At 65.6% G+C, this 230,686-nt stretch carries 188 protein-coding genes, 12 tRNA genes, 1 other RNA gene, 3 pseudogenes and 1 riboswitch (1 of these 205 cut by a window edge); of the genes and pseudogenes, 68 read left to right on the plus strand and 136 right to left on the minus strand.

What is annotated here, in order from left to right:
* Positions 1 to 326: 326 nt before the first annotated feature.
* From FHT08_RS07805 to FHT08_RS07815, 3 genes are all read right to left on the minus strand, one after another.
* Entirely contained in the window at positions 327 to 2,651 is a 2,325-nt protein-coding gene (locus FHT08_RS07805) for a hypothetical protein (RefSeq protein ID WP_166774795.1), read from the minus strand.
* A 24-nt stretch (positions 2,652 to 2,675) separates the two neighbouring features.
* Entirely contained in the window at positions 2,676 to 4,544 is a 1,869-nt protein-coding gene (locus FHT08_RS07810; protein WP_166774796.1) for an ATP-binding protein, read from the minus strand.
* 219 nt (positions 4,545 to 4,763) lie between these two features.
* On the minus strand, positions 4,764 to 6,119 hold the full coding sequence (locus tag FHT08_RS07815) for a helix-turn-helix transcriptional regulator (RefSeq protein ID WP_208408992.1): 1,356 nt from the start codon (positions 6,117 to 6,119) through the stop codon (positions 4,764 to 4,766).
* Positions 6,120 to 7,023: 904 nt separating this feature from the next.
* On the opposite strand from FHT08_RS07815, the gene FHT08_RS07820 reads away from it, so the two are divergent.
* Entirely contained in the window at positions 7,024 to 7,809 is a 786-nt protein-coding gene (locus FHT08_RS07820; protein WP_166774798.1) for a response regulator transcription factor, read from the plus strand.
* A 409-nt stretch (positions 7,810 to 8,218) separates the two neighbouring features.
* Here FHT08_RS07820 and FHT08_RS07825 read toward each other — a convergent pair whose 3' ends face one another.
* The 13 genes from FHT08_RS07825 to murJ all read right to left on the minus strand — a co-directional run bounded on the left by FHT08_RS07825 (position 8,219) and on the right by murJ (position 24,799).
* Positions 8,219 to 8,605: a DUF805 domain-containing protein gene (locus FHT08_RS07825; protein ID WP_166774799.1), complete on the minus strand. Its 387-nt coding sequence runs from the start codon at positions 8,603 to 8,605 to the stop codon at positions 8,219 to 8,221.
* A 288-nt stretch (positions 8,606 to 8,893) separates the two neighbouring features.
* Complete coding sequence (gene radA / locus FHT08_RS07830; protein ID WP_016901522.1) at positions 8,894 to 10,285, minus strand: DNA repair protein RadA; 1,392 nt, start codon at positions 10,283 to 10,285, stop codon at positions 8,894 to 8,896.
* A gap of 397 nt (positions 10,286 to 10,682) precedes the next feature.
* Entirely contained in the window at positions 10,683 to 12,563 is a 1,881-nt protein-coding gene (locus FHT08_RS07835; protein ID WP_166774800.1) for a tetratricopeptide repeat protein, read from the minus strand.
* A gap of 181 nt (positions 12,564 to 12,744) precedes the next feature.
* The gene (gene cyoD, locus FHT08_RS07840; protein WP_006450195.1) at positions 12,745 to 13,080 is read right to left on the minus strand and encodes a cytochrome o ubiquinol oxidase subunit IV; all 336 of its coding nucleotides are present in this window, start codon (positions 13,078 to 13,080) and stop codon (positions 12,745 to 12,747) included.
* Complete coding sequence (gene cyoC, locus FHT08_RS07845) at positions 13,080 to 13,709, minus strand: cytochrome o ubiquinol oxidase subunit III (RefSeq protein WP_181126357.1); 630 nt, start codon at positions 13,707 to 13,709, stop codon at positions 13,080 to 13,082. The genes cyoD and cyoC overlap by 1 nt, the downstream gene beginning before the upstream one ends.
* Positions 13,706 to 15,706, minus strand: a complete 2,001-nt coding sequence (gene cyoB / locus FHT08_RS07850) for a cytochrome o ubiquinol oxidase subunit I (RefSeq protein ID WP_104606825.1) — start codon at positions 15,704 to 15,706, stop codon at positions 13,706 to 13,708. The genes cyoC and cyoB overlap by 4 nt, the downstream gene beginning before the upstream one ends.
* Positions 15,706 to 16,641 (minus strand): ubiquinol oxidase subunit II, encoded by a 936-nt coding sequence (gene cyoA, locus FHT08_RS07855; RefSeq protein WP_104538244.1) that lies wholly within the window; start codon positions 16,639 to 16,641, stop codon positions 15,706 to 15,708. The genes cyoB and cyoA overlap by 1 nt, the downstream gene beginning before the upstream one ends.
* Before the next feature lie 358 nt (positions 16,642 to 16,999).
* Positions 17,000 to 17,075, minus strand: a tRNA-Thr gene (locus tag FHT08_RS07860).
* Positions 17,076 to 17,253: 178 nt separating this feature from the next.
* Positions 17,254 to 18,204 carry a 4-hydroxy-3-methylbut-2-enyl diphosphate reductase gene (gene ispH / locus FHT08_RS07865; protein ID WP_104538245.1) on the minus strand — a complete coding sequence of 317 codons (951 nt, stop codon included), beginning with the start codon at positions 18,202 to 18,204 and terminating at the stop codon, positions 17,254 to 17,256.
* 77 nt (positions 18,205 to 18,281) lie between these two features.
* Entirely contained in the window at positions 18,282 to 18,794 is a 513-nt protein-coding gene (gene lspA / locus FHT08_RS07870; RefSeq protein WP_104606824.1) for a signal peptidase II, read from the minus strand.
* 313 nt (positions 18,795 to 19,107) lie between these two features.
* The gene (gene ileS, locus FHT08_RS07875; RefSeq protein WP_166774801.1) at positions 19,108 to 21,939 is read right to left on the minus strand and encodes an isoleucine--tRNA ligase; all 2,832 of its coding nucleotides are present in this window, start codon (positions 21,937 to 21,939) and stop codon (positions 19,108 to 19,110) included.
* A 6-nt stretch (positions 21,940 to 21,945) separates the two neighbouring features.
* Complete coding sequence (locus FHT08_RS07880; protein ID WP_104606822.1) at positions 21,946 to 22,986, minus strand: bifunctional riboflavin kinase/FAD synthetase; 1,041 nt, start codon at positions 22,984 to 22,986, stop codon at positions 21,946 to 21,948.
* 220 nt (positions 22,987 to 23,206) lie between these two features.
* Positions 23,207 to 24,799, minus strand: a complete 1,593-nt coding sequence (murJ, locus tag FHT08_RS07885; protein ID WP_104606821.1) for a murein biosynthesis integral membrane protein MurJ — start codon at positions 24,797 to 24,799, stop codon at positions 23,207 to 23,209.
* A 116-nt stretch (positions 24,800 to 24,915) separates the two neighbouring features.
* Here murJ and rpsT point away from each other — a divergent pair, with 116 nt between their 5' ends.
* Positions 24,916 to 25,185 carry a 30S ribosomal protein S20 gene (gene rpsT, locus FHT08_RS07890; RefSeq protein WP_166774802.1) on the plus strand — a complete coding sequence of 90 codons (270 nt, stop codon included), beginning with the start codon at positions 24,916 to 24,918 and terminating at the stop codon, positions 25,183 to 25,185.
* Positions 25,186 to 25,279: 94 nt separating this feature from the next.
* Here rpsT and obgE read toward each other — a convergent pair whose 3' ends face one another.
* From obgE to rplU, 3 genes are all read right to left on the minus strand, one after another.
* Entirely contained in the window at positions 25,280 to 26,329 is a 1,050-nt protein-coding gene (gene obgE / locus FHT08_RS07895) for a GTPase ObgE (RefSeq protein ID WP_104606820.1), read from the minus strand.
* Between the two features lie 249 nt (positions 26,330 to 26,578).
* Complete coding sequence (gene rpmA / locus FHT08_RS07900) at positions 26,579 to 26,839, minus strand: 50S ribosomal protein L27 (protein WP_003484326.1); 261 nt, start codon at positions 26,837 to 26,839, stop codon at positions 26,579 to 26,581.
* Between the two features lie 12 nt (positions 26,840 to 26,851).
* Complete coding sequence (gene rplU, locus FHT08_RS07905) at positions 26,852 to 27,172, minus strand: 50S ribosomal protein L21 (protein WP_166774803.1); 321 nt, start codon at positions 27,170 to 27,172, stop codon at positions 26,852 to 26,854.
* 291 nt (positions 27,173 to 27,463) lie between these two features.
* On the opposite strand from rplU, the gene uvrA reads away from it, so the two are divergent.
* Both uvrA and FHT08_RS07915 read left to right on the plus strand, forming a co-directional pair.
* On the plus strand, positions 27,464 to 30,430 hold the full coding sequence (gene uvrA, locus FHT08_RS07910) for an excinuclease ABC subunit UvrA (protein WP_166774804.1): 2,967 nt from the start codon (positions 27,464 to 27,466) through the stop codon (positions 30,428 to 30,430).
* Entirely contained in the window at positions 30,430 to 30,837 is a 408-nt protein-coding gene (locus FHT08_RS07915; RefSeq protein WP_104606817.1) for a thioesterase family protein, read from the plus strand. The genes uvrA and FHT08_RS07915 overlap by 1 nt, the downstream gene beginning before the upstream one ends.
* Before the next feature lie 255 nt (positions 30,838 to 31,092).
* Here FHT08_RS07915 and FHT08_RS07920 read toward each other — a convergent pair whose 3' ends face one another.
* A complete protein-coding gene (locus FHT08_RS07920; RefSeq protein ID WP_343204150.1) occupies positions 31,093 to 31,521 on the minus strand; it encodes a copper chaperone PCu(A)C in 429 nt (142 codons plus the stop codon).
* A 65-nt stretch (positions 31,522 to 31,586) separates the two neighbouring features.
* Here FHT08_RS07920 and FHT08_RS07925 point away from each other — a divergent pair, with 65 nt between their 5' ends.
* The 4 genes from FHT08_RS07925 (at position 31,587) to FHT08_RS07940 (ending at position 35,296) form a co-directional block, all read left to right on the plus strand.
* The gene (locus tag FHT08_RS07925; RefSeq protein ID WP_166774806.1) at positions 31,587 to 32,357 is read left to right on the plus strand and encodes an enoyl-CoA hydratase/isomerase family protein; all 771 of its coding nucleotides are present in this window, start codon (positions 31,587 to 31,589) and stop codon (positions 32,355 to 32,357) included.
* A 73-nt stretch (positions 32,358 to 32,430) separates the two neighbouring features.
* Complete coding sequence (gene tesB / locus FHT08_RS07930; RefSeq protein WP_166774807.1) at positions 32,431 to 33,345, plus strand: acyl-CoA thioesterase II; 915 nt, start codon at positions 32,431 to 32,433, stop codon at positions 33,343 to 33,345.
* A gap of 148 nt (positions 33,346 to 33,493) precedes the next feature.
* On the plus strand, positions 33,494 to 34,003 hold the full coding sequence (locus FHT08_RS07935; protein ID WP_104606814.1) for a pathogenicity-like protein: 510 nt from the start codon (positions 33,494 to 33,496) through the stop codon (positions 34,001 to 34,003).
* Positions 34,004 to 34,102: 99 nt separating this feature from the next.
* Positions 34,103 to 35,296 (plus strand): sigma-70 family RNA polymerase sigma factor, encoded by a 1,194-nt coding sequence (locus FHT08_RS07940; protein WP_166774808.1) that lies wholly within the window; start codon positions 34,103 to 34,105, stop codon positions 35,294 to 35,296.
* Between the two features lie 195 nt (positions 35,297 to 35,491).
* Here the strand turns inward: FHT08_RS07940 and FHT08_RS07945 are convergent, their stop codons facing one another.
* Positions 35,492 to 36,088: an EF-hand domain-containing protein gene (locus tag FHT08_RS07945; protein WP_166774809.1), complete on the minus strand. Its 597-nt coding sequence runs from the start codon at positions 36,086 to 36,088 to the stop codon at positions 35,492 to 35,494.
* 40 nt (positions 36,089 to 36,128) lie between these two features.
* Here FHT08_RS07945 and FHT08_RS07950 point away from each other — a divergent pair, with 40 nt between their 5' ends.
* Together FHT08_RS07950 and FHT08_RS07955 are read left to right on the plus strand one after the other, a co-directional pair.
* Positions 36,129 to 37,043: an arginyltransferase gene (locus tag FHT08_RS07950; RefSeq protein ID WP_166775427.1), complete on the plus strand. Its 915-nt coding sequence runs from the start codon at positions 36,129 to 36,131 to the stop codon at positions 37,041 to 37,043.
* A gap of 52 nt (positions 37,044 to 37,095) precedes the next feature.
* Positions 37,096 to 38,325, plus strand: a complete 1,230-nt coding sequence (locus tag FHT08_RS07955) for an endonuclease/exonuclease/phosphatase family protein (protein ID WP_243848990.1) — start codon at positions 37,096 to 37,098, stop codon at positions 38,323 to 38,325.
* A 93-nt stretch (positions 38,326 to 38,418) separates the two neighbouring features.
* On the opposite strand, the gene purT is transcribed toward FHT08_RS07955, so the two are convergent.
* On the minus strand, positions 38,419 to 39,618 hold the full coding sequence (purT, locus tag FHT08_RS07960; protein ID WP_166774811.1) for a formate-dependent phosphoribosylglycinamide formyltransferase: 1,200 nt from the start codon (positions 39,616 to 39,618) through the stop codon (positions 38,419 to 38,421).
* A gap of 127 nt (positions 39,619 to 39,745) precedes the next feature.
* Between purT and FHT08_RS07965 the strand changes: the two genes are divergently transcribed.
* From FHT08_RS07965 to FHT08_RS07980, 4 genes are all read left to right on the plus strand, one after another.
* Positions 39,746 to 40,615: an SPFH domain-containing protein gene (locus FHT08_RS07965; protein WP_104538259.1), complete on the plus strand. Its 870-nt coding sequence runs from the start codon at positions 39,746 to 39,748 to the stop codon at positions 40,613 to 40,615.
* Between the two features lie 9 nt (positions 40,616 to 40,624).
* Positions 40,625 to 40,909 carry a hypothetical protein gene (locus tag FHT08_RS07970; protein ID WP_104538260.1) on the plus strand — a complete coding sequence of 95 codons (285 nt, stop codon included), beginning with the start codon at positions 40,625 to 40,627 and terminating at the stop codon, positions 40,907 to 40,909.
* On the plus strand, positions 40,906 to 41,085 hold the full coding sequence (locus FHT08_RS07975; protein ID WP_104538261.1) for an Arc family DNA binding domain-containing protein: 180 nt from the start codon (positions 40,906 to 40,908) through the stop codon (positions 41,083 to 41,085). Before FHT08_RS07970 ends, FHT08_RS07975 begins: the two co-directional genes overlap by 4 nt.
* A 156-nt stretch (positions 41,086 to 41,241) precedes the next feature.
* Complete coding sequence (locus tag FHT08_RS07980; RefSeq protein ID WP_166774812.1) at positions 41,242 to 42,039, plus strand: M15 family metallopeptidase; 798 nt, start codon at positions 41,242 to 41,244, stop codon at positions 42,037 to 42,039.
* 37 nt (positions 42,040 to 42,076) lie between these two features.
* Here FHT08_RS07980 and FHT08_RS07985 read toward each other — a convergent pair whose 3' ends face one another.
* From FHT08_RS07985 to FHT08_RS08005, 5 genes are all read right to left on the minus strand, one after another.
* The gene (locus FHT08_RS07985) at positions 42,077 to 42,751 is read right to left on the minus strand and encodes a DNA-3-methyladenine glycosylase (protein ID WP_166774813.1); all 675 of its coding nucleotides are present in this window, start codon (positions 42,749 to 42,751) and stop codon (positions 42,077 to 42,079) included.
* A gap of 2 nt (positions 42,752 to 42,753) precedes the next feature.
* Positions 42,754 to 43,125, minus strand: coding sequence for a DUF423 domain-containing protein (locus tag FHT08_RS07990; protein WP_104538264.1), 372 nt, complete (start codon positions 43,123 to 43,125; stop codon positions 42,754 to 42,756).
* Positions 43,126 to 43,221: 96 nt separating this feature from the next.
* Positions 43,222 to 44,403, minus strand: coding sequence for an SRPBCC family protein (locus FHT08_RS07995; protein ID WP_166774814.1), 1,182 nt, complete (start codon positions 44,401 to 44,403; stop codon positions 43,222 to 43,224).
* A gap of 372 nt (positions 44,404 to 44,775) precedes the next feature.
* Complete coding sequence (locus tag FHT08_RS08000; RefSeq protein WP_005990002.1) at positions 44,776 to 45,417, minus strand: response regulator transcription factor; 642 nt, start codon at positions 45,415 to 45,417, stop codon at positions 44,776 to 44,778.
* A complete protein-coding gene (locus tag FHT08_RS08005) occupies positions 45,417 to 46,613 on the minus strand; it encodes a sensor histidine kinase (protein WP_016901692.1) in 1,197 nt (398 codons plus the stop codon). The genes FHT08_RS08000 and FHT08_RS08005 overlap by 1 nt, the downstream gene beginning before the upstream one ends.
* 232 nt (positions 46,614 to 46,845) lie before the next feature.
* Here FHT08_RS08005 and FHT08_RS08010 point away from each other — a divergent pair, with 232 nt between their 5' ends.
* The 6 genes from FHT08_RS08010 to FHT08_RS08035 all read left to right on the plus strand — a co-directional run bounded on the left by FHT08_RS08010 (position 46,846) and on the right by FHT08_RS08035 (position 50,973).
* Positions 46,846 to 47,442 (plus strand): GNAT family N-acetyltransferase, encoded by a 597-nt coding sequence (locus FHT08_RS08010; RefSeq protein WP_047125782.1) that lies wholly within the window; start codon positions 46,846 to 46,848, stop codon positions 47,440 to 47,442.
* Positions 47,443 to 47,445: 3 nt separating this feature from the next.
* On the plus strand, positions 47,446 to 48,192 hold the full coding sequence (gene minC, locus FHT08_RS08015) for a septum site-determining protein MinC (RefSeq protein ID WP_104538266.1): 747 nt from the start codon (positions 47,446 to 47,448) through the stop codon (positions 48,190 to 48,192).
* Between the two features lie 35 nt (positions 48,193 to 48,227).
* Entirely contained in the window at positions 48,228 to 49,037 is an 810-nt protein-coding gene (gene minD, locus FHT08_RS08020) for a septum site-determining protein MinD (RefSeq protein ID WP_104538267.1), read from the plus strand.
* 2 nt (positions 49,038 to 49,039) lie between these two features.
* Complete coding sequence (gene minE / locus FHT08_RS08025) at positions 49,040 to 49,297, plus strand: cell division topological specificity factor MinE (protein WP_005994583.1); 258 nt, start codon at positions 49,040 to 49,042, stop codon at positions 49,295 to 49,297.
* 59 nt (positions 49,298 to 49,356) lie between these two features.
* Entirely contained in the window at positions 49,357 to 49,854 is a 498-nt protein-coding gene (locus FHT08_RS08030; RefSeq protein WP_166774815.1) for a hypothetical protein, read from the plus strand.
* 303 nt (positions 49,855 to 50,157) lie between these two features.
* On the plus strand, positions 50,158 to 50,973 hold the full coding sequence (locus tag FHT08_RS08035) for a sugar phosphate isomerase/epimerase family protein (RefSeq protein WP_104538269.1): 816 nt from the start codon (positions 50,158 to 50,160) through the stop codon (positions 50,971 to 50,973).
* On the opposite strand, the gene FHT08_RS08040 is transcribed toward FHT08_RS08035, so the two are convergent.
* Positions 50,970 to 52,253, minus strand: a complete 1,284-nt coding sequence (locus FHT08_RS08040; protein ID WP_104538270.1) for a HAMP domain-containing sensor histidine kinase — start codon at positions 52,251 to 52,253, stop codon at positions 50,970 to 50,972. The genes FHT08_RS08035 and FHT08_RS08040 overlap by 4 nt on opposite strands.
* Positions 52,246 to 52,962, minus strand: coding sequence for a response regulator transcription factor (locus tag FHT08_RS08045; protein WP_104538271.1), 717 nt, complete (start codon positions 52,960 to 52,962; stop codon positions 52,246 to 52,248). Before FHT08_RS08045 ends, FHT08_RS08040 begins: the two co-directional genes overlap by 8 nt.
* 134 nt (positions 52,963 to 53,096) lie before the next feature.
* Between FHT08_RS08045 and FHT08_RS08050 the strand changes: the two genes are divergently transcribed.
* From FHT08_RS08050 to FHT08_RS08070, 5 genes are all read left to right on the plus strand, one after another.
* Positions 53,097 to 54,842, plus strand: a complete 1,746-nt coding sequence (locus FHT08_RS08050) for a glycosyltransferase family 39 protein (RefSeq protein WP_166774816.1) — start codon at positions 53,097 to 53,099, stop codon at positions 54,840 to 54,842.
* Positions 54,843 to 54,942: 100 nt separating this feature from the next.
* Entirely contained in the window at positions 54,943 to 55,707 is a 765-nt protein-coding gene (locus FHT08_RS08055) for a phosphatase PAP2 family protein (RefSeq protein WP_166774817.1), read from the plus strand.
* Positions 55,704 to 57,359: a phosphoethanolamine--lipid A transferase gene (locus FHT08_RS08060; protein ID WP_166774818.1), complete on the plus strand. Its 1,656-nt coding sequence runs from the start codon at positions 55,704 to 55,706 to the stop codon at positions 57,357 to 57,359. The genes FHT08_RS08055 and FHT08_RS08060 overlap by 4 nt, the downstream gene beginning before the upstream one ends.
* 1,165 nt (positions 57,360 to 58,524) lie before the next feature.
* The gene (locus FHT08_RS08065; protein WP_166774819.1) at positions 58,525 to 60,543 is read left to right on the plus strand and encodes a M2 family metallopeptidase; all 2,019 of its coding nucleotides are present in this window, start codon (positions 58,525 to 58,527) and stop codon (positions 60,541 to 60,543) included.
* 130 nt (positions 60,544 to 60,673) lie between these two features.
* A complete protein-coding gene (locus FHT08_RS08070) occupies positions 60,674 to 62,092 on the plus strand; it encodes a hypothetical protein (protein ID WP_243848991.1) in 1,419 nt (472 codons plus the stop codon).
* A gap of 119 nt (positions 62,093 to 62,211) precedes the next feature.
* Here FHT08_RS08070 and FHT08_RS08075 read toward each other — a convergent pair whose 3' ends face one another.
* Both FHT08_RS08075 and FHT08_RS08080 read right to left on the minus strand, forming a co-directional pair.
* Positions 62,212 to 62,613 (minus strand): hypothetical protein, encoded by a 402-nt coding sequence (locus FHT08_RS08075; protein ID WP_016901679.1) that lies wholly within the window; start codon positions 62,611 to 62,613, stop codon positions 62,212 to 62,214.
* A gap of 16 nt (positions 62,614 to 62,629) precedes the next feature.
* Positions 62,630 to 63,883 carry a multidrug effflux MFS transporter gene (locus FHT08_RS08080; RefSeq protein WP_104538278.1) on the minus strand — a complete coding sequence of 418 codons (1,254 nt, stop codon included), beginning with the start codon at positions 63,881 to 63,883 and terminating at the stop codon, positions 62,630 to 62,632.
* Positions 63,884 to 64,138: 255 nt separating this feature from the next.
* Positions 64,139 to 64,254: riboswitch (glycine riboswitch) on the plus strand.
* Between the two features lie 98 nt (positions 64,255 to 64,352).
* Between FHT08_RS08080 and gcvP the strand changes: the two genes are divergently transcribed.
* From gcvP to FHT08_RS08100, 4 genes are all read left to right on the plus strand, one after another.
* Complete coding sequence (gene gcvP, locus FHT08_RS08085; RefSeq protein ID WP_104604612.1) at positions 64,353 to 67,286, plus strand: aminomethyl-transferring glycine dehydrogenase; 2,934 nt, start codon at positions 64,353 to 64,355, stop codon at positions 67,284 to 67,286.
* 508 nt (positions 67,287 to 67,794) lie between these two features.
* A complete protein-coding gene (locus tag FHT08_RS08090; RefSeq protein WP_343204138.1) occupies positions 67,795 to 69,363 on the plus strand; it encodes a carboxylesterase family protein in 1,569 nt (522 codons plus the stop codon).
* A 22-nt stretch (positions 69,364 to 69,385) separates the two neighbouring features.
* Positions 69,386 to 70,240, plus strand: a complete 855-nt coding sequence (locus FHT08_RS08095) for an aldo/keto reductase (RefSeq protein ID WP_166774820.1) — start codon at positions 69,386 to 69,388, stop codon at positions 70,238 to 70,240.
* 205 nt (positions 70,241 to 70,445) lie between these two features.
* Positions 70,446 to 72,554, plus strand: coding sequence for a catalase (locus FHT08_RS08100; protein WP_166774821.1), 2,109 nt, complete (start codon positions 70,446 to 70,448; stop codon positions 72,552 to 72,554).
* A 763-nt stretch (positions 72,555 to 73,317) separates the two neighbouring features.
* Here FHT08_RS08100 and FHT08_RS08105 read toward each other — a convergent pair.
* Together FHT08_RS08105 and FHT08_RS08110 are read right to left on the minus strand one after the other, a co-directional pair.
* Positions 73,318 to 74,043, minus strand: a complete 726-nt coding sequence (locus tag FHT08_RS08105; protein WP_166774822.1) for an AraC family transcriptional regulator — start codon at positions 74,041 to 74,043, stop codon at positions 73,318 to 73,320.
* Between the two features lie 128 nt (positions 74,044 to 74,171).
* Positions 74,172 to 74,642 carry a hypothetical protein gene (locus FHT08_RS08110; RefSeq protein WP_166774823.1) on the minus strand — a complete coding sequence of 157 codons (471 nt, stop codon included), beginning with the start codon at positions 74,640 to 74,642 and terminating at the stop codon, positions 74,172 to 74,174.
* Between the two features lie 330 nt (positions 74,643 to 74,972).
* Between FHT08_RS08110 and FHT08_RS08115 the strand changes: the two genes are divergently transcribed.
* Positions 74,973 to 75,377, plus strand: a complete 405-nt coding sequence (locus FHT08_RS08115; RefSeq protein ID WP_243848992.1) for a hypothetical protein — start codon at positions 74,973 to 74,975, stop codon at positions 75,375 to 75,377.
* Positions 75,378 to 75,481: 104 nt separating this feature from the next.
* On the opposite strand, the gene FHT08_RS08120 is transcribed toward FHT08_RS08115, so the two are convergent.
* The 9 genes and pseudogenes from FHT08_RS08120 to lexA all read right to left on the minus strand — a co-directional run bounded on the left by FHT08_RS08120 (position 75,482) and on the right by lexA (position 89,687).
* A complete protein-coding gene (locus tag FHT08_RS08120; RefSeq protein ID WP_166774824.1) occupies positions 75,482 to 77,602 on the minus strand; it encodes a S9 family peptidase in 2,121 nt (706 codons plus the stop codon).
* 360 nt (positions 77,603 to 77,962) lie between these two features.
* On the minus strand, positions 77,963 to 78,808 hold the full coding sequence (locus FHT08_RS08125; RefSeq protein ID WP_166774825.1) for a transporter: 846 nt from the start codon (positions 78,806 to 78,808) through the stop codon (positions 77,963 to 77,965).
* A gap of 657 nt (positions 78,809 to 79,465) precedes the next feature.
* On the minus strand, positions 79,466 to 81,418 hold the full coding sequence (locus FHT08_RS08130) for an oligopeptide transporter, OPT family (protein ID WP_166774826.1): 1,953 nt from the start codon (positions 81,416 to 81,418) through the stop codon (positions 79,466 to 79,468).
* Positions 81,419 to 81,990: 572 nt separating this feature from the next.
* On the minus strand, positions 81,991 to 82,809 hold the full coding sequence (locus FHT08_RS08135; protein WP_104538287.1) for an HDOD domain-containing protein: 819 nt from the start codon (positions 82,807 to 82,809) through the stop codon (positions 81,991 to 81,993).
* 220 nt (positions 82,810 to 83,029) lie between these two features.
* Positions 83,030 to 83,377 (minus strand): annotated as a pseudogene (locus FHT08_RS08140) (hypothetical protein); the annotation flags it as partial.
* A 220-nt stretch (positions 83,378 to 83,597) separates the two neighbouring features.
* A complete protein-coding gene (locus tag FHT08_RS08145) occupies positions 83,598 to 86,846 on the minus strand; it encodes an error-prone DNA polymerase (RefSeq protein WP_166774827.1) in 3,249 nt (1,082 codons plus the stop codon).
* Between the two features lie 154 nt (positions 86,847 to 87,000).
* Positions 87,001 to 88,419 (minus strand): DNA polymerase Y family protein, encoded by a 1,419-nt coding sequence (locus FHT08_RS08150; protein ID WP_166775430.1) that lies wholly within the window; start codon positions 88,417 to 88,419, stop codon positions 87,001 to 87,003.
* 7 nt (positions 88,420 to 88,426) lie between these two features.
* Positions 88,427 to 89,080, minus strand: coding sequence for a translesion DNA synthesis-associated protein ImuA (gene imuA / locus FHT08_RS08155; RefSeq protein ID WP_166774828.1), 654 nt, complete (start codon positions 89,078 to 89,080; stop codon positions 88,427 to 88,429).
* A 1-nt stretch (position 89,081) separates the two neighbouring features.
* Positions 89,082 to 89,687, minus strand: coding sequence for a transcriptional repressor LexA (gene lexA, locus FHT08_RS08160; protein ID WP_166774829.1), 606 nt, complete (start codon positions 89,685 to 89,687; stop codon positions 89,082 to 89,084).
* Between the two features lie 154 nt (positions 89,688 to 89,841).
* Between lexA and FHT08_RS08165 the strand changes: the two genes are divergently transcribed.
* Complete coding sequence (locus FHT08_RS08165; protein ID WP_166774830.1) at positions 89,842 to 90,069, plus strand: AbrB/MazE/SpoVT family DNA-binding domain-containing protein; 228 nt, start codon at positions 89,842 to 89,844, stop codon at positions 90,067 to 90,069.
* Positions 90,070 to 90,077: 8 nt separating this feature from the next.
* Positions 90,078 to 90,461 (plus strand): annotated as a pseudogene (locus FHT08_RS08170) (type II toxin-antitoxin system death-on-curing family toxin); the annotation flags it as partial.
* Positions 90,462 to 90,581: 120 nt separating this feature from the next.
* On the opposite strand, the gene FHT08_RS08175 reads toward FHT08_RS08170, so the two are convergent.
* The 3 genes from FHT08_RS08175 to FHT08_RS08185 form a co-directional block, all read right to left on the minus strand.
* Positions 90,582 to 90,923, minus strand: coding sequence for a cupin domain-containing protein (locus tag FHT08_RS08175; RefSeq protein WP_166774832.1), 342 nt, complete (start codon positions 90,921 to 90,923; stop codon positions 90,582 to 90,584).
* Positions 90,924 to 90,987: 64 nt separating this feature from the next.
* Positions 90,988 to 91,578 carry a GIY-YIG nuclease family protein gene (locus tag FHT08_RS08180; protein ID WP_104538292.1) on the minus strand — a complete coding sequence of 197 codons (591 nt, stop codon included), beginning with the start codon at positions 91,576 to 91,578 and terminating at the stop codon, positions 90,988 to 90,990.
* On the minus strand, positions 91,575 to 92,903 hold the full coding sequence (locus FHT08_RS08185; RefSeq protein WP_166774833.1) for a DUF763 domain-containing protein: 1,329 nt from the start codon (positions 92,901 to 92,903) through the stop codon (positions 91,575 to 91,577). Before FHT08_RS08185 ends, FHT08_RS08180 begins: the two co-directional genes overlap by 4 nt.
* A gap of 287 nt (positions 92,904 to 93,190) precedes the next feature.
* On the opposite strand from FHT08_RS08185, the gene FHT08_RS08190 reads away from it, so the two are divergent.
* From FHT08_RS08190 to FHT08_RS08200, 3 genes are read left to right on the plus strand one after another with little or no spacing between them, the layout of a single operon-like run.
* On the plus strand, positions 93,191 to 93,766 hold the full coding sequence (locus FHT08_RS08190; RefSeq protein ID WP_104538294.1) for a (2Fe-2S)-binding protein: 576 nt from the start codon (positions 93,191 to 93,193) through the stop codon (positions 93,764 to 93,766).
* The gene (locus tag FHT08_RS08195) at positions 93,739 to 94,827 is read left to right on the plus strand and encodes a xanthine dehydrogenase family protein subunit M (protein ID WP_166774834.1); all 1,089 of its coding nucleotides are present in this window, start codon (positions 93,739 to 93,741) and stop codon (positions 94,825 to 94,827) included. Before FHT08_RS08190 ends, FHT08_RS08195 begins: the two co-directional genes overlap by 28 nt.
* A complete protein-coding gene (locus tag FHT08_RS08200) occupies positions 94,824 to 97,121 on the plus strand; it encodes a xanthine dehydrogenase family protein molybdopterin-binding subunit (RefSeq protein WP_166774835.1) in 2,298 nt (765 codons plus the stop codon). The genes FHT08_RS08195 and FHT08_RS08200 overlap by 4 nt, the downstream gene beginning before the upstream one ends.
* 261 nt (positions 97,122 to 97,382) lie before the next feature.
* Here the strand turns inward: FHT08_RS08200 and FHT08_RS08205 are convergent, their stop codons facing one another.
* Complete coding sequence (locus FHT08_RS08205; RefSeq protein ID WP_047124158.1) at positions 97,383 to 98,126, minus strand: FCD domain-containing protein; 744 nt, start codon at positions 98,124 to 98,126, stop codon at positions 97,383 to 97,385.
* Positions 98,127 to 98,210: 84 nt separating this feature from the next.
* Positions 98,211 to 100,994 (minus strand): TonB-dependent receptor, encoded by a 2,784-nt coding sequence (locus FHT08_RS08210; protein WP_343204139.1) that lies wholly within the window; start codon positions 100,992 to 100,994, stop codon positions 98,211 to 98,213.
* Positions 100,995 to 101,358: 364 nt separating this feature from the next.
* On the opposite strand from FHT08_RS08210, the gene FHT08_RS08215 reads away from it, so the two are divergent.
* The 5 genes from FHT08_RS08215 to FHT08_RS08235 are packed head-to-tail and all read left to right on the plus strand — an operon-like array spanning position 101,359 to position 109,098.
* Complete coding sequence (locus tag FHT08_RS08215; RefSeq protein ID WP_243848993.1) at positions 101,359 to 103,551, plus strand: polysaccharide lyase 6 family protein; 2,193 nt, start codon at positions 101,359 to 101,361, stop codon at positions 103,549 to 103,551.
* The gene (locus FHT08_RS08220) at positions 103,548 to 105,791 is read left to right on the plus strand and encodes an oligoalginate lyase (protein WP_166774837.1); all 2,244 of its coding nucleotides are present in this window, start codon (positions 103,548 to 103,550) and stop codon (positions 105,789 to 105,791) included. Before FHT08_RS08215 ends, FHT08_RS08220 begins: the two co-directional genes overlap by 4 nt.
* Positions 105,788 to 107,098, plus strand: coding sequence for an MFS transporter (locus FHT08_RS08225; RefSeq protein WP_166774838.1), 1,311 nt, complete (start codon positions 105,788 to 105,790; stop codon positions 107,096 to 107,098). Before FHT08_RS08220 ends, FHT08_RS08225 begins: the two co-directional genes overlap by 4 nt.
* A 50-nt stretch (positions 107,099 to 107,148) precedes the next feature.
* Positions 107,149 to 107,901: a glucose 1-dehydrogenase gene (locus tag FHT08_RS08230; RefSeq protein ID WP_166774839.1), complete on the plus strand. Its 753-nt coding sequence runs from the start codon at positions 107,149 to 107,151 to the stop codon at positions 107,899 to 107,901.
* Between the two features lie 18 nt (positions 107,902 to 107,919).
* Positions 107,920 to 109,098 carry an SGNH/GDSL hydrolase family protein gene (locus FHT08_RS08235; protein ID WP_243848994.1) on the plus strand — a complete coding sequence of 393 codons (1,179 nt, stop codon included), beginning with the start codon at positions 107,920 to 107,922 and terminating at the stop codon, positions 109,096 to 109,098.
* A gap of 80 nt (positions 109,099 to 109,178) precedes the next feature.
* On the opposite strand, the gene FHT08_RS08240 is transcribed toward FHT08_RS08235, so the two are convergent.
* Positions 109,179 to 109,679 (minus strand): YetF domain-containing protein, encoded by a 501-nt coding sequence (locus FHT08_RS08240; RefSeq protein ID WP_166774840.1) that lies wholly within the window; start codon positions 109,677 to 109,679, stop codon positions 109,179 to 109,181.
* A 173-nt stretch (positions 109,680 to 109,852) separates the two neighbouring features.
* On the opposite strand from FHT08_RS08240, the gene FHT08_RS08245 reads away from it, so the two are divergent.
* Entirely contained in the window at positions 109,853 to 112,135 is a 2,283-nt protein-coding gene (locus FHT08_RS08245) for a glycoside hydrolase family 3 N-terminal domain-containing protein (protein ID WP_166774841.1), read from the plus strand.
* Positions 112,136 to 112,624: 489 nt separating this feature from the next.
* On the opposite strand, the gene FHT08_RS08250 is transcribed toward FHT08_RS08245, so the two are convergent.
* Positions 112,625 to 115,162 carry an excinuclease ABC subunit UvrA gene (locus FHT08_RS08250; RefSeq protein ID WP_166774842.1) on the minus strand — a complete coding sequence of 846 codons (2,538 nt, stop codon included), beginning with the start codon at positions 115,160 to 115,162 and terminating at the stop codon, positions 112,625 to 112,627.
* Between the two features lie 535 nt (positions 115,163 to 115,697).
* The gene (locus FHT08_RS08255) at positions 115,698 to 116,336 is read right to left on the minus strand and encodes an HD domain-containing protein (RefSeq protein ID WP_166774843.1); all 639 of its coding nucleotides are present in this window, start codon (positions 116,334 to 116,336) and stop codon (positions 115,698 to 115,700) included.
* A 148-nt stretch (positions 116,337 to 116,484) separates the two neighbouring features.
* Between FHT08_RS08255 and FHT08_RS08260 the strand changes: the two genes are divergently transcribed.
* Positions 116,485 to 117,231, plus strand: a complete 747-nt coding sequence (locus FHT08_RS08260; RefSeq protein ID WP_047124152.1) for an EAL domain-containing protein — start codon at positions 116,485 to 116,487, stop codon at positions 117,229 to 117,231.
* 133 nt (positions 117,232 to 117,364) lie between these two features.
* Here the strand turns inward: FHT08_RS08260 and FHT08_RS08265 are convergent, their stop codons facing one another.
* Positions 117,365 to 119,059: an FAD-dependent oxidoreductase gene (locus FHT08_RS08265; RefSeq protein ID WP_166774844.1), complete on the minus strand. Its 1,695-nt coding sequence runs from the start codon at positions 119,057 to 119,059 to the stop codon at positions 117,365 to 117,367.
* A 375-nt stretch (positions 119,060 to 119,434) separates the two neighbouring features.
* Positions 119,435 to 120,073 (minus strand): alpha-ketoglutarate-dependent dioxygenase AlkB, encoded by a 639-nt coding sequence (locus FHT08_RS08270; protein ID WP_166774845.1) that lies wholly within the window; start codon positions 120,071 to 120,073, stop codon positions 119,435 to 119,437.
* Between the two features lie 310 nt (positions 120,074 to 120,383).
* Between FHT08_RS08270 and FHT08_RS08275 the strand changes: the two genes are divergently transcribed.
* Positions 120,384 to 122,744, plus strand: a complete 2,361-nt coding sequence (locus FHT08_RS08275) for a GH92 family glycosyl hydrolase (RefSeq protein WP_166774846.1) — start codon at positions 120,384 to 120,386, stop codon at positions 122,742 to 122,744.
* Here the strand turns inward: FHT08_RS08275 and FHT08_RS08280 are convergent.
* Positions 122,738 to 123,445 (minus strand): DUF429 domain-containing protein, encoded by a 708-nt coding sequence (locus tag FHT08_RS08280; RefSeq protein WP_166774847.1) that lies wholly within the window; start codon positions 123,443 to 123,445, stop codon positions 122,738 to 122,740. The two genes, FHT08_RS08275 and FHT08_RS08280, sit on opposite strands and share 7 nt — an antisense overlap.
* A 186-nt stretch (positions 123,446 to 123,631) precedes the next feature.
* On the opposite strand from FHT08_RS08280, the gene FHT08_RS08285 reads away from it, so the two are divergent.
* Both FHT08_RS08285 and FHT08_RS08290 read left to right on the plus strand, forming a co-directional pair.
* Positions 123,632 to 124,534: an SDR family oxidoreductase gene (locus FHT08_RS08285; RefSeq protein ID WP_166774848.1), complete on the plus strand. Its 903-nt coding sequence runs from the start codon at positions 123,632 to 123,634 to the stop codon at positions 124,532 to 124,534.
* Positions 124,531 to 126,336: a glycoside hydrolase family 15 protein gene (locus FHT08_RS08290; protein ID WP_166774849.1), complete on the plus strand. Its 1,806-nt coding sequence runs from the start codon at positions 124,531 to 124,533 to the stop codon at positions 126,334 to 126,336. The genes FHT08_RS08285 and FHT08_RS08290 overlap by 4 nt, the downstream gene beginning before the upstream one ends.
* 136 nt (positions 126,337 to 126,472) lie before the next feature.
* On the opposite strand, the gene FHT08_RS08295 is transcribed toward FHT08_RS08290, so the two are convergent.
* Positions 126,473 to 127,792, minus strand: a complete 1,320-nt coding sequence (locus FHT08_RS08295) for a glycoside hydrolase family 30 protein (RefSeq protein WP_208408943.1) — start codon at positions 127,790 to 127,792, stop codon at positions 126,473 to 126,475.
* Positions 127,793 to 127,901: 109 nt separating this feature from the next.
* Here FHT08_RS08295 and FHT08_RS19840 point away from each other — a divergent pair, with 109 nt between their 5' ends.
* Positions 127,902 to 128,270 carry a hypothetical protein gene (locus FHT08_RS19840; RefSeq protein WP_208408944.1) on the plus strand — a complete coding sequence of 123 codons (369 nt, stop codon included), beginning with the start codon at positions 127,902 to 127,904 and terminating at the stop codon, positions 128,268 to 128,270.
* Positions 128,271 to 128,384: 114 nt separating this feature from the next.
* Here the strand turns inward: FHT08_RS19840 and FHT08_RS08300 are convergent, their stop codons facing one another.
* On the minus strand, positions 128,385 to 129,254 hold the full coding sequence (locus tag FHT08_RS08300) for an NAD(P)H-hydrate dehydratase (RefSeq protein WP_166774850.1): 870 nt from the start codon (positions 129,252 to 129,254) through the stop codon (positions 128,385 to 128,387).
* Entirely contained in the window at positions 129,254 to 130,042 is a 789-nt protein-coding gene (locus FHT08_RS08305) for a histidine phosphatase family protein (RefSeq protein WP_166774851.1), read from the minus strand. Before FHT08_RS08305 ends, FHT08_RS08300 begins: the two co-directional genes overlap by 1 nt.
* Positions 130,043 to 130,215: 173 nt before the next feature.
* On the opposite strand from FHT08_RS08305, the gene FHT08_RS08310 reads away from it, so the two are divergent.
* Together FHT08_RS08310 and FHT08_RS08315 are read left to right on the plus strand one after the other, a co-directional pair.
* Positions 130,216 to 130,845, plus strand: coding sequence for a TetR/AcrR family transcriptional regulator (locus FHT08_RS08310; RefSeq protein WP_005920554.1), 630 nt, complete (start codon positions 130,216 to 130,218; stop codon positions 130,843 to 130,845).
* Positions 130,846 to 130,944: 99 nt separating this feature from the next.
* The gene (locus tag FHT08_RS08315) at positions 130,945 to 131,397 is read left to right on the plus strand and encodes a hypothetical protein (RefSeq protein ID WP_166774852.1); all 453 of its coding nucleotides are present in this window, start codon (positions 130,945 to 130,947) and stop codon (positions 131,395 to 131,397) included.
* A gap of 285 nt (positions 131,398 to 131,682) precedes the next feature.
* Here FHT08_RS08315 and FHT08_RS08320 read toward each other — a convergent pair whose 3' ends face one another.
* From FHT08_RS08320 to FHT08_RS08375, 12 genes are all read right to left on the minus strand, one after another.
* Positions 131,683 to 131,943, minus strand: a complete 261-nt coding sequence (locus FHT08_RS08320; protein WP_166774853.1) for a hypothetical protein — start codon at positions 131,941 to 131,943, stop codon at positions 131,683 to 131,685.
* Positions 131,944 to 132,244: 301 nt separating this feature from the next.
* A complete protein-coding gene (locus FHT08_RS08325) occupies positions 132,245 to 135,328 on the minus strand; it encodes a type I restriction endonuclease (protein WP_166774854.1) in 3,084 nt (1,027 codons plus the stop codon).
* Entirely contained in the window at positions 135,329 to 135,940 is a 612-nt protein-coding gene (locus FHT08_RS08330; RefSeq protein ID WP_166774855.1) for a hypothetical protein, read from the minus strand.
* Complete coding sequence (locus FHT08_RS08335; protein WP_243848995.1) at positions 135,937 to 137,250, minus strand: restriction endonuclease subunit S; 1,314 nt, start codon at positions 137,248 to 137,250, stop codon at positions 135,937 to 135,939. The genes FHT08_RS08330 and FHT08_RS08335 overlap by 4 nt, the downstream gene beginning before the upstream one ends.
* Entirely contained in the window at positions 137,247 to 138,323 is a 1,077-nt protein-coding gene (locus FHT08_RS08340) for a virulence RhuM family protein (protein ID WP_166774856.1), read from the minus strand. The genes FHT08_RS08335 and FHT08_RS08340 overlap by 4 nt, the downstream gene beginning before the upstream one ends.
* Complete coding sequence (locus FHT08_RS08345) at positions 138,320 to 140,506, minus strand: class I SAM-dependent DNA methyltransferase (RefSeq protein WP_166774857.1); 2,187 nt, start codon at positions 140,504 to 140,506, stop codon at positions 138,320 to 138,322. Before FHT08_RS08345 ends, FHT08_RS08340 begins: the two co-directional genes overlap by 4 nt.
* A 74-nt stretch (positions 140,507 to 140,580) precedes the next feature.
* Positions 140,581 to 141,471: a restriction endonuclease gene (locus tag FHT08_RS08350; protein WP_166774858.1), complete on the minus strand. Its 891-nt coding sequence runs from the start codon at positions 141,469 to 141,471 to the stop codon at positions 140,581 to 140,583.
* Positions 141,472 to 141,511: 40 nt separating this feature from the next.
* A complete protein-coding gene (locus tag FHT08_RS08355) occupies positions 141,512 to 141,820 on the minus strand; it encodes a type II toxin-antitoxin system RelE/ParE family toxin (RefSeq protein ID WP_166774859.1) in 309 nt (102 codons plus the stop codon).
* Positions 141,821 to 141,826: 6 nt separating this feature from the next.
* The gene (locus FHT08_RS08360; protein WP_166774860.1) at positions 141,827 to 142,090 is read right to left on the minus strand and encodes a YlcI/YnfO family protein; all 264 of its coding nucleotides are present in this window, start codon (positions 142,088 to 142,090) and stop codon (positions 141,827 to 141,829) included.
* 95 nt (positions 142,091 to 142,185) lie between these two features.
* The gene (locus tag FHT08_RS08365) at positions 142,186 to 142,872 is read right to left on the minus strand and encodes a hypothetical protein (RefSeq protein ID WP_166774861.1); all 687 of its coding nucleotides are present in this window, start codon (positions 142,870 to 142,872) and stop codon (positions 142,186 to 142,188) included.
* Positions 142,862 to 143,392 (minus strand): MarR family transcriptional regulator, encoded by a 531-nt coding sequence (locus FHT08_RS08370; RefSeq protein WP_166774862.1) that lies wholly within the window; start codon positions 143,390 to 143,392, stop codon positions 142,862 to 142,864. Before FHT08_RS08370 ends, FHT08_RS08365 begins: the two co-directional genes overlap by 11 nt.
* Positions 143,393 to 143,521: 129 nt before the next feature.
* Entirely contained in the window at positions 143,522 to 145,099 is a 1,578-nt protein-coding gene (locus tag FHT08_RS08375; protein WP_343204140.1) for an XVIPCD domain-containing protein, read from the minus strand.
* Here FHT08_RS08375 and FHT08_RS08380 point away from each other — a divergent pair.
* Complete coding sequence (locus FHT08_RS08380) at positions 144,998 to 145,216, plus strand: hypothetical protein (protein ID WP_343204141.1); 219 nt, start codon at positions 144,998 to 145,000, stop codon at positions 145,214 to 145,216. The two genes, FHT08_RS08375 and FHT08_RS08380, sit on opposite strands and share 102 nt — an antisense overlap.
* Here FHT08_RS08380 and FHT08_RS08385 read toward each other — a convergent pair.
* Together FHT08_RS08385 and FHT08_RS08390 are read right to left on the minus strand one after the other, a co-directional pair.
* Entirely contained in the window at positions 145,180 to 145,815 is a 636-nt protein-coding gene (locus FHT08_RS08385; RefSeq protein ID WP_166775434.1) for a hypothetical protein, read from the minus strand. The two genes, FHT08_RS08380 and FHT08_RS08385, sit on opposite strands and share 37 nt — an antisense overlap.
* 774 nt (positions 145,816 to 146,589) lie before the next feature.
* On the minus strand, positions 146,590 to 147,180 hold the full coding sequence (locus tag FHT08_RS08390) for a TetR/AcrR family transcriptional regulator (protein ID WP_166774864.1): 591 nt from the start codon (positions 147,178 to 147,180) through the stop codon (positions 146,590 to 146,592).
* A 70-nt stretch (positions 147,181 to 147,250) separates the two neighbouring features.
* On the opposite strand from FHT08_RS08390, the gene bdcA reads away from it, so the two are divergent.
* From bdcA to FHT08_RS08405, 3 genes are all read left to right on the plus strand, one after another.
* On the plus strand, positions 147,251 to 147,964 hold the full coding sequence (bdcA, locus tag FHT08_RS08395) for an SDR family oxidoreductase (protein ID WP_166774865.1): 714 nt from the start codon (positions 147,251 to 147,253) through the stop codon (positions 147,962 to 147,964).
* A gap of 257 nt (positions 147,965 to 148,221) precedes the next feature.
* Entirely contained in the window at positions 148,222 to 149,085 is an 864-nt protein-coding gene (locus FHT08_RS08400; RefSeq protein WP_166774866.1) for a hypothetical protein, read from the plus strand.
* A 25-nt stretch (positions 149,086 to 149,110) separates the two neighbouring features.
* On the plus strand, positions 149,111 to 150,436 hold the full coding sequence (locus FHT08_RS08405; protein ID WP_166774867.1) for an XVIPCD domain-containing protein: 1,326 nt from the start codon (positions 149,111 to 149,113) through the stop codon (positions 150,434 to 150,436).
* A 179-nt stretch (positions 150,437 to 150,615) separates the two neighbouring features.
* On the opposite strand, the gene FHT08_RS08410 is transcribed toward FHT08_RS08405, so the two are convergent.
* The 10 genes from FHT08_RS08410 to FHT08_RS08455 form a co-directional block, all read right to left on the minus strand.
* A complete protein-coding gene (locus tag FHT08_RS08410; protein WP_166774868.1) occupies positions 150,616 to 150,912 on the minus strand; it encodes a type II toxin-antitoxin system RelE/ParE family toxin in 297 nt (98 codons plus the stop codon).
* Between the two features lies 1 nt (position 150,913).
* Positions 150,914 to 151,198: a CopG family transcriptional regulator gene (locus tag FHT08_RS08415; protein WP_166774869.1), complete on the minus strand. Its 285-nt coding sequence runs from the start codon at positions 151,196 to 151,198 to the stop codon at positions 150,914 to 150,916.
* A gap of 576 nt (positions 151,199 to 151,774) precedes the next feature.
* The gene (locus tag FHT08_RS08420) at positions 151,775 to 153,067 is read right to left on the minus strand and encodes an adenylosuccinate synthase (protein ID WP_016903917.1); all 1,293 of its coding nucleotides are present in this window, start codon (positions 153,065 to 153,067) and stop codon (positions 151,775 to 151,777) included.
* Positions 153,068 to 153,494: 427 nt separating this feature from the next.
* The gene (locus tag FHT08_RS08425; protein WP_104538830.1) at positions 153,495 to 153,680 is read right to left on the minus strand and encodes a DUF2065 family protein; all 186 of its coding nucleotides are present in this window, start codon (positions 153,678 to 153,680) and stop codon (positions 153,495 to 153,497) included.
* Between the two features lie 181 nt (positions 153,681 to 153,861).
* Positions 153,862 to 154,326 (minus strand): transposase, encoded by a 465-nt coding sequence (locus FHT08_RS08430; RefSeq protein WP_166774870.1) that lies wholly within the window; start codon positions 154,324 to 154,326, stop codon positions 153,862 to 153,864.
* 417 nt (positions 154,327 to 154,743) lie between these two features.
* A complete protein-coding gene (locus FHT08_RS08435) occupies positions 154,744 to 155,607 on the minus strand; it encodes a protease modulator HflC (protein ID WP_166774871.1) in 864 nt (287 codons plus the stop codon).
* Positions 155,607 to 156,746, minus strand: coding sequence for an FtsH protease activity modulator HflK (gene hflK / locus FHT08_RS08440; protein ID WP_046341957.1), 1,140 nt, complete (start codon positions 156,744 to 156,746; stop codon positions 155,607 to 155,609). The genes FHT08_RS08435 and hflK overlap by 1 nt, the downstream gene beginning before the upstream one ends.
* Before the next feature lie 508 nt (positions 156,747 to 157,254).
* Positions 157,255 to 157,641, minus strand: a complete 387-nt coding sequence (gene pilH, locus FHT08_RS08445; RefSeq protein ID WP_166774872.1) for a twitching motility response regulator PilH — start codon at positions 157,639 to 157,641, stop codon at positions 157,255 to 157,257.
* 384 nt (positions 157,642 to 158,025) lie between these two features.
* Positions 158,026 to 158,922, minus strand: a complete 897-nt coding sequence (locus tag FHT08_RS08450; RefSeq protein ID WP_166774873.1) for a DnaJ C-terminal domain-containing protein — start codon at positions 158,920 to 158,922, stop codon at positions 158,026 to 158,028.
* Between the two features lie 140 nt (positions 158,923 to 159,062).
* Positions 159,063 to 159,539: an Hsp20/alpha crystallin family protein gene (locus FHT08_RS08455; protein ID WP_039510602.1), complete on the minus strand. Its 477-nt coding sequence runs from the start codon at positions 159,537 to 159,539 to the stop codon at positions 159,063 to 159,065.
* 162 nt (positions 159,540 to 159,701) lie between these two features.
* Between FHT08_RS08455 and FHT08_RS08460 the strand changes: the two genes are divergently transcribed.
* Together FHT08_RS08460 and FHT08_RS08465 are read left to right on the plus strand one after the other, a co-directional pair.
* The gene (locus tag FHT08_RS08460; RefSeq protein WP_016903926.1) at positions 159,702 to 160,184 is read left to right on the plus strand and encodes a peroxiredoxin; all 483 of its coding nucleotides are present in this window, start codon (positions 159,702 to 159,704) and stop codon (positions 160,182 to 160,184) included.
* A gap of 43 nt (positions 160,185 to 160,227) precedes the next feature.
* The gene (locus FHT08_RS08465) at positions 160,228 to 160,788 is read left to right on the plus strand and encodes a ferritin-like domain-containing protein (RefSeq protein WP_024938597.1); all 561 of its coding nucleotides are present in this window, start codon (positions 160,228 to 160,230) and stop codon (positions 160,786 to 160,788) included.
* 277 nt (positions 160,789 to 161,065) lie between these two features.
* Here FHT08_RS08465 and pbpC read toward each other — a convergent pair whose 3' ends face one another.
* The 10 genes and pseudogenes from pbpC to prpB form a co-directional block, all read right to left on the minus strand.
* Positions 161,066 to 163,486 carry a penicillin-binding protein 1C gene (gene pbpC / locus FHT08_RS08470; RefSeq protein ID WP_166774874.1) on the minus strand — a complete coding sequence of 807 codons (2,421 nt, stop codon included), beginning with the start codon at positions 163,484 to 163,486 and terminating at the stop codon, positions 161,066 to 161,068.
* A gap of 111 nt (positions 163,487 to 163,597) precedes the next feature.
* Positions 163,598 to 164,374, minus strand: a complete 777-nt coding sequence (locus tag FHT08_RS08475; protein WP_243848997.1) for a CPBP family glutamic-type intramembrane protease — start codon at positions 164,372 to 164,374, stop codon at positions 163,598 to 163,600.
* A 135-nt stretch (positions 164,375 to 164,509) separates the two neighbouring features.
* Positions 164,510 to 164,750 (minus strand): annotated as a pseudogene (locus FHT08_RS08480) (glycerophosphodiester phosphodiesterase); the annotation flags it as partial.
* A 168-nt stretch (positions 164,751 to 164,918) separates the two neighbouring features.
* Positions 164,919 to 169,835, minus strand: coding sequence for an alpha-2-macroglobulin (locus FHT08_RS08485; protein ID WP_208408945.1), 4,917 nt, complete (start codon positions 169,833 to 169,835; stop codon positions 164,919 to 164,921).
* Positions 169,836 to 170,511: 676 nt separating this feature from the next.
* A complete protein-coding gene (locus FHT08_RS08490) occupies positions 170,512 to 171,483 on the minus strand; it encodes a nucleoside hydrolase (RefSeq protein WP_166775436.1) in 972 nt (323 codons plus the stop codon).
* 108 nt (positions 171,484 to 171,591) lie between these two features.
* Complete coding sequence (locus FHT08_RS08495) at positions 171,592 to 173,808, minus strand: TonB-dependent receptor (protein ID WP_166774876.1); 2,217 nt, start codon at positions 173,806 to 173,808, stop codon at positions 171,592 to 171,594.
* 188 nt (positions 173,809 to 173,996) lie between these two features.
* Positions 173,997 to 175,196, minus strand: coding sequence for a 2-methylaconitate cis-trans isomerase PrpF (gene prpF / locus FHT08_RS08500; RefSeq protein ID WP_166774877.1), 1,200 nt, complete (start codon positions 175,194 to 175,196; stop codon positions 173,997 to 173,999).
* A 67-nt stretch (positions 175,197 to 175,263) separates the two neighbouring features.
* Positions 175,264 to 177,906: a Fe/S-dependent 2-methylisocitrate dehydratase AcnD gene (gene acnD / locus FHT08_RS08505; protein WP_104604464.1), complete on the minus strand. Its 2,643-nt coding sequence runs from the start codon at positions 177,904 to 177,906 to the stop codon at positions 175,264 to 175,266.
* A 179-nt stretch (positions 177,907 to 178,085) separates the two neighbouring features.
* Complete coding sequence (gene prpC, locus FHT08_RS08510; protein ID WP_166774878.1) at positions 178,086 to 179,240, minus strand: 2-methylcitrate synthase; 1,155 nt, start codon at positions 179,238 to 179,240, stop codon at positions 178,086 to 178,088.
* Between the two features lie 75 nt (positions 179,241 to 179,315).
* On the minus strand, positions 179,316 to 180,212 hold the full coding sequence (prpB, locus tag FHT08_RS08515; protein WP_166774879.1) for a methylisocitrate lyase: 897 nt from the start codon (positions 180,210 to 180,212) through the stop codon (positions 179,316 to 179,318).
* Between the two features lie 146 nt (positions 180,213 to 180,358).
* Between prpB and prpR the strand changes: the two genes are divergently transcribed.
* A complete protein-coding gene (gene prpR / locus FHT08_RS08520; protein ID WP_166774880.1) occupies positions 180,359 to 181,960 on the plus strand; it encodes a propionate catabolism operon regulatory protein PrpR in 1,602 nt (533 codons plus the stop codon).
* A gap of 19 nt (positions 181,961 to 181,979) precedes the next feature.
* On the opposite strand, the gene FHT08_RS08525 is transcribed toward prpR, so the two are convergent.
* From FHT08_RS08525 to FHT08_RS08585, 13 genes are all read right to left on the minus strand, one after another.
* Positions 181,980 to 182,306: a hypothetical protein gene (locus tag FHT08_RS08525; protein WP_166774881.1), complete on the minus strand. Its 327-nt coding sequence runs from the start codon at positions 182,304 to 182,306 to the stop codon at positions 181,980 to 181,982.
* 264 nt (positions 182,307 to 182,570) lie between these two features.
* Positions 182,571 to 182,645: transfer RNA gene (locus FHT08_RS08530), tRNA-Val, on the minus strand.
* Between the two features lie 226 nt (positions 182,646 to 182,871).
* Positions 182,872 to 183,225: a PilZ domain-containing protein gene (locus tag FHT08_RS08535; protein ID WP_024938459.1), complete on the minus strand. Its 354-nt coding sequence runs from the start codon at positions 183,223 to 183,225 to the stop codon at positions 182,872 to 182,874.
* Entirely contained in the window at positions 183,222 to 184,181 is a 960-nt protein-coding gene (locus FHT08_RS08540; RefSeq protein WP_166774882.1) for a DNA polymerase III subunit delta', read from the minus strand. The genes FHT08_RS08535 and FHT08_RS08540 overlap by 4 nt, the downstream gene beginning before the upstream one ends.
* A complete protein-coding gene (mltG, locus tag FHT08_RS08545) occupies positions 184,178 to 185,242 on the minus strand; it encodes an endolytic transglycosylase MltG (protein ID WP_166774883.1) in 1,065 nt (354 codons plus the stop codon). Before mltG ends, FHT08_RS08540 begins: the two co-directional genes overlap by 4 nt.
* 60 nt (positions 185,243 to 185,302) lie before the next feature.
* Positions 185,303 to 186,658 (minus strand): aminodeoxychorismate synthase component I, encoded by a 1,356-nt coding sequence (locus FHT08_RS08550; RefSeq protein ID WP_166774884.1) that lies wholly within the window; start codon positions 186,656 to 186,658, stop codon positions 185,303 to 185,305.
* A 182-nt stretch (positions 186,659 to 186,840) separates the two neighbouring features.
* Positions 186,841 to 188,076, minus strand: coding sequence for a beta-ketoacyl-ACP synthase II (gene fabF / locus FHT08_RS08555; RefSeq protein ID WP_104538345.1), 1,236 nt, complete (start codon positions 188,074 to 188,076; stop codon positions 186,841 to 186,843).
* 140 nt (positions 188,077 to 188,216) lie between these two features.
* Entirely contained in the window at positions 188,217 to 188,456 is a 240-nt protein-coding gene (acpP, locus tag FHT08_RS08560; RefSeq protein ID WP_002814322.1) for an acyl carrier protein, read from the minus strand.
* A 156-nt stretch (positions 188,457 to 188,612) separates the two neighbouring features.
* Complete coding sequence (gene fabG, locus FHT08_RS08565) at positions 188,613 to 189,356, minus strand: 3-oxoacyl-ACP reductase FabG (protein ID WP_104538346.1); 744 nt, start codon at positions 189,354 to 189,356, stop codon at positions 188,613 to 188,615.
* Between the two features lie 82 nt (positions 189,357 to 189,438).
* Positions 189,439 to 190,383 carry an ACP S-malonyltransferase gene (fabD, locus tag FHT08_RS08570; protein ID WP_104538347.1) on the minus strand — a complete coding sequence of 315 codons (945 nt, stop codon included), beginning with the start codon at positions 190,381 to 190,383 and terminating at the stop codon, positions 189,439 to 189,441.
* Positions 190,384 to 191,042: 659 nt separating this feature from the next.
* Positions 191,043 to 192,020 (minus strand): beta-ketoacyl-ACP synthase III, encoded by a 978-nt coding sequence (locus tag FHT08_RS08575; protein ID WP_166774885.1) that lies wholly within the window; start codon positions 192,018 to 192,020, stop codon positions 191,043 to 191,045.
* 90 nt (positions 192,021 to 192,110) lie between these two features.
* A complete protein-coding gene (gene rpmF, locus FHT08_RS08580; RefSeq protein ID WP_003483870.1) occupies positions 192,111 to 192,305 on the minus strand; it encodes a 50S ribosomal protein L32 in 195 nt (64 codons plus the stop codon).
* Positions 192,306 to 192,402: 97 nt separating this feature from the next.
* Positions 192,403 to 192,912: a YceD family protein gene (locus FHT08_RS08585; RefSeq protein WP_104538349.1), complete on the minus strand. Its 510-nt coding sequence runs from the start codon at positions 192,910 to 192,912 to the stop codon at positions 192,403 to 192,405.
* Between the two features lie 114 nt (positions 192,913 to 193,026).
* Between FHT08_RS08585 and FHT08_RS08590 the strand changes: the two genes are divergently transcribed.
* A complete protein-coding gene (locus tag FHT08_RS08590) occupies positions 193,027 to 193,602 on the plus strand; it encodes a Maf family nucleotide pyrophosphatase (protein WP_166774886.1) in 576 nt (191 codons plus the stop codon).
* 101 nt (positions 193,603 to 193,703) lie between these two features.
* Here FHT08_RS08590 and FHT08_RS08595 read toward each other — a convergent pair whose 3' ends face one another.
* The 3 genes from FHT08_RS08595 to FHT08_RS08605 are packed head-to-tail and all read right to left on the minus strand — an operon-like array spanning position 193,704 to position 198,390.
* The gene (locus FHT08_RS08595) at positions 193,704 to 195,533 is read right to left on the minus strand and encodes a hypothetical protein (RefSeq protein WP_208408946.1); all 1,830 of its coding nucleotides are present in this window, start codon (positions 195,531 to 195,533) and stop codon (positions 193,704 to 193,706) included.
* Positions 195,533 to 196,540, minus strand: a complete 1,008-nt coding sequence (locus FHT08_RS08600) for a glycosyltransferase (RefSeq protein WP_208408947.1) — start codon at positions 196,538 to 196,540, stop codon at positions 195,533 to 195,535. Before FHT08_RS08600 ends, FHT08_RS08595 begins: the two co-directional genes overlap by 1 nt.
* A gap of 8 nt (positions 196,541 to 196,548) precedes the next feature.
* Positions 196,549 to 198,390, minus strand: a complete 1,842-nt coding sequence (locus FHT08_RS08605; protein ID WP_166774888.1) for a glycosyltransferase family 39 protein — start codon at positions 198,388 to 198,390, stop codon at positions 196,549 to 196,551.
* 36 nt (positions 198,391 to 198,426) lie between these two features.
* Here FHT08_RS08605 and FHT08_RS08610 point away from each other — a divergent pair, with 36 nt between their 5' ends.
* From FHT08_RS08610 to FHT08_RS08625, 4 genes are read left to right on the plus strand one after another with little or no spacing between them, the layout of a single operon-like run.
* The gene (locus FHT08_RS08610) at positions 198,427 to 199,380 is read left to right on the plus strand and encodes a MoxR family ATPase (protein WP_016902524.1); all 954 of its coding nucleotides are present in this window, start codon (positions 198,427 to 198,429) and stop codon (positions 199,378 to 199,380) included.
* Positions 199,381 to 199,385: 5 nt separating this feature from the next.
* A complete protein-coding gene (locus FHT08_RS08615) occupies positions 199,386 to 200,342 on the plus strand; it encodes a DUF58 domain-containing protein (RefSeq protein ID WP_166774889.1) in 957 nt (318 codons plus the stop codon).
* A complete protein-coding gene (locus tag FHT08_RS08620; protein ID WP_166774890.1) occupies positions 200,335 to 202,287 on the plus strand; it encodes a DUF3488 and transglutaminase-like domain-containing protein in 1,953 nt (650 codons plus the stop codon). Before FHT08_RS08615 ends, FHT08_RS08620 begins: the two co-directional genes overlap by 8 nt.
* Positions 202,284 to 202,817, plus strand: a complete 534-nt coding sequence (locus FHT08_RS08625) for a Slp family lipoprotein (RefSeq protein WP_024938444.1) — start codon at positions 202,284 to 202,286, stop codon at positions 202,815 to 202,817. Before FHT08_RS08620 ends, FHT08_RS08625 begins: the two co-directional genes overlap by 4 nt.
* Positions 202,818 to 202,928: 111 nt before the next feature.
* On the opposite strand, the gene FHT08_RS08630 is transcribed toward FHT08_RS08625, so the two are convergent.
* The 4 genes from FHT08_RS08630 to dnaX all read right to left on the minus strand — a co-directional run bounded on the left by FHT08_RS08630 (position 202,929) and on the right by dnaX (position 206,425).
* Positions 202,929 to 203,279 (minus strand): histidine triad nucleotide-binding protein, encoded by a 351-nt coding sequence (locus FHT08_RS08630; RefSeq protein ID WP_104604390.1) that lies wholly within the window; start codon positions 203,277 to 203,279, stop codon positions 202,929 to 202,931.
* 106 nt (positions 203,280 to 203,385) lie between these two features.
* Positions 203,386 to 203,979 (minus strand): recombination mediator RecR, encoded by a 594-nt coding sequence (gene recR, locus FHT08_RS08635; RefSeq protein ID WP_166774891.1) that lies wholly within the window; start codon positions 203,977 to 203,979, stop codon positions 203,386 to 203,388.
* 97 nt (positions 203,980 to 204,076) lie between these two features.
* Positions 204,077 to 204,397 (minus strand): YbaB/EbfC family nucleoid-associated protein, encoded by a 321-nt coding sequence (locus FHT08_RS08640; protein ID WP_005913896.1) that lies wholly within the window; start codon positions 204,395 to 204,397, stop codon positions 204,077 to 204,079.
* Positions 204,398 to 204,403: 6 nt separating this feature from the next.
* Positions 204,404 to 206,425, minus strand: a complete 2,022-nt coding sequence (dnaX, locus tag FHT08_RS08645) for a DNA polymerase III subunit gamma/tau (RefSeq protein WP_166774892.1) — start codon at positions 206,423 to 206,425, stop codon at positions 204,404 to 204,406.
* A 235-nt stretch (positions 206,426 to 206,660) separates the two neighbouring features.
* Here dnaX and FHT08_RS08650 point away from each other — a divergent pair.
* Positions 206,661 to 206,753: transfer RNA gene (locus tag FHT08_RS08650), tRNA-Ser, on the plus strand.
* A 69-nt stretch (positions 206,754 to 206,822) separates the two neighbouring features.
* Positions 206,823 to 206,919, plus strand: an RNA gene (ffs, locus tag FHT08_RS08655) — signal recognition particle sRNA small type.
* A 247-nt stretch (positions 206,920 to 207,166) separates the two neighbouring features.
* Here the strand turns inward: ffs and FHT08_RS08660 are convergent.
* The 6 genes from FHT08_RS08660 to FHT08_RS08685 all read right to left on the minus strand — a co-directional run bounded on the left by FHT08_RS08660 (position 207,167) and on the right by FHT08_RS08685 (position 210,958).
* On the minus strand, positions 207,167 to 207,616 hold the full coding sequence (locus FHT08_RS08660) for a molybdenum cofactor biosynthesis protein MoaE (RefSeq protein ID WP_166774893.1): 450 nt from the start codon (positions 207,614 to 207,616) through the stop codon (positions 207,167 to 207,169).
* Positions 207,613 to 207,858 (minus strand): MoaD/ThiS family protein, encoded by a 246-nt coding sequence (locus FHT08_RS08665; protein ID WP_166774894.1) that lies wholly within the window; start codon positions 207,856 to 207,858, stop codon positions 207,613 to 207,615. Before FHT08_RS08665 ends, FHT08_RS08660 begins: the two co-directional genes overlap by 4 nt.
* Positions 207,855 to 208,352: a cyclic pyranopterin monophosphate synthase MoaC gene (moaC, locus tag FHT08_RS08670; RefSeq protein WP_166774895.1), complete on the minus strand. Its 498-nt coding sequence runs from the start codon at positions 208,350 to 208,352 to the stop codon at positions 207,855 to 207,857. Before moaC ends, FHT08_RS08665 begins: the two co-directional genes overlap by 4 nt.
* 76 nt (positions 208,353 to 208,428) lie before the next feature.
* The gene (gene moaA / locus FHT08_RS08675) at positions 208,429 to 209,460 is read right to left on the minus strand and encodes a GTP 3',8-cyclase MoaA (protein ID WP_166774896.1); all 1,032 of its coding nucleotides are present in this window, start codon (positions 209,458 to 209,460) and stop codon (positions 208,429 to 208,431) included.
* Positions 209,460 to 210,209, minus strand: a complete 750-nt coding sequence (locus FHT08_RS08680; protein WP_104604380.1) for an MBL fold metallo-hydrolase — start codon at positions 210,207 to 210,209, stop codon at positions 209,460 to 209,462. Before FHT08_RS08680 ends, moaA begins: the two co-directional genes overlap by 1 nt.
* A complete protein-coding gene (locus tag FHT08_RS08685) occupies positions 210,209 to 210,958 on the minus strand; it encodes a 3-deoxy-D-manno-octulosonic acid kinase (protein WP_104604378.1) in 750 nt (249 codons plus the stop codon). Before FHT08_RS08685 ends, FHT08_RS08680 begins: the two co-directional genes overlap by 1 nt.
* Before the next feature lie 20 nt (positions 210,959 to 210,978).
* On the opposite strand from FHT08_RS08685, the gene FHT08_RS08690 reads away from it, so the two are divergent.
* The gene (locus FHT08_RS08690; protein ID WP_166774897.1) at positions 210,979 to 212,028 is read left to right on the plus strand and encodes a glycosyltransferase family 9 protein; all 1,050 of its coding nucleotides are present in this window, start codon (positions 210,979 to 210,981) and stop codon (positions 212,026 to 212,028) included.
* A gap of 232 nt (positions 212,029 to 212,260) precedes the next feature.
* Here FHT08_RS08690 and FHT08_RS08695 read toward each other — a convergent pair whose 3' ends face one another.
* Together FHT08_RS08695 and FHT08_RS08700 are read right to left on the minus strand one after the other, a co-directional pair.
* Positions 212,261 to 212,665, minus strand: coding sequence for a DUF6165 family protein (locus FHT08_RS08695; RefSeq protein WP_104538369.1), 405 nt, complete (start codon positions 212,663 to 212,665; stop codon positions 212,261 to 212,263).
* A gap of 99 nt (positions 212,666 to 212,764) precedes the next feature.
* A tRNA-Ser gene (locus tag FHT08_RS08700) sits at positions 212,765 to 212,855 on the minus strand.
* Between the two features lie 197 nt (positions 212,856 to 213,052).
* On the opposite strand from FHT08_RS08700, the gene FHT08_RS08705 reads away from it, so the two are divergent.
* Entirely contained in the window at positions 213,053 to 213,757 is a 705-nt protein-coding gene (locus tag FHT08_RS08705; protein ID WP_039810440.1) for a PP2C family serine/threonine-protein phosphatase, read from the plus strand.
* 397 nt (positions 213,758 to 214,154) lie between these two features.
* Here the strand turns inward: FHT08_RS08705 and dnaQ are convergent, their stop codons facing one another.
* From dnaQ to FHT08_RS08720, 3 genes are read right to left on the minus strand one after another with little or no spacing between them, the layout of a single operon-like run.
* Positions 214,155 to 214,889 (minus strand): DNA polymerase III subunit epsilon, encoded by a 735-nt coding sequence (gene dnaQ, locus FHT08_RS08710; RefSeq protein WP_024938429.1) that lies wholly within the window; start codon positions 214,887 to 214,889, stop codon positions 214,155 to 214,157.
* 19 nt (positions 214,890 to 214,908) lie between these two features.
* Positions 214,909 to 215,361 carry a ribonuclease HI gene (gene rnhA / locus FHT08_RS08715; RefSeq protein WP_104538831.1) on the minus strand — a complete coding sequence of 151 codons (453 nt, stop codon included), beginning with the start codon at positions 215,359 to 215,361 and terminating at the stop codon, positions 214,909 to 214,911.
* 32 nt (positions 215,362 to 215,393) lie between these two features.
* Positions 215,394 to 216,050 (minus strand): hypothetical protein, encoded by a 657-nt coding sequence (locus FHT08_RS08720; RefSeq protein ID WP_104538370.1) that lies wholly within the window; start codon positions 216,048 to 216,050, stop codon positions 215,394 to 215,396.
* Between the two features lie 12 nt (positions 216,051 to 216,062).
* Here FHT08_RS08720 and gloB point away from each other — a divergent pair, with 12 nt between their 5' ends.
* The gene (gene gloB, locus FHT08_RS08725; RefSeq protein ID WP_166774898.1) at positions 216,063 to 216,830 is read left to right on the plus strand and encodes a hydroxyacylglutathione hydrolase; all 768 of its coding nucleotides are present in this window, start codon (positions 216,063 to 216,065) and stop codon (positions 216,828 to 216,830) included.
* Complete coding sequence (locus tag FHT08_RS08730) at positions 216,827 to 218,011, plus strand: lytic transglycosylase domain-containing protein (RefSeq protein WP_166774899.1); 1,185 nt, start codon at positions 216,827 to 216,829, stop codon at positions 218,009 to 218,011. Before gloB ends, FHT08_RS08730 begins: the two co-directional genes overlap by 4 nt.
* Before the next feature lie 301 nt (positions 218,012 to 218,312).
* Here FHT08_RS08730 and FHT08_RS08735 read toward each other — a convergent pair whose 3' ends face one another.
* The 10 genes from FHT08_RS08735 to FHT08_RS08780 form a co-directional block, all read right to left on the minus strand.
* Positions 218,313 to 220,283 carry a peptidyl-prolyl cis-trans isomerase gene (locus FHT08_RS08735; RefSeq protein ID WP_166774900.1) on the minus strand — a complete coding sequence of 657 codons (1,971 nt, stop codon included), beginning with the start codon at positions 220,281 to 220,283 and terminating at the stop codon, positions 218,313 to 218,315.
* Positions 220,284 to 220,448: 165 nt separating this feature from the next.
* Positions 220,449 to 220,525: transfer RNA gene (locus tag FHT08_RS08740), tRNA-Asp, on the minus strand.
* 95 nt (positions 220,526 to 220,620) lie between these two features.
* Positions 220,621 to 220,697, minus strand: a tRNA-Asp gene (locus FHT08_RS08745).
* A 28-nt stretch (positions 220,698 to 220,725) separates the two neighbouring features.
* Positions 220,726 to 220,800 (minus strand) — tRNA-Val (locus tag FHT08_RS08750).
* An 11-nt stretch (positions 220,801 to 220,811) separates the two neighbouring features.
* A complete protein-coding gene (locus FHT08_RS08755) occupies positions 220,812 to 221,084 on the minus strand; it encodes an HU family DNA-binding protein (RefSeq protein ID WP_024938423.1) in 273 nt (90 codons plus the stop codon).
* Positions 221,085 to 221,298: 214 nt separating this feature from the next.
* Entirely contained in the window at positions 221,299 to 223,770 is a 2,472-nt protein-coding gene (lon, locus tag FHT08_RS08760) for an endopeptidase La (RefSeq protein WP_166774901.1), read from the minus strand.
* A 144-nt stretch (positions 223,771 to 223,914) separates the two neighbouring features.
* Positions 223,915 to 225,201, minus strand: coding sequence for an ATP-dependent Clp protease ATP-binding subunit ClpX (gene clpX, locus FHT08_RS08765; RefSeq protein WP_003483788.1), 1,287 nt, complete (start codon positions 225,199 to 225,201; stop codon positions 223,915 to 223,917).
* Between the two features lie 125 nt (positions 225,202 to 225,326).
* Positions 225,327 to 225,953 carry an ATP-dependent Clp endopeptidase proteolytic subunit ClpP gene (clpP, locus tag FHT08_RS08770; protein ID WP_002806026.1) on the minus strand — a complete coding sequence of 209 codons (627 nt, stop codon included), beginning with the start codon at positions 225,951 to 225,953 and terminating at the stop codon, positions 225,327 to 225,329.
* A gap of 98 nt (positions 225,954 to 226,051) precedes the next feature.
* On the minus strand, positions 226,052 to 227,344 hold the full coding sequence (gene tig, locus FHT08_RS08775) for a trigger factor (RefSeq protein ID WP_166774902.1): 1,293 nt from the start codon (positions 227,342 to 227,344) through the stop codon (positions 226,052 to 226,054).
* A 198-nt stretch (positions 227,345 to 227,542) separates the two neighbouring features.
* Positions 227,543 to 227,627: transfer RNA gene (locus FHT08_RS08780), tRNA-Leu, on the minus strand.
* 272 nt (positions 227,628 to 227,899) lie between these two features.
* Between FHT08_RS08780 and FHT08_RS08785 the strand changes: the two genes are divergently transcribed.
* Positions 227,900 to 229,195: a PAS domain-containing sensor histidine kinase gene (locus FHT08_RS08785; RefSeq protein WP_166774903.1), complete on the plus strand. Its 1,296-nt coding sequence runs from the start codon at positions 227,900 to 227,902 to the stop codon at positions 229,193 to 229,195.
* A gap of 129 nt (positions 229,196 to 229,324) precedes the next feature.
* Here the strand turns inward: FHT08_RS08785 and FHT08_RS08790 are convergent, their stop codons facing one another.
* From FHT08_RS08790 to FHT08_RS08810, 5 genes are all read right to left on the minus strand, one after another.
* The gene (locus FHT08_RS08790; RefSeq protein WP_243848998.1) at positions 229,325 to 229,828 is read right to left on the minus strand and encodes a hypothetical protein; all 504 of its coding nucleotides are present in this window, start codon (positions 229,826 to 229,828) and stop codon (positions 229,325 to 229,327) included.
* Between the two features lie 156 nt (positions 229,829 to 229,984).
* A tRNA-Lys gene (locus tag FHT08_RS08795) sits at positions 229,985 to 230,060 on the minus strand.
* Between the two features lie 84 nt (positions 230,061 to 230,144).
* Positions 230,145 to 230,221: transfer RNA gene (locus FHT08_RS08800), tRNA-His, on the minus strand.
* A 31-nt stretch (positions 230,222 to 230,252) separates the two neighbouring features.
* Positions 230,253 to 230,329 (minus strand) — tRNA-Arg (locus FHT08_RS08805).
* Between the two features lie 43 nt (positions 230,330 to 230,372).
* Positions 230,373 to 230,449, minus strand: a tRNA-Pro gene (locus tag FHT08_RS08810).
* Positions 230,450 to 230,601: 152 nt separating this feature from the next.
* Between FHT08_RS08810 and FHT08_RS08815 the strand changes: the two genes are divergently transcribed.
* On the plus strand, positions 230,602 to 230,686 hold the start of the coding sequence (locus tag FHT08_RS08815) for a Bax inhibitor-1/YccA family protein (protein ID WP_104604358.1). Its footprint extends 677 nt past the window's final position; only the first 85 of its 762 coding nucleotides appear in the window; it begins with the start codon at positions 230,602 to 230,604; its stop codon lies beyond the right edge, outside the window.

Raw genomic sequence — 230,686 nt, forward strand, 5'->3', positions numbered from 1 at the left:
TGCGAACAGCGAGATGAGCTGCACGTTCTTCCGGGCATCCATTCCTGGCGGCGTGACAGCAGATGGATGACTTACCGATTACATCGGCCACGAAGCATGCCGCTCAAGGTCCTACGCCGGTACGCGCGCAAGCACCATCAGTCGCTGCCGGTGGCTGAAAGAAATGCCGATGGGCAATTGGGGGGCCCATCCTTCGGAACGTCACCATTCCTGACGACATGCCAGCAATTGGCACGCAAATTACGCATGCCAATCCCGAATGCCCAATCCCCAATCCCGGCGGCGGCGGCATCAGCAGCGGCTACGCGACGAGCTTGATCGCAGCCCTACAGCCCGTAACGCTCCACTGCATCCAGATGCGGGCGCGGGTCCTGATCGCAGGCCTCGGCCAGGCGCAGCCAGCACATCGGGTGCGCCCAGTGCGCGGTTGTGGCCAGCAGGACGCGATGCAGTTCCAGCGGCAGCACCGCTTCCGGCAGCGCCACGGTGAACAGCACGCCCTGCAGACCCGTGCTCGCATCTTCCGGGTCGAACGCCTCCGCGTGTTCCGGATCGACCACGCGATACTCGTCGCGGCTGTGCAGCCACAGTTTCCAGCCACGCGCCTCGATGTCCTGGCGCAGGGCCTCGATCGCCTGCTCGCCAGGATGCACGCCATCCACCAGCCAGCTGCTGCCGTACCCGCCCGCCTGCAGCACATGCACCTGCGCATAGGTCGGCACGAAGCGCTCGCGTTCGGCCTCGTCCTCCGGCGGCGGATACAGCAGCTCCGCATCGAACACCACCCAGTCGCCGACGTGCTGGCGCCGATGCGCCGGTGCATTTTCGACGATACGCGCGGTGACCGGGCCGGTGCGCCGGGCGTAGTACTCGGCTACCTCGCCGTCATCCACGCAACGCACGATCACCCAACCCCAGGTCTCTTCGACCACGCCACTGGTGCTGCTCAGCTCCATGCCGAGCGCGAGCGCCGAGGCGCGCACCGCGTCCCACTGCTGCGCCGCGCTGGCCGCCGTCATGTGATCCCAATGCGCGGAGCGCGGTTCTTCCATCAACTCGGTCAGCTGTCGATACACCTCGGTCGCTTCGGCGAAGCGGCCGGTGTTGAGATACATGCGCCCCAGCAACCCGCGCGCACCGTGCGAGCCGGGCGACAGTGCTAGCAACGCGGTGCAGGCCTGCTCCAGCGCCGGCCAATCGGCCAGTCGCTGGGCCAGCTGCGCCTCGCACCACAGCGCCGCCACCGGCACCAGCGGGCGGTACAGCTGCGCCAGCCGGCGCAGGCCGGCCTCGTCGCCACGGCCCAGCAGCAGATTCATCAGCCGGAAGGTCGGGCTGGTTTCGCGATCGGCATGCCGCTGCACGAATGCCCACAGCAGCGCGATCGCCTCATCGTCGGCCGCACACGCGCTCAATGCCGACGCCGTGGTGTCCACCAACTCGGCATCGTCGGGTCGCTCGGCCACCGCCTGCAGCAACCACTGCGCCTCGCGCTCGGGGTTACGCGCCACGTCTTCGGCCTGCGCATCCAGCCATGCCAGCAACTGTTCGGCGGGCACCGGCGCCGGCTCGCCGGCCGGTGCGGTTTCGATGTGCACGGCCAGACCGTCCAGCAGCTGCGTGGCGCCACGGTCCTGGCGCAACTTGGGCACGTGCGCACGCGCAAGCGCCAGATGCCGGCGCGCAGTCCACACCGCGCCACGCTGCAAGGCCAGCCCGATCGCCATCTCGGCCGCATCGATCAGCATGCGATGCGCACCGACCTGCGCGTAATGGTCGAGCATCACCTGCAGGCGGCTGCCCAGATCCCAGGTATTGCGCTCGGGCTGGCGCGACACCAGCACCACCGCCGCACGCAACCAGTGCAGGCGGTAGCGCGGCGCGACCTCGCGCCACGGCAGAAACGCCTCCAGTGCTTCGTCATCGCGATGCAACAGTGCCAGGGCACGGGCTTTCTGCAAACGCCGCGGCTGACTGCAGTTGGCCCACTCCGCCCCTTCGCGCGCGGCCTCGCGCTCGCGCTGCTCGATCAGTGCCAGCGCGTCTTCCGCGCGGCCCAGCGAGAGCAGGATCGAGATGCGCATGTCCGGCACGCCGTCGTAGATCTGCCCGCCATGCGCAAGAATGGTCTGCGACTGCCCTTCCAGATAACTCAGCGCCGCCTCGCCGCGTCCGTCGTCGAGCAAGGCGTCGGCTTTTTCGCAGCTCAGGCACTGGTAGCACGACCAGCTCGGATCGATGCGGCCCAGCGTTTCCTCGCACACCTCGATGCGCTCTTGCACCCAGCCCGGGCCATCGATATTGGCGTAGCACGCGGCCAGATCCTGGGTCACGCACACCGACTGCGGGCACTCCACCGCGTCGGCGCGGTGTGCGCGTTCGAACAACGTCACCGCATCGCTCAACGCACGTTCGCCTTCGCACAGATTGCCGACCCGGTTGCGCATTTCCCAATGCCCGACGAACACCTCCAGCCACGGATTGGCCAGCGTCTTGCCCAGCGCACGCGCCTCGGGCAACAGCGCTTCTGCGCGTTCGATCTGCAGATCACAGACATGGTCGGTCAGGCGCGTCAGCAGCTGCGCATTCTGCGGCTGCCCGGCTTCGCCCAGATCGTCCTGCAGCTTTTCTACCCAGTTCCAGATTTCCATCGTGGTGCTCCTTCGATGCGGCGCTCAGCGTGCCAGCAATTGGGTCACGGCCTCGGCAAGATCACCGAAGGCCCGGTTCAAGTCCGATCCGCCAGATGCGTTGGCACCGGACTGCGGTTGGCTGCGCCCTTGCGCCGACACGATCACCTTCAGCGAGCGCAGCAGCCGCGCGGCCACCGCCGCCTGCGGATTGCCGGCGCGCTGCGCCGCCAGCAGCGCCTGCAACGCCGGATTGTCGAGATTCAGATACAGCCGCTGGGTCTGCCGCGCCTGGATCCCCGCAGTAAATTGCCGGGCCAGCCGCAACGCAGCGGTGGACACGCGCTTGTCGTTCTCGTCCTGCTCCAGGCGGCGTTTCAGTTCGGCCTCGCGGTCGGGCACCACCACCAACGGCAATGCCTCGGGGCTGAAGCGTGCGGGCACCAGCGCTTCGCCATCGCCCAGATGCTGTTCCAGCCAGGCCAGTTCGTCGGCCGGCAGCGTGTCCAGCTGGAACAACTGCCGGTTGCCCTGCTCGGTACCCAGCTCGACCAGGCGCACGCCCTTGGCCTGCGCCCAGCGCCGCAGGAACGGCACCACCGCATAGCGGTTTCCGTAGGCCACCGGCACGCCCATCGCGCGGAACAGCATTTCTTCGAAGCCACTGTCGCTGTCCAGGATCACGTGCACCGCGCCACGCGCCGGCAACTGCTGCGCCGCCAGGTCGCCCTGCGAGGTCGGCACCCGCACGTGTTCCATCAGCAACTCGAACAAACGCTCGTCGCATAGCGCCGCGCCCAGCAATGCCTCGTTGTGCCGCAGCAGGACGCGCCGCCAGGCTTCCGGCTGCTGACGCGCCACATCGGCCAGGCCCTGCACCAGCGCCTCGGACAGCGCGTGCTGTACGGCCGCGTAGGTGGCATCGCGCTGCAGATCCTCGCGGCTGGCGGTGGGCGTCAAACGGTTGGATTCGATCACACCCCCGATAAAGCCCGCCCAGGGCGGCAGCAGTTCGCGCGCGTTGTCGTCCAGCAGCATGCCGCGCAGGAAGGCCGACAGATTGCGGTTGTCGCTGGTGCCATACGTGGCTCCGTCCTGCACCCACAGCAGACCGACCGCATCGCTGCCCTCCTCCGCGCGCACCGGCATGCAGCACAAGGGTTCGAAGTTGCGCTCGAAACGCGCGGCAAACTCGCGTTGACGCCGCCAGGCCTGCACCGGATGCAACGGCACCGCATCGTGCATGCGCCATGGCGGCGGCTCCGGGTTGATCGCCTGGGTATCGCCACCGATCCAGATCGGCTCGCGCAACAGCGCGCAGTAGCGCGACAGGATCTCGCGCAGCCGTGCCTCCTGGGCCAACGGCAGATAGTCTTGGTGCAGTTCCAGCACCACTTCGGTTCCGACCTGCGCACGCGCCGGGATCGGACTCACCGTGTATTGCTCGGCATTGCTGGAGATGTAGCAATGCCCCAGCGCCGGGCTCTGGTAGGAGGTGGTGCGCACGGTGACGCGGCGCGCCAGCACGAAGGCCGACAGAAAGCCCAGCCCGAACATGCCGATCAGGCCGCTGTCCTCATGCCCGCCCTGACGCAGGCCGCGCGTATACCCCACGCCGACCGTGGCCAGATAATCATGGATTTCCTGCTGGGTCAGCCCGGCGCCGGTGTCGATGATGCGCACGATGCCCTGGGCAGCGTCGGCATGCACTTCGATGCGCGATTGGCCTTGCCAGTCGGGTTGCTCCAGCCGGCGACGCAGGATCGAGTCGTGCGCGTTCTGCACCAGTTCGCGCAGCGCGACCACCGGCGTGGAATACAGATGCTTGCTGAGGACGGACATCAGCCCGTTGAGATCGACGCCTGCGCGGCGGATCTGGGAGGCGTCCGTCGCCTCGGAGATGTGATCTTGCATGATCGTTCGTCGTTTCCTTGGCGGCCACGCCCATCCTCGGACGCGCCTTCCTGGGTGGCAGTGCGAGCCGGACAGGATAGCCGCAAGCCACGCCGTACGCACGCGCGCCACACGCTGACTGCTTCCAGCGCCTGGCTAGCGTTCGGTCGTCACTGCAGCACACCCTTCGGAAGCGACCCGCCACGGCCGCGTCGACGCACGGCCGTGGCGCGCAGCGGCTTACCGCTGCAGGGTTTCCATCGGTGCCTCGTTGAAATGCTGACGATAGCCCTTGGCCAAGGCCGAGCGGCTGCCCACGCCCCAGCGGCTCGCCGCCTGCAGCACGCTGCCGCAGCCGCCTTCGGCCAGCAGTTCGTCGCGAATGCTCTGCATCCGGTAGCGACGCAGCACCTGGGTCGGCGACAGCCCGGTGGCAGACTTGAACGCCTGCTGCAAGGCGCGCCCGGTGACACCGATTTGCGCGGCCACCTCGTTGATCGACAGATCCGAGCGATGCGCATTGGTGATCATGTAGGCGTAGGCGCGCCGATACTTGGCCGGCAGCCGCGCCGAGATGTCGTCGCTGACATGTGCCGGCGTGCCGCTTTCCAGCAGCCGCGGCGCCTGCACCTCGCTGCGCAGGCACTGCACCGCGCCCAGCGCATAGCGGTTGTACAGCAACAGCGCCTGCTCGGTCTTGCCCAGCGCCTGGCTGATCTTGGCCTGGCAATACTCGAACTCCAGATTCCAGCGCGGCGCATGGTGCCTGCCGGCACCGGCCAGGGCACGCTCCGCCAGATCGGCACGCCCCACCGCCAATGCGGCAAGCGCCAGTTCCACCTGCGCATCCTGCCGGGCGCCGGGCGGGCAGCCGGTGGCGGCGGCCGGCAGCGCATCGATCTGCGCATCGAAACCGAAGGTGTCGCCACCGGCGATGCGCAGCAGATTGCGCACGTGGCGCATGCGCTGTGCGAGCATCGGCATGCTTTCGGCCAGCTCGGCGATGCAGGCGCGCAGCTCATTGGGTTCGATCGCGTGCGCCGCATCCTCCTGGCGCAGCGTGGCTTGCCAGAACACGTGGTCGCTCATCCGGTCCGCGCGACGGATGCGCAACTGCGCAACCATATCCAGGCGCAGCGCGTTGGCGATGCGCAACCATTCGGCTGCACCGCTGTCCAGTTCTGCCAGCACATCGTTGGCACGCTCCAGCGTCTGCAGCGCCAGCGTGCTCTGGCCCAGATGGAAGTGGATCAGCGCCTTGCCCAGCAGACTCTCCCCATACAGGCAGGCCGGTGTCTGGCGGTCCATCGCCAGCTGCGCGAAGCAGTTCAATGCAGCGCTCAGGCGGCGCTGGCTCAGCATCAACCAGGCGGTATTGCGGCAGGACAGCAGCCGCAGTTGGCGCTGATGCCCGCGCATCGCCTTCAAGGCGTGGCGGTAGGCATCTTCGGCTTCCTCCCGGTATTCGAGGATCAACAAGGCATCGCCGCTGGCGCCGAGCAGGCTGACTTCATCGTCGGCACCATCCGCGGTGGCCTGGCCGTCGCGGCGTTGTTGAAGATGTTGCAGACCTTGCGGCCAGGCACCCACCAGCATCCTGCTTGTATAGGTAGGAAAACGGTCTGCGTACGACAACGCAGAGATCGCCGCGAAGTAGGTTGAAAGGATCATGCCGGGCTCTCTCATAGGGGGATGAGCAAAAACAACAATGCGCCAGTCTGGCTGGCGCAACCGATTGTATGCAGCGGATCCAATGGAATCTCTCACTCGAAGACACGAAGAAAATCAAAAAACCTCACTCTGTCTCCTGGCAACCCAGTTATGCGGCATGCAGATGAAGGGCACTTTTTGCATACCGCCAACGCTGTCGTGCATAAGACATTGCACGCCATGCGAAGCCGTGTTGAAGACAGGGCGGTAGCCAGAGAGCATTGCAGGACCACTCAGACACCCGCCTCTGCCCGGCTTGAACGTTGTCCTGGTATGACGTGGCAATGACTACGTGCGCGGCGTTTTCAGCAAATGAAAGCCGTGATTCAAATTACTGCCGCCGTGTTCCACTGCATCGACGGATGGCCACATAGTCCCCATGGACTTCGAGCGCATGCAGATCGCAATGCTGTGGTATAGACCTGGACGCGCGTTTGAATGGCTCGGCGATTCCGCCTGTTGCCTCGCCGCATCGACCGGCCTGCGCATTGCTCGACGTCGGAATTTTGTTAGTTACCGACCACCCATGCCCTGAATGTAAGAGCGACGTTACGCTTAGATGAGCGTACGTTAAAGCCGGCCTGCTCAAAGCCGAAGGAAAGTCTGCAGCAGTGAAATTTTCTGCCTCGGCAATGGTACATACCATTGGTCCGACCCCAGATCGGGCCCCCTCGCAGAAGGCGATGACAATGCACTTATCTCTACACGTGGGTTTCGTATTGGCGCCTGCTCTCCGCAACAGGCGTCGAAGACACGACGGGCACGGATGCAGACGTGGGAAGGCCGGCTGATGCACGGCAACCCTTCCTGCCAGCGAGGACCGGCGTTCCTGTTGACGCAGGACGCGCGTCTGGCATCGCAGGTCAATGCGAGCCTCGCACCGCTCGCCCCGAGTTTTGCGGTGTTTTCCGACGAACTCGAACTTCTGCGCTCGCTGCGGCATTCCCCTTGCGAGCTGCTGGTCTTCGACGCGACTTGCGTCGCGTCGGACGACAGCTCGCTGCTGGCCTGGCAACGCTGCCACAGCAGTCATCCCACGCCGCTGATCGTGCTGGGGCGGTTCGACTGTACCCACGACATTCTGGCCTGGTACCGCGCCGGCGCACACGATGTGCTCGCCCTGCCGTTCAATGCTCACGAACTGCATGTGCGCGCAGCATTGGCGCTTTCGCCGGTGGCCGAGGCGTGCTCCGAAAGCCAGCAGCTCAGTGTTGGTCCCTATCACCTGATCCGCGACGAAAATACCGTGTATCTGCACGGCAAGCCGATCGTGTTGACCGCACGCGAGTTCTCGATCGCCTGGCTGTTGTTTTCCAGCCCAGGCGTGTGTTTCCGCCGCTGCCAGTTGGCCAAGGCGGTGTGGGGCAGCCACACCGAGTTCACCGATCGCACGATGGAGCAGCACATCTACAAGCTGCGCAAGAAGCTGCAGCTATGCAATCACAGCGGCGCGGTGCGCATCAGAACCGTGTATTCGCACGGCTACAAGCTGGAACTCGCCCTGCAGGACAGCAACGCGCCGACGCCCGGCAAGGCGGTCAGCCCCGGCACCGCCCATCGTGCTGCGGCCTGTTGACCGATGCAGCCCTGCAAGGGCGGCAGCGCGGCTATCTGACCCGCGCTTGCTGCCTGCTGCCGGCGCCCGCGTTGCAGTACGTCAGCCGCTGCCACGCGTTGATCTGGTCAGGCAGTGACTGGCAGAGCTTTTCGCCAGCGCCAGTCGGATGGAAACATACCCACTCAAGAGTTCAATGATGTCGTGACCACACAACCAGGCCATTGGCGCATTGCCGGCCGACTGCTTCCTACGCCGTGGCAGGACGTCTAAGGTTTTTGGCGGCAATTAAAGAACGCACCAATCAAGCCCGATTCGGCACTCGAACGCACGCATGTCGTTGGCCAGCCTCCGCCGGAAGGCGATCTCCACAAACGACAATGGCGCGGAGGAGTCTCCGCGCCATTGTTCGATCAGGCGTTGCACGCAGTTACTGCTTGGGATTTTCGCCGTACTCGTTCGCACCGGGCGTGCCTTCCAGGCACATGAAGACCAGCACGATGAACCCGCCGACATAAGGCACAAGGCTGATCAGATAGAACCAGCCAGACTTGCCCTGGTCATGCAAGCGACGCACGGTCACCGCAATGCTGGGCACAATGAATGCCAGCACGACGATCACCAAGATGGCAGCGATCAGCCACGCCAATGCACCTGGACCGTTCTCGCCACCCATCAGTGCAGCGGAGACGCCGAACAGGCCGCCCAGTACCAGCAGGACGATCGCCTGTAACAGCATGAACATCCAGTATTCCTTGCGGCGCGAACGGCCGTTGAAGTCGGCATAGCGCTTGAGTGGCAGCAACATCCATTCCATCGTGTTTCTCCTGGTGACGCGCAGTGAGCGGAGTCTGTGAGCCGCTGCACAGTGCAACGGGCCGCGCATGGTGCCATAGCCGCCTCGTGCTGAAAACGGTTTCTTACCGGCTCGCGGCATATCGCGACTCGCTGGCCGACGGACGGTCGCCGGAACCGGCGGCGGGCCAGCCCAAGAAATTCCGGCAGGGTGCAACGCGCTGGATGCCGCCCTGCGCAGGTGCGCGCGATTGGCTCATCGCGTACAGGGCGCTGCCCGTGCAGGCAGTCGCGCGCTACCCCGCCGGCATCACTCGGCCGCCGCTTCCAGTGCCTGGCTCAGCCGCTCCACCGCAACGATCTCCATGCCCTTGATGCTGGTGGTCTTGGGCGCGTTGGCCTTGGGCACGATCGCGCGTTTGAAGCCGTGGGTGGCGGCCTCCTTCAGACGGTCCTCGCCATTCGGCACCGGCCGGATCTCGCCGGACAGGCCCACTTCGCCAAAGGCGATGGTCTTCTCGGACAGCGGCCGGTCACGCAGCGAGGACAGCACTGCCAGCAGCACCGGCAGGTCGGCGGCGGTTTCCTGCACACGGATGCCGCCGACCACGTTGACGAACACGTCCTGGTCGCCCACCACGATGCCGCCGTGGCGGTGCAGCACCGCCAGCAGCATCGCCAGCCGGTTCTGCTCCAGACCCACCGCCACGCGCCGCGGATTTGACAGCGGCGAGGCGTCCACCAGCGCCTGCACCTCCACCATCAGCGGACGGGTGCCTTCGCGGGTGACCATCACGCAGCTGCCCGGCTGCTGGGTGCTGCCGCCAGACAGGAAGATCGCCGACGGGTTGGAGACCTCCTTGAGGCCCTTCTCGCCCATCGCGAACACGCCCAGCTCGTTGACCGCACCGAAGCGGTTCTTGAACGCGCGCAACAGCCGGAACCGGCTGCCGCTCTCACCTTCGAAGTACAGCACCGCATCGACCATATGCTCCAGCACGCGCGGGCCGGCGATACCGCCTTCCTTGGTCACATGGCCGACCAGGAACACCGCAGTGCCGGTCTCCTTGGCATAGCGCACCAGCCGCGCCGCACTCTCGCGTACCTGGCTGACCGAGCCCGGCGCCGCGGTCAGCGACTCGGTCCACAGCGTCTGTACCGAATCGGCCACGATCAGCTTCGGGCGTGCCACGCTGGCATGCTGCAAAATGTTTTCGATGCCGGTTTCGGCCAGCGCGTTCAGGCCCTCCAACGGCAGATCCAGCCGCACCGCGCGCCCGGCCACCTGCGCCAGCGATTCCTCGCCGGTGACGTACAGCACCGGCAGCGTGCTGGCCATGCTCGCCAGCGCCTGCAGCAACAGCGTCGACTTGCCGATGCCGGGGTCGCCACCGATCAACACCACCGCGCCTTCGACCAGGCCGCCGCCCAGCACCCGATCGAACTCGCCAATGCCGGTGGACACGCGCGCCTGCTCGGACTGCTGCACGTCCTTGAGCGCGGTGATCTTGGGCGCCTCGGCCTTGCCGGCCCAGCCGCTACGTCGCGATGCCGCAGGCGAGGCCTTGCCACCGGGCGTGGCGCTTTCGAGCACGATCTCGCTGAGCGTGTTCCACACCCCGCACTCGGTGCATTGCCCCTGCCACTTGTTGTATTCGGCGCCGCACTCGCCGCAGACATAGGCCGTCTTCGCCTTCGCCATCGTCAGTTAACCAATCGCTTCTGGAGCGACAGGATAGTCGGCGTTGGTCTCAGGATGCGCGACGCTGGCTGGGGATTCGGGATTCGGGATTCGGGATTCGGGATTCGGGATTCGGGATTCGGGATTCGGGATTCGGGATTCGGGAATCGGGAATCGGGAATCGGCCAGGCTGCGGCGTCGCAGGAATGGATGCAACCGCGCATTCCTGCTGCTGCGTTTTCACTGGGATATCGATGGCGCCGAGCGTTTGGCCGGCGCGATGTCCTTTGGTCGGTCGGCACCGACATCGGTACCGACAAAAATCAGCGTCTGGAGCGGCGTGATCGATCGCCGCCGGTCATGCAGCTCCAGGTCTTTCCATTGCCCGCTCCAACAGCTGCGAGCGGGCGGCCGCCACTCAGCGCGGCTTGTACAACTCGCTCAGGCGATCCGGCTTGCCGGCGATGCGTTCCAGATGCGGATACAGCAAGCCGCCGTGATAGTCGATGCGCACGGTGTCGTAGCGGTCCAGGCGCTTGACCAGCAGTTCGATCGGCGCAGTGGTGCCCTTGGCCGCCTTGATCGCGTCCTTGATCACCTCACTGCTGAAGGCGCGGCCGTTGACCGCCACGATGGTGTTGCCGGCGATCAGGCCGGCATTGAAGGCCGGGCCGTCCCACAGCACATCGCTGACCTCGCCAGAGGCCTTCAGGGACACGCCAAGCGAATAGGTCAGGCTGGCGTCCTTGTCGTCGCTCTCGTCGGCCTTGGTAGCCAGATTCGGCTCCTCGTTGTATACCAGCTTCCAGCCGTTGGCCTCGATACCGCCGTTCAAGGAACCATGCCCGTCCATGCGGCTGCGCAACAGGCTCGCCCAATCGTGGGGGGCCACGCCATTGAGCGTGGCGACGATGTCGTCGAAGGTGTACGGGTTGACGTCCCAATCGCCGTTCTTCATGCCGAAGAAGGCCTTGCCGAAATCGTCGATGGAACGCTTGTTGTTGGTCAGCTCGCGCAGCTTGCTGTCCACTTCCAGCCACATCATCTGGCCGCCGGAGTAATAGTCTTCGGCCATCTGATAGCTACGGTAGGCCTTGGGCCGGCGCATCGACATGGTCGGGTCGTTGGTGGTGTCCTGCACGGTGCGCCAGGCCATGCCGGGGCGACCGCGCTCGTAGTTCGCCGCCACGCCGGCCAGCATCTCGCGTGCCTGATCCTGCGTCCACAGGCCCGAACGCGCAGCCATCACTTCGCCCCAGAACTGGGTCTGGCCCTCGTACAGCCACAGCAGGCTGTCGCCCATCGGCACGTTGAAATTAGGCGTGGCCAGGTCGGCGCCACGGCGGTACTTGCCGTTCCAGGAATGGTTGAACTCGTGCGCAAGCAGATCGCGCCCGGTCCAGCTCTTGTCCCACTCGGTGAAGTAGGTCGGCACGCCGCTGTTTTCGCTGGAGCGATGGTGCTCCAGCCCGATGCCGCCCAGCTTCTTGGTCAGCGCCAGCAGGAATTCATAGTGATCGAAGTGCCGCGCGCCGTAGAGCTTGTCCATCTGCTGCACCAGCGACGCATGCGCCTTGATCTGCTCGGGCTTGGCCTCCAGCGACGTGGCCTCGTCGGCAAACACGTTGAGGTAGACCGGCTGCTTGCCGCCGCTCAGCTCCACGCGCTTGTAGTACTTGCCGGCAAACATCGGCGAGTCGACCAGGTCGTCGAAATCGATCGGCTTGAAGGTCACCGTGTCGCCAACCCGGCGGTCGGTCTCCAGCGCCGTGGCATAGCTCCAGCCGGCCGGCAACGTGACGCTGGCCTGGGCCTTGATGTTGCGCGCGAACACGCCGGCCGGATACAGCGCCGTGGTGTTCCACTGCAGGTTGAGCATCTCCGGGGTCATCATCACCCGGCCCTGGTTGGGGGCCTGCGGCGAGAGGAACTTGAACTCGGCCACCAGCTCGGTGGCGCCTTGCGGCACGTCCACGGTGAAGGCGTAAACGTCGAACTGGTCGCGCTTCCACGGCACCACCTTGCCGTCGACCTTGATCACCAGACCGGCGAGCTTGTCGATCGGCCCGGTCGGCGAGTGATTGCCGGGAATCCACTGCGGATACAGCAGCGTCATCGGGCCCGGCCGGGCCGGCATGGTGGTTTTGACCTTGAAGATGCGATGGGCCAGATCGGTGGCATCGACGTCGATCTTCAAGGTGCCGTCGAACGGCACGTCCTGCGGCGCGGCGGTTTGTGCGGCCGCAGGCAACGACAGTGCCGCCAGCAACGACACGGACAACAAGGTGGGGATCTTCATCGCAACTCCGCAGGGACCTGGAACAGGCAAGCCCACGATGCTAAGCGCCTGCCCGCGCTTCCCCGTATGCCATAGGTCATGCTGCGCACCGATTCACACACAAAAAAACCGCCGGTGACCCGGCGGCTTTTTTGTCCAGCATGCGTCGATCCGGCGTGCCGCGATCCAGCACTGCGCCGTCTCAATGCATCATATTGACGTTCATGTTGTGCAGCACCCACAGCGAACCGACGATCACGATGCCGATGATCAATAGCGAGAACAGGCCCACCTGCACGTTGGAGCGCTGCTCGGGCGAGCGATCCATGTGCAGGAAGTACACCATGTGCACCAACATCTGCACCGCGGCCATCAGCGAGATCACGATGACGGTGACGCCCTTGGAGAACGCACCGCTCATCACCATCGCAAACGGGATGACGGTGAGGATCACGGCCATCACAAAGCCGATCAGGTAGGACTTCAAGCCGCCGGCATGCGCATCGGCGGCGGTTTCATGCGCGTGGTGATTGGCCATTACAGCGCTCCCAACAGGTAGACGACGGTGAACACACCGATCCAGATGATGTCCAGGAAATGCCAGAACAGGCTCAGGCAGGCCAGACGCGTGCTGTTACGCGGGGTCAGGCCGTTCTTGGAGATCTGGATCACCAGCACAGCCATCCACAACAGGCCGGAGGCCACGTGCAGACCGTGCGTGCCCACCAGGGTGAAGAAGGCCGACAGGAACGCGCTGCGCCCCGGACCCGCCCCTTCGTGGATCAGGTGGTTGAACTCCCACACTTCCATGCACAGAAAGCCGATACCCAGCAGTGCGGTGACGCCCAGCCAGGCATACAGCCCGGTCATGCTGCGCTTGTGCGCGGAGATCATCGCAACGCCGAAGCTCAGGCTGCTGAACAACAGCAGGAAGGTTTCCACCAGCACGAACTTCAGGTCGAACAGCTCCTTGGCGGTCGGTCCGTCCACCGTGGCGCCCGAGAGCACCGCATAGGTGGCGAACAGGCCAGCGAACAGCAGGCAGTCGCTCATCAGGTAGACCCAGAACCCGAAGACGGTGTTGCCACCGGCGTCGTGATGTTCGTGGTCGTGGTGGCCGCCCGCGTGGGCGGCGTGGTCAAGCGTGGTCGAGGAAGACATGGTCATACCACCTTCGCGGCCTGCGCCGCATGTTGCTGTTCGAGCAGGGCGAAGCGCGCGTTTTCGATGCGCTCCACTTCGTCGGCCGGCACCCAGTAATCGATGTCGTCATCGAAGGTGCGCGCAATGAAGCTGCCGATCATGCCGACCAGGCCGATGATGGCCAGCCACCAGATGTGCCAGATCAAACCGAAGCCCATCAGCACGCTGAAGGCACCGATGTACACGCCCGCACCGGTGTTGCGCGGCATGTGGATCGCCTCGTACTTGGACGGACGCACCCAGCCCTTGCCGTTCTGCTTGTCGGCCCAGAACTGATCGCGGTCGTCGATGTGCGGCAGCACGGCGAAGTTGTAGAACGGCGGCGGCGAGGAGGTGGCCCATTCCAGCGTACGGCCATCCCACGGATCGCCCGTGTAGTCCATGTGCTCCTTGCGCTTCCACACGCTGTAACCGATCTGCACCAGGTTCAGGAAGATACCCAGCCCGATGATCGCAGCACCCGCCGCAGCGACATACAGCCACGGCGCCCACTCGGGGTGGTTGTAGGTGTTCATGCGACGGGTCATGCCCATGAAGCCGAGCACGTACAGCGGCATGAAGGCCACGAAGAAGCCGATGATCCAGCACCAGAACGAGGCCTTGCCGATCTTTTCGTTGAGCTTGAAGCCGAACGCCTTCGGGAACCAGTAGGTCAGGCCGGCCAGGTAACCGAACACCACGCCGCCGATGATCACGTTATGGAAGTGCGCGATCAGGAACAGGCTGTTGTGCAGCACGAAGTCCACGGCCGGAATCGCCAGCATCACGCCGGTCATGCCGCCGATGGTGAAGGTGATGATGAAACCGATCGTCCACAGCACCGGCGAGGTCATGTGCACACGCCCGCGGAACATGGTGAACAGCCAGTTGAAGATCTTCACGCCAGTCGGGATCGAGATGATCATCGTCGTGATGCCGAAGAAGGCATTGACGTTGGCACCCGACCCCATGGTGAAGAAGTGGTGCAACCACACCACGAACGACAGCACGCCGATGCACGAGGTGGCGTAGACCATCGAGGTGTAGCCGAACAGGCGCTTGCGGCTGTAGGTCGCGATCAACTCGGAGAAGATGCCGAACGCCGGCAGGATCAGGATATAGACTTCCGGGTGACCCCAGATCCAGATCAGGTTGACGTACATCATGGCGTTGCCGCCACCGTCATTGGTGAAGAAGTGCGTGCCCAGGTAGCGGTCGGCACCCAGCAGCGCCAGCGCCACGGTCAGGACCGGGAACGCAGCGATGATCAGGATGTTGGTGATCAGCGCGGTCCAGGTGAAGATCGGCATGCGCATCAGGGTCATGCCTGGCGCGCGCATCCGCATGATCGTCACGAAGAAGTTGATGCCGGTCAGCAACGTGCCCAGGCCCGAGACCTGCAACGCCCAGATGTAGTAGTCGACACCCACCCCTGGGCTGTATTCCAGCCCCGACAACGGCGGATAGGCCAGCCAGCCGGTCTGCGCGAATTCGCCGACCCCCAGCGAAATGTTGATCAGCGCCGCACCGGCCACGAACAGCCAGAAGCTCAGCGAGTTCAGGAACGGGAACGCCACGTCGCGTGCGCCGATCTGCAGCGGCACGATCAGATTCAACAGGCCGGTCATGAACGGCATGGCCATGAAGAAGATCATGATCACGCCGTGCGCGGTGAAGATCTGGTCGTAGTGATGCGGCGGAAACACACCTTCGCCGCCATTGCCCACCATTGCCTGCTGGGTGCGCATCATCGCCGCATCGGCGAAGCCGCGCAGCAGCATGACCAGCGCCACGATGATGTACATCACACCGATGCGCTTGTGATCCACCGAGGTGAACCACTCGTTCCACAGGTAGCCCCACAGCTTGTACTTGGTGATGGCGCCCGCGATGAGCAGGCCGAGCAGGCCGGCGCCACCGAGTGCGACCATGATGATCGGCTCGTGGTACGGAACCGCCTCGATCGTAAGTTTGCCTAGCATCACTTGTCTCCAGAAGTGCACATGGCAACCGGCTCTGCCGCCGCTGCCTGATGGTCGCCATGGCCTTTGTTATGGCCCGGACCATTCATGTATTTGTCGACGAGCGAGCGGAACATGCCGTCCTGCACCGACGAGTAGTAGGTGACCGGATACTGTTCCTTGTCGTTGCGGTTGGCGGCCAGCACCTGGTACTCGGCGGCATTCAACGCGGTCGGCGATGCCTTGACCTTGGCCACCCACGCATCGAAGCCGGCCTGATCGACGGCATGCGCCTTGAAGCTCATCTTCGAGAAGCCGTGACCGCTGTAGTTGGTCGACAGGCCGAAGTATTCGCCCGGCTCGTCAGCCACCAGGTGCAGCTTGGTTTCCATGCCGGCCATCGCGTAGATCATCGTGCCCAGGTGCGGGATGAAGAACGAGTTCATCACCGTATCGGAGGTGATCTTGAAGTTCAGCGGCGTATGCACCGGGAACGCGATCTCGTTGACCGTGGCGATGTTCTGGTCCGGGTAGATGAACATCCACTTCCAGTCCAGCGACACCGCTTCGATGGTGATCGGCTTGACGTCCGAATCCAGCGGCCGGTACGGGTCCAGCGCGTGCGAGGAGCGCCAGGTCAGCACCGCCAGCACCAGGATGATCACGCACGGGATCGACCACACCACCACTTCAATGGCGGTGGAGTGCGACCAGTCCGGCTCGTAGCGCGCCTTCGTATTGGACGCGCGGTATTTCCACGCGAACGCAATCGTCATCACGATCACCGGGATGACCACGATCAGCATCAGCACCACCGAGGTGATCAGCAGCTGCTTCTCGTCGTGGCCGATCTGGCCTTTCGGATTGAGAATGGCCGAGTTGCAGCCTGCCAACAGCAGGAACGGCAGCATCAGGCCTGGACGAAGTACACGCCCGAGATGTTTCAACGGAATCATCGGTCGATCCAAGTGCGAAGGAACGCCAGCCTCGTTCGTCGTATCCATGTGGACTCGTCCTGACCGCGCTTCCTGAAGGAAGGCGACCACGCAGACCGAAGACACGAGTTAGCTCCCTGATTTTAGACTTTGCTGCACCTGCACGTAACCCATCGGCAATGATCTGTCGCAATTAATGCGCGCAAAACTGTGCGACATGTTGTCGCAGCGCTGCGCGGGGCGGGACAGATGCAGTTGCGGCCATCGATTGCGGCCTGCGTGATGTGCGGCGTATATGGGTGGGCCAGCGCCGGGGACGTGCGTGCACCGGCCCAAAACGCAACTGGGCCGACCAATGGTCGACCCAGTGTGGAAGCAATGGTGCCGGAAATAGGAATCGAACCTACGACCTACGCATTACGAATGCGCCGCTCTACCAACTGAGCTATTCCGGCGAGCCGTGAATTGTAGGAGCGGAGCCGGTGCCCGGTCAATCGCCAGCGGGCGGCGCATGGCGCGTTCCTGGCATCGGGCCCGGGGGCTGCAGGCGGGCGATGACCACCTGCGGCCGCCAGACGCCCGGACGGGCCGCATGCACTCGCCGCTGGCTCAGCCAGCCCGGAGTGCCCGCTTTCAGCTGACCAGACGCAACCGCAGCTCCTTGGGCAGCGCGAACACCATCGATTCCGGCTCGCCTTCCAGCTCGGACACACTCTTGGCGCCCAGTTCGCGCAGGCGCGCCAGCACGCCATCGACCAGCACCTGCGGTGCGGAGGCGCCGGCTGTCAGACCGATATGCTGCTTGCCGACGATCCAGGCCGGGTCGATCTCGCCGGCGTTGTCGATCAGATAGGACTCGACCCCGTCGCGCCGGGCCAGCTCGCTGAGGCGATTGGAATTGGAGCTGTTGGGCGAACCGACCACCAGCACCAGATCGCATTGCCGCGCCAGATCGCGCACCGCGTCCTGGCGGTTCTGGGTGGCATAGCAGATATCGTCGTGGCGCGGCCCCTGCATCGCCGGATAGCGCGCACGCAAGGCCTCGATGATGCCCATGGTGTCGTCCACCGACAGCGTGGTCTGGGTGGTGTAGGCAAGGTTTTCCGGCTGGCGGATCTGCAGCGTGGCGACCTGCTCGATGTCTTCGACCAGATAGATCGTGCCCGGGCCGCGCTCGCGGCTCCACTGCCCCATCGTACCTTCCACTTCCGGATGCCCCGCGTGACCAATCAACACCACGTCGCGACCGGCCCGGCAGTGCCGCGCCACCTCGAAATGCACCTTGGTCACCAGTGGACAGGTCGCGTCGAACACCTTGAGTCCGCGGCGCTCGGCCTCCTGACGCACCGCCTGTGAGACACCGTGCGCGCTGAAGATCACTGTGGCGTTGTCGGGCACCTCGTCCAGTTCCTCGACGAAGACCGCGCCGCGCTGCTTGAGGTCATCGACCACGAAGCGGTTGTGCACCACTTCATGGCGCACGTAGATCGGCGCGCCCAGCGTCTCGATCGCACGCTTGACGATCTCGATCGCACGGTCGACACCGGCACAGAAACCACGGGGATTGGCGAGCAGGACGTCCATGGCGGGCATTCTACGGGAATGGGGAATGGAGGATGGCACCGGGCGGCGCCGGTGCATCGCGACTTCAGCGTCGATTCCTACTTCCCAATCCCCGACTCGCGCTTGCCGGACTTGTCGAACAGACCGAATACCGCGATCCCGATGGCGCCGCCTACGATCGCCGAGTCGGCGATGTTGAACGCGGGCCAGGTATGGCTGCCGATGTACCACTGGATGAAATCGACCACGTGGCCATGCATCAGGCGGTCGATCACGTTGCCGATCGCCCCGCCGATCACCAGCGCATACGGCAGCGCGCTGCGCCACTGCCCGCGCGCGGTGCGCGACAGCCAGAACGCCAGCAGGCCGCTGATGCCCACCGCCAGCGCAGTGAAGAACCACAGCTGCCAGCCGCCGGCATCGCTCAGGAAGCTGAAAGCCGCGCCGGTGTTGTAGGTGCGGTACCAATTCCAGAAACCGTCGATCACCGGCACCGGGGTGTACTCGGGCAGGCTGGACAGCACCCAGGCCTTGCTCCACTGGTCCAGCCCGACCACGAGTGCCGACAGCAGCAACCAGATCAGGGCGGAGGGTTTGGGACGTTGACTCATGTCGGAAGGTCGCAGTTGGTGGTGATTTCTCCGACGCCGGAGAAGATGCCTGGATGGCGATACGTAATGGCGGTGGCAGATGACGCACGCTGGATGACAGGCCGGCAAGGATGGCATGGCCGCCAAAGCTGGCCACCCTGCCCGCCATGCCGCATGCGCCATGCTTCAGCAAGGGCGTGCGTGCGGCGCCGGCGCAATCGCCGTCGGGCACCAGCGCCTGCGAAGGATGTCGCGGCGCAGACGCGCGCCAGCCCGTGCGGGGTTTCGATAACGCGCGGCAGGACGACCCACCACGCGCCATCACGCACCCCCGTCAGAACCAGCGGCGCTGCTCGCCGGGACCTTCGATATTGCTGACGCAACGGCTGCACAGTTCCGGGTGACGCGGATCGCTGCCCACGCTGGCCTGGTGGTGCCAGCAACGCACGCACTTGGCCTTGCTGGTCGGTTGCGCGCTGACGAAGATGTCGTCGGTGCTGGCCGCGGTCACGGTCACATCGCCACTGATGAACAGGAAGCGCAGCTCCTCGGCCAGCGGCTGCCAGCGCGCGGCGGTCTGCGCGTCGGCGGCCACGGTGATCTCCGCTTCCAGCGCCGCGCCGATCGCCCCGTTGGAGCGCATCGGCTCCAGCACCTTGGCCACCTGCTCGCGCAAGGCCAGCAGCTTGTCGACATCGGCACTGCTCAGTGCGGCATCGGCCGGCAACGGCGCCAGGCCGTCGTACCAGGTGGCGAACAGCACGTTCTCGACCCGCTTGCCCGGCAGATAGCCCCACAGTTCCTCGGCGGTGAAACTCAGCACCGGTGCGATCCAGCGCACGAACGCCTCGGCCACGTGGTACATCGCGCTCTGCGCCGAACGGCGGCCGCGTGCATCCTCGGCCATCGTGTACAGGCGGTCCTTGGTCACGTCCAGATACAGCGACCCCAGATCCACACTGCAGAAATTCAGCAACGCCTGGACGATTTCGGAGAAGTCGTAGCGCGCATACGCGGCAACGATCTTTTCCTGCAGCTCGTGCGCGCGGTGCACGATCCAGCGGTCCAGCAGCACCATCTCGTCCAGCGCCACCAGATGCTGCAGCGGATCGAAGCCATGCAGGTTGCCGAGCAGGAAGCGCGCGGTATTGCGCAGGCGGCGATACGCATCGGCGTTGCGCTTGAGGATCTCCTGCGACAGCGACATCTCGTTGCTGTAATCGGCCGAGGCGATCCACAGGCGCAGGATGTCCGCGCCCAGGGTTTTCATGATGTCCTGCGGCTCGATGCCGTTGCCCAGCGACTTGGACATCTTGCGGCCGTGCTCGTCCACGGTGAAGCCGTGGGTCAGGCACTGCTTGTACGGCGCCGCCTTGTCCATCGCCACGCCGGTCAGCAGCGAGGACTGGAACCAGCCGCGGTGCTGATCGGAGCCTTCCAGGTAGAGGTCGGCCGGCTTGGGCAGGCCACGGTCCACCAGCACTGCTTCATGGGTCACGCCGGAGTCGAACCACACATCCAGGATGTCGGTGATCTTGTCGTAATCGGCGGCCTCATCGCCCAGCAGTTCGGCCGCGTCCAGCGTGTACCACACGTCCACGCCGCCCCGTTCCACCCGGTCGGCGACCTGGCGCAGCAATTCGGTGCTGCGCGGATGCGGCTCGCCGGTTTCGCGATGCACGAACAGGGCGATCGGCACGCCCCAGGTGCGCTGACGCGAGATGGTCCAGTCCGGACGCCCGTCGACCATACCGGCAATACGCGCCTGGCCCCAGGACGGATACCAGTGCACGTTGTCGATGGCCTTGAGTGCATCGGCGCGCAGGTTGGCCTGCTCCATCGAAATGAACCACTGCGGCGTGGCGCGGAACGCGATCGGCGTCTTGTGGCGCCAGCAGTGCGGATAGCTGTGCTCCATCTTGCTGGCCGCCAGCAACACACCGGTATCGCGCAGCGCCTCGATGATGATGTCGTTGGCCTTCCAGATATGCAGCCCGGCCAGCACGGTGTCGCCCAGCGGCGGCGTCGACGGCAGGTACACGCCACGTCCGTCCACCGGGTTGATCTGCGCAGCGCCGTAACGCTCGAGCAGGCCGTACTGCCTGGAGACCTGGTAGTCCTCCTGGCCGTGGCCCGGTGCGGTGTGTACCGCGCCGGTACCGTCCTCGGCCGACACGTGGTCGCCCAGCAGCAACGGGATCTCGCGCTCGGCATAGAACGGGTGGTTCAGCAGCATCTGCTCCAGCGCCGCACCCTTGGCATGGCCGTGCACCACCACCGTCTCAACGCCGTAGCGCGCCAGCGCCTTGCCGGCCAGGGCCTCGGCCACCACCAGCCAGCGCGGCTGGCCGCGATCGGCCGGGCCTTCGACCAGCACGTAGTCCAGCTCCGCGCCCAGGCTCACCGCCAGCGACGCCGGCAGCGTCCACGGGGTGGTGGTCCAGATCGGCACCGCCACGCCCACGCCCGCCGGCAGGCTCGCGCCGAATGCGGCAGCGACGGCGGCCGGATCACGCGCTGGATAGGCGATATCCACCGTCGGCGACACCTTGTCGGCGTATTCGATCTCGGCCTCGGCCAGCGCCGAGCCGCAATCGAAGCACCAGTGCACCGGCTTCACGCCACGGGTCAGGTGGCCATTGTCGACCACCTTGGCCAGCGCGCGGATCTCGTTGGCTTCGAAGCGGAAATCCAGCGTCTTGTACGGGTTGTCCCAGTCGCCGATCACGCCCAGACGCTTGAAATCGCGCCGCTGCAGGTCGATCTGCTCGGTGGCGTACTCGCGGCACTTCTGGCGGAATTGCGCCGCATCCAGCTTCACGCCGACCTTGCCGTACTTCTTCTCGATCGCGATCTCGATCGGCAGGCCGTGGCAATCCCAGCCCGGGATATAGGGCGCATCGAAGCCAGCCAGGTACTTCGACTTGACGATGATGTCCTTGAGGATCTTGTTGACCGCATGGCCCAGATGGATCTGGCCATTGGCATACGGCGGGCCGTCGTGCAGCACGAACAGCGGGCGCCCTGCCGCATTGGCGCGCAGTTGCGCGTACAGCCCCTCGCGCTCCCAGCGGTCCAGCATCGCCGGCTCGCGCTTGGGCAGGTCGCCACGCATCGGGAATTCCGTCGCGGGCAGATGGAGAGTGGCTTTGTAGTCTTGGGTCACAGGTCTCTACCGTTGCGCTGGATTTTTTAATAAGTCCGCACATGGATGTGCGGGCTCTTGCGAGGGACTCGCATCATAAGTTGGCTGTTGCGAGGAGCTCGCATGTGTTGCAGAAACCACCTGCCTGTCCAGCACCGCACGCGCCTGCTCGGCATCACGATGCATCTGCACCGTCAGCGCGTCCAGACCATCGAACTTCTCTTCGTCGCGCAGCTTGGCGACGAATTCGACTGCAATGTGCCGGCCATACAGATCGCCCTGGAAATCGAACAAATGCGCTTCCAGCAGCGGCTCCACACCGGCCACGGTCGGGCGCGTGCCAAAGCTCGAGACCGATGGCCACGGCCGCTCGGCCACACCATGCACCCAGGTCGCGTAAATGCCCGACAGCGCCGGCGTGCGCGGAAACCGCAGATTGGCGGTGGGGTAACCCAGTGTGCGCCCAAGCTGCTTGCCGCGCACCACCCGCCCGCCGATGGCATACGGACGGCCAAGCAACTGCCCGGCGTGCGCGAACTCGCCCGCGCCCAGCAGCTCGCGGATGCGCGTGGCAGAAATCCGCTCGCCGTGCAGGTGCACCGGCGCGATTTCGCCCGCCGCAAAGCCGTACTGCGCACCAAGCGAGCGCAGCAGGCCGATATCGCCGCCACGCCGATGGCCGAAACGGAACTCCGGGCCGATCCACACCTCCTTGGCGCACAGCCGGCCGACCAGGGCCAGGCGTACGAAGTCTTCGGCACTCATCGCCGACAGGCGACCGTCGAAACGGATCATGCCCACGCTGTCGGCACCGAAGCCGTGCAGCCCTTCGATCTTGGCGCGGACCAGGGTCAGCCGCGGCGGCGGCACGGCCGTGGCGAAAAACTCGCGCGGCAGCGGCTCGAAGCTCACCGCCACCGCCGGCACCCCCAGCACGCGCGCACGCGCGACCGCGTGCTGCACCAATGCCCGATGCCCCAGGTGCAGGCCATCGAAGGCGCCGATACAGACCACGCTTCCGTGCGGGAACAGCGTCCCGCCCTCGACGTCTCTAAACAGCCTGCTCATTCCTCGATCCAAACAGATGCCGGCCTGCCGACCGGCCCTCGTTGATGCATAACCCGCAAGTATAGCCATGCCTGTCAATAAGCATGGGCGCGCCCCAGGCCTGTGCCGTGCCGCTGCGTCCCGGAGGCAGGCAGGCGATGGCTCGCCCACCCGGCCCGGCATCGGCCCTACCGTGGGTGACCGATGGCTTTGCGCCCGCTCGACCAGCTCCGGCGAGCCACTAACCCTCGCGCAGATGCCGCGGCCGCAAGCCCAGCGCCACTTGCGCCACCAGATAGGTCGCCCCGCCGCTGCCGACCAGCACTGCCAGCCAGCCGATGCGATCCCACTTGTCCATCACGGTGAACGATGGCAGCCACCACAGCAGGGCCAACAGCACTGCCGCCATCGCCACGCACGCCAGCAGCAGGCGCAGCGCATAGCCAGCCCAACCCGGCCGGCGCTGGTACACGCCGGACTTGCCCAGCCAGTACCACAGCAAGCCCAGGTTGAGATAACTCGACAGCGCGCTGGCAATGCCCAGCGCCAGATGCAGGCCCGGCTGCTTGCCCAGTGCCTGCATCACGCCCTGCGCCTTGAGCTCGGGCGGCACCATGATCTGGTAGACCACCGCCAGCAACGCGAAGTTGAACACCATGTTGGCGATCAACGCCGCCACGCCGGCACGTACCGGGGTACGGGTGTCCTGGCGGGCGTAGAAAGCCGGCAGCAGCACCTTGAGCATGGCGTATGCGGGCAGGCCGAAGCTCAGGCCATAGACCGACATCGCGGTCATCCGCGTATCGAAGGCGGTGAACTGGCGATACTGGAACAAAGTCGCCACCAGCGGCTCGGCCAGCAGCAGCAAGCCGAGCATCGCCGGCATCGCGATCAGCAGCGTGGTACGGAACCCCCAGTCCAGCGCGCCGGAAAACGCGCTGCGGTCGGTCTTGACGTGATGGCGCGCCAGCGCCGGCAGGATCACCGTGCCCAGCGCCACCCCGAACACGCCCAGCGGCAATTCCAGAAACCGGTCGGCCAGTGACAGCCACGACTGCGAGCCATCGGCCAGACGCGCGGCGATCACCGTGTCCAGCATCAGGTTGATCTGTGCGATCGACGAACCGAACAGGGTCGGAATCATCAGGGTCAGCACCTTGCGCACATCCGGATGCGTCCAGCCCCAGCGCGGCAGCGTCAGCAGGTCGATGCCCTTCAATGCCGGCAGCTGGAACAGCAATTGCAGCGCCCCGGCCACCAGCACCGCCCAGCCCAGCGCCAGAATCGGCACCTCCAGCCGCGGCGCCAGCCACAGCGCGCCGGCGATCATGCACAGGTTGAGGATCACCGGCGTCAGCGCCGGAATCGCAAACCGCTGGAAGCTGTTGAGCGCCCCACCCGCCAATGCGGTCAACGACACGAACAACAGAAACGGAAACGTCAGCCGCAACAGATCCACCAGCAGGCCGTATTTATCCGGATCGGTGGCCGCGCCATCGGAAAACACCGACGCCAGCTGCGGGGTGAAGATCAGCCCCAGCGCGGTGATCAGCAGCAACATGCCACCGAGCGTGCCGGACACCCGCGACATCAGTTCGCGCAGGTCCGTATGCGGGCGAGTCTCCTTGACCTCGGTGAACACCGGCACGAAGGCGGTGGCGAACGAGCCCTCGGCGAACAGCCGACGCAGGAAATTGGGGATCCGGAACGCCACCCAGAACGCGTCGGTCACTGCATTGGCGCCGAAGGTGGTGGAGATCGCCTGGTCCCGAATCAGGCCCAACACCCGCGACACCATGGTCATACTGCTGAATGAGAGCAGGCCTCTCAACATGCCGGGCTTGCTCACGCTGCATCCCTCTTGACAACTGACTTGACGTACATAACTAAGCCCATCATACTTTCCCGCTTGCTTTTTCCACTACACCGATTTTTCAGGAACCCACCACCGTGGCCAATATCAAGTCCGCCAAGAAGCGCGCCAAGCAGACCGTCGTGCGCAATGAGCGCAACACGGGCCAGCGTTCGATGCTGCGCACCGCCGTCAAGAAGGTGATCAAGGCCCTTGACGCCAACGATGTTGCAGGCGCCGAAGCTGCTTTCGCCGTTGCCCAGCCCATCCTCGACCGTTTCAGCGCCCGTGGCCTGATTCACAAGAACAAGGCTGCGCGTCACAAGAGCCGCCTGACCGCTCGCATCAAGGCCATCAAGGCCGCGTAAGCGGGCCGTGTCGGCATCACCGCAGGCCTGGCTTGCGGTGGCATAGAAAAAAAACCCGGCCTTGGCCGGGTTTTTTGTGTGCCTGCGCATGCGCTCAGCCGGCATTGCGCGCCTCGAGCTCGTCCTCGCGCTGACGATCAAAGAACGCCATGACGTCCTTCATGATCGGGAAGGTGCCATCGCGGCCCAGCGCCGAGACCAGATACCACGGCGCGGCCCAGCCAAGTTCGGCCACGATCGTCTCGGCCGCTGCGCGCGCCTCGTCCTCGAACATCAGATCGGCCTTGTTGAGCACCAGCCAGCGCGGCTTCTTCAGCAACTCGGGATCGTGGCGCTCCAGTTCGCGCTCGATGGTGCGCACCTGATCCACCGGCGAGGCCTCCACGCCACCATCCATTGGCGAGATGTCCACCAGATGCAGCAGCAGACGGGTGCGCTGCAGATGGCGCAGGAACTGCGTACCCAGCCCGGCACCGTCGGCCGCGCCTTCGATCAGGCCCGGCACGTCGGCGATGACGAAGCTGCGATACGCCTCGACACTGACCACGCCCAGATTCGGGTACAGGGTAGTGAACGGGTAATCGGCCACCTTCGGGGTTGCCGAGGACACCGCGCGGATCAGGGTGCTCTTGCCCGCATTGGGAAAGCCCAGCAGGCCGACATCGGCCAGCAGCTTCAGCTCCAGCTTGAGCAACCGCTCCTCGCCCTCTTCACCGGTGGTGGACTGGCGCGGCGCACGGTTGACCGAGCTCTTGAAATGCATGTTGCCCAGGCCGCCCTTGCCGCCCTTGGCCACCAGCAGGCGATCGCCATGCTGAGTCAGGTCGCCGATGATTTCGTCGGTCTGCACGTTCATCACCACGGTGCCGACCGGCACCACGATGATGCGGTCTTCGCCGCCCTTGCCGTAGGCCTGGCGACCCATGCCGTTTTCGCCGCGCTGCGCCTTGAAGGTGCGCTCATGCCGGAAGTCGACCAGCGTATTGACGTTCTCGTCGGCCACGATCCACACGCTGCCGCCGTTACCGCCGTCGCCACCATCGGGCCCGCCGAGCGGGATGAACTTCTCGCGGCGAAAGCCGACACAGCCATTGCCGCCATTGCCGGCACTGACCAGGATTTCTGCTTCGTCGACTAACTTCATGAGCTTGCAACCGGGAATTGGGAATGGGGAATAGGGAATCGGCCAAAGAAAGCAGCCTGCCCCTGCCGGCGAGCGCACTCACCAGCAAGACGGCAAAGAGCGAGAAGAAACCAGGAGCCGGCTTTTCCGATTCCCGATTCCCGAATCCCCACTCCCGGCCGTCAAACGAAAAACCCCGCAAAAGCGGGGCTTTCCGTCTCGCCCGCCGGGCAGCGATGCCCGACGGACTGGCCTGCATGGAGCGGGCGATTACGCCTCGGCAACCACGCTGACGGTGCGACGCTTCTTCGGGCCCTTGGTGGAGAACTCCACCTTGCCGTCGACCAGCGCGAACAGGGTGTGGTCACGACCGAGGCCGACACCAGCGCCCGGATGGAACTGGGTGCCGCGCTGACGCACGATGATGTTGCCGGCATCGATGGCCTGGCCACCGAAGATCTTCACACCCAGGTACTTCGGGTTGGAATCGCGACCGTTGCGCGAGGAACCTACGCCTTTTTTATGTGCCATGACTGGTTCTCCTTACTTCTTATCGCCACCGGCGATGCCGGTGATCTCGATTTCGGTGTAGTGCTGACGATGTCCCTGACGCTTCATGTGGTGCTTGCGGCGACGGAACTTGATGATGCGCACCTTGTCGGCGCGGCCATGGGCCACGACCTTGGCGGTGACCGAGGCGCCCTTCAGCGCATCGCCCAGCTTGATGCCATCGCTATCGCCCAGCATCAGGACGGTGTCGAAGGTGATCTCGTTGCCAGCTTCGACGTCGAGCTTTTCCACGCGGAGCGTTTCGCCCTGCGCGACGCGGTATTGCTTACCGCCGGTTACCAGAACTGCGTACATGACCAGGTTTTCCTCTGTAGTTATTATGGTCGCACTGACGTGCCATAGGGCAGACAGGAGCGGGATTGTACGGGCTGGCGGGGTTTGGGGTCAACCTGCCGGTCACCCGGGCCCGGCCATGCCCGATCTACCCGTGCAACGCATCATCCGGCCGCCACAAGCGCCCGGTCAGACTGGCATTTGGGGCAATTGCCCTCACCTAGGTCGGCGGGTAGGCTGATCGACTGCCACTCATTCCTGCTGAGCACGCTCGCACCACTGCCGGTTCGCCGGCCCGACATCGGATCCCCCATGGCGATGGATTTCATCCGCATCCGCGGCGCGCGGACGCACAACCTCAAGAACATCGACCTCGACCTGCCTCGCGACAAACTGATCGTGATCACCGGCCTGTCCGGCTCGGGCAAGTCGTCGTTGGCGTTCGACACCATCTATGCAGAAGGCCAGCGCCGCTACGTCGAGTCGCTGTCGGCGTATGCGCGCCAGTTCCTCAGCGTGATGGAAAAGCCGGACCTGGACCACATCGAGGGCCTGTCCCCGGCGATTTCGATCGAACAGAAATCGACTTCGCACAACCCGCGCTCCACGGTCGGCACGATCACCGAGATCTACGACTACCTGCGCCTGCTGTACGCGCGCGTCGGCCAGCCGCGCTGCCCGGACCACGGCTTTCCGCTGGAAGCGCAGACCGTCAGCCAGATGGTCGACCACATGCTCACGCAGGATCAGGAGCAGCGTTACATGCTGCTGGCGCCGGTGATCCGCGAGCGCAAGGGCGAACATGCGCAGGTGTTCGAGCAACTGCGCGCGCAGGGCTTCGTGCGCGTGCGCGTGGATGGCGAGTTGTACGAGATCGACGCGGTGCCGCCGCTGGCGCTGCGCCAGAAGCACACCATCGAGGCGGTGATCGACCGCTTCCGTCCGCGCGAAGACATCAAGCAGCGGCTGGCGGAAAGTTTCGAGACGGCGCTCAAGCTCGGCGAAGGCATGGTCGCGGTGCAGTCGCTGGACGACCCGGCGGCAGCGCCGCACCTGTTCTCGTCCAAGTACAGCTGCCCGGTCTGCGATTACTCGCTGCCGGAGCTGGAACCGCGGCTGTTTTCCTTCAACGCACCGGTGGGCGCCTGCCCCAGCTGCGATGGCCTGGGCGTGGCCGAGTTCTTCGACCCGGATCGCGTCGTGGTGCATCCGGAGCTGTCGCTGTCGGCCGGCGCGGTGCGCGGCTGGGATCGGCGCAATGCCTATTACTTCCAGCTGATTGCCTCGCTGGCCAAGCACTACAAGTTCGATGTGGATGCGGTGTGGAATTCGTTGCCGGCCAAGGTGCGCCAGGCAGTGCTGTTCGGCAGCGGCGAGGAGGTGATCAGCTTTACCTACTTCACCGATGCGGGCGGGCGCACCACGCGCAAGCACCGCTTCGAGGGCATCCTGCCGAACCTGGAACGCCGTTACCGCGAAACCGAATCACCGGCCGTGCGCGAGGAGCTGACCAAGTACGTCAGCCAGCAGCCCTGCCCGGCCTGCAGCGGCACGCGCCTGAATCGCGCCGCGCGCAATGTGTTCGTCGCCGACCGCCCGCTGCCCGAACTGGTGGTGCTGCCGGTCAACGAGGCGCTGAGCTTTTTCCGCGGCCTGTCGCTGCCGGGTTGGCGTGGCGAGATCGCCAGCAAGATCGTCAAGGAGATCGGTGAGCGGCTGGGCTTCCTGGTCGACGTGGGCCTGGATTACCTGACCCTGGAACGCAAGGCCGACACCTTGTCCGGTGGCGAGGCGCAGCGCATTCGCCTGGCAAGCCAGATCGGCGCCGGCCTGGTCGGGGTGATGTATGTGCTGGACGAGCCATCGATCGGCCTGCATCAGCGCGACAACGAACGCCTGCTCGGCACGCTGACGCGGCTGCGCGATCTGGGCAACACCGTCATCGTCGTCGAGCATGACGAAGACGCGATCCGCCTGGCCGATTACGTGCTGGATATCGGTCCCGGCGCCGGTGTGCACGGTGGCGAAATCTGTGCGCAAGGCTCGTTGCAGGACATCCTGGATGCACCCGGCTCGCTGACCGGCCAATACCTGTCGGGCAAGCGCCGCATCGAGATTCCCAAGCAGCGCCACAAGCCCAATCCGAAGATGATGCTGCATCTGCGCGGGGCGACCGGCAACAACCTGAAGAATGTCGACCTGGATATTCCGGCCGGCCTGTTGACCTGCATCACCGGCGTGTCCGGCTCGGGCAAGTCCACGCTGATCAACGACACCCTGTTCTCGCTGGCCGCCAACGAGATCAACGGCGCCTCGCACCCGGTGGCCGCGCATCGCGAGGTCGAGAACCTCGACCTGTTCGACAAGGTCGTGGATATCGACCAGTCGCCGATCGGGCGCACCCCGCGCTCCAATCCGGCCACCTACACCGGCATGTTCACGCCGTTGCGCGAGTTGTTCGCGCAGGTGCCGGAAGCGCGCGCGCGCGGTTACTCGCCGGGCCGTTTCAGCTTCAACGTGCGCGGCGGGCGCTGCGAAGCCTGCCAGGGCGATGGCCTGATCAAGGTGGAGATGCACTTCCTGCCCGACGTCTATGTGCCCTGCGATGTCTGCCACGGCAAGCGCTACAACCGCGAGACGCTGGAGATCCGCTACAAGGGCTTCAACATCAGCGACGTGCTGCAGATGACGGTCGAGGATGCGCTGCGGCTGTTCGAGCCGGTGCCGTCGATCGCACGCAAGCTGGAAACGCTGGTGGATGTCGGCCTGAGTTACATCAAGCTGGGCCAGAGCGCGACCACGCTGTCCGGCGGTGAGGCGCAGCGCGTCAAATTGTCCAAGGAGCTGTCGCGTCGCGATACCGGACGCACCCTGTACATCCTCGACGAGCCGACCACCGGCCTGCACTTCCACGACATCGAAGCGCTGCTCGGCGTGCTGCACAAGCTGCGCGACGAGGGCAACACGGTGGTGGTGATCGAACACAATCTGGACGTGATCAAGACCGCCGACTGGATCGTGGATCTGGGCCCGGAAGGTGGCCATCGCGGCGGCAGCATCCTGGTCTCCGGCACGCCGGAAGATGTGGCCGCGCACGAGGCGTCCTACACAGGGCAGTTCCTGGCCAAGATGCTGCCGTCGGTGAAGGCGCGCGAGACCCGGCCGGCAGCGATGGCCAACAAGCCCGATGCGCGCCCGCCACGCAAGGTCAAACCGGAGAAGGTGGCGAAAGTCGCCAAGTCCGCCGCCAAGAAAACCGCAAAGAAGAAGGCAAGCTGATGAGCGAAGAGCACAAGGTGTTGGCACGCATCCCGATCAGCGTGCGCTGGCGCGATATGGACAGCATGGGCCATGTCAACAACGCCAAATACATTTCGTATCTGGAAGAAGCGCGCGTGCGCTGGATGCTGGGCGTTGAAGGCGTGGCGATGACCGACCGCATCGCGCCGGTGGTCGCGGCCACCAACGTCAACTACAAGCGTCCGCTGGTATGGCCGAACGACATCCTGGTGGAACTGTTCGTCGAACGCCTGGGCAGCAGCAGCATCACCATCGGCCATCGCATCGTCGACCAGAAGGACGAGGGCGTGCTGTATTCGGATGGCAACGTGGTGGTGGTGTGGATCGATACGCAGACCGGCAAGAGCGCGTCGCTGCCGGAGACGGTACGCGCTGCCAGCAGCTGAGGATTGCCAGTTGCGCGCTGGATCTTCAGCGCCATACGACGACGGCGGCTCTTCCGGGAGCCGCCGTTTCTGTTTGCAGCGCTCCTGTGTGCCGCTGCGCGATACCACCGGCAGCCCGCGTGATCGGGACCAGACCGACACAATGAAGTGGAAGCCTGCTCGCCACCACGCATCACGTTTGATCGGCAACATCGCACAGTGGGCTCGGCAAACACTGCAGGACGCAGCCTCCGCTTGGCCACGCACTACGCGCGTTTACGAACCCGGCGCGCGCTTGTGCGCCTGCAGCGTGGCCTTGATCTCGCGACCATCCTGCAAGACAAAGGTCACCGGCACCTGCGCGCCTTCCTGCAACGGCGCACGCGCTTCCATCAGCATCAGATGCAGGCCGCCCGGCGCAAGCGGCACCGACCTGCCGGCCGGCAACGCCAGCTCCGGCACCGCGCGCATGCGGCTGACGCCGTTGTTCTGCGTGGTCTCGTGGATGGACACATCGGCAAACGCACTGCTCTTGGCCGCAGTGACCGTCAGAGGCTGCGCACAGCCGTTGTGGAACTGCCCGAATCCCGCCGCCATGCCCATGCCACCGGGTGGCGGAATGCGGATCCAGCCGTCCTTGAACTCGGCCAGGCACTGCGCGCCAGCGCCTGCACTTGCCAGCATCACCCATGCACCGAGCAGCACGCGTCCGCACATGCGCTGCCTGCTTCGACTGCCGTCTATCATGACCCGACCTCCAGGAGCCCCGAATGAGCATCCAGATCTTAGACCATGGCCGTCTTCGCGAAATCCGTCTGGCACGCCCGCCGGTCAATGCCCTGGACAGCGCGCTGTGCCAGGCCTTGAGCGTTGCGGTGCAGCAGGCCGGCGAGGAGACTGATGGCATCGTGCTGTCGGGCAGCGAGCGGATCTTTTCCGGTGGCATGGACGTGCCGCAGCTGCTCTCGCACGGCACCGACCGCGCCGCGTTGCTGGCCAGCTGGACAGCCTTCTTCGAGGCCGCGCAGGCGCTGGCCAACAGCCGCGTGCCGGTGGTCGCGGCCATCGGCGGGCATGCGCCGGCCGGTGGCTGCGTGCTGGCACTGTGCTGCGACTACCGGGTGATGGCGCGCAGCGCAGATACCGCAAAACCCTATGCGATCGGCTTGAACGAGGTGCAGGTGGGCCTGGCCGCGCCCGAAGGCATCCAGCGCCTGTTGCGCCGCGTGGTCGGGACGCACCGCGCCGAACGCCTGCTGATCTCCGGGCAGCTGCTGCCGGCCGAGCAGGCGGTCACGATCGGCCTGGTCGACGAGCTGGTCGATGGCGATCTGGTCACCGCGCGCGCGGTAGCCTGGCTACAGGACCTGCAGCAGGTGCCGCGCCAGCCGATGCTGGCCACGCGTGCGATTGCGCGCGCCGATCTGCGCGCGGCGCTGGCGCCCGAACTGATCCAGCTGGAACGCTTCATCGATGGCTGGTACGCGCCGGATGCGCAGGCCGCCCTGCATGGCCTGGTCGCGCGGCTGCAGAAGGCCTGACGCCGGCTCCCGGCACGGTGCACACGAGACGGCCCGCTATAATCGCGGTCCATCGCACGCCCAGGTCCGCCCCTTGTCCACCACTGCCGAACCCGTCGTCTCCGAACTGATCAGCCTGCTGTCGCTGGAGCGCCTGGAGGACAACCTGTTTCGCGGCCAGAGCCGCGATATCGGCACCAAGTACGTATTCGGCGGACAGGTGCTGGGCCAGGCGCTGGCCGCAGCGCAAGCCACCGTGGACAATGGCCGCCAGGCGCATTCCCTGCATGCCTACTTCCTGCGCGCCGGCAATATCGACCACCCGATCGTCTACGACGTCGACCGCACCCGCGATGGCGGCAGTTTTTCGGTGCGCCGGGTCACCGCAATCCAGCACGGCAAGGTGATCTTTTTCTGCGCGGCCTCGTTTCAGCAGCGCGAGGACGGCGCCGAACATCAGTCGGTGATGCCGGTGGTGCCGCCGCCCGAAGACATCGAACCCACCCCGCCGCTGGCAGCGGAGGTGCTGGAGACCCTGCCTGCCAAGGTGCAGCGCTGGCTGTCGCGTGGCGGTCCGTTCGAGTTTCGCCATGTACTCCCGCGCGACGAACTCAGGCCGCCCAAGCGCCCGCCGTTTCAGCAGATGTGGCTGCGCCTGAGCGACCCGGTTGGCGACGACGTCGGCCTGCACCAGGCCTTGCTGGCGTATGCCTCGGATTTTCAGCTGCTCGGCACCTCCACGTTTCCGCACGGGATCAGCTACTACACGCCAAACGTGCAGATGGCCTCGCTCGATCATGCGCTGTGGTTCCATCGCCCGTTCCGCACCGACGACTGGCTGCTGTACTCGCTCGACAGCCCCACCGCACAGGGTTCGCGCGGCCTGGCGCGCGGGCAGTTCTTCACCCGCGATGGCGTGCTGGTCGCCAGCACCACGCAGGAAGGCCTGATCCGCGTGGTGCCCGACGGCAGCGCGATCGCCGTGCCGGCAAACGACTCGCCATGTTGATTGCTGCACCGCATTCGCCGTGCGCAGGCATGCTGATTGCCGCCTGCACTTTCCGGCCTGGATCGACATCCTTGCCGCTCTTTTTTTTCAGCTCGAGCAAGCGCACTCACAGCGCGCCCTGCTCGGCAATCGCTGGCACCCCTTAAGCATGCGCAAGATCTTCAGCAGCCAACGTATCGAAACCGCAGAAGGCGTGGCCGATCTGCTGCGCAACGCCGGCATCGACGTGCGCATGAGCAACGGCCGCTCCTACGAGAGCAAGCGCAGCGGTCAGTTCAGCTATCTCGAACAGGGCAACGCCCAGGCCTACCCCACGGTGTGGATCGTGCATGCCGACGACCAGCCGCGCGCCCGCGACCTGCTGCGCGACGCACGCCTGCTCGACACCACCCGCCGCGACCTGCCGAATGTGGAGTACACCTTCCGCGACGGCGAAAACGGCTCGAGCACCAATGCGCGCAGCTGGGCCTGGCGCATCCGGCTGGTGCTGCTGCTGGTGATCGGCGCGGTCGCCATGTTCGTGGTGCTGCGCCATCGCAACGCCCCTGACCCGGCCACGCCAGTGGCACCGCCGACAGCGCAGCCAGCGCCCGCCACCACGGCACCGCCAGCCGCAGGGGACGAAGAAGTGCGTGTACGGATCCAGCCGGCGCGCTGAGCGCGGTCACCGCGCGGTGCGCCAGGCGCCATCGCCATCACGTCGGTCACATCCGGTGCTCGCCTGCGTCATGCTGGTACCAGGACATGGATTGCGCCGATGCACACCGACACGCTGGACCTGATGTTGCAACGCGAACTGCCGGTCGCCGCCGCCGGCTGCCAGCAGGCCTACGGCCGCATCGTGCGTGCGTGCCAGAACACGGTGACCGCCATCGCACTGGCGATCACGCGTGATATCGCTGCCAGCGAAGACATCGCCCAGGAAGCCTTCCTGCGCGCCTGGCAGCGGCTGGCACAGTTGCATCAGCCGGCCAGCTTCCTGCCGTGGTTGCGGCAGATCACCCGCAACCTGGCGCGTGATTGGCTGCGCGCCAACCGGCGTCGCGCCCTCAGCGGCGAAGCGGCGGACCTGGCGATCGCGATGGCCGCCGACCCGGCCCCCTCGCCCGCCGACCAGTTGCTGCAGGTGGAAGAAGAGATCGCCGCGCTCGACATCATTTCTGCACTGCCCGAGGAAAGCCGCGAGACGCTGCTGCTGTTTTATCGCGAAGGCCAGAGTTCGCAACAGGTCGCCTCGCTGCTCGGACTGAGCGATGCGGCCGTGCGCAAACGCCTGTCGCGGGCACGTGCCAGCGTGCGCGGCGAGCTGCTGCGCCGGTTCGGCGAGTTCGCCCGTGGCAGTGCGCCCAGCGTGGCCTTTGCCACTGCGGTGACCTCGGCAACCCTGCTGGCCGCGCCGGGGACGGCAAGCGCGGCCATCGTGCTGACGGGCATGGGGGGCGCAGGCAAATTAGGCGTGAGCGGACTGACAGGCTCGGCATTGAGCGGAGGTGGCGCCGCCGGTGCGCTAAGCCTCTGGCTCGGCATGCCGTCGCTGTTCGCCGCTGGCGCCGTGCTGGTTGCCGGAGTCGGCACGTACTGGTCGTGCTGGTATCTGCTGCGCTTTGCGCAGACCGCCGCCGAAGCAGCGGCGATTCGTCGTTTCCTGCACATCACCACGCTGATGTCGGTGCTGGTGGTGGGCAGCACGCTGCTGCTCAAACGCCTGGATGCGGGCGCATGGGCGTCGCTGCTACTGCTGTGCGCAGGCATGGCGGTGCTCAACTATCAAACCATCCGGGTGCTGCCACGGGTCATGCGCCCGATGCTGGAACGCGATGCGCAACGACGCGGCACCACGCGGGCACCGCTACTGTATCGCTGCATGTTCAGCCCGGGCGCGATGCTGGTGAGCACGGCGGCGGTCATGCTGCCCATCGTGCGGCACTACATGAAGCTGGGGATGCTCTGATCCCGGCGTGGCGCCATCGCCGCACGCACCAGGTGCGACCATTCCGGTCAATAAAAAACGGCCTCCTGCTTGCGCGGGAGGCCGCTGGTCGAATCGGCGCCTTGTTGCGTGCTGCTGATTACATGCTGCAGATGCCGCAGGTGCTGCCCCGGTCGCAGCATTGCGACCGGGTAACGCTGTAGCGACTGGACGAACTCAGTTGCCCGCGGCCGGCTTGGCCGGCATCGGACGCTTGCCGTGATCGCCACGCTCGCCACGTTCATCAGGACCACGCGGGCCATGCTCGCCACGCTGCTTGGATGCGGCATCGAACTCGGCCTTGCTCAGTTTGCCGTCCTTGTCGGTATCGGCCTTGGCAAACCACGCGTCGCGATGCTGCTGCATGCGCAACTCACGGTCGGCGCGATCGACAACGCCGTCCTTGTTGATGTCCATCTCATCGAAGCGCGCGGCAAACTTGGGGTCGGCCTTGGCTTCTTCGCGGCTGATGCGGCCGTCCTTGTTGGTGTCGAGCTTGCTCAGCCAGTCGCCGCGTTCACCGCGACCCGGGCCGCGATGATGCGGGCGCTCATCGCGCGAGAGCTTGCCGTCCTTGTTGGTGTCCAGCGTGTCGAACTGTGCGGCCAGCTCGGGGTCGGCAGCGGCCTCGCTGCGATCGATCACGCCATCGCCGTTCTTGTCTAGCTTGGCAGGACGCGGCGCATCGCCGGCGGCAGGCGGAGCGGCGAACACCGCGCCGGTGGACAGGGCAGCCAGCACGGCCAGTGCGAGAAACGGTTTGCGAAACGTCATGAGAAACTCCTGGGATGTGGGAACCACACGCGGCACCTGCATGGGCCGCATCGCGTGGGTGGCGCATCCGGATCCACCGTGCGCTGCCACCAACACCCACATCAACGAGCCAGCGGCACGCGCGTTGACGTGCCAACCGGGCGTATTCATCCGGCGGACAGTCGCCGCTGTTGCGACGCGCAGGCGCTATCCTGACGCCATGGCCATCCACGCCGACACCCATGACGACCTGCGCCTGTTCCAGACCGGCGAGCATGCCTGTGGCTACTGGTCCGACCGCCGCGCGCGCGACCTGGTGCTGGATCCACACGATCCGCGTCTGGGCGCGATCTATCCGCAGGCATTGGCATGGGGATTCCGTCGCTCCGGCGATCTGGTCTACCGGCCGCATTGCGAACGTTGCCGCGCCTGCGTGCCAGTGCGCATTGCGGTGGATGCGTTCCGGCCCGATCGCAGCCAGCGGCGTTGCCTGGCGCGCAACCAGGACCTGGTGGTACGCGTGGTCGCCGCCGAACGCACCGACGAACAACTCGCGTTGTACCGGCAGTACCTCAAGCGCCGCCATCCCGGCGGCGGCATGGACGAACATGGCGCTACCGAATTCGACCAGTTCCTGATCGGTGGCTGGTCACATGGACGCTTTCTGGAAATCCGCGAACCCGCAGTGGCCCACGCGCCGGGGCGACTGCTCGCCGTTGCGGTCACCGATGTCACCGAGCATGCATTGTCGGCGGTCTATACGTTCTACGCAGCGGATGCCACTGCGCGCAGCCTGGGCACGTTTGCGATCCTGCAGCAGATCCAGTGGGCGCAACGCGAGCGCCGCGCGCATGTATATCTGGGCTACTGGATCGACGGCCATGCCAAGATGAATTACAAGCGCCGCTTCAGCGCGCTGGAGGCTTACGACGGCCGCCAATGGCGTGCGCTCCCCGCCCCCGCACCGGAAGGTTGAACCCCGCCGGGACGACATCGGCCTGTCGTCTTGCACATGCGAGAATGTCGCGATGATCAGACCTCTTTTACTGCTTGCGCTGACCGCGCTCTGCGCCGCCTGCGCACATCACGCGACCTCCCCGGAGACGAGCTCAAAGGCGACTGCCACGTCCGCGCCAACCCAGCTACGCATCGCGACCTACAACACCTCCCTGTATTCCGACCAGGCCGGCGGCCTGGTGCGCGAACTGCAGGGCGACAGCGCGCATGCGCGCAAGATCGCCGCGGTGCTGCAGCGGGTGCGTCCGGATCTGGTGCTGCTCAACGAGTTCGACTTCGACCCCGAGCACCGCGCCGCCGATCTGTTCCAGCAGCGCTATCTGCAGGTCGCCCAGCCGGGCGGCGGCGAAGCGTTGCGCTATCCGTATCGCTATCTGGCCCCGGTCAATACCGGCGTGCCCAGCGGCCTGGATCTGGACAACAACGGCAGCATCGGTGGCGATGGCCGCACCCGCGGCAACGATGCCTGGGGCTACGGATTGCATCCCGGCCAGTACGGCATGCTGGTGCTGTCGCGCTACCCGATCGACGCACAGGCGGTGCGCAGTTTCCAGTTGCTGAAATGGAGCGCGCTGCCGGGCGCGCTGCGCCCGACCGACCCGTCCAGCACACAATCGTTCTATAGCGACGCGATTTGGGCGCAGCTGCGGCTGTCGTCCAAATCGCACTGGGACGTGCCGGTGCGCACGCCGCTGGGCGTGGTGCACGCGCTGGTGTCGCACCCCACCCCGCCGGTGTTCGATGGCGCCGAGAAGCGCAACGTCGCCCGCAACCACGACGAGCTGCGGCTATGGCGCGAGTATCTGGACAACCCCACAGATGCCAGCTGGCTGTGCGACGACCAGGGCCGCTGCGGCGGGCTGCCCGCCGATGCGCGCTTCGTCATTCTCGGCGACCTCAATAACGACCCGGTCGACGGCGCCGGCCGGCACGATGCGATCCGCGCCTTGATCACGCACCCGCGGGTGCTGCAGTACCCCACACCGCACAGCGCAGGCGGCCCGGAAAAAACCGCCGAGTACGCCGCGCAAGGCATTGCCCATACGGGCGACCCGCACCAGGTCACCGGCGATTTCGGGCCGCAGGCAGGCACGATGCGGCTGGACTACGTGCTGCCCTCGCGCCAGTTCACCTTGATCGGCAGCGGCATTTTCTGGCCCGCCAGCACCGCGCCGGAAGCGGCGATCGCCGACGGCAGCGACCATCATGCGGTCTGGGTGGATGTGGCTGGGGAGCGGTGATTCGGGATTGGGGATTTGAAGCGTCGGGTGGTTGCTTGTGTCATGGCGCGATTGCGGCTGGTCGCCGCAACCGCGCCACGACGAGCGCAGCGCTCAGTCCAGCTGGATCTGCAATGCTTGAGCGGCTACACGCGCCTTCGCGCGCGCGGCGTCGATGCTGTACGCGCGCGCCAGCGTGACGCCGACGCGGCGGTGACCGTCCACGCGCGGCTTGCCGAACAGACGCAATGCGGTGTCCGAGTCGCGCAGGGCCTGCGCGACATTGTCGAAGACCGGCACGCCATGGCCGTGCGCGAGCAACGCGCACGACGCCGACGGGCCGCTCTGACGGATCACGCCGCCGTTTTCCGCACCGACCGGCAGGCCGAGAATCGCGCGCGCGTGCAGGGCGAATTCGCTCAGGTCCTGCGACACCAGCGTGACCAGGCCGGTGTCGTGCGGGCGCGGCGAGACCTCGCTGAACCACACCTCGTCGCCCTTGACGAACAACTCCACCCCGAACAGGCCCAGACCGCCCAGGTCGTCGGTGATGGCCTGCGCAATCTGCTGCGAGCGCTGCAAGGCCGCCGCTGACATCGGCTGCGGCTGCCAGCTCTCGCGGTAGTCGCCGTCTTTCTGCCAATGCCCGATCGGGTCGCAGAACGACGTGCCACCGGCATGCCGCACGGTCAACAAGGTGATCTCGTAATCGAAGTCGATGAAGCCCTCGACGATGCAGCGGCCGGCACCGGCACGTCCGCCGGTCTGCGCGTACTCCCAGGCCGCATCGATGTCCGCTTCGCTGCGCAAGGTGCTCTGGCCTTTGCCCGAGGACGACATCACCGGCTTGACCACGCACGGCAGGCCGACCGCGGCGATCGCCTCGCGATAGTCGGCAGCCGTGTCGACGAAGCGGTACGGCGAGGTCGGCAAGCCAAGCGTTTCGGCAGCCAGGCGACGGATGCCTTCGCGGTCCATGGTCAGCCGTGCGGCGCGCGCGGTCGGGATGACCCGCTGGCCCTGCTCGCGCTCCAGCGCGACCAACGTTTCGGTATGGATCGCCTCGATCTCCGGCACGATCAGATGCGGCTGCTCCCGGGCGATCAGCGCGCGCAGCGCCTGGGGATCAAGCATGTCCAGCACGTGCGAACGGTGCGCGACCTGCATCGCCGGCGCGTTGGCGTAGCGATCGGCGGCGATCACTTCCACCCCGAAGCGCTGCAATTCGATCGCCACTTCCTTGCCCAGCTCGCCCGAGCCCAGCAACAACACGCGGGTGGCGGAAGGCGACAACGGCGTGCCGAGAGTAGTCATGAGCGCGGTCCAGATCGGGAGGGGGCCGCCATTCTAACGGGCCGTCACCATGGCCGCCGGCTGCACGACTTGCATTAACTGATATCACTTTGATATCTTTTTTCCACTCCCCAAGGACACCCACCTCATGAAAGAGAAGCCGATCAGCTCACTGCCGGGCATCCCGGTCATCCTCGCCACCGGCGCGGCGTTCGCGGGCGCTGCCTTGTTCGTTCTCACGACCATGGCGGCCAGCAGCCCGACTGCAGCCGGGTTCCTGATTGCGCTGTTGGTGGTGGCGGCGGGCATCTTCATGCTGGCCGGCCTGTACACGCTGGAGCCGAACCAGGCGGCGGTGCTGAGCCTGTTCGGCAAGTACGTCGGCACGGTCAAGGACCCGGGCCTGCGCTGGAACAGCCCCTTCTATGCCAAGCGCCGGGTCAGCCAGCGCGTGCGCAACTTCGAAAGCGGCCGGCTCAAGGTCAACGAACTGGACGGCAGCCCGATCGAGATCGCCGCGGTCATCGTGTGGCAGGTGCTCGACGCCTCCGAGGCGGTCTACAACGTCGACGATTACGAAAGCTTCGTGCATATCCAGTCCGAAGCGGCGCTGCGCGCGATGGCCACCAGCTACCCGTACGACCAGCACGAAGACGATCAGATCTCGCTGCGCAGCCATCCGGCCGAAATCAGCGAACAACTCAAGCGCCATCTGGACGAGCGCCTGACCCAGGCCGGCGTGGACGTGATCGAAGCGCGCATCAGCCACCTCGCCTACGCACCGGAAATCGCCCAGGCCATGCTGCAGCGTCAGCAGGCCAATGCGGTGATCGCCGCACGCACGCGCATCGTCGCCGGCGCGGTGGGCATGGTCGAAATGGCGCTGGCCGAACTGCAGAAAAACGGCGTCGTGCAGCTGGACGAAGAGCGCAAGGCGCACATGGTCAGCAACCTGCTCACCGTATTGTGTTCTGACCGCGGTACCCAACCGGTGGTCAACGCCGGCTCGCTGTATTGAGGTGATGCAATGAATGTCATGGTGCCGTTGGTCGTCGCGCTTTCCGGCTTGCCTGCATTGGCAATCGCCGCCTCCATCGGTGCGGACGACGACGACCGCGCGCGCGGCCTGGGGCTGCGCTGGGCCTTGATCAGCCTGGTCATCCTGATCGGTGCCGCCTGCCTGTACTGGGCCGGCGACAACCGCGCCGGCATCTACGCGGTGGTGATCGGCATGCTCGTCGGCGTGAATGTCTTGATCGTCTCGATGGTGATGCACCTGCGCCGCCACAGCGGCCGCCGGGAGCGCGAGTGAGCGAGAAGAAGGCCTATCCGCTGCGCATCAACGCCGACGTGCTGGCCGCCGCGCAGCGCTGGGCCGACGACGACCTGCGCAGCCTCAACGCGCAGATCGAATACGTGCTGCGCGATGCGCTACGCAAGGCCGGGCGCCTGCCGAAGCCGCAGGGCGACAAGGACGCCGGTGCTTGAACAAAGCACAGGCGTGATTGGTTGAGAGGAAAGCGACTGTGCCCGTTCGTATGCATCCGCCCACCGCTGCTCAACGGAGCATCTCTATCGGCGCACGCCAGCATTCGCGCCGCTCCGGACTGGCAGCCCTCACGTAGCACCCGCTAAGCTGCGGCGATGCGCAACTCCCCACGCTTTCTGCTCAACACCTCCGACATCGAACTGTGGCCGGCAGGCATGCTGCGTGCGCGCGGCAATGCGGATGCACGCGTGCTGGCGCAGGCCGACTGGGTGCTACGGCGCAAGCGCGACGGGCGCTATTTGGCCGCGCATCTGCCGCAGGGCGTGATGCCGTTGATCCCGCGACTGGCACCCGAGCCGGGGCTGGACGAGGCACTGGCGCTGCTGGAGCTGCCTGGCGGGCGTGCATCGGCCCGTGCGAACACGCTGCTGCCGGTCAGCGGCGTGCGCCAGCGGCTGGCGCAGCTGGAAATCGACGTGGAGGCGTATCCACTGCAGACCGGGCTGAGCCTGGTAGCCGAACCTGCAGCCCTGCACTTTGCCGGACGCGATCGCTTCGCACGGCCGCTGTGGCTCAGCGCCGGCGCAAGCCGTGCATGGCGACAGATGCAGGCCGACGCTGCAGGCGCTGGCGTACTGCTGGATGCGCTGTCCGGGTATCGCAGCCACGATTACCAACTGGCGATCTTCGAACGCAAGCTGGCGCGCGGCCTGACGGTGCCGCAGATCCTGGCAGTCAACACCGCACCCGGCTTCAGCGAGCACCACAGCGGCGATGCGTTGGATATCGGCATGCCCGGCGAGCCGCCGGTGGAAGAATCCTTCGAAACCACGCCCGCCTTCGCGTGGCTGCGCGACAACGCGGATCGGTTTGGCTACCGGCTGAGTTATCCGCGCGACAATCCCTACGGCATCATCTACGAGCCCTGGCACTGGCGGTGGTCGGCGGCGTAATGCGCGCGACAAGCCGCGCGCGCCGCAATGCAAAGACCTACTCCTGCGAGCGCGGTGTCGGCACCTTGGTTGCCACGCTGAAGTCGGCGATCTTCCACAGATAGAACGCGGCGTAGCTGCGGTACGGGCCCCAGCGTTCGCCACGGATGGCCAGCTCCTTCGGCATGGGCATTTGCTCCTGCCTGTCCACGCGCTGGGCGCCCTTGCGCACGCCCAGGTCATCGATAGGCAGCAGATCCGGGCGACCCAGGCGAAACATCAGCATCATCTCCACCGTCCAACGGCCGATGCCGCGCACCGGGATCAGTGCCTGCACAATCGCTTCTTCGTCCATGAAGGCGAGCTTGCGCAGGGAGGGAATCTCGCCTTCCAGTTCGCGCCGCGCCAGATCACGCAATGCCAGCGCCTTGTTGCCGGACACGCCACAGGCACGCAGTGCTGCGTCATCGATGCGACCGAGCGTGTCTGCATGCAGACGCGACGCACCGATGGCCACTTCCACTCGCGCCACGATCGTCGATGCGGCCTTGCCGCTGAGTTGCTGAAACAGGATCGCGCGCGCCAACGCATCCACCGGATCGAACGGCTTGCGCCAACCCGGCTGCGCGGCGATCGGGCCGATGCGCTTCATCCACGCACCCAGCGCGCGATCGCGCCGGGTCAGGTGCGCAAAGGCGGCCTCCACATCGAATCCACGAACATGGCGCGGCATGCTCAGCGCCTCAACGCGCCGATCGCCAGCACCACCCAGCCCAGCATCAGGCTGACGCCGCCGATCGGTGCCAGACTGGTGGGCCAGTGCAGCAGCGCGCCGCCGACCAGGCTGCCGGCAAACAGCAGCGTGCCGAGCAACAGCAGATACAGGCCGACCCGGCCGAGCGCGCGCGTTTCGGTAGCACCTAGCGCCGTCAGCACAGCGCCATGGCCGAAGGCATACAGCGCTGCCAGTTGCAGCCGCGATTGCACCAGCGCATCGGCCACCCCGTGTGAGGCATAGGCCGACAGGCCCACCGCGATGGCGGCCAGCAAGGCGCCGCAAAACGCCAGCAGCGAGGGATGTTTCTTGCGACGTTCGAGCACAGACATGAGGGGCGGCTCCGTTGCAGCGCCGTGGCGCAAAAAAAAACGCGCCGCAGGGCTGCGGCGCGTTTTCGTCTGGATCAGATCATCGTGGTACGACGATTACTTGATGGCCCAGTAGACGTCGTAGGTACCGTCCTGCGTAAACGACTTGTCCACGCCGCCTTTCCACGACTCGTACGGACGCTCGGTCACGTCGCTGCCATTGGTGGCAGCCCAGGCACGCAGGGAGCTACGCACTGCGTCCAGGCCGGCCATGTGGCCTGCATAGGTCGCAAACGCGGAACGGTGGGCCTTGGTGCGCTCGTACTTGACCGGTGCTTCCGACGGGATGTTGACCTTCAACTCCTCGCCCACCGCAGCAACCGGGGTTGCATCCACAGGTGCGGCAGCCGCGGCGTCATCCTTCTTGGCATTCGCCTTGGCGGTGTCGGCCTTCGGGTCGGTCTTCGGCGCGCCACCAGCACGCTTGCGGACCGGCTGCACCACGTCGAACGCGTACTTGTCGGTGGCAAAGTCGGTGGTCACGATGCGGACCGGACCAGCAGCCTCCAGGCCGTTGGCGTCCATCACGCGCTTGATCCACTCCTGGTTGTCCTTGATCGACTTCTTGATCGTCTCGTTGTCACGATCGATGTTGCCCGCGGTGACGACCAGCAGGTCCTCGGCCGGCACATCGACGAGCTTGAGGTCGCTCAACACCGGCTTGCCGTCGAGCTGGGCGCGGTAGTCGAAATTCGGCACGGTGGCCAGTGCGGTCGCCAGACGCGACAGACCCAGCTTCAAATCGTCGCCCACGTGGCGGCTGACATACAGACCGGCATAACGACCGAACAGGTTCCAGCCGTACTTGACGCTGTAGTCCTGGGTGATCTTGACGTTCTTGTTGTTCTTGCCAGTCGGCGCAAGGGTGAAGTTGGTGACTTTGTCGTAGCCCTTGGTGGGATCGTCGACCGAAATCTCAACACGCTCGTTCTTGACGCTGTTGGTGATCTCCCAGCTGCCGTCGCCGATGTAGCCTTCGGTGGAGCTGTATTCGACGCGTGCACCCTTGCCCTCATCGGGGCTGACCAGCTTCAGCTGGATCTTCGGGTCACGCAGCACAAGCGGGTTCCAATCCTTGAAACGACGGAAGCTGTTCACGGTGTCGTAAACAATCGTCATCCTGCGGTTGGTCTCAACACTCTCGGACATCTGCCGCTCCGAGGGCAACACCAAGCCCACCACGACAAACAAGCCAGCCACGATCCCCAAGGCGATCAGGAACTCGATAATACGGGTCATTCAGGAGGTCTCCGGGGCCGATCCCACGGCCGGGTTGGGTGAAGCGAAGCCGCCATCCTAGCAGGCTTCGAGAAAGATGTTCAGTTGTGCGACGGGTAGCGCGGTCTTGCGGTGTCATCCACCGCGCAACCGCGCAGTCCATGACTGCGCGATCCCAACCTGCACAAGGGTTTGGGTAGATTGCGCGCAGCTATCATGCACATCGCGCGATGCCTGTGTGTGATGCGATTGCTGCCGGCACCATTTTCGGCCCCGGGCCGCGCGCCTGATCAGGTCGGAACCGACCAGACCACCCCGCCGCGCGCTTTGGCACACGCGCGGCGTAGCGGACGCAGCGCCGCGCGCCGGACGCTGCGCCACCTGCGCGGCCGATCAGACCAATTGCAGCTCGAAGGCCTTCAGCACTGCACGGGTACGGTCGCGCACGCCGAGCTTGGACAGGATGTTGGAGACGTGATTCTTGATGGTGCCCTCGGCCACGCCCAGCGAGTTGGCGATCTCCTTGTTGGAGAAGCCGCTGGCCATCAGCCGCAGGATCTCGGTCTCGCGGTCGGTCAGCGGATCGGGCCGGTCCAGGCTGACGAACTCGTTGCGCATGTGCTCCAGGCCCGACAGCAGGCGCTGGGTCACCGCCGGCTGCACCAGCGAGCCGCCGTCGGCCACGGTGCGGATCGCGCCGACCAGTTGTTCCAGCGAGACATCCTTGAGCAGGTAGCCCTTGGCGCCGGCCTTCAGCCCGGCCAGCACCAGCTGGTCGTCGTCGAAGGTGGTCAGGATGATGGTCGGCGGCAGCGTGCCGTTGCGCGAGAGCATCTGCAGCGCCTCCAGGCCGGACATCACCGGCATGCGCATGTCCATCAGCACCACGTCGGGCTGGATCTGCGGGATCTGCTCGACCGCCTGCTTGCCGTCCGAGGCCTCGGCCACCACCTCGATGCCGTTGTCGAGCGCCAGCAGCGAGCGGATGCCCTGGCGTACCAGGGTTTGGTCGTCGACCAGGCACACACGGATCATCAGAACACTCCTTGGGTCACGGCCGCAGGCATCAGTGCCGGCGCGCCTGGAACGGAGATGCGCAGGCCGAAGCCGTCACCCCGCCGGGTTTGAATCTCGAGCTGGCCACCATACTGGTTCAGCCGCTCGCGCATGCCGCGCAGCCCGTTGCCGGGCGCCACCGTGTCGGCGCCATGGCCATCGTCGCGCGCGTCGATCAACACGGTATCGGCATCGCGCCGCACCTGGATCCACAGGTTGCGCGCACCGGCATGGCGCACCGCATTGGTGATGATTTCCTGGGTACAGCGCAGCAGCACATGGGCGCGCTCGGGGTCGTCCAGGGTCAGCGGCTGGGCAATGTCCAGATGGATGTCCAGCGATGGCACCTGGGTCACCAGCGGGCGCAGGGCCGCTTCCAGGTCGATCGCGCCGCTGTCGCGCAGGTGGCTGACCGCTTCGCGCACGTCGGTGAGCAGCAGCTTGGCCAGGGTGTGCGCCTGGCGTACGTGTTCCTGGGCCTGGCCGTCGGTGATGTGGCCGGCCACTTCCAGGTTCAGGCTCAGCGCGGTGAGGTGGTGGCCGAGCAGGTCGTGCAACTCGCGCGAGATGCGGGTGCGCTCGTTGACGCGGGCACTTTCAGCCAGCAGCGCGCGGGTGGCGCGCAACTCGGCATTGAGCCGGCGCTGTTCTTCGCGGGCATCGGTCTGCTGGCGCGCGACCAGGCTGGTCACGAAGATGAACATCGAGAAGCCGCCATACAATAACGACTGCATCAGCGCGGCGAACAGGGTGAAGTCCGGGCGCAGGTAATAGAACACCGGCAGCACCGCCAGCTGGCTGAGCACCAGCCAGGCCACGCCGATCCGTAGCGGCAGCAGCCAGGGAATCACCCCGGCCGCCACCATCATCAGGATGCTGCCCAGCCCGGTCCCGCTCAGATAGCTGACCGCCAGCGCGAAGATGGTCAGCAGCAGCAGGATCAGCCGGTCGTACCAATGCGCATGGCCGCCGCTGCTCAGGCCGCGGGTCAGCCAGAAGTAGCTGGCGCCGAAGCCGACGAAGAACGCCGACATCAGCAGGCCTTCGGCCACGCTGCGGTGGTCGCCCTCCTCGGCTGCCGGCCAGTAGGTGTACACCAACGGCATGGCGATCATCGCCCAGGTGAACAGGCCGGCGAAGCGCAGGACGCGCGTATGACTGAGGTATCCCAACATGCAGGCATCTTAGGCGTTACCCGGGCGGCTGCCCTCTTGCCGGAAGTCATGCATGTCCCTGCACGGACCGGCCGCCTTGGCAGCGACACCTTGCAGCCTGGGCGTGGCGCGGCCGGCCCTTCAGTGCACACGTATTGGCGGGCAGCACATGGCGGGTCGCCGCGTCGGGCCACGCATGCAATAATCCGACGCAGATCCGATTTCGGGTCGAGAGCGTTACCACGGAGTCCTAATGTCGATCGTTATCCGCGACGTGCGCGAGCACGAGCTCGATTCCGTCCTGGCCCTGAACAACAATGCCGGACTGGCAATCCTGCCGCTGGATTCAACCAAGCTGCAACGTTTCTACGAGCAGGCCGAATATTTCCGCGTCGCCGAGCGCGACGGCAACCTGGCCGGGTTTCTGGTCGGGTTCGGCAGCGGCAATGCGCATGACAGCAGCAATTTCGCCTGGTTCCGGGACCGTCACCCGGAATTCTTCTACATCGACCGCATCGTGGTCGCCAGCCGACGTCGCGGCGGCGGCGTCGGGCGTGCGTTCTATGCCGATGTGCAGAGCTACACCGAGTTGCGCTACCCGCAACTGGCCTGCGAAGTGTTCCTGGACCATGGCGCCGATGCGGCGTTGCTGTTCCATGGCAGCTTCGGCTTCCGCGAGGTCGGCCAGAACACCATGGCCGACGTCGAGGTGCGCGCCAGCATGCTGATGAAAGACATGTGCAGCTATCCGTGGGTCCAGGAGACCTATGGCGGTAAGTTGCCCGAGCAGTTGCCGTGGGTCGGCCGGCCACGTCATGCCGCCGCCGACAACCCGTCGACGGGGAGTTGAGGCGTGGCGAGCGTGAATGTGGATTTTGAACAGGCCGGCGAACTGAAGATCGGCCAGGTGGGCATTGCCAATCTGCGCGTGCGCACGCTGGACGTGCCGCGCCTTGTGCGGGAGATGCGCGAACGCGTGACCCGCGCGCCGAAGTTGTTCGGACGCGCGGCGGTGATCCTGGATTTCGGCGGGCTGTCGCAGTTGCCGGACCTGGTCACGGCCAAGGCGCTGCTGGACGGTCTGCGCGATGCCGGCGTGTTGCCGGTGGCGCTGGCCTACGGCACCAGCGAGATCGACCTGCTCTCGCAGCAGCTCGGGGTGCCGCTGCTGGCCAAGTTCCGTGCGCAATACGAGCCGACCGCGGTGAGCCCGCCGCCGCCCCCGCCGCCGCCGGCGCGTGCCGAACCCGCAGCGCCGGCCGCGCGGCCGGCTCCTGGGCGCATGCAACGCAACGCGGTGCGCTCGGGCCAGCAGCTGTATGCGGAGAACTGCGACCTGACCGTACTCAGTACGGTGGGTGCCGGGGCAGAGGTCATCGCCGACGGCAGCATCCATATCTACGGTACCCTGCGTGGCCGCGCGTTGGCCGGCGCCCAGGGCAACCCTGACGCGCGCATCTTCTGCCGCGACTTCCACGCCGAACTGGTTGCCATTGCTGGCCACTACAAGGTGCTGGACGATGTTCCCATGGACCTGCGTGGCAAGGCCGTCCAGGTCTGGCTGGAGCAGGATCAGATCAAGATCGCTGCGCTGGACTGACGCAGCCCAACCACAGAAATATTCGGAGAAATCCTTTGGCTGAAATCATCGTAGTCACCTCCGGCAAGGGCGGCGTTGGCAAGACCACCACCAGCGCGAGCCTGGCCTGCGGGCTGGCACGGCGCGGCAAGAAGGTCGCCGTCATCGACTTCGACGTCGGTCTGCGCAACCTGGATCTGATCATGGGGTGCGAGCGGCGCGTGGTGTACGACTTCGTCAACGTCGTGCATGGCGAGGCCACGCTCAAGCAGTCGCTGATCAAGGACAAGCGCTTCGACAACCTGTACGTGCTGGCTGCCTCGCAGACCCGCGACAAGGACGCGCTGACCCAGGAAGGCGTGGAGAAGGTGCTCAAGGATCTGGCCGCCGACGGTTTTGAATACATCGTCTGCGACTCGCCCGCCGGCATCGAAAAAGGCGCATTCCTGGCGATGTATTTCGCCGACCGCGCGGTGGTGGTGGTCAATCCGGAAGTCTCGTCGGTCCGCGACTCGGACCGCATCATCGGCCTGCTCGATTCCAAGACCCGCAAGGCCGAGCAAGGCCAGACCGTGCCGGCCTTCCTGCTGCTGACCCGCTACAGCCCGGGCCGCGTGGAAGGCGGCGAGATGCTCAGCATCACCGACGTGGAAGAAGTGCTGGGGCTGAAGGCCATCGGCGTGATTCCCGAATCCGGCGATGTGCTCAACGCCTCCAACAAGGGCGAGCCGGTGATCCTGGATGTCGAGTCCCCGGCCGGACAGGCCTACGACGACGCGGTCGCCCGCATCATGGGCGAAGAGCGCCCGATGCGATTCATATCCGTGGAGAAGAAAGGCTTCTTCAGCAAGCTGTTCGGAGGGTAAGCATGGGCCTGCTCGATTTTCTCAAGAGCAAGAAGAACACCGCCGAGACGGCCAAGAACCGCCTGCAGATCATCATTGCGCAGGAGCGCAACCACCGCGGCGGGCCGGATTACCTGCCGCTGCTGCAGCGCGAATTGCTGGAAGTGATCAAGAAGTACGTCAACATCGACGCCGATGCGGTGCGGGTTGATCTGGTCAAGGATGGCGAGCATGACGTGCTCGATATCTCGGTCGCCTTGCCCGAAGACGGCGACAAGTAGGCATCCCCTGCGGCACCGTGTCTGCACGGTGCCGCCTTGACCGAACCGACCGCGAGCCCTTGCGTGTGACCATCGATTCTTGCCCCAGCGCCGAGCCAGCCAGCGTGTTGTGCGTGGGCGATATCGGCCTGGATGCCCCCACCGCCCTGCTCGCACGTTATGGGCTGCGCCTGCATCGGGTGGCGGCCGGGGCGCCGATCCCCGGCAGTTTCTGGGGCGAACCGGAAGCCGGCATCATCGGCTGCGATGTCTATGTGCGTGACGACACGCCGGTGCATTCGCTGCTGCACGAGGCCGGGCACCTGATCGTCCTGCCGGCCGACAAACGCGCAGCCGTGCATACCGACGCCACCGACTCGGCGGATGAGGAAGACGCCACCTGTTACCTGCAGATCCTGCTGGCCGAGCAGTTGCCGGGCGTGGGCAGCGCGCGCCTGATGACCGACATGGACACCTGGGGCTACACCTACCGGCTGGGATCCACGCGCGCCTGGTTCGAGCAGGACGCGGAAAACGCCCGTAGCTGGCTGCTGGCGCGCAACCTGTTGCCGCAGTGACGCCGGACCGCCTGGCCGTGGCGTGCCTGCGGGCCAGCTGCCAGCATGCAGCCCCGGGATCGCGCCCGTGGCCAGTGCACCGCAGTGGCACTGCATTGCGTGGCACAAGCAGGGCGCAGACGACGGGGTCGTCAGCGTCCGCACGGACCATGCCGAGTGCTCGCGCGCGAAACATGCCGGCTGCCGTCTCCGTGCAGGTCGCCCATCGCCAGACGCGGCGTTTCGTCGCACTGCAGGTCACGCCGCGCGGCATCACTGCGACGCAGACATCTCCTCAACGCCACGCCGCGTAGGCTGCAGCGCATGCACAGCCTGTTTCTCAACACGGTGCTGCTGGGCGGCACCGCAGCCGATAAGTTGTCGGCCGCGCAGGCGGCCGGCTTCGATGCGGTCGAATTGTGGGAACAGGACCTGCAGCAGTTGGCGCGATCGCCCGCGCAGGTGCGCGGCACCCTGCGCGAGCTCGGGCTGGGACTGACCGACTACCAGGTGCTGCGCGATGTGGACGGTGCCGCTGACGCGCAACGCGACCGTTGCCGCGCGCACGCGCTGCAGATGCTGGAAACCGCCGCCGCACTGGGTGCGGGCGTGGTGCAGGCACCGGCCAACACGCGTGCCGACGTCGTGCCCGCACGGATCGTCGAGGATCTGCGCTGGCTGGGCCGTGCCGCGGCCGAGCACGGCCTGCGCATCGCCTACGAACCGATGGCGTGGAGCACGGTCAATCACACCCTGCCTGCCGCGTGGGCAAGCGTGCGTGCCAGCGGCGCGGACAACATCGATCTGGTGGTGGATGCCTACCACCTGTTCGCGCCAGGCCGTGGGCTGGACGACCTGGACGCCATCCCGGCCACGCGCATCGCCAATGTGCAGTTATGCGATGTGGCGCAGCCGGTGGCGCCAGGTGCGCTGGCCGCGGTGGCGCGGCATGCGCGCCTGCTGCCGGGCGAAGGCTGCTTTCCGCTGTCGGCCCTGTTGCGGCGCCTGGCCGGCATGGACTACACAGGGCCGATCGGCATCGAGGTCTTCAACGATGCCCGCAAGGCGGCCGCTGCTCCGGCTACCGCGGCGGCGGCGATGGCCGCACTGCGCAGCTGCCTTGAGCGTGCCGGCGATTAGCTGCACTGCGCGCCGCTGAGATCCAGCGTCACCACCGTGCCCTGCCCCGCGCTGGAATCCAGGTGCAGATACCAGCCCAGGTGCTCGCAGAGCCGTCCGATCAGCTCCAACCCGATGCCGTTGCCCTGGCGTGCGTTGTCACGCGCCAGGCGCGCGTAAATCGCGCTGATTTCCTCCGGCGTCATGCCGTGACCCGGGTCGGCGATGCGCACCACGCCGGGGGCGCTGAGCGAGACGCGGATGATGCCGCGATCGCTGTTCTCGATCGCGTTGCGCAGCAGATTGCCGATGGCGGTCTGCACGATCGCCACCGGCGCGGTGAGGCTGCATGGCGGGAGCGGATCGGTGAACACCTGCAGATCCTTGTCGGCGAGCAGATGCGCGTGATCGGCGACGATCTCCGGCAGCAACTGATCCAGGCGCAGCGTATCGCTGCTGCGCGTCAGCCGGCCCGGGTCCTTGGCCAGCACCAGCAACAAGGTGATCAACTGCTCCACCGCGGCGCTGGTCTGCGCGATGCGCTGCAGCTGGTGGCGCACGGCCGGCGCTGTGCCGGGTTGTTCCAGCGCCAGTTCGGCGGCGTTGCCGATCACCGCCAGCGGGGTACGCAACTCGTGGCTGGCACTGTCGATGAAGGCGCGTTCGCGTTCGACGAACTGGCCGTTGCGATCGAGATAGTCGTTCAGCGCGTCGGCAATCACGTACAGCTCGGCGCTGCCCTGCGGGCCCACGGCAATGCGTTGTGCACGCCGCTCGGGACGCAACGCGCCGATATCGCGTGCCAGCTCCACCAACGGGCGCACCAGCCGCGCCATCGCATAGGTTCCCATCAACAGGGTGATGCCGATCAGCGCGACACCTGCGGCCAGCATCCAGCGGGTAATGAACTGCTCCAGCGCTTCGAAGTCGGTGATATCCAGCACCAGCGCCAGGCGCCCGGCATGCGGCGTGTCACGCACCATCACCGCACTCTGGCGGCCGCCGATTTCCAGCTCGTCGTGCAGGCCGGGATGCAGGGTGCGCAAGACCGGCGGCACTGCCGCACTGCCGTCGAGGCGATACAGCCGCAAGGTGTCCGAGTCCTGCCAGCGGTAATCCGGATTCTGCGCACTGCGATCCAGGATGCTGTCCAGTTCCGAATTCAACAACGAGCGCCATACGCCGTGTTCTGCGCGCTCGTGCAGATACTGCGCGGTGCCGAACACTGCCAGCACCATCAGCAGCGTGTAACCGAACAGCCATACGAGCACGCGGCGGCCCAACGAGCGCTGCCTAACCATCGCTGCACTCGCCGGCGGCCGGATCGCCGGCGCCTTCCAGCGGCGCCAGGCGATAGCCCAGCCGCGGCAGGGTGTGGATCAGTTTGTGCACGAAGGGACCATCCACGCTGCGACGCAACTCGTAGATATGCGAGCGCAGCATGTCGCCGTCGGGCGGATCGTCGCCCCACAGCGATTGCTCCAGCCGCTGTCGGGTGACGGCCGCGGGGCTGGCCTGCATCAGCACTTCCAGCAACTTGCGGCAGGCCGGATACAGGTGCAGCACCTGGCCGGCGCGGGTGGCTTCCAGCGTGGACAGGTCCAGACGTAGATCGGCCACCTGTAGCAACTTGCCGCGTCGACGCCCATGCGCACGCGCCAGCAGGGCCTCGATGCGGACTTCCAGTTCCGGGAGTGCGAACGGCTTGGTCAGATAGTCGTCGGCGCCGGCACGAAAACCGGCGATCTTGTCGGGCAATTCGTCGCGGGCGGTGAGCATGATCACCGGCAGCTCGGACTGGTGCTGCTCGCGCAGGCGGCGCAGTACTTCCGGGCCGTCCATGCGCGGCATCATCCAGTCCAGCACCAGCACGTCGTACTGCTGGGTGGTGGCCAGATGCAGGCCGGTGATGCCATCGGGCGCTGCGTCCAGGGTGTGTCCGCGCGCCTCGAAATAGTCGAACAGGTTGGCAACCATATTGCGGTTGTCTTCGATGACCAGCAGCCGCATGAGCGCGTTTCCAGGGCGGCCCGGCAGGGACGATGTGCGCATCCTAACCGAGCCTGGCCGAACACAGCCGCTCTCGGTGGTTCCGACAAAATTCCGACCTGCGTGCCGGATAGTGTGCCGCCACCGATCCGGGCGTGCGCATGTCGCCTTCCATCTCCGCCGCTACTTCCCGCCAGCGTGCGCTGCTTGTTGCCGTGCTGCTGATCGTCGTCAGCCTGCTGGCCGGCATCGGCCTGCGTCAGCCCAACCCGCCGGACGAGCCGCGCTTTGTGCTGGCCGCACGCGCCATGATCGGGACCGGTCAGTGGCTATTGCCGCACCGGGGTAGCGAGCTGTACGCCGAAAAGCCGCCGGTGTTCATGTGGTTGCAGGCCGCCAGCTACGAGCTGGTGCCGCACTGGCCGGTCGCGTTCCTGCTGCCTTCGCTGCTGGCTGCGCTGGCCACGTTGTGGCTGACCTGGGACATCGCGCGGCGGTTATGGAACCGACGCGTGGCGCGTTATGCGTTACTGGCGTTGTTTGCGGTGCTGCAGTTCGGCCTGATGGCCAAGCGTGCGCAGATCGACATGGTGCTGGTGGCGCTGACCACGCTGTCGTTGTGGGGGATGCTGCGGCATCTGCTGCGCGGGCCGGACTGGCGCGCATGGACGCTGGGATTGTTCGCAGCCGGCGTCGGCACGGTGACCAAGGGCGTGGGCTTCTTGCCATTGCTGCTGTTGCTGCCGTGGATGGCGCTGCCGCGCAGGCACCGGAGTGTGCTGCCGGCGCGCGCCCAGGCCGGGCGCAGCTGGTTGCTGGTGCTGCCGGCATTTCTGGCCGGGACTGCAGTGTGGCTTGGTCCGCTCGGCATCGCGTTATGGCAGGGCAACGACCCGACGCTGCATGCCTACGCGCACGAATTGTTGTTCAAGCAGACCGGCACCCGCTACGCGCACGCCTGGCATCACCTCAAGCCGGCCTGGTACTACCTGCAGGTGATCGCCACGCTGTGGTTGCCCGGCTGCCTGGTGTTGCCCGGCTGCCTGGTGTTGCCCTGGTTGCTGCCGGCCTGGTGGCGGCGGCTGCGACGTGGCGATCCGCGCTATCTGTTGCTGCTTGCCTGGAGCATGCTGGTGCTGGTGTTCTTCAGCGCCAGCCCGGGCAAGCGCGAGGTCTACATCTTTCCGATGCTGCCGGCCCTGTGCGTGGCCGCCGCACCGCTTCTGGCCGGACTGCTGCGCAAGCGTGGTGTCCGCGTATTGCTGACCGGCTACCTGCTGCTGCTTGCGCTGGCCGCTCTTGCGTTGGGCAGCGGTATCGCACTGCATCTGCATTGGGCGCAAAACACCGCTTTGAAGCGCGGAATGGAGCTGGCCTCGCTGCAGTCGGTGGGTATCTGGTTGATCGGCCTGGGCGTGGCCGGCCTGGCGGCAGCTGCATGGTCGCGTGGCAAGCGCACCGGCACCGCGGTGGTGGTGGTGACCGCCGCACTATGGAGCGTGTACGGCCTGGGCTTGATGCCGGCATTGGACCCTTACAGTTCTGCCGCTCGCCTGATGCAGCGCGTGGGACAGCGTATCGGCCCGGAGGCCGAGCTCGGCATGCTGGCCTGGCGCGAGCAGAACATGCTGCAGGCGGACAGGGCGGTGACCGACTTCGGTTTCAAGGCGAGTTGGCAGCAGCAATGGACCAAGGCAGGTCCATGGCTTGCGCACGCACCCGAGCGCCGTTGGCTGTTCGTGCTCAAGCAGGCGGTACCGGCGTGCATCGATCCGGCGCAACGGATCGATATCGGCGAGTCCAACCGCAATCAATGGCAGTTGCTGCCGGGCACGGCATGGCATGCCGGCTGCGTCGCCACCGCGTCCGACGCCGACACAGGCGTTGACGAGACAGACTGAACGCCGGATAGCGCGTTAACGGACGAGCAACTCCGGTCCGACCGCTTTCCGACATGCCACTTTCGAAGATGCCGGGCATAGACCACCGGCCGATGCTTCGATGACCACACTTCCCGTATACGCACCTGCCCTGGCGCGCACAGGTACCATTGCGCAAACCCGCTTTCTGGTTCGGCATCTTTGGCTGCCGCTGGCCGGTGTGATGGTGCTCAGCGCGCTGTTGATGGGCGCCGGCGGCGACCAGTGGGTTGCCGATGCGTTGTATCGGCTGGAAGGTGGACACTGGCAGCTCAAGGACCAATGGTTCACCAGCGACGTGGTTCACCGCGTCGGCAAATGGTTGAGTACCGCTGCTGCTGTCAGCGTGCTGACGCTGGCGCTTGTGACCTGGTGCCGGCCGCGCTTGCGTGTGCTGCGCTGGCCTTTGACGTATCTGGTTGCATCGGTCGCGCTGTCGACCTCGCTGGTGTCCTTGCTCAAGTCCTGGACGGCGATGGATTGCCCGTGGGATCTGAGTCGTTACGGCGGCAGCCGGCCGATGATCGGGCTCTTCGAATCGTGCCATGGCATTGCCGCGTCCGGTTGTTTTCCTGCAGGCCACGCCAGCGCCGGTTATGCGTGGGTGGCACTGTATTTCTGTGCGTTGGCACTGCGTCCTGCGTGGCGTGGCCCGGCTTTGTGGGTGGGCATCGCGGCAGGGCTGTTATTCGGCATCGCGCAGCAACTACGCGGCGCGCATTTTCTGTCGCACGACCTGTGGTCGCTGGCGGTGTGTTGGGGAACCGCACTTGCGCTGTACTGCGTAATGCTGGCTCGACCGCATCGCGCCAATGATGTGGTGTTGCGATCGGGGGATGCAGCATGAGCACCTATCTACCGCAATCGCGTGGGCTCAAGCGCCTGCGCGCACTGAGCTGGACAGCGCGACCGACAGTCTCGACCGAGACCTTGGTGCTGTTGGCGAGTCTGTTCTTCGCACTGGTCTGCAATCAGCTGTTCTGGCACACGGCCATGGCCACGCACCCGGGCAGTCTCGGGTTTGCCATCTCATTGATGGCGTTGCTGGTAGCCGTGCATGCCTTGCTGCTGGGCCTGCTGGTATGGCGCTGGAACGCCAAGCCGCTGCTGACGCTGCTGCTGTTCACCACAGCGCTGGCTGCGCACTACATGGACAGCTACAACGTCTATCTGGACGCAGACATGCTGCGCAACGTGCTGCATACCGACCACAAGGAATCGCGCGAACTGCTCACACCCGGCTTGATCCTGCCGCTGCTGTGCTACTTCCTGATTCCGGCCGCCTTGTTGTGGCGCACGCACCTGCACGCACGCAGCATCGGCAGATCACTGGCAATCCGCTCAGGCTTTCTGCTGATGGTGTCAGTGGCCGGCGCGGCCGGCGCGATGCTGTCCTCGCAGGACGTCTCCGCGCTGATGCGCAATCACCGCGAAGTGCGTTACCTGGCCACGCCGATCAACTACATCGTGGCGCTGCGGCAGAACCTCAAATCCGATTCGCCGATCAAGCATGCGCCCAAACAACCGGTTGAACACGACGCCATGGCCACGCCACGTGCACCGGGAAGCCGCCCGCGCCTGCTGCTGGTGGTGCTGGGCGAAACCGCACGTGCGCAGAACTGGGGCCTCAACGGCTATGCGCGCCAGACCACGCCCGAGCTGGCGCAGGCCGGGGTGATCAATTTTCCCGACATGCATTCGTGCGGCACCAGCACCGAGGTCTCGGTACCGTGCATGTTCTCGCCGTTCGGCCGTCGCGATTACAACGAAGACATGATCCGCGGCCACCAGTCGCTGCTGCATGTGCTCGAACACGCCGGCATTTCCACGCTGTGGCGCGACAACCAATCCGGCTGCAAGGGCGTCTGCGATGGATTGGAAATCGATAAGCTGGACGATGCGACCACGCCAGGGCTGTGCGCCGATGGCCGTTGCATGGACGAGATCCTGCTCAGCGACCTGGCTGCGCAAGTGCGCGCAAAGCCCGGCGACCGCGTGGTGGTGCTGCATCAACTTGGCAGCCACGGGCCGAGTTACTTTGAGCGCTACCCGGCACAATTCGAACGTTTCAAGCCCGTGTGCAAGACCGCCGATCTGGGCAGTTGCAGCCGCCAGAGCATCGTCAACGCCTACGACAATTCCATCACCTATACCGATCACTTCCTCAACCAGGCGATCCACACACTGCGCGGGCTGCAGGACTACGACACCGCGATGATCTACCTCTCCGATCACGGCGAATCGCTCGGCGAAAAAGGGCTCTACCTGCATGGCGTACCGTATGCGATCGCGCCCAAGGAGCAGACCCACGTACCGATGGTGATGTGGTTCTCGCCGGAATTCGCCCGCGACCGCGGCCTGGACGAAACCTGCCTGCGCCACCGTGCCGGCCAGTACACCGATCAGGACGCGCTGTTTCCGTCGGTGCTCGGGCTGATGCAGGTCAAGACCAGCGCCTATGCACGCGAGCGCGATCTGTTTGCGCAATGCACGGGATAAATGCGGCTGAATTTTCAAGCATGGCTTATCAGAGGCGCGTGCCCTAGCCGCTCGCGCCACACGCCGTGAATCCGTCCGTGGAGGCTCCTTGGCGGCATCCATGCCGCCAAGAGTCCCGCAATCGGCAAGGGCACCGCACTGGCAAGTTGGTCGGTGGCCACGTGAAAAGCTACTTGTCGCTCGCCATGCATCGGAAGTCTGGCCTGTGCATCAGCATCCAGCAACGCGCATCAAACACTGCGCTTAGATGTGTACACCAACCATCCCGACTGGTCCTTGCCCGCCCACCGTCGCGGGACCTTACGCGGCATGGATGCCGCGTAAGAGCCTACAAGGATGTACTTGCGGCGTGTCCTGCGATGGTGGGCGGACAAGGACCCCGCAGCCAAGCGGCAGATCAGCCGCTCTGTAGCCGATCTATCCGCGCTGTCCAGACCTTTGGAGCACGACGCCCAAAGCAATCGGGACTTCAAACCGTGGCCGCCTTTAATCGCAATCAGATGCTTAAATCAAAAGCTCGGCTCGTCGAGTGCGCGGTGCCCTCACCGCTTGCGGGACACGCCGTGAATCCGTCCATGGAGGCTCCTTGGCGGCATCCATGCCGCCAAGGGTCCCGCAACCGGCAAGGACACCGCACCAGGAAGTTGGTCGGCTGCTTTCTTGAAGACTTGCTGTGCGGCTTGCGATGGACAGATTTTCGGACGCACGACGCTCCGAACAACGCGCATCAGGCACTGCTCTTACCGTGCACACCGACTATCTCGACGGGTCCTTGCCTGCCCACCGTCGCGGGACCTTACGCGGCATGGATGCCGCGTAAGAGCCTACAGGGACGTACTTGCGGCGTGTCCTGCGATGGTGGGCGGGCAAGGGCCCTGCAACCAAGCGGCAGATCATCCGCTCTGCAACTGATCCGCCTGCACCGTTCCATCAACCCAATGCAACCGGTCCCCCAGTCTTGAAGCAGCTGGCAGTACATCGCGAGCAAACAGGTAACGGCCGTGCCCGCCCGCGGTGGGCATGCAATGTGGCGCTTGCTCTGACGAGCACACATGGCGAGCACAGATGGATTTGCAGCCCACCCAAGTCGCGTGCACCGTGACAGCGCTTGCGGTGGAACCCGACGCGCTCTAGCCTGCGTCGGACTTCACCGCAAGGACCATCTGTGAATCCTCGTTTGTTGTGGCTGGCACTGGCCGTGGCCACCGGCACCCTGTCACTGTCGGCCTGCCGTCAGGACGCGGCAGCACCCGCCAAGCCTACTGCCACCAAAACTGCGCCGGAGGAAAGCGCCGACCAATTCGTCGCACGCATCAGCGCCGAGTACAAGGCCGCGTATCCGGAACTCACCGCCGCGCAGTGGTTGTCTTCGACCTATATCAACGGCGATTCGCAGCTGCTGGCCGCCAAAGCCAACGAGCGCTCGCTGACACAACTGGACCGCTGGATCGCACAATCCAAGCAGTATGCAGGCACCCCGATGTCGGCCGACAGCGCGCGTGCATTGCAACTGCTGAAATTGATGAGCGCCCTGCCCGCCCCACGCGACCCGGCCAAGCTGGCAGAGCTCACCCGGATCGCCGCCAAGATGGAAGGCGATTATGGTGCGGCCAGTTATTGCGTGGGCGATGGCGAACAACGCCGCTGCCGCCAGCTTGGCGAGCTGGAACACGTGCTGGCCAGTAGCCGTGATTACGCCGAACAATTCGATGCCTGGCAGGGCTGGCATGGCACCGCAATCCCGATGCGCAAGGACTACCAGCGGTTTGTCGAGCTCGCCAACGAGGGCGCGCGCGGGTTGGGCTTTGCCGATGTCGGCGTGCTGTGGCGCAGTGGTTACGACATGCCGCCAGCGCAACTGGCCAGCGAAACCGACCGTCTCTGGGAGCAGGTCAAGCCGCTGTACGCACAACTGCAGTGCTATGCGCGCGGCAAGCTCGATACGCAATACGGCAAGGACAGGGGCGAGCTCGCCGGCGGCATGTTGCCCGCGCATCTGATGGGCAATATGTGGCAGCAGGACTGGAGCAATCTGTGGGACCTGCTGCAGCCCTACCCGGGTGCGGGCGATCTGGACATCACCGCGGCGCTGGAAAAACAATACCAGGGCAACCTGAGTGCGGTGCTGGCACGCAACACCGGCACAGACGGCGGCAGCGGCACACGCTTCCAGGCCGAGCGCGAAGCGCAGCTGCGTACCGCAAAACAGATGACCGAGCGTGCGCAGGATTTCTACACCTCGCTCGGCATGCCCAAGCTTCCCGACACCTATTGGCAGCGTTCGCAGTTCATCAAACCGCTGGACCGCGACGTGGTCTGCCACGCCAGCGCGTGGGACATGAACATGGGCGGCGAAGCGACGCAGAACATCGGTGCGGACGTGCGCACCAAGATGTGCATCAAGCCGACCGAAGAGGATTTCACCACCATCTATCACGAGCTTGGGCACATCTATTACGACCTGGCCTACAACCCGCTGCCGCCCCTGTTTCAGAACGGTGCCAACGATGGCTTCCACGAAGCGATCGGCGACACCATCGTGCTGGCGATGACGCCCAAGTATCTGCAGTCGATCGGCATGGTGGGCGAACGACAAACCAGCCGCGAGGCGCTGATCAATTCGCAGATGCGCATGGCGCTGAGCAAGGTCGCCTTCCTTCCGTTCGGCCTGATGATCGACCGCTGGCGCTGGGGCGTGTTCGACGGGTCGATCCCCCCCGAGCATTACAACCAGGCCTGGTGGGAACTGAAGGCCAGGTACCAGGGCGTGGCACCGGCGAGCCCACGTGGCGAAGAGTTCTTCGATGCCGGCGCCAAGTACCATGTGCCCGGCAATACACCGTACACCCGGTATTTTCTTGCGCACATCCTGCAGTTCCAGTTCTACAAGGGCCTGTGCGAAGCCGCCGGCCATCAGGGCCCCTTGTACGAGTGCAGTTTCTACGGCAACAAGGACGCCGGGCAGAAGTTCTGGTCGATGCTGCAACGTGGTTCCAGCCAACCCTGGCAGACCACGCTGAAGGAACTCACCGGCAACGACCGCCTGGATGCCGGCCCGATGCTGGACTACTTCGCACCGATGAGCGAGTGGCTGAAGCAACAGAACCAGGGGAAATTGTGCGGCTGGCAGGCAAGCGCACCCGCGGCCACCAGCACTACGCCTGTGCCTGCCGCAACGCACTGACGCACGCGCTTCTCGCGGCATGCGGCGGCCGTCACCCTGGCCGCCGCATAACGTTGATTTGATAAACGCATAAAACGCCGGCGATATACTGCGCGCCCGCTGCACCGGCGCAGCATGCAGGACGCATCCAATGAACAACGCCTCCACCGGCCCGGACCCGCGCGACGTAGACCGCGACAAGCAGTTCATCGACGACGCAAACGACCGCGCATTCGACCCGATCTACAGCAGCAAGCGCAGCGACTACGCGCTGGAAGTGGGTGGCAGCAACATCGAGCTCAGCCCCGAAGATCAGACGGTCAAGTATTCCCATACCAGCCAGCACAGCAGCGGCAGTCCGACGCAGCCGCTGGGCGAGAACAGCCTGCGCAGCAGCCGCTCGCTCGGCCTGGGCAAGCTCAGCGACGCCGAGGCGAAGACCACCACCTTCAACCTCGAGGCCGATGCCAACACCGGCCAGCAGCAACGCCTGCAGACCAGGCTCGGCGACAGCAAGCTGAGCATCGAGGCCAGCACCAGTGCCGGGCAGCGCATGCGGTACGCACTGACGCTGCCCGGTGCCGACCAGCCTGCAGAGGCAGCCACCCGCGTCAATCCGCTGCAGCCGGAAAGCCTGCCGATCGGCGCGCGCGCAGTGATGGACGCCCAGACCTACACCCAGCGCGACGCCTCGGCGAGTCTGCAACACCTCACCATGCAAAGCGAAATTACCGAAGCGAGCGGCCGCAGCTACCTGATCGAGCGGGTGGACGAGCGCCACGTGCGTGTGGTGACCGGGCCCAACGCAGCCATCGAGGCGGTGAACGCCGTTGGCCTGAAGGCGGGACCGGCGCAGGCCCTGCTCGGGCGCGCCGACGCCCTGGGCCAGTCGCGTGTGGAGAGCGCGCAGTTCGACCTGGCCGATCCGCGTGCGCGCGCAGCCATGGGCGCGTTCATGCGCGAGGGCAAGATGGCACCGGGCGTGCCCGGCGTCGATGAACTGCAGACGCTGGAGCGGGTCGACTTCAGCTCGCAGCAGCGTCTGCAGCTGGAATTGGGCCCGCTCAGCGCCGATGTGGCCGGCAACCGCAACCAGGGCAGCCAGGTGCGCATCAGCACACCGGGCCAGGACGGCTACACCTTGGTGCAGCAGCTGCAATACGGCGGCAACGTGCCGCTGACGATCGTGCGCCAGTACGACGGCAACGACACCGAGCGCGTGCAGGAACGCAGCTACCGCTTCGAGATCGATGGCGATGTCGCCGCGCCGGGGCTGCTGCAACGCCTGGGCGGGCGCAACGAGGCCAGCGAGGAAAAGGCGATTGCACAGAATCTCAACAGCGCACTGAGCGGCGACATGGCGGGCACCGGTGCGATTGCGCCAGGGCAGAAGACCACGCTGGCCTTCAGCGAGGCGCAGATGCGGGCGCTGCAGCAGCAGACCCAGGCCGGGGTGGAAGCCGGCAGGATCGGCGGCAGCGCGCTGACGGCGCTGGTCGGCGACCGCAACGCCGCCGCGCAGGAACAGGCGCAGCAGCAGGACGTCCAGCGACAGGCGCCGGCACGCTGATTCAGCGCGCCGGCTGATCCGCAGCCAAGCGCTGGCGCAGGTCGGCACCGAACACTGCCCGCCGATGCGGAATGGGCCGTGTTCGGAGCCGGCCTCGCCGACACCGCTGCGTTATGACCTCAGTTGGTGCGCGCGGGCACCAGCTTCTGCGCGAACTCGATCCGGAACGCCTCGAAATCCCTGCCGTCGGCGGCCGCCTCGGCATGCGCCGCGTCCTTGAGTGCGTCCGAATAGGTCAGCCGTACCGGCGTGCCCTGGCGTTCGTGCAGCTCGGCCGCGCGCATGATCAGGGCCAGCACCTGGGCGGCACTGGTGCTCTCGCCGGCGATGCGGCCGTCCATGCCCAGCACCCATTCGCCGTCGCGGCGGACGATGCCGGCCAGCAGCGTGCGCTGCTGGTCGCGCAGTTCGGCATGCGGCTCGATCGGCGAGACCGGCGCGGGATTGGCGGCGGCCTGGTTGCGCTGGCGCTCGGCGGCGCGCTTGCGGGCATCGCGGCGCAGCTTGGAATCGGTGGACATGCAGGCTCCTGTGAGGTCAGAGATGGTCGGCCGGCTCCAGAGGCACTGCCTCTTCGGCCTGGCGGCGGCGCAGACGGCGGCCGCTGCGGCGTTCCCAACGCCAGAATAGCCAGCCCAGCAGGAAAAAACCGGTCATGCCGATCGCCAGATGGCGCGGGTGTTCACTCAGCAGCGGCGACAGCACCCCGGCCACCAGCGTATTGGTCATCAGCTGAGTGAAGGCCTGCAGCGAGGAGGCCAGGCCGCGCTGATGCGGATACATGTCCAGTACGGCCAGCGCCAGGATCGGGAAGATCAGCGCCATGCCCACGCCGGCCAGGAAGATCGGCAGCACCGCCCAGGGCAGGGCGATCTGCGCCGCCGTCATGGTGTAGCCCAGGTTCGCCAGCGCCGCCACGCCGCAGCAGATGAAGCCGATGCGGATCTGCCGCACCGGCTCCATGCTGCCGGCCATGCGCCCGGACAGGAACGAGCCCAGCGTCATGCCGCCGATGGTGGGAATGAACAGCCAGGCGAAGTCGCCCTCGCCCAGGTGCAGGTGGCGCATGATCAGCACCGGCGCCGAGGCGATGTACAGGAAGATGCCGGCGAAGTTGAACGCACCGGCCGCGGCCAGCCGCTGGAAACGCGGGTTGAAGCCGATCCGCACGTAGTCGTGCATCAGGCGGCGCAGCTGCAGCGGCGTGCGCGCCTCCGGCGGATGGGTCTCCGGCAGCCAGGTCAGCGTAGCGATCAGCAACACCAGCCCGAATGCCACCAGAAACCAGAAGATCAGCGGCCAGCCGGCACCGCTGAGCAGGATCCAGCCGCCGATGATCGGCGCGATCGCCGGGGCGATGCCGAAGATCATCGACACCTGGCTCATCAGCCGTTGCGCGTCCGCGCCGTGGAACAGGTCGCGGATCACCGCCCGCCCGACGATCATGCCCACCCCGGCCGACAGGCCCTGCAATGCGCGGAACGCCAGCAGGGTGGACAGATCCTGCGACAGCGCGCAGCCCACCGAGCCGACGATGAACAGCACCAGCCCGCCCAGGATCACCCGCTTGCGGCCCCAGGCATCGGACAACGGACCGTGCGCGATGCTCATCAGCCCGTAGGCGAGCAGATAGACGCTGATGGTCTGCTGGATCGCCACCTCGTCCACCGCCAGGCTGCGGCTGAGCCGCGAGAACGCCGGGAAGATGGTGTCGATGGAAAACGGGCCGAACATCGCCAACCCGGCGAGCAGCAGCGCCATGCGACGGGTGGAAGGCGTGGTGGGGGGCATGCAGGGTTCCGAAACGTGGTGCATCGGGGTGACGCACGCCGACGCTGGCCTGAGGGCAGCGTCGGGATGAGCACAAGGGCGTCGATGATAGGCGCTCGCCGTTGCAAGGTTAAGCAACCCCGGTGACTGCGCCCGCCTGCCACCGCTCCTGGGGCCCCCCGCAGGCTATAATCGGCCGGCAACATGGTGGGAGAAGCGGCACTGCCGCTGCCGAAGGCGCAACAGCCCGTAATCGCTCAGGCCCGATACCATCCGCAGTACAACTCTGGAGAGACCGGCCGATGCCGGCGCCGAAGGGGCACGGAACGCAGGCAGGCCCCAGCGCCATGCCGCGTTCTTAAACTCTCAGGCAAAAGGACAGAGGGGCGCGAGGAAGACTGTCGCTGCGACAGGAGGTGATGCGCTGCGCGCGTCACGCCGGTCCGGTGGCGGTCGACCATTCGTCTGCCCTCTGCCCCGGATGCCCGCCATGTCCCAGACCACGTCCTGCTTGCGCGACCTTGAACATCACAGCGCGTTCGTCGAACGCCATATCGGCCCCAATGACGCAGAAATCGCACAGATGCTGGAGGTGGTCGGCCACGCCTCGCTGGATGCGATGACCGATGCGATCGTGCCCGGCAACATCAAGTCGCCAGCGGCGCTGGCGCTGCCGGAGGCGATCACCGAAGAAGAGGCGCTGGCCAAGATCCGCGCCATCGCCAGCAGGAACCAGGTGCAGCGCAGCTTTATCGGCCAGGGCTATTACGGGACCCATACGCCGAAGGTGATCCTGCGCAATATCCTGGAAAACCCGGCCTGGTACACCGCCTACACCCCCTACCAGGCGGAAATTTCGCAGGGCCGGATGGAAGCGCTGATCAACTTCCAGACCCTGTGCGCCGACCTCACCGGCATGCAGATCGCCAATGCCTCGCTGCTGGATGAGGCCACTGCCGCGGCCGAAGCGATGACGCTGGCCAAGCGCTCGGCCAAGTCGAAGTCGGACACCTTCTTCGTGCACGACGCGGTGCACCCGCAGACGCTGGAACTGCTGCGCACCCGCGCCGAGCCGCTGGGCATCGTGCTGCGCGTCGGCACGCCGGAAGAAGCCTTGCAGGCCGAGTGCTTCGGCGTGCTGCTGCAGTATCCGGACAGCTTCGGGCACATCGGCGATCACGCCGCGCTGGCCGATGCCGTGCACGCGCGCGGCGGCCTGGTCGCGGTGGCCACCGACCTGCTGGCACTGACCCTGATCGCCGCGCCCGGCGAATGGGGCGCCGATATCGTGGTCGGCAACTCGCAGCGCTTTGGCGTGCCGTTCGGCTTCGGTGGCCCGCATGCGGCCTTCATGGCCTGCCGCGATGCCTACAAGCGCTCGATGCCGGGCCGGTTGATCGGCGTGTCGATCGATGCCGCCGGCAACCCGGCGTACCGCCTCACCTTGCAGACGCGCGAACAACACATCCGCCGCGAGAAGGCCACCTCCAACATCTGCACCGCGCAGGTGCTACTGGCGGTGATGGCCTCGATGTACGCGGTCTACCACGGCCCCGAGGGCCTGACCCGCATCGCACGCCGCACGCATCGCCTTGCTGCGATCCTGGCCGCCGCCCTGCGCGGTGCCGGCGTCACTGTGGGGGAGCATTTCTTCGACACCCTGCATGTCAAGGCGATCGATGCCGACGCCATCCACGCCAAGGCCCGCGCGGCCGGCATCAACCTGCGCGCGATCGACAGCGAAGCGGTCGGCATCAGCCTGGATGAAACCAGCACGCGTGCCGATGTGGTCGCACTGGCCGCGCTGTTCGGTGCGCAGGCAGACGTGGACGCGCTCGATGCGGCCACTGCCGACGCGTTGCCGCACGGCCTGCTGCGCAGCAGCGCGTTCCTGACCCACCCGGTATTCAACACCCACCACAGCGAGCACGAACTGCTGCGCTACATGCGCTCGCTGGCCGACAAGGACCTGGCGATGGATCGCACCATGATCCCGCTGGGCAGCTGCACGATGAAGCTCAACGCCACCGCCGAAATGATCCCGGTGACCTGGCCCGAGTTCGGCGCGATCCACCCGCTGGCCCCGGCCGAGCAGTCGGCCGGTTACGCGCAGCTGATCGAGGAACTGGAAGCGATGCTGGTCGAATGCACCGGCTACGATGCGGTGAGCCTGCAGCCCAACTCCGGCGCGCAGGGCGAGTACGCCGGCCTGCTGGCGATCCGCGCCTATCACCGCGCGCGTGGTGAAGCGCATCGCGACATCTGCCTGATTCCCGAATCCGCCCACGGCACCAACCCGGCCTCGGCGCAGATGTGCGGCATGACCGTGGTCGTGACCAAATGCGATGCCAACGGCAATGTCGATGTCGACGACATCCGCGCCAAGGCGGAAAAGTACTCCGAGCGTCTGGCCGCGTTGATGATCACCTACCCGTCCACCCACGGCGTGTTCGAAGAGGATGTGGTGGCGATCTGCGAAGCCGTGCACGCGCATGGCGGCCAGGTCTACACCGACGGCGCCAACATGAATGCCCTGGTCGGCGTGGCCAAGCCCGGCAAGTGGGGCTCGGACGTGTCGCACTTGAACCTGCACAAGACCTTCTGCATTCCGCATGGCGGCGGCGGCCCGGGTGTGGGCCCGTGTGCGGTGAAGTCGCATCTGGCGCCATACCTGCCTCGTGCCGGCATCCATGCCGGCGAAGGTCAAACTGCCACCATCCATGACGGCGGACTCAACTCCGAAAGCGGGAGTGGACACTCCTCGCGCATCGGCGGCATGGTCAGCGCGGCGGCCTACGGCTCGGCCTCGATCCTGCCGATCAGCTGGATGTACGTGACCATGATGGGCAGTGGCGGTCTGCGCAAGGCGACCCAGGTGGCGTTGCTCAATGCCAACTACATCGCCAAGCGCCTCAGCTCTCATTACAAGACGCTGTACACCGGCCGTAACGGCTTGGTGGCGCACGAGTGCATCCTCGACGTCCGTCCGCTGGAAAAGGCCAGCGGCATCGGCGCCGAAGACATCGCCAAGCGCCTGATCGACTTCGGCTTCCACGCGCCGACGCTGAGCTTCCCGGTCGCCGGCACCTTGATGGTGGAGCCGACCGAAAGCGAATCGCAGCACGAACTGGACCGCTTCATCGACGCGATGATCCAGATCCGCGAAGAAATCCGCGCCATCGAAGACGGCCGCCTGGACCGCGACGACAACCCGCTCAAGCACGCCCCGCATACCGCCACCCAGGTGTCGGCCAGCGAGTGGACCCATGCCTACCCGCGCGAACTGGCCGCCTTCCCGCTGCCGGGCCTCAAGCAGCAGAAGTACTGGCCGCCGGTGGCGCGCGTGGACAACGTCTACGGCGACAAGAACGTGATGTGCGCCTGCATCCCGGTAGACGCGTACAAGGACGACGTGGAGGCGTAAGCGCCACCACCAGGTAAAAAAGCGAAACCCAGCCGGTCACACGGCTGGGTTTTTTGTTGCCGTGCCGGGAGGGGCCGGCGCTTCTGCCAACATAGGTTTTGCGTTTGTCACAGCCGGGGCGATGGGCGGCGCTTCATGGGCAGCGGTGAAAAATTGCCCTCCGGCGCGTGCTGCGCTCATCGCAGCATCGCACTCGACCAGGCGATAGCGATGCCATCTGCGCCTCGCCGGTGGATGCATCGACAGTTCCGGCAGGACAACTGCGCCGGAAGCTGCACATGCGCCGCAGGCAGCGATACCCGCTCACTCCCCAGCGATGCGTGTACCCGGCCATCGCATGCGGGTGCCTGCCAACCACACGTTTTCCTGCCCTACACGTGCGAAAGAGATGATGACCGACGTCCTCACGCACATGGCAGACCTGCGCATGCTTCAACTGAAACACATCGGCATCCTCCTGCTGGCGGCTTGCACGCTGACCGCCTGCGCGCCACGCCGCCCTGGCTAGGTGCCGGCACTGGTGCATGCGGCCGATGCGCAGGCCGAGGTGGTGCAGACCGATGCCGGTGCAATCCGCGGTGTTGCCGGCGCGCAGGGGCGGGTGTTTTTGGGCGTGCCGTTCGCCGCGCCGCCGGTGGGCGCTTTGCGCTTTCGCGCGCCGCAGGCGGCGCCAGCCTGGACGGGAGTCCGCGCTGCCACCCAGGCCGGGCCGGCGTGCCTGCCGCGTTATCGCTTCGGGCAGAAGCAGGTCTCCGAGGATTGCCTCACCCTCAACGTCTATGCGCCGCCCGGCCCCGCGCCGGCGCATCCGCGCGCAGTGATGGTGTGGATTTACGGTGGCGCGCTGGAGCTGGGCAGCAATGTCGACTACGACCTGAGTGCGTTGGCGGCGCGGCAGAACGTCATCGTGGTGGCGCCCAATTATCGGCTGGGGGTGTTCGGTTTCTTTGCGCATCCGGCGCTGCGCGGCGAAGGCGAAGGCGCGTATGCCTTGCAGGATCAGCAGGCTGCGTTGCCTTGGGTCGGGCGCAATATCGCCGCCTTCGGTGGCGATGCGCACAACGTCACCGTGTTCGGCGAATCGGCCGGTGCCTGGAGCATCTGCTATCAACTCGCCTCCCCGGGCGCGGCCGGTCTGTTCCAACGCGCAATCCTGCAAAGCGGCAGTTGCCTGGCCAGCGATTCCAGCCTGCCGCGCGCCGAGGCCGAGCGCGGCGGTGCGCGCATGGCGCAGACGCTTGGCTGCGAGCGCGCAAGCGATGTTGCCGCATGCCTGCGCGCACTGCCTGCCGAAACCGTGGCCGATGCCAAACCGCAGCGACGTGGTTTGACCGGCAGCGACGCGTGGGCGCCGATGTCCGGCGGCGAGGTCTTGCCGTTGCCGCCCGCCGAGGCGATTGGCAACCTGCAACATACGCAGGTACCGGTGCTGATCGGCACCAACCGCAACGAAGGGCGGCTGTTTGCGCAGTTGCTGTCCTACATCGGCAAGCTCAACCTGCGCAGCGGCTATGAGGCGCGCCTCAAGCGCATGCATGCCGACCCCGCAGCGATCCTGGCGCGCTACGCGGACGTTGCCGCGCAATCGCGCTGGGATGCATTCGCCGACATCGTCACCGATGGCGGATTCGCCTGCCCGACACGTCGGCTGGGCCAGGCCTTGCGCACCCACGCGCCGGTGTATGCGTACGAATTCGACGACCCGCAGGCGCCATACGGCCTGTTGCGCCTGCCGCTCTCGCATCCGTTGGGCGCGTATCACGCATCCGAGCTGGTGTATCTGTTTCAGCGCCCGTGGGTGCTCAGTGGCAAGCCGACGTTCACTCCGGCGCAGCAGGCCTTCGCCGACACGCTGCAGGATTACTGGGGCGCATTTGCGCGCACCGGCGACCCCAATGGGGCTGGCCGTCCGCAATGGCCGCGCTTCGATGGCGACGCTCCGTTGACGCTGTCGCCCGGCAGGATCGGCGCAACGCCCGACTTCGCGCAGCGGCATCGCTGCGCGTTCTGGGATGCACAGGCAACGCTAACGCTGCCGCACGCGGCAGCAACGCCGGCACAGTCACCCTCGCATTGATCGCATCGTCCAGGAGTCACCCATGTCCGTCCCCATCTCATCCCCCTGCCCCACGGTGCGCCTGCGCAACGGGCGCAGTGTGCCGGCACTCGGGCTCGGCTCGTGGAATCTGGGCCAGGGGCGACACGCGCCGCAGCAGGAGATCGAGGCGCTGCAGACAGGCCAGCAATTGGGCATGCGCTTGATCGACACTGCCGAGATGTATGGCAATGGCCGGTCGGAGCAACTGATCGGCCAGGCCATGGATGACGTGCAGCGCCCTTATCTGGTATCGAAGGTCCTGCCGAGCAATGCCAGCGCGCGCGGCATCGCGCGTGCCTGCGAGGCCAGCCTGCAGCGGCTTGGCGTGCGCACACTGGATCTGTATCTGTTGCACTGGCGCGGCGGCAGCGATCTGCGCGAAGTGGTCGATGCCTTCGAGGCCCTGCGCGATGCCGGCAAGATCCGCGACTGGGGCGTGTCGAACTTCGATGTGGACGATCTGCAGGACCTGTGGCGCATCGATGGCGGGCAACACTGCCTGGTCAATCAGGTGCTGTATCACGCCGGTAGCCGTGGCATCGAGTTCGACCTGCTGCCGTGGTGCGCGCAGCATCAGGTGACGGTGATGGCGTACTCGCCGCTGGGCAGCCGCGCATTGCTGGATCATCCGGTGCTGCACGCGATCGGCGAGCGACGCGGCGTGGCCGCCACTGCCGTGGCACTGGCGTGGGCGATCCGCAGCGGCCAGGTCATTGCCATTCCCGAATCGGGAACGCCTGCGCACGTGCGCGCAAATGCAGCGGCGTGCACGCTGCAACTGGAGGCGCAGGACCTTGCCGAACTGGACCGTGCGTTTCCGCCCCCGACCCGCAAGCAGCCGCTGGATCTTCTGTAGTCGCGTGCAACGGTCGCGTTCGCTGCACGCGCTTGCAAACGTGCGTCGGTACATTGCGTGACAGACGCATCAGGCAGCCGCGACCCAGCGCAAGTTTCTGGCGGTATGTGAGTATTCGTTCGCATGCAGACACGCGTACTTAACAGCGCCACTCCCAGGCTCGGCGGACCAGCCCGCATTTTCAAGCCCGCCAGAGTGGAGTCCCATGCCCAAGTCCCCCAGCAAGTCCGCGCAACTTCCGTCCACCGCTGCTGCCAGCGCAACTCCCGACACGTTGCGCGGTGCGGGCGATGAACTGCATCAGAAGGCCGGCGGCACGCATCCGCAGCTGACCACCAACCAGGGCATTCCGGTTGGCGACAACCAGAATTCGCTGCGCGCCACGCCGCGCGGGCCGACGCTGCTGGAAGACTTCATCCTGCGCGAGAAGATCACCCACTTCGATCACGAGCGCATCCCCGAGCGCATCGTGCATGCGCGCGGAAGCGCGGCGCATGGCTATTTCGAGCTGACCAAGTCCTTGAGCCAGTACACCACCGCCAAGATCTTCACCGAAGTCGGCGAAAAGACCCCGCTGTTCACGCGCTTTTCCACCGTCGCCGGTGGCGCCGGCTCGGTGGACACGCCGCGCGACGTGCGCGGGTTTGCGGTGAAGTTCTACACCAAGGAAGGCAACTGGGATCTGGTGGGCAACAACATCCCGGTGTTCTTCATCCAGGACGCGATGAAGTTCCCCGACCTGATCCACGCGGTGAAGATGGAACCGGACCGCGGTTTCCCGCAGGCCGCCAGTGCGCACGACACCTTCTGGGATTTCATCTCGCTGAGCCCCGAATCGATGCACATGATCATGTGGGCGATGAGCGACCGCACCATTCCGCGCTCGCTGCGCATGATCGAAGGCTTCGGCATTCACAGCTTCCGTTTCCTCAATGGAAATGGCGACAGCACCTTCGTTAAGTTCCATTGGCGCCCCAAGCTCGGCCTGCAGTCCACGATCTGGGACGAGGCAGTGAAGATCGCCGGCGCCGATCAGGACTTCCATCGCCGCGATCTGTTCGAATCGATCCAAAGCGGCGACTTCCCCGAGTGGGAACTGGGCGTGCAGCTGTTCACCGAAGCGCAAGCCGATGCATTCCCGTTCGACCACCTGGATTCGACCAAGGTCATTCCCGAAGAACTGGTGCCGTTGCAGATCGTCGGCCGCATGGTGCTGGACCGCTGGCCGGACAACTTCTTTGCAGAGACCGAACAGGTGGCGTATTGCCCCGCCAACATCGTGCCGGGTATCGACTTCAGCAACGATCCGCTGCTGCAGGGCCGCCTGTTCTCGTATCTGGATACGCAGCTGAGCCGCCTGGGTGGACCGAACTTCCACCAGATCCCGGTCAATGCGCCCAAGTGCCCGTTCGCCAACAATCAGCGCGACGGCCATATGCAGATGGGCGTGCCCAAGGGCCGTGTCGCGTACGAGCCCAGCTCGCTGCAGGCCGATGCACCGCGTGAGGCGCTGCGTGGATTCCCCAGCCACGCAACACCGGCCGAAGATGGTGCCAAGGGCCGCGTGCGCGCAGAAAGCTTTGCCGATCACTATAGCCAGGCACGCATGTTCTTCCGCAGCCAGACTGCACCGGAACAGGCGCATATGGCATCGGCGCTGGTGTTCGAGTTGTCCAAGGTGGAAACCGCGCACGTGCGCGAAGCCATCGTCGGTCACCTGCGTCACATCGACCCGACGCTGGCGCAGCGCGTGGCCGATGGCATGGGCATGACCACGTTGCCGCCTGCACCGCCGGCTGCGGTCGCGCCGACCGATATGCCGCTGTCGCCAGCCTTGCAGCTGATCGGCAAGATGAAGGACACCTTGCAGGGCCGCACGGTCGGCATCCTGATTCACGATGGCTCCGATGCAGCGACGATCAAGGCCGTGCGCAAGGCCGCCGAAGCTGCCGGTGCCACGGTCAAGATCGTGGCGCCGAAGCTGGGCGGCGCCAAGCTCAGCGACGGCAAGCAACTGGCCGCCGATGGTCAGTTGGCCGGCACACCGTCGGTGGTGTTCGATGCGGTGGCGGTGGTGTTGTCTTCCGAGGCAGCCAAGGCGCTGACACGCGAATCGGCAGCGCTGGACTTCGTCAGCAATGCGTGGGCGCATCTGAAGGCGATCGCCTACGACGACGGCGCACAGCTGCTGCTCAAGGCAGGGAATGTCGGCAAGGACGCAGGCGTGATCGCGGCGGCAGATACTAACGCATTCATCACTGCCGCCAAGACCCGCCAGTGGGCACGCGAACCGAAGGTGCGCATGCTGGCGTAATCGCATCCGCATGGATTGCACAGGCCTGGGCGCGAACGACTTTTATGTCGTTCGCGCCCAAGTCGTTTATGCAGGCAGCACTTCATCGTCGATAGTGCAGCCAACGCATCCTCTGCGATGGCCAGCTTTCAACCCTTCTTTTAGCCGCACCTGATAAACGACGCCGCGATTTGGAATCCCGGCTGTCTTTACGTGGTTGCGCGGTCATGTCTTTGGGGTGTCGGTGCGCGCGGCTGGGTCGGTAGTAGAGCAGTGGGCTGCGACTCGGCTGGGAAGGCCCTTGCCCGCCGACCATCGCGGGACACGCCGCAAGTACGTCCGTGTAGGCTCTGGCGCGGCATCCATGCCGCTCAAGGTCCCGCGACGGTGAGCAGGCAAGGACCCGTCGAGAGGGTCGGTGCGCAAAATTAAGAGCAGTGCACGCTGCGACTTGTTCGCTACATGCGCCGGCGCAAGGTCGGACGCACGTCGAGCGATAGGCAGCTTTTCACCCGGCCACCGACCAACTGTCTGGTGCGGTGCCCTCGCCGCTTGCGGGACCGTGTGGCGGCATGGATGCCGCCACCGAGCCTCCACGGACGGATTCACGGCGTGTCCCGCAAGCGGTGAGGGCGCCGCACACTCGACGACTAGACTTTTGACTGCATCTATCAGACGGGGATGCAACCCGGAATCCCGATGGATTCACGCAGTTCCCCGCAAGCATTACAGAGGAGCCGTGCTCGGCTAACTCAGCAGCTGAGCAGCCGTCTTGTGGGATGCGCTAAGCCGGTTCGGCAGGAAACTGTGCCGCGTTCGCCAGCGCGCGGTACTCGCGTGGCGTCATGCCGGCCGCCAGCTTGAATTGCCGCGCAAAGGCGCTTTGATCGCTGAAACCGCAGGCATGCCCGATTTCGGTGAGGCTCTTGTTTCCGTGCAGCAGATGCATCGCCATCTGCAAACGCAGCTTGGCCAGCACCTGCTGCGGGGTCAGTTGGAATACCTTGCGGAACGAGCGTTGCAGCTTGGACATCGAAAAACCGGTGATCTCCACCAACGCCTGCATGCGCACGTTCTGCGCGTAGTTGGCGTTGAGGTACGCCAGCGCAAGCCGCAATTTTTCGTACTGCGATTCGTGCCCGTCCTGCGGGCCCAGGTCGCGCGAGATGCCGATGATGCCCTGCACCTTGCCGTCGACCAGCAGCGGACGTTTGCAGGTCAGACACCAGCCCGGTTCGCGGTTGGCGAACAGGTGCAGTTCCAGCAGGTTGTCGATCACTTCCCCAGCCAGCACCTGCTCGTCCTGATTGGCGTAGTTTGCGCCCAGTCCGCTGGGATAGACCTCGGCAACGCGCTTGCCGATCAGTTCCTTGCGCGATTTCAGGCCCAGGCGCCGCAGCATGGTCTGGTTGACATGGGTATAGCGGCCCTCGCGATCCTTGACGAAGAACAGCACGTCCGGCACCGCATCGAACAACGCTTCCAGATCGGCAGGATCGATGCTCTTCATGGAGGTCATGCAGGACTGGACTCGGGATCAGGAAAGACGCAGCTGGCGATGACACGCGCCACCGAGGCAGGCCGCAGCGCATGCAGCGCCATGATACGCCGCGCGTACCAGACGCCGGCGCACCGCGCTCAGCGCGGGGTGTCGGCCGCGTTGGACGCGGCCGGCGCAACCTTGCTGTCCACCGCCGCTGCGGTGGGATTGCCGATGCGATCCAACGGCACCTGTTGCGCGCGCCACCCACTGACCACCGCCGCACCGGACTGCGAGCCGACCTGCACCTGCAGGCGCGCACTACCGCCGGGGGCGATGAACTCGATGGCGCAATCGCCGGCGGCCATGCAGCTGTCGGCGGCGAGCGGATCCACCAACTGCCAACCCTGCTCCATCACCGCATGCGCAAACGCGCGGTAGCCCATGCCGGCCTTCAGCGCTGCCGGCAGCGGCACATCCGGATCGCTGGTCACCGCATCGGTGCCGACGGCGGCAGGCGCAGACACGGGCGCACGTGCAGGCACGACCGTGGGCCGCGATGCGGCATTCAGGGCAGGACTACAGACTAGGGCGAGCGCCCACAGTGAAGGGCGGAACAACGTGCGCATGCGGACGGCCTTGCGATCCCGGCAGGAGACTGGTGATGTTAAAGAATCGCTATTTTGACATGGCTTGGGTGCGCTGCGGCACTGCTGGCTCATGCTGGCATTCAGCCAGATGCGGTGCTCCAAACCATCTCGGTCTGCTGCAAGCGGGCTCATCCATACACGACCCTATCAGGCTCGACGTGGCACCTGCGGACATCGCCTGACGGGCGAGGCGCGGCTGCGCATGCGTCGGGTCGTGCACCTGACTAACCCCCTTGATGGCTGGCACGGCGCGGAGTCGCCATCTCCGCAAGCACGTTGCATCATTGCGGTTTGCTCGTGGAGTACCCGATGCTCGACACCACCTCTCCGGCCCATGCGGTCGGCCAGCTCTGGCGCTGCCATGGGCGTACCGCGTCGGAGACGCCGTTGCTGCTGATCAACCAGATCGATGTGCATCCCCACGGCGGCCAGATCCTGCACGTGCGTATCAGCGACATCCAGGTACGTCACGCAGGATTGCCCGATGGGATTGTGGATGCGCTGCCGCACATCCCGGTGATCGCGCAGACCCTGGAGCGCAGCGCTGCCGAACACGTCGGCACTGCCGCGCCCAATCAGGATTACCTGCCGGGCTACGCGGAATGGAAGGCCGCGTTCGACGCCGGCAATGCCGGCGCGTTCGGCATCGCGGTGGCGGAGATCCTGCAGATCGTCGAAGGCCAGTTGGCCAAACGCGATCAGTTGCCGAACTGAGCAAACCGAACGAACGCCTTACAACCCGCATTGAAGGCTGAGTCCTAACGCGTCATCGCCGCACCAACCGGCACGCCGCTCCGGGCGGCGTGCCGGTCGCGACCTCACTGGCCGATATGCTGCTTCAGCCAGCTGTTGACGGTGTCGTGCCACAGCACGCTGTTGTCCGGCTTGAGCACCCAGTGGTTCTCGTCCGGGAAGTACAGGAACTTGGAGTCGATGCCCTTGCGCTGCAGTGCGGTGAACGCGGCCAGGCCCTGTTCGACCGGGATGCGGAAATCCTGCTGGCCGTGGATGACCAGCATCGGCACCTTCCACTTGTCAACGTGCAGCACCGGGTTGAACTTCTCGTAGCCGGCCGGGTTCTGCCAGGGCGTGCCGCCGTTTTCCCATTCGCTGAACCACAGTTCCTCGGTGGCGTAGCCCATGGTGCGGTTGTCGAACACGCCGTCGTGGTCGACCAGGCACTTCCATGGCTGATTCCAGTTGCCCGCCATCCAATAGACCATGTAGCCGCCATAGCTGGCGCCCAGCGCGCAAGCCTTGTCGCCGTTGAGGAAGCCGTACTGCTTCTGCGCGGCGGTCCAGCCCTTCTGCAGATCTTCCAGCGGGCGGTCGCCCCAATGCTGGCTGATCGCGTCGGTGAATTCCTGGCCGTAGCCGGTGGAGCCATGGAAGTCGATCATCACCACCGCGTAGCCCTGGCCGGCATAGGTCTGCGGATTCCAGCGGTTGCTCCAGCCGTTGCCGAAGCTGCCCTGCGGCCCGCCGTGGATCAGGAATGCCACCGGGTAGGTCTTGCCTTGCTGGTAGTTGTACGGCTTGACCACATAGCCGTGCACGGTGTCGTTGTTCCAGCCCTTGAACTGGAACTGCTCGTAGTCGCCGAACTGCACCTCCCGCAGCAACTCGCCGGCGCTCTGGGTGATCGCACGCAGGCCCTGGCCCTGCACATCGCTGACGAAGACCTGGTCGCCGCTCTTGAGCGAGTTGCGGGTGAACGCCAGCGTGTTGCCGGCCAGGGCCGGCGCATGCACGCTGCCCTCGCCCACCAGCTTGGTCGCCTGGCCGCTGGCGATGTCGATCTTGAACAACGGATGCTCGCCGAGGTCGTCGGCGCTGGTGTAGAGGCTGGCGCCATCGGCGCTCAAGACGATCTCACCGGCCGAGCGGTCCCACTTGGGGGCGATCTCGCGGCTCTTGCCGCTGGCCACGTCCATCGCCATCAGGCCGAAGCGGTCGGCTTCGAAACCGGGGCGCTTCATCGCGCGGTAGTACAACGTCTTGCCGTCGCTGCTGAACACCGGGCCGGCATCCCAGGCCGGGTTGGCCGCAGTCAGATTGACTGGCGCGGCCTTGCCGGCCGCATTCAGGCGGTACAGGTCGAAGTTGGTCTGCCACGGCTCGTCGTTGCCGGTGGATTTGGCGCCGGCGGTTGCCTGCTTGCCGGCCTCGGGTCCGTGCGGCTGCGGCACGCGCACGCTGGCGACCACACTGCCGCCGTCGGGCGACCAGGCGTAATCGTCGTTGCCGCCGAACGGCTTGGAGGGCGCATCGCCGGCCAGCGTGGCGCTGATCGCCGAAGCACCGATCACGGCCTTGCCGCCGCCAGCCGGCAGGTCGGCGACGAACAAGGTATTGCGGCGGCCATCGTTCCAGGCATCCCAATGCCGCACGAACAACTGGTCGTAGACCACGCCGCTGGCCTTGGCGTCCTTGACGCTGGCAAGTTTCGTTTTGGTGCAACCCAGGTCCGAACCGCAGTCCTGGAACACGCCGGCACTGAAGGCGATGCGCTTGCCGTCGGGCGAGAGCTTGTAGCTGTCCACATCCACCGCAAACGCGGTCAATTGCTGCGGCGTGCCGCTGGCCAGCGATTGCGCGTACAGCTGCTGGGTGCCGGATTTACTGCTGAGGAAGTACACCGTCTTGCCGTCCGGCGACAGCGCCGGGCTGTTGACGTTCCAGCCTTCGGGAGTGAGCCGCCTGGGCGGCGCCGCATCGCGGGTACGCAGATTGCGCATCCACAGGCCGGTGGCCGGCTTGCCGTTGCTGCTCTTGGCCTGGCGCTTGGCGAACACCAGCACGCTGCCGTCGGGGCTGAGCGTGGGCGAAGACACCCGGTCCAGCGCAACCATGTCGCGCACATCGAATCCGCGCGCGGCGGCGAGACTTGGCAAGGCGGTCAACAGACACAGGGGCAGCACGGCGTAACGAAGCTTCATCGAGAGTTCCCGCAACGGCAAAACGTCGATGGTAGGCGTTGCTGTGGCGAGCGTGCAAAGGCTTGCGGTTGGGTCTGCCTGTATGGCTGCGTGTGGATGCCGGGCAGCTGGCAAAAGCGCGCCTCGCCACGGCGTGGGATGTCGGCTGTGCTGCATCGAGGCAACTCTTGCGGCCGCAGCGGCGTGCCATCTGCCACAGCGCTTGGTGCAACTGCGCCGCAGATGCACGCGTGTAGTCGTCAAGCGCAGCGCGTGCGGCGCGGCGTGCAGGCTGAGCGGTGCCGGTCACCTGGCACCGCTCAGCCTGCAGCATCGCTGCCACACCGCAATGCATGTCGCAGTGCCAACCCGATTAACGCGTCAGAAGCGGTGCGACATCCCCACATACACCTGCGCGTCCGGGGTGCGGTCGTTGAGGCCGAAGTTGGCGCCCACGTCCAGCTGCAGCAGCGGATTGAGCAGATACGCAGCGGCGATGTCGGCCGAGTACTGTTCGAGGGTCTGCGCCGGGTCGCGGTTGATCGAGGACCACACCTCCACCGCCATCGACAGCTTGGCGGTGAGCGGATGCCCCAGGTTGATCGCGTTGATCAGCGCGACATGCTTGCCGCTGCCATCGCTGTCGGCCAACCAATCCACCTCGGGCCCGAAGGTCAGCGAGAAACTATTGGGCAGCGCGAAGTTGATCGGCAATGCGACACCGCCTTCCCACTCGTCGTTGCCCAGGCCGGTGCGCGCGGTCGGCGCCTTGACGAACGGCAGCAACGCCACGCTGGCGGTATCGCTTTCGTAGAAACGCGCCTTCATGCGCAGAAAGATGTCGCCGCCGCCGCTCAGGCTGCTGCGTGCGCCGGTGGCGCGGTCGGTGGTCTTGACCTGCAGCTGCGGGGCCCAGTTGAGCTGCAGATCGATGCGGTCGCTGACGCCGTATTTGAGCGTGGGGTTGGTGAAGTACGAGGTTTCGACGCGGGTGGCGGGCTGGCTGTCGCGGGTGTAGCTGCCGATGTCGGTTTCCAGCTGCCAGGCGCCAGCAGGCACGGTACAGGTTGAATTGGCCTTGGTCGGGCGATCGGTACACAGCGCCGCGTCGGTGGCCTCTTGTGCCTGCGCCTGCAGCGCAAGGCTGCACAGCACCCCGGCCAGGGCGATGTTCAACAAGGGGGCACGTTGAGTGCGGGTGGGGCGGTGGGAAATAGCGGTCGGCATTGCAGTGGTTTCCATGGCAAGACGCTGGACAGGTCGCGTGGACGCTCAGCGTTGGGGAGGGGGAATGCGCGTGGATGTCGAACGACTGCATGGCAGCCTGAGGGGCGGCGTGTTGCCTGTCGATCTTATAGGCGTCGGCAGGTCCGAAGATGCCGCAGATGACAAAAGCGACCTCAACAGCGCACCAATGTCGCATAACGTGATGTGGGTCGCTTTTCCACACCCATCGTTTCGTGGGGGGTTTACGCGCCGCAAAGACGTGCGTCGTGGCGCGTCATCGGGATCGATCAAGGCATGTGGGTAGCCGTCGTGCACCATCGTTGCGGGAGACGGCACGATACGGAGCAGCGACATAAAGTCGCTATGCACGAGGCCTGTATGGGGCGTAAAGCCTGCGCAAAGGCACTGCGATGGCGCAGACGCGATGGCCTGCGTGTCGCCCGTTGCCCGCGCGAGCAGCATACGCTTGATGCGTCGGCGACTTGCAGCTGTGCTCGCCGCGTTCGACATCAGGGCCGTACTCGCATGGCGCCTGCTGCGATTCACTCAGAACAACGGCAATCCGGTCGTACACACCCACAAAAAACGGACACGCATCCAGTGATGCGTGTCCGTCCAGATCCGGCATGCAGGGCATGCCTTATTGAAGCGTTGCCCTCAAGCGGTCTGTTCGCCGCGCTTGCCGACGCGGTACAGCAGCCAGCCCACCAGGACGAGGATCGCCAGGCCGAACCATTGATTGAGCTGAAAACCTCCAGGCAATGCCAGCACATCCTTGTTATTAGTGATCACGATCGGCAGCGCAATGCCAATACCCATCAATGCCTCGCCGGTGATCAGGCCGGCGGCGAACAGCACGCCCGGGCGGTGCACGCGGTCACGGCCATCTTCGTCGTCGGCGCGGATCTTGTGGAAGCGCTCCACCAGATGCGCGATCAGGCCGCCGATGAAGATCGGCACCATCAGCTCCAGCGGCAGATAGATACCGATCGCTGCCGCCAGCACCGGCACGCGGAAGCGCTTGCCGGTTATCTTCAGCCACTCATCCACAGCGATGATCACCGCACCCACACCTGCACCGATAGCGATGATGGCCCATGGCAACTGCCCCCCAAACAATCCTTTTGCCACCGACGCCATCAGCATCGCCTGCGGCGCCGGCAGTGTCTTGGAGCCAATACCGTAAGCCTCAGCAAGTAAATTGAGCACGGGCGCCATGATCAGCGCGCACGAGAAAGCGCCAATAGCCAGCATCAATTGCTGCTTCCAGGGTGTCGCCCCAACCAGATAACCGGTCTTGAGATCCTGCAGATTGTCGCCGCCCACCGCCGCCGCGCAGCACACCACCGCGCCGATCATGATCGCCGCCACCGCGCCCAACGGCGCCGCGCCGATGCCCACCGGCACCAGACCGTCCTTGCCGAGCAGCAGCACCAGCACCGCCGAGGCGAACAGGATGGTGGAAATGGTGATACCGGACACCGGGTTGTTGGACGAACCGATCAAGCCGGCCAGATAGCCGGACACCGACACGAACAGAAAGCCGGCCAGAATCATGATGATGGTCATCGGGATCGATACGTGCCATTGCTGCACGATTGCCTGATACAGGCCCAGCAGCGGCAAGGTGCACAGCACCAGCGCCACCAGCATCCACTTCATCGGCAGGTCGCGTTCGGTCTCGGCAATCACGCCGCCACCGCTCTTGCGCGCGGCGGCAAAGCCGCTCTTGACGCCGGACAACAGCGACTTGCGCAGCGAGAACAGCGTCCACACGCCGCCGATCAGCATCGCGCCAACACCCAGGTAACGGATCTTCTCGCCCCAGATCCCGAACGCCGCATCGGCCGCCGGCGCACCGACCAGGCTCTGCGCCAATGCCGGGTCGCTACCCATGAAGAACTGCTGGTAGAGCGGAATGGCGACATGCCAGGACAGGATCGACCCGGACAGCACCACGATGCCGACATTCAGGCCGACGATGTAGCCCACGCCCAGCAGCGCCGGCGACAGGTTGGTGCCCAGATAGCCGACCAGGCGGCTGCTGCCCAGATACGTGGCCTGCGCCCAGGTGTCCGGGATCACCCGCAGGCCGCTGGCCGCACCCAGCTTGACCAGCGCGCCGATCGCAGCGGACATCGCCAGGATCTTCAGGCCCGGGCCGGGGTTTTCGCCGGCCTTGAGCACCTCGGCCGCCGCCTTGCCTTCGGGAAAGGGCAGCGGATCTTCGACGATCATCGAACGCCGCAACGGCACCGAGAACAGCACCCCGAGCAACCCGCCCATGCCGGCGATACCGAGCACCCACCAGTACTTGAAGTCCGGCCAATAGCCCATGATCACCAACGCGGGGATGGTGAAGATGACCCCGGCTGCGATCGACGAACCGGCAGAGGCACCGGTCTGGACGATGTTGTTTTCCAGAATGGTGCCGCCGCCGAGCAGGCGCAGCACGCCCATCGAGACGACCGCGGCAGGAATGGCGGTGGCGATGGTCAGACCGGCGAACAGGCCCAGATAGGCGTTGGCGGCCGAAAGTACCACCGCCAGCACGATGGCCAGCACGACGGCGCGGAAGGTGAGCTGGCGCGGCTGCGCGTCATGGCTCATGGGCAGTTCCCCTGTGGCAAAAAATCCGGACCACGCTAGCGCCTATGCGGGTTTCCGTCCAGCTGCGCCGCGGCGTGACAGTGTGCCTGCTGTGGCGGCCGGCAGTGCATTGCGCTGTGCCAACCGGGGTTACAAGCGCGCGCCAGCGGCGGCTTCGCGCATGCGGTCGCACAGCGTGGAGCTGGCCGACACTACTGCGTGGCATGCACACCAGCGGCACATGGCGTCAGGGCGTGGCCATGCGGTTTCCGGCTCGTCGACCGACGGAGCGGCCATGAGCGAGGCGCGACGTGGCCGCTAGGTAACGACGAGCGAGCGGCTCGTCGTCACGTGCCGCCCGCTCGCACCGGTGTGGCCGCCGGCTGCCCGTGCTGGCTCGGCCAGCGCTGGCGAAGGGCCGCGCCCGTGATGGCCGACCAGTCTGCAGCGGCAGCGGCGGACACGCATCGCCGCACATCGCGGCGGCCATGATCGCCGGACGTTGCCGTCTTTGCTGCACGCCAGGGATCTGCTGCCGGCGACGGTGCGTCAGCGGCTGCGCAGACGCTGGCGGCAGCGTCGCAGCTGTTGGATCAATGCAGCAGTTCGGCAAATGCGCGGTCGGCCTCGATCACGTCCGGCAATGCGGCGAACAAGGCCTCCAGATCCACCGTGTCCATCAACGGACCGCGCACCGCGTCCAAGGCCGCAGGCGTGGCACCGCCATGCGCGTGCAGCGCATCGGAGACCTGCACCGCCTGCGCAACCACCAGCGGCATACGCGCACCGTCCGGCGCGGCGGCCGGGCGGACCTGATAGGCGATCGCTTCCTGGATGACGACAGGCAGCTGCCAGCGACGCACCAGCTCGGCGCCGACTTCCGGGTAACCGAACCCCAACTGCAGGGTTTCTTCGGCGGCATGGCCGGCCGACGAGGCGTCGTGATTGAGGCGGCTGGCGTAATCCGGCGCGCCGGACTGGATCAGCAGCTCGCCGATGTTGTGCATCATGCCGCAAGTGAATGCGGTTTCCGGATCCAGGCCGTGCTGGCGCGCCAGCAGGCGGCAGATGCCGGCCACCTCGAAACTGTGCCGCCAGAACGCCTTCAGATCGAACCCCGGCACGGCACGGAACACCCCGGTCATCGCCGAGGCCAGCACCAGGGTGCGCAGCGTGTTGAAGCCCAGCCGCATGGCCGCGTCTTCCACGCTGGTGGAATCGCGCAGGCCGCGGAAGCGCGCCGAGTTGGCCAACCGCAGCACCTTGGCCGCGATCACCGGATCGCGCTCGATCGTGTGCGCCAACGCATCGATATTGGTCTCCGGATCGTCGAACCGGGCAATCAGGTCCTGCGCCACTTCGGGCACGGTGGGCAAGGTGTGCAACTGGTCGAACAATGCCTCCAACTTCATGATCGCCTCGCGGGTGAAAGGTAGCCGGCGCGGCCGCGCCGGCCTGCATGGTGTAGCACAGACCGGCCGAATGACGATAACCCGTCACGGCCGCTCTTCACCCGGGCTTTGCGTCATCGCCTTGCGGCAGGCTGCTCCGTCGGGCGCGTAGCGACGGTCATCATGGACAGCGCGGTCGACAAGATCCCGATATGCGTACGCCGACGCCACTCGTTGGCCTTTAGTTGGCCTTGGCACCACCCAGGAACCTGGCCAGAAACGCCAGCACCTGCGTATAGAACGCGCGCCGATGCGGCTCGGTATAGAAACCGTGGCCTTCGGTGCCGTAGTGCCAACTGTCGAAGATCTCGAACGGGCCGCCATGCGGCATCACCGCCATCGGCAGGTTCTTTCCCGTGCCGGTGCGCGGCAGCGAGAGGTCGCCATGCAACGGCACACCATCGCGCGCCTGCAGCGCGATGGGCTGTACGGTCGCGGTGCGCTCGGGCTCGAACCAGTCGCGCCGGCTGATCACATGCTGGGCTTTTTTCTCCTGCATATCGAACACATATGCCAAGCCCGGTGCCCCGGGCACCATATCGACACCGGTGCCATCGGCATTGATGGCGTACGGCTCGCCGCTCGGCAACGGTTTGTCGAGCAAACCGTCCTTCTGTGCAATGGAGATCAATACACGCGCATCGCTGACCCAGGCAAAGTCGCTCGCATCCGTGTTCGTATCCAGCACGAAGATCGCGCCCCTGCTACTGAGCACGCAATTCAACGGCAATCGCAGGCCAGACAACGTTTCAATGAAAATCCCGCGAGGGCAGCTGCATGTCGCCGAGCAGGTCGCTGAGGTCGTGCAGATCGCCGGCGATCAAATGCTCCACCCCGTCCACGCGCTCCCAGCGGCCGCGTACGGCCAGCAGGCGCGATTCCAGCAGTGCGCGGCGGCGGCGCAGCGCCAGGTGCGACCAGACGATGACGTTGATCATGCCGTGTTCGTCTTCCAGGGTGACGAAGATGGTGCCCTTGGCCGTGGCCGGGCGCTGGCGCTGGGTGACCAGGCCGGCGACATGCACGCCGTTGCCGTGACTGCGGCCTTGCAGCTCACGCAGGCCGAGGATGCGCCGCTGCCGCATCTGCGGGCGCAGCAGCGCCATCGGATGCTGGCGCAGACTCAGACCGACCGAGCGATAGTCGGCCAGGATTTCTTCGCCCGCGCGCGGCGCTTCAAATTCCACCGGGCGCTCCTGCGGACTACCCGGCAGCAGCGGCCGACGCGCTTCCACGCCGGCCATCGCCCAGCGCGCGGCGTTGCGGTTGCCCACCATGCCCTGCAAGGCGCCGGCTTCGGCCAGTGCCAGGCGCGCCTTTTCGTCGAGTGCAGCGCGCAGGCACAGATCGCCGATATCGGCGAAGGCCCGCTGCGCGCATGCGGCCACAATGCGATTGGCCACCACTTCCGATAAGCCAGCGACCTGCCGCATGCCCAGACGGATCGCCGGTTGTTCGCCAGGGTCTTCGTCGCTGCGCCAGGGCCGGCCACCGACCAGCGTGTTGTCCCAGACGCTGTGCAACACATCCACCGGCAGCACCTCCACGCGCGCGCGCTCGGAACTGCCGCGGCGTGCGTCCTGCACGATCTGGCTGGCCGAGTAGAAGCCCATCGGTTGCGCATTGAGCAGCCCGCAGGCGAAGGCCGCCGGCTCGTGCCGTTTGAGCCAGCAGCTGGCGTAGACAAGCTTGGCGAACGAGGCGGCATGGCTTTGCGGGAAGCCGTAGGAGCCGAAGCCCTTGATCTGCTCGAAGATCTGGTCGATGAATTCCGGCGAGTAGTCGCGGGCGGCCATGAGCTGGCGAATCCGCACACGGTGCGGCTCCATATCGCCGCCGCGTCGCCAGGCCGCCATCGAGCGACGCAGCTGATCAGCCTCGCTATCGGTATAGCCGGCATGGATCACCAGTTCCATCACCTGCTCCTGAAACAGCGGAATGCCCAGCGTGCGACCGAGAATGGCTTCCACGCCGGACGAGGGGAAACTGACCGGCTCGTAGCCCTGCCGCCGCCGCAGATACGGGTGCACCATGTCGCCCTGGATCGGCCCCGGGCGCACGATCGCCACTTCGATCACAAGATCGTAGAACTCCCGGGGCTTGAGCCGCGGCAACATCGCCATCTGCGCGCGCGATTCGATCTGGAATACGCCCACGGTATCGGCGCGCTGGATCATCTTGTAGGTGGGCGCATCCTCGCCCGGCAGCGTGGCGATGCTGTAGTCGCGCCCACGATGCCCGCGCACCAGGTCCAGGGTCTTGCGGATGCAGGTCAACATGCCCAGTGCCAGGCAATCGACCTTGAGCAGCTTCATGGTTTCCAGATCGTCCTTGTCCCACTGGATGATGGTGCGGTCGGCCATCGCCGCGTTTTCCACCGGCACCAGCATCGACAGCGGTTCATCCGAAATCACGAAGCCGCCGACATGCTGCGACAGATGACGCGGGTGATCGCGCAGGTGCTCGGTGACTGCCAGAATCTTGTTGATCAGCGGATTGGCCAGATCGAACCCGGCCTCTTCGATGCGCTGTTCCATCGGCGTTTCGCCATTGCCCCAGCCGTAGCAATTGGCCAGCAACGCGATCTGGTCCGGCGGCAGGCCGAACGCCTTGGCCACATCGCGCACGGCGCTCTTGCCGCGATAGCAGATCACCGTCGCCGCCAGTGCCGCGCGTTCGCGGCCGTATTTGCTGTAGACGTATTGCAGCACTTCCTCACGGCGCTCGTGCTCGAAGTCCACATCGATATCCGGCGGCTCGTCGCGTTCCCTGGATAAGAATCGCGCCATCAACAGACGGGTTTCGCCGGGATTGACCGCAGTGATGCCCAGTGCATAACACACCGCCGAATTGGCCGATGAGCCACGGCCCTGGCACAGGATGTGCTTCGAGCGCGCAAAGCGCACCACATCCTGCACGGTGAGGAAAAACGCCTCGTATCCCTTGTAGGCGATCAACTCCAGCTCGCTGTCGATCTGCGCCACTACCTGGGCCGGCACCCCGTTGGACCAACGCTCACGCATCCCCTCTTCAGTGAGCTGTCGCAGATAACTCGCCGGCGTATGCCCTTCCGGCACCAGTTCGCGCGGGTAGGTGTATTCAAGCCTGGAGATATCGAAGCTGCAGCGCTGCGCCAGGTCCACCGTGGCCTGCAACAGCGCGTCCGGGTAGATGTTGCCCAAGGCACGCCGTGTGCGCAGATGGCGCTCGCCGTTGCGGAACAGGTGCGCGCCGCACTCGGCCAACGGCAAGCCGTGGCGGATGGCGGTCAGGGTGTCCTGCACGATGCGCTCGCGCCGCTGCGCCATATGCACATCGCCGCTGGCCAGTGCGCTCATGCCCAGTTGCTGCGCCAGCAGCTGCAGGGCAAGCAACCGCGCCGCATCGTCCTGCTCGCGATGCAGTTCCACCGCCAGGAATGCACGCTCGCCGAAGACCTGCTGCAACCAGGCGCCCTGCTCGGCCTGCGGCTGCGCACCGGGCAACCACACCGCGAACACGCCGGGTTCCACAGCGCCAAACTGCGCCTCCAGCTCGGCACGCCCGAGCCGATACGCACCCTTGCTTGCCGCACGCCGCGCAGTGGTGATCAGTGCGCACAACTGCGGATAGCCGTGCGCGCTTTCCACCAGCAGGACGAAGCGGGTGCCATCGACCAGGGCGAATTCGCTGCCGACGATCAGGCGCACACCGGTGGCGCGCGAGGCTTCCAGGCCACGCACGATGCCGGCCAGCGAGCATTCGTCGGTGATCGCCAGGGCGCTGTAGCCGCAGTGTTGCGCGCGCATGAACAATTGTTCGGCACTGGAGGCGCCACGCAGGAACGAGAAGTCCGACAGGCAGTGCAGCTCGGCATAGGCGGGCAGCCCATCGGCAACCATGGCATGGGCGATGTCGTCGTTTGCCGCGCGCAACCGCGCGGCGACCGTCCAGGCGCGCGGCATGCGTCCACCGGGCGTATCGCGGTCCACACCATCGACCGCGTCATCCCAGCTCATGCGCGCACCCTTTCAACATTGCGCTGCCACCACACATGCTGCAGATCGACGCGTTGCGGTTGCTTCTTCGCTGCGTGGCATCGCACGCGTGCGGCACCGCTGCGACGATCGGCCCGGCAGGCAACGCTGCGATGCTGCAACGGAGTGCGCCGGATCATGCGAACCACCCGTGCAGCATCCAGCCATCGACACGGCCTGGCGCGGCAAACACCCAGGCCTGGCGTCCGCGTGCGGTTTCCACCACGTAGTAATCGCGGCGTGCCTCGTCGTCGTCCCACCAGCCGCTTTCCAGCCGCTCCGGGCCGGAGATGATGCGCAGCTGCGTCTCGTGCAGGGGCACCGGCTGCGGCAACAGCCAGGTGGGGCGCGGCGGACGCTGCGGCGCATGGGTTTCGCGCACCGCGTCGCCGATGGCGCGCCGCCAGGCACGTTCCGGGCGCGGGTCGTCGGCCGGCAGCACGCGATACACCGCCTCATCGCCCAGCCGCGCACGCAGGCGCTCGCGCAATTGCGGCCACTCCACCGATTGCTGCGCACGTTGATCGAACAGATCGCGCATGGCCGGCACGAACGGCGGCAGCTGCCGCGCCAGCAGCCGCATCGCCACCACCGGGCGCGGGATCTCCACCCGCTCCAGCCGGTTGCGCGCTAGCTCGAACAACAACGTCGGCGCGCGCTCCGGCGTCAGCAGGCCGATCTCGACATCGGTGGCGCCTTGTTCGTGTTCCAGCCGCAGCAGGAACCGTTGCACGCCGCCGTCGCGGATGGACAGGTAGGTGCACAGGTCGCCGATCAGGCGCCGCAGCGGGAACAGCAGCGCCGGATGCATTTCCACCTCGTAGCCGAGTTCCACGCGCTGGTCGAAGTGGTCCGGTGGCGCGTAGCACTCCAGGGGATCGTCGACCTGGCCGTAGAGGCGGTCCAGATGCTCGAGCAGGCCCGCACCGAACCGCCGGCGCAGCCCATCGCGCGGCAACGCGCGCACCGCCGCCAGCGTGCGCACGCCCATGTGTTGCAGGCGCTCGCCGGCATCGCCCGGCAACGCGGCGCGGCGCACCGGCACCTTGTCCAGCGTGCTGTGCAAGGCCGGCAACTGCGTCACCACCATGCCATCGCGCAAACCGGCCAGCACGCGCGCGGCGCGCGGCGTAGGTGCCAGTGCGAGCCGGTGCCGGAAGCCCAAGGCCTGCAGTTCATCGCGCAGGCGGCGCTCGAAACGCGGCCACGGGCCGAACAATCGAAAACTGGCACCGGCCTCCAGCACGATGGCGCGCGACCATTGCTGGCTCACCAGCGAACTGTGCCGGTACGCCCACGCCGCAAGAAACCGCTGCGTGCGCGCCTCAGCCTGCGCCTCGTAATCGACGGTGCGTACATGGGACATCAGCGCATGCGCCGCCGACAGCCGCATGCCGGCTTTCAGACCGGCAGCGGCGGCCGCTGCATTGACCGAATGCAGGCTGCGCAACTGCGCCGGCCCTTCCACCAACACCAGCGGTGCCAGCGGTTCTTCCAGACGCCGAAGGACGGCGTCCAGCGCCAGCTGCGGCAGCAAGATGCAGGCCCACAACATGCGCGCCTCAATGCGCCAGCCGCAACGGCTGCGACGGAACTTGCCCGCCGCGGCACTTGCGTACTTGCCAGGCATCGCGCTCCGGCAGGAATTCCAGCCGCAGCGCGGCCGGCGATGCGTTGACCGCATGCTTGCGATCGCGCAACGCGAACGCGCAGCAGTTGCCGCTGTCGGCGGCGACCTGCAGCCGCCGCAATGCGCGCGCATCGCCGGTCTGCGGCCAGCCCAGCACCGCCGCGCATGCGCCACTGCGCAGGCATTGTTCGAACGCCCACAAGGCATCGCGCGGCTCGGCCTGCACCACTTCCAGATGTTCCAGCACCACCCCGCCCGCCTGCCAGGCCGGCGCGTAGGGAATGAACGGCGGCGCCACCAGCACCACCCGGTTGCTGGCGCCGGTCATGCGCGCCAGTGTGGGCAACAGCAAGGCGATCTCGCCCACGCCGTGCGCGGGCAGCAGCAACTCGGTCAGTGCCCGCCGCGGCCAGCCGCCATCGGGCAGCAGCGCATCCAGTGCCGCATGCCCGGTGGATTCGCCGCCATGGGCAATGGCGGTGCCATGTCCCGCGCGCCATACCGTGCGCGCGGCCAGCAGGGCGTCCAGCGGCAGGGCGACTGCCGCGTTGCCGTCCTGCCTGATGCGCGCGGGCTCCTGGCTCATTTCAACCCTGCCGGATCAGACCGCAGTACAGTCCTTCGATCGCGAAGTCGGCATCGGCCGCCACCACGATCGGCGCATGCGCGCGGTTGCGCGGCAACAGGCGGATGCGTTCGGCACCGCGCTCCAGCCGCTTGATGGTGATTTCGCCATCCACCCGCGCCACCACGATCTGCCCATCGCGCGCCTCGCTGCTGCGATGCACGCCGACCAGATCGCCGTCCAGGATGCCGTCGTCGATCATCGAGTCGCCTTGCACCTGCAGCAGATAGTCCGGGCGCAACGCGAACAGCGCGCGGTCCAGCCACAGCTGCCGGTCCAGGCCGATATCCGCCCCGATCGGCACACCGGCCGCCACCCGCCCCAGCACCGGCAAGGCCAGCAACGCATCGCGCGCGGCGCCGCCCGGCATGCGGATGCCCCGCTTCTGATTAGGCAGCAGCTCGATCAACCCGGCCTCGGCCAGCGCCTGCACATGCTTCTGTGCGGCATTGCGCGAGGCGAACCCGAACGCCTGCGCAATCTCGGCCAGGCTGGGCGACACCCCCGCGCGGGCTTGCTCCTGCAGGAAAGCCAGCACGGCCTGACGCTTGGGGGAGAGAGATTCCATGGAAGTGCAACGGCCGGCCGGGACAAGGTGTACATTTGTACACCTCTCGGTCGCAGCAGGCGAGATCGGCGCATGCAGGTTGCTGAGCCGCTTCAGCCAGGACGGGCTTGCGCTCTGCCGGATACCAAGTTGTTACCTGACAAAGGGGTCGGCCATGAAGCTCAAGATCGCCTCCATCGGCATTTCCGCTGGCGTCATCCTGCCAAAGGAACTGCTTGCCCGCCTGCGCCTGCCCCTGGGCAAGGGCGACGAACTGTATGCGCTTGAGACGCCCGACGGCATCAAGCTGACCGCGTTCGACCCGACCCTGGCAGCGCAGATGGCTGTGGCCGAGCAGGTGATGCGCAAGGACCGTCAGGTGCTGAACAAGCTGGCCAGATGAACACCCGCATGGTCGTGTGGATCACGCATGGACTTGCCTTGGCCATCCTTGAGCGTCAATTGAGCGAACACGGCGGTGTTGCCGGCGTGCGCGACGAGGCATTGCTGGACTCGACACTGGCACGTCCGCAACAGCTGTTCTCCTATGGCGATCCCCTGCCGGACCTGGTGGAGTTGACCGCAAGCCTTGCCTATGGGCTGGCACACCATCGCTCGTTCGTGGATGGCAACAAGCACACTGCCCATATGTGCTATCGCGTATTTCTGATGCTCAACGATGCCAAGCTCATGGCGCCGCAGGAAGAGAAATACGTCGCCCTGATGGGATTGGCCGGTGGCGTGTGGGGCAAGGCCGACTTTTCCTCATGGCTGCGCCCACGTGTGCGCTTGCAGGGGCAGGGCCATCTGGTGGTTGTGGTGCTCACAAAACGTTGGAGCGCCAGCGATGCCCGCCGATGCGGCCGGCACTGCGTCGGCGCCTGCACACGCAGCGATGCACACGACAACGCCGGCTTATGACGCACCGGCCGGCAAGGGTTCTGCTTGCGCATCGTATGCAGGGGGATGATAGAAGTTCACCGTCTTCAACGGGGTGATACCGGTGTTGCGGATCTCGTGCGCTTGACCACACTCGATCACAATCAAGCTGCCGGCCTGCAACGGATGCGTGCGTCCATCCACCACGGCAGTGCCGCTGCCGTCGACCACATACACCCATTGATCAGAACCGCGGTGACGGTTGTCCGGCCCACCTTCGCCATCGCCAGGAGCAATCACCATTTCGGCGGCCTGCACCTGGCGCACCGAAAACAGCACCTTGAACGCGTCAGTCAACGTCAGCTGTGCGCTTTGCATGCGGCATCTCCTGATGAACTGCGGCGATGCTGACCGCGCATGCGTCAACGCGTTGGCAACATGCCTACCGGCTGCGGCAATACCAGGTCCAGACCTGCCCGGGCAGGTGCGCCTGCAGCGGCAGATCCAGTGCAAGGTAGCCATCGAGGACATCGCGCAGCGCGCGTTGCGCTGCTGTCGTTGCCACCAGACCATCCAGTTCGTCCTGGCTCAACTGCACCGCCGACCAGTCGTAGAGCCGATCGATCCGCTGCGCCATCGCCGCCTGCAGCCAATCGCGCAGCACGAACACGCGATACCCGCGCGCCTGCAAGTCCTCCACCGCCAGCTGCAGTGCACCGCTCGCCCCACGGAACCACTCGGTATGTCCACCGGCTATCGCCCGGATCGCCATAGGCGCCGGTGCGTTGTGCGCAAGCAGCGGGCGACGTAGTTGCAGCTCCAGATCGCGCGCATCGCGCTCGCGTTCGGTTTCCACCAGCAGCCCACGCTCCAGATCGAAAAAATCGAACCAGCGCGGATGCAGGCTGCCGATGCGTCCCAACGGATCGCGCGAAAAACCGATCTTGCAATGGTCTTCCCACTGGCACGGAAACACATAGGTAAAACAGCGGCCATCGGTCGCCACGGGTGTGGTGCTGCGCCGCGCACTCATCGCCGGCCTGCACGTGCACGCGTCGGCACCGCGGCTTGCCCCGTCTCCGGCGCCTGCTCCCAACCGAACACACTGCGCCCGCCGTAACGGTGCGACCCAGCGCGCTCCTGCGCGATGTAGTCCTCAACCGTTGGGCCCTGCGCGGTGGCCTCGAGCCGGCGTGCCTGCGCATCCAGCCGCGCAATCGCCTGTAGCCGTTCCTCGTTGCCCAACCTGGCCTGCTGCATCGCATGTTTGAGCACCCCGATGGTGTGGTCGAGCACACGGGTCGGCACCGGAAACGGATGCCGGTCCTTGCCGCCATGGGCTAGCGAAAAGCGCGCCGGGTCGCTGAAACGGCAGGGCGTGCCATGCACCACTTCGGCCACCATCGCCAGCGAGCGCAACGTGCGTGCGCCGACGCCTGGCACCTGCAGCAACGCGGTGAAATCCGTCGGGCCTGCCTCTGCTGCCGCAGCCAGACTCGCGTGCAATCGCCGTGCAATCACGTTCTCGCTGCGCACCTCATGGTGATCGGGCATGGACAGATGCGGCTGCTGCGCCGGGTCCCAGGCATGGCCGGCAAACAGATCGCCGGTCACCGGCACTTGCACCGCAAGCGGCGCAGGTGCTGCCGCATCGGCGATGCGCTGCCATTGCCGGGCCAGTTGATCCGGCGCGGTGGTGCGCAACAACGCCACCTGCGCCTCACGCGAGGCCGCGGCGCGATGGTCGGCAAGATTGACGATATTGCCTTGGTGCCGGCCGTCGATTGCCGCATGCGGCGCATCGACAAAACTGCTCAACCCTTCGGAAAGCCAATGATAACGGCGCGCCTGCTTGCGCTCACCATGCATGCCCTGCTGCACCACCACCCAGCGCCCGTCATCGCTGACGATGAAGCCATGCAGATACAGGTCAAAGCCATCCTGCACCGCAGCGCTATCCACCTTGGCCACCAGGCGGCTGGCCTGCGCCAAGGCGGCGCCATCCAGCCCGACCGCATCGCCCACTGCCAACAACTCGGCAGGCGTGGCGCGCGAGTGCCGGCCGCGCCCGCCACACACATGGATGCCAAGCTCGCCCGCCAATGGCGTCAATCCGCGCTTGAGCGCGCCGATCACACTGGTGGTGATGCCGGACGAATGCCAGTCCATCCCCATCACCGCACCAAACGATTGAAACCAGAACGGGTGTGCAAGGCGCCGCAACAATTCGTCGCGCCCGTAGCTGTGCACGATCGCCTCGCACATCACCGTGCCCAAGCGTGTCATCCGCTCGCCCAGCCACTGCGGCACGCGCCCGCCGTGCAGCGGAAGATCTGCACTGCCGCCGCGCTGGCTCATTGCTGCCACTGCTTGTTCATACGGTAAGGATAGCGGCGCGGTGTCGCAGCAGCTGGGACGCATGCGCAGCAGCATGCAGGGGTATCTGAGGAGTTCAGCTCGCGCGGTCAGGGTGTACTGCGCGTGACGCCTGCCCGTACGTGCAGGCGTGCAACCATCACAGTGCCGCAGCTGGACTGCGATCAGGCTGCCATCTAGGCACATGCATCACCCATGCGGTCACTCCGCGTTGACCACATCGCCGTCAAGGTGGTGGCCCTCCTCCCAGCCATCGCCACGGGGTTCGCATGAATGCCACGCCCGCCACTGCCACTCATCTGGCGCCGGCCACCGCCACTGCTGCGCCGACCTACCCGGTCAACCTGCGCATTAATGGTCAGCCTTACCAATTGCAGCTCGAAGCCTGGGTCAGCCTGCTCGATCTATTGCGCGACCGGCTCGACCTCACCGGCACCAAGAAAGGCTGCGACCACGGCCAATGCGGCGCCTGCACGGTGCTGGTCGATGGACGCCGCATCAACAGCTGCCTGACGCTTGCCGTCATGCAGGACGGCGCCGAGATCACCACCGTCGAAGGCCTGGCCGAGGGCGAACAGCTGCATCTGCTGCAGCGTGCCTTCATCGAGAACGATGCCTTCCAGTGCGGCTATTGCACTCCCGGGCAGTTGTGCTCGGCAGTGGGCCTGATCACTGAAGGCAAGGCGCACGACCGCGACCAGGTGCGCGAATTGATGAGCGGCAATCTGTGCCGCTGCGGTGCCTACCCGCAGATCACCGATGCGGTGATGCAGGTCATGGGCAAGCCCGCCGACAGCAGACAGAGCGCCGCCACGCCGTGGACGCCAGGGACGGTGCCGGCATGATCCCGCTCACCTATACGCGCGCGGACAGCGTCGATGCGGCGTTGACTGCCCTGTCGGTGCGCGGCAGCGACCCGCACCCGGTGCCCGCCGAAGCGCCGGTGCGCCTGATCGCCGGCGGCACCAATCTCACCGACCTGATGAAATTGCAGTTGATGCGGCCGGGCAGCCTGGTCGATATCAATCGCCTGCCGCTGGACGGCATCAGCGCGCTTGCCGAAGGTGGCCTGCGCCTGGGCGCGCTCGCACGCAATGCCGACACCGCCTACCACCCGGATGTGGAGACGCGGTACCCCTTGCTGAGTGCGGCGATCCTGGCCGGCGCCTCGCCGCAGATCCGCAACATGGCCAGCAATGGCGGCAACCTGCTGCAGCGCACGCGCTGCCTGTATTTCTACGACCACGCCACCCCGTGCAACAAGCGTGCGCCTGGAACCGGCTGCTCGGCGATCGGCGGGCTCACCACCTACAACGCCATCCTCGGCACCAGCGCGCAGTGCATTGCCACGCACCCGTCGGACATGTGCGTCGCACTGGCTGCGTTGGACGCGGTGGTGCACGTGCAAGGCCCCAACGGCGAGCGCGACATCCCGTTCGCGCAGTTCCACCGCCTGCCCGGCGAGCACCCGGAGCTGGACAGCACCCTGGCCCCGGACGAATTGATCGTGCATATCGATCTGCCCGATGCGCAGCGCTTCGTCGCGCACAGCGCCTACCTGAAAATCCGCGAGCGCCTGTCGTATGCCTTCGCGCTGGTGTCGGTGGCGGCGGCGCTGGACCTGGCCGAGGACGGCAACATCCGCGAGGTGCGCGTGGCCCTGGGCGGCGTGGCGCACAAGCCCTGGCGCAACCCCGACGCCGAAGCGCAGCTGGTGGGCAAACCTGCCACGACCGAGAGCTTCGGCAACCTGGCTGACGCCTTGCTGCAGGGTGCGCAACCGCAAGGCAACAACGCCTTCAAGCTGCCGCTGGCACGCCGCGCAATCGTGCGTGCCCTGGACGTTGCCCGCGCGGGCACTATCGACAACCGCGGGCGAACCAGCGCGCTGGAGGAAGCGCTATGAACGCACGCAGCACCGATGTATCCAACAACGACCTGAGCCCGCCGGTTGCCGACAGCGGCACCGGCTATCGCCCCACCGGCACCGGCGTCACCCGCATCGACGGGCGCGCCAAGGTCACCGGCCAGGCGCGTTATGCCGCCGAATGGCCGGTCGCGGATCTGGCCTACGGCGTGGTGGTCAACAGCAGCATCGCCAAGGGCGAGATCGTCGCCTTCCATCTCGCTGCCGCGCGTGCGGTGCCCGGCGTGCTGGAGATCGTCACCCATGAAAACCGCCCGCATATGCGCGGCATGGACGTGTTCTACAAGGACATGACCGCACCGGCCGGCTCGCCGTTCCGGCCCCTGTACGACAACAAGATCCTGTACAGCGGCCAGCCGATCGCCCTGGTGGTGGCCGACACCTTCGAAGCGGCGCGCCATGCGGCGCACCTGGTAGAGGTGGAACTGCTGCAGGACCCGCACGACACCAACCTGATGACCAACCTGGACCGTGCGCACAAACCCAAGGCCATGAAGGCCGGTTTCTCGCCGCCGCCCAAGGACAAGGGCGAGCCGGACACCGCCTTTGCCAATGCCGCTGTCCAGGTGCAGGCCGACTACTACAGCGGGGTGGAGCACCACAATCCGATGGAGTTGTTCGCCTCCACGGTGATCCGCGACGCCGATGGTCACTTCACCATCTACGACAAGACCCAGGGCTCGCAGAACAGCCGTTGGTACGTCTCGCATGTGTTCGGCCTGAGCAAGCGCAAGGTCACCGTGCGCAATCCGTACGTGGGTGGCGCCTTCGGCTCCGGGCTGCGCCCGCAGTATCAGTTGCCGCTGGCGGTGATGGCCTCGATCCTGCTGGACCGCTCGGTGCGCGTGGTGCTGACGCGGCAACAGATGTTCACCTTCGGCCATCGCCCGGAAACATTGCAACGGCTCAAGCTCGGCGCCGACCGCGACGGCAGCTTGCGCGCGATCTGGCACGAGGCCATCGCCGAAACCTCGCGCATCGAGGATTACGTCGAAGTGGTGGTCAACTGGAGCGGGCAGCTGTATGCCTGCGACAACGTGCATCTGGGCTACAACCTGGTGAGCCTGGACCAGTTCAGCCCGATGGACATGCGCGCACCCGGTGCCGCACATGGCGTGCATGCGCTGGAAGTGGCGATGGACGAGCTGTCCTATGAGCTGGGCATGGATCCGCTGGCGCTGCGCCTGAAGAACTATGCCGAGGTCAACCCGGCCGACGACAAGCCCTACTCCACCAAGGCGCTGCGCGCGTGCTACCAGCAAGGTGCCGAACGCTTCGGCTGGGCGCAGCGTCCGCTGCAGCCGCGCGCGCGCAAGGAAGGCAACGAATGGGTCGGCTGGGGCATGGCCACCGGGCAATGGGATGCGATGCAGATGTTTGCACGCGCGCATGCCGTGCTGCACGCCGACGGCCGGCTGGTGGTGAGCAGCGCAGCCAGCGATATCGGCACCGGCACCTATACGGTGATGGCGATGATCGCGGCCGAAGCACTGGGCCTGCCACTGGAACAGGTCACCTTCCAGCTCGGCGATTCGTCCCTGCCGGTCGCGCCGATCGAAGGCGGTTCGTCGCATGTGACCACGGTGGGCTCGGCGGTGGATGGCGCGTGCGCGAAGCTGCGCGCGCGGCTGCTGCGCCTGGCGCAGGCATTGCCGAATTCGCGCTTTACCAAGGCCAAGCTGGACGAGGTGGTGTTTGCCGATGGCACGCTGGCCTTACGCGCCGATGCCGGTACCACCATTGCCCTGACCGAACTGTTGCGCGCCGCTCAGCTGGAACAGATCGAGGACAAGTTCCTGCTGCTGCCCAATGTACTCAAGCAACGCAAGTACACCCGCGCCACCCATGGCGCGGTGTTCGTGGAAGTGCGGGTTGACGACGAGCTGGGCACGGTGCGGGTCACCCGCGTGGTCAGCGCGGTTGCAGCCGGGCGCATCCTCAACCCGATCACCGCGCGCAGCCAGATCGTCGGCGGCGTGGTCTGGGGCATCGGCCAGGCGCTGCACGAACACACCCAGTCCGATCACCGCTTCGGCCGTTTCATGAATCACGATTTTGCGATGTATCACGTCTCGGCCAATGCCGACATCCACGACATCGATGTGATCTTCGCCGACGAGGACGACCGCATCGTCAGCAGCCTGGGCGCAAAAGGCGTGGGCGAAATCGGCCTGGTCGGTGTTTCGGCGGCGATCTGCAATGCGATCTTCCATGCCACCGGCAAGCGCATCCGCAGCACCCCGATGACGCCGGACAAGGTGATGGCGGACTGAGGCCTGCACTGCAGGTGCCCACGCCCCCTCAGGTAGAGCCATCTGCCTGAGGGCGGACGCGCCTGCAGTGTCTTGTCCTGCAGCGTCCGCGGTGACCGCTGGCGCAACAACCGGATCAGCCGCGTGTCGGTGGTGCCGAACCAGGGCAGACGCCACATCTGGCTGACTGGAGTATGGGTCTTTCGCAGGATCGAGCGGCAGCGGCACGCAAGCGGTGCCGCTGGCGTTGGACGCAGCGCGTCAACACACCATCACATGCGGTCAGGTGCGCGTGGCCGCCAGGAAATGCGCGCGGTCCTGCTGGGTGCGGCGGCGGATCTCCGCCAGTGCGTCGTTCTCGGTCGCTTCCAGCATGGATTCGAACAGGCGCTGGAAATGGTTGCGCATGGCCGTGCGTGCCGCCACCGGGTCGCGTTGCTGCAGGGCCTGCAGGATGGCGGTGTGTTCGTCCACGCGGGTGGCGCCGTCGTCGTGGCAGACCCGCGCGTATACCTCGCGCACGCGCGGCAATTCGTTGCGCATGCGCCAGATCAACTGCACGCAGTACGCCACTACCGGGTTGCCGCTGATACGCGCGATCGCCAGGTGGAAGGCGCGGTCGTACTCGGCAGCGGCCGCATCGCTGAGCCCTGGTGCGGACAGCGCCTGGATCATGCCGCCCAGTTCGTCCAGTTCCGCATCGGTGATGTGGCTGGCCGCCAATGCGGCCGCCTCCGCCTCGATCACCGCGCGCGCGGATGTCAGCTCGAACGCGCTGACATCCGGCAATGCGCCCTCGTCCGAGGCCAGGCGAGGCTTGACGTACACGCCCGAGCCGATCTTGATCACGATGCGGCCCTGCGCCTCAAGCGCGATCTCGGCCTCGCGCACGGTCACGCGGCTGACGCCGAAGCGCTCGGCCAACTCGCGCTCGCCCGGCAGGCGCGAGCCGACCGGGAATTCGCCCGTGTCGATCAGCGCGCGGATCTTGGCGGCAACGGAGTGGTACAGGCGGTTTTCGGACATCGGCGACTCAAACCCTCAGGGTGATCGGCCCGGCACGCGGGTGCCGGACAGGTGGCGCAGCGGAAGCGGCGCCGGTGGGCGACGCTAGAAGCGGTAGCGCACCCCCAAATAATAGCGTCGCCCGTAAGTGTTGTACTCACGGAAGCTGCCGGGCACCGGCATGTCGGAGATCCGCGGCTCGTTGGTCAGGTTGGAAGCCTCCAGCGACACCGACAGCTGCGCATTGACGCGGTAACTGGCGCGCAGGTCCAGGGTGCCGCTGTCGCGCACGTAGCGGTTCTGCGCCGGGGCGCCGACGAACTTCTGGAAATACTCGGAGCGGTACTTGTAGATGGCCTGCAGGTCGACCGCGCCGATGGCGTAATACAGCTGGCCGGAGAACACGTGCCGCGACAGGCCGAAGATATTGGCCGGCGCGACGATGCCGCCGCTCACCAGGCCGGTGGCCGGGTCGACCTGGTCGCCCAGGCGCAGATCCTGGGTCTTGTAGTTGGAATCGGCGTAGTTGTAGCTCAGCTTGACGCCCAGGCCGTCGAACGGCGCAGGCAGGTAGGAGAAGCGGTGGGTGCCGGTCAGCTCCAGCCCGGTGAGGTCGCTCTTTTGCCGGGTGGTGACGTCCTGCACCACCGGCACCACCACCGCCGTGCCGTCGATGACGAAGCGCTCGTCCACCACCGTGGGCACCGCGCCACCGGTGAACTGCTTGTAATACACCGCGGCGCTGAGCAGGGAGTCGGCATTGGGATACCACTCCAGCGACACGTCCGCATTGGACGACAGCAGCGGCTGCGTGCGCGGGTTGCCGGTGGCGGTGATGCTGCCGATTGCCTCGCCGACACTATTGAATTCGGTCCCCGGTTCCAGGATGAAGGTGCGTCCGGCAGACAGCGCCACCAGATCCGGGCGCGCCATGGCCCGGTACAGCCCGACGCGCAGCTGGGTCTGCTCGGTGAGGCCGATGTTGGCGTTGAAGCTGGGCAGGAACACGCGGTTGGACGCGCGCACCGTCTGCGCGGCGAAGCGTCCGGTTTCTACCAGCTGGATGGTGCCGTCGGGGTTGTCGATCACGTCCAGCTCGCCGCGCAATCCCACCGAGCTGACGTCGGTGCGCACCCAGCGCACGCCCAGGTTGCCATCCAACGGCAGCCCGAACAGCGTGCTGGCGAACTCGCCCATCACATACAGCGCGCGGGTCTTCTCCTCCACGTCGGAGTCGGCGGTGCCGCGCGGGTCGGCATTGCGGCCGGTGTCGTCCACGCCGGTGATGGCGGCAAACAGACAGCGGCTGTCGAAGGTGGCCCACTGCCGGATGGTGTTGCCGCTGGCGCTGGAGAGGAAATCCTCCTGCGGAAACGGTTGCCGGCAGGCCAGGTTGGCGGCGCGGATCGTGGCCGGATCGGTGACATTGCGCTCGACGCGGTCGTCCAGGTCGCGGTAGGTCGCCTCGGACAGGCGCACGCCGCCCTTGATGGAGGTGAGCAGCCCGCTTTCCGGGGTGAAGCCGCCATCGAAACGCCAGGCCCGGATGGTGTGCTCGCGGCGCAACTCGTCGCGGCGCGCACGCGCGGCGGCGCTGAAGTTGTCCGGGTTGTTCAGGTCGAACGCGGGATCGACTACGATCCCCGGCACATCGCCGGCATAGGTATAGGTGTAGTCCACGCGTTGCCCGTTGATTCCGGGTACGCGGTTGCCGTTGATATCGGTGGCATTGGAGCGCAGCCGCATCAGGCGGTCGATCTCGCTGCGCTCGGTGCGCGAATACGACAGGTCGGTGGACAGCATCCAGGCCGCGTTCGGGCGCCATTCCACGCGTAGCCCGCCACCGCGGTACTGCTCGTCGCGCACCTTGTAGTCGGTGGAGGATTCCACCGTGCTGCTGCCGGTGTGGCCGAGCAAGGCGCCGTTGTCGCCCACCTGGCGGTTGTTGAGGTTGCGCAGGGTCTCGGAGAAGTTCAGCTCGGCGCGGTCTTCGGTCACGGTGCGCTGCGAGTCCTGGTAATCCAGGGCCACATCCAGGCCGTCGAAAGGCCGCCATTGCAGCGCGGCGAAGGCCGCGTCGCGTTGATCGTGCTCGCTGATCTGGCGGTACACGCGGCTGCCGGGCGCCAGGTAATACGGCGTCCCCGCCTGCACCTGCGCCGGGGTCACGGCGGTGCAGTTGCGGCTGGCGCCCACCACCTCGTTGGCGTTGCAGGCCGTCCAGGTGGAGCTGCTGCTCATCACCTCTTCCGGGTTGGTGCCTTCCAGCCGCTGCAGGCCGAGCGAGACCCCCAGCTTGCCGGCCCCGCGCAGATCGAACTGGTCCAGGTAGCTGACGGTGCCGCGCCAACCCACCCCATCGGCGTCGCGCATCTTGCTGTCGCCATCGGCATAGGTCGCCCGCCCGTCCAGTTGTACGCGGCGCTTGCCGAATTCCAGCGGCCGCACGGTCTGCATGTTGACCGTGCCGGCGATGCCGCCTTCGACGAAGTCGGCGCGCTGGGTCTTGTAGATCGCCACGGTGTTGATGAGTTCGGAGGGGAACTGGTTGAAGTTCACCGAGCGGTCGCCGCTGCCGTTGCTGGCCTCGCGCCCGTTGAAGGTGGCCGAGCCCAGGAACGGCCCCAGGCCACGGATGGAAATCTCCGACGCGCCGCCCTTTTCGCGGTGCGTGGCCGCACCGGTGATGGTCTCGATCGCTTCGCCGATCGACAGCGCCGGCAGGTCACCGATGTCTTCTGCCGACAGCACGTCGGCCACCACCGTCTGCTCGCGCTTGCTGTCGATGGACGACTGGATCGAGCTGCGGATGCCGGTGACCTTGACCTGGTCCAGCGTGGTGGGCGCTTGCTCCGGTGCCTGCTGGCCAGCATCGTTTTGCTGGGCCACGGCTGCCTGTGCGCTTGCCAGCGCAAGCGCGCTCAGCAGCGCCTGGGCCAACGCGTTACGGTTAATTGGTCTACGTGATTGGTTTAGTTCTAAACACCGCACAATTCCTCCTCCCAAAGGACGCTCGAGACCGAGCGTGGTGGAGACTCCACGCGGACTAACGCCAAGTCAATCATTTCTTCGATTTACCCGACCAACCGCATCACTAGGCCAGTTTTCGTAATTTTTTTGTGCATTCGCAGCATGACATAGAGCGATTCACAGGCTTCAATACAGACCAACTGGACTACTATTTTGGTTGACGATCCAGTCTGCACTGTTACCCTCGTCCATCACCGACGCGCCAGCGTCCAGGAGCATCCCGATGCGATCCCCCGTCTCCCTTGCCTACCTGTTGCTGCTGTGCGCGCCCGCCTGGATCGGCTCGGCCCAGGCCACCTCGTACCTGGTGCACGACCAGAGCGAGTACGCCGTGGCGGCGGCGGCGCTGCGTGCCGGCGATCGCATCGTGCTGGCCGATGGGCAGTGGCGGGATTTCGCCATCGTGCTACGCGGGCAAGGCACCGCCGAGCAGCCGATCACCCTCACCGCACAAACGCCCGGCAAGGTGATCATCAGCGGCACCTCCGACCTGCAGATGGCCGGCACCTACCTGGTGGTATCGGACCTGGTGTTCCGCGACGGCCATAGCCCGGGCGATGCGGTGCTGTCGTACCGCATCTCCAGCAAGGAACGCGCGCGCCACAGCCGCATCACCGGGGTGGTGGTGGACGGCTTCAGCAAGCCCACCCGCAGCGATTCGGACAACTGGGTGGCGCTGTACGACAGCGACAACCGCTTCGACCACAACCAGCTGGTCGGCAAGACCAATGCCGGCCCCACCCTGGTGGTGGTGCGCGACGCCACCCAGGGCCTGGACAATCGCCATCGCATCGACCACAACTGGTTCGGGCCACGTCCCAACCTGGGCGCCAATGGCGGCGAGACGCTACGCATTGGCACCAGCAGCGATGCCGACAGCGCCTCCAACTCGGTGGTGGACAACAACTGGTTCGAGGGCTGCGACGGCGAGGTGGAGGTGGTCTCCAACAAGTCCGGCGGCAACACCTACCGTGGCAATGTGTTCAAGCAGTCGCGCGGCGCGCTGGTGCTGCGGCATGGCGATGGCAACCTGGTCGAGCGCAACGTGTTCTTCGGCGACGGCAAGGCCGACACCGGCGGCATCCGCGTGATCAACCGCAAGCAGACCGTGCGCCACAACTACCTGGAAAACCTGGCCGGCGATGGCTATTCGTCGGCGCTGAGCATCATGTACGGGGTGCCCAACTCGCCCGCCAACCGCTACGTGCAGGTGGACCAGGCGCGCATCGAGCGCAACACCTTCGTGACCGTCAACCAGCTGTTCTTCGGCGCCGGCATGGATGCCGAGCGCACCGCCGCGCCGATCAACAGCCGCTTTGCCGGCAACCTCATCGTGGCCGCGTCCGACCCGGTGCGCGTGCTGGGCGATCTGTCCGGCATTGCCTTCACCAGCAACCTGCAAAGCCCGCTGGCCTCCACCCGCCTGCCCGGCGGCGTCAACAGCCGCCAGGTGACGATGACCCGCGCCAGCACCGGCCTGCTGGTCGCCGACAACGCCACGGGCGTCGGCGCCGACCCGGCGCTGAGCTACATCGCGCGCACGCAGGTGGGCGTGAGCTGGTACCCCAAGCAGGCAGCGCCGGCAGTCACCGACAGCGGCCGCCGCACCCGCGTGCGGGCAGGTCAGGGCAGCCTGTCCGATGCCGTGGCGAACGCCGGCCCCGGCGATCGCCTGCAACTGGACGCAGGGCGCTACCAGGTCGATGACATCCTCGACGTGGACCGGCCGCTGACGCTGGAAGGCCCGCAACGCGGCCGCGCGCGCATCCGCTTTTCGCAGCCGGCGCTGTTCCAGATCGCACCCGGCGGCTCGCTCAACCTGGCCCGGCTCGAGATCGATGGCCGCGCCGCACCCGCGCAGCCGGGCAATGCGGTGATCCGCACCGCACCCGGCAGCGCGGTGGCGCAGTACCAGCTCACGTTGCGCGACATGCACCTGCATCATCTGCACGCGCAACCCGGCTTCGATGTGATCGCACTCGGCAAGGGCAGCCTGGCCGACCATATCCTGCTGGACAGGTTGCTGGTCGAGGACGTCTCCGGCCGGGTGCTGTCCGCGCACGCCGAGACCGACGATCGCGGCACCTACAACGTCGAACGGGTGACGGTGCGGCAGTCGCAGTTCCACCGCGTCGCCGGGCCGGTGCTGGACCTGTATCGCGGTGGCCGCGACGAAAGCACCTTCGGCCCGGTGCTGCAGGTGAGCGACTCGCACTTCGCGCAGGTCGGCCGCGCTGCGGATGCGTCGTTGCGCCTGCACGGCGTGCAGCGCATCGCGCTGCGCAATAACCGCTTCGTCGACAGCGCCGCGATCCTGGCGCAGCGCACCACCGGTACGCCCCACCTCATCGCCAGCGGCAACCAGTTCGTCGGCACCCCGGCGCTGCACCCCGACGCAGCGGAGCCCCTGCTATGACCCGTTCCACCCGCCTGTTGCTGCTGGTCCTGGTCAGCGCCGGCAGCGCCCTGCCCTGCAGCGCCGCCCCGTCACCCGCAGCCGAACAAGCGGCGCAGCCGCAACCGCACGCCACCGACGCCGCGCCGGTGCTGGTCACCGCCCGGCAATGGCGCGAGATGGCCAGCGCTGGCGCCAGGCTGCCGGTGTTCGACCGCGAGCAGGCACGCGCAGAAGCCAGCGTGCGCGCGGCGATGCGGGCCGGGGTGGACGTGCCGGTGCCCAGCGATCCCGGCGGCGGCGCCAGCCACGAGCAGCACAAACGCAACTACCAGGCCATCCAGGCGGCCGGCGCGCTGTACCGGCTCACCGGCGATCGCGCCTATGCCGACTATGCGCGCGACGTGCTGCTGGCCTACGCACGCCTGTATCCCACGTTGGGCGCACACCCGGCCGGGCGCGGCCAGGTTCCGGGGCGGCTGTTCTGGCAGTCCTTGAACGACTCGGTGTGGCTGGTCTACGCAAGCCAGGGCTACGACGCCATCCGCGACACGCTCAGCGCGCAGGACCGCGCCACCATCGACCGCGAGGTGTTCGCGCGCATGGCGCAGTTCCTGTGCGACGAAAGCGCCGACAACTTCGACAAGGTCCACAACCACGCCACCTGGGCGGTGGCCGCGGTCGGCATGACCGGCTACGTGCTGCGCGATCAGGCGCTGGTGGACAAGGCGCTGCGCGGCAGCAGGCGCGATGGCAAGGCCGGCTTCCTGGCGCAGGTGGACCAGCTGTTCTCGCCGGACGGCTACTACGCCGAAGGCCCGTACTACCAACGCTATGCCCTGGCGCCGTTCGTGCTGTTCGCCAATGCGATCGAGCGCAACCAGCCGCAGCAGCGCATCTTCCAGCGTCGCGACGGCGTGCTGCTCAAGGCCGTAAACAGCCTGGTGCAGAGCAGCTACGGCGGCTATTTCTTCCCGATCAACGACGCCATCCTCGACAAGGGCCTGGACACCGAAGAACTGGTGGCCGGCATCGGCATCGCCTACGCGCAGACCCACGATGCGCAGCTGCTGTCCGTCGCACAACGCCAGCGCCGCGTGCTGCTCACGCCCGAAGGCCTGGCCGTGGCCAGCGCGCTCGCGCAGGACCGCGCCCAACCGTTCGCCTTCGGCAGCGTGTTGCTGCGCGATGGCGCACAGGGCGACCAGGGCGCGCTGGCGATCCTGCGCAGCGGCGGCGAAGACGGCCAGACGCTGGTGATGAAGAACACCTCGCAAGGCATGGGCCACGGCCACTTCGACAAGTTGAACTGGCTGTTCTACGACAACGGCCAGCGCGTGGTCACCGACTACGGCGCGGCGCGTTTCCTGAATGTGGAAGCCAAGGCCGGCGGCATCTATCTGCCGGAAAACACCAGCTGGGCCAAGCAGACCGTTGCGCACAACACGCTGGTGGTGAACGAGACCAGCCACTTCAACGGCGACTGGAAAGTGGGCGAGCAACACGCGCCGACGCAGCTGCTGTTCGCCAGCACTGCCGACACCCAGATCGTGTCGGCGCGCATGCAGCAGGCCTACGACGGAGTCACCTTCACCCGCACCCAGGCGCTGCTGTCGCACCCGGAGCTGCGCCTGCCGGTGGTGGTCGACCTGCTGCGCGTCAACGCCAGCGCTCCGGCACGTTACGACCTGCCGCTGCATTTCAACGGGCAGATCATGCAAGTCGGCTTCAAGGCAGAGCGCGCACTGACGCAACGCCCGGTACTGGGCAAGGCCAACGGCTATCAGCACCTGTGGGTGGACGCCTCCAGCGACGCCAGCACCGACACGCGCAGCCTGAGCTGGCTGCTCGCCGGCCGCTTCTACAGCTACCGCTTCGGCAGCAGCGCGCCTGCGCGTGCCTTGCTGGTGGAAAGCGGAGCCAACGACCCGAACTTCAACCTGCGCCGCGAACCGGCGCTGATCCAGCGTGTCGATGGGCAGGCCAATGTCAGCTTCTTCGGCGTGCTCGAACCGCATGGCGAATACAACGGCACCGCCGAGTACGTACGCGGTGCCAACAGCCGCATCCGCGCCATCGAGCGCGTGCGCGGCGACGATGCCGAGGTGATCGTGCTCACCCTGGTCGGCGGCCAGCGCATCGCGCTGGCGGTGGCCGACGACGCCGATGCACAACGCAGCCACCAGGTGCAGGCCGCCGGTCAGCACTACAGCTGGCGCGGCGGCTATGCGCGCTTCGATCGCACCGCAGGTGCGCAATGAGCAGCGTCTCCACCGGCGCCACCGGCACGCGGCCCGCGGGCAAGCGCTCGGCGGTGCGCTGGCTGATCGTGGCGCTGATCGCGGTGGCCACGGTGATCAACTACATTGACCGCAACGCGTTGGCGGTGATGTGGCCGGCAATCTCGCGCGACATCGGTGCCACCAAGGAAGACTACGCGCTGCTGGTCACCATCTTCATGCTGTTCTATGCCGCCGGGCAGTTCGTGTTCGGGCGGCTGTTCGACATCATCGGGACCCGGCTCGGCTTTGCCTTGTCCATCGCGGTGTGGTCGCTCTCCATCGCGCTGCATGCCCTCACCCATTCCATCATGGCGTTCTCGGTGGTGCGCGCACTGCTGGGCATCAGCGAAGCCGGCGCCTGGCCAGGCGCGGTCAAGGCCAATGCGGAATGGTTTCCCGCCCGAGAGCGTGCGTTGGCGCAGGGCATCTTCAATGCCGGCGCCTCCATCGGCGCGATCGTCTCGGCGCCGCTGATCGCGCTGCTGTTCCTGTCGTTCGGCTGGAAAGGCACGTTCGTGCTGATCGGCGTGCTGGGCATGCTCTGGTTGCTGCCGTGGCTGGTGATTTACCGCGCCGGGCCGGACCGGCATCCCTGGGTCGACGCGGCCGAGCGTGCGTTGATCCTGGATGTACCCGACGCCGGCAGCGCGCCGCCGCCGGCCTACCTGCCCACGCTGCGTCAGCTGATGTCGCACCGGCAAAGCTGGGGGATCGTGCTGGCGCGGTTCTTCCTGGACCCGATCTGGTGGCTGTTCGTGTCGTGGTTGCCGATCTACCTGGCCGAGACCTTCCACTTCGACATCAAGCAGATCGGCGCATTCGCCTGGGTGCCGTTCGTCGGCGCGATGCTGGGCAGCCTGTGCGGCGGCTGGCTGTCCGGGCGGCTGATCGCGGCCGGCTGGAGCGTGGACCGCGCGCGCAAATGGACCATCACCCTGGGCGGGGCCATCATGGCGCCGGCGCTGCTCGGCGCCGTGCAGGCAGCCGACCCGCGCATGGCGGTGCTGACGATTGCCGCCGTGCTGTTCGGCTTCCAGATCGCCATCGGCAATATCCAGACCCTGCCCGGCGACCTGTTCGCCGGTAAATCGGTCGGCTCGCTGGCCGGCATCGGCGGCATGGCCGCGGTGGCCGGCACCTTGATCACCACCTGGCTGGTCCCGGTGATGACCGCAACCTCGTACGCACCGATGTTCATTCTGGTCGCCGCGCTGGTGCCGGCCTCGCTGGCCGCGCTGTGGCTGGTCACTGGCCGTATCCACCGACTCGACGCGGCGGGCACCTGAGCGTGCCCGCTGCCTACTCCGCTTTCCCCACACCAACAGGACACACCCGCATGCATTTCCACGACAAGGTCGCCATCGTCACCGGCGGTGGCCGCGATATCGGCCGCGCCATCTCGCTCAAGCTGGCTGCGGCCGGCGCCAAGGTCTGCATCAACTACGCCAACGACGACGCCAGCGCGCGCGATACGCTGGCGCAGCTGCAGGCCGCCGGCGGCCAGGGCATCCTGCACCGCGCCGACGTCACCGATGCCACCGCCGTGGCCGGCCTGCTGACCGCCACGCGCACCGCCTTCGGCCAGCACATCGATGTGCTGATCAACGTGGCCGGCGGCATGCTGGCGCGCAAGCCGCTGGCCGACATCGACGAGACCTTCTTCCATCAGGTGATGGACCTCAACCTCAAATCGGTCTACCTGACCACCCAGGCGGTGGCGCCGCATATGCGCGAAGGCGGCGCGATCGTCAATTTCGCCTCGCTTGCCGGGCGCGATGGCGGTGGACCGGGTGCGGCCATCTACGCCACCGCCAAGGCGGCGGTAATGACCTTCTCGCGCGCGATGGCCAAGGAACTGGGCCCGCGCGGCATCCGCGTCAACGCCCTGTGCTGCGGCATGATCTCCACCCGCTTCCACGACGACTTCACCAAGCCGGAAGTGCGCGCCTTCGTCGCCAATGCCACCCCGCTACGACGCGAAGGCCGCCCCGACGAAGCCGCCGATGCGGCGTTGTACCTGGCATCGGATGCGGCCAGCTTCATCAATGGTGCCAACCTGGACGTCAACGGCGGCGTGTTCTTTTCCTGATCGACAAAGGAGTGCTGCATGCGCTGGCGATGGATGATGACTGCGACGCTGAGTGTGGTGCTGGCAGGCCCGGCCATGGCACACCCCGCGCCACGCTGGGTGCCGGCCTGGATCGCCTCGGCAACGCCGGACCGGCTCGACGGCGGCGCCGACACGCCGCTGCAGTTTGCCGATGAAACGGTGCGCCAGGACATGCGCCTGGGCAGTGCGGCAGTGGCCCTGCGCGTGCGCATCAGCAACGAGCTGGGCACCGCACCGCTGACGGTCGCTGCGGGCACGGCGCGTCTGCTCGGCGGCGCCGGGGACGCGCAACCGCTGCGCTTCGAAGGGCGCGCCAGCGTGACCGTGCCGCCCGGCGGCGTGCTGCTCAGCGACCCGGTGCCGCTGCGTGCACCGGCATTGGGCGATGTGGCGGTCAGCCTGTATTTCCCCACACCGGCGCGCCCGGCGGTACGCCGCACGGCGGTGCGGGTTGTCAAGGGCCAGGGAGAGGTACCGGACAGCAACGCGTTGGCGTATCGCCAGAACGTCATCTCGGCCCTTTACGTCCAACCGCCGCATCCACGCCAGACGGTGGTGGTGGCGCTGGGCGATTCGATCACCGAAGGCGCCACCGCCACACGCGGCGCCAATGGCGATTGGCCGGCCCTGCTGGCCAGGCGGCTGGAGCAGCGCTGCCCCGGCAGCGTGGTGGTGCTCAACGCCGGCATCAGCGGCAACAAGCTGCTCGACGTCGGCCGCAGCCCCAGCGCGCTGGCGCGGCTGGATCGCGACGTGCTGGCGCTGCCCGGGGTGGACCGGGTGATCCTGTTCGAAGGCATCAACGACATCCGCCACAGCGGTCCGCCGGATGCAATTGCCGGCCGCAATGCCGCCGACATGGTGCTGGGATATCGCCAGATCGTGGCCCGGCTGCAGCAACACGGCATCGCAGTGATCGGCGCCACGCTGACCCCGTTCGGCAACTCCGACCGCTACGAACCGGTGGCGGCGGCCACACGCCAGACGCTCAACGGGTTCATCCGCGAGGGGCAGGCATTCGATGCGGTGATCGACTTCGACGCCGCGTTGCGCGACCCCGCCAGGCCGGAGTGGTTGCCCGCCGCCCTGACCCGCGACTTCCTGCATCCCAACGATGCCGGTTACCAGCGCATGGCCGAGTCGGTGGACCTGGCGTTGTTCTGCAAGGCCCGCTGAGCCGCCAGTCGGCGCGCATGCGCCAGGCTGGCCGCCACGACGACGCGGCGGCACGTCCCGCGTGCACGCCGGCCTGCGCGCTAGCGTTTTTTCAGGATACTGATCTCCCCGGAGGTTTCCAGGATCGCCATGTCGATATCGGCATCGCCGCGGCAATCGGCCTTGCGTTTTGCCACCTCGAAATCGGCATAGCTGACGTTGTGGCGAACCAGCTCCTTCCAGTAGATCTCGCCACCGCGCGCCAGCAGCGCGGGGGTGCCCTGCACCCAGGTATCGAGCCGCCGGCTGCGCGCAGTCGCCATGCCCACCAACCAGTTCAACGCCAGCAGGGTGACGGCCAGGATCATGCCGCCCAGCAACGAAACGTCCTTGCCGATCAACGAGTTCTGCACCGCGGTTCCCAGCAGCACGATGAGCAGGACGTCGAACGGCGTGGACTGGCCCAGCGCGCGTTTGCCGGTCATGCGCGTCAGCAGCAGGACCACGGTATAGACCGCTACCGCACGCAGCACGAACTCCCACCATGGCATGCCAAGGTGCATCATTTCGTAGAAGCGCACGCGTGTTTGCACGTCCAGCATCGTGTGTCCTGACCGCCGTTGATTGATGGCGCACGCTAGTGCGGCAACGGTGAAGGCGTTGTGCTGTTGCCATCGTTGCCGAGACGGCCTGCTCGGCATCCATCGTGCACCGCATCACGGCTTTTGCCTGGCAATCCGTTAGCGTCTGGCCTGGACAGACGGGGATGGCGGGCATGGGGACAGGAATCACGCGTCGCGGGTTGCTGCTGGGCACCGCGTCGGCAGCCGTGTTGGCACAGGTGCCGGTGGGGGTTGCGCTGCCGCGCCGTGCGGCCGCGGCGCCCGCCTTCATCGATGCGTTGATCGCACGCATGAGCACGGAGGAAAAAGCCGGGCAGCTGACGCTGTCCGGTTCGGCGCAGCAGACCGATGCGGCGGCGGCGGCCAACCCGATCAATACCGTGCCCACGGCCGAGGGCCAGCTTGCCGCCGCGCGTGCCGGGCGGGTGGGCGGCATTTTCAATGGCTCCAATGTGCTGTGGCATCAGCAACTGCAGCAGGCCGCGCTGCAGAGCCGGTCGAAGATTCCGCTGCTGTTTGCCGCCGATGTGATCCACGGGTTCACCACGGTGTTTCCGGTGCCGCTGGCCGAGGCCGCCAGCTTCGAGCCGGCGCTGGCGCAACGCACCGCGCGTGCGGCTGCACTGGAGGCCAGTGCGGTCGGCATCGACTGGACCTTCGCGCCGATGGTGGATATTGCGCGCGATGCGCGCTGGGGGCGCGGCGTGGAAGGCAGCGGCGAAGACGTGCTGCTCGGCCGGCGTTTTGCGCAGGCCCGCGTGCGCGGCTTCCAGGGCGAGGGCCTGGATCATGCCGATGCACTTGCGGCCTGCCCCAAGCATTTCGCTGCCTACGGAGCCGCCGAGGCGGGGCTGGACTACAACACTGTCGACATCTCCGAGCGCAGCCTGCGCGAGGTCTACTTCCCGCCGTTCCAGGCTGCCTTCGATGCCGGCGCGGTGACCACGATGGCGGCCTTCAACGAGATCGCCGGCATCCCTGCCACCGCCAATCGCTGGTTGCTGGGCGAGGTGCTACGCGGCGAGTGGGACTACCGCGGCCTGGTGGTGTCCGACTACACCGGCGATCTGGAACTGATCGGGCACGGGTTTGCCAGCGATGCGCGCGAGGCGACCAGGCTGGCGTTTTTGGCCGGTGTGGACATCAGCATGCAGAGCGGGCTGTACCTGCAGCATCTGCCGGCGCTGGTGGCCGCCGGCGACGTGACGATGGCGCAACTGGATGCCTCGGTACGGCGCGTGCTGCAGTTCAAGGCCGAGCTTGGATTGTTCGACGATCCGTTCCTGCGCATCGTGCCGGCACGCGCACAGGCACGGCAGCGGCGCCCGGACAGCTTGGCACTGGCACGCGAGGCGGCGCGCAAATCCATCGTGCTGCTCAAGAACGATGGCGAGCTGCTGCCACTGAAGACGCAGGGGCAACACATCGCGCTGATCGGGCCGATGGCACGCAACTGGACCGACACCGCCGGCCCATGGACCCTGTTCGGCGGCGACGACAGCGGCAACGACCTGGCCACCGCACTGCGCGCGCGGCTGGGCAACCCGGGCAGCCTGCAGGTGGTGGAAGGCTGCGACTTCGAACATGGCCTGCCCGGCGGCGTGCAGGCGGCCGTCACGGCAGCGGCGTCCGCGGATGTGGCGGTGCTGGCGATCGGCGAGCCGATGCGCTACTCCGGCGAAGCGCAGTCGCGCAGCGAGATCGTCATTCCCGCCGTGCAGCAATCGCTGCTGGCCGCGGTGGCAGCCACCGGCACGCCGGTGGTGGTGGTGCTCAGCAACGGCCGTGCGCTGGTGATCGATGGTCCGGTGCTCAAGGCACCGGCAATCCTGGTCGGCTGGTTCCTGGGCTCGGCATCGGGCGACGCGTTGGCGGACATCCTGTTCGGCGCGCACGGTCCGTCCGGTCGCTTGCCGGTGAGTTTTCCGTATGCATCCGGGCAGGTGCCCTATAGCTATGCGCACAAGCCCAGCGGCCGTGCCGACCCGCGCCCGGATGCCTTGCAGCCGTTCAAGACCCGCTACCGTACCGCGCCCAATGCCGCGTTGTTTCCGTTCGGGCATGGCCTGACCTATGGCCGCATCGAGTACGGCGAGCTGCGCTTGAGCGATGCACGGATGGCGGCGACCGGTAGCCTGCGCATCAGCGCGCGCATCCACAACCGCGGCACGCGCGATGCCGAGGAAGTGGCGCAGCTCTACATCCGCGACCGCAGCGCCAGCATCACCCGCCCGGTGCGCGAGCTGAAGGACTTCCGCAAGCTGGCGGTGCCGGCAGGCGGCAGCGCGGTGGTGGAGTTCGTGCTGCGCCGTGAGGAGCTGCTGTTTATCGGCCAGGCATTGAAGCCGACGGTAGAGCCTGGCGTATTCGATGTGTGGGTGGCGCCCTCTGCAGAGGCCGAGGGCGTGTCTGCAAGTTTCGAATTGATGGGCTGAGCGCCAGCCGCCATCGGGATGGCTCAGCGCAGGGGATGGATATGGGGCGTGTCTCGCTCACGCCGACGGCATCGCGCCCAGGTTGGCTCGGGCACATCTACATTGCGCTGACGCTCACGCTCTCGGTCGTCTTGAGAGGGGATTGGACGGTGCGTGTGCCCCGGTGTATAGCGGACGATCTGCGGGTTTTCTGCGGGGCCCTTGCCCGCCCACCATCGCAGGACACGCCGCAAGTACGTCCTTGTAGGCTCTTACGCGGCATCCATGCCGCGTAAGGTCCCGCGACGGTGGACGGGCAAGGGCCAGTGGAGATGGTCGGTGTGCATGTTTGCAAGCAGTGCATGCCGTGCGATGCAGTGCGGTCTGATCGGCGTTCTTCGATGCGCAACTCGCTGCCATGCCGACATCGATTCACTCGTCATCGAAGGCGCGTCTGGGCAACACGTTGACGTCATCGCTACACCCCTCGAAAGGGTTTGTGCGCCACTCTTATTTCCCGCGCAATACCTGCGCCAGGAACGGCGCAGTGCGGCTGCCACGCTGCCGCGCAACCGCATCCGGCGCACCCGCCGCCACGACAGCGCCACCCGCACCGCCCGCGCCCGGCCCCATGTCCAGCACCCAGTCGCTGCTGGCGGCCACGCGCATGTCGTGCTCGACCACGATCACCGTATTGCCGGCCTCCACCAGGCCTTGCAGCTGACGCATCAAGGTATCCACGTCGGCCGGATGCAGGCCGGTGGTCGGCTCGTCCAGCACGTACACGGTATCGCGCCGCTGCGCGCGTTGCAGCTCGGTCGCCAGCTTGATGCGCTGCGCCTCGCCACCGGACAGCTCGGTGGCCGGCTGGCCGAGCCGCAGATAGCCCAGTCCCACTTCGCGCAGTACCTGCAACGGGCGCAGCACGCTGGCGTCGTCGGCAAAGAAGCTGGCGGCCTGGTCCACGGTCATCGCCAGCACCTGCGCGATGTTGTGCCCACGCAGCGCGATCTCCAGGGTCTTGGCGTTGTAGCGCGCGCCGTGGCAGCTGGGGCATGGCGCGTACACGCTGGGCATGAACAGCAATTCCACATGCACCGAGCCCTCGCCCTCGCAGATGGCGCAACGGCCCTTGGCGACATTGAACGAGAACTGCCCCGGGTCGTAGCGGCGGCGGCGTGCGGCCGGTGTGGCCGCGAACAACTTGCGCACCGGATCGAACAGGCCGGTGTAGGTGGCCAGATTGGAGCGTGGCGTGCGGCCGATCGGTTTCTGGTCCACCCGCACCAGGCGGCGCACCTGGTCGAGCCCGCCGACGATCGCCCCACCCAGCGGCACCTGCGTGCCACGCTCCAGCGGGTCCAGCGCTTCGTCTTCCTCTGCCTGGGTTTGTCCAAGATGGGCGGCCAGCAGTTCCACCAGTGCCTGGCTCACCAGCGACGACTTGCCCGAGCCGGACACACCGGTCACGGTGGTGAACACGCCCAGCGGCAGGTCCACATCCAGCTCGCGCACATTGTTGCGGGTAATGCCGCGCAGCTGCAGCCAACCGGTGGCCGCACGCGCGTGGCTGTGCACCTGCGGCGGGGTGCCGAACAGGTAACGGCGCGTGGACGAGGCCTCCACCTGCTCCAGTCCCGCGGGCGGGCCGCTGTACAGCACCTGCCCGCCGTGCACGCCGGCAGCCGGGCCGACGTCGACGATCCAGTCGGCGTGGCGGATCACATCCACCTCGTGTTCGACCACGAACACCGAATTGCCGGCGGCCTTGAGCTGATCCAGCGCGCCCAGCAAGGCCTGCGCATCGGCCGGATGCAGGCCCGCCGATGGCTCGTCCATCACATACACCACGCCGAACAACTGCGAGCGGATCTGCGTGGCCAGCCGTAGCCGTTGCAGCTCGCCCGGCGACAGCGTCGGCGTGCTGCGCTCCAGGCTGAGATAGCCCAGACCCAGCGCCTGCACCACTTCGATCCGCGCGCGCAGGTCGGCGGCGATGCGTTGCGCGGCAATCGCCTGCTCGGGATGCGTGTCGGCCTGCCTGCGCTTGTCGTTGCGCTTGCCAGCGGCACCTTCCGCAGCCGGGCGCAGCAGGTCGGCCACCTCATCCAGCGGCCGTCGCGACAGCTCGCCGATGTCCAGCCCGGCGAAGGTCACCGACAGCGCCTCGCGCCGCAGCCGCTTGCCGTCGCATTGCGGGCACTGCGTGCTGATCAGGTACTGCGCCACGCGCTTTTTCATCTGCGCGCTCTGCGTGGTGGCAAAGGTGTGCAGCACATAGCGCCGCGCACTGGTGAAGGTGCCCATGTAGCTGGGCTCCTCCTTGCGGCGCAGCGCACGCTTGGCCTCGTCCAGGCTGTAGCCGGCGTACACCGGCACCACCGGTTGCTCGTCGGTGTAGAGGATCCAGTCGCGGGTCTTCTTCGGCAGCTTGTGCCACTGCAGGTCGACGTCGTGGCCCAGCGTGGTGAGGATGTCGCGCTGGTTCTGGCCGTGCCAGGCACCGGGCCAGGCAGCAACCGCGCGATCGCGGATGCTCAGCGTGGGATCCAGCACCATGGTCGCCTCGGTCGCATCGTAGATGCGGCCCAGGCCATGGCAGGTGGCGCAGGCACCGGCCGGGGTATTGGGCGAAAAGCCATCGGCGTAGATGATGTCCTGCCCCGGCGGGTAGCTGCCGGCACGCGAATACAGCATGCGCAGGGAATTGGAGATGGTGGTGACGCTGCCCACCGACGAGCGCGCACTCGGCGCGCCACGCGCCTGCTGCAAGGCCACCGCCGGCGGCAGGCCTTCGATGGAATCCACTTCCGGCACGCCGACCTGGTCGATCAGGCGCCGCGCATACGGCGAGATCGAATCCAGGTAACGCCGCTGCGCTTCGGCAAACACAGTGCCGAACGCCAGCGACGACTTGCCCGAGCCGGACACCCCGGTGAACACCACCAGCGCATCGCGCGGGATGTCCACGTCCACGTTCTTGAGATTGTGTTCGCGTGCCCCGCGCACGCGCACCAGGCCGGAGGAAGACGACGCTGCGCTTGACATGAGTGACACACCGACATTCGACAATGCGCCAGCCTACCGCGTGCCGCATACAGCCGGTGTCAGTGTTGACGGCGAGTCCTGCGGCGCTTCAATCAAGCAACTCCCTGATCGCCCTGGAACGCAAATGCATCGATCGAGAGCGCGGCGCCCTCACCGCTCGCGGGCTATGCCGTAAGCCATCCCAGGGGCTCGATGGCGGCATCAATGCCGCCACACGGTCCCGCAAGCGGCGAGGACACAGCACCAGAAAGTGGGTCGGTCGCTTTGTGAAAAACAGGCAATCTCACGGGTGCGTTGACTTGCTGATGCAGGCCGCAACTACATGAGAGTTGAACGCGTTACAGGCACCTCATGCACTGCTTGCACCATGTACACCGACCATCCCGACGGGTCCTTGCCCGCCCACCGTCGCGGGCTCTTACGCGGCATGGATGCCGCGTAAGCGCCTACAAGGACGTACTTGCGGCGTGTCCTGCGATGGTGGGCGGGCAAGGGCCCTGCAGCCAACTCACAAACCAGCCGCTCTACAACCCGATCACCCCAGCGCGTGCACCGGCACCGGCTGCTCGCCGGTATCGGCCAGCGCCTGCATGCGCGCCACCACACCACTGAACAGCCGTGCAGTAGCCGCGCCACGCGTGCGGAAGATCTCCTCAAGCTCGCCGTAGTACCACAACGTGCCGGCGCGCCCGGCGGTGAACACATTGAAGATGTCCTGGCCCACGGCCGGGTTTTGCAGGTCCTGCACGATGGTGCGCGCGTTGTAGAGCTTGTCGCAGCCGGACACCAGCAAGGCGCGCTCGGGCGTGTTGCGCAGGTGCTCCAGGTAGGCCAGCTTGCGCTCGCGCCAGTCGCGTTTGCGTGCGCTGGCGGTGTTGTCCACCTCGGCCTTGTCTTCGGCGGTGGCATCGGTACATGCCATCACGATGTCGGCCACCGCATCGCCGAACTGCGCGCGGATCGACGCCTCATGACCGCCGCCGCAATCTTCCACCACATCGTGCAGCAGCCCGGCGATGGCCTGTTCTTCGTCGCCGCCGCATTCCAGCACCAGCGTGGACACGCCCAGCAGATGGCTCAGATACGGAATCTGCGTGCCCTTGCGCACCTGCCCGGCATGGGCGATGCGCGCGTAATCCACGGCCAGGGCGTAACGTTCGGTGAGAGCGGTCATGGGGCATCCGATGCGAGCGATGACGCATTATCGCCGAGCCCCGTGGCGCGCCAGGTGAGGATGGCGCGAGGGCGCGTGTGCAGACTCAATGACGCACTGTTGCGGCCGATATGGCTAGGCTACCCCCACGCCGCACGATTGCTCAGCCATGCCCACGCTCCCCGTTTGCAACGCCTGCCGCGACGGCCAGGACTTTCCCACCGCCATCACCATGGCGTTCCAGCCGATCGTGGACGTGTCCACCCGCAGCGTCTACGCCGGCGAGGCGCTGGTGCGCGGCGTCAACGGCGAATCGGCCGGCAGCATCCTTGCCGCCGTGGATGAGCGCAACCGCTACGCCTTCGACCAGGCCTGCCGCATCAAGGCGATCGAATGTGCCGCGCAGATCGCGCTGCCGGCCTTATTGTCGATCAACTTCATGCCCAATGCGGTCTACAACCCCGAGCACTGCCTGCGCGCCACGCTCTCGGCCACCGCGCAGTACGGCTGGCCGCTGGACGCCATCATCTTCGAGGTCAGCGAACAGGAACACCTGGCCGAGCCGGCGCATCTGCTCGACATCATGCGCACCTACCAGGCGCGTGGCCTGAAGACCGCCATCGACGACTTCGGCGCCGGCTATTCCGGCCTCGGCCTGCTGGCCGACTTCCAGCCGGACCTGCTCAAGCTGGACATCGCCCTGGTGCGCGGCATCGACGCCGACCGCAGCCGCCAGGCCATCGTCCGCCACGCCACCCGCATGTGCGAAGAACTCGGTATCGCCGTCATCGCCGAAGGCATCGAGCACCCCGACGAATACCGCACCCTGCGCGACATGGGCATCCACCTGCAGCAAGGCTATCTGTTCGCCCGCCCACAGATCGGCGTGCTGCCGCAGGTGCACTGGCCGGACTGAGAAGGCGCGTGCGCGAGAAGCAGGCAAACCGCACCCTCTTCAGCAGATGCGCAATCGCCCAACACACATAACCCGCACCCGAAGAAATCAAACAGCGCGCAAACCGCTTTTCCGATTCCCGATTCCCGATTCCCTATTCTCCAGCACTGGCAAGTTCCGATGCCGGCACCGGGTTGGCCTGATGTGCCAGGTATTGATGGATCTGCGCGACGACCGCCGCGCCCTCGCCCACTGCCGCGGCCACGCGCTTGACCGAGCCGGCCCGCACATCGCCGATGGCGAACACGCCGGGGCGGTTGGTTTCCAGCGGCAGACAGGCCGGCACGCCATCGCCACGCGTATTGCCGGTGACGACGAAGCCGCGCGCATCGGTCTGCACGCACTGCTGCAGCCAGCCGGTGTTGGGGTCGGCGCCGACGAACAGGAACAGATGCCGCAATTCCACCCGCGTGGTCTGCCCATCGGTGCGCGTGCGCAACACCGCCGCCTGCAGGCCGCGCTCCGGGTCGCCGTCCAGTGCAGCCACTTCGGTGCCGGTATGCAGCTGCACATTCGGCAGCACGGCGATGCGGTCGATCAGATATTGCGACATCGACGCTTCCAGCCCTTCGCCGCGAATGATCAGGTGCAGTTGCTTCACCCGCGGTGCCAGAAACGCCACCGCCTGGCCGGCGGAATTGCCACCGCCCACCAGCGCCACCACGCCGCCCTCGCACAGCCGCGCTTCCACCGGCGAGGCCCAGTACGACACCCCATGGCCTTCGAAACGCTCCAGCCCGTCGATCTCCGGACGCCGGTAACGCGCCCCCGAGGCAACCACCACGGTGCTGGCCAGCAGCTGCTTGCCGTCGGCCAGATCCAGCTTCAGCGCACCATCGTCGCGCCCGCATTCCAGCGTGCCGGCCTCGATCGGAATCGCCAGTTCGGCGCCGAACTTCAGCGCCTGGTTGTAGGCGCGCCCGGCCAGCGCCTGGCCGGAAATGCCGGTCGGAAAGCCCAGGTAGTTCTCGATCCGTGCCGAGGCGCCGGCCTGGCCGCCGATGGCGCGCTGGTCCAGCACCAGCACCGACAGGCCTTCGGAGGCCGCATACACCGCCGTCGCCAGGCCGGCCGGGCCGGCGCCGACGATGGCCACGTCGTAGCGCTTGTCCGGGTCGATGTCCGGCGTCATGCCCAGGCAGTGCGCCGCTTCGGCATCGCTGGGCTGGCGCAGCACCCGCCCGCTCGGGCACACCATCACCGGTAGTTCCTGTTCCTGGATGCCGAAGCGCTGCACCAACGCGCGGCCTTCCTCGTCGGAAGCATCGATCACCGTGTTCGGGTAACCGTTGCGGGTGAGAAAGCCCTGCAAACGGGTCAGATGCGGATCGTCCGGCTCGCCGATCAATACCGAGCCCGAGGCATCGCCTTCGATCAAGCCGACGCGGCGCAGGATCAACGCGCGCATCACCACCTCGCCCACTTCGGCCGAGCTGATCATCAGCGCGCGCAGGTGTGCGGTGTCGAACGGCAACGCCAGGCAGCCCTGCGGCCCGGCACGCCCGCCGGCCAGCGACGCGCGCCCGGCCAGCTGGCTGACCTCGCCGGTGAACTGGCCGGGCGTCTGCAAGGTGATCGGCTTTTCGTTGCCCAACCCGTCGCGCCGCACCACTTCGATGGTGCCTTCCAGCACCACCCACACCGGCGCATGCGCATCGCCCACGTCGAAGACGATCTCGCCCGCATCGAAACGCTGCGCCGGCCCGCTGGCAAACCGCCGCGTGATCGCCAATTGGCCCGAGTCCAGCTCGGGAAACATCTGATGGTGGCGGGTATCGGCCAGGGACATGGAATGGCGACGCTAAGGGGGGGAGTACATGCAAGCATGGCCAGCCGTGAGGGTGATGGCAATCACCCGGATACGCCATGCCGGGCGCGACAGCGCGACCATGCGCAAGCGCCGCGCGAGCACACCGGTGCGGCGTGTATGCAGGCATGACGCGTCACGCGCGTGCACGTCGTGCCGTGCGCTCACTGGAAGCGGTCGGCACAATCAACCGCAACCGTACGGGCAGAACGTGGCCGACGTAGCTGCCGCGCTGGCGGCCAAACGAACACGGCCCTGGACCCGCACCTGGTACGCAGCACTCGAACGCTCCGGTTGCTCCTGTTACTGCTGTTGCTCGGTTTACTCCGCTTGCTCCGCAGCATGCACCACGTCTTGTCAGCCACGCTGCGCTTGTACCGGCTCCCAATGCGGCCCGTGCTGGCCGGCGGCCATGCGCTCGGCCGGGCGCACGCGGAACACCACGCTGATGCGCTCGCCCACCGCACGTGCGGTCTTGGCGATGCCGTGCTCGTGGCTCAGTTGCGAGGCATGGCTCATCGCCAGCAGGCTGCCGGGCGCCAGCTCCACACCGATCGCACGCGCGCTACCGTCCTTTGCGCGCAGCTGCATCCGCCGCGTCGCGCCCAGCGACACCAAGGCGATCGGATACGGCGCCTGCAGCGTCTGCAGCTTGTCGTGATGCATCGCCACACTGTCGCGGCCATCGCGATACAGATTCAGGCCCACGGCGTTGTACGGCGCTGGCAATACGGCCTGCACGACATCGAGCAGCGCCTGCAGCGGCAGCGCGGGCGGCATCGGCGTATCCAGCCGATACGAGGCCAGCAGGCGCGGCACCTCCACCACACGGTCATACATCTCGCGGCGCTGGCTGTGCCAGTCGGTGGCCTGGCGCAACGCGGCAAAGCACTGCTGCGCCACGGCAGGCGCCAGCAGCTGCAGCCAATAGCGCACGCCGCCTTGCGTATCGTGCAGCAGCTGCACGGGCGCGGTGGGAGTATCGAACAGATCCATCCCGGTGATATGCGGACGGTTTGCGCGATTTCAGCAGCCCGGCGTTGCGATTGCCCGCAGACGAAGCGCCACGTTCGCACGCTATCTCGCAGCTGCTGCCATTGCGCTCGTTCCGTGTAGAAAGGCGACCGATCTGTGCACCCGCTGTCTCCTGCGCACAACACCGGCAACCTCTCAAAGACAGGCGCACGCATCACCGCCGCCCGCCGCGCACCGGTTAGCGAGCTCAACGATGCAGGCATGGACGTCATGCGATCGGGCCCGACAGCTGTGCTACGGTCCGGCGCTGCATCCGCCTGGAACTGTTCGCATGCAGCATCGCTCGATCGCCTTGTCTCCCCTGCGTTGGCTGGCGCTGCTTGCCGCCTGCGTCAGCTTTGCCGCCAGCGCGGCGCCACCCGCGGACGACGCGGGCTTCAGCGCGGTCGACCCGTTGATCGGCACCGGTGGCGAAGGCCACACCTATCCCGGCGCCACGCTGCCGTTCGGCATGGTGCAGCTGAGCCCGGACACGCAGATCAAGCCGCGCAAGCAGGCCTACGGTTGGGCCGCCGGTTACCGGCATGGCGACACCACGATTGTCGGCTTCTCGCACACGCACTTTTCCGGCTCCGGGCATTCGGACCTGGGCGATGTGCTGCTGATGCCGCAGACCGGCCAGGTCAGGCTCGAACGCGGCGATGCCGCCACACCGGGCAGCGGCTACACCGCGCAGTTCGACCATGCCAGTGAGCAGGCCCAGCCCGGCTATTACGCGGTGACCTTGAAAGACCGCAACATCCGCGCCGAACTCACCGCCAGTGCGCGTGTGGGTGTGCATCGCTACACCTTCCCCAAGGACACACCGGCGCATGTACTGGTGGACCTGCGCACCAGCCTGTACGACTACCCCGGCAAGGTGCAGTGGTCGCGGCTGCGCGTACGCGGCGATGGCACCGTGACCGGCTTCCGCGAAACCCGCGGCTGGGCACCCGGCCGCCAGTTGTACTTCGCCATGCGTTTTTCCCGCCCGCTCACCGCCACGCAGTTGCACGACACCGAGCAGGACATCCCGTACAAGGGGTTTCCGCCGCCGGGCGAGAAGAATCCCGCACAGCGCGCACAGATCGAAGGCCGGCAACTGGTGGGCGTGTTTGACGTCGCCAACGATGGCACGCCGCTGGTGGTCAAGGTCGCGCTGTCGCCGGTCAGCGAGGCCGGCGCCATCGCCAATCTCGATGCGGAGGTGCCCGGTTTCGATTTCGACCGCGTGCGTGCCGATGCGCGCGCGCAATGGACGCAGGCGCTGGCGGCGATCGATGCGCAAGGCACGCCGCAACAACGCACCCAGCTCTACACCGCGCTGTATCACACCCTGCTCGGCCCCACCCTGTTCATGGACAGCGATGGCCAGTACCGCGGGCCGGACAATGCTGTGCATCAGGCACATGGCTGGACCAACTATTCCACCTTCTCGCTCTGGGACACCTACCGCGCCCTGCATCCGTTGCTGACCCTGGTGCAGCCGCCGCAACGCAGCAGCGACATGGTCAATTCATTGCTCGCCTCGCGCCGCGAGAGCGCCTACGGCATCCTGCCCGTCTGGGCGTTCCACGGCCTGGAAACCTGGTGCATGATCGGCTACCACGCCGTGCCGGTGATTGCCGACGCCTACATGAAAGGCATCGGCGGCTTCGATGCCGAGCAAGCGCTCGATGCCATGGTCGCCAGCGCCAACTACGGCCCCTACGACGGCATCGCGCAGTACCGCGAGCTGGGCTACGTGCCCATCGACGAAGAAGGCGAAGCCGCGTCCAAGACGCTGGAATACGCCTTCGACGACTGGACCATCGCGCGCATGGCCGACAAGCTCGGCAAGCCCGCCATCGCCGCAGAATTCAGCAAGCGCGCCGGCAACTGGAAACACGCCTTCGACCCGGCCACCGGCTACATGCGCGCGCGCACCCGTGCGGGTAACTTCCGCGCGCCGTTCGACCCCTCGGCCAGCGGCTACGGCAGCGACTACACCGAAGGCAATGCCTGGCAATACTCCTGGTACGTGCCGCAGGATGTCGCAGGGCTTGCCGCCGCACACGGCGGCGACGACACGCTGCTCGCGCGCCTGGATGCGGTGTTCGATGCCAAGGTCGACCCCAAGGTGTTCGCGCATATGGAAGACATCACCGGCCTGATCGGCTGGTATGCGCACGGCAACGAGCCCAGCCACCATGTCGCCTATCTGTACGCCTACGCCGGCCAGCCCTGGCGCACCCAGGCGCGGCTGACCCAGATCATGGACACCCAGTATCACGCCGGCCCCGAAGGCCTGGCCGGCAACGACGACCTTGGCCAGATGTCGGCCTGGTACGTGTTCACCACGCTGGGCTTCTATCCGGTGGCACCGGGCAGCAACCAGTACATCATCGGCCGCCCGTTCCTGCCGCGCGCCACGCTCAAGCTGCCCAATGGCAAGCGCTTCAGCATAATCGCCGATGGCCTGAGCAAGGCGCGCAACTACGTCGGCAGCGCCACCCTCAACGGCCAGCCGCTGACCCGCGCCTACCTGACGCATGAAGAAATTCAGGCCGGCGGCGAATTGCGCTTCCGCATGCAGGCCACGCCGAACACGCAATGGGCCACCGATCCGGCGCAGCGGCCGTATTCCATGTCCACCAACGCGCTGAGTCAGTAGTGGATGCCCATGCGTAGCCCGCAGGCATCGCGTTCCACCACCGCCGGCAGGCTGCCGGCGGTACCTGCGGCAATGCGCTGCGCGCTCCAGCAGGCCACCAGGGCATCCAGCACATCGTCCGGCTTGGCCAGCGCACGCGGCACCCGCTCCAGCAACGCGGCCACCTGCCTGGCGTCATAGCACCGACCCAGCAAGGCGGCGCGCTGTTGATGGCCCGCAGTGCTCTTCTTGCCCGCCGCCAGGCCGTGCCCGCCGGCGAGCACGGCGAACGACACCTCCGGGTGCACCTCGAACACGCGCTCGGCCCACAACGGATCGGCGCGCAGGGCATCGTCCCAGGCGAGAATCTTCGACAGCAGCGCAAACGACTGCACGCCAAAGCCACGCTGCCCGTCGTGGTCCAGCACCCGATGCAACGCAGAAGCGTCCACCTGCGTGCTCGCATGCAGCATGCCGCGCAATGGCGCGGCAAAGATGCTGGATGCGCGGCGCCCACCAACAACGCGCCGCGCCTGCACATCCGCAGCGCGGGGCGCGTGCTCGCTCAGACCGATCGGAATATCCACACCCAGCACAGCGATGCCGCGTAATGCGTTCGCCACCGCGGCGACGGTGGGGTAGCCGGCAAACTGCAATCCATCGTCGGCCTGCCACACCGCCAGCCAACCGCTACCGGCGCCATCGATCCCTACACACTGCATTGTTGTCCTCCCGGTCGTGGTCTGCAGGCACGGCGCCCGTAGCACCGCTCGCAGGTGATCGGCGTGGCGCGTTCACATCATGCACAACATTCGTTCACCCGCACGCATCGCCAGTGTTTCCAGACTGCTCTGCATCGGGCCGCAGCACGCTGCGCCCTTGCCATCCCCCAATGCAGGAGCCAGTGCATGTCCAGCACCAAGAACCAGTACGAAATGCAGAACCCGCTTACCCAGTTTCCGCAGCCCAAGTTCCCCGAGCAGACCCAGGAAGCACCGGGCACCATCCATGCATTGCAGCCCAAGGCCGACCATGGCGAGCAGAGCTACCAGGGCTTCGGCCGTCTGAAGGGCCGCAAGGCGCTGATCACCGGTGCCGACTCGGGCATCGGCCGCGCCACCGCGATTGCCTATGCACGCGAAGGTGCCGACATCGTGCTGAACTACCTGCCGGAAGAAGAGCAGGACGCCGCGGAAGTGGTGCAGTTGATCCAGGCCGAAGGCCGCAAAGCCATCAGCATCCCGGGCGACCTGAAGGACGAAGCCTTCTGCAATGAACTGGTCGCACGCGCGGTCAAGGAGCTCGGCGGGCTGGACCTTTTGGTCAACATCGCCGGCAAGCAGACCGCGGTCAAGGACATCGCCGACATCACCACCGAGCAGTTCGACGCCACCTACAAGACCAACGTGTATGCGATGTTCTGGCTGTGCAAGGCGGCCATCCCGCACCTGCCGCCGGGCGCATCCATCATCAATACCGGCTCGATCCAGTCCTACCAGCCCTCGCCGACGCTGCTGGACTACGCGTCCACCAAGGCCGCCATCGTCAACTTCACCAAGGGCCTGGCCCAGCAGGTCGCCGAGAAGGGCATCCGCGTCAACGCAGTCGCGCCTGGCCCGGTATGGACCCCGCTGCAACCCAGCGGTGGCCAACCGCCGGAGAAGATTCCCGAGTTCGGCTCGGAAACCCCGCTCAAGCGTGCCGGCCAGCCGGTGGAGATGGCGCCGCTGTATGTGATCCTGGCCTCGCAGGAATCCAGCTACGTCACCGGCGAGGTCTTCGGCGCCACCGGCGGCCTGCTGCTGTCTTGAGTCGCCACCGGGTCTGCTTCCAACGCGATGCCACCGGTGCCTTGCCGATTGCCGCCTATGCGGCGATCGGTGACGGCCGCTCGGTGGCCCTGTCCGGTGCGGACGGCAGCATCGACTGGTGGTGCGTGCCGAAGATGGACGCACCGCCGTTGTTCGATCGCCTGCTCGATGCCAACGAGGGCGGCTACTTCGCGCTGACGCCACGTGGCCTGCAGCATGTGCAACGCCGCTATCGCGACGGCAGCAACATCCTCGAAACCACCTGCACCACCGACACCGGCATTGCGCGCCTGACCGAATCGCTCAACAGCGGCGAGGCCGGGCTGCTGCCGTGGTCCGAACTGGCCCGGCGCCTGGAAGGCATCGAAGGCGATGTGGTCTTCGATCTGCTCTACCGGCCCGGTACGCGTGCCGGGCAAGCCACGCCCTGGCAAAGCGACACCCCGAACGGGCGGGTGCATCACATCGGCCAATTGATGACCATGCTGCGCTTCGACAGCAACGCCGTGCAGGTCACGCACTGCGACGACCGTGGCGTGCAGGCCACGCTCACGGTGGGCGCGGGCGACACGCATGTGGTCGCCTTGCTGGCTGCCGAAGACGATGCCCTGCCCGTGCCGACGCTGGAGGACATCAACGGCCGTATCGATCGCAGCGACGCCGAGTGGCGGCAATGGAGCGGCAACCTGCGCTACGACAACGGCTACCGCGACGCGGTGATCCGCTCGGCGCTGGCACTCAAGTTCCTGTGGTTCTCGCCCACCGGCGCCATCGCCGCTGCGGTCACCACCTCGCTGCCCGAGCAGATCGGTGAGAACGGTAACTGGGACTACCGCTATGCCTGGGTGCGCGATGCGGCCTACACCACCAAGGCCTTCCTGCGCGTGGGCGCCCTGGCCGATGCCAAGGCCGCCTTCAGCTGGTTGATGCGCACCATCCGGCACCATCGCCCGGGGGTTCGTCCGTGCTACACCCTCGACGGCGCCCTGGTACCGGACGCGCGCGAGATCGACATCCCCGGTTACCGCAATACGCGTCCGGTGCGCGTGGGCAACACGGCCAGCACCCAGTTGCAGCTGTGTCTGTATGGCGACATCTTCGAAATGGCAGCGCGCTTTCTCGATGCCGGTCATATCCTCGACCGGGAAACCGCGCGCCAGCTGTTCGAGCTCGGCAACGAATGCGCCGACACCTGGATGCGCAAGGATGCCGGCTTCTGGGAACTGCAAACCCAAGAGCACTACACCATGTCGAAGGTGGAATGCTGGCTGGCGCTGCGCCGCGCCAGCGAGCTGGCCAGGGCCGGCCACCTCTCCGTCGCCATGTTGCCGCGCTGGGAACGCGAACAGGAACGCATCCTGGAGTGGATCGACGCACGGTGCTGGTCACAGGCCAAGCAGGCATACACCTTCTACGCCGGCACCGAAGACCTGGACGCCAGCCTGTTGCTGGCTTCGCGCTTCGGCCTGGGCGGCCCGCGCCGCGAGCGCATGATCGCCACCCGCGATGCCATCCGCAAAGAGCTCGGCACTGGCGCGTTGGTGCATCGCTACAGCGGCATGCAGCACCGCGAAGGCGCGTTCATCGCCTGTGCGTTCTGGCTGGTGGAGTCCTACGGCCTGCTTGGCGAGCGTGCCGAGGCCAGGCGCCTGCTCGAGCAATTGCTGCACCAGCTGGGCAACGATGTCGGCCTGATGCCGGAGATGGTGGATGCCACTGACGGCCAGGCCCTGGGCAACCTGCCGCAAGGCCTGAGCCACCTCGCCTTGATCCACGCGGCGCTGGCCGTGGATGGCGAGTAGCCGGCGTCGGGCATCACCGCTGCGCGTAACAAACCCGGCATCTGCGAATGTGCCTTCTTTTTCTGCAAGGCCGGAGAAGGCGCAGCGCGGCTGAGAGTGCACGTCCTCACCCGCGCGCCCGACGCCACCGCTGGCGCTAGCGCGCCACCACCACTGTCTGAATGGCATGCGCCGGAATGTCCAATTCGCTCGATGCCTCGCCCACGTACAGGTTGTAACGGATCGCCACATCGCTGGCATTCATCACCACCGTGGCCAGGCTGCCATCGGTGTTGAGAAAGGACGTCGTTGCCAGATTGCTGCGGCTGCTGGCCGCACTCACCCGCCGCGCACCGGGGCGGATGAACTTGGAAAAGTGGCCGATATACCAATAGCTCGGCGTGTAGATCACCTCGCCGGTGCGCGTGTCGGCATGCACCGGCGCAAAGCAGTAATTGCCCACGTGGTTCGGCCCGCCGGTCTGGTCGAGCAGGATGTTCCAGTCGGTCCAGCCCACCGCACCATGATTGAGGTCGTTGATGATGGCGGTGCCATAGCGCTCGCCGTTGGGCCAGTGCTGCAGCTTTGCCGGGTCGAACTTTTCCACCGCCGCTTCGGTCAGCAACAGCGGCTTGTCCGGGTACGCCTGCGCCACGGCTGCGACGTTCTCCACCATCGGCGCGAACCCGGCCCAGGTCTCGTACCAGTGGAAGCCCATGCCCCACGCGTATTTCGCCGCTTCCGGGTCGTCGAAGATCACATGCGCGCGGTGCAGCATCATGTCGCGGTTGTGGTCCCATACGATGATCTTGCGGTCGCCATAGCCTGCCTGCGCCATCGTCGGGCCGAGGTGGTTCTTCAAAAAGTCGCGCTCTTCCTCGGCGGAAAATACCATCGACTCCCAGGTCTGCACCGCCATCGGCTCGTTCTGCAGGCTGATGCCCCAGATCGGGATGCCGGCTTTTTCGTAGGCCGCAATGAAGCGCGTGTAGTAGGTGGCCCAGGCCTGCGCATACGCGGGCAGCAACTTGCCGCCCTTGAGCATGCTGTTGCTGTCTTTCATGAAGGCCGGCGCGCTCCACGGGCTGGCGAAGGTCGTCAACTTGCCGCCGGCCGCCGCAATGGCCTGGCGCAGCATCGGGATGCGATAACGCTGATCGTGCCTGACCGAAAAGCTCTTCAGCGCCGCATCGCCTTCCTTGATGTAGGTGTAGCTGCCGCTGCTGAAATCCGAGCTGTGGATGGTGGTACGCGCCAGCGTGTAGCCAATGCCTTTTTGCGGGTCGTAGTAGGCAGTGAGCAATGCGCGCTGCGCAGGCTTGGGCAGCCTGGCGAAGGTCTCGGCACTGGCATCGGTGATCGCCCCGCCGATGCCCAGCACCTCCTGGAAGCGCCGCTGCGGATTGACGAAGATGGAGTTCTCCTTCTCGGTCAACGCATGCCCCGCCCTGGGCGCCTCGACAGTGCTGACACGCATCTGCTGCGGTGCGCCCTGGGCGGTGGTGTAGACGCGTAGTGCGCCGGCGGGTGCTGCTGGCGGAGCAGCAGCATCCGCAACTGCAGCTTCCACCGCCTTCGATGCGGGCGTGGATGCAGATGCCGTCGATGCCGGCACCGGAATCGGCGTTGCTGTTGCTGTTGCTGTTGTTGCAGATGCAGATGCAGATGCAGATGCAGATGCAGATGCCAACACCGTTTCAGTCGCAGCACCCCAAACCCCCAGAACCCCCACCATCGACCACGCAATCGCTCGCTTCACCGTGCACCCTCCCAGGTTGGTGACCAAGCCTAACCGACCAACGCGGCGCAACATCGCGCAACAAACGAGCGCAACCATGCATCCTTCCACCATCGGACCTTCCCTTCTCCCCTCGGGAGAAGGTGGCCCGAAGGGCCGGATGAGGGTACGTCTGCTCAAAGTGCAACCCGCCGCTGCAATCAGGGCAACAACATAAACCCCAACTGGAAAGACAGCCCCACGACTCCAGCAAACGTACCCTCACCCCAACCCCTCTCCCGCTGGAAAGGGGCTGTTGGTCTGCGCGCGGCATCACCGCGAGGAGCGTCGATCACCGGCGCGCCAACCGATCCAAAATCTCAGGCACTTCCGCCCCAAGCTCGCGCGCCAAAAACCCCACCGGCCCAATCCGCCTGGCCAACTGCCTGCCCGCGGCCGCATGCACAAACACGCCCCATAACGCAGCGGTCAACGCATCGCAGCCGCGCGCGGCAAACCCGGCGATCAATCCCGCCAGCACATCGCCAGACCCGGACGTGCCCAACCCGGATGCGCCCCCGCGATGCATCCACACCACTCCATCCGGCCCGGCAATAAAACTGTCCGCGCCCTTGACGATCACCACGCTGCGCAGCTTCTGCGCAAACTTCAACGCGTACGCGCTCGGTGCCGCTTCCACCGCCGCCTTGTCGTCGCCGGCCAGGGTCGCCATCTCGCCCGCATGCGGCGTCAATACGAATGGCCGCCCGATCGGCGCCCGCAGGCCACGCGACAACGCGCCGGCATCCAGCACCAAGGTGCACACCGCCTGCTGGGCGGCGCGCCTAACCATCGCCGTGGTGGTGGCTGACGACGCCATCCCCGGCCCGATCACTGCCGCATCGCAGGCCGCCATCGCCCCGTCCAGCGCGCGGTGCCCGCGCACGATCTCGCCCTGCCCGTTCTGCGCCAACCCCAGCACCAGCGCCTCCGGTACCGCCAACGCCATGCCCGGCGCCACACTGGCGGCGGTGGCGATCTGCAGCTTGCCCGCACCGGTGCGCAGCGCCGCCTCGCCGGCCAGCAGCACCGCACCGGGCACACGCATCGAGCCACCCACGATCAACACGCGCCCGCGCTGCTCCTTGTCGCCACCCGGGGCCGGCAACGGCATCGCCCGCAAAGCGGCGGCGTTGAGCGTGCGCACGCGCGGGGCGGCCATCAGCGCGCGCCGGCCGGGCGGTCGGACTCGGTGGTCACCGGCTCGTCGGCCAGCTCCGGCGGCACGAACTTGGTACGCAGCAACTCCAGCGATTGCCCATCGGCCGCAGCCGCGTAGTCGGTGACGCCGCAATTGGGCACATCGCCTTCGCGGTCGATGCCCAGGATGGTGGCCTCGTCCATCCGCTCGATCAGGTAGCGGAAGCAATTGACGATCACCTGATGCCCCACGATCAGCACGCGCGCGCCCACATGGTTGCGCTGCAGATCGCCCACCACCCCGCGCAGGCGGAAGATCACATCGCACCAGCTCTCGCCACCGGGCGGGCGAAAGTAGAACTTGCCCACCAGCTTGCGCTGCTCGGCCAGCTCCGGAAAGGTCGCAAGAATGCCGGCCGTGGTATAGCGGTCGAGCACGCCGAATTCCTTCTCGCGCAAGCGCTCGTCCACGCTGACCGAATCGGCCGTCTGCCCCAGCGCACGCGCCACCGCAGCGGCAGTCTGGCGCGCACGCACGTAGGTGGAACTCAGGATCAGCGTCGGGCGCTCGTGCTCGGGCAAACCGGCCATCCACGCACCCAACGCCTCGGCCTGGCGCTCGCCCAGAGCCGACAACGGCACATCCGCATCGCGGTGCTCCAGGTCGATCAAGGCCGAGCCGTTGGACTCGGCCACATCGCGCGCCACGTTGCCCGCGCTTTGCCCATGCCGCACCACCCACAACCGCGCCGGCCACTGCGCCGAGACACCGGCTACCGCACTGTTCTCACTCACATGCTTCTCCTGCACAACGTCGACCTCACGTGTCGCACAGCCGCCGTGAAAACATGGTCGACCGGCGCATCTGTGACCGGTGTTTCAATACGCACGCGCATCCATGACTGATGGCACAGCAACAAGCGAACGCAACGGATGGGTAACGCCGCGCCGGTATACTGCAGCCCCCCGACACCCTGCTGCCCATGTCCAACGTCCTGTTGCTGCGCACGGCAAAAGAGCGCGAAGAACTGCTGCTGGAAGAGGTGCTGGACGCCACCGAGCAGTGCATCGACGTCATCGGCCTGAGCGCCACCAGCTTCGAGCTGATCGCCGAGCGCGCCAAGGTCAGCTGCGGCAGCCTGCTGCAACGTTTCGAAGACAAGGACGCGCTGGTGCGCGCATTGCTGGAGCGCAACTACATGCGCGCCATCCGCCAGATGTGGCTGGTGGAACGCCCGGCCAACGTGCACGTGGTGGATTTCATCGCCGGCCTGCTCGAAGAATGGCTGCTGCAGGAAATCAACATCAAGCGCACCCGCATCGACCTGGAACTGCACCTGGCCACCCTGCGCGACCCGGTGCTGGCCGCCTTCATGCGCCGGCAGAGCGCATCGCTGATCGAACACCTCAGCGCCCTGCTCAAGCGCCTGCTCCGCGGCCACGCCGACCCGGCCAGCAGCGAACAGGAATTCCAGGCCCGCGTCTTCGCCGTCGCCGCCATGTGCGGCGGCCTGCACAGCGTGATGACCAGCGGCATGGAACTCAATCGCATGCATTTGCAGCTGATCCTGCGGGAAAGTTTGTCGGGGATCTTGAAGTCGGCGCCGGTGTAGCGCCGCTAAGCCACCGAATCTCACGAACAGCGCTGCGCGGATGGCTTGGCACCGGGAATCGATGGGATAAGATCACCCCACATACCAAGGAGGGATGCCATGCGTGATCGAGTCTTCAGCAAAGGAGTTGGATCGCTAGCGCTTTTCGCAGCGCTTGCCGTCTTTAGTTGGTCCGTCAGTGCGACGAGCACGGTAGTCACCTTCCACACGCCGGACAACCAATACGAAGTGGAGCTCTACGTTGGCGGCGGCTCCGAGGAGAGCGGCGGAATTGCGGGCGCAATGATCAAATGGCCCGGCTACGAACATATGGGACTGCCCTTCAATGGGGTGAAGTACCACATGGATAAGGCCATGACCCGCGCCGGTGCTAAGTATGTGAATACCAGTGACCCAAAGGTTCCTCCATCTTTCACTCTTGAGATTGAGGGAAACAAGGGCCGCCTGATCGTGGGCAAGCGCGTCATACCAGGGACGGCATCATGGATTGTTGGTCCTTACGCCCCTGAGAGCACGTGGGAACCAAGGCACATGCGCAAAGACGGACAATGAAGCGCCCTTTACGCAGCGCATGGCTGGCCCTCTTTCTACGATTAAGGCTGCTTCAACAGTCCATGCACGTTCTACTGCCCCTACAGCGTCAACCTCGGCTACGACTTCAACAGCAGCTGGGAACTGAGCGTCAGGAACACCTGCCACTAGCGTGAGTTCAACGGCATCGACGTATACGTCGACACCATCAGCCTGGGCGGCAGATTCTGCTTCTAAGCGAGTAGACATCGGTAGTAGATCAACGGCAGGTTGCGCAATCAGCCTGCCGTTTTTGTCTGCCAGCCATCACACCTTGCGCTCCACCGCCGCAGGCCATTGCACCTCTTCCAGCACATGGGTCACCTGCGTCGCCAGTAGCTCCAGACAGACCGCCAACTCGTCCATGCAGATAGCCGGCTGCCGCGCCCGCTCTTCGGCCTGCGTGCGTGGCCGCGCCAAGCGCGCCAGAAAGCGCATGTGGTCGCGCAATTGCTGCAAGCGGTATTGCGCGCCTTCTGGCAGGTAGTAGCCCGGGTGTGACTTCGCATCGCGTACAACGTCCGACATGGCCTGCTCCTCATTCCATGGAATCAGCCCGCCCGCCGCAAGGCGGCGGACGGGAAGTCGGGAGGCTCGAAACCGCTAACAGCCGGCGGGCGTATTCCCCTTGCGGGTGTTGTATTAGCCGCCCTCCCGACGCAGAGCATCACGTCGGTTGCACCTACAAAAGTTGCAGGCACAAAAAACCCACCGGTTTGTCGGAGGTGGGTACCGCTGTTAGCGGAGTTTCGAGGCTCCGTGGGGTGATCGTGCTACTGGTTGGGCGGCACGTCAAGATGCTTGAACGAGCCGACTTCCCTCAACGGGCTTATGAAGTAGGGCCGTCACCAGCCACGGAACCGCGGGATCTCTCAAAAATCTCGAAAGCCAGATGTTCACTAGCCGCAGACCTGAACTCACGATCGGTCATGATCTTCGAGAAAATCTCTTCGTTGCCCACCATTCGCTCAATGAAGAGCTCATCAAGCACCCTTCCCAGGTACGCAGTGAAGTCGCGGAGATTATTTGCTTTTGCCGCTTCCTTGATCTGCTCGCTGGCTTCGGCCGACACTTTGATCTGATCGAAGAACAGTTGATCAGCCTCGTTGAAGTCAGTACCGAATCTGACATTCAGCTTTTCTACCAGGCTCGATAGGGAAACTGCTTCATCAGCCACTCGTGACGTGCCGACATCGGTGGGTCCCTTCAGCGAATACAACTCGCCTTGAGTTAGATCAATGGATCCATCGGTGAGCTGCTGCATGCGGTAGTAGCGCAAGCTCACCTCATCATCCAGCACGAACGCCTTGCCATCGTCGGCAGGCGGCAGCTTGGTCATGAGGTTTCGCACGAATGTGTAGAGCTTTTCCAGATCGCTGTCCTGATAAGGCACGATCTGGGAAAGGAAGGCATACAGGTTGCGGTAAGCCATCAGCAGCCCGCGAAACTCGTCCTGCTTCTCCTCTAACTGCGTCTTGAAGCGCTGCACGACAGCATCAAGCACTGCGTTCATCTGCTTGTGGTCGCTACCGGAATGCTCACGCTTCGGGCGGTACCAAGCTTGGGCGAAAGCATCTACGTCAGCCGGAGTAAAAATCGCCGGCGCCAGCAGCTTGTGTTGGAGTTCGGACAGCTTCTCCGGCCCGGCATTCTCGCCAATCGGCGTGCTCTCGTAGTACGGCTTGAACGCCTTGTGGATGTCCTCTTCCTTGTTCACGAAATCCAGTACCAAGGTGCGCTTCTTACCGGGCGCCATGCGGTTGAGCCGCGACAGCGTTTGCACCGCCTGCACGCCAGCCAACTTCTTGACGACGTACATGGTCTGCAGCAGTGGCTGGTCGAAACCAGTCTGGTACTTTTCGGCCACCAGCAGCACGCGATAGTCGTCGCGCTCAAAAGCTTCCGGCAGCTCGCTTTCTGCCAAGCCGTCATTCATGGCCACCTCGGTGTAGCTCGCACTCGGATCCTCAGGGTCTTCCACCGTTCCGGAAAACGCCACCAACGAGCGAATGCCGTCGTAGCGGTTGTCCTTGATGTAGCGGTCGAAGGCCAGCTTGTACTTGACTGCCGCCAGCCGCGAGCCCGTCATCACCATCGCCTTGGCGCGGCCGCCCAGTTCATGCATCACGTGCAGACGGAAGTGCTCCACGATCACCGACACCACCTGCTCAATGTTGACCGGGTGCAACTCCATGTACCGGGTCAGCGCCTTGGCTGCCTGCTTGCGCGATACTTCCGGGTCGTTCTCCACCTGCTTGATCAGGCCGAAAAAGCGCTTGTACGTGGTGTAGTTGGCCAGCACGTCCATGATGAAGCCTTCCTCGATGGCCTGGCGCATGCTGTATTCGTGGAACGGCGACTCGCCTGACGGCCCCGGCGTATCGAACAACACCTTGGTCTTGAACTTGGGCGTGGCAGTAAATGCAAAGAAGCTGAGGTTGGGCTGGCGGGCACGCTTCTGTGCCTCACGCAGAATCGCCGCGCGGGTGGCCTCATCAAGCTCGTCATCCTCTTCGTCCGACAGCTGCGCAGCCACCGCCGCTTCAATGCCATCGCGGTTGAGCATGCCGCGCAGGGTCATGGCCGTTTCGCCACTCTGCGAGGAATGGGCCTCATCCACGATGACCGCAAAGCGCTTGCCTGCCGTATCAAGCTTGACGTCCTCGCCATCGGCTTCCAGCCGTGCAAGCGCACGGGCGATGAAGGGGAACTTCTGGATGGTGCTGATGATGATCGGCGTGCCGCCAGACAAGGCCCGCGCCAACTGCCGGGTGTCCTCGTCGATCTTCTCCACCACGCCGGTCTTGTGCTCGAACTGGTAGATCGTGTTCTGCAGCTGCTGGTCCAGCACGCGGCGGTCAGTCACCACCACCACCGAATGGAACACCTTTTCCTCATGGGCGTCGTGCAGGCTCGCCAGCCGATGCGCCAGCCAGGCAATGGAATTGGACTTGCCCGACCCGGCCGAGTGCTGCACCAGGTAGTTGTGGCCTGAGCCATGCGCACGCGCGTGGCCCACCAGCCGACGCACCGCATCGAGCTGGTGATAGCGCGGGAAGATCATCGTCTCCTTGCGCACCGTGCGCACGCCTTTGTCGGTGGCGATCTGGCGTTCCTTGATTTCCAAGTGCATGAAGCGCTGCAGGATGTCCAGTAGGCTATCTGCGTTCAGCACTTCATCCCACAGGTAATGGGTTTTCCAGTTGCCTGGCACGGGTGGGTTGCCCGCACCATGCACATGACCACGATTGAAAGGCAGAAACACGGTCTCGCGGCCTTTCAGCCGGGTAGTCATCCAGGCCTCGTCCGGGTCCACGGCAAAATGCACCAGCGCCCGCTGCTTGAACGCAAACAGCCTGTCGCGCTCGTCGCGGTCGTGCTGGTACTGGTGAATGGCCTCGCTTGCAGGCTGACCGGTCAAGGGATTTTTCAGTTCTGCCGTCACCACCGGCAAGCCGTTGACCGCCAGGGTGACGTCAATGATGCAGCGCTTTGGCTTGCCGTCCGGCCGCTTCAGCACAGAGGTAAACGACACCTGCCGAGTGATGGTCAGGCGGTTGTGCGCGTACTTTGCTGCGGCCTCGGGATTCATGCCGGAGTTGGGGCGGAAGTACGCCAGACGCAACGTCTTGCCGTAGCACTTGAAGCCATGGCGCAGCACATGTAGCGCGCCTTTGATCTCCAGCTCCTTCGATAGAGCCTCCAGCACGGTCGCCTGCGTTCGCGAACCCAGCAGCGTTTCAAGCTGCTGCCAGCGCGTGGCCTGGCTGCCCTTGACGAAGCCAATCACATCGGCCGGAAACAGCGCCAGGGCTTCATCGTAGTCAGCTGACTGACACTTATGGTAGCCGCCCGATGAGAGCAGCCCGACTTCGATGGCGGTTTCAAAGGCGTGCTCGGTGTGACCGGACATTCAAATCTCCTGAAACGATACGTTTTTGAGCGTAGCTAGTTGCTGACCCTCGACGTCATCAAAGTGATGATAACGAATGGAAGGATCAGCGTTTAGCTGCCTATCTGCATCCAGATACGCATCCGGGCTTTCATTCTCAGCAAAAACGAACTTTCTAACGCGAATTTTGCGACTATCGCCCGTATAATTTTCTATCGTCTTTTTTAAGCTGCGGACCCAGCACAACCCCGCCCTCAACTGCGGAACGATTTTTTCAGCAGTGAGGCTTTTTGATTTAAATTCAATGCAGTCGGCATGGAATAACCGCCCACTGACATAAAAGACCACGAAATCACATCTCTTTGACCACGGCTTCGCGTTGTCGTCCAAAAAGTGAAATAAAGCCGGCTTCGAATTTCCTTTTCCCGCTTCAAAATCGTCGCTATCGAGCTTGAACGCGATTCCAGGGCCAGGGAGTAGTAGTTTTATCTCTCGATTACGCGGTTTTTTATCGCCCTCACGAAAATACTTCTCTTTCAGAATGACGAAGCCGTCGCTTCCGCCATGGACCACGTAATCTCGATTTACGTAAGCCTTTAGGTGAGACAGGTAAGTGAGCGCATCCAGTGTCATGAATCGCTACCCGCCAACGCATTCATGATAATTCCTGAGAGCTGACCGGTGACGGCGGCGGTAATCACAGCGGATCGATACGATTGCAGCGCACCAATCGAGCTTGTCACTTTTAGGCGTACGGCATCCATCTTCTCAAGATTTTCTAGAACGAACGTCGTAATCTTTCTTTGTTCTTCAATCTCAGGAACGCACACCCTGAATCCAGCCGCAATTCCTTGATAGATTGTTTTGTGAGTTGAGCCATTTGTACTCAACTCAAACTCTTCGATCATCGATCTGAAGAGAAGCAGCAAGTATTCGGGTAGAAGCTTCGGCCCACAGATCCAGTTCCAGAAGTCCTGGCTGGTCGCCATCGGGACAGGCATGATTCCAGAGAACCCGACAGATGCCGTGCGTGACAAGATGACAGTTCCTGCAGGCAAAAGGTCAGCCGCAGAGTTGGCCAACCCGAGTTCACTTATCTTCTCGGAAGTACTCTCGAGGTACCAACGAGTACCGTCCCGAATCTGCCAAACATCTGCCAATGTAAACCATGGAACTGTACAGTCTTCCCAGTATTCTGGAACTGACCTCGAAGGCGTATGGCCGGTTTTCATCGACGCAAACCGGCGAATGTTGCCGGACTGCCAGTTTGATGGGATTTGGTCAATCCAGTTGAGCCCCGAAGGCTTCATTGGAACATCCGGATTCAGACCCTTGGTGACGGCGCTGGTGATCAGGGCCTGGCGCTTTTCTGCCAGCCGCTCCAGCAGCGCCTCCTTCTTTTCGATCAGCGCATCGATGCGCGCGGTTTTCTCGTCCAGAAAGCGGGCGATGCGCCGCTGGATTTCGATGCTCGGTAACGGTAGCGGCTGGTGCCCCACTGTTTCCCAATCTGCGCGTGGCATTTTTGAACCGAAAGTATGGGAATCCACGGCATCGATAAATCCGAATGACGTCAGCACGTAAAAAAGATACCGTGCATCAACTCGCTCGGATGGACGCAAGCACAGTAGCTCACCGGAACTCACGCCATCGAAAGTGGCACTGAAGACCTTGGCCAGATACGGGCGCAGCTTGTTGAACAATACATCCCCGGAATGAAACAGCCTGCTGTCCGCCTCGGAAGGCTCCAACTCTTCACGCAATAGCTTCCCTGTCCAAGAAGCAATATCTTCATTTGATAGGTAAGGCAGTCTTGACTGCTCTTCTTCGTCAGGACGTTCTGTCGACAGAGAAACATGCCATTTAAGCCAATCCGTCTTCCAATCTTTCGGGGGCTTTCCAACCCAGGCGGGTAACTGATCACTGCCGGCGAAGTAGCTCATTTCTCTTTGCTCCCGCGCTTACTTTTTGAGACGCGAGTCTCCTCTGCACTTTTGCCAGACTTGATTACCTCAGCGACTCCCCGCAAATCTTCCAAATACCGCGCATCAGCAACTTGTTCGGCTTCCAACCGCCGCCGCTCTGCAAACGCGTCGTACTGCCCTTCCGCCCAGTCCAGTGCCTGCTGGCGGCTGACCTTGCCAGCGTTGTCCAGCACCGGCAGTTCGGTATCGCGCAGGAACTTGTCCAGAAACCCATCCCAGTCCGCCAGCCGGATGTCCTGCCGACGCATGGCGCGGAACTCGGCCTGGTCCAGGAACATCACGGTGATGCGGTTGAGCGTGTCGATCTCGCGCGCATCCAGGTAATTCTTCGCCGTGCCCACGTCCTGCTTCAGCACGCGGCTGCCCTTCCACGTGTTGACGCCCATGTTGGGCTTGGTGGCATCGGCACGCTGGCGGATGATCTCCGCCGCCGTTAGCTGCGTGGCAGCAAAATGCACCTTGTTCTGCATGATGGCGAAGAAGCGCTGCGTGGCCTGGTCACCTTCGCGGTAGTCCACCGCCATGGCGAAGATCTCGCGGATGCGCTGGTACACCCGCGCTTCACTGGCGCGGATCTCGCGGATGCGCGCCAGCAGCTCGTCGAAATGATCCGCCGGCCCCACATTGCCCTTGAGGCGCTCGTCATCCAGCACGAACCCCTTGACCAGGTACTCCGACAGCCGGGCCGTGGCCCACTGGCGGAACTCGGTGCCGCGCGCCGACCGGACCCGGTAGCCAACGGCCAGGATGGCCTCCAGGCTGTAGTGCTTGGGCCGACGGGAGACGGTACGCCCACCCTCCTGGCGAACTTGTAAGTAATCCTTACAGGTTGCCGCCTCGTCCAGTTCACCTTCGGCATAGATCGCCTTCAGGTGCTGGGTGATGTTCTGCGGCGTGGTCTGGTACAGCGCGGCGATCTGGGCCTGGGTCAGCCAGACGCTCTCGCCAGCCAACAGCACCCGGATACCGCCTTCCGCCGCGGCATAGATCAGCAGTTCGCCCTCTTTGGCGGGAGTCACGTCCTTGCTCATGCCAGCAGTCCTTTCAGCAGATCGGCGATCTCGCCTTCCAGTTGCCGGATGTCGGCCTCGATCTGCGGCAACGGACGCGGGGGCTTGTAGACATAGAAGTGTCGGTTGATCGGGATTTCATAGCCCACCTTGGTCTTGCTGTAATCGACCCAGGCATCGGCCACGTGGGGGAGCACTTCGCGGCGCATGTAGTCGTCGATGGTGTCGCGGAACGCCTCGACCAACGCATCGTTGGGCTTGTCCGGACCAAAAGCCATTGGGAGCGGCAGCTCAGTGCCTTCCGGCAACGGGATGTTCTCGGTGTCCCGGAGCTCGCTGTCGGGCTCAGGGCGCCCTTTGGCATCACGACAGATCTTGGCTTGCGGGTCGCGCTCGCCCAGCGCGGCGAAGATGGCTTTCCGTATGGGTGCGGGCAGTTTGATATCAGCTTTCTTCGCCGCTTTTTCAAGATCGGCTTCAAATACTTCGCGATCGCTATAAATGCCCTTTGCCGCCAACTCAGCGAGCAGTTCGCGAATGGACCGCTGCATGGCCTGGCCTTCGGCAATTTCCTGCCGCGCAGCCTTTTCATCCTTGCGCTTTTTGGAGGTCGCCAAATTGGCAAATGCCGATTGCTCATCCAGCCTGGCAATATGCTCGGGCGTGGCCTCGAAATTCATCCGCAGCGGACGTTCCACGGTCACCTTGACGAAGCCGAACTCGCGATTCTCAAAAACCCGCGACACTACGCGATTTTCGGTTTCGCCAGTCTTGTGGTCGATGACCACCTCAGCGCTCTCGCCATCGCCGTAGTTGCCATAGAGCTCTGTCAGCGCTTCAATCTGCTCATCAGAAATTTCGTTGCGCTTGTTGTTGAGGCTTTTCTTCATCTTACGGAAGAAACGCGTGCCGTCGATCAACTGCACATAGCCCTGACGCTCTTCCGGCTTGCGATTGGTGACCAGCCAGACGTAGGTGTAGATGCCGGTGTTGTAGAAAAGTTGATCAGGGAGCGCGACGATGGTGTCTAGCCAGTCGTTCTCGATGATCCAGCGCCGGATATTGGATGGTCCCGACCCAGCATCACCGGAAAACAACGGCGATCCGTTGAAGACGATTGCGATTTTTGATCCTGGCTTGTCAGGATGACCTTCGTCGTACGGGTGCATCTTGGCAATCATGTGCTGCAAAAACAGCAGCGACCCGTCATTGATCGCCGGCAAGCCGGCTCCGAAGCGACCGGCGAAGCCGTGATTGGCATGCTCGTTCTCGACAACCGTCTTCTGGTCCTTCCACTCCACACCAAACGGAGGATTAGCAAGCATGTAGTGAAACCGCTCGCCCTCAAAACCATCTTTGGTCTTGCCATCGCCCAACGTGTCACCCTTGACGATATTGGCCGTGTCTTCGTCCTTGATCAACATGTCAGAGCAGCAGATGGCCCATGATTCGTCGTTGTATTCCTGCCCATACAGGTGCAGATGCGCTGCGGCATTCTGCCCAAGGATGAACTTCTCCGACTCAGATAGCATGCCTCCGGTGCCACAGGTCGGGTCGTAGATGCTGCGGACGATGCCAGGCCTGTAAACCTCTTGCTCGCCGGTGTATACCAGATTGGCCATCAGCCGAATCACTTCACGTGGGGTGAAGTGGTCACCTGCCTCCTCATTGGCCTGCTCGTTGAAGCGCATCACTAGATGCTCGAACAAGTAACCCATCTGTAGGTTGTCGATGCGATCCGGATGCAGATCGATGTTCGCCATCGCCTTGATGATGGTAAAGAGCCGGTTGCTTGCATCAAGCTTGTCGATCTGATCGCCAAACTTGAAACGCTCGAAAATCCGTCGTGCTTCTGGCGAGAAGCCATTGATGTAGTTCGACAGATTGGGGGCGATATTCTCAGCGTCGCCCAGCAACTTCTCGAAGGTGTACGCGCTGACGTTGTATAGCGGAAATTTCCGCTTTGGATCAGCCGCCTTGCCAAGGAGCCTGTGCATTGCTGGTTCTGGCGTGTCCTTCGCCAGCAGCTTTTCATGCTGTTTCAGCACTGCAGCCTTGGTCGGCTCCAACACGCAATCGAGACGGCGCAGCACCACCATCGGCAGCATCACTAGACGATACTGTGGCGGCCGATAAGGCCCGCGTAACCGATTGGCGATTTCCCAGATTTTCCCTTTGAGTTCCTCGTGAGTCTGATTGTTCATTGCGCCCTGCTAGTCAATATTCTGTACGACGTGCCTGATTAATTCAGACGAAAAAAATTTCAGCCGGCATGCTACTAATCGTCACCAGCCAAGAACCACACCGGCTTGAGCGGCAGGCGAGTACGCGCGCTATCGTCCAATTGCGCATAGTGCGTGGTCCATAGCTCCACGAGCCGGCGCGCGTCGATCAGGTTGATCCGACGATGCGACTGGCGCGCTTCGTAGTCAGCATCTTTTGTAAAACCTGACAGGGCCACGAACAGGCCGACATCGCCATCTCCCAGAACGGCCATAAAGCTGCGCAGGCCGGTGACATCGATCCGCGGCGAGTTGGCATTACGCTTGACCTGCACCTTGATGCGCGGCGGGCGGGTGCCGAGCGGATCGTTGTAGGCAATGATGTCGGTGCCACCGTCCTTTCCGGGCGGCGCGACCCAGGCAACGTGATACCCCATCGCCCGCAGCAGTGAAGCCACGAGCTCTTGGAAGTCGTAGGGCGGCATCGCAGCGAGGTAAGCCTCGATTTCGGCCCATGCCATTTCTTCGGCTTCTTCCAGCGTGATGCTGGCCGATTCCTCGGTGAGCTCGCCTTCGGGATCGTCGACCTCGTCGGCGACGGGCTGAGCACTCTTCCACTTCTTGTAGAGCTGCCCCACCGCGCGGATGAACTGCTCTGGGTCCGGATACGCGTCCAGCGCCGCTTCCCCCTCTGGCGTGAGGGTCCAGATGCCTTTGTCCTTGACCAGCCAGCCGGCCTTGACCGGCGCCACGGTGCTGAAGCGCACGATCTTCTCGAAGCGACGGCCGCCGGTTTCGTAGTCGCCCGCTTCGTACTCGGTAAGCACGACCTGCTTTTCCAGCGCCGCCAGCGCGTCTGCGGCGCGCATGCCTTCCGGCTGGGCCTTGAGAATATGGAACAACGCACGGGTCAATTCGCCCGTGCGGCGCCTGCTGATATTGGCCATCTACTTCCCCTGTGGCGCGACGTTAGCGCTAACGCCGTGCTTAATGATAGTCGTCTTCACGCTGATGCCTGACTGCCAAAACGGTGACGACCTGATCGCTTTCCACCTTAAACAGCAGCACATAGCCGCTGGCACCGAAGCCGATCACCAGCTCGCGCAAGAACGGGTCTGCCAGCCCCGCCTTGCGGCAGCTCAACGGGGCCAGTTCAAGCAAGGTGACGCCGTCGCCGACGGCCTGCAGCGCACGTTTGGCCACGGTGAAGTCGCCTTCGGCACGCTGCAGCAGCCAGTCGTAAAGCCGCGCAAGATCGTCGCGCGCTTCTTCGGTGAAGCGGATCGTGAAGCGCACTCTGGTTCAGCCCTTGCGCGCCTGGTCCAGTTGGGACTGCAGCCCGGTCAGCACATCCTTCGCGTCGATGTACCGGCCGGATGCCTTGGCGCTGTCACGCGAGGCCAGCCCACGTGCAATGAAGGCTTCCTGTTGCTGGCGCTGCTGCACCTGGGCGCGCACGGAGTACTCGACGAAGCTGGACAGCGTCTCACCCTCCTGCAACACGGCTTCGGCCGCTTCGCGCAACGCCGGGTCTACCCGGAGCGATGGAAGAGATGCGGATTTCATGGCAGACCCAGTGCGTTGCAATTGCGATGCATCATCGCAAGCGAGCGGCGGTGCTTCAAGGTCTTCTTTGCAGACCTAAGCCCACGATGCCGCAGCTACGCTGATGCAATGGTGCGTAGACGCTGAAGCACGACGCTTGCGCGCTCCGGTTCGACGACCAATCCCGGCAACGCGTTCACAAACGCCGGGTTATCCACTAGCCCCTCGAACACGTCGGCAACCCAATGCCGAAGATCTGCATGCTCCACCGCAGGCTCTTCCACCAGCTCGGCCCGGCCATCGACGACATTGAGGACGTCCTCCAGGTCGTGACTGGAAAGAAAGTCGCTGCTGCCTCGGGTAACGAAGGCTTCGAGCTTGGTCGCGACGAATGCTGTCGCTGTCACCAAGCGGATGGACAGGCGATCGCTCAAGGCCGCCACTTGGGCCGTTTCTACAGCATGGGCATACCAGCGGTTGGAGAAGCCAAGCACCCCGGCATCCACCGGCATCAGGTCGAAGAGGGCGCCCGACGCTTTGTGTACCCAGCGGCAGACGACACCGCTCTGCATCTCGCGCGCAAAGCCCTGCGACTCCACACGCACCTCGATACCGCGGAACCGGGACCAATCAAGATTGACCACCGCATCGACGTCATAGGTGGCGCGGACGCTTTCCGCCAATGGATCCGACACCAGCAGGCCAACGACTGCTCCGCCGAGGAAGACTACGTGTTCGCAAAGCTCGCCCAATGCATTCGCAATCACAAGCAGGTGCGGCAAATTAGGATCGTCAGAGCGCATCGCCAAGCCTCAGCAATTGTTTGAGATAGCTCGCTGCCAGCGTGCGCTCGCGGGCACGCCCGCTGCGTAGGGCGTCCTGCAGTGCCAGCAGTTGGTGCAAGGCAGGGTCGGCCAGCGCAGCGTCGGGCACACCGGTCGACAACGGCGACAAGCTGGGGCCTTTGGCCGTGCCCTGCGCGCTTGGCCACACCGGTGCATCCCCTGGGGAGCTGGAAATGGCAATGGAGAGTGGGGGCACGCCGAAGGCCGTAGGAATGCCACGCCTTAGCGGCCCGATGACCGCAGGAAAGGCGTAACGCACGCCGTGGACAGCAAACTCGTGCAGCGCCGTGCGCACCGTCTCCCACTCGCCGCGACTTTTTTCCAGCGCCAAGCCGGATGCCACCGCGCGCTTGACGCTGCGATGCACCTGAGACGGGCTCATGCCCAGCGCTTCTCCAAGGGATGCATACGTCCAGACCTGGCCCGCCTGGGCGACCTGCTTGTACAGCACCACTAGATCCTGTGGCTTCAGTTCCACAGCCGAACCCGCCTTATTCCATATTCCGGAATATGGAATATCCGTCGAGCGACCGATTTTTGCAAGCGGGCGTTTTCGAAAGCGAACACCGAGCCTTGATCTACAGTCAGACAGTGGAAACGGACCACCTCACCCAATACTTCGCGGCTTGACCGCCTCATCCTGCGCCATCGATCTTTCCTGCGCCAGACTCTGCGCTTGCGCCAAGGTACGCGCATCTAGCTCTTGCAGCTTTTCCAGCGATTGCTCCACAGGCGTACTGACTGCCACGTCAGTGGGCATGCTGGCGCGCAGATGGGCCGGGTTGCTGGGTTCGCCCTGTACCACGAACACGGTGGCACCAGCCGCTGCACGCGGAGCCTGGTTGCTCAGCATTACGTGGTCGATGCGTTCGAGCCCGTGCTCTTTTGCCAGGTGGGCCAGGCTGGCGCTCATCCGCTCGCTGTGCGCATCGCTGGCGCGGCCCATGCTGGCGTCCAACCGGCCAACCAAGGTGCTGGCCTGTGCATGCAACGGATGAGGCGCGGGGTGGGCGTCTTCCGCGTCTGCGTGTCGCGGCCTCCCAGGCGCAGGCGCTGCAGGCCCGCCGTTCTGCCGCTGCGGCTGGGCCGGCGGATGCCCCCGCTCCTCCTGCCCTGGCTGTACCCCTTCACGCCCTCGCCCTTGGTCCTGATGCTGCTCCCGCACCGGCCCGGGCGTGGTGCTGGTCAGCACGTATTGCCAGCGCGTCTGCGCGGGGTTGCCTTGAACCGCCGCGATGAACCCATCGTACTCGGCTGGATGAATTGTCTGGCAGCCAGCCGAATCGGTACTGCCGCTGGAACCGCGATGAATCTTGAAGGTGTCGTTGAGATTTTGCACACCGTTGACATCGGCTTGATCAAACCAGCCGTCCGCATTGCTATCCCGCTGTACGCCGCCCCTCCCTGCATCGACTGCCGCCTGACTTGGGCGTAATGCGTTGTCTTGGGTGCCTGGCCGGCTGGGATTTGGGTGCTGCCCCATCCGCATCTCGATGGTGCCTTCGCTCAGGCGACCGAGATCCCTGATGCCATCGGCATTGACATCCTCGCCTTCGATCTTCCTGGGCCTGGTGATGCTTTCAAAGCCTGGCGACGGTGCAAATGTCCTGTTCTCCATGCCGCCTTCCGCACGCGGGCGCCGCCCCGTGTTGCCTGCATGATGATCGTACTGCGCAGTCGGCTCGGTGTTTGCTTGTTGGGCGACCTGCGTATGACGCGTGCCATCGGCATCCTTCCACAGTACGACCAGGCGGTCGTTGTAGACGCCCGTGCCGCCCTGAGCTTCGTTGATGGCAGGGGTTGCCGGATCGTCGCTCCGCAAGCTTCCGGCATGCGCGCGATCCTGCATGGCCGCAAGCGTTGAGTTTTCCTGGCGAAGGCCTAATACCACGCGCTCGCTGGGTCGCGAGAGTGCCTCGTGCGCGGCTTCGTTACCTCTCACCTGCACGATGCTGGCGTAGACGTCATAGCGCTGTGCGTCGCTCAAGACAGCCATTTGCGCCTGCGGCGGAATTGCTGGCTGGTTTGACGCGGCTAGTTGCAAGCGTTGCAGCACACTGGCATCCGCAGCGGCGACCGGCCCTTGTTGTTGATTGGCGATTGCACCGGCGGACGCTGCGCCGATATAACGATCCAGTGCGTCACGCACGACCTCTGCCTGGCCTTGTCTGCGCTCATCAAGCATGCGCAGCGCCTCGGCCTGTCGATTGGCGTTGAACAACGCAGAAATCTGGTCGGCCATTTCGATGCTCCTTGCAGAAGTGGTCACTCGTTGATGAAACGGTCCTCACCATCTGGATAATCCGCACATGCCTGTTCGCCTGTGCGCTGCTGGCGACACGGCCACTGCGCTCTAGCGACTCGTTCTACCAGCTCGAAGCGTTCGCCTGTCCACCGAAGAAAACCAAAATGGGCGTAAGACCCGACGCGCTTCGGGTCATCGGTGGCCAGCGGCTGGTCAGGATCGAATTCCATCAACCATCGCATTGTCGGCGCCAAGGGCAACTTGTCATCGAACAGAAAAAGCTCCGAGCCGCCGTGGTCGTTTTGCCGGGCAACATCTTCTGCAGTCAGGCCAGGCGCTGGTGGAAATACCGCTGCACTGACATCGCGTGCGGTGCCGTCCTTGGTGACGCGATACGCCTTTCGCCCTTTGCCTGACTGGCACGCGAGGCCAGCTTCGCCCGCGCCACATTTCACCGGCCAGACCAAGTACACCGTCTTGTCAGGATCGGCACTTTCTAACGAACGGATCGTCAGATCACCCGCAACCACGGTGAAGTCCGCGCGCCGTCCCAGGCCGGGTGCGGCCACATACACGGCATCGCGCAGGCCCGCTTCGCGCGCTTGCGGCGAGGCATCGACCGCATCTGCAGGCAGGGCAAGCAATGCAGCCGCCATGTGCGCAGGTGCCGGGCCTTTGCAAAACCCGTCCCTTAGCAAAGGCGCAGTCGAGGAGCCCTGTGATTGCGTACGGTCCACACAGACGGCGCCCATCTGCCGTTCCAGTTTGAATGACACCCAAGGTGAAGGCGTGACAGCAGGCGCCTGAGGAAAAGACGATGCTTCGTGTGCACCACTTGGGGGGTCTGCGGCAGCCTGTTCCATCGAAAGCCGTGCACACCCAAGCGTCATGATGGGCACCAGCGCGGTCGCCACGATGCAATGCGTCAGCTTCTTCACGGGCATCCTTGAACGGAGAGGGCGAACGCCACGGACTGTGGCCGTATGAGCAGGCTCGGTCAAGTGACTGATCGCAGACGAAAACGGTTCGGCGACACTCTCATTTCGGGACCGAAATAGACGCTGGATCCAGCGACTACGCCATCTGGTAGAGACTCTGCGCGACCGTCCGGGTTGGACAGCAATTCGGATGGTTCGGAACGTTCAACCAACACGCTGCGTGCGGCTCCATGTGATCGCCAACATTGCCCAAACAGGTCAAGGTGGCCTGTGTTAAAGCCAGCCTAGAACATGGATGTCCCACATGCGCTGCCCTGCCCCTTCCTGATTCACTGCACCAGTCATCCGACAACGACTTCGCCTGAGCGACGGCCGATCACGACCATCTCGTACCACCTGCCAATTGATCGTACTGGCTAGCGGCAAACGCACCTCGATTAGCGAGCAGGTGCGCTCACGCCACCGAAAGCCCTCTGCCCGCTCGCACCCTGTTTATCCGCGCAGCGCCGCCCGAAGCGCCTCCCCCGCCAACCGCGCACTCGCCAGCAAACGCTCCAGGCTCTGCCCATGCCGGGCGCTGGCGGACAGTCCGGCCATGGTGGTGCTGACGAAATCCGCCAGCCGGTCTGCGTCGTGCGGGCACTGCTTGGCGATGTGGGAGCGGATCAATTCCTGGGCTGCGACATGAAAACCGCAGGCCGCTTCGCGCGCCTGCGCATCGCTGCTGCGCGTGCCTTCCAGCACCAGGCAGCCGGTGGCGATGGGGTCTGCGGCGTAACAGCGGGCGGCCTGTTCCAGTACGTCGGCCAGGGCGTCGGCCAGCGGGCGGGCGGTGTCCAGGATCTGGGGCAACGGGATGGCCCCGGTCTGCGCGTAGCGGTCGAGGATGCGCGCATACAGGCCGGCCTTGCTGCCGAAGGCGGCGTAGAAACTGGGCGGGTTGATGCCCAGTGCCTGGGTGAGGTCGGCCACGCTCAGTGCGTCGTAGCCGCGCGCATGAAACAGCTGCTGCGCAGTGGCGACCGCTTGGTCCGGGTCGAACGCCCGTGGCCGGCCGCGGGCCCGGGAGATTTCTGTAGCCATTGTTACAAAATCCTTGACGGCAGGCGAAATCTATTATGTATTACTCGCTACATTAATTGCGAGGTGGTGCATGTCAGCGTTCAAAGACAAGTCGGTATTGGTGCTCGGTGGCAGCCGGGGCATTGGGGCGGCCATCGTGCGGCGCTTCGTGGCCGAGGGCGCGCGGGTGACGTTTACCTATGCCGGCTCTGCCGAGGCGGCGCAGCGCCTGGCCGGTGACACCGGCAGTACCGCGGTGCTGGCCGACAGTGCCGACCGCGATGCGCTCATCGCCACGGTACGCCGCAGCGGGCCGCTGGATGTGCTGGTGGTCAACTCCGGCATCGCCTTGTTCGGCGATGCGCTGGACCAGGATCCGGACGCGGTGGACCGGCTGTTCCGCATCAACGTGCACGCGCCCTACCACGCCGCCGTGGAGGCCGCGCGGCAGATGCCGCCCGGCGGGCGGATCATCGTGATCGGCTCGGTCAACGGCGACCGCATGCCGCTGCCCGGCATGGCGTCCTACGCGCTGAGCAAATCCGCGCTGCAAGGGCTGGCGCGTGGGCTGGCCCGCGACTTCGGGCCGCGTGGCATCACCATCAACGTGGTGCAACCGGGCCCGATCGATACCGATGCCAACCCGGAAAACGGGCCGATGAAAGACCTGATGCACAGCTTCATGGCGATCAAACGCCACGGCCGCGCCGACGAAGTGGCCGGCATGGTGGCCTGGCTGGCCGGCCCGGAAGCGAGCTTTGTCACCGGGGCGATGCATACGATCGATGGTGCGTTTGGGGCATGACGCGGCGACGTCTGCGTTGACCACGCTGCAGCTCGACAGTTAGTGCGATCAAGGGCGGCAAACGTCCTTCTTCGTCACACGGGCGAGCTGCCGTTGCACCGCCCGCGTTTTGATCCACGCGCCTTTCCTTCCGGCAGAGCGTGATCGCATTCCCGTGTCGTGCGGCGCATGGCACGGACAATCGCAGGCTTGGCCCTTGCTGTCGCGCTGATCCCAAGTTGCCTATAGTTGCGGCGAACCCTGCAATGGATTGACCAATGCACATGATGTCATCCGGCCGGTGCCTGGCTCTTGCACTCGCCATCGCCGTCACCGGCAGTGCCTGTGCACGGACGCCATCACCCGAACAGAAAAGGACTTCCCCCATGTCAGGCACCGTTACCACAGGCCGCACCATCAACGGGCACACCTATTCGGACGCGCCGGTTGACGTAAAGCTGGGGCCGAACACCTTCCGCATCCCCGCCAACTACCTGGACAGCCAGATCGCACCATGGCCGGGCGAAGGCGTGACGCTGGTCATCGAGTGGCCAGACATGACCCCCACCCCGCCCGGGGCACGGGCAAACCCGCGTACGAATGATTTCCGCAAAGAAATTTCCGTGTCTATCGACTATGTCGACCGTGTTCCTATTGAGGTATTGCTTGAGCGTTTCTCGTCAAACGATAAGCGTACAGAGGCAGACTCAGTTGAGCGGGGCAATCCTGTCGCCCGGCTCGATCTCCGCATCGCACAGCCTGAAGCATTCGGATTAACGCCCTATGCCATTGATGAGGAGAAGATGGCGGCATATGTAAAAGCGTATGAAGCCCACCACGGCGAGCCTCCGACGCGCAATCCTGCGTTTGAAGACGACTGGTACGTTGCGCGCGACTCCAGCGGCAATTTGACCACGTTCATCAAGTGCGACAGCAAAAAATTTCGAGCAGATGGCGTTCGGCTGGAGGGATCTGAAGTGGTCCATGAAAAAGGTGCCGTTGCTGCAAGTTGCGTCCACTACTTCTCTGACATCGAAAACAAACTTTCCATCAGTCTCAACTACAAGCGTGCATTCCTGAAGGACTGGAAGCGCATGGAAGATGCGGTGAGGGGCGTATTAACCCGCAATAAAATTCGGTGATTAGCGTATTTACAGGGAGTAGCCGGTGAGCGGACTGAGTGAGCAGGATCTGGAAATTCTTTCCAGCTATGCAAATAAAGGCAATCGCGAGCTGTATTGGAACTATCTCTCGCAGCTTGATGGAGCAGACGGCTATGGGACGCTGGCATTAGGCGTCGTGCGCAACGACAGCTTGCCAGGGCAAGTGGCTAACAATTACGCGCAAGACTATGCCAAGACACAGCGCGATACTGGCTCGCGCTTTGCCAATGCTGAATTGAGCGAACGCCAGTGGGAAGAGTTCGGGCAAACGCTGCTCAAGAAGGATTTTGAGCTTCGACAAGCTTGGTTCGACAAAGAGCGTCCGGATATGGCACTGAACCTTCCCGGCAAGGACGTCATGCGAGCACACGACCAAGCCTTCCTGGACCATGAGCTCGACCCTAACTGCTGGACACCCCGCGTGCTCCTGCAAGCAGCATTGGAAAAAAGCGGCCCCCAGAAGCTGGAACATATCTGGACCAACATGCTCGACAACGAGTACGGCGGCGCTGCCCGTATCAGGAACACGGGCTACGAGACCTTTGCGCAGATGGGACTGGCGGCCGGCAGCCAGTACCTGACCAAGCTCGGCACCACCGAGGCAATCCAGATGCTGGAGGGCCGCTCAGCCGTCGACCCCAACGTCATCGGCAGCAACAGCTTCTACGCGATGTACTTTGAAAAAGAGCAGAAATGGATGAACGTCAGCGCAGGCGGCGGGCATCTTTCCATGCGCGAAGAAACACATCCCGGCCGTATCGCCGAACTCGACGATGCCCGCGCCGTGCGTCTGGAACGGCAGCAGAAAGCCACGCAGTTCCACAAAGACGATCCGCACCGCTCCATTACCCGCAGCCCGTTCACGGCATCGGTCGACAGGCTGCCCGATCGGATGCAGCCGCCCAGTAAACTCGCCGATATCGGCCCTGATCACCGGGACTACGCGTTGCTGCAGCAGGTGCGCGCAGGCGTGAACGCGATCGATGCGCACGCCGGGCGTACGCCGGACGAGAACAGCGAACGCCTCATCGCCAGCGTGATGACCCTCGCCCGCCAGAACAAACTGGACCGGGCCGACCATGTGGTGCTGAGCCAACAGACTGCAGACAGCCCCGCCGGCCGCCACGTGTTTGTGGTGCAGGGCGAGTTGAACGACCCGGCGCATCTGCGTGCCCACATGCCGACCGACGTGGCCGTGCAGACGCCGGTGGAGCAGTCGCTGCACCAGCTAGAAGTCGCCACTACCGATCGCCAGCAGGCGTTGGCGCAGAGCCAACAGCAGGAGATGGACAACCGGCAGCGTGAGAGCGCGTCGATGCGCATGGGATAACGGCAGCGCTGGGCCGACAGTGAGGCGTTGCGGCGTTTTTTGTCCATGATGTGCAGGCAGCCGCGGTTGGTAGCGCCGGCGTGGCGCGCGACGATCCCCGGTAACGTCTTGCGCGGGTCGGGTGGCAATGCATCGAATAACAGGGGCGCCGGGCTACAGCGATCAGAGAACTGCGAACATCACGGCCCGGCAAAGCCCGCCTCGCGTTGCGAGCGAACGGCCAGCACAAACACCGTGTCGAACTGCGCGACATGGCAGTACAGCGCCAGATAGCCGTGCGCACCGCGACCGATCACCAGTTCGCGCGTGGCGCCGCCAGCCGGCCGGCCGATCAGCGGATTGGTTTCCAGCACATCGATTGCCGCAATGATCTCGCGCAGGCGTGCTGCGACATGTGCGGCCTCATGGCGCTGGAGGTGGTCGAAGATCGGCTCAAGATCCTGTGCAACCTCCGGTGCCAGTTCGATACGCGCCATGCTACCGGGCTAGTTTGCGGGCCGTGGGCCGCTTTGCCGGCTCGCCGGCCATGCGCTTTTCCAGATAGCCACGCATGTCGTCCCAGGCGATGGTCTTTCCGGACGCGACAATGCCGGCATACCGCTGCTCGGCAACCGCATCGAAATCGGCACGACGCTCGACCGATTCCGCCTTTTCGGCGATCGCTTCCAGGATGAAATTATGTGCCGTCGTGCCGCCCCGCTTGGCTGCTGCAGCAACGCGCAGCTTGAGTTCGTCTGGAAGACGGATGGTTGTGGTGCTCATGAAATCCTCGAGCTTATGGGTTGCGCACGCGCAAATGTAGCACAGCTGTGTCACAGCACCTTGCATCTACACCGCATGCCGGTTGCCGGCCTGCGCGAAAGCGACCGCGCCCGGGCGGGCGCCTACGCGCCTCTCCCAGGGCGGACCGGGGCACTCCACTGACAGCGTGAGGCACCTAAAGCACCGCAACCCTGCGTGCGGGTCAGGGTCCCCGCACCTCTTCTGCTTTTGCAAGCACGCCTCGCTCCCCACCTCCACGTGACTGCCGGCGCGGCAAAGTGAGTCAATGGTGTGGTGGCTGGGCTTGGCGATGCGCGGCACCTGGGTGGTGATGGCCGATGTGGCGGTAACCGGTGCGGATTCGGCGGCGTGGGCGGTGCCGGTCAGGGCGATGACGATCGCCCGGGGAAGACGCATGCGAGTTCCCGTGGACGGAGCTGAGGCGCAGGCTGGCGGTGCCGGCGATGACTCTCGCTCGCGCATCGCCAAAGGTCTTGCCACTGCTCAGCAATCCTCAAATGCCAACGGCCCGGACAAGCCGGGCCGTTGGACGATGCCGCGTCTGGGGTCAGCCGATCAGGCGAACGGATCCTGCAGCACCATCGTGTGGTCACGATCCGGGCCGGTGGAGACGATCGATATCGGGCAGCCGGCCAGTTCTTCCAGCGCGCGCAGGTAGGCACGCGCGGCCACCGGCAGCTTGTCCCACTCGGTGATGCCGTGGGTGTTTTCGGTCCAGCCCGGGAACTCCAGGTACACCGGGGTGCACTCTTCCCAGCCCTGCGCGTCCAGCGGGGCGTATTCGGTACGCTTGCCGCGGTATTCATAGGCGATGCAGACCTTGAGCTTTTCCATGCCGTCGAGCACGTCGAGCTTGGTGATGCACAGGCCGGAGATGCCGTTGATGGCCACCGCACGCTTGAGCGCGACGATGTCCATCCAGCCGCAACGACGCGGCCGGCCGGTGGAGGCGCCGTACTCGGCACCGCGGTCGCGGATGCCCTGGCCCACTGCGTCGTCCAGCTCGGTCGGGAACGGGCCACCGCCCACGCGCGTGGCGTAGGCCTTGGCGATGCCCAGCACGTAGTCGATCGCATCGGCGCCCACGCCGGTGCCGGCCAGTGCGCCGCCGACAGTGGTGTTGGAGCTGGTGACGTACGGATAGGTGCCGTGGTCGATGTCCAGCAGCGCGCCCTGCGCGCCTTCGAACAGCACGCGCTTACCCTGCTTGCGCAGGTCGTGCAGGATGCCGGCCACGTCCGACTTCATCGGCTGCACGTACTCGCCGAAGGCCAGCGCTTCGTCGAAGGTCTTCTGGAAGTCCACCGCTTCCACGCCCAGGTACTTGGTCAGCACGAAGTTGTGGTAGTCCAGCGCGGTACGCAGCAGCTCTTCCAGCTGCGGCGGGTAGTGCAGGTCGGCGATGCGGATACCGCGGCGGGCAACCTTGTCCTCGTATGCCGGGCCGATACCGCGGCCGGTGGTACCGATGGCCTTGCCGCCGGCCGCCTTCTCGCGCGCCTGATCCAGGGCGATGTGGTACGGCATGATCAACGGCGCGGCCGGGGAGATCTTCAGGCGCGAGCGCACTTCCACGCCGGCACCTTCCAGCTCGCTGATTTCCTTGATCAGCGCGGCCGGGGAGATCACCACGCCATTGCCGATCAGGCACAGCGCGTCGTCGCGCAGGATGCCGGACGGAATCAGGTGCAAGACGGTCTTCTTGCCGTTGATGACGAGCGTGTGGCCGGCATTGTGGCCACCCTGGAAGCGGACCACCGCACCGATCTCTTCGGTAAGCAGATCGACGATCTTGCCCTTGCCTTCATCGCCCCACTGGGCACCGAGCACGACAACTGACTGACCCATGACGGGTGAACTCCTGAGTTTTGCTGCGGCCATCGGGGCCGCGGGATGGGACCGGTTCACGACTGGCGGCGCCACCTGGCGCGCGGCTCCATCGGGGAGCGTTGCAGCGGCGCGTGAAGCCCTGACACGGAAAAAGCCGAACGAGGTGCCCTGTATGAGCGTGCCCGGCCGGCTTTTGTGCATTATCCGGGTTTCCGGTGGCATGCACTACCCCTGGCGGACGGCGGATCGGAGGCTGGTCAGATTGCGGCTGGCCGTCGGTTGCGCGGTGCTCCGAGCGCTGCCGGCCCCTAGCTGGGAGTATCACCGTAGCGACAATCCCAATGGCTCGTAGGAGCGCACCAGGGCGCGACAGGCATTCCCGGTGAAGCCGTCGCGCCCTGGTGCGCTCCTACGCTGCCCGTTGCGGTTGGGATGGACCACCACCTCAGTGGCGCACCACCCACAGCGCGATCGCGCCCAGCACCAGCGTCACACCGCCAATCGCACGCAGCTGCGCAGTGGGCAGACTGAACAGTTGCTCGGCCATGCGCTTCCAGGCGGTGGGCGCGGCAAACAGCAGCAGGCCTTCGACGACGGCGATCAGGCATAACGCGGACAAGAATTCGTGCATCAGCAACACCGGGACGTAGGGAACTGCAGTGTGCCGCGTCCGCAGCCTCCACGCGCCCCGCGTAGGAGCGCACCCGGGCGCGACGGGCGTTCCCGGTAAAGCCGGTCGCGCCCGGGTGCGCTCCTACGCGGCGGAGTGCGGTAATGGCGGGCACACAGTAGTTCTGCTGGCGGCTCGAAGCTCAGAGCCAGATCGCGTTCCAGAACGGATAATCACCGATGTGGGTGACCAGCCCGGCCCGGAGCGGATTGGCGATGAGGTAACGCGCGGCTGCGTGCAGGTCGTCGTCTTTGCGCAACGCGTGGTCGTGATAGCTGCGGCTCCAGACCGGTGCGTGATGCTGCCGCTGATCGTTCACCGAACGCGCTGCGCACGCTTTCATGCGTGAGACGGCGTCGGCCAACGAGGTGACGCTCCCCAGTTGCAACAGCCAATGCGCATGATCGGGCATCAATACCCAGGCCAGCAGTCTGGCATCGCAAGGCGTTGCTGCGGTGAATGCGCGGCAGGCGGTTGCTGCAAGCAGAAAATCTGCGAACACGGCGCGACGCTGCCATGTCGTGGTGGTCAGCAGGTAAACACTGTTGGGCGAAGACTGCCTGCCGCGGCGCAGCGCGCAATGCCCTGGAGAGTCGATGTTGGCCATGGCGCGATGCTGACGGCCTTGGACAACGCGGGATATCGGCGGTTGCCGCGTTCTGCGCTAGGGGATCCAGGTGGCGGCTGACTGTCAAAGGCAGCGGAGGTCTGCCGGTAAGGCCCGTCGCGCCCGGGTGCGCTCCTACCGGGACGTGTCTGACCAGCACGACAGGAGAGGCGCACCAGGTAGCTGCGAATTCCGGACATGACCATCAGCATCGCAGTCCACGAAGGCCATGCGCCCGATCCATCGGCCGGCGCGCGCCGCGCGTAGGAGCGCACCTGGGCGCGATTGCCTTACCGGGCATGCCCGTCGCGCCCGGGTGCGCTCCTACCGTTGGGGGCGCGCATGCCTGCTCGGCAGTGACAGGCACCTACAAAAACGCCCGCATTACGCGGGCGTTTTCGATTCAAAGCAGAGCGATCAACGATCGCTCTTGAGGTACTGCAGGAACGGATCGTTCTTATCCAGCACCACCACGCCGTTGCCATCGGTCATGGAACTGCGATATGCCTCCAGGCTGCGATAGAACGCGTAGAACGACGGATCCTTGGATCCGGCCTGGCCGTAGATGCGGGCTGCGTCGGCATCGCCTTCGCCGCGCAACTTCTGCGCATCGCGCTCGGCGTCGGCCACGATCACGGTGGACTCGCGGTCGGCCTGGGCGCGGATGGTCAGGGCCTGCTCCTCGCCTTCGGCGCGCAGCTTGCTGGCTTCCTGCTTGCGCTGGGCGCGCATGCGCTCGTAGACGTCGGTGATGACCTGGCTGTCGGTCGGCAGGTCGATCTGCTTGATGCGCAGGTCGGTGATCTGCATGCCCAGGCCCTTGATCGCGCCGTTGATGCCCTTGAGCTGGTTGGCGATCAACTCGCTGCGGTCGCCGGAGACCAGCTGCTGCAGGGTGCGCGAGTTGATCTGGTTGCGCAGCGAATCGGTGATGATCGGGGCCAGGCGCGAATTGGCGACCGACTCCTCACCACCGGTGGCGCGATAGAACGCCCGCACATCGGAGATGTAGCCGATGGCGAAGAAGTCCACGCTGACGTCTTTCTGCTCGGCGGTGAAGTAGCGCGCCGGGGCGGTGTCCAGCACCTGGAAGCGGCGGTCGAACACGCGCACCGACTCCACCACCGGGATCTTGAAGTGCAGGCCGGGCTTGAGGTCGGCTCGCACTACACGGCCCAGGTTGAGCACCATGGCGGTCTGGTCCTCGCGCACCACGAACACTGAGCCCATCAGGGTCAGCAACACGGCGACGACCAGGCCGATGACTAGCGAATTCTTCATTATTCGGTTCCCTCACGGCCGGTCGGGCGCGGGCCGCGCTCCGGATTGCGGATGCCCTCGCTGCCGCCACTGGTTTGCGGCGGATTCAACAGCACATCCTGCGGCACCATCGACGGCATGCTGCCGTTGCCCGCAGCACCGCTGTTGCTGGCGGACTTGCTGGCGTCGGCCGGCAGCGGCACATAGATGACCTGGCGGCCATCGCTGCCGATCACCTTGCGGTTCTCCGACAGCACCTTCTGCACGGTTTCCAGCCACAGGCGCTTGCGCGTGACCTCGGGAGCGTTGGCGTACTGCTCCTGCAACAGCGTGAAGCGATCGGCGTCGCCCTCGGCCTTGGAGATCACCGCCTGCTTGTAGCCTTCGGCGCCGGTCCGGGTGCGCGCACCCTGGCCGCGTGCCTCGGGCACCACCTTGGCGGCGTAGGCCTGGGCTTCGTTGATCAGGCGCTCGCGCACCTGCTGGGCGCCGTTGACCTCGTCGAAGGCCGGCTTCACTTCTTCCGGCGGACGCGCGTCCGGCAGGGTCACACCGGTAACGGACAGACCCGTGTTGTAGGCATCCAGTGCCGCCTGCAGGCGGTCCTTGGAGGCGATGGCCAGCGGGCCGCGATTGTTGAGCACGGTATTGAGGTCGGAACGACCCACCTGCTCACGCACGGCGCTTTGCGCGGCCTGCTCCAGCACCAGGTCGGCATTGCGCGAACCGAACAGGTACTTGCGCGGATCGCTGATCTGGTACTGCACGTTGAGCGAGACGTTGACGATGTTCTCGTCGCGGGTCAGCACCGGCACCTGGTTGCTGAAGGTCTTGATCTCGGTGGCGTTGACCTTGCGCACCGACTCGACCGGCCAGGGCAGCTTGAAGTTGGGGCCGGGCTGCAGGATTCGCGAGAACTGGCCGAAGCGCAGCACCACGCCGCGCTGCTGCTCGCCGATGAGCTGGAAGCTGGAGAACAGCACCATCAGCACCACCGCGACCAGTATCCAGCGCCCCACGCCGCCATCGAACAGCTCCTTCAACGGTGCGGGCAGATTGCCCCAGCCACCACCGTTGCCACCACCGCGCGGGCCCCAGGACCTGCGACGGTTGGGGTCCGGGCCGTCTCCGCCCTTGTTGCCGGGTGTGTTCCAGGCCATGCACGCTCCATGATCGAGGGGCTGTGCGGGCCAGTCCCGCAGTGCCGCCGTGTTGTGTGATTCGATGATTCTACTAGATGGGGCAGACCGACCGTTTTGAAAGGCCTCAACCGGCGCATGCCGATTTAGCCGCCGGGGTGCATCGAGCGGGGGGAAGGGAATCGGGCGATGGCAGGGCGCGCACCGCCGATGCGCTCTTGCGGGCCGGAAAGGGGCCGACGTTCCGGCCCTGGCTGTCGGGGAGCAGCCAGACGATGCAACCGGGCCTGTGGGCAATCAACCTGCCGCCTGCGGGCGATCGCCCAGCATGCAGCCGATGGCCTACGAACACTGATGGGCAGATGACGGGGAACGCGTCGTTGGTTACGGCATCAGCATCGGGGGGCGAGAGTCGCCGGCACTGGCCAACGCGGCCGAACGCGGTCGGTTAAGCATGCCTCCGTCGATCGCGCCGGCCGCCATCGCGCGCCGCTTCATCACACTGCCAGGCCACACCGCGCCCAAGTACTTATACGGTCGGCGGTTCTTCTTTCTGGTTGAACACGCGCTCCATCACTTCCAGCAACTCGTCTGCGGAGAACGGCTTGGTGATGTAGGCGCGCGCGCCTTGGCGCATGCCCCACATGCGATCGGTGTCCTGGTCCTTGGTGGTCACCAGGATCACCGGGATGTGCTGGGTGGCCGGCTCGCGCTTGAGCGTACGCGTGGCCTGGAAGCCATTGAGGTTGGGCATCACCACATCCATCAGCACCAGATCCGGCAGCGAGGACTTGGCCGCTTCCACGCCGGCAGCACCATCGGTTGCGGTGATCGTTTCGTGCCCCAGCTTCTCGACGATGCGCTGAATCCCCAGCAGCTGCGACGGCGAGTCGTCGACGATCAGAATGCGTGCCATGTGTTTCCCCTAGTGTGCGCGGCGAGTGTAGTGCGCCGGCCGCGCTTTCGGTAGCAGGCCAGGCGGTGCGCCCGGCGATGCGGTTGCGATGTGTGATCCGGTGGCGCGTTGCTGGTGTGCTGTCCAACGCGTACTACGTTGGACAGGGCGCAGCTGGATTCAGCAACATCGCAGAGGGTCGTTGGCCCATGCATCGCATGCATGCTGGCCCCTCAATCCTTCACCCACAGCAGAGGCGATCGGTCCCTTCCCGCATCGGGAGAAGGTAGCGCGCAGCGCCGGATGCGGGTACGGCGGCGTTTTGCCGCCGCAGATCGGCGTTCGCTGGCGCACCACCTGCCCAAAACCGAACCCTCACCCCTTCCCCGCGTCGACCCACGCGGCCTATACCGATTCGCCGAACGCCTTGGCCAGGTTGCGGTAGGCTTTTTTCTGCGCATCGTCGGTGGGAGCCGGGGCCAGGATTTCCAGCTCCACGATCTGGTCGCCCGGCGCGGTACCCGGCAGGCCGCGGCCGCGCAGGCGCAGCTTGCGCCCGGCGTCCGAGTCGGCCGGCACCTTCAACTCCACCGACCCGCCCAGGGTCGGCACGTTGATGGTGGTGCCCAGTGCCGCCTGCCAGGGCATGACCTGCAGGGTGTACAGGATATTGCGCCCGTCCACCTCGAACTGCGGGTGCGCGGCGTATTCGATCTCCAGCAGCAGGTTGCCGCCGCCATTGCCCTGCCCGCTCAGGCGGATCACCTGGCCAGGCTGCACGCCCTTGGGCACGCGCACATCCAGCTGCTTGCCGTTGATGGTGATGCGCACGCTGTCGCCCGCATACACCGCTTCCAACGGCACTGCCAGCTTGGCGCGGGTGTCGCCGCGCGCCTGCGGACCCGCGCCTGCACCAGGGCCGGCGCCCGGGCCACGCGGACGGCCGCCGCGCTGGCCGGCGAACAGGCTTTCGAAGAAATCGCTGAAGCCGCCACCGGCGCCGCCGTTGCCGAACACTTCCTCGTAGTCGTAGCCCTGCCCACCGCCGTAGCTGGGCGGGGCCTGGAACTCGTCACCCGGGCGGAAGCCCTGCGCCTTGAGCTGGTCGTAGGCCTTGCGCTTGGCCGGGTCGCGCAGCGCCTCGTAGGCTTCGTTGATCGCCTTGAACTTGTCTTCGGCACCGGCCTCCTTGCTGACGTCGGGGTGGTACTTGCGCGCCAGCCGGCGGTAGGCGGTCTTGATCTCCGCATCGCCTGCGCTGGGCTCCACGCCCAGCGTTGCGTAGTAATCCTTGAATTCCATCTAATCACCTCTGAAAAAAACGGCCCGCAGCCGAGGCCACGAGCCAGTCATATCGCAGCCGGGCGGGCAACCGCACCTATTCTACGGTGCGGTTGCCGCCGGGAAGCGAAGCATGCCGCTCCGCTCCAGGTTTTGCTGCCTTACTGCACCGTATTGCCGGCCGGGTCCTGGCCGTTACCGACCTGGATGCGGCGCGGGGTGGCCGCCGGGCGCTTGGGGATGCGGATTTCCAGCACACCGTTGTGCCCGGTCGCGGTGATGCCGTCGGGGTCGGCACTGTCGGGCAGCGCGAAGCGGCGATGGAAGCTGCCATAGCGGCGCTCGATGCGCGAGAAGCGCTCGGTCTCGGTGCTGGACTCGCCCTTGCGCTCGCCCTTGATCGACAGGATGCCCTTGTCCATCTGCACCTCGATCTGGGCGGGGTCGATGCCTGGCAGGTCGGCATACAGCACGAAGTGGTTGGCCTCTTCCTTGATGTCCACGCGCGGCACCCACTGCGCGGTCACCACCGCCGATTCGTCGGTGTCGCCGTTCTGCTCGAAGAAACGGTCGAACACGTGCTTGATCTCGTTTTGCAGCGCATGGGTGGGCCACTGGGGATAACGAACGATGTTCATTGCGAGCCTCCAAAAGGTTGGGTGAGGGGCCGGCTGCCGCGGCGTGCGCCATTGCGCCGGCCATGTGCGTCAGATAGGCGTGCCGCTGCGGATTTCAAGCGCGTTGACGCGCTTTTCCCTCGCCCCTTTCTAGACTTCGTTCAGCCGCAGGAGCCCAGCCCCATGACCATCCACGTTGGTGACCGCATTCCCGAAGTCGTGCTCAAGCGCCTGCGCGAGGGCATCGAGGCAGTCGACACCCACAGCCTGTTCGCCGGCCGCAAGGTGCTGCTGTTCGCGGTGCCGGGCGCCTTTACTCCGACCTGCTCGGCCAAACACCTGCCGGGCTATGTGGAGCACTTCGACGCATTCCGCAAACGCGGCATCGAGGTGCTGTGCACCGCGGTCAACGACCCGTTCGTGATGCAGGCCTGGGGCCGCAGCCAGCTGATCCCCGACGGCCTGCACCTGCTGCCCGACGGCAACGCCGAACTGGCCCGCGCACTGGGCCTGGAGATCGACGCCAGCGGCTCGGGCATGGGCCTGCGCTCGCGCCGCTACGCACTGTATGCCGACGACGCCGTGGTCAAGGCCTTGTTCGTCGAAGAACCCGGCGAATTCAAGGTGTCTGCCGCCGATTACGTGCTGCAGCACCTGCCCGATTGATGCATTGATTCCCCCCAACCACTCAGAAGGAAACCGGCCAGCCATGTCTAACCAGCCAGCCAAGCAACTCCCCGACGGCATCACCGATACCGCCACCTTGCGCAGCCGCGCACGCCAGAGCATCGAAGACGGTGCCATCACCGAGAGCTACCACGCCGACCGCGAGGCGGTGATCGAGCTGCTCAACACTGCACTGGCCACCGAATACGTGTGCACCTTGCGGTATTACCGCCATTACTTCATGGCCAAGGGCATGCTTGCCGACGCGGTCAAGGGCGAGTTCCTGGAGCATGCGCAGCAGGAACAGGCGCACGCACACAGGCTCGCCGAGCGCATCGTGCAGCTGGGCGGCGAACCAGACCTCAACCCGGACACGCTGACCAAGCGCTCGCATGCCGAATACAAGGAAGGCAGCGACCTGCGCGACATGGTCAAGGAAAACCTGATCGCCGAGCGCATTGCCATCGACAGCTACCGCGAGATGATCGATTTCATCGGCGACAAGGACACCACCACCAAGCGCATCCTGGAAGACATCCTGGCCCAGGAAGAAGAGCATGCCGACGAGTTCGCCGACCTGCTGGAAGGCTGGATCGGCGAGTGAGCTGAGCGATTGCAATGCAGCAATGCAGCGATGCGTTGCGAGCGATGATCGGTATCGACATTCACAGTGACGTTGAAAGTTGAAATCGACTCGATGATTTAAGCAAACAGGGCGCCTCGAGCGCCCTGTCTGTTTTCTGTGCCGTTGGATGGTGTGTGGTTGCCTGCTGCCGTAGGAGCGCACCCGGGCGCGACGTGGCATTCCCGGTAACGCTTCATCGCGCCCAGGTGCGCTCCTACGGGTGTGTGCACGCTGGTCGGGCGCAGCACGTGCGCGGTCAGCGCAATACGCGAAAGCGCAGCTGCGTCCAGGCACCGTCGCTGGCCATTGCGGTGAGCGTATGCGTGCCGACCTCGGCGAATTCGCGCTGAAATCCCTGGCGTCCGTTGGTCTGTGCGATCCAGCGGCCGTCCAGCAACCAGTCGATGCGCGCGTCGCTGCCCAGGGCACGCAGTTGCAGGCGCACCGGACGCGAGGTGGCATTGGCACGCGCCAGCGTGGCGCGATCGCTCAGCCCGTCGATACGCAGCACACCGCCCCCGGTCATGCGCCCATCGGGCAGACAGTCCGCCGCAAGTGGCGGCAGTTGCGCAGCATTGCGCTCGGCGGTGCTGAGCCAGGGCGAGACCAATGCCGGCCAGCGCGCCACTGCATGCGGCACGCGTTCATGCGCCTGGCTGCACTCCTGCGACAGCCGCTGGCCGCTGCGCGCATCCACGTCGAAATGCAGCTGCCCGCTTTGCCATAGCCGTGCGTCGCGCTCGGCAAAGGTGGGCGGCACTGCGCCATCGAGCACGTAGGCGTCGGCGCGGCGTGCGCATTGCGCCGGCGGTGTCTGCTCGGCGGCGCCGCCGAGCGGCCAGCAGATGTCCAGCGCCTGCACGGTGGCCGGCATCGGCACCGGCGCGCTATCGCCGGCGCTGCGCGGCAAGGCATCGATGACTTCGAACATCAGCGGCAGTGCGGTGACGGCGCCGTACTGGCCCGGCAGCGGCGTACCGTCCGGACGCCCCACCCACACCCCGACCGTGTAGCGACGCGTGCCGCCGATCGCCCACGCATCGCGGTAGCCATAGCTGGTGCCGGTCTTCCAGGCCACACCCGGGCGCGTGGCGGTGTCGAAGGTGCCGCTGCCGTACCCAGGGCGCGGATTGCGTTGCAGGATCTCGCGCACGATCCAGGCCGCACCCGGCGACATCAGCCGGCGCTCGATGCGCGGGGCGTCCGGTGTGTAGCGCACGCGCCCGGCGATGCCGCCGCGATTGAGCGCCGCAAATGCACCGACCAGTTCCTGCAATTGCGCGCCGGTGCCACCCAGGATCAACGCCAGATTGGGCACGCTACCGCGCGCAAAGCGCAGCTCGATCCCGGCGTTGGACAGCCGCGCGGCAAACCGCGCCGGGCCGATCCGGTCGAGCAGGTCCACCGCCGGCACGTTCAACGACAACCGCAACGCCGTCGCCGCGCTCACCGGCCCATTGAACGCCGCATCGAAATTGCCGGGCCGGTAGCTGCCAAAACTCTGCGGCGCATCCACCAACAGGCTTTCGGAGTGGATCAACCCATCGTCCAATGCCATGCCGTACAGGAACGGCTTGAGCGTGGAACCGGGCGAGCGCCAGGCCTGCACCATGTCCACATGCCCCAGCCGCTTGCGATCGCCGAAGCTGGCCGAGCCCACATACGCGCGCGCTTCCATGGTGGCGTTGTCCACCACCAGCAATGCCGCGGAGGTGCGCTCGGGCAGCTGCGAAAAGTATGTCGTGACGCGTTCTTCCAGGGTGCGCTGCAGCTCCACATCCAGCGTGGTCACGATGCGTGCCGCGCGCGGTTGCGCGCTGTGCAACCGCTGCGCGAGCAGCGCCGCATGCAACGGCGGCTTGAGCGAGCGCGTCACCACCGGCTCGATTCGCGCATCGTCCACCTGCGCGCGCGACCACACGCCCAGCTCCACCATGCGATCGAGCACCTTGTCGCGCGCGCGTTGCGCGGCCTCGGGATGGCGATCCGGGCGCAGGCGGCTGGGCGATTGCGGCAACACCGCCAGCAGCGCAGCCTCGGCCTGCGACAAGGCCTTGGCTGGCTTGCCCAGGTACGCCCAGCTGGCCGCTTCCACGCCTTCGATGGTGCCGCCATAGGGCGCGCGCTCCAGATACAGCGTCAGAATCTCGCGCTTGCTCAGGTGCGCTTCCAGCTGCAGCGCGCGCAGCAGCTGCTTGGCCTTGCCCCACGGCGTGCGCGTATGCGGGTCGAGGATGCGCGCCACCTGCATGGTCAACGTCGAACCGCCGGAGACGATGTGCCCCTGCCCGATCCACTGCCCGCCGGCACGCAGCAGGCCCCACGGATTGACCCCGGGATGGCGCCAGAACCAGCGGTCCTCGTAACTGAGCAACGCCTGCAGATACAGCGGCGACACACTCTGCGGGCTGGCCGGATAGCGCCACACCCCGTTGCGGTCGGCGAACGCGCGCAGCGGCGTGCCATCGCGTGCCACCACCAGCGTGGAGGTGTCCCGTGATTTGGGTAGCGGCAGTGGGAAGGCCAGGTCCAGCAACAACCCCGCAGACAACAGTGCCACCGCGCCCCAGCGCAGCCCCGTCAACCAGCGCCGGCCACGCCGGGCCACAGCATCCTTGCCAGCGGCGCGTTCCTGCGTCCGGTCGGTCCTTGCCTGTGCGTACTGCTGCTCATCCATCCTGCCGAGGATGCAGGGCAAAACGCATTTCGGCCACCATCGCGCGCGGCGAGCCGCGGCATTGAGCGATCAACGTGACTGCACGCTCCTGCTTGCGCGACGACAGGCGCGCTAGCCCGCCACGCCCGCGTGCGGCGAGCGACGCGGCCTTACGAACAGCCGCAGCAGCCCCATCGCCAGGAACACCGCAGACAGGCGCAACGCAATGCCGAGCCAGCCGCTGGCGGCCGAATCGGAGACCGTAAAGACCGTCCAGGCCGCGTTGAGCGAGACATGCAACACCCAGCCACTCCAGATCGTGTAGCCATCCTGCGCGTCCACGATGGCAAACAGCAGCGCACCGATGCCGGTAATGGCGAAGATCAGCAACGCCTCACCGCCTCCACCGCCCGCCCCGAGCCAATGCACGCCGCCAAACACAACCGCCTGTAGCAGCGCAGCGGTTGCCGGACGCCAGGCCAGCGCACGGCAGGCAAAGACGAAGCCGAAACCGCGAAACACGATTTCCTCGGCCAACGGAAACAGCAGCGCCAACCACAGCAGGCCCAGCAGATCGTCGGTGCCGGCCGAGCTGGACTGCGTCCACAGCCCCAGCCAACACGGCAGTGTGGCCAGCAACGTCAGCACAGGGCCGCGTAAGCCGTTCCAACGCAACCCCAGACGCGCCGCCAGCTCGCCTGGCATGCCAGGGCGCAGCAACGCCGCTGCGACGAGCACGACCACGACGCTGAGCAAATTGTCGACAATCCCGCCGCCGTAAGGCACCGGGATTTTCGGGATTGGAAAACCAAGCGCTTTGACCACATCGCGCACCTGCAGCGCGACCAGCAGTACCAACAACCAGACGAAATGCGGCGTGAGGCGGCGCAGGGATGTATCGAGCGGCATGCAGACGTCCTTGCGTGCAAACAGGACCTGACTATACCGCTGGCAACGACATCACCGCCGTGCCAGGCCGCACGCGGCGCGACGACACTGCGCTCGCCTCGCGCGCCAGCTGCATGCGGCGATGCAACGCGACGCTCACCGCTGCTCCAGCGCCGCGCGATAGCGTAGCAAGGTTGCCGGCGCGTCGGTCTGGATGATCGACACGCCCTCGCGGTACGGGCGACCCCAGACCCTGTCGGGAATCGCGCTCGGCATCGGCGTCGCCACCGTAGCCGGCGATGAAGCCTTCCCACAGCGCCTTGACCATCAGCCGCACGCTGTGTGCCTTGCTCGCTGCAAACAACCCCGGCAGCTGCGCTGCCGACATCTTGGGCAGCCCGAGAGCGCTGATCATCGCTGCATGCTGGCCCAGCCACGCAAACGCTTGCATCGGCGTCGGACGCTCGCTGCGGTGAGGAAATCCCGAACGTAGGAGCGCGCCAGCGCGCGATGGGGCGTTACCGGTACGTCCCATCGCGCGCGAGCGCGCTCCTACCTCGTTGTGCTACGGCTGCACCACCGTCATCGTCGCAGGCGTGCTGCGCCCCACGCCGCGCAGCTCCGGGCGATACATGTCTTCCACCAACGATGGCGGCACCGTGTACGTGCCCGGGGTGACTGCGCGCACCAGGTAATACAGCTGCGCCTTGCTCCCCGAGGACAGCGCCAGCGCGGCCACATAGCGGTCGTCGCGGAATTCTTCGTGCTTGACGTCGGCGGCGCTGGAACGCTCGCTGATGCCGATGCCGTCCACCACCACGTCGGCCCACTGCTTGGCATCGCCGAGGTTGAAGTTCTCGATCTCCAGACCGGCCGGCAACAGGTCGGTCAGCAGCGCGTCCGGCATGTTGCTGTTGGCGGTGATGGTGACGCGCACGATCAGCGCTTCGCCTTCCTTCAATGCACGCGGGGTCCATGGTTTGCCATCGGTGGTGTACCAGCTGCGCTCCACGCTGAGGTTGCGCGTGTCCGGCTCCGGCGCGCTGCGCGGGATGCCGGCCACTTCCAGGCTGGCGTACATCGGTGCCTGGCCCTGCGGTGCGAACTGCACGCCGCGCGCCAGGGCGGCGCTGTCGAAACTGCGCCCGAACAGGCGTGCCGGCGCAATCTCCTGCGTCTCGCCGCCAACAGTCAAGGTACCCGATACCTGCTTGCCCTGCCCGACCATCAAGGCCTTGCCCAAGCGCGCCAGCGCCACCTGCTCCTGCGTGCTCAGCCACAGCCAGCCGGTGGCGCGACGTGCATCCAGCGCGCGGCCCAGTGCCACTGCGCGGGTGTCGTACTCGGGTTTGGACAAGCCACGCTCGTGCAGCAGCGCCATCATCAAGGCATCGTCGCGGATCGCGCTGCCGTAATCGGCGAAGTACGGCGGACGCTCGCTGCTGTCCTTGGCAAAGCCCGCCTTGATCGCCGCCTGCCCACGTTTGGTGTCGCCCTGCAGCGACAACGCCGCGCCCAGATGCACCAGCGACAGGCCGGTCAGCGCCTTGTCGCGCTGGTTGTCGTACAGCGCGCGCAGCGTGCCCAGCGGGGCGCGGTTGACGCGTGCCAGCACATAGCCGGACCAGGCCTGGTTGGCGAACTTCAGGCTATCGCGGCGGTCCTGCCCGTAGAACTCGTTGCCACCGGACAGCAGGTCCTCGCTGAGCCGATTGAGCGCCTTCTGCAGCACATTGTCGGGCACCGCAAAACCGGCGTCCTTGGCGTCGAGCAGGAACTCGGCGATATATGGGGTCAGGCCCGGATTGACGTAGCCGTCGTCGCCCCACATCGAGAAATGCCCGCTGGCGATCTGCATCGAGGCCAGGCGGCCGAATGCGCCTTCCATGCGCTCGCGGCGCTTGGCCGCTTCCAGCCCCTTGGTGCCCAGCGCCCTGGCGGTGGCATCGTCGAGCAGGAGCGCGGCGTAGCCCTTGCTGGTGGTCTGCTCGGCGCAGCCGTACGGATAATCCAACGCACCCTGCAAGGCGCTGGCGAACGGAATCGGCGGCAGCGGGCTGACCACCATGCGCGCGGTTACCGAGCCGGCCATCAGGCCATCGGCAAAGCCGCTGTCCAGGGTGATCGGCGCCAGCGGATCGAGTACGCGCGTCTGTGCACGCAACACCTGCGGCCAGCCGGCACGCACCGGCAGGTCGTAGCTGCGGTCGGCCTTGAAGCCGTTGCCGTCCACGCGCACGCGCACCTTGGCCACGCCATAGCCTTCGGTGGCGCTCAGCGGGAAGCTCAGCGTCTGCTTGGCGTCCACCCCGAGCTTGACGCTGCGCGCCGCCTCGGCGATGGCCAGCGGGCCGATCCCGGCCACGCGCACAGTGAACTCGCCCGGCTTGCCGGTGAAGTTCTGCACATCCAGCGTCACCGTGCTGCGGTCGCCCGGTGCCATCACGCGCGGCATGCTGGCCTCGGCCAGGATCGGGGCACGCACCACGGTTTCCACCGCGTGGTTGCCGAACCGCGTATCCGAATACACCAACGCCGACACCCGCAGCGTGCCGTTGAAATCCGGCACCGGCAGTTGCACGCGCGCATTGCCCTTGGCATCGAGCTTCACCGAGCCGGAGAACAGGTCCACGGTCTGCACGCGCGCGGTCGGGCGCTTGGCCTGCGGCAAGGCTTCCAGCGCCATGTCGCCGCCGAACTTGAGCCTGCCGCTGGCGCCTTCGAAGCTCTCGATCACGCGGCCATAGATGTCGTAGGCATCGGTGCCCAGACGACGCTGCGCGAAGAACTGCGCGTTGGCATCGGGCACCGGGAAGCGGGTGATGTTGAGGATGCCCACGTCCACCGCCGAGATGGTCACGTGCGCCGCCTTGCCGGCCAGCTCCGGCACGCTCACCGTCACCGGCAACGCCTGCTCGGGGCGCATCTGCTTGGGCGCGGCCAGGCCCACCGCCACGCGTCGCGCCTTGCGGTCCATCGGCACATACGCCACGCCCACCGCGCGCGCCGGGGTGATCTTGCTCGGCGCACTGCCGCCGCGGAACACCAACGCGGTGACGTACACATCGTGGCGCTCCCACGCGTCGGTCACCGGGATTTCGAAGCTGCTGCCCGGCTTGACGTCAATGTCCTGCACGTACAGCAGCTTGTCGCTTTCCACCAGCAGCACGCCCTTGCCGGCATGCGGCGGGGTCAGCGTGACGGTGAGCGTGTCGCCGGCGCGATAGGCGGTCTTGTCCAAGGCCAGCTTGACCTTGTCCGGGCGCGCATCCAGGCCGCGATTTTCGTCGTTCCAGCTCCAGCCGGCGCGGAACGGGTAGCGCGTGGTCAGCCCGGTGGCCGGGTCGAACACGTCCAGGCGGTACTCGCCCCACTCCACCGGGACCTCGAGCTTGGCGTTGCCGCCGGCAATGTCGAGCGTGCGCGTGTCCTTGTTCTCGAAGCGGCGGGTGAAGTCGTAATCCCAGTGGTCGTCGGTGTAGTTCCAGTGGTAGTCGCGCAGCTCGCGCACCAACGTGGCCTTCAGGCCCTTGGCCGGTTGCGGCCTGCCATCGGCATCCACGCGGGTGATTTCGAAGCGCGCGGTGCCGTTGGCGTCGGTGCCGTCCTTGTCATCGAACAGGGGGCGCACGCCGACCAGCGCCTTGGCCGGCCACAGCACGCGCTTGACGCTGCGGGTGACCGTGCGCCCGCCGGTCTCGTACACGCTGCCCGAGACCACAGCGGCAATCGTGCTCACCGGCTTGGCTTCGGCAGGCAGCGCGATGTCTTCGCGCAATACGCCATCGCTGCCGAACTCGGTGTCGATCACGTCCTTGGCTTCGCGCGGCAGTTCCAGCGTGGGGTCGCCGAAGAACCAGCCCGGCAAGGAGTCGAGCGGATGCTGCTCGACACTGACCGCAAGCTTGGCGGTGAAGCGGTTGCCATCGGCCGGCGCGCCATACAGGTACGCGGCATTGGCCACCAGCGTGAACGGCTGGCCGGCGCTCAGGATCTTCTGCGTGCTGTCCAGATCCAGCTTCATGCGCTCGGGCAGGAACTCTTCCACGCGCACGGTCATGCCCTGCACGGCGTCCTTGCTGGCCGGATCGGTGCGGAATTCCACCTGCCAGCGGCCGGTCGGCGCATCGGCAGGAATCTGCTGGGTGAATTCGAAATAGCCCTGCTCGCCCGGCTGCAGTTTGGTCTCGCGAAAAGTCTTGCCGTCCGGCTGCTTGAGGCGCAGGAACACCGGCTGCCCGCCTTTCGTCGGCCCGGCGGTCGGCTTGCCGTCGTTGTCGCGCAGGATCGCCGACACGCGCATGGTCTCGCCGGGGCGATACAGGTCGCGGCCGGCCCAGGCGAACACGTCGAACCAGGCGCTCTCACGCCCGGCCACTGCGAATTCGCTCAGGTCCAGCGCCGGTTGGTTGAACGGCAGCACCGAGATATCGGTCTTGCTGCGCGCCACCAGCACGTGGCCGGCATCGAGCGTGTAGTTGAGCAGCGCATTGCCGTTGCCGTCGGTGGCGCCCTTGAGGAACAGCTCGCCCTTGGCGTCGAGGACGCGCACTTCCACGTTCTTGATCGGCTCGCCGCTCTGCAACGAGGCGGTGTGCACGAACAGCTTGTCCTTGTAGGCGCGCGTGTGCAGGCCGATGTCGCTGACGGTGAAGAACGCGGTATCGAAGCCATTGTCGAAACTGCCGGCGCGCTTCATCACCGCAAAGTACAGGCCCGGCTCCTGCAGCTCCTTGATGTCCTGCGTGGGCAGGTAGGTCAGCACGCGCTCGTTCTGCTTGCCGCCGAGAATGAAACGATTGACGTAGACCGGGTCGGCCAGCTTGGACAACGGCTGCTTGTCGCTGTAGTCGCTCTCCAGCTCCCAGCTGCCGCGACGACCGCCGCGCTGGAACTGCTGGAAGAACGCCGGCAGCGACTTCTCGCGCACGCGCAGGAACTCCACGTCCACTTCCGGCACGTTGACCGACACCACCGGCAGACCGCGGCTCTCGCGTGCCGGCAGCACGCTGCCTTGCGAAGCGAACCCGGCCACCGGCGTGAGCGCGCCGGTGTAGACCTTCTGCTTGAGCGGCTTGCCCAGGCGGCTGCCATCGGCGGCCAGCAGGTTGGCGTCGACCAGCACGGTGTAGTCCTTGGCCGCTTCCACGTACGGGTAGCGCAGCGTCTTGCCGTCATCGGACAGCGTCCAGCTGCTGTCGCCGGTGCCGACCTTTTCCTCGAAACGCACCAGCGCATCGAAGTCTTGCGTGCCCACCAACGGCCGCGAGAATTCCAGCGCCAGCGACAGGCCGTCGCCGGTCTGGTCGGGATAGGCGCGCGCCAGCGCAAAACCGGTAATCGCCTGCGTGTCGGCCTTGATCGCCTCGCCACTGGCGGCAGGCAGCTGGCCGCTTTCGTTGCGCTTGCACGCCACCGCACCGATCGCCACGCCCAGCAAGACCACCCACAGCAACACGCGCCGCGTACCCGACCACTTCATCCCTGATTCCCGGCTGTCCATTCGCACTACCCCATGACTGAGGACGCAAGTATAGCGATGCCGTTCACTTCACCGATGGCGGCATGAGGCGACGCAGGGACTTGCCGATGGGCGGCGATGATGCGCCACTGGGCCAGCGCTGCGATGGCACCTGCGCGCCCGACCGACGGTGAGCGCAGTGGTTTGACGCCGGTCCATGGCAGGTCGCTGAGTTGCGGCTTGGCTGCAGGGCCCTTGCCCGCCCACCATCGCGGGACACGCCGCAAGTACGTCCCTGTAGGCTCTTACGCGACATCCATGCCGCGTAAGGTCCCGCGACGGTGAGCGGGCAAGGACCAGTCGAGATGGTCGGTGTGCAGGGGCACACAGGGCATGGCGTGCATTGTTCGGAGAATGGTGCGTCCAACAACCGTTCCATCACAAGCAGAGCAACAAGCAGGCGTTCAACCAAGCAACCGACGCATTTTCTGGTGCGGTGTCCTCGCCGATTGCGGGACCGTGTGGCGGCATGGATGCCGCCACCGAGCCTACAAGGACGTACTTGCGGCGTGTCCCGCGAGCGGTGAGGGCACCGCGCACACGACCAACCAGGCTTTTGACTGCATCCCAAAGTACGGCCAATGAAACCACTGCGCTCGCCACCAAGCGGGCGCTCACCACATTTTGACATCCACTCCTAGCGCAACTGCAGCACCGTGCGCATGTACATCTCGATCAACGCCGGCCGGTCCGCGCGCAGGCAGGCCTGCACGTTCGGCGTGCCTGCGCCTTCGCGGGTGTAGCCCTGCGCATCGACGTCCAGATGCAGCGGCGTGGTCGGGCACAGGTCGGGGCGCAGCAGCCAGGCCACCGGCACTGCGTCGAACAGGGTCGGCGTGGCGCTGGCCCAGGGCTGGTCGGTAATGCGCCACTGGTAGTACAACTGGGTGAGCGCGTCGGTGAGCCCGTCGCCGTACGCAAACACCGCGACGCGCTCGGGTTCTTCCAGCGGAATCTGGGTGGCGTCCAAGGGCAGTAACACGATCGGCACGCCGGCCGCGAACACCCGCTGCGCCGCCGGCACATCGGCCAGGATGTTGTACTCCGGCGCTGGCGCGCTGGCCGGCCGATAGGCCGACTTGCCGTAGCCGACGCGTACCGAGCCGCCCATCGCCACGATGCGCTTGAGCTTTGCAAAGCCGGCCGGGTCGCGCTGCTGCGCCAGTGCGGCGTCGGTCATGGGCCCCAGTACCAGCAAGGTCACCCGACCGGGATGCAGGCGCGCCTGCTGCAGGATCATCGCCGCCGCATCCGGCAACTTGCCTGGCAACTGTCCCTTGGCCGCCCATCGCGCCTGGCTGAAGGGGATCGCGCTGGCGGTGCGTGCGCCCACCGCCAACGGAATCTCGCTGCGCCCGGCCTGCAGCAACAGGCGCTGCAGCAGCTGCGCACGCAAGCTGGTGTCGCCCCAGGCCGATGCGATGCCCAGCACACGCAGTTGCGGACTACGCAGCAACAGCCCGAGCGCAAACGCATCGTCGATGTCGTCGCCGATATCGGTGGAGACCACCAGCAACTCGGTGGATGCGGGCGATGGCGCCGTCTGCGCTGCAGCCGCGGCAGACGTCTGCGCCAACGCAGCTGCCGACGCACACCACAGCCCCAGCATCCACCACGTGTTTCGCCATCTTCGCTGCATACATCCACTCCTGCGACCATAAAAAAAAACCGCCGGCATGTTGGCCGGCGGTTCAATCGTGCTACCCCACGACGCCGATCAGAAGTTGGCGCGGAACTGCGCACCGACGATGCGCGGATCGTTGATGAAGCCGGTGAGGTTGTTGAAGTCGATCGCACCGGTCACGCGGATCTGGTTGGTGCAGTTGCGGCAGAACACCGACAATTCGTACGCACCCGCGCCCCAGTTGTAGCCGATCTTGGCGCCGCCTTCGACCAGCGGCTGGCCGGTGAACTCCTTGGAGTCGTACAGGAAGAAGTTCACTTCGCTGCGGTAGGACCAGTCGGTGTAGAAGAACAGCTCGCCGTCGTTGCCCATCGGGATGCCGTAGCGCAGGGTGGCGTTGGCCATCCACTTGGCTGCCTGCGGCAGATCGTTGCCGTCGATCAGCGCGCGACCGGCCGCATTGAGCGGGTCGGTCACGGTGCAGGTGCGGCACACGCCCACCGACAGGGCCGGGTCGTCGATGCGGGTCCAGTTGTAGGCGCCGCCGGCGGTGACGCGCAGGTTCTGGGTGAGCAGCGCTTCGAAGTCGAACTCGGCGCCGCGCGCCTTGGTCTTGTCGGCATTGAGCAGACGCACGTCGTTGGAGGTGCCGCCCACCGCGGTGAGCTGCTGGTTCTTGACGCGGAAATCGTAGATGTCGAAGCTCAGACGCGCGCGGTTGTCGAACAGGTCGGACTTGATGCCGATCTCGAACGAATCCACCGTCTCCGGCTCGGCCACGGTCAGCGGCGCCGTGCCCGAGGGCACGCCGAAGCTGGCGCCGCGGAAGCCGCGTGCGGCACGGGCGTACACGTTGACGTCGTCGTTGATGGCGAAGGTGGCCGCCAGATCGCCGGTGACCTTGGAGTTGTCGGTTTCGCCGCTGGACGGTTCGATCAGCGTGACGCGGTCCAGCGCCAGCACGTCGAAGGTCTTCTTGTCGTAGGTGTAGCGGATGCCGGCGCGCAGGTTCAGGCGGTCGGTGGCCGCATAGTTCAACGAGCCGAACGCCGCCCACGAGGTGTTGCGCTGGCGGGTCAACTGGTAGCTGGCCAGATCGCCGCCGCTGAAGGTGTTGTAGGTGTAGTTTTCGCCTTCCACATCGTCGTGGAAGTAGTACAGGCCGGCCTGCCAGTTGAGCGGGCCCTCGTACTGCGATTCGGCACGCAGTTCCTGGCTGTACTGGTCCAGGCTCTTGATGCCGCCGGCGGTTTCCACCGGGAACGGGATCACGCCCGGGCCGGACGGCGGTGCGAACACCGCGCCGAAGCCGCCATCGATATCGCCGCGGCTGTAGTACTTGCCGATGCCTTCGTAGGCGGTGATCGAGTGCAGCGCGATGTCGCCCAGGTCCCAGGTCAGATTGGCGCTGCCGCCGTAGGTCTGCAGTTCCTGGTTGTTGGCGCCGTCGATGAAGGACTTCTCTTCGTCGAAGCCGTCCACCAGCTGGTTGGTGCCGGGCTGGATGATGTTGGCGCGGAACAACCGTGCGGTGCCGTCGAGATGGCGCGCGTGCGCATTGAACAAGGCGCTGAAATCGTCGCTGGCCTGGTACAGCAGCTGCAGGCGCACGGCCGAATCGGTATAGCCTTCCAGATCGCGGCCATCGCGGTTTTCCACCCAGTCGTCGCGGCGCTGGCCCAGCGTGGACAGACGCGCCGCCCAGTGCTCGCCCATGGCGATGCTCAGGCCGCTTTCCAGGGTCATGGTGCCGTAGGTGCCGTAGGACAGGCTGGCGTAGCCGTCATTGGCGCCGATGGCCGGCTTGACCGAGTTGAACTTGACCACGCCGGCCGGCGTGTTGCGGCCGAACAGCGTGCCTTGCGGGCCGCGCAGCACTTCCAGGCCTTCCAGATCGAAGATCGGAAAGCCCTTCAGGAAGGCGTTTTCCTGCACCACGTCGTCATAGATCAGCGACACCGGCTGCGAGGCATAGGTGTTGAAGTCGGTGTTGCCGTAGCCGCGGATGTACACGCGCGGGAACACACGGCCGTTGGACGATTCGATGTTGAGGCTGGGCGCCTTGCCCGCCAGCACGCGGATATCCGAGCCGCTGGTGGAGATGGCATCCAGGAATTCCGGACGCAGCACCGATGCCGAGACCGGCACGTCTTTGGAATCTTCCGAGCGGCGCTCGACCGTGACCTTGACCGCGTCCAGACGCACGACACCGTCGTCGCCGGGCGCCTGCTGGGCAGCGGCATGGAACGGAAGAAGGGAAGCGACGGCAACGGCAAGCGCGCTGATCTTGAACGACCGGCTGGCGGACATGGAAAGACTCCGAATTCGGTTGGCGGAGCGGCCTGATCTGCATGCCGCGTTGCAACAGAATTAACACGATTTACACAAATTTGGCAGAGCGCGTGCGAAAAAGTTTTCCGAATTCCAAAAGGTGTTCGAATTAATGCAACACACCCATGCAATTTGTACGTTGGGGCGTGCCCGGTCTCAGCGGGAAATCAGCCAACTCCGGCGGCGTCGAATGGCACCCGCACCCAGCCTTCCATCAGCACCCGCGCACTGCGGCTCATCAGCGCCTTGGTCACCTGCCACTGGCCGTCCACCAGCTGCGCCTCGGCGCCGACGCGCAAGGTCCCGGAGGGATGCCCGAAACGCACCGCAGCACGCGCCGCGCCGCCTGCCGCCAGATTGACCAGGGTGCCGGGCACAGCGGCTGCGGTGCCGATCGCCACGGCAGCGGTGCCCATCATGGCGTGATGCAACTTGCCCATCGACATCGCGCGCACCAGCAGATCGAGCTCGGCGGCGTGCACCGGCTTGCCGCTGGAGGCGGTGTAATCGGCCGGCGGTGCCACGAACGCCACCTTCGGCGTGTGCTGCCGTGTCGCTGCGTCTTCCACCTTCGCAATCAGGCCCATCCGCACCGCGCCGTGCGCACGCAAGGTCTCGAACATCGTCAATGCTCGCGGGTCGCCATTGATCGCCTCCTGCAGCTCGGTGCCGGTATAGCCCAGGTCGCGCGCGTTGACGAAGATGGTCGGGATGCCGGCATTGATCAGCGTCGCGGCAATCGTGCCCAGGCCGGGAATCTCCAGCTGATCGATCAGCTTGCCGGTGGGGAACATCGCACCGCCCTCGCCTTCGGCATCGTCGGCCGGGTCGAGAAATTCCAGCTGCACTTCGGCGGCAGGAAAGGTCACCCCATCCAGTTCGAAGTCGCCGGTTTCCTGCACCTGGCCCTCGGTCATCGGCACATGCGCCACGATGGTCTTGCCGATATTGGCCTGCCAGATCCGCACTGTCGCCACGCCGTCGCGCGGCACCCGCGCGGCATCGACCAGGCCATTGGCGATCGCAAACGGCCCCACCGCCGCCGACAGGTTGCCGCAGTTGCCGCTCCAGTCCACGAATGCGCTGTCGATGGACACCTGCCCGAACAGGTAGTCCACATCGTGCCCGGCGCGCGTACTGGCCGACACGATCACGCCCTTGCTGGTGCTGGAGGTCGCCCCGCCCATGCCGTCGATCTGCTTGCCATAGGGATCGGGGCTGCCGATCACCCGCAGCAACAACGCATCGCGCGCAGGCCCAGGCCGCTGTGCGGCAGCGGGCAGATCCTGCAGGCGAAAGAACACGCCCTTGCTGGTGCCGCCACGCATGTAGGTGGCGGGGATGCGGCGTTGGGGGAGATGGATCATGGTAGGCCGGGATTGGGGATTGGAGAATGGGGATTGGGTGGCAGAACGACGGCAGGGGCCATGGACGCTAGTGCGCTTGCGGTGCTGATGTTGCTTTCAACGCATCTCGATTTCCGACTCCCGATTCCCGGCTCTCAAGAAAATCCTGCGCAAACCGTTGCAGCACGCCGCCGGCCTCGTAGATCGACGCTTCTTCGGCGGTGTCCAGGCGGCAGGTGACCGGCACCTGCACCTGCTCGCCGTTGCGCCGATGGATCGCCAGCGTCAGCGTGGCACCCGGCGTGCGCTCGCCGACCACATCGAAGGTCTCGCTGCCGTCGATGCCCAGCGTCTTGCGATCGGTGCCGGGCCTGAACTCCAGCGGCAACACGCCCATGCCGATCAGATTGGTGCGATGGATCCGCTCGAAGCCTTCGGCCACGATCACCTCCACCCCGGCCAGACGCACGCCCTTGGCGGCCCAGTCGCGCGAGGAGCCCTGGCCGTAATCGGCACCGGCGATGATGATCAGCGGCTGCTTGCGCATCATGTAGGTTTCGATCGCCTCCCACATGCGCAGCACCTGCCCTTCCGGTTCCAGCCGCGCCAGCGAACCGGCGGTGACCTTTCCATCGATCACCGCCATTTCGTTGACCAGCTTGGGGTTGGCGAAAGTGGCGCGCTGCGCGGTGAGGTGGTCGCCGCGATGGGTGGCGTAGGAATTGAAGTCGTCTTCCGGCACGCCCATCTGCGCCAGGTACTGCCCGGCCGCGCTGCCGGCCAGGATCGCATTCGACGGCGACAGATGGTCGGTGGTGATGTTGTCGCCCAGCACCGCCAACGGGCGCAGGCCCTGCAAGCCGCGTGCACCGGCAAGCGCGCCTTCCCAGTACGGCGGGCGCCGGATGTAGGTGCTGGCCGGCCGCCAGTCGTACAACGGACTGACGCGGATGCCCTGCCCCACGCTGCGCTTGAACATCGGGTCGTAGACGCTGCGGAAGTGCTCCGGCTTGACGCTGCGCGCCACCACCGCATCGATCTCCGCATCGCTCGGCCACAGGTCCTTGAGCGTCACCGCCACGCCATCGGCATCCACGCCCAGCACATCCTTTTCGATATCGAAGCGCACCGTCCCGGCGATGGCATAGGCGATCACCAACGGCGGCGATGCCAGAAACGCCTGCTTCGCATACGGATGGATGCGCCCGTCGAAGTTACGGTTGCCCGACAACACTGCGGTGGCATACAGGTCACGGTCGATGATTTCCTGCTGGATCGCAGGATCCAGCGCGCCGCTCATGCCGTTACAGGTGGTGCAGGCAAACGCGACGATGCCAAAGCCCAGCTGTTCCAGCTCGCCCAGCAACCCGGCCTCTTCCAGGTACAACTGCACCGCCTTGGAGCCCGGCGCCAGCGAACTTTTCACCCAGGGTTTGCGCGTCAATCCGCGTGCATTCGCATTGCGCGCCAGCAAGCCCGCGGCAATGACATTGCGCGGGTTGGAGGTATTGGTGCAGGAGGTGATTGCCGCGATGATCACCGCACCATCGGGCATCTGGCCCGGCACCTCGTCCCAGACGCCGGCAATGCCGCGCTCGGCCAGTTCGCTGGTGGCCACGCGCTTGTGCGGATTGGACGGCCCGGCCATGTTGCGCACCACGCTCGACAGGTCGAACCGCAGCACGCGCTCGTATTGCGCAGTGACCAGGTCGTCCGCCCACAGGCCGGTGTGGCGCGCGTAGGTGTCCACCAAGGCGATCTGTGCGTCCTCGCGCCCGGTCAGGCGCAGGTAATCCAGCGTCTGCTGGTCGATATAGAACATCGCCGCGGTGGCGCCGAATTCCGGCGTCATGTTGGAGATGGTCGCGCGATCGCCGATGGTCAGCGCGCTGGCGCCGGCCCCATAGAACTCCAGATACGCACCGACCACGCGTTGCTGGCGCAGGAACTCGGTCAGGGCCAGCACGATGTCGGTGGCGGTGATGCCCGGCGCCGGCCGGCCCAGCAGTTCCACACCGATGATGTCGGGCAGGCGCATCCACGACGCGCGCCCCAGCATCACGTTTTCCGCTTCTAGCCCGCCCACGCCCACTGCGATGACACCCAGCGCATCCACATGCGGGGTGTGGCTGTCGGTGCCTACGCAGGTATCGGGAAACGCCACGCCATCGAGCGTGTAGATCACCGGCGACATCTTTTCCAGATTGATCTGATGCATGATCCCGTTGCCCGGCGGAATCACTTCCATGTTCTCGAACGCGCGCTTGGTCCATTCGATGAAGTGGAAGCGGTCGGCGTTGCGACGATCTTCCACGCTGCGATTCTTGGCGAAGGCCTGCTTGTCGAAGCCGGCGTATTCCACCGCCAGCGAGTGATCGACGATCAACTGCACCGGCACCACCGGGTTGACCTGCGCCGGGTCGCCACCCTGCTCGGCGATCGCATCGCGCAGCCCGGCCAGGTCGACCAGCGCGGTCTGCCCCAGGATGTCGTGACAGACCACCCGTGCCGGAAACCACGGAAAATCCAGGTCGCGCCTGCGCTCGATCAGCTGGCGCAGGTAGGCCTCCAGCATCTGCGGCTCGGCGCGCCGCACCAGATTCTCCGCGTGCACACGTGCGGTGTAAGGCAGCGTTGCGTAGGCGCCGGGTTGCAGCGCATCCACGGCGGCGCGTGCATCGAAGTAGTCCAACGAGGTGCCCGGCAAGGGCTTGCGGTACTGGCTGTTCATGGCTGGCGATATCGAAGCGGGCGGGGGTAGTTCGGGAATCGGGAATCGGGAATCGGGAATCGGATTCAGGATTTCAGGCGTGTGGGGGGATTGCCATCTCTCGTTGCGGTTGCCATCGTCTGATCGCCTTCGTTGGATGAAGGCGACCGTGGCGGATCAAGCCAACCGCTGGCGCGTCCTCAGGAGCGTTGATCCAGCGGTACGAAGACCTGATCTTCCGGGCCGGTGTAATTGGCCGAGGGACGAATGATCTTGCCGTCCATGCGTTGCTCGATGATGTGTGCGCTCCACCCGGCAGTACGCGCCAGCACGAACAGCGGCGTAAACATCGCAGTCGGCACGCCCATCATGTGGTAGCTGACCGCACTGAACCAATCCAGGTTCGGGAACATCTTCTTGATGTCCCACATCACCGTCTCCAGACGCTCTGCGATGTCGTACATCTTGCGGCTGCCCTGCTCGTCGGAGAGTTCGCGCGCCACCTCCTTGATCACCTTGTTGCGCGGATCGGACACGGTATAGACCGGATGCCCGAAGCCGATCACCACTTCCTTGCGTTCCACACGCGCCTTGATGTCGGCCTCGGCCTCGTCCGGCGTGTCGTAGCGCTTCTGCACCTCGAAGGCCACTTCGTTGGCGCCGCCGTGCTTGGGCCCGCGCAATGCGCCGATGCCACCGGCAATGGCGCTGTACATGTCGCTGCCGGTGCCGGCGATGACGCGGCTCGCAAACGTGGACGCGTTGAACTCGTGCTCGGCGTATAGGATCAAACTGGTGTGCATCGCACGCACCCAGGACTCCTTCGGCGCGAATCCGTGCAGCAGATGCAGGAAGTGCCCACCGATCGAGTCGTCGTCGGTTTCCACCTCGATGCGCTTACCGTTGTGGCTGTAGTGATACCAGTACAGCAGCATCGACCCCAGCGAGGCCATCAGCCTGTCGGCGATATCGCGCGCGCCAGGATGATTGTGATCGTCCTTCTCCGGCTGCAGGCAACCCAGCACCGAAACGCCGGTGCGCATCACATCCATCGGATGCGCCGACGGTGGCAGCTGCTCCAGTGCGGTCTTCACTGCCGCCGGCACGCCGCGCAGCGAACGCAGCTTGGCCTTGTAACCGCGCAGTTCGCCATTGTTGGGCAGTTTGCCGTGCACCAGCAGATAGGCAATTTCCTCGAACTCGCTGCTGGTGGCCAGATCCAGAATGTCGTAGCCGCGGTAATGCAGGTCGTTGCCGCTGCGGCCCACCGTGCACAGCGCGGTGTTGCCTGCAGCAGTGCCGGACAGTGCGACGGATTTCTTCGGCTTGAAGCCGGGATTGACGGTGTCGTTCATGCGATGCGCTCCCAAACGGTGTCGTGTTGCGGTGTCACGGATGAAGTGGCCAAACCTGCACGCAGCAAGGCGCGATCATGCGCCTTTGCGTGCAAACAACGCGTCCAGGCGCTGCTCGTAGCCGTGGTAGCCGATGCGCTCGTACAGCTCTTCGCGCGTCTGCATGGTGTCCAGCACGGCCTGCTGATGACCATCGCGCCGAATCGCGGTGTACACCGCCTCGGCCGCCTTGTTGGCCGCGCGAAACGCCGACAGCGGAAATAGCTGGATCGCCACGCCGGCCTGCCCAAGCTGGTCGCGCGTAAACAGCGGCGTCTTGCCGAATTCGGTGATGTTGGCCAGCACCGGCACGCGCACTGCATCGACAAACCGCTTGTAGGTATCCAGGTCGTATGCGGCTTCGGCAAAGATGCCGTCGGCACCTGCTTCCACGCAGGCGATCGCGCGTTCGATCGCCGCATCCACGCCTTCCATCTGGATCGCATCGGTGCGCGCAATCAGGAAGAACGCCGCGTCGGTCTTGGCATCGGCCGCCGCCTTGACCCGATCCACCATTTCGGCCTGGCTGACGATCTCCTTGCCCGGCCGATGCCCGCACCGCTTGGCGCCGACCTGGTCTTCGATATGGCAGCCGGCCGCGCCGGCCTTGATCAACGACTTGATGGTGCGCTCGATATTGAATGCGCTCGGCCCGAAGCCGGTGTCCACGTCCACCAGCAGCGGCAACTCGCAGACATCGGTGATGCGGCGCACGTCGATCAGCACGTCTTCCAGCGTATTGATGCCCAGGTCCGGCAACCCCAACGAACCGGCCGCCACACCGCCGCCAGACAGGTAGATGGCCTGATAGCCGGCGCGCTGCGCCAGCAGCGCATGGTTGGCATTGATCGCGCCGATCACCTGCAGCGGCGATTCGGCAGCCAGCGCCGCACGGAAGCGCGTGCCGGCAGAAGCGGTGGGTGAGGATGTCATGGCGGTTCCAGGGTTGGGATGCATGACAATGCGCAAATGGCATGCCAACGCCAAGTCTTTGATTCAGCTAGGCGATACCAACTCGAATGTTGCAAACATGTAACGCAACGAGCAGGATGCAACATTACTGCAACGCGGCACCACAGATGCGCAGCCCCAGGTATACCGAGCCGATGGAGACCGCTCCACCCGTCATCTGGACCGTCAGCGTCTCTCGCCTGACCGGCCTGCTGGCCGATGTCATCCCCGAGTTCGACCAGCGCGCGCGCATCGAGCAGGTCAACCTCGGCTTTGCCGAGGCGGTGGAGGTCATCGGCCAGCGCCTGCGCCGCGAGCGTTGCGACGTACTGGTCGCCGGCGGCTCCAATGCCGCCTACCTGCGCAGCCGGCTCGCACTGCCGTTGGCGCCGATCCAGGCCACCGGGTTCGACCTGATGGAGGCGCTGGCACGCGCACGCCGCATCGCACCGCGCATCGGCGTGGTCACCCATGCCACGGATGTGCCCTCGTTCCGCGCGTTTCAGGACAGCTTCGATCTCGCCATCGAGCACCGCCGCTTCGTCACCGCCGAAGACGCGCGCGACTGCATTGCCGACCTGCGTGCCAGCGGCATCCAGGTCATCGTCGGCACCGGCATGGCGATCGATTTCGCCGAGCAGGCCGGCTTGCCCGGCGTGCTGCTGTATTCGGCAGATTCGGTACGCCTGGCGCTCGAACACGCCATCGCGCTGGGTACCGCACCCGGCAACGAGCGCGCCGCGAGTCGCACCACCACGCACCGGGTGCGGCGCACCGACGCATTGCTTGGCGAAGACGCCGCAATCGCGCACGTCCGCGATCTGGTGCAGCTGTACGCCCCACATCCGGGCACCGTGTTGATCAGCGGCGAGACCGGCACCGGCAAGGAACTGGTCGCACGCCAGTTACATGCCGGCAGCCGTCGCCGCGGTCGCTTCGTCGCCATCAACTGCGGTGCCATCAGCGAATCGCTGCTGGAAGCGGAATTGTTCGGCTACAGCGACGGCGCCTTTACCGGGGCGCGCCGCGGTGGCCATGTCGGCCTGATCGAAGCCGCGCAGGAAGGCACCTTGTTTCTCGACGAGATCGGCGAACTGCCGATGCCGCTGCAGACGCGCCTGCTGCGCGTGCTGGAAGAACGCGAAGTGCTGCGTGTCGGCGCCACACTGCCGGTCGCCGTCGACGTGCGCGTGGTCGCCGCCAGCCTGCAACCACTGCAGGCCCTGGTCGAACACGGGCGCTTCCGCCGCGACCTTTTTTATCGCCTGGCGGCGCTACGCATCGCCCTGCCGCCGCTGCGTCATCGCCCCAACGAGATCACCTTGTTGCTGGCACATTACTTCCAGCAACTCGGCGCGCTGCCGTCGCCATTATCTCCAGCAGCGCTGCAGCGGCTGCAACAGCACGCCTGGCCGGGCAACGTGCGCGAACTACGCAACCTGGTCGAACGCCTATGCATCCACTGGAAGGCCCAACCGCACGACAGCCTGAGCCTGGATCAGCTGGAACGCTGGGCACCTGAGCTGTTCGACATGCGCGTTGGCGACAGCGTGGCGCCCCCCGCACACAGCGATCTTGCAAGCTCGCGCATGCAACTCACTGCCGCAGCGGTCCGCGCGGCGCTCGATCGCGCAAACGGCAATCGCGCCCTCGCCGCACAGGCACTCGGCGTCTCGCGCACGACGTTGTGGCGCTGGATGCAGGCCCACGCGTCGGCATCGCGCCCTTGAGAGAGCGAGCGCGCAGCGATCACTTGACCCGCGTGTACTCGGTATCGCCAGTGCTCAAGTGCCCGCTCGCCTGATCGATCGCGTAGTTGACGGTGCCATCGGTGTTGGATACCTGCAGCACGCCCTTGTTCAAGATCGCCGGATGATTCTTCGTCCTGACGCCAGCGCCGAGCAACTCCGGCGCGGTATCGCGAATGAGGAAGCTCTCGCCGTTGTGCTCGATGCTGAGCACGTTCTTCTCCGACTTCATGTTGACCCACTTGCCCACGTACTGCTCGCCCACATCGCGGGCACAGCCCGTCAGCACCATCATCGCAACCAGAGCATTTCCAAGCAGCGCCTTCATCGCCACTCCTTCTTCAACGCGGGGGGATTGCAGAATGGCGATTCGTTACCGAGCCTGCAACAAGCAGGCACAACCGAAGGACGACCACGATCTCCCACATCCGGAGGCAGCCACGACACACCCTTCGTGCCGTACACAATGGTTCGCGGTTCGCAAACCGCACGTATCGACAGGCACCTGCCCGGAACGGTGATCCCCCGCTCTGTCACCGCAATCGCCCAAACGACAAAGGCCACCGCAAGGGTGGCCTGGTCCTCGACGTCGTGGTGGGCGGTACAAGGTTCGAACTTGTGACCCTTGCCGTGTGAAGGCAATGCTCTACCGCTGAGCTAACCGCCCGATGACGCGAGCCGCACATTATAGGGCAGCTGTGGCGGCCGTCAACAGGTTCATCCACGACGCCGGCAATGCGGCCGAAAATACCCATTGCGGTGAACGGGCGCGGCGTTCGCATAACCTGGCAGCGACTTCACGCCGATCGATTGCGCGCCGTTCAAATGCCCGCCACGCACCCGTGATGACCCGCTTACACCACAGCGATCGCGCGCGACCGCACCGTACCGCATCACATCGTGTGCGTCGGCTTGTCCGACGTCGTCAGGCCCGCCAGCAACATTTCGATCTTGTTACGCACGCCCTCGCCTTCCGGACCGTCCGGGAACTGCACGCCGATACCGGCGGCGCGGTTGCCCTGCGCACCGGCCGGGGTGGTCCAGACGACCTTGCCGGCCACCGGCAGACGCTCGCTGGAATCCGGCAGGGTCAGCAGCAGGAAGACTTCGTCGCCGAGCATGTAGCGCTTGGGCGTGGGTACGAAGATGCCGCCGCCTTTGACGAACGGCATGTAGGCGCTATAGAGCGCCGGTTTGTCCTTCAACGCCAGCGACAAAATGCCTTGGCGTGCATTCATTGCACTCATCGAGTTCCCCTAGGACGTGCCGGACGCTCTCCCTCGCGCCAAGCCAGCAACAATTCCGTCATCGCCAGATCGGCGCGGACGGTGGTGCGCAGCAGGTCGCGGGTGCGATTGGCAGCGTCGAACCAGGTCGCCAGCTTGTGCAACCGCGATGGATCGGTCAAGCCGGCCGATGCCTGTGCCAGCGCAAGGTCCGCGGCGTGGCGCAGACGTTGGTCGGCCTGGCCGTCGTTGGTCCAGCGCTGCGCAACATCCACTGCGCTGGTGCGCCCGGCGGCGACCTGCTCCAGGTCCTGCGCCACCGCGCGGCGCACCGCCAGGCCATCCTCGCGCAGCCACTGCGCCGCGAGTCCCGGATGACCGCGTGCGGCATCCAGCGCTTCCTGTGCAGCCCGCTCGTCGACGCCTTGCGACAGCAGCCAGGCCAGCGCCTCGTGCGCTGGCGGCAGCTTGAATTCCAGACGCTGGCAGCGGCTGCGGATGGTCGCCGGCAGGCGCGCCGGCTGCGCGCTGATCAGCCACAGGTAGCGCCCCGGCGAGGGTTCTTCCAGCGTCTTGAGCAAGGCGTTGCAGGCGGCGCGATTGATCGCATCGGCCGGGTCGACGATCACGATCTGGGCGATGCCGTACTGCGGGGTCAGCGAGAGCTTTTGCGAAATCTCGCGCACCTGCTCGATCACGATCTCGGTGCGCAGCTTGTCGCCGGTGCGGTTGGGAATGAACGAGATCAGCTGCAGATCCGGATGGGTTCCGGCGGCGATCAGCTGCCGGCTGCGCTGCGCCAGCGCCGGGTCCGGCGAGCTGGCCAGCACGTGCTCGGCCAGCGCCAGGGCGACCGCACGCTTGCCCAGGCCATCCGGCCCGCAGACCAGCAAGCCGTGGCCGAGCCGACCGGCATCCAGCGCCGCCAGCGTCTGGTCGTAGGCGCGCTGCTGCCAGGGTGAAAACGCAGTGGTCATGGAGTGGGCTCCGGTTGCGGCAGGCGACGGCGCTGCAGGTAACGCGCCACCGCAGCATTGTGTTCGGCCAGGGTGGCCGAGAATGCGTGCGCGCCGGTGCCATCGCCGACCGCGACGAAATACAGCGCCTGGCCGGGCGCCGGACGCACCGCCGCCAGCAAGGCCTCACGGCCGGGCATGGCGATCGGGGTCGGGGTCAGGCCAGTGCGGGTATAGGTGTTGTACGGCGTATCGGTGGTCAGGTCGCGGCGGCGGATATTGCCGTCGTAGCTGCTGCCGATGCCGTAGATCACGGTGGGGTCGGTCTGCAGCTTCATGCCCAGCTGCAGGCGGCGCAGGAACACGCCGGCAATCAGCGGACGCTCCGAGCCCAGCGCGGTTTCCTTTTCGATGATCGAAGCAAGGATCAACGCCTGCTCCGGCGAGCCGAGCGGCAGATCTGGGGCACGCTGCTCCCAGGCCTGCGCCAGCGCCTTGTCCATCGCGAGATGAGCGCGCTTGAGCACGTCCAGATCGCTGTCGCCACGCTGGTAGAGATAGGTTTCCGGCAAAAAACGGCCTTCCGGGTGCTGATTGGCGAACCCCAGCCGCGCCATCAACGCCGCATCGTCCAGCGCAGCGATGGATTGCTGCAGCGGCGTGGCGGTGGCGATCGCGGCGCGCAGCTGGCGGAAGTTCCAGCCTTCCACGATGGTGAAGCGGTACTGGATCACCCGGCCCTGGCGCATGCGTTCGAGCAGCGCGCGCGGCGACAGCGCGGGCGACAGCGCGTATTCGCCCACCTTGAGCTTGCCGGCCGCATCGACCTGGCGCGCGAGCAGTTGCCATTCCAGATCGGTGCCCTGCGCCACACCGGCGGCGCGCAATTTGCGCAGCGTGGCCTTGAGCGAATCGCCGGGCGCGATCACCACGCTGGGCACGCTCGCGCTCACCGGTGTCTGGGCGAAGTGCAGGTAATGCCGCCACGCCACCAGTCCCGCAATCGCCAGCAGCGCCACGAGCAACAGGGCCGTGCCCAGCACGGCCAGACATCCACGTTTGCCAGTCACCGCCACACGCACCTCGTCATTGCCGCTGCACCGCGCAGGATACCGCGCGCCGGTGATGTCCTGTTGAAGCGCTCATGCGTGGTCGACGGCGCGCAGCACGCCGCGCGCTTTGGCGCGGGTCTCGTCCAGTTCGCGCTGCGGGTCCGAATCCACCACGATCCCGGCGCCGGTGCGGAAAAGCACCCGGTCCCCGTCCACCTCGGCGGTGCGGATCAGGATGTTCAGATCCATGTCGCCGTCGCGATTGAGCCAGCCGAATGCGCCGGTGTAGGCGCCACGCGCGGTGCGTTCGAGCTCGGCGATGATCTGCATGCAGCGCACCTTCGGGCAGCCGGTGATGGTGCCGCCGGGAAACACCGCGGCGATCGCCTGGCCCGGGGTGACGTCGGCGCGCAGACGGCCGCGCACATTGCTGACGATGTGGTGTACGTGCGCGTAGCTTTCCACGCCCATCAGCTCGTCCACTTCCACCGTCCCCGGCGCGCAGATGCGCCCCAGGTCGTTGCGTTCCAGGTCGATCAGCATGACGTGCTCGGCACGTTCCTTCGGGTGGCCGACCAGCTCGCGGATGCGTGCGGCATCGTCGTCGCCGGCAAAGCGCGCGCGGGTGCCGGCGATCGGGCGCGTCTGCACCACATCGCCCTGCACCGACACCAGCCGCTCGGGCGAGGAACTCACCACCGCGCGTCCTGCCGCGACGAACAGGCCGGCAAACGGGGCGGGATTGGCCGCGCGCAGGCGCGCATGCAACGCCGCCGGATCGACCGCAGCGGCAAACGCCGCATGCCAGGCGCGAGAGATATTGGCCTGGAACACATCGCCGGCGCGCAGATACTCGAGCACGCGCTCCACTGCATCGGTGAAGCGCTCCGGCGGGTCTTCGTCAACAGTCACCGGCCCGACCCAGCTGGGCAACGGCGGCAACGCGGCGCAGGCGGCAATGTCCTCGACGATGCGGGCCAGCAGATCCTCGCGGCCCGGCTCGGCCAACGCGATGCAGCGGCCTTGCACCCGGTCGCGCAATACCGCGGCAGGCGCGCGCACGGCCAGTGCGCTCGGCAAGCCATCGCTGCGCGTGGGCAGCTGCAGAATCGGTTCGACCTGCGCGGCCAGCTCGTAATCCAGCAACACCGCCCAGCCGCCGCGAAACGGCCAGGGGCTGGTCGCATCGTGCGGCACGCGCTCGGCCTGCCACGCCGCATCCAGCATTTGCAGAAATGCGCCGTCCAGCACGCGTCCATCGCCGTCGCGCGTGCGTCCATCGGCGTCCAGCCGCAGGCTTGCGCCGTCTGCCAGCAGCAACACATCCCAGCGACCGTGCGCGGTGCCGGAGGCGGTGGATTCGAGCAGTGCCGGATAACGCTGCGGCGCCAGCCGATGCAGCGCCAGCAGGTCGAGGTCGGCGTGCAGGGGTCTGGTGAGCGTCATCGGCCTGGTTGGGCGTGGGGTGCTAAGAGGCGCCGCCCTGCAAGGGAGGCAGGGCACGCATGATGAGAGCGATCAGCTCGCGGAGCGAATTCCGGCCGCGTACACGCGTCCTGCGCGGCGTCCATGACCGGCGTGCACCGTGGACCGCGAAGCATTGTTCGCGGTCCACCAGCGCAGTGACGTCAGACGCGCTTGAACACCAGCGTGCCGTTGGTGCCGCCGAAGCCGAAGCCGTTGGACATCACCGCATCCACCTGCACCTCGCGCGCCACGTTCGGCACGTAATCCAGGTCGCAGCCTTCGCTGGGTTCTTCCAGATTGATGGTCGGCGGAATGATGCCGGTATGCAGCGCCATCACCGAGAAGATCGCTTCCACGCCGCCGGCCGCGCCGAGCAGGTGGCCGGTCATCGACTTGGTCGAGCTGACCATGGTCTTGTAGGCGTAGTCGCCCAGCGCGCGCTTCATCGCCAGGGTTTCGGCCAGATCGCCCAGCGGCGTGGAGGTGCCGTGCGCGTTGAGGTAGCCGATCTGCTCGGGATTGAGCTTGGCATCGCGCATCGCCGCGGCCATGCTGCGCGCCGCACCCTCGCCGTCTTCGCTGGGCGCGGTCATGTGGAACGCATCGGAGCTGGCGCCGAAGCCGACCAGTTCTGCATAGATGCGCGCGCCACGTGCCTTGGCGTGTTCGTACTCTTCCAGCACCAGTACGCCGGCACCGTCGCCCAGCACGAAGCCGTCGCGCTGCTTGTCCCACGGACGCGAGGCGCCGGTCGGATCGTCGTTGCGGGTGGACATAGCCTTCATCGCGCAGAAGCCGCCCACCGAACTCGGCGAGGAACCGCGCTCGGCGCCGCCGGCCAGCATCACGTCGGCATCGCCGTGCTGGATCATGCGCATCGCGGTGCCGATCGAATGGTTGGAGGTGGCGCAGGCCGATACGGCCGAGAAGGTCGGTCCTTTCAGGCCCTTGATCAGGCTCACCTGGCCCGGCAGCATGTTGATGATGGTGCTGGGCACGTAGAACGGCGAAATCTTGCGCGCGCCGCCCTCATGGAATTTGATGGTCTGCTCTTCGATACCGAGCAGCCCGCCGATGCCGGAGCCGAGAATGGCGCCAACGCGTTCGGCATTGCTGTCGTCGATTTCCAGCCCGGAGTCGTCCAGCGCCATGAACGAGGCGCCGACACCGTAATGGATGAACGAATCCATCTTCTTGACGTCCTTGGCAGACACAAAAAGCGTGGGATCGAAATTCTTGATCTCGCCGGCGATCTTGGTGGTGAACTGCGAGGCATCGATCTGCGTGATCGGGCCGATGCCTGAGCGCCCGTGGATGATTCCATCCCAGCTGGTGGCCAGATCATTGCCCAACGGCGACACCATGCCCATGCCGGTAACGACAACACGACGACTCATTGCAGATCTCCTCACCACGGACCGGACGGTGCTTGCGGTTTACGATTGACGCTGAAAAACACAGGGCCGCATCAGCGGCCCCATGGAATGTCTGACGCAGCAGCGGCTTGACGCACGCCACCGCGGTCAGGAACAACGCATCAGCTCTTGACGTGAGCCTTGACGTAGTCGATCGCCTGCTGGACCGAGGTGATCTTCTCAGCCTCTTCGTCCGGGATCTCGCACTCGAACTCTTCTTCCAGCGCCATCACCAGCTCGACGGTGTCCAGCGAGTCGGCACCCAGGTCATCAACGAACGATGCGCTGGTGGTGACTTCTTCTTCCTTGACGCCGAGTTGTTCGACGACGATTTTCTTGACGCGTTCTTCGATGGTGCTCATTGGGGATATCGCTCCAGATGGAGTAGTGGTGGTACGAAAAAAACGCCATCGCCGCTGCGATGGCCGCGTTGGATAGTGTAGTGGAAGCGACCGAGCCTTGCATTGCATCACAACTCCCGGCCGATCAGCCACTTAGCGCCTCCCGGCACCGCACGCTTACGGCATGTACATGCCGCCGTTGACGTGCAGGGTCTCACCGGTGATGTAACCGGCGCTCGGGCCGGCCAGGAACGCCACCGCGTTGGCGATGTCGCCCGGTTGACCCAGGTGGCCCAGCGCGATCTGCTGCAGCAAGGCGGTCTTGGCCTCGTCCGGCAGCGCCTTGGTCATGTCGGTATCGATGAAGCCGGGCGCCACCACATTCACGGTGACCCCGCGCGAGCCGATTTCCTTGGCCAGCGACTTGGAGAACGCGATGATGCCCGCCTTGGCCGCAGCGTAGTTGGTCTGGCCGGGGTTGCCGGTCACGCCCACCACCGAAGCGATGTTGACGATGCGGCCCTTGCGCGCCTTCATCATGCCGCGCATCACCGCCTTGGAGGTGCGGAACACGCTGGTCAGGTTGGTGTCGATGATCGCCTGCCAGTCGTCGTCCTTCATCCGCATCAACAGGTTGTCGCGGGTGATGCCGGCATTGTTGACCAGGATCGAGATCGCGCCGAACTCCTTGCCGATCGCATCGATCAGGCCATCGACCGCCGCAGCGTCGGTGACGTCGAGCTCACGGCCGTGGCCGCCCTGGGCAGCCAGGCGCGCGCCGATCGCCGCAGCGCCGGAGGCCGAGGTGGCGGTGCCGATCACGGTGGCGCCCTGGGCCGCCAGCGTGTCGGCGATAGCCGCGCCGATCCCGCGACTGGCACCGGTGACGAGGGCGATCTCGCCCTGCAGAGGCTTGCTCATGAATGCTGTTCCTCGAATGGGGAGCTCGCGACCGCAGCCGCGAACGGTGAGGGCTGCCGGCAGCGCCGGCAGGTGCGTCGAATCAGTGCGTCCACGCCTCGAGCGCACCGGCGTAATCGGCAGGCGTGGCCAGCGAACGGGCATCCAGGCTCTTGTCGATGCGCTTGATCAGCCCGCTCAGCACCTTGCCGGGGCCGCATTCGGCGATCCGGGTGATGCCCTGGGCGGCCAGCGCCTGCACGCAGCCGGTCCACTGCACCGGCAGGTACAGCTGCTCGGCCAGCGCCTGGCGGATCGCCTCGCTGCCGGTGTGCACGCGCGCATCGACGTTCTGCACCACCGGAATCTGCGGCGCGTGCCAGCTCAGCCCGGCCATCGCTTCGGCGAGCTGGTTGGCGGCATCGCGCATCAACGGGGTATGCGAGGGCACGCTCACCGCCAGTTTGACCGCCTTGCGCACGCCGCGCTCGGCCAACAGGGCCAGCGCGCGGTCCACTGCCGCCGCATCGCCGCCGATCACGATCTGACCGGGCGAGTTGAAATTGGCCGGCACCACCACCTGGCTGCCCGCCGCCTCGGCACAGACCTCCAGCACCAGCGCATCCTCGGCGCCCAGCACCGCCGCCATCGCACCGACGCCGGCCGGCGCGGCCGCCTGCATGAACTGGCCGCGCAGCCGCACCAGGTGCGCACCGTCGTGCAGCGACAGGGCGCCGGCTGCGACCAGCGCGGTGTATTCGCCCAGGCTGTGCCCGGCCAGGACCGCCGGGCGCTGCCCGCGCTGCGCATTCCACAGTCGCCATACCGCCACGCCCGCGGCCAGCAGGGCCGGCTGGGTGTACTCGGTGCGGTTGAGCATCTCTTCCGGGCCGCCCTGGGACAGGGCCCACAGGTCGACGCCGGCGCCTTCGGAGGCTTCGGCGAAGGTTTCGCGGATCTGCGGATGCAGCTCGGACAATTCGGCCAGCATCCCTAAGGACTGCGAGCCCTGGCCGGGGAACACGACGGCGAGAGTGGATTCGGTCACGCGTTGCTGCCTACAAAAATCGAGCCGGGATGATACGTGCGAAATCGCCCCGGCGTCTGTACTGCCGCGTATGCAAGGCCCGGCCAGTGCGAGCACCGGCGCGCACGCAGCACGGCGTTGGGCAGGTCCATTGCGCCATTGGCGAGCCAGTCCACGCGAATCACCAGCACCAGCACCACGGCCAGGGAGGTCGCCGCGTGGATGGCCAGGATGGCCCGCGCCGCGCCCCGGCCGAGCGCCCCAGGCGACCGGTGAACTGCGCAAACCGCTGCAATCGTCGGTCACCGGATGCGCATGCGCCGCCACCGCCGGGCCGGCCGCATCGCTGGCGCGCGTCATCAACCGTTGTCGCTGAGCGCCCGGGCTGCCTGCCCGTAACCGACCACGTGCGGCATATTCACCGCTAGCGCCTGCAGTTCGCCGAGCGGCGCGCTTCCTGATCGCGCGCGGCATCGCCCTCACGGTGCGGCGGTGGACGCAAGCCGTCCAGGCCCCGGCGGCGGGCGACGAAGTTGAGTGCTCCGAGCGAGGCCGCCCGGCTGGCGCAGCGGCACTGCTTCAGCCAGATGCGCTGTCCGGCGATGACGATGGTTCTGCCATGACGGAGCGGCCCTGTCACTGCCAGGCATCGCCGACCGACGTGGTACCGCCTGCCGGACTCAGTAACGCAGCAGCGCCGAGCCCCAGGTAAATCCACCACCGAACGCTTCCAGCAGCAGCAGTTGCCCCCGCTGCACGCGGCCGGAGCGAACCGCTTCGTCCAGCGCCAGCGGTACCGAGGCCGAGGAGGTATTGCCGTGGCGATCCACGGTGACGACCACCTGCTCCATCGGCAGATCCAGCCGCTTGGCGGTGGCTTCGATGATGCGCAAGTTGGCCTGATGCGGGATCAGCCAGTCCAGGTCATGCTTGTCGTAGCCATTGGCGGCCAGAGCTTCGTCGACCACCGAATCCAGCGCCTTGACCGCGTACTTGAACACGTCGTTGCCCTTCATCAGCAACGCACCGCCGCCGTTCTTGCCTTCGCCGAAGCCCACTGACACGCCGACCGGATCCCACAGCAGTTCCTTCTTGCTGCCATCGGCATGCAGATGGGTGCTGAGGATGCCGGTCTCTTCGTCGGCCCTCAGCACGACCGCGCCCGCGCCATCGCCGAACAGCACGCAGGTGGTGCGGTCGGTCCAGTCGACGATGCGGGTCAGGGTTTCTGCGCCAACTACCAGGACGGTCTTGGCGTCGCCGCTGCGCACGAACTTGTCGGCCACGCTGAGCGCATAGACGAAGCCCGAGCAGGCAGCGTTGACGTCCATCGCACCGCACCCGACATTGCCCAGCCGCGCCTGCAACAGGCACGCGGTCGATGGGAAGATCAGGTCCGGAGTCGTGGTCCCGACGACGATCAGATCGAGCTCGTCGGCGGTGACGCCGGCCGCTTCCATCGCTTTCAGCGAGGCGAAATACGCCAGGTCGCTGGTGGTCTGGTCGTCGGCGACGATGTGACGCTCTCGGATACCAGTGCGCGAGTAGATCCATTCATCGCTGGTGTCGACGATCTTGGACATATCGTCGTTGGTCAACACCTTTTCGGGCAAATAGCTACCCGTGCCCGCGATTCTGGAATAGATCCGCTTGCTCATACTGTTCCCTGTTGCAAGAGCCGCGGTGATCGGCGGCTCCGGAAGAAGCGAGGGTCACCCGGCGGCGTCGAACGCGCCGGGTGCCACGAATCAATCTTCTTGAACGGCCGACGACTTGGTCGCAATCACCTTCTTGCCACGGTAGTAACCGTCGGCGGTGATGTGGTGGCGCAGATGGATCTCGCCGCTGGTCGGGTCGGTCGACAGCTGCTTGGCGGTCAGGGCATCGTGCGAACGGCGCTGGCCGCGACGCGACGGGGTAACTCGGGATTTCTGCACAGCCATGGGATTGCTCCAACTTAAGTTCGATAACTGGTCTGTCGAGTCGAACAGGACGCTTCACGCCCGCGCCGACCTGTCTTTCCGCCCTTCACAGCGGCGGTTACTGTTTTTTGAACGCTGCCAGCGCCGCGAACGGACTGGCCTTGTCTTGCTCTTCCTGGGTCGGAACCCACTCGGCCTCGACGGCTTCGCTACCCGGCGCCATCGGCACCACCGGTATCGACAGGACCAGTTCGTCCTCGACCAGATCCGTGGCCCGCAGCATGCCATCTTCAGGCACCAGCAAGGCCTCGTACTCGGCCGGCAACGCAGCTTCATCGGCTTCGTCGCGGATCAAACCAAGACGCTGCCTAATCTGCACCGGATATAGAAAACGCTGCAGGCTGCGCTGGCAGGCCAGCGGGAGCTCGACGTCGACACTGAGTTCGACATAGGCAACCTTCAGCAGGTCGTCATGATCGAACTGGAGCGAATAGACACACTCGCCCTCGGTATCGACCAAGCTGCCTTGCAGGCGGGTCATCGCAGAGAGCGGGATGCGGCCATCGAAGCGCCTGCGCGCTGCGACCATCCGCCAAGCATCCAGCATTTCGGGTACGTTCGCGGACATAAGCCGCAGAATGTTAAAGATCCGCCGACGCCCTGTCAAATCCCCCTATTCACGCGCTTGGCACAGCGCCAAGGCTGGCAGACTTCCCTGCCCGACGTCCTGTATAGCGCCCCCATGATGCCACGCCTGATTCTTGCCTCCACCTCTGTCTATCGGCGCGAGTTGCTCGGCCGGCTGCGCCTGGATTTCACCACCGCCCGACCGGAGGTCGACGAGCAGGCGCAGCCCGGGGAGCGCCCGGACGCGCTGGCCAGTCGGCTGGCTGCCGAAAAGGCGGCGGCAGTGGCTGCGCACGCGCCCGACGCCTGGGTGATCGGTTCGGACCAGGTGGCCGACCTGGACGGTCAGGCCCTGGGCAAACCAGGCACGCTGGAGCGGGCGCATGCGCAGTTGACCGCGATGTCCGGCCGCGTGGTGCGCTTCCATACGGCGGTAAGCCTGGTCGGCCCTGGACGCACCGCGCACGCGCTGGACCTGACCGAGGTGCAGTTGCGCCCCCTGACGCCAGCCGAGATCGACCGCTACCTGGCCGTCGAGCCAGCACTGGATTGTGCCGGCAGCTTCAAATGCGAGGGCTTTGGGATCAGCCTGTTCGACGCCATTGGCTCGCAGGACCCCACCGCCCTGGTCGGTCTGCCGCTGATCGCGCTGGCACGGCTGCTGCGGCAGGCGGGGTTCGAGATTCCGTAAGAGTTGCAGTGCGGCCAGGAGTGGAGACCGCGCACGCACGGAAACGATCGGGCACAAGCAAAACTCCCCAATCCCCAATCCCTGCATCCAGGCACGCAGCCCTAATCGGGCCGAGTCAACTCACAGAACTGATACGGATAATCGGCCTGCCCCACGTGCGAGGACAGCGTACGGCAACGCGCAGGATCCAGCGTCAGCCCGTACGTGGCCAGGCGCTGCTGCGCGGCCTCGCGCACGGCACGGTCTGCGGCGGCGATGTCCAGCGCCCTGCCCCTGGCAACGTGGAGCACGCAGCGGCCCGGCTGCGATGCATCCAGCTCGGCGCGCAGGCCGCGCGCGATCAACCAGCGCAGGCGCGTGCATTGTGGTTGCACGCTCCACCCCAGCTGCTGCGCCCAGCGATTCATCCGGTCGATCCGCAGCTGCTGCTTGTCGCGCGCCGCGCCCAGCATGGCGTAGAGCTGCGGCCGCTCGGCAATCAGCGTGCGCACGCGCTGCCGGTACTGGTCGGTCTCGGCGATATTCGTCGCCACCCCGATATACCGTGCCTGCCGCGGAAGCAGCGGTACCCGCCAGGATTGCGGCTCGTCGCCGACCAGCAACACCGTGGAGGCGGCAGGATCGCCCATCACCGGTTGCTGCACCTGGAAGCTGTCGCGCGCCCAGGCCTCGTGCCCCCAATCCTTCCACCCGACCACGGCGACCACAGCGCATAGCCCGATCAACCAGGCCGCCTTGCGATCGGCGTGTGCGGCGAATGCGTGCCGGCACACGATCCAGAGCACCAACGGCGCAAGCAGCTCCAACACCACCAGATAGCGATGGATGCTGAAAATGGCCTGCCACAGCGCGTAAGCAACGCCGAAGAACACCAGCAGGACCATGGCCGAGCGATCCAGCCCGACGCGCCGCGCTGGCCGACGCAGCAGCGTGCCTGCAGCGAGCAGCGTCACCGCATACAGCACTGCCCAACCGGCCTGCACCAGACCGAGATCGCCGATGCGCTGCGGCCTGAAGGTAAACAGCAGCGGCCAGATCAGCTGCTCGCCGAAATTGCGCGGCAACCACCGTACATCGGCAACCGATACCGGCTGCGCCAGCGCCGATTTGAAGACTCCGTTGAACTGCGGAAACAGCGGATTGCCCAGGTGCTGCCAGACCTGCCAGTACCAGGGCCCGGCCACCAACACCAACACCAGCGCCGCGACACCGGAAAGCACGCCAAGACCCAGCACGCGTGAGCGCAGCCGCCCGCCATCGCACAGGACCGCCGGCACCAGCGCCAACGCGTAGAGTGCATTGGTGAGCTTGAGCGAGACGGCCAGGCCGACCAGTGCGCCGGCAATGGCCCATCGATGCACGGCGTGCGCGCCCTGCCGCGCCCGCGCCTGGGCCGACAACACCAGCGCCAACGCCGCCAACACCGGGAGCGCGCTGGCGGTATCGCCCATGGTGCCGCCAAGCTCGGACAGAAACACCGCGCTGCACATGCCGGCCACTGCAAACAGCGGCGCCCACTGCGCGCGCCGCGCTTGCCCGGCCAGTACGCGCCATGCCACTGCCGCCATCGGAACGCACACCAGCGCATGCAAGCCGCCCAGCAGCAGCCCGGCCACCGGCCCGGGAAGCTGCAGCATCAGCCAGGCATGCAGCACATCGAGCAATGGGCTGAAGTAACTCTGCATCTGCGCCGGCGCCAGATCCACGCCCAGCCGGTCGTGCGCCCAGGCATCGCCGATGTAGAGGTGGTAGTTGCGCAGATCCCAGTTGGCGTCCTGGCCCAGCCCAAGCGAGAGCAGCGCGCCCAGCAGCACGACCGCCGCCACCGCCGCGGCGATCTGGCGGGGCGAATGAAAGCCGAAATGGCGATCGGCCCAGTGCAACAGCCGCTGTCGCCGGCCCACCGGCGTCGATGTCGCGATGGCTGCCATCAGCGGGCGGCTCCAGGCGCACGCGCAGCGACAACAGTGGCGACGCCCGGCTCGGCCAGATACGCCAGATGCTTGGCCTCGACGCGTCCGCGCGTGACTGTGTCCAGGATCAGTCCGCACGCCAGCAGCAAGAAACCCAGCAGCATCAGCGCCACGCACAGGATCGCGGTGGGGAACCGCGGCACCAGCCCGGTCTGGAAATAGGTTTCGAACAGCGGAATCGCCAGCACGATCGACAACATGGCGCTGAGCACAAAGCCGATGGAGAAGAACAACAGCGGCCGCTCGGCCTTGAACAACTTGGCGATGGTGGTGAGGATGCGCCAGCCATCGCGCCAGGTATTCAACTTGCTTTGCGAGCCTTCCGGGCGCACGCCGTAGGCGGTTTCGACCTCGGCCACCGGCATGCGCAACTGCAATGCGTGCACGGCCAGTTCGGTTTCGGTTTCGAATCCCCGCGCATGCGCTGCGAAGGATTTGACATAGCGCCGCGAGAACACGCGATAGCCGGACAGCATGTCGTCGAAACTGCGACCGAACAGCAGCCCTGCGCAACGCGTCAGCAACACGTTGCCGATGCGATGGCCGGGCCGATACGCAGCCTGTTGCCGATCGCGGCGCGCGCCGACCACCATGTCCAGGCGCTCGTCGATCAGCTTGCGCACCAGCGCCGGTGCGGCGGCCGCGTCGTACGTGGCATCGCCATCGACCAGCAGATAGATGTCCGCTTCCACATCGGCAAATCCACACCGCACCACATTGCCCTTGCCCTGCAGCGCCACGCGACTCACCTGCGCGCCGGCCGCCAAGGCGATCGCCGCGGTGGCATCGCTGGAATTGTTGTCCAGCACATGGATCGCCGCGCCCGGCAAGGCAGCGGCAAACGCAGCGACCACCGAGGCGACCACCGAGGCGACCGTCGCCGCCTCGTTATGGCAGGGCACCAGCACGGCGATTCGGATCCCGGGCACAGGGACGGGAGGGGCAACAGTCATGGCGTCGGTCATTGCGTGATCTAAGGCGCGGAAACGGTGATGGGCTGTTCCCACCAGTCCTCGACGCTGCCGTCGTGGCCATGCAGGCGCAGTCCCAGCCAATGCGTGCCCGGCGGCAGCGCATGCGTGTCGAAGGTGGCGTTGAAACCGACGTTGGGGTGCTGCGGGTCGGCGGAGATCTTCCAGTACGGGCGCACATCCAGCGGCGCGCCGTACTCGGCCTGCGCGACCGGACGCCCGTCCAGCAGCAGCTCCACCTGCGACAGCCCGACGCCGTCCTTGAATGCCCAGCCGCGCACCTGCACCTGCCCGGCCACGCGCACGTCCGGCAGCGGCGTATCGATCCAGGCCATCGCCGGGGCGATGCACGGCCCGGGCTGGCGTTGCGCCGGCAGCGCGAACAGCAGGAAGCGCTGGTAGCCGTGATCGGTGGAGACCACGGTGGGCGGCGGCAGCGGTCCGACCATCTCGCAGATGGCGTGATAGCGCTTCAACAGGTCGCGATAACGCTGATCGCTGGGCGAGAGCACCAGCAGCCGCGGCCCGTTGCGCGTGCCGTCGCTGAGCAGCCCCCACTGCTGCAGCTGGGCGCTGCGCCCGTGCTTGTCGTTCAACTCCGCGCGCAGCACTTCCACGTTGGCATCGTGCAGTTGAAAGCCCAGCTCGGCACCGACCTTGAAATTTTCCGCCAGCACGCGCGTGCCCGGCGGCATCTGCGCGAGCCGGGTCTTGACCGCGCGCGCCAGATCCTTCCACCCGGCGAAGTTGCGCGGATAGTATTTTTCGCCGGCCGCATGCGCCCGAATCGACGGCACCGACACGGCCAGGTAATAGCCGTACGCACCCAGGGTGCCGAGCAGCGCAATCGCCCAGGCCGCGCGACGCAGCGTATGCGGCCAACGCATCAGGATCACCGGCACCGCCACCAGCAAGGCCAGATAGCCCGGCAGCGGCCAGTGGAAGCTGATCCGCTCGGCATCGCTGAAGAAGCCGAGCACGAAGATCGCCACGGTCGAAATCCCGCCCAGCAGGCCGAAATAGCGCCATTGCGCACGCGAACCGCCACCGGTACGCGTGCCGGCCAGGCCGACCTTGAGCATCGCCCAGGCCAGCAGCGGGGTCACCAGCACCGCCTGTATCAGCAAGAACCACAGCCCGGTGATCTGAAAGCGCCATGGATGCCGGTCGACCAGTTGGAAGCGCAGCCCGGCCTCGTCGTGCTCGGTGTTCCAGAACAGCAGCGGCAGCCAGCTCACCGCGCCCACCGTCAGCGCCATCCAGATGCGCGGGTCGCGCATGACCGTGCGGCCCTGCGGAATGCACAGCAGCGCGATGCAGCCCACCCCGATCACCCCGGCGAAGCGGTAGTGACTGAGCGCGCCGATCACCAGGCCGATGGCGAGCTCGAGCGCGCTGGTGGCATCGACCTCGCGCAGCAGTCGCGCGCCGGCATCCATGCACAACACCGCCGCCAGCGCCATCGGCACATCCGGCACCGCCAGGATGCCGAGCGTGGCCGACAGCGGCATCAGCAAGGTCAGGCTGCCGGCCTGCCAGCCCAGCGTGGAGCCGAACCAGCGCGTGGCGATATGCGCGATCAACCAGGGAATCAGCGCGGCAATGGCCAGAAACGGCAGGCGCAGGGCCAGCAGATGATGTCCGCCCAGTTCCACGCCCAGCCGCGCCAGCCAGGCGGTCATGCCCGGCAGATCCGAATACGCGCCGGCCAGATGCTGGCCTTCCTGCCAGTAGAACGCCTCGTCGACGAACAGCTGCAGCCGCGCGGCGATCAACAGCTTGACGGCCGTCGCCAGTGTCCACAGGATCACGAAGGTGCGATGTGCGCGTTGGTCCCCTTGCATTGCCCTGTGCACTCTTCTTCCACCTACGGAATTGTGATGTCGACACCGCTGCGTTCCACGGAAATGCTAACCGATGCGCTGCGCCAATCGCTGCGGCGCGCACAAGACCAGGTCAATTCGCTACTGCTGGGCAAGGCGCAGGAAGTGCGCCTGGCGTTCGTGGCACTGCTGTCCGGCGGCCATCTGCTGATCGAAGACCTGCCCGGCCTGGGCAAGACCACCCTCGCCCATGCGATGGCCTCCAGCCTGGGGCTGGGCTTCCAGCGCGTGCAGTTCACCTCCGACCTGCTGCCGGCAGACGTGCTGGGCGTGTCGGTCTACGACGCCGCCTCGCGCCAGTTCCAGTTCCATCCCGGCCCGGTGTTCACCAACGTGCTGCTGGCCGACGAAATCAACCGCGCGCCGCCGCGCACGCAAAGCTCGCTGCTGGAGGCCATGGCCGAGCAGCAGGTCACGCTCGATGGCGTCACCCATGCGTTGCCGGAGCCGTTCTTCGTGATCGCCACGCAGAACCCGGTCGATCTGTCCGGCACCTTCCCGCTGCCGGATTCGCAACTGGATCGCTTCCTGCTGCGGCTCAGCCTGGGCTACCCCAGCGCCGACGCCGAGCGCGCGTTGCTGTCGGGCGTGGATCGGCGCGAACTGATCGCCCAGGCCGCACCGCAGCTCAGCGACGCCGACGTGGTGGCGCTGCGCACGGTGGTGGGCCAGATCCATACCAGCGATGCACTGATCGGCTATGTGCAGGCCTTGCTGCTGCGCAGCCGCCAGCACGCCGGGGTGCGCGTCGGGTTGTCGCCGCGTGCCGGCATCGCGCTGCTGCGTGCGGCCAAGGCCTATGCGCTGCTGCTCGGGCGCGAGCACGTGCTGCCGGAAGACGTGCAGGCCTTGTTCGTGGCGGTGGCCGGGCACCGGCTGGTACCGGAAGCCGAATCCTCGTCCGGGCCGGCGCTGGCCAAGGCGCTGCTGCACAGCGTGCCGGTGGACTGACCCAGGTGCGTGCGCACGTGCGCGGCATTGCCCGCCGACTCAGCCTGCTGGCGCGTCCGCGGGGCGCGGAGGCCTTGCCGATCGTGCTGGATCGGCGGCGCATCTACGTGCTGCCGACGCGCTTCGGGCTGTTCGTCACCGCCTTGCTGCTGGCGATGCTGCTGGGCGCATTGAACTACAACAACAACCCGGCCCTGCTGCTGGCGCTGTTGCTGGCCACCGCCGGGATTGCCAGCAGCATCATGGCGCACCTGCAGTTGTCGGCGCTGCGCGTCGAGGCGGTCTCGGCCGAACCGGTGGTGGCCGGCGAGCCGCTGCGCATGCGGGTGTCGCTGGCACGTCGCGACGCCCGCGCACGGCGTGGGCTGCGCCTGGATCACCTGGACAGCAGCGGCTTCTGTGCGTTGCGCGAGCACGACATGGCCGAGGTCGACCTGCCGGTGCCCACCGCGCGGCGCGGCTGGCAGGACATCGAACGCATCCGCCTGTCCAGCACCCAGCCGCTGGGGCTGGTGCGCGCCTGGTCGTGGGTCTGGCCGGAAACGCCGCTGCTGGCCTATCCCAGGCCCGAGGAACAGGGGCCGGCGTTGCCCGAGGGCGCCGGCTCGCCCAACCAGACCCGCCTGCACCCGCAAGGCGAGGAGTTGCACCAACTGCGCCCGTATCGCGCCGGCGATGCACCACGCACGATCTCCTGGAAGCACTCGGCGCGCCGCGACAGCCTGCTGGTACGCGAATACGAGCAACCGCTGGGCATCGAAGTCACGCTGGACTGGCGCACGCTCAATGCGCTGCCTTACGAGCGCCGCATCGCGCGGCTTGCCCGCTGGGTCAACCTGGCCGAGCGCGACGGCCGGCGCTACCGGTTGCTGCTGCCGGGCCAGCCACCGCTGGGGCCTGCGCAAGGTCCGGCGCACCATCACCTGTGTCTGCGCGCCCTGGCCCTGCTTCCCCATGACTGAGCCATCCGTCCCGATCACCCAGGCCAGCCGCGGCTGGGTGCTGGTTACCAGCTGGCTGGCACTGGCGCCGTTGCTGTTGCAGCTGCCCGGCCTGCTCGCCGGCACCATTGCCGTGGCCGCCGTGCTGGTCGGCGTGCTGAGCTGGCGCGGCACCGTGATGGCACCGGTGCGGCTGTTGCTGGTGGTGGCGATGCTGGGCGCGGTGTACTGGCAGATCGGCATGCGCTTCGGCCGCGACACCGGCTGCGCGGTGCTGGCCGCGATGCTGGCGATCAAGGCCTCCGAGCTGCGCACCTTGCGCGATGCGCGCAGCCTGCTCGGCTTTGCGTTGTTCGCCCCGTTCGCGGCGTTTCTGCTCGACCAGGGGCCGGCGACGATGGGGCTGGCGCTGCTGGCGGTGGTGAGTGCACTGCTGAGCATGCAGCGGCTGGCCGACGAAGAACACCGCACCGCCACGCCTGCGCTGCGGATGCAGTTGCGCGGCATCGGCAAGCTGGTCGCCATCGGCGTGCCGCTGGCCCTGGCCACGTTCTGGCTGCTGCCGCGCCTGAGTTCCCCGCTATGGGGCGTGCCCGAGCGCGCGCTGTCGCGGCCGGGCCTGTCGGACAACATGTCGCCGGGCGAGTGGATCGACCTGATGGCCGACGACAGCCCGGCGCTGCGCGTGCAGTTCAGCGGCAAGGCGCCACCGCCGCAGCAACGCTACTGGCGCGGGCCGGTGATGTGGGACTTCGATGGCCGGACCTGGCAGCGCGCGCGCTGGACCGGCCGCGGCCAACCCGCCTCGGTCACCGCCGGGCCGCAGCGCTATCGCTATCGCCTGGACTACGAGCCCACCGATCGTCGCCAACTGGTGTCGCTGGACCTGCCCACGCAGGCGGTGGCCAACGCCGAGCTGTCGCCCGACTACGAACTGTTCGCGCAGCGTCCATTGAGTGCGTTGACCCGCTGGGAGCTGCAATCGGCGCCACCGGCACGCTTCGACACCGACCTGCCGGACCAGTTGCGCAAGCGCGCCCTCGCCCTGCCGCCGGGCTTCAATCCACGTACGCTCGCGCTGGCACGGCAATGGCGCGCGGAAGCCGGCAGCAACGACGATGCCGTGGTGCAGCGCGCGCTGCAGTGGATCACCCGCGAATTCGCCTACACCCTGGATACCCCACTGCTCGGCCGCAACAGCGTCGACGAATTCCTGTTCCAGCAGAAGGCTGGGTTCTGCGAGCACTTCAGCTCTTCGTTCGTGGTGCTGATGCGCGCGGCCGGCATCCCCGCGCGCGTGGTCACCGGGTATGCCGGCGGCACCTACAACGGCTTCGGCAATTACTGGGTGGTGCGGCGCATGGATGCGCATGCCTGGACCGAAGTCTGGCTGGCCGGACGCGGCTGGGTGCGGGTGGACCCCACCGCGGCGGTGGCGCCGGAACGCATCTACGACACGCTGGAAGACCGCGTGCAGGTCGGCGCGGGCAACAATTTCGCCCAGCTTGGCATGTGGGCCAGCCTGGGCCAGGTCAGCGACCTGCTGCGCCGCGGCTGGAACGATCTGGTGCTGTCCTTCGATGCCGACCGCCAGCAGCGGCTGCTGCAACCCTTCGGCATCGATCGCCTGGACAGCTCGCAGCTGGCCGCCATCTTCGGCGTGTTTGCGGTCAGCGCGCTGGCGTGGATGGGTTGGCTGCTGGCGCGCGGCGAGCGTGAGCGCGACCCGCTGCTGCGCGCCTGGCATCGCCTGGGCCGCCGCTACGACAAGCTCGGCCTGGCCCGCGAACCGCACGAACCGGCCATCGCCTGGGCGCAACGTGTCGCCCGTTCACACCCGAATCCGGCATTGTTGGCACTCAGCCAACGTTTCGCTGCCGCGCGCTACGCTGGCGCTGATTCGGACAGCGCCTCACTCCTCAAAGATCTGCAGCAGCATCGCCCGCGAACCGGAGCTTCCTCATGAGTACCCGCTTTCTTCTTCCCATTGTCGCCGTGCTCGGGCTCGCTGCCTGTGCCACCGCGCCCAAGCCGCTGCAGGGTCAGTTCCCTACGGTCAGTCCGAGCGATTCCACCGCCAGCGCCCAGGTCGGCACGTCGGTGCGCTGGGGTGGCAAGATCATCCAGACCAAGCCCGGGCAGGGCCAGACCTGCTTCGAGCTGATCTCGCGTCCGCTCAATGCCAGCGGCCGTCCGGACCGCAACGCCGTGGACGCCAGCGATGGCCGCTTCCTGGCCTGCCGCTCGGGCTTCTACGACCCGGCCGTGTTCGAGCCCGGCCGCGAAGTGACCTTCATCGGCAAGATCGAAGGCTACGAAACCACCAAGATTGGGGAGTACGACTACAAGCTGCCCAAGGTGAATGCCGACGTGGTCTACCTGTGGCCGGTCGTGCGCGAGGTGGATGTGGTGCCGGCCTACCCGTACGGCCCGTGGGGCGACCCGTGGGGCCCGCGCTGGGGCGGTGGCTGGGGCTGGGGCCGCGGCTGGTGGTAATCGACCGCTGAGTCAGTGACACGCAAAAACGCCGCTCGCAGGGAGCGGCGTTTTTGTTTATGCGATGCGGCGGCTGGAACAGGCGCTGATGCGCCGGATCGCGCAACCAGGTCAGGGCGTGCCGAACCGTCCCAGCGGCGCACCGGCCAGCAGATGCAGATGGATATGGAACACCGTCTGGCCGGCATGCGCGCGGCAGTTCATCACGATGCGATAGCCGTCCTGCGCCAGCCCCTGCTCGCGTGCGTACGCCGCGGCAGCAAGTGCAAGCTTGCCCACCAACAGCGCCTGCTCGGGCGGCACATCGTCCAGCGTGGGAATGGCATGCTGCTTGGGAATGAACAGCACGTGCACCGGCGCCTGCGGTGCGATGTCCTGAAAACCCAGCACCTCGTCGTCTTCATAGACGATGTTGGCCGGAATTTCGCGACGAATGATCTTGCCAAAGATGGTGTCGGTCATGGGTGGGGAATCGGGAGTCGGGAGTAGGGAATCGCAAGAGCTTACCGCGCGCGCCACTGCTTTTCGCTTATCCGATTCCCGATTCCCCAATCCCGATTCCCGGCGCTCAAAGCACCTCACCCCGGGTGCCAAAGGCATGCGACAAGGTGCCGCGATCGACGTATTCCAGCTCGCCGCCCAACGGCATGCCCTGCGCGAGCCGGCTCGGGCGCACCCCATGCTGGCGGGAAAGCTGCGCCAGGTAATGCGCGGTCGCCTCGCCTTCCACGGTGGCATTGGTGGCGATGATCATTTCGGTGACTTCACCGGCGGCCAGACGCTCGCCGAGCCGGTCCAGCCCCAGCTCGCGCGGGCCGATGCCGTCCAGCGGCGACAGCCGGCCCTGCAGGATGAAGTAAAGCCCGCGGTAGCCGGTGGCGTGTTCGATCGCCAGGCGATCGGCCGGCGATTCCACCACGCACAGCTGCTGCCGGTCGCGGCTGCTGCTGGCACAGATCGCGCAGATCTCCGCCTCGGTGAAGTCGCGGCACTGCACGCAATGGCCAACCTTTTCCACCGCATTGGCCAACGCCGCAGCCAGGCGACGCCCACCCTCGCGCTCGCGTTCGAGCACGTGGTAGGCCATGCGCTGGGCCGATTTCTGGCCCACACCCGGCAACACCCGGAAGGCCTCGATCAGTTGTTCGAGAAGAGAGGACATTGGGTCGGGAATCGGGATTCGGGATTGGGGAATCGCAAAAGCTAAAGACAATCTCGCTCTTACGATTCCCGATTCCCTACTCCCGATTCCCCGCCTCTCAGAACGGCAACTTCATGCCCGGGGGCAGTTGCATGCCGGCGGTGGCCGAACCCATGCGGTCCTTGGATTCGGCGTCGATCTTGTTGGAGGCGTCGTTAAAGGCGGCGGCGATCAGGTCCTCGGCCATCTCCTGGTCGGAGAGGATGCTTGGGTCGATACGGACCTTGCGGCACTCCTTGGCGCCGGTCAGCGTCACGCTGACCATGCCGCCGCCGGCGGTGCCGGTGACTTCCAGCTTGGCCAGTTCTTCCTGGGCGCGCTGCAGGTTTTCCTGCATCTTCTGCGCCTGCTGCATCAATTGGGCAATGTTCCCACGCATGTGTCATTACTCGTCGTAAGGGCGGATGGAATCGGGGACGACCCGCGCGCCCTGCTGCTGAATCAGCTGCTGCACGTTCGGGTCGTTCATGAACGCTGTTTCGGCCGCGCTCTGGCGCTCGCCTTTCTGGCGACTGGCCCGCTCGTGCAGGGTCTCGACATCGGCATTGCCGGTTTCGATGACGATGCGAGGCGTATTTCCCAACTCGGGCGCGAGAGCCTGCGCGAGGTTGGCGATGGAACGCTCGGAATTGAGGTATTCGAAGCCCGGCGCCAGCGCCAGGCGCAGCACGCCGTCGCGATGGCCGATGAAGGCGGCATTGGCGGCGAGCTGTCGCGAGGGACCGTTCAAGCCGCTGCGGGTGACCAGATCCAGCCATTGCTCGGCATCGGCGATGTGGCCGTCGTCGAGCAGGGGCGACGGGTCGGTTGCCGGTGGCGGTACTGAGGGTGCGGCAACCGATGGTATCGCCGTCACCGCCGCTGAAGGTGCAGGTGCAGGTGCCGCAACGGCTGCGGAAACTGCCACGGCAGCTTCGGGCACGCCCGCAGCGGGCAACGCCGCGTCGACCGCTGCGGGCGGCGCCATCGCCGCCTCCGGCGCTAGCGTGGGCGTCGCCGCAGCGACGGGGGCAGCGTTGGCGCGCACAGGCGCATCGTCCATCGCCCAGGGCGGCGTGTCGTCGCCGCGCGCGGAAGCTGTCGACGGGTGGCTACCGGTCGATGCTTCCGCAGCGGGCAACACCACGACAGGCGCTGGTGGGGCCGCAACCGGTGCCGGTGGGGCGGCCGCAGCCACGGCCGCCTTCAGCTCGGCCGGCTGCGCCGCAATTGCGGGCGCGGGTGCGGCTGCCACCGGTGCAGCGGTTTGCATGCCGGGTCCCACAGAATGCGCACGACTGCCAGCACTGGCACCACGCCCATCGTCGCTGCCGCCAGCCGGCACCGCCGCCGCTGGGCGGAAAGCCAGCATGCGCAGCACCGCCATCTCGAAACCGGCGCGCGGGCTCGGCGCCAGATACAGATCGCGACGGCCGTTGAGCGCCATCTGATACCACAGCTGCACCACTTCCGGCCGCAGCTGCGCGGCATAGGCAGTCGGGTCGATGCCATCGCCGACGAATGCCACCGACGGCACCAACTGCTGCACCTGGATGCGGTGCATGGCCTCGGCCAGCGCCTCCAGCACGCCGCTCCAGTCGGGCGAGAATTCGGCCAGCGCGGCGACCACCTGCATCAGGCGCGCACCATCGCCGTCGGCCAGCGCCTGCAGCATCGCCCCGACCTGGGTGCGGTCGACCGTACCGAGCATGGTGCGCACCACGTCCTCGCGCAGCGCGCCGCCGGCATAGGCGATGGCCTGATCGAGCAGCGACAGACCGTCGCGCAGCGACCCGTCTGCCGCCTTGGACAGCTGCACGATCGCCGATGGATCCGATTCGATCTGCTCGGCGGCCAGGATCCGGGTCATCTGGCCCTGGATCTGGTCCTCGTCCAGCCGCTTGAGGTTGAACTGCAGGCAGCGCGACAGCACGGTCACCGGCAGCTTCTGCGGGTCGGTGGTGGCCAGCAGGAACTTCACGTGCTCGGGCGGCTCTTCCAGCGTCTTCAGCAGCGCATTGAACGCCGCCTTGGAAAGCATGTGCACTTCGTCGATCAGATAGACCTTGAACTTGCCACGCGAGGGCATGTACTGCGCGTTCTCGATCACCTCGCGCACATCGTCCACGCCGGTGTTGGATGCGGCGTCGATTTCCAGCAGGTCGATATAGCGGCCGGCATCGATATCCAGGCAGGCCGGGCACTGGCCGCACGGATCGGCACTGGTGCCGGTCTCGCAGTTAAGCGATTTGGCGAAAATGCGCGCAATCGTGGTTTTGCCCACGCCGCGGGTGCCGGTGAACAGAAATGCGTGGTGCACACGCCCACTGTCGAGCGCGTTGCTGAGCGCGCGGACCACGTGTTCCTGGCCTACGAGTTCGGCAAAACGCTTCGGGCGCCACTTGCGGGCGAGAACGAGATAAGACATCGGGCAACCAGCTTCCTCTGAACCGATATTGTGCCATGGCGCGTCAAGTTGATCGTTCAGCGGCCGTGGTGCCTCAGCGCCGCCACGGACCGGGGACTGCCGGGCAGCGCCGATGGCGGGCCAGACACCTGCGCTGGAACCGTCGTGCCGGACCGGCCGATCCTTTACCTTGTTAATGGCGCCCGCGGCGGCTAGAATCCCGCTCCTGCCGACGACCCGGTCGCACGGCAGGTACGGAGAGGTGTCCGAGTGGTTGAAGGAGCACGCCTGGAAAGTGTGTAAGCGTCTAAACCGCGCTTCGGGGGTTCGAATCCCCCTCTCTCCGCCAGTTTCATGATCCTGCAATGCGATTGCATGGATTCAGGGTCACGCCAGTGACCCACGTCTTATGGTGGCCCCGTCGGTCCCTCGCGACGCTAGATCGAAAATCCCGCCAGGGCCGGAAGGCAGCAACGGTATCGATTGATGCGGGCGCCGAGGTCAACCGGCGGGGGCACCACCCTCACCCGCAGACTGATGGCGTATCGACAGATGCCGCGCGCACTCGGTGCGCAACGCAGGCGGTGCGCAACCGCCAATCAGACGTGGCGCTTTGCGCCACGCTCAAAGCTGACCGGTCATTGCAAAGGCTGCGCACGGCCTGAACAGGCGCGCAGCGTCAGGCCTTCTTCAGCGCGGTCAACCGGCAGAGACACCACCTTGATCTCTTGAATTCACGCATCGCACGCTCCGCGAGCAGCGCTACTGCGTCTGCGATGCGGGATGCAGCCAGCCCGCATCGCCGTCCAGGTAATGCTCGTGCTTCCAGATCGGCACCCGCGCCTTGACCTCGTCGATGATGAAACGACAGGCATCGAATGCGGCGCCGCGATGCGCTGCGCTGACACCGACCCACACCGCCATGTCGCCGATACGCAGCTCGCCTACGCGGTGCACGCAGTAGGCGTTGACGATGGCGAACCGACTCATCGCCTCATCGAGCACACGCTGGCCTTCGGCCTGTGCAAGTGCGGCGTAGGCTTCGTAGCGCAGCCCGGCCACGCTGCGGCCTTCGTTGTGATTGCGTACCCAGCCTTCGAAACTGGCAAACGCACCGGCATGCGGGTGCTCCAGCGCCGCACGCAAGCTGTCGACGGACAATGGCACATCCGAAAGCGCAAACAGGGCAGTGGTCTGTTCGCGCACGCTCAACCTCCCGATACCGGCGGAACAAACACGATTTCACTGCCATCGCGTACTCCATCCTCCCAGCGCGCGAACGCGCCATCCACCGCCACGCGCAGCTGCGCCGGCGTCCAGCGCAGGCCGTGGCGCGTATCGAGTTCGGCGTACAGCGCGCGCAGGTCCTGCGCCTGCGATTGCACCTGCTCGCTGGCAATGCCTGCCGCCTCACGCAAACTGGCGAAATACAGCACCGTCACGGTCGTGCTCATTGTTTTGCGCCGATATCGCGCCTGCCACCGTGCTTTGACACCAACCTGGTCGGGCCGATGCTCATGCTGTGCGACAACGCCTTGCACATGTCGTAGACCGTCAAGGCCGCCACGCTGGCGCCGGTGAGCGCCTCCATTTCCACACCGGTGCGATGCACGCAGCGCACCGTGCAACTGATGTCCAGCATCTGTTCGCCCGCCCAGTCGATTTCAAAGCGGCAGGCATCGATCGGCAACGGATGGCAGAACGGAATCAACTCGTGCGTGCGCTTGACCGCCATGGTGCCGGCGATCACTGCGGTCTCCACGATGCCGCCCTTGGCGCTGCGCAGCCCATTGGCGCGCAACTGGGCGGCTACAGCGGCCGGAAAACGCACCCGGCTTTGGGCGGTGGCGCTGCGCGCGGTGACCGCTTTGTCCGAGACATCCACCATGGTGGGCAGTCCGGAATCGTCCAGGTGGGTCAGGCGTGCGGAACGGGATTTTGCAGGCATGGGAAAGGACACGATGACAGACGCTCAGGATGCGGCATTCTCGGTGAACGGCGTGCCTGGATGGAACAGCAGTGCCTTACCCGCCAATCAAGAACATTTCCACCGGCTTGCCACGGCGCGGCGTCGATGCGCGCACCTCGCTGTAGCGGTCGCCACGCACGCTCCAGCGCGCACGCAGATGCCCGGACAATCCATGCTCGCCTTCGGCCAAGGCTGGCTTGAGGTCGTGGCCCTGGCTGGCGAACAGGCAGGTGTACAACTGCCCGTCGGCCGACACGCGTGCGCGCTGACAATCGCCGCAGAACGGCATGCTGACCGAACTGACAAAACCCAGCTCGCCCGCTCCATCGGCAAATGCATGCCGCTGGGCCACTTCGCCGGTGTAATTGGCATCCAGCGGCATCAATGGCCAGCGCGCGTGGATACGCTCGTGCAGCTGCGCGGAGGTCACCACCGCATCGGCCGTCCAGCCATTGCAGCTGCCCACATCCATGAATTCGATGAAGCGCAGCACGTGGCCGGTGCCACGGAAGTGCTCTACCAGGGGCAGCACCTGATCCTCGTTGACGCCCCGCTGCACCACGCAGTTGATCTTCAGGTGCTGGAAGCCGGCCTGTTCGGCGGCGGCGATGCCGGCCAGCACCTGCGCGATCTCGCCGCGGTCGCCGCTCATGCGTCTGAACAGCTCCGGATCCAGTGCATCCATGCTCACGGTGATCCGGCGCAGCCCGGCCTGGCGCAGCGCCACCGCCTGACGCGCGAGCAAGGTGCCGTTGGTGGTCAGCGCCAGATCCTCGATGCCTTCGATTAGGGTCAGGCGCGCAATCAGGCTGGGCAGATCGCGACGCAACAGCGGCTCGCCACCGGTCAGGCGCACCTTGGTGACGCCGACCGAGACGAAGGCCCGCACCAACGTTTCCAGCTGATCGAAACTCAGGCGCTGCTGCGCATCGAATCCGTAATCGTCAGGGATACGATCGGCCGGCATGCAGTAACCGCAGCGGAAGTTGCAGGCTTCGATGACCGACAGGCGCAGATCGCGCAGTGGCCGGCCATAGCGGTCCTGCATCGGCGCGGCCGCCAGATTCGGCGACAGCAAGGCGCCCATCAGGGCACCATGGCGGCTGTCGGCTCGGCCAACGGCAGATGTTGACCGGGCACGGCCACGCGATGGCCGCGTGCGCGGAGCACGTCGCCGTCGGCGTCGCTGGCGTAGTGGTACAGCAGCATGCGGCTCAACAGGTCCTGCGGATATTCCCGCTCCAAATCGTCCACCCCAGTATGCGACGGGTTGCCGTGAACGCCGCAGTCATGCGCGATGAGCTCGCTGGCATCGGCGTAGCGGGCCAGCACTTCAGGGATCGGCCGGGTATCGCCACTCCAGACCAGCGCCCCCTTCAGTCGCAGCCCGTAGGCGGTCTCCGGCCAATGGTGGCGCGCCGGGAACACTTCCAGCCGCACACCGTCGTGCCAGAACGCGTCGCCGACCGGCACCAGCTGGAACGCGTCCCAGAAGTTTGCGCCGCCTTCGGCCAGCACATTGGGGTAGTCGGCGATTCGCCGCTGCAGCAACGGCACCACCGGCGCCGGCACGTACAGGCGCGTGCGCCCGCGGCGTTCTGAGAAATAGCTGCCCACGAACAGCCGCTCGAGCCCGCCCACATGGTCCAGATGCACATGGGTGATGAAGACCGCCTGCGGCAGATGACCGTACTGGGCCTGGTAGGCAGTCAAGCCTTCGCTGCCGCAATCGATGGTCAGCCACGGCGCGCCGGCGCGCTCGATGGTGGCCATCGGCGAACCGAGCGCCACCGCCGACGCATTGCCGACCCCTTGCACACGCAACGCCCAGTTCATCAGTAGCCCCGGCCCCAGGCCAGTTCGTAAGCGCGGTGCAGGCGTTCGTAATCCTTGTCGACCTCTTCGCGGCTGCGGTTGCCGCGCAACTTCAGCAGCGAGCGGTGCAGGCGCTTGAGATTGCGTTCGCGCCAGCGCGTGGCCGGAATGCGCAACACGCCGCGGTCGAAATCGATCAACCAGCCATGCCCGCCGGCATCGAACAGGATGTTGTGCGCATTGAGATCGGCATGATCCAGGCCGGCGCGATGAAAACGCGCGATCAGCCGCCCGGTTTCTTCCCACGGCGCACCGCGCCCGGCGACCTGCGCATGATCGGCGAGCGAGCGCACGTTCTCCAGGCGTTCCATCAACAACGCAGCGCGATAGCTCAGCCCCTCGCGCAAGTAACAGGCCGCCAACGGACGCGGCACCGGCAACTTGCGCTTGAGCAGTTCGCGCATCAGCCGGAACTCGGCAAAGCTGCGCGTGCGCCCAGCCCCTTTCCACAGATAGTGATCGCGACTCACGCGCGCGGCCATGCCGCCGCGCAGGTACTGCCGCAACACGCTACGACCGAACGGCGCATCCACCAACCACGCCCCGCCACGCCCGCCTTCGTCGACCGGCCGTGCCCTGTCGCCCCAGCGCTGCGGCGAAAACAGCGCCGCATCGGCTTGCCGCAGCCGTTCGCGGTCGAACAGAATGGCGCCATAGCCGCGGCCTTCGCGGTACGGCGTCAGCGCTTCGGTGGCGTCGAAAGAAACCATCCATCGAGTCTAACAACACCATGGCTTCTACGCCCGCTTCGTTATGCCTGCTGCGCCTGTCCGCCCTGGGTGACGTCACCCATGTGGTGCCGCTGGTGCGCACCCTGCAGGCGGGGTTTCCGGAAAGCCCGCTGCATTGGATCATCGACAAGGCCGGACTGAAACTGCTCGACGGCCTGCCCGGCGTGCAGTTCCACGCCTACGACAAGCGCACCGGCGTGGCCGGCATGCGCGCGCTGCGCCAGTCATTGGTGCCATTGGGTCGCTTCGATGCGCTGCTGCAGATGCAGGTGGCCTTGCGCGCGAACGTGCTGTCGGCATTCGTGCCGGCGCGGCGGCGGATCGGCTATGACCGCAGCCGCTCCAAGGACCTGCACGGCCTGTTCGTCAACGAGCGCATCGCCGACCGCCCCGGCATCCACGTGCTCGACGCCATCGGCAGCTTTGCGCAGCCGCTCGGCCTGACCCAGACCCAGGTGCACTGGGACTTGCCGGTCCCCGACGAGTCCCATCGCTGGGCACGCGCACAATGGGACGACGACGGCCGCCCGGTGCTGATGATCTCGCCATGTTCCAGTCACGCACGCCGCAACTGGTATCCCGACCGCCATGCCGCGCTGGCCGACCATGCCGCGGCTCAAGGCTGGCGGATCGTGCTGTGCGGTGGCCGCAGCGAGCTGGAACGCAGCACCGCCGATGCCATCGTCGCGGCCGCGCGCGCGCCGGTGCTGGATCTTGTCGGCAAGGACACGCTCAAGCAACTCCCCGCTCTGCTCGCCCGCGCCGATCTGGTGGTCACCCCCGATTCCGGACCGATGCACATCGCCAACGCGATGGGCACCAAGGTGCTCGGCCTGCACGCGGCCAGCAATCCGCTGCGCAGCGGCCCGTATTCGGACGTGCGCTACTGTGTGGACCGTTACGACGCGGCCGCCCGTAAATACCTGCGCAAACCCGCCGACCAGCTGAAATGGGGCGCCAAGATCGAGTTCGACCAGGTGATGGCGCTGATCACCGTGGACGATGCGATTGCCGCATTCGAGCGTTATCGCAGCGATCATCCACACTAAGTATTGGTGAGGGATAGTCGCTAGAACAGGCATTCAACCGCTGCGCAGCTGCGTGCTGCGCCATGGCGCAGTGCCCAGAACAGCCAGGAAACAAGAGCGAAACACCGCCGACTCACGCGCGCGGTAGCCAACCACCGCAGCGCCAGCTGATTCAAAGTCGGGCGACACACCAGGATGCGCCGCTCACACACCGATCCCCCACTCAGTTACGCAGACCTGCAGTCAGCGACTCTCAGACGCCGGTAGCGCGATAGTCCTGATACGACTTCTCTTCCACGTACGACGAACCCAGCGCCAGATTGATCTCTTTCTTGATGCGCGCGCGCTCGTCGTTTTCGATATAGACGCTGCGCGCCAGCTGCACGAAGCTGTCGTCGAAGGTCTTCGCCTGTTCCTTCAGCCGGATGTCGTCCTCGATCACCCATAGCCGTTCGTTGACGGCCTTGAGCACAGCACGCAGACGCACGATGTCGTGGCCGGCGGCCGGATGCGCCATCCAGCTGGTCTCCAGCGCGGACAGTTCGCTGCGCACGTTGGCCAGCTTAACGGGGTCGCTCATGCGCTCGGACTTGATCTGCAGGATCGCGATCTTGTCGAGCAGCTCACCAAAGGATACGGGCACCAGGATCTCGGACATGACAGGTCTCCAATGGATAAGGGGCGGATTGTAACCAGCGCACCAGCGGGCGGTGGCGACACATAAACAAAAGCCCCCTTGCGGGGGCTGATGCGAATCTGGCGGAGAGGGGGGGATTCGAACCCCCGAGGCGCTATAAACGCCTGCCTGATTTCGAGTCAGGTACATTCAACCGCTCTGCCACCTCTCCAGATGGTCCCCGGTGTCCCGGGGCCGTGCATCATACGGGCACCGGCGCCAAGCCACAAGCGGCCCGGGCCGGCATCGCCGGCACGACCGCAGGTCCGGGCGTGAACCCGCCCTGCGGCATCGGCGATCGGCGTGTTGCTGCGGGCCGGCCGCGCCGCGATGATGGTCACGCACTTCCTTCCTTGGCGACCCGCCCCCATGCTCGAATTCGGACACCTTACCCATGTCGGTCTGCGCCGTGACCTCAATGAGGACACGTACTACGGCGACAGCGAGCTGGGGCTGTGGCTGGTGGCCGATGGCATGGGCGGGCACGCCTGCGGCGAAGTGGCCAGCGCCCTGGCGCGCGAAACCATCGTGCGCGAGGTGCGCGCAGGCACCCCGCTGGCCCAGGCGGTACGCATCGCCGACGAAGAGATCATCAAGACCTCGCGCCGCTGCAACGACACCCTGCCGATGGGCACCACCGTCGTCGCTGCGCGCGTGCTGGGCCAGCGCTTCGAAGTGGCCTGGGTCGGCGACAGCCGCGCCTACCTGTGGCGCGACGGGCGGCTGGCGCAGCTGAGCCAGGACCATAGCTACGTGCAGGAACTCATCGCCCAGGGCACGCTGACCAGCGAGCAGGCGCGTGCGCATCCGCATCGCAACGTGGTGACCCAGGCGCTGGGCGTCACCGATCCGGTCCACCTCAATGTCGCCACCATGCAGGGCGAGCTCAAATCCGGCATGCAGCTACTGCTGTGCAGCGACGGCCTCACCGAGGAGGTCGACGATACCGCGATCGCCGCGACCCTGTCGCAGGCCGACTGCAGCGCGCAGGAATGTGTCGAATGCCTGGTCGCCGCCGCACTCGATGGCGGCGGCTCGGACAACATCACCGCGATATTGGTGCGCAGCTACTGAAAGCAGCCAATCGACGCGTAGCGAGCGCCGGCGGGCGGTGAGTGCACTCGACTGGTCCTTGCCCGCCCACCGTCGCGGGACCTTACGCGGCATGGATGCCGCGTAAGAGCCTACACGCACGCACTTGCGGCGTGTCCTGCGAGGGTAAGCGGGCAAGGATCCCGCAGCCAGGCCGCAGATCACCGGCCTGCGGCGAAGAGCAAGATCATCCCGCTCCGCAATAGACCGGATTGAAGGAGCTGTTAGCCGCGCCAAGCGCGGACATCGAATCTGCATGGCAGTCATCCTGTGCGCGCTGCTCGCGCCCAGAACCGCCAGGCTTCAGCGGCGCACTGCACTCCCACACATCGCCACGCCGCGCCGCGCGACAGCCGGACACCAGTTGCCGAAAGCCGCACTACCCGGCAGCAGCCACCTCTTCGACCGGCGCATCCCACAACGCGCGCCCGGCCTTCTTGCGTAGGTACGCCAGGCGCGCCTCGTGCGCCTGTGACTCCGACGCGGTTACCACCACCCGTGCGCGCGGCAACAGCAGCGCCGGATCGAAGGTGATCATGCCCTCGCCATGCTCGCTGCGCTGGCCGGTATCGGCGCTGGCAAAGCCGATCTCTTCCTGGCCCGAGGTCAGCGCGATATACACATCGGCCAGGATCTGCGCATCGAGCAAGGCGCCATGCAACTGGCGATGCGAGTTGTCCACGCCCAGGCGCTTGCACAAGGCATCCAGCGAGTTGCGCTGCCCCGGGTAGCGCTCGCGCGCCATCATCAGGGTATCCACCACGGTGGCGCGCTCGACGATGCGGCCGTAGTTGTCGCCCAGCAGCGACAGCTCGTTGTCTAGGAATCCCAGATCGAATGCGGCGTTGTGGATGATCAGCTCCGCGCCGTCGATGTAGGCCAGGAACTCCTCGACCACATCGGCAAACAGCGGCTTGTCGGCCAAGAACTCCAGGGTCAATCCGGTCACTTCCTGCGCACCCGGTTCGAAATCGCAATCGGGCTTCAGGTAGCGATGGAAGTTGTTGCCGCTCGGGCGCCGCTCCAGCAGCTCCACCGCACCGATTTCGACGACGCGGTTGCCCTTGCGCCATTCCAGGCCGGTGGTTTCGGTATCGAGAATGATCTGACGCATGAATCCTCTTGCTGATTGCTTATGCGGTTGCGCTGCCAGCGCGCTGGGCGATGGCCTGATTGCGGGCGAGCACGTCGACACGCTCGTTGTCCGGGTCGCCATTGTGGCCTTTCACCCAACGCCAATCGATGCTGTGGCGTTGCGTGGCCGCATGCAGCCGCTCCCACAGTTCACGGTTCTTGACCGGATCGCCGCCGGCGGTTTTCCAACCGCGACGCACCCAGCCGGACATCCACTCGGTAATGCCCTGGCGCACGTATTGCGAGTCGGTATGCAGCACGATCTGGCATGGCTCGGTGAGCGTTTCCAGCGCCATGATCGCCGCCATCAATTCCATGCGGTTGTTGGTGGATGTGGCTTCGCCGCCGGACAATTCCTTTTCGCGGCCGTTGTAACGCAACAGGGCCGCCCAACCGCCCGGCCCGGGATTGCCGAGGCAGGAGCCGTCGGTATGTACTTCAATGGATTTCATCAGCTTCTGGTATGTGGAAAAGTGGTCGGTCATCAGATCGTGGCCACGGGCTGCGGCCAGCGCGAGGGCATCGCGATCGGGGTCGGCCCGATCGAAGCGGCGGCGCGCTTTTCCACTTCGAGCAGATACACCGCGCGCCAGGGGGTGCGATCGGTGCCGGTGGCGGCACGCCCGGTGCGCCAGACCGGCCCCAGATAGCGTTCGGTCTCCACGCATTGCAGCCCTGCACGCTGCGCCAGCAGCCGCCAGCGATCCGGCCGCAACGCCACCGGGCCACGCCGCGCCCAGCGGAAACGATACGGGCTCAGCGGATTGAGCGTGAACAGCCATAGCCGGCCGCCGGGCATCAGCAGCCGCTCGCATTCGGCCAGAAATTCCGCCGCGCCGCCCACCACCGCGTGCTGCACCACGATGGCCTGCAGGCTTTCGGTCGACAACGGAAACGGCAGGGCGCAGCGCGCGTCGCCCGCAAAGCGGCCGGCGCTGCGACACAACCGCAGCCCACGCCCCTGCAGGAGCTCGCGCGGCGGCAGCTCGGGCGTTGGCGTCAGCCACAACCAGGGCTGCGACGGACGTGTCTGCAACGCAGCAAGTGCCAATTTGCGCTCCAGCAGGAGCAGGCTGCGCCCCGCACCCGTTTCAAACCAGGATGAGACGCCAGCTTGACGGGAGAATGGCGTGGCAGGCATGGTCCCAATTCTATGCGACTGACCGCCCTGCCCGCATTCGACGACAACTACATCTGGGCGCTGGTCGCCAGCGGCGGCCGTGCAGTCATCGTCGATCCCGGTCAGGCCGAGCCGGTGTTCGCCGCTGCAGATCGCGAAGGCTTCAGCCCCAGTGCCGTCCTGCTGACCCACCACCATGCCGACCACATTGGCGGCGTGGCAGCGCTGCAGCAGCGTTGGCCGGACCTTGCGCTGTACGGTCCGGCCGACGAGCGCATCCCCGCAGACGCCCGCCAAGTGGGCCAGGGTGAGCGCTTGAGCCTGCTTGGCAGCGGCTTCGAGGTACTGGAGGTGCCCGGCCATACCCGCAGTCACATCGCCTTTGTCACCGACCACCATCTGTTCAGCGGTGATACCCTGTTCAGCCTAGGCTGTGGGCGGATGTTCGAAGGTACCGCTCCTCAGATGTTCGACTCGTTGCAGCGCCTGGCTTCCCTGCCTGGCGAAACGCTTGTGTGTTGCGGCCACGAATACACCCTGGCCAACGCGGCCTTTGCGCTGCACGTCGATCCCACCAACGCTGCCTTGCAGCGCCGTCAACAGGAAGCCCAGGCCATGCGTCATGCAGCCCGTCCTACCCTGCCGATTTCGCTCAAGAGTGAACTGGCCACCAATCCGTTTTTACGCACCAGCAGTCCCGCAGTCCGCGCCGCCGTGGCCTCGCGAGCAACCGGCGCACTTTCCTCTGAGGTTGACGTTTTCGCCGAACTTCGGCGCTGGAAAGACGAATTCCGCGCATGAGGCGCCTGCTTCTGGCAGTGCTGACCGCGTCAGTGGTCATTGCACCCGCAGCCGCATCGTCCAACGACGCAAGCCGCTACAAACCCGCAGAAAGTTCGATCACCCAGACCGCCGCACCCCAGGTGCGCAATGGTCGGGAGATCTTTTCGTTGTTTCTGGACGGTCGCGCCGACCCCGGCTGCGACAGCGAACACAGCGATACACGCTGGGAACAACATTTCTCGCGCGCGCCGGCTCGCCTGGCGGACGACGCACAGGATGTGTTGCCGCTGTTCGGCTACGTGGTCGATGAATTGCGCGAAGCCGACATGCCGACCGAATTTGCGCTGATTCCATTTGTCGAAAGCGGCTATCGCCCAGGAGCCCGCAATGGCAGCGGCCCCGCCGGCCTCTGGCAGTTCATCGCAACCACTGCCCGCAACCACCATGTGCCGGTTGGCGCGCAATACGACGGCCGCCTCTCGGCAGTGGATTCCACGACGGCGGCGGTGCGTTATCTGAAGACGTTGTACGGCATGTTCGGAGGCGATTGGCGCCTGGCCCTGATGGCCTACAACGCTGGGGAGTATCGGGTGCTGCAGGCCATGCGCAGTGCAGGCATGAACGCGCAGAACGCTCGCCCATCCGAACTGCCCGGCATGTCCAAGGTCACCTATGAGTACGTGGAAAAGCTACACGCGCTCGCCTGCGTGCTCGACCACGCGCAGCAGCAAGGCAACTTGCTGACCTCGCTCGATCGCCCTGTATCGGTACTCACCGAACATGCGTTGCCGGTCGGCACCAGCCTCAACGCCTTTGCAGGACAGCGCGCCATCGAGCCGCAACTGCTGGCCCGGCTGAATCCGGCGCTGGCTAGCGCGCGCGCCGCACCACGCGGCGTGCACGTACTCGCCCCGATCGCGCCCGCGCAGCCAGGTGCAACAGGCAGCGTGGCCGCCTCCGCCGAGACGGGCGGCATCGCCGACGTCGAAGTGGCCGCTCCCACGCTCGTTGCCGCCGCGGCGACGAAGGCATCCAAGTCACAGGCGCGCACGACACATACGGTGCGCAACGGCGAATCCGCGTGGGCCATCGCACGCCGCTACGGCGTCACGGTCACGACACTGCTGGCCAGCAATGGCCTGGACAGGCGCGCCGTGCTGAAGCCCGGCATGGTGTTGTCGTTCGACGACACGCCCTGACGTAAGCCACCTGCCCAGGCCGTGTTCCGGCCCGCCGCCCCTGCAGCGGCGCCGTCCTTTGCCCGATGCTGCGCAATGGCGCGCTGCGCAGAAGGCCGGATGCGAAAAGAGCGGATGCGCACGACGTCAGATCGGCTGCCGCAGGCATCCGCAGCGCCTGGCCCACGCGACCGCAGACGCGCCGCGCTAGCAGCCGGGACGTTCGGATACTTTGCACGAGACGCTGGCACCCGCCCACGGCATCGGCCAACGAAAAAGCCCGGTTACCCGGGCTCTTTCTCCAGCAGTCGAACAGCAGCTGTTACAGCTGCGCTTCTTCGATCTGGATCTTGTAGCGCTTGCGCATTTCCTTGACGTACGCCTGCGCGGCGTTGTTGCCGTCGATCTGGCTCAACTGCTCGCGCAGCATGGTCTGCTGCTCGGCCGGCATCTGCTTCAGATCGCCCGGAATCGCCTTGCTGATGACGAACACCGCAAAGCGCCCGCCATCCAGCTCCACCTTGCCCACCGACGGCTTGCCTTCGGTCGGGCGCGGCGTGCTGAAGATGGCGCGGTTTGCCGCCGGTGTCGGAATCGGCGCGGTACGCGGCAAGCCCGGGATCGGCTGCACCTGCAATTTCCCGCTGGCGGCCAGCGCCTGCAGGGTCTCGCCTTTCTGCACACGTGCCAGCAATGCGTCGGCAGCCGCCGCGGCGGCCTTCTCGGTGCGGTCCGCGCGGACCGCGACGATCACCTTCTCGCGCACCTTGTCCAACGGCAGGGCCGCTTCAGCGGTGTGATTGGTCACGCGCAGCACCACACTGTGGTTCGGCGCGATGGTGATCGGATCGCTCACCGTGCCGTCCTGCACCAGCGTTTCGGAGAATGCCGAACGCAGCACCGCCGGATTGGCCGCGATCCCGCTGGCATCGGCGCGCGAGAACGGGCCCAGCGTCTGCACCGGCAGGCCGACCTGCTTGGCTGCCGGCTCCAGTGCGGTGGGATTCTTGTAGACCTGGTCCACCAGCTTGCCGCTCACATCCGTAAACGCCTTATCGGCATCGGCCTTGAGCTGCTCGGCGGCAAGCTGATCGCGCACCTGCTCGAACGACTTGCCCTGGCCGCCCTTGACCTCGCGCAGCTGGATCACGTGGTAGCCGAACTCGCTCTTGATCGGGCCGACCACCTCGCCTGCCTTCATCGCGAACAAGGCGTCTTCGAACGGCTTGACCATCGTGCCCTTCTCGACCCACCCAAGATCGCCACCGGCGCCCTTGGAACCGGGATCTTGCGAATTGGCCTTGGCCAACGCGGCGAAATCGGCGCCCGGCTGCTTGGCCTCCGCAGCCAGCTTGGCCGCTTTTTCCTCGGCGGCTTTCTGCGCGGCAGGATCGCTACCGGCGCTGATCAGGATGTGCGACGCCAGACGCTGATCCGGCTCGACAAAACGCGCCTTCTCTTCGTCGTAGCGCTTGCGCAGCGTCGCCTCGTCAGCGGCGGTTGCTGGCGGTAACTTGGCGGCATCGAGCTCGACATACTCGATCGTCACCGTCTCCGGTTGACGGAAATCCTGGGTATGCCCGTCGTACCACTGCTTGATCTGCGCATCGCTGACCGGCGCGGTATCGGCGGCCGGTGGCGGCAGCATTGCCAGCTCCACATCGCGCGTTTCGCCCATCAGCTTGAGCAAGCGCTCGAACTCGGCCTTGGTCGCAAAGCCCGACTCGGCAATTGCCTGCGGAATCACCGACTGCTGCAAGCTGTCGCGCACCAGCGCATCGAACTGCGCCGGCGTGCGCGGCGGCGTGCCTTGCGCAAGTGCAGCGCGATACTGGTCGGGACTGAATTTGCCGTCGACCTGGAACGCCTGAATGCCGGCGATGTAGTCGCGCACCGTCGCATCGCCGATCACGATGCCGGCATCTTCGGCACCCAGACGCACGACCTGCTCGTCGACCAACTGGTCGAGCACCTGCAATTTGTTTTCGCGGGATTCGAACGTGCGCGGATCGAAATTCTCGCCCTGGCGCTGCCGTTCCTGCATGCGCGCCTGCTCGAAGCGGGCGCGGAAATCCTGCGTGCTGATTTCATGGTGCTGCCACAGCAGCGACACCGGCCACCACGACGGTGCCGATTTCCACCACGTCGGTGGCGCCTGCACCTTGGCCACGTTATTGGCGCCAATGCCGCCGAGGTAGCTGTTGTCGATGACGAACAGGAACGGAATCATCAGCAACCCCAGGATGGCGGTAGCGATCCAGCCTGACGTCTTGTCGCGAAGTTTCTGCAGCATTGGCAAATCACGGCCTGTGGGCGAGCCGCGCAGTGTAACGCGCCTGACGCCGGGCACCCAGCCCAATCCCGCACCGCATCGGGTTCGGCATGGCTTTCGCCGCACAATTGCCACCATAGCGGCCAAAAAAAAGCCCCCGGCACGGAGCCGAGGGCTGTGTACAACTGGCGGAGCGGACGGGACTCGAACCCGCGACCTCCGGCGTGACAGGCCAGCATTCTAACCAGCTGAACTACCGCTCCGCTTTAAACTTGGACTGCTGCTTCCCCACCATTTCCGCACTGCGAATGCGGTGGAGAAAACGAAGCCCCCAATCGCTCAGGGGCTTCGGTATAACTGGCGGAGCGGACGGGACTCGAACCCGCGACCTCCGGCGTGACAGGCCAGCATTCTAACCAGCTGAACTACCGCTCCGCGCTTGAAACATGTGCCTGGTGCTTAATGGTGGGTGCTGAGGGTTTCGAACCCCCGACCCTCTCCGTGTAAGGGAGACGCTCTACCGCTGAGCTAAGCACCCTAGCGAGTCGATTAGTTTACTGCATCCTTCAGGGCTTTGCCAGCCTTGAATGCAGGATTCTTCGAAGCAGCGATCTTGATGCTGTCGCCGGTCTTCGGATTGCGGCCGGTACGCTCAGCGCGCGCGCGGACCTGGAAGGTGCCAAAGCCAACGAGGGTGACGGCATCGCCCTTCTTCAGCGCCTTGGTGATTTCGCTCACAACCGCGTCAACAGCACGGCCGGCCTCAGCCTTGGAGATGTCAGCGGCAGCGGCAACGCCATCGATCAATTCGGTTTTATTCATTCTTGAAACTCCCTTTGCGGCAGATGCCGCGGAATCGACAATCGGCGCTCTTGCCGTTAGCGAAGAACCCGACACAAGTGGTATCGCATGACGCATCACAATTTGCCGCGCCCACGAGTCGTGCATTTATACCAGCGCCCCCAACAGCACGCAAGCCAAAACCCAATAACGGCGCGGGTTTTGGCTTGTTTTGCCTGGGTTTAGACAAGCGGTTTCAGTGCTTGACGCGGGTGCCCGGAGTAGTACGCGACTTGCCGCGGACCGCAACCCGCGACGCAGTCTTACGGGCCTTTTCCTTGCCCGCCTTTTTCGGCGCCAGTGGTCGTTCCAATGCGAGATCCAGCACTTCGTCGATCCACTTGACTGGCACGATCTTCAGATCGCGCGTGACGTTGGCCGGGATGTCGGCCAGATCCTTACGGTTCTCATCGGGGATCAGCACGGTGCGAATGCCACCACGCAGCGCTGCCAGCAACTTCTCCTTCAGGCCGCCGATCGCCGACACGCGACCACGCAAGGTGATCTCGCCGGTCATCGCCACGTCGGCGCGAATCGGCACCTTGGTCAACACCGACACCAGCGAGGTCACCATCGCGATACCGGCGCTCGGGCCATCCTTCGGTGTCGCGCCATCGGGCACGTGCACGTGCACGTCCTGCTTCTGCAGGAAATCCACATCGATGCCGAGTCGCTCGGCGCGCGAACGCACCACCGACAAGGCGGCCGATGCCGATTCCTTCATGACGTTGCCGAGCTGACCGGTCAAGATCAGGTTGCCCTTGCCCGGCACCAGCGTGGACTCGACCTGCAGCAGCTCGCCGCCGACTTCGGTCCAGGCCAGGCCGGTGACCAGGCCGATTTCGTTTTCTTCTTCGGCACGGCCGAAATCGAAGCGACGCACGCCCAGATACTTGTCGAGGTTCTTCGCGTTGACCGCGACCAGCGCCTTGGGCTTGCCCTTCTTGGCGACCACCTTCGTGGCATCCGGCTGCGGGCCGGCAAGCGCGATTTCCTTGACCACCTTGCGGCAGATCTTGGCGACTTCGCGCTCCAGGTTGCGCACGCCCGATTCGCGCGTGTAGTACCGCACGATGTCCTGGATCGCATCGCTGCCGATCTCGATCTCTTCCGGCTTCAGGCCGTTGGCCTTGATCTGCTTGGGCACCAGGTAACGCATGGCGATGTTGAGCTTCTCATCCTCGGTGTAGCCGGGGATGCGGATGACTTCCATGCGGTCCAGCAACGGACCGGGAATATTGAGCGAGTTGGAGGTGGCGACGAACATCACCTCCGACAGGTCCAGGTCCACTTCCAGGTAGTGGTCGTTGAAGGAGTTGTTCTGCTCCGGATCGAGCACTTCCAGCAGCGCCGACGACGGGTCGCCACGGAAGTCCATCGACATCTTGTCGATCTCGTCGAGCAGGAACAGCGGGTTCTTGCTGCCGACCTTGTTGAGGTTCTGCACCAGGCGGCCCGGCATCGAACCGACATAGGTGCGGCGATGGCCGCGAATCTCGGCCTCGTCGCGGATACCGCCCAGGCTCATGCGCACGAACTTGCGGTTGGTCGCCTTGGCGATCGACTGGCCGAGCGAGGTCTTGCCCACGCCCGGCGGCCCGACCAGGCACAGGATCGGCCCCTTCATCTGCTTCACGCGCGACTGTACGGCCAGGTACTCGAGGATGCGCTCCTTGACCTTGTCCAGGCCGTAGTGATCTGCATCCAGCGTGTCCTCTGCGGCCTTCAGATCCTTGCGGACCTTGGTGCGCTTTTTCCACGGCACGCCCAGCAGCCAGTCCAGATAATTGCGCACCACGGCCGCCTCGGCGGACATCGGCGACATCTGCTTGAGCTTGTTGAGCTCGGCCTTGGCCTTGGTCTCGACCGGCTTGGGCATACCCGCCTCGGCGATCTTGCGCGCCAGTTCTTCCAGCTCGCCCGGTGCATCGTCCAGATCGCCCAACTCCTTCTGGATCGCCTTCATCTGCTCGTTGAGGTAGTACTCGCGCTGGCTCTTTTCCATCTGCGACTTGACGCGGCCGCGGATGCGCTTTTCCAGCTGCTGCACATCGATCTCGCCGTCCACCAGCCCGACCAGCAGCTCCAGCCGCTCGCCGATCTCGGTGATTTCCAGCAGGCGCTGCTTGTCGGCCAGGCGCACGCCGATGTGCGCGGCGATGGTGTCGGCCAGACGGCCCGGCTCGTCGATGCCGGCCAGGGTCTGCAGCAACTCCGGCGGCAGCTTGCGGTTGGTCTTGACGTACTGCTCAAACAGCGACATCAGCGAACGCGCGATGGCCTCCACTTCGCGTGGCTCGCGCGCGTCGCTGGCTTCGATCTCGATGCCATGTCCCTGCAGCGCGCCATCCAGCTCGACAACCTTGTCGACGGTGACCCGCGACAGACCTTCGACCAGCACCTTGATGGTGCCGTCGGGCAACTTGAGCAATTGCAGCACCTGCGCGAGCGTGCCGACTGTATAGAGGTCGCTGGCGGTCGGGTCGTCGGTTTCGGCCGACTTCTGCGCGACCAGCAGGATGCGCTTGTCCGCTTCCATGGCTTTTTCCAGCGCGCGCATCGACTTGTCACGGCCGACGAACAGCGGAATCACCATATGCGGAAACACCACCACGTCGCGCAGCGGCAACACCGGCAGATCGAGAACTTCTGGTTGGGACTGGGCCATGGGGCGCTCCGCAGGAATGGGGGTTTGCGGCATAAAAAAAGCCGATGGCCCCGTTATGGGGCCATCGGCGAAGTGTTGCAAGTAGCGTTTGGAAACCCTTTATCCGCGAGCGAGGCCGTGGCCCGGCGCAGCGGCATCGGGGCCTCAATCGCCGGAGGCGGCCTTGGCCGGAGCCGGTTGCGCCTGGTAGATCAGATACGGCTCGGATTTGTGCTCGATCACCGACTCATCGACCACCACCTTGCTGACGTTTTCCTGCGAGGGAAGCTCGTACATCGTGTCCAGCAGCACCGATTCGACGATGGTGCGCAAACCACGCGCGCCGGTCTTGCGCTTGAGCGCCTTCTTGGCGATTGCAGACAGGGCGTCGGGACGGAACTCCAGTTCCACGCCTTCCATGTCGAACAGCTTCTTGAACTGCTTGGTGATGGCGTTCTTGGGCTCGGTCAGGATCTTGATCAGCGCCGGCTCGTCCAGTTCCTCGAGCGTGGCGACCACCGGCAGACGGCCGACGAACTCGGGGATCAGGCCGAACTTGATCAGGTCCTCCGGCTCGACCTCGGCCAGGATCTTGCCGACTTCCTGCTTGCGCTCGCTGCTCTTGACCTTGGCACCGAAGCCGATGCCGCCGGCATCGTTGGAACGCTGCTGAATCACCTTGTCCAGGCCGGCGAAGGCGCCGCCGCAGATGAACAGGATGTTCTTGGTGTCCACCTGCAGGAATTCCTGCTGCGGATGCTTGCGCCCGCCCTGCGGCGGTACCGAGGCCACCGTGCCTTCGATAAGCTTCAGCAGCGCCTGCTGCACGCCTTCGCCGGACACATCGCGGGTGATCGACGGGTTCTCGCTCTTGCGCGAGATCTTGTCGATCTCATCGATGTAGACGATGCCCTGCTGCGCTTTTTCGACATCGTAATCGCACTTCTGCAGCAGCTTCTGGATGATGTTTTCCACATCCTCGCCGACATAACCTGCCTCGGTCAGGGTGGTGGCATCGGCGATCGTGAACGGCACGTTGAGCAGGCGTGCCAGCGTTTCGGCCAGCAGCGTCTTGCCCGAGCCGGTCGGGCCGACCAGCAGGATGTTGGATTTCGCCAGCTCGACGTCATCGTTCTTGCTGCGACTCTCGATACGCTTGTAGTGGTTGTACACCGCCACGGCGAGCGTCCGCTTGGCGCGCAACTGCCCGATCACGTATTGATCCAGCACCTCGAGAATCTCGCGCGGCTTGGGCAGACTGGAGCGGGCCGACTGCGCCTTCTCCTCGAGTTCCTCGCGGATGATGTCGTTGCACAACTCAACGCACTCATCGCAGATGAATACGCTGGGACCGGCAATCAGCTTACGGACTTCGTGCTGACTCTTACCGCAAAACGAGCAGTAGAGAATCTTGTTGCTGTCGCCGGAACGACCTTGGCGGTCTTCGCTCATGCTTCTGTTACCCAGTTACCCCACCCGATGCACGGGGGTTCGATTTCGAGAATAGCACAGGGTCGGGAGGACATCCGCCCAGCCCGACCCTGCCGGTTTTTCCTGCAATTTCAGCAATCTGGCGATCAAGATGGCTGGATCGACTCTTCCGGACGACGTTCCAGCACCTGATCGACCAGACCGTAGGCTTGCGCATCGACCGCACTCTTGAAGTTGTCGCGCTCGGTGTCGCGCGCGATCGTTTCCAGGGATTGCCCGGTGTGCTTGGCCAGGATCTCGTTCAAGCGCGAACGCAAGGTCAGGATCTCGCGCGCATGGATATCGATATCGGTGGCCTGGCCCTGGAAGCCGCCCAGCGGCTGGTGGATCATCACGCGCGAATTGGGCAGCGCATAGCGCTTGCCGGCCGCACCCGATGCCAGCAACAACGCGCCCATCGAGGCCGCCTGGCCGACGCAGATGGTGCTCACGTCCGGCTTGATGTACTGCATGGTGTCGTAGATGGCCATGCCGGCGGTGACCACGCCGCCTGGCGAATTGATGTAGATGCTGATGTCTTTCTCGGGGTTATCGGCTTCCAGGAACAGCAGCTGGGCCACGATGACGTTGGCCATGTGGTCGTCGATCGGACCGACCAGGAAGATCAGACGCTCCTTCAGCAGACGCGAGTAGATGTCATACGCACGCTCGCCGCGGCTGGTCTGTTCGACCACCATCGGCACCAGGTTCAGGGCTTTGGTCACAATGCTCATCAGTCTTCCTGTAATGGCAGCGGCTTGCGCCGATGCCCGGGTTTGACATCCGCATCCCAGCCATCGGGATGCGGGTTGGTGTCTCGCGATCGCTTACCTTAGACCCGAATGGCGTCCTGGAACGACAGCGACTGCTCGGTGTGCTGGGCGCGCTCGGCGATCCAGTCGATTACCTGCTCTTCCATGACACGGCTCTGCAGTCCACTCATCAGTTGGGGGTCGTTGCGGTACATCTCAATGACCTGTTCCGGCTCTTCGTAAGTCGAGGCGATCAGACGCAGCGTTTCGCTGACGCGCTTGGATTCAAGGCGCAGCTCGTTGCGACGGGCCACTTCCCCCACCAGCAGCCCGACCAGCACGCGCTTGGCAGCCGCATCCATGAAACCCTGATGGGCATCGGCCGGAATCTCGCCCGGGTTGCGGCCGCTGCGGCGGACCTGCTCGACCTGCTGCGCCAGCATCGAACGGGCCTCGTTCTCGACCAGACGCGGCGGCATTTCAACGTGCGCATAGGCGGCGATCAGCTGCTCGCCCACTTCGCGACGCAGGCGGTTCATCAGCGCGCCCTTGAGCTCGCGCTCCAGGTTGGTGCGGATGTCGGCCCGGAACTGCTCGGCGTCCCCACTCTTCACCCCGAAGCTCTTGATGAACTCCTTGTCCACCACCGGCAACACCGGCTCGGAGACCTCGACGGCCTTGACGTGCACATGCACGGTCTTGCCGGCCAGCTGCGGCACGCGCCACTCGGCCGGGAAGTCGATTGTCAGGGTCTTGTCCTCGCCCTTGGCCAGACCTTCCAGGCCCTTTTCGATCTGGTCGAACATCACGCCCGAGCCCAGCACGCTGCTGCCGGTCTCCACGCCTTCGGCGGGCAGACGCTCGTCGCCGGCCTGCGACCAGGTCTCCAGTGCCACCAGGTCACCGACCTGCGCGCCGCGCTCGACCGGGTTCCAGGTGCGGCGCTGCAGACGCAGGTTCTCGATCATCTGGTCGATGTCGGCATCGGTCACTTCGGCGGCATGACGCACCACCGACAGCGTAGCCACGTCGATATCACCGAAGTCCGGCACCACTTCGAAGGTGGCGACGAAGTCGAAATCGCTCTCGCCCTGGTCGATGCGCGGGTTGCCGGCCAGACGCAGCGAATGCTCGCGCACCGCCGAATCGAAGGTCTCACGCAGCAGGCCTTCCATCGCCTCGGCACGCACCTGCTGGCCAAAGCGCTGCTCGATGACCTTGGTAGGCACCTTGCCGGGGCGGAAACCCTTGATGCGTGTGGTCCGCGCAAGTTCGCGCAGGCGGCCACCGACATGGGTCTCCAGGCGATCCTGCGGCAGGGTAAAGGTCAGGCGGCGTTCCAGATTGCCGGTGGATTCGATCGATGCTTGCATGTTGACTCCTGCCACCGACTGCACAAGCGTCGGCACGAGATGGAAGATGCGGGTTGACGGATGGCGGGAAAGCCGCCGAGCCTTGTAGTTTCGCCGATAACGGCGGCCGCTGCCAGCGGAACACGCGTCACTGCATCGCGCGATGGAAAGGACCAAGCCTGTACTGGAATGGCCGGAACACGCACGGCCACACTGCATTGGTGCGAAAGGGGGGACTCGAACCCCCACGCCTTACGGCGTCAGAACCTAAATCTGGTGCGTCTACCAATTCCGCCACTTTCGCGATACTGCAGTTCCCCGTCCATTGTTGCAGGGATACCGGGAAAGAAAAAGCATCGCGCGAGCGATGGCGCCGCCGAATGTGGTCGCGGCTCGCGTGCTGCACGCGTGCGCGGGCAGCATGATGGTGGTCGGCCCTGACTCGGGCACACTTGAAGGTAAATACATTCATCAAGCGACTGGGTGAACGCTAGCGTCCCTTACGCGCACTTTGCTGGCGCTGGACAACGCTGTTTCGCTAAAATTCCGTTAACAACAGTGAGGGCAGTCATCGCGATGAGAGATCGGTATCGGCAGATCGTGGCCCTGTCACGCGACTGCATCAAGGAGATCGACCTCGCCGGGCGGATTACCGCAATCAACGTCAATGGCCTGGCCGAATTGGGCGCCAGCCATCAGGATCAGTTGATCGCGCGGCCATGGCGCGATCTATGGCCACCGGAGGCGGGCGAACTGGTGGAGACGGCGATCGCCGGCTCCCGTGCCGGTTCGATTCAGGAATTCGAAGCCGCCAGCGTGAACTTCGCCGGCGTGCGCCAGATCTGGCAGGTCGTCACCAGTCCGCTGTTCGATGCACTTGGCAAGGTCGAAGCGATCCTGGCGGTGAGCAGGAACATCTCCGACCGCCGGGCGCTGGAGACCGCCTTTCACACACTGGATTCCACCCTGACCGCAGAGCGCGTATTTTCCAGTGGCGCGCTGCGGCTGGCGCGCGCGCGCGAACATTCGCTGTCGACCGAACTGCACAGCCTGCGCGACCTGCGAGAGCGCATCGAAGGCGATCTGGACATTGCGCGCGCCGCGCAGAGCGCTGCCGAAAAGATCTCCGAGCAGGCGCAAAAAGGCGAAGCGGTGGGACAACTGCTGGCCGGCGTCGTGCACGATTTGAACAACGTGCTGCAGGCAGCAACCTCGGCCATCGAGCTGGTGGTACAGCGCGCCAGGATCGATGCGCACGACACCAAGCTGTTGAGCGTGGCCGCCGCCGCGCTTCAACATGGCTCGGTCATGGCACAGCGCCTGGTCGGGTTTTCGCGGCAGTATCCGTACAGCCCGGAACCGGTGGATCTGGCCGCCCTGACCCAACAGCTCGGCCCGTTGCTCGAACAGGTGCTCGGCGCAGATCTGCAATTGCAGCTGCGCACCGGCGAAGGCGGATGCTGCTCAATGGTGGATCGCCACACGGTGGAACGCGCCATCTTGAACCTGGTGATCAACTCACGCGATGCCTGCCAACGTGGCGGCGTCATCCGCGTGGAGACGGGCGACACCGTAGTCGCTGAAGAACAGGCCAAGCTGACCAGGCCGGCCGGGCGCTATGTCACCATCGCCGTGGCCGACAACGGGCATGGCATGGATGCACACGTGCAGGCGCACCTGTTCGAAGCGTATTTCACCACCAAGGATGCCGACAAAGGCGCAGGGCTGGGGCTGGCACAGGTGTATAGCGCGGTCCGTCAGGCAGGTGGCTTTGTGGAAGTGACATCGGCGCCCGGCCAGGGCGCGCGCTTTACGCTGGCATTTCCACGCATCCAGCAACGCCCGGCGCCCGCACCCGCTGCGTCGCCGTAAGCGACCACGGCAGTAGTTGCCCGCAGCCGATCAGGCGCGGCGCATCGCCATCGGACGTATACAAAGCGCCATCCAACGCCGCAAAGAACACCTTCTTGCACATGCTGATGGACGCTGCCTGGCGACCGGTCACCCGGCGTGGGGCGACACTGCCAGGCGCGACCACATCAGCCAGACAAGCACGGCGCAGGCGCCACCTGCCGCCAACCCACACTGCAGCAGCGTCAGCATCACCGCGCGATCGGACATCATCGACCAGCCGCCGATGATCGCCAGCAGCAGCACCATCACCCCGGCCGAGAGCAGGCCACCCAACGCACCGATAGCAATGTGGGCCATCGGGTTGGGCCGGCGTCCGCGATACAGCCAGGCGCAGATGCGCGCACATAGCCACCCCGCAGCAGCGCAGGCAATCACCGGCAACACCAGGCCGTACGACCAGACAACCACCGACAACGCGGTCTGCAGATCGAACCGAGCCCACCGCACAAAGCCCAGCAGCCCGCCGATCGGAGGACCGACGATTGCGAAAAGGCCGACCTGGCGCAGGATCGAATGCCGCAACGCTCCAGACACATCAGTGCTCATTCGCATTCGCTCATCCGGGCGGCCGCCAGTGGCGATTGCGCGCATGCCGCAGGCAAGACATCGCGCCAGGCCCAGACGAACACCGCGCTCGGGCAGTCGCCGACCGAGACGACAGCAAAGCTGCAACCAATTGCTTGCGCCATCTCTTTATCCTCAGCACAAAAAGAAAAGCACCTAGGCGAATGCCTAAGTGCTTTTGTTTGGTGGGCCGTCAAGGATTCGAACCTTGGACCTATTGATTAAGAGTCAACTGCTCTACCAACTGAGCTAACGGCCCTGAAACTGGTCGCACAGTGTATGCGCGTTTTTGCTTCGTTGCAACACCCCGCGATGCATCGGGTCCAACTTTTCCTGCAATCAGTGGGGTGGCTGAGGGGACTCGAACCCCCGACATCTGGAATCACAATCCAGTACTCTAACCAGCTGAGCTACAGCCACCACTGAAACCTACTTCCTACCGCCCCGCCGATGGCGCGCCCGACAGGACTCGAACCTGTAACCGCCGGCTTAGAAGGCCGGTGCTCTATCCGGTTGAGCTACGGGCGCCCGGACCGAACTTCGCACTCCCACGCCGCCAAGAGCCTCGGAATGGTCGGGGTAGAGGGATTCGAACCCCCGACATCCTGCTCCCAAAGCAGGCGCGCTACCAGACTGCGCTATACCCCGGCGGGACCTTTCCATCCCGAAGGCTGGAAAGGTCGGCTATTTTGGGAATGATTGGCCTTGCTGTCAATCACTCTGTGTAAATCCGACGATCCGGTATCCTCGCGGCATCGCTCGCCAAGTCGGCAGGCATCTATATTTCATGGAGAACACGCATGCGTAGCGGCAATCCCGCCCTTCGGGAATCCACCTTCCTCGACCTGGGTTCCGGCTCGGTGGTCACGCGCGACGGTCAGGCGA

It is taken from the genome of Xanthomonas sp. CFBP 8151, from assembly GCF_011761885.1.
Classification (GTDB): Bacteria; Pseudomonadota; Gammaproteobacteria; order Xanthomonadales; family Xanthomonadaceae; genus Xanthomonas; species Xanthomonas arboricola_B.

What these genes read in the sequence shown, in the direction of transcription:
- FHT08_RS07805 (WP_166774795.1), bottom strand. Translation starts at nt 2,651, where the DNA reads ATGGAAATCTGGAACTGGGTAGAAAAGCTGCAGGACGATCTGGGCGAA.
- FHT08_RS07810 (WP_166774796.1), bottom strand. Translation starts at nt 4,544, where the DNA reads ATGCAAGATCACATCTCCGAGGCGACGGACGCCTCCCAGATCCGCCGC.
- FHT08_RS07815 (WP_208408992.1), bottom strand. Translation starts at nt 6,119, where the DNA reads ATGCTGGTGGGTGCCTGGCCGCAAGGTCTGCAACATCTTCAACAACGC.
- FHT08_RS07820 (WP_166774798.1), top strand. Translation starts at nt 7,024, where the DNA reads ATGCACGGCAACCCTTCCTGCCAGCGAGGACCGGCGTTCCTGTTGACG.
- FHT08_RS07825 (WP_166774799.1), bottom strand. Translation starts at nt 8,605, where the DNA reads ATGGAATGGATGTTGCTGCCACTCAAGCGCTATGCCGACTTCAACGGC.
- radA (WP_016901522.1), bottom strand. Translation starts at nt 10,285, where the DNA reads ATGGCGAAGGCGAAGACGGCCTATGTCTGCGGCGAGTGCGGCGCCGAA.
- FHT08_RS07835 (WP_166774800.1), bottom strand. Translation starts at nt 12,563, where the DNA reads ATGAAGATCCCCACCTTGTTGTCCGTGTCGTTGCTGGCGGCACTGTCG.
- cyoD (WP_006450195.1), bottom strand. Translation starts at nt 13,080, where the DNA reads ATGGCCAATCACCACGCGCATGAAACCGCCGCCGATGCGCATGCCGGC.
- cyoC (WP_181126357.1), bottom strand. Translation starts at nt 13,709, where the DNA reads ATGACCATGTCTTCCTCGACCACGCTTGACCACGCCGCCCACGCGGGC.
- cyoB (WP_104606825.1), bottom strand. Translation starts at nt 15,706, where the DNA reads ATGCTAGGCAAACTTACGATCGAGGCGGTTCCGTACCACGAGCCGATC.
- cyoA (WP_104538244.1), bottom strand. Translation starts at nt 16,641, where the DNA reads ATGATTCCGTTGAAACATCTCGGGCGTGTACTTCGTCCAGGCCTGATG.
- ispH (WP_104538245.1), bottom strand. Translation starts at nt 18,204, where the DNA reads ATGGACGTCCTGCTCGCCAATCCCCGTGGTTTCTGTGCCGGTGTCGAC.
- lspA (WP_104606824.1), bottom strand. Translation starts at nt 18,794, where the DNA reads ATGAGTCAACGTCCCAAACCCTCCGCCCTGATCTGGTTGCTGCTGTCG.
- FHT08_RS07880 (WP_104606822.1), bottom strand. Translation starts at nt 22,986, where the DNA reads ATGAGCAGGCTGTTTAGAGACGTCGAGGGCGGGACGCTGTTCCCGCAC.
- murJ (WP_104606821.1), bottom strand. Translation starts at nt 24,799, where the DNA reads ATGTTGAGAGGCCTGCTCTCATTCAGCAGTATGACCATGGTGTCGCGG.
- obgE (WP_104606820.1), bottom strand. Translation starts at nt 26,329, where the DNA reads ATGAAGTTAGTCGACGAAGCAGAAATCCTGGTCAGTGCCGGCAATGGC.
- rpmA (WP_003484326.1), bottom strand. Translation starts at nt 26,839, where the DNA reads ATGGCACATAAAAAAGGCGTAGGTTCCTCGCGCAACGGTCGCGATTCC.
- rplU (WP_166774803.1), bottom strand. Translation starts at nt 27,172, where the DNA reads ATGTACGCAGTTCTGGTAACCGGCGGTAAGCAATACCGCGTCGCGCAG.
- uvrA (WP_166774804.1), top strand. Translation starts at nt 27,464, where the DNA reads ATGGCGATGGATTTCATCCGCATCCGCGGCGCGCGGACGCACAACCTC.
- FHT08_RS07915 (WP_104606817.1), top strand. Translation starts at nt 30,430, where the DNA reads ATGAGCGAAGAGCACAAGGTGTTGGCACGCATCCCGATCAGCGTGCGC.
- FHT08_RS07925 (WP_166774806.1), top strand. Translation starts at nt 31,587, where the DNA reads ATGAGCATCCAGATCTTAGACCATGGCCGTCTTCGCGAAATCCGTCTG.
- FHT08_RS07935 (WP_104606814.1), top strand. Translation starts at nt 33,494, where the DNA reads ATGCGCAAGATCTTCAGCAGCCAACGTATCGAAACCGCAGAAGGCGTG.
- FHT08_RS07940 (WP_166774808.1), top strand. Translation starts at nt 34,103, where the DNA reads ATGCACACCGACACGCTGGACCTGATGTTGCAACGCGAACTGCCGGTC.
- FHT08_RS07945 (WP_166774809.1), bottom strand. Translation starts at nt 36,088, where the DNA reads ATGACGTTTCGCAAACCGTTTCTCGCACTGGCCGTGCTGGCTGCCCTG.
- FHT08_RS07950 (WP_166775427.1), top strand. Translation starts at nt 36,129, where the DNA reads ATGGGCCGCATCGCGTGGGTGGCGCATCCGGATCCACCGTGCGCTGCC.
- FHT08_RS07955 (WP_243848990.1), top strand. Translation starts at nt 37,096, where the DNA reads ATGATCAGACCTCTTTTACTGCTTGCGCTGACCGCGCTCTGCGCCGCC.
- purT (WP_166774811.1), bottom strand. Translation starts at nt 39,618, where the DNA reads ATGACTACTCTCGGCACGCCGTTGTCGCCTTCCGCCACCCGCGTGTTG.
- FHT08_RS07965 (WP_104538259.1), top strand. Translation starts at nt 39,746, where the DNA reads ATGAAAGAGAAGCCGATCAGCTCACTGCCGGGCATCCCGGTCATCCTC.
- FHT08_RS07970 (WP_104538260.1), top strand. Translation starts at nt 40,625, where the DNA reads ATGAATGTCATGGTGCCGTTGGTCGTCGCGCTTTCCGGCTTGCCTGCA.
- FHT08_RS07980 (WP_166774812.1), top strand. Translation starts at nt 41,242, where the DNA reads ATGCGCAACTCCCCACGCTTTCTGCTCAACACCTCCGACATCGAACTG.
- FHT08_RS07985 (WP_166774813.1), bottom strand. Translation starts at nt 42,751, where the DNA reads ATGCCGCGCCATGTTCGTGGATTCGATGTGGAGGCCGCCTTTGCGCAC.
- FHT08_RS07990 (WP_104538264.1), bottom strand. Translation starts at nt 43,125, where the DNA reads ATGTCTGTGCTCGAACGTCGCAAGAAACATCCCTCGCTGCTGGCGTTT.
- FHT08_RS07995 (WP_166774814.1), bottom strand. Translation starts at nt 44,403, where the DNA reads ATGACCCGTATTATCGAGTTCCTGATCGCCTTGGGGATCGTGGCTGGC.
- FHT08_RS08000 (WP_005990002.1), bottom strand. Translation starts at nt 45,417, where the DNA reads ATGATCCGTGTGTGCCTGGTCGACGACCAAACCCTGGTACGCCAGGGC.
- FHT08_RS08005 (WP_016901692.1), bottom strand. Translation starts at nt 46,613, where the DNA reads ATGTTGGGATACCTCAGTCATACGCGCGTCCTGCGCTTCGCCGGCCTG.
- FHT08_RS08010 (WP_047125782.1), top strand. Translation starts at nt 46,846, where the DNA reads ATGTCGATCGTTATCCGCGACGTGCGCGAGCACGAGCTCGATTCCGTC.
- minE (WP_005994583.1), top strand. Translation starts at nt 49,040, where the DNA reads ATGGGCCTGCTCGATTTTCTCAAGAGCAAGAAGAACACCGCCGAGACG.
- FHT08_RS08035 (WP_104538269.1), top strand. Translation starts at nt 50,158, where the DNA reads ATGCACAGCCTGTTTCTCAACACGGTGCTGCTGGGCGGCACCGCAGCC.
- FHT08_RS08040 (WP_104538270.1), bottom strand. Translation starts at nt 52,253, where the DNA reads ATGGTTAGGCAGCGCTCGTTGGGCCGCCGCGTGCTCGTATGGCTGTTC.
- FHT08_RS08045 (WP_104538271.1), bottom strand. Translation starts at nt 52,962, where the DNA reads ATGCGGCTGCTGGTCATCGAAGACAACCGCAATATGGTTGCCAACCTG.
- FHT08_RS08055 (WP_166774817.1), top strand. Translation starts at nt 54,943, where the DNA reads ATGACCACACTTCCCGTATACGCACCTGCCCTGGCGCGCACAGGTACC.
- FHT08_RS08060 (WP_166774818.1), top strand. Translation starts at nt 55,704, where the DNA reads ATGAGCACCTATCTACCGCAATCGCGTGGGCTCAAGCGCCTGCGCGCA.
- FHT08_RS08070 (WP_243848991.1), top strand. Translation starts at nt 60,674, where the DNA reads ATGAACAACGCCTCCACCGGCCCGGACCCGCGCGACGTAGACCGCGAC.
- FHT08_RS08075 (WP_016901679.1), bottom strand. Translation starts at nt 62,613, where the DNA reads ATGTCCACCGATTCCAAGCTGCGCCGCGATGCCCGCAAGCGCGCCGCC.
- FHT08_RS08080 (WP_104538278.1), bottom strand. Translation starts at nt 63,883, where the DNA reads ATGCCCCCCACCACGCCTTCCACCCGTCGCATGGCGCTGCTGCTCGCC.
- gcvP (WP_104604612.1), top strand. Translation starts at nt 64,353, where the DNA reads ATGTCCCAGACCACGTCCTGCTTGCGCGACCTTGAACATCACAGCGCG.
- FHT08_RS08095 (WP_166774820.1), top strand. Translation starts at nt 69,386, where the DNA reads ATGTCCGTCCCCATCTCATCCCCCTGCCCCACGGTGCGCCTGCGCAAC.
- FHT08_RS08100 (WP_166774821.1), top strand. Translation starts at nt 70,446, where the DNA reads ATGCCCAAGTCCCCCAGCAAGTCCGCGCAACTTCCGTCCACCGCTGCT.
- FHT08_RS08105 (WP_166774822.1), bottom strand. Translation starts at nt 74,043, where the DNA reads ATGAAGAGCATCGATCCTGCCGATCTGGAAGCGTTGTTCGATGCGGTG.
- FHT08_RS08110 (WP_166774823.1), bottom strand. Translation starts at nt 74,642, where the DNA reads ATGCGCACGTTGTTCCGCCCTTCACTGTGGGCGCTCGCCCTAGTCTGT.
- FHT08_RS08115 (WP_243848992.1), top strand. Translation starts at nt 74,973, where the DNA reads ATGCTCGACACCACCTCTCCGGCCCATGCGGTCGGCCAGCTCTGGCGC.
- FHT08_RS08120 (WP_166774824.1), bottom strand. Translation starts at nt 77,602, where the DNA reads ATGAAGCTTCGTTACGCCGTGCTGCCCCTGTGTCTGTTGACCGCCTTG.
- FHT08_RS08125 (WP_166774825.1), bottom strand. Translation starts at nt 78,808, where the DNA reads ATGCCGACCGCTATTTCCCACCGCCCCACCCGCACTCAACGTGCCCCC.
- FHT08_RS08130 (WP_166774826.1), bottom strand. Translation starts at nt 81,418, where the DNA reads ATGAGCCATGACGCGCAGCCGCGCCAGCTCACCTTCCGCGCCGTCGTG.
- FHT08_RS08135 (WP_104538287.1), bottom strand. Translation starts at nt 82,809, where the DNA reads ATGAAGTTGGAGGCATTGTTCGACCAGTTGCACACCTTGCCCACCGTG.
- FHT08_RS08145 (WP_166774827.1), bottom strand. Translation starts at nt 86,846, where the DNA reads ATGAGCTGGGATGACGCGGTCGATGGTGTGGACCGCGATACGCCCGGT.
- FHT08_RS08150 (WP_166775430.1), bottom strand. Translation starts at nt 88,419, where the DNA reads ATGTTGTGGGCCTGCATCTTGCTGCCGCAGCTGGCGCTGGACGCCGTC.
- imuA (WP_166774828.1), bottom strand. Translation starts at nt 89,080, where the DNA reads ATGAGCCAGGAGCCCGCGCGCATCAGGCAGGACGGCAACGCGGCAGTC.
- lexA (WP_166774829.1), bottom strand. Translation starts at nt 89,687, where the DNA reads ATGGAATCTCTCTCCCCCAAGCGTCAGGCCGTGCTGGCTTTCCTGCAG.
- FHT08_RS08165 (WP_166774830.1), top strand. Translation starts at nt 89,842, where the DNA reads ATGAAGCTCAAGATCGCCTCCATCGGCATTTCCGCTGGCGTCATCCTG.
- FHT08_RS08175 (WP_166774832.1), bottom strand. Translation starts at nt 90,923, where the DNA reads ATGCAAAGCGCACAGCTGACGTTGACTGACGCGTTCAAGGTGCTGTTT.
- FHT08_RS08180 (WP_104538292.1), bottom strand. Translation starts at nt 91,578, where the DNA reads ATGAGTGCGCGGCGCAGCACCACACCCGTGGCGACCGATGGCCGCTGT.
- FHT08_RS08185 (WP_166774833.1), bottom strand. Translation starts at nt 92,903, where the DNA reads ATGAGCCAGCGCGGCGGCAGTGCAGATCTTCCGCTGCACGGCGGGCGC.
- FHT08_RS08190 (WP_104538294.1), top strand. Translation starts at nt 93,191, where the DNA reads ATGAATGCCACGCCCGCCACTGCCACTCATCTGGCGCCGGCCACCGCC.
- FHT08_RS08200 (WP_166774835.1), top strand. Translation starts at nt 94,824, where the DNA reads ATGAACGCACGCAGCACCGATGTATCCAACAACGACCTGAGCCCGCCG.
- FHT08_RS08205 (WP_047124158.1), bottom strand. Translation starts at nt 98,126, where the DNA reads ATGTCCGAAAACCGCCTGTACCACTCCGTTGCCGCCAAGATCCGCGCG.
- FHT08_RS08215 (WP_243848993.1), top strand. Translation starts at nt 101,359, where the DNA reads ATGCGATCCCCCGTCTCCCTTGCCTACCTGTTGCTGCTGTGCGCGCCC.
- FHT08_RS08220 (WP_166774837.1), top strand. Translation starts at nt 103,548, where the DNA reads ATGACCCGTTCCACCCGCCTGTTGCTGCTGGTCCTGGTCAGCGCCGGC.
- FHT08_RS08225 (WP_166774838.1), top strand. Translation starts at nt 105,788, where the DNA reads ATGAGCAGCGTCTCCACCGGCGCCACCGGCACGCGGCCCGCGGGCAAG.
- FHT08_RS08230 (WP_166774839.1), top strand. Translation starts at nt 107,149, where the DNA reads ATGCATTTCCACGACAAGGTCGCCATCGTCACCGGCGGTGGCCGCGAT.
- FHT08_RS08235 (WP_243848994.1), top strand. Translation starts at nt 107,920, where the DNA reads ATGCGCTGGCGATGGATGATGACTGCGACGCTGAGTGTGGTGCTGGCA.
- FHT08_RS08240 (WP_166774840.1), bottom strand. Translation starts at nt 109,679, where the DNA reads ATGCTGGACGTGCAAACACGCGTGCGCTTCTACGAAATGATGCACCTT.
- FHT08_RS08245 (WP_166774841.1), top strand. Translation starts at nt 109,853, where the DNA reads ATGGGGACAGGAATCACGCGTCGCGGGTTGCTGCTGGGCACCGCGTCG.
- FHT08_RS08250 (WP_166774842.1), bottom strand. Translation starts at nt 115,162, where the DNA reads ATGTCAAGCGCAGCGTCGTCTTCCTCCGGCCTGGTGCGCGTGCGCGGG.
- FHT08_RS08255 (WP_166774843.1), bottom strand. Translation starts at nt 116,336, where the DNA reads ATGACCGCTCTCACCGAACGTTACGCCCTGGCCGTGGATTACGCGCGC.
- FHT08_RS08260 (WP_047124152.1), top strand. Translation starts at nt 116,485, where the DNA reads ATGCCCACGCTCCCCGTTTGCAACGCCTGCCGCGACGGCCAGGACTTT.
- FHT08_RS08265 (WP_166774844.1), bottom strand. Translation starts at nt 119,059, where the DNA reads ATGTCCCTGGCCGATACCCGCCACCATCAGATGTTTCCCGAGCTGGAC.
- FHT08_RS08270 (WP_166774845.1), bottom strand. Translation starts at nt 120,073, where the DNA reads ATGGATCTGTTCGATACTCCCACCGCGCCCGTGCAGCTGCTGCACGAT.
- FHT08_RS08275 (WP_166774846.1), top strand. Translation starts at nt 120,384, where the DNA reads ATGCAGCATCGCTCGATCGCCTTGTCTCCCCTGCGTTGGCTGGCGCTG.
- FHT08_RS08280 (WP_166774847.1), bottom strand. Translation starts at nt 123,445, where the DNA reads ATGCAGTGTGTAGGGATCGATGGCGCCGGTAGCGGTTGGCTGGCGGTG.
- FHT08_RS08285 (WP_166774848.1), top strand. Translation starts at nt 123,632, where the DNA reads ATGTCCAGCACCAAGAACCAGTACGAAATGCAGAACCCGCTTACCCAG.
- FHT08_RS08295 (WP_208408943.1), bottom strand. Translation starts at nt 127,792, where the DNA reads ATGCGTGTCAGCACTGTCGAGGCGCCCAGGGCGGGGCATGCGTTGACC.
- FHT08_RS08300 (WP_166774850.1), bottom strand. Translation starts at nt 129,254, where the DNA reads ATGGCCGCCCCGCGCGTGCGCACGCTCAACGCCGCCGCTTTGCGGGCG.
- FHT08_RS08310 (WP_005920554.1), top strand. Translation starts at nt 130,216, where the DNA reads ATGTCCAACGTCCTGTTGCTGCGCACGGCAAAAGAGCGCGAAGAACTG.
- FHT08_RS08315 (WP_166774852.1), top strand. Translation starts at nt 130,945, where the DNA reads ATGCGTGATCGAGTCTTCAGCAAAGGAGTTGGATCGCTAGCGCTTTTC.
- FHT08_RS08320 (WP_166774853.1), bottom strand. Translation starts at nt 131,943, where the DNA reads ATGTCGGACGTTGTACGCGATGCGAAGTCACACCCGGGCTACTACCTG.
- FHT08_RS08325 (WP_166774854.1), bottom strand. Translation starts at nt 135,328, where the DNA reads ATGTCCGGTCACACCGAGCACGCCTTTGAAACCGCCATCGAAGTCGGG.
- FHT08_RS08330 (WP_166774855.1), bottom strand. Translation starts at nt 135,940, where the DNA reads ATGACACTGGATGCGCTCACTTACCTGTCTCACCTAAAGGCTTACGTA.
- FHT08_RS08335 (WP_243848995.1), bottom strand. Translation starts at nt 137,250, where the DNA reads ATGAGCTACTTCGCCGGCAGTGATCAGTTACCCGCCTGGGTTGGAAAG.
- FHT08_RS08340 (WP_166774856.1), bottom strand. Translation starts at nt 138,323, where the DNA reads ATGAGCAAGGACGTGACTCCCGCCAAAGAGGGCGAACTGCTGATCTAT.
- FHT08_RS08345 (WP_166774857.1), bottom strand. Translation starts at nt 140,506, where the DNA reads ATGAACAATCAGACTCACGAGGAACTCAAAGGGAAAATCTGGGAAATC.
- FHT08_RS08350 (WP_166774858.1), bottom strand. Translation starts at nt 141,471, where the DNA reads ATGGCCAATATCAGCAGGCGCCGCACGGGCGAATTGACCCGTGCGTTG.
- FHT08_RS08360 (WP_166774860.1), bottom strand. Translation starts at nt 142,090, where the DNA reads ATGAAATCCGCATCTCTTCCATCGCTCCGGGTAGACCCGGCGTTGCGC.
- FHT08_RS08365 (WP_166774861.1), bottom strand. Translation starts at nt 142,872, where the DNA reads ATGCGCTCTGACGATCCTAATTTGCCGCACCTGCTTGTGATTGCGAAT.
- FHT08_RS08375 (WP_343204140.1), bottom strand. Translation starts at nt 145,099, where the DNA reads ATGCTTGATGAGCGCAGACAAGGCCAGGCAGAGGTCGTGCGTGACGCA.
- FHT08_RS08385 (WP_166775434.1), bottom strand. Translation starts at nt 145,815, where the DNA reads ATGGCGGCTGCATTGCTTGCCCTGCCTGCAGATGCGGTCGATGCCTCG.
- FHT08_RS08390 (WP_166774864.1), bottom strand. Translation starts at nt 147,180, where the DNA reads ATGGCTACAGAAATCTCCCGGGCCCGCGGCCGGCCACGGGCGTTCGAC.
- bdcA (WP_166774865.1), top strand. Translation starts at nt 147,251, where the DNA reads ATGTCAGCGTTCAAAGACAAGTCGGTATTGGTGCTCGGTGGCAGCCGG.
- FHT08_RS08400 (WP_166774866.1), top strand. Translation starts at nt 148,222, where the DNA reads ATGCACATGATGTCATCCGGCCGGTGCCTGGCTCTTGCACTCGCCATC.
- FHT08_RS08410 (WP_166774868.1), bottom strand. Translation starts at nt 150,912, where the DNA reads ATGGCGCGTATCGAACTGGCACCGGAGGTTGCACAGGATCTTGAGCCG.
- FHT08_RS08415 (WP_166774869.1), bottom strand. Translation starts at nt 151,198, where the DNA reads ATGAGCACCACAACCATCCGTCTTCCAGACGAACTCAAGCTGCGCGTT.
- FHT08_RS08420 (WP_016903917.1), bottom strand. Translation starts at nt 153,067, where the DNA reads ATGGGTCAGTCAGTTGTCGTGCTCGGTGCCCAGTGGGGCGATGAAGGC.
- FHT08_RS08425 (WP_104538830.1), bottom strand. Translation starts at nt 153,680, where the DNA reads ATGCACGAATTCTTGTCCGCGTTATGCCTGATCGCCGTCGTCGAAGGC.
- FHT08_RS08430 (WP_166774870.1), bottom strand. Translation starts at nt 154,326, where the DNA reads ATGGCCAACATCGACTCTCCAGGGCATTGCGCGCTGCGCCGCGGCAGG.
- FHT08_RS08435 (WP_166774871.1), bottom strand. Translation starts at nt 155,607, where the DNA reads ATGAAGAATTCGCTAGTCATCGGCCTGGTCGTCGCCGTGTTGCTGACC.
- hflK (WP_046341957.1), bottom strand. Translation starts at nt 156,746, where the DNA reads ATGGCCTGGAACACACCCGGCAACAAGGGCGGAGACGGCCCGGACCCC.
- pilH (WP_166774872.1), bottom strand. Translation starts at nt 157,641, where the DNA reads ATGGCACGCATTCTGATCGTCGACGACTCGCCGTCGCAGCTGCTGGGG.
- FHT08_RS08450 (WP_166774873.1), bottom strand. Translation starts at nt 158,922, where the DNA reads ATGGAATTCAAGGATTACTACGCAACGCTGGGCGTGGAGCCCAGCGCA.
- FHT08_RS08455 (WP_039510602.1), bottom strand. Translation starts at nt 159,539, where the DNA reads ATGAACATCGTTCGTTATCCCCAGTGGCCCACCCATGCGCTGCAAAAC.
- FHT08_RS08460 (WP_016903926.1), top strand. Translation starts at nt 159,702, where the DNA reads ATGACCATCCACGTTGGTGACCGCATTCCCGAAGTCGTGCTCAAGCGC.
- FHT08_RS08465 (WP_024938597.1), top strand. Translation starts at nt 160,228, where the DNA reads ATGTCTAACCAGCCAGCCAAGCAACTCCCCGACGGCATCACCGATACC.
- pbpC (WP_166774874.1), bottom strand. Translation starts at nt 163,486, where the DNA reads ATGGATGAGCAGCAGTACGCACAGGCAAGGACCGACCGGACGCAGGAA.
- FHT08_RS08475 (WP_243848997.1), bottom strand. Translation starts at nt 164,374, where the DNA reads ATGCCGCTCGATACATCCCTGCGCCGCCTCACGCCGCATTTCGTCTGG.
- FHT08_RS08485 (WP_208408945.1), bottom strand. Translation starts at nt 169,835, where the DNA reads ATGAAGTGGTCGGGTACGCGGCGCGTGTTGCTGTGGGTGGTCTTGCTG.
- FHT08_RS08490 (WP_166775436.1), bottom strand. Translation starts at nt 171,483, where the DNA reads ATGCTGGGGCTGTGGTGTGCGTCGGCAGCTGCGTTGGCGCAGACGTCT.
- FHT08_RS08495 (WP_166774876.1), bottom strand. Translation starts at nt 173,808, where the DNA reads ATGTCCGCCAGCCGGTCGTTCAAGATCAGCGCGCTTGCCGTTGCCGTC.
- prpF (WP_166774877.1), bottom strand. Translation starts at nt 175,196, where the DNA reads ATGATCCATCTCCCCCAACGCCGCATCCCCGCCACCTACATGCGTGGC.
- acnD (WP_104604464.1), bottom strand. Translation starts at nt 177,906, where the DNA reads ATGAACAGCCAGTACCGCAAGCCCTTGCCGGGCACCTCGTTGGACTAC.
- prpC (WP_166774878.1), bottom strand. Translation starts at nt 179,240, where the DNA reads ATGAACGACACCGTCAATCCCGGCTTCAAGCCGAAGAAATCCGTCGCA.
- prpB (WP_166774879.1), bottom strand. Translation starts at nt 180,212, where the DNA reads ATGACATCCTCACCCACCGCTTCTGCCGGCACGCGCTTCCGTGCGGCG.
- prpR (WP_166774880.1), top strand. Translation starts at nt 180,359, where the DNA reads ATGCGCAGCCCCAGGTATACCGAGCCGATGGAGACCGCTCCACCCGTC.
- FHT08_RS08525 (WP_166774881.1), bottom strand. Translation starts at nt 182,306, where the DNA reads ATGAAGGCGCTGCTTGGAAATGCTCTGGTTGCGATGATGGTGCTGACG.
- FHT08_RS08535 (WP_024938459.1), bottom strand. Translation starts at nt 183,225, where the DNA reads ATGAGTGCAATGAATGCACGCCAAGGCATTTTGTCGCTGGCGTTGAAG.
- FHT08_RS08540 (WP_166774882.1), bottom strand. Translation starts at nt 184,181, where the DNA reads ATGACCACTGCGTTTTCACCCTGGCAGCAGCGCGCCTACGACCAGACG.
- FHT08_RS08550 (WP_166774884.1), bottom strand. Translation starts at nt 186,658, where the DNA reads ATGACGCTCACCAGACCCCTGCACGCCGACCTCGACCTGCTGGCGCTG.
- fabF (WP_104538345.1), bottom strand. Translation starts at nt 188,076, where the DNA reads ATGAGTCGTCGTGTTGTCGTTACCGGCATGGGCATGGTGTCGCCGTTG.
- acpP (WP_002814322.1), bottom strand. Translation starts at nt 188,456, where the DNA reads ATGAGCACCATCGAAGAACGCGTCAAGAAAATCGTCGTCGAACAACTC.
- fabG (WP_104538346.1), bottom strand. Translation starts at nt 189,356, where the DNA reads ATGAGCAAGCCTCTGCAGGGCGAGATCGCCCTCGTCACCGGTGCCAGT.
- FHT08_RS08575 (WP_166774885.1), bottom strand. Translation starts at nt 192,020, where the DNA reads ATGAGCAAGCGGATCTATTCCAGAATCGCGGGCACGGGTAGCTATTTG.
- rpmF (WP_003483870.1), bottom strand. Translation starts at nt 192,305, where the DNA reads ATGGCTGTGCAGAAATCCCGAGTTACCCCGTCGCGTCGCGGCCAGCGC.
- FHT08_RS08585 (WP_104538349.1), bottom strand. Translation starts at nt 192,912, where the DNA reads ATGTCCGCGAACGTACCCGAAATGCTGGATGCTTGGCGGATGGTCGCA.
- FHT08_RS08590 (WP_166774886.1), top strand. Translation starts at nt 193,027, where the DNA reads ATGATGCCACGCCTGATTCTTGCCTCCACCTCTGTCTATCGGCGCGAG.
- FHT08_RS08595 (WP_208408946.1), bottom strand. Translation starts at nt 195,533, where the DNA reads ATGGCAGCCATCGCGACATCGACGCCGGTGGGCCGGCGACAGCGGCTG.
- FHT08_RS08600 (WP_208408947.1), bottom strand. Translation starts at nt 196,540, where the DNA reads ATGACCGACGCCATGACTGTTGCCCCTCCCGTCCCTGTGCCCGGGATC.
- FHT08_RS08605 (WP_166774888.1), bottom strand. Translation starts at nt 198,390, where the DNA reads ATGCAAGGGGACCAACGCGCACATCGCACCTTCGTGATCCTGTGGACA.
- FHT08_RS08610 (WP_016902524.1), top strand. Translation starts at nt 198,427, where the DNA reads ATGTCGACACCGCTGCGTTCCACGGAAATGCTAACCGATGCGCTGCGC.
- FHT08_RS08620 (WP_166774890.1), top strand. Translation starts at nt 200,335, where the DNA reads ATGACTGAGCCATCCGTCCCGATCACCCAGGCCAGCCGCGGCTGGGTG.
- FHT08_RS08625 (WP_024938444.1), top strand. Translation starts at nt 202,284, where the DNA reads ATGAGTACCCGCTTTCTTCTTCCCATTGTCGCCGTGCTCGGGCTCGCT.
- FHT08_RS08630 (WP_104604390.1), bottom strand. Translation starts at nt 203,279, where the DNA reads ATGACCGACACCATCTTTGGCAAGATCATTCGTCGCGAAATTCCGGCC.
- recR (WP_166774891.1), bottom strand. Translation starts at nt 203,979, where the DNA reads ATGTCCTCTCTTCTCGAACAACTGATCGAGGCCTTCCGGGTGTTGCCG.
- FHT08_RS08640 (WP_005913896.1), bottom strand. Translation starts at nt 204,397, where the DNA reads ATGCGTGGGAACATTGCCCAATTGATGCAGCAGGCGCAGAAGATGCAG.
- dnaX (WP_166774892.1), bottom strand. Translation starts at nt 206,425, where the DNA reads ATGTCTTATCTCGTTCTCGCCCGCAAGTGGCGCCCGAAGCGTTTTGCC.
- FHT08_RS08665 (WP_166774894.1), bottom strand. Translation starts at nt 207,858, where the DNA reads ATGAGCACGACCGTGACGGTGCTGTATTTCGCCAGTTTGCGTGAGGCG.
- moaC (WP_166774895.1), bottom strand. Translation starts at nt 208,352, where the DNA reads ATGCCTGCAAAATCCCGTTCCGCACGCCTGACCCACCTGGACGATTCC.
- moaA (WP_166774896.1), bottom strand. Translation starts at nt 209,460, where the DNA reads ATGGGCGCCTTGCTGTCGCCGAATCTGGCGGCCGCGCCGATGCAGGAC.
- FHT08_RS08680 (WP_104604380.1), bottom strand. Translation starts at nt 210,209, where the DNA reads ATGAACTGGGCGTTGCGTGTGCAAGGGGTCGGCAATGCGTCGGCGGTG.
- FHT08_RS08685 (WP_104604378.1), bottom strand. Translation starts at nt 210,958, where the DNA reads ATGGTTTCTTTCGACGCCACCGAAGCGCTGACGCCGTACCGCGAAGGC.
- FHT08_RS08690 (WP_166774897.1), top strand. Translation starts at nt 210,979, where the DNA reads ATGGCTTCTACGCCCGCTTCGTTATGCCTGCTGCGCCTGTCCGCCCTG.
- FHT08_RS08695 (WP_104538369.1), bottom strand. Translation starts at nt 212,665, where the DNA reads ATGTCCGAGATCCTGGTGCCCGTATCCTTTGGTGAGCTGCTCGACAAG.
- FHT08_RS08705 (WP_039810440.1), top strand. Translation starts at nt 213,053, where the DNA reads ATGCTCGAATTCGGACACCTTACCCATGTCGGTCTGCGCCGTGACCTC.
- dnaQ (WP_024938429.1), bottom strand. Translation starts at nt 214,889, where the DNA reads ATGCGTCAGATCATTCTCGATACCGAAACCACCGGCCTGGAATGGCGC.
- rnhA (WP_104538831.1), bottom strand. Translation starts at nt 215,361, where the DNA reads ATGAAATCCATTGAAGTACATACCGACGGCTCCTGCCTCGGCAATCCC.
- FHT08_RS08720 (WP_104538370.1), bottom strand. Translation starts at nt 216,050, where the DNA reads ATGCCTGCCACGCCATTCTCCCGTCAAGCTGGCGTCTCATCCTGGTTT.
- gloB (WP_166774898.1), top strand. Translation starts at nt 216,063, where the DNA reads ATGCGACTGACCGCCCTGCCCGCATTCGACGACAACTACATCTGGGCG.
- FHT08_RS08730 (WP_166774899.1), top strand. Translation starts at nt 216,827, where the DNA reads ATGAGGCGCCTGCTTCTGGCAGTGCTGACCGCGTCAGTGGTCATTGCA.
- FHT08_RS08735 (WP_166774900.1), bottom strand. Translation starts at nt 220,283, where the DNA reads ATGCTGCAGAAACTTCGCGACAAGACGTCAGGCTGGATCGCTACCGCC.
- FHT08_RS08755 (WP_024938423.1), bottom strand. Translation starts at nt 221,084, where the DNA reads ATGAATAAAACCGAATTGATCGATGGCGTTGCCGCTGCCGCTGACATC.
- lon (WP_166774901.1), bottom strand. Translation starts at nt 223,770, where the DNA reads ATGGCCCAGTCCCAACCAGAAGTTCTCGATCTGCCGGTGTTGCCGCTG.
- clpX (WP_003483788.1), bottom strand. Translation starts at nt 225,201, where the DNA reads ATGAGCGAAGACCGCCAAGGTCGTTCCGGCGACAGCAACAAGATTCTC.
- clpP (WP_002806026.1), bottom strand. Translation starts at nt 225,953, where the DNA reads ATGAGCATTGTGACCAAAGCCCTGAACCTGGTGCCGATGGTGGTCGAA.
- tig (WP_166774902.1), bottom strand. Translation starts at nt 227,344, where the DNA reads ATGCAAGCATCGATCGAATCCACCGGCAATCTGGAACGCCGCCTGACC.
- FHT08_RS08785 (WP_166774903.1), top strand. Translation starts at nt 227,900, where the DNA reads ATGAGAGATCGGTATCGGCAGATCGTGGCCCTGTCACGCGACTGCATC.
- FHT08_RS08790 (WP_243848998.1), bottom strand. Translation starts at nt 229,828, where the DNA reads ATGCGCGCAATCGCCACTGGCGGCCGCCCGGATGAGCGAATGCGAATG.